This is a genomic window from Streptomyces sp. RLA012, assembly GCF_056270325.1.
In genome coordinates this window covers 6,287,943-6,515,727 of the sequence record NZ_JBWDPA010000002.1, presented here as the reverse complement: position 1 = coordinate 6,515,727, position 227,785 = coordinate 6,287,943, and the positions used below count along the sequence as shown (strand labels likewise).

The window sequence follows — 227,785 nt, the reverse complement described above, 5'->3', positions numbered from 1 at the left end:
GGTCCATGCCCCACTGCCGGCGGGCGGTGTCGGCCAGCCAAGCAGGGGCGGAAGCTTCCGGGGCGCGGGTGCGCAGTTCCTCGTAGTGGTCTTCGGGCAGCAGTAGTCCGCTTTGGCTCCCGGGGCGGAGGAGCACGTGCTGCCCCAGGAACGGACTGGCGATCAGTTCATGCATCGTCTCTCCCTCGGTTCAGGTGGTCCACGGGCCGGTGGAGTGCCCGCGCCTCAGGCGAGGAGCACCCTGGGTTGGCCGGCGAAGCCGCCCGGGTGTTCTGGCCGCTTACCGGGGCCGCCTGCGCTGCTGGTCGGCCGTGTACCGCATCAGCAACTCGACGGACTTGGCCAGCAGCCGCAGCGACGCGGCCGGGTCTTGGCCCTCGTCCTCGGCGACCGCACGAGCGTGCTGCACGGTGTGCTGGGCGATGTTCCGTGCCCGGCCATCGGACAGCGCGTCCGCGTACTCCTGAGCTGGGTCGGCCAGCAGACCGATGTATCCACGGAGCCGCCTGCGGAGTTCGTCGGCGGTCGGGCCGGTCGCTGTGCCGTGCGTGGCGAGTGTGAGGGCGAGCGCGCTGTCGCGGGCCATGTCGGTGGTGATGGAAGCCTCCCGCACGACGGTCATCGCTCGCTCTCCCCGGCCGGGTCCGGCTCCGGTCCGCTCTCCTCCGGGGTCCCGCAGCGGGCGAGGAACGCGTCCCATCCGTGGGAGGCGATCTCCAGAGTGCGGGCGGACAGGGAGTCGCCGGGGGCGCAGGTGGGGAGCGCCGGATGAGTCGGCGCGGTCTTGGGCTTGGGAGTGCTCTTTGTCGTCATCTCGTCGCCTCGGAGGGTTGTGCCGTGCCCGCGGCTGTCGGTGTGGCGGGCGCGGGTGTTGCTGATGGTTGAACGGAGTGGAAACGGGGCCGTGGTCGGCGGAGTCCGTTGCGGCTGACAGCTAGTCAACGCCCCGCGGCGGGAGGGGGAGCAGGGCTGATGCAGGACCCGCATACGGGTATGCGCGAAGTGGGTACCGTCGTATGTCGGTATCGGGCTAAGCGCGTAGCGTGGGGGAGAGGCCGTTGAACTGGCAGGCACAGGCAGTCCGTGACGCGTCCCGAACTGGTGACTACGGCAGGGTCATCGGGCTGGCTCGCAAAGACGCCCGGATGACGCAGAAGCAGTTGGGCGAGGCGTGCGGGCTGTCTCAGTCGGCGGTGTCGCGGCTGGAGAAGAAAGGACCCGGCTCTTACGGGACGGATGTCCTGTCGGCGGTCGCGGTACATCTGGCGATCCCAGCCCACATGGTCGGTCTCGCCGGGCAGCAGCACGTACTTCGAGATGGACATGAACAAGTGGAGCGACGCGGATTCCTGGGGGGCGTAGCTGCGGCTGCGGCGACCCCTCTCCTTGCCGCACTGCCCGACCCCGGATCAGCCGGGGGCCAAGCTGCGGCGCTCAGGCTCACCACATCGACGTTCCGCAGACTCGACAGCTCGACCCCGTCCCGGGATCTGCATGAATCTGTGCAGACCCATATCCGTCTCATCCAGACCGTGAGCCGCGACGCCGGATCGAACGAGGCCCGGTCCCGACTGGCGGCGATCGGGAGCGAGGCGGCGAGCCTGGCCGGGTGGCTGGCATGGGACATGGGCGACCACGGGTCGGCACGCTCCTGGTACGGGTCGGCGGTCCGGGCTGCACGGTCGGCTGGTGACCCGCTGCTGGCCGCCTACCAGGCCGGGAGCCTCGCCCAGTTCGAGGCGCACGCGGGCAACGGGACGCAAGCTCTGAACCTCGCCAGGAACGCTCGCCGCTACTTGGGGCCTGGTCGTCCGGCGGTAGCAGACGCGTGGCTGTCATCGGTGGAGGCCCTGTCCCATGCCGCCAACGGAGACCAACGAGGGGCCGATCGGGCCCTGACCCGCAGTCGTGCCGTAGCCGAGAAGCTGTCCCCGTCCGATTCGCCGCCGTGGCCGTGGGTGTTCCACTTCGACCCGGCCAAGGTCGCGGCAGCGCGGGTCACCTGCGGGGCCCGGCTCGGTATCGCCGACTGGGTACTCGGTGACGACACTCAGGCCCTCGGAACCGGCAGCGCGAAGCAGCGCGCCCTCGTCGTCTTGGACGTGGCAGCCGCCATCTGGCAGCGGGCCGGATCGAAGCCGCATTCGCCCTCGCGTCACGGGCGGTGGAGACCGGGCTGCAATACCGGTCCGGGCGGATCGTCGAGCGGGCCCGTACGGTGCGGCACGCCGTGTCGCTGACGTCCCCGCCCAAGGTGGTGCGGGACTTCGACGAGCGCCTTCACGACGTCTACCTGTAGGAGGGGACCACATGCGTATCGGGATTACCGGACACCGAGGGCTGAGCGACGAAGTGAGCGCGGCTGTGCGGGGACTGCTCGAAGAAGCCGTCCGCGAGCAGGACGCGAAGGAGTTGATCGCGGTGTCCTGCATCGCGGACGGGCCGGATGCCTGGTTCGCTGAGTTGGTGCTCGCGCACGGAGGTCGCCTCGAAGTCGTTGTTCCCGCAACCGAGTACCGGGAGAGCCTGCCCGAGGCGCACTGGCCGCTGTACGACGAGTTGATGGCCCGGGCCGCCGAGGTTCACGAGACCGGCATGACCGCCTCGGACTCGGCCGCGCACATGGCGGGCAGTGAGATCGTCGTTGGCCTCGCGGACCAACTCTTCGCAGTGTGGGATGGGAAGCCCGCGTGGGGGTACGGCGGCACAGCCGACGTCGTCTCCTACGCCGAACGATCCGGTGTGGCCGTGCGGATCCTGTGGCCGGAGGGTGCCAGCCGCTGACCATCCTGACGTTGGGCGACGCCCTTGGCGCCGCGGCCTTTCCTGCCCTCGATACAGATCGCGGCCAGCGCCTCGAACATCTCGGAGAGTCCAGACGGCGCAACACGTCCGTGGCCACGTAGCGGGTGATGAGTGGCTTGCCGTCGTCTTCTTGCCGTTCAGCCCGGCCAGGGCGGTGGCGCCGATGGCGACGGCCCCCCAGGGAGGGGATGGGACGACGGGTAGGGGCGGCGGGGGCGAAGGAAAAGGCGAAGGAAACGGCGAAGGAAAAGGCGTCAGGCTCGGGGGTAGCGGGTCAGCCAGCCGGGGGAGGAGCCGCCGGGGCCGTGCAGGGCGGGGCCCTGGGTCATCTCCATCGCGAAGTCGTCCGCGAGGACCAGCATCGTGGGACGGCCCTCCAGTTCGGCCAGCCAGGCCGGCGGAAGGGCCGTCTCCCCGTGCAGGGCACCCAACAGCCCCCCGGTGAGCGCCCCGGCCACCCCGGAGGGCCCGCCCTGGTTCACCGCGAGGCACAACCCGTGCCGCACGTCCTCCCCCACCAGCGCGCAGTACACGGCGACCGCCAGCAACCCCTCCGCCGTACCGTCCCCGGCAAGCTCCTCCACCCGCCCCGGCGTCGGCATCCCCTGCCGTACGGCCCCCAGCGCATGCTGGAGCGCGTCCGCGACGGGCTGCTGCCCGGGTCGCGGGGCGAGGATCGCCAGGGCCCGCTGCACGGCCGCGTCGAGGCTCTCGCCCCGGGCCAGCGCGTGCACGATGACGGCGTACGCGCCCGCCGAGAGGTACGCCGTGGGGTGCCCGTGCGTCTGCGCGGCGCACTCGACGGCGAGCTGCAGCACGAGTTGCGGCTCCCACCCGACGAGCAGCCCGAACGGCGCCGAGCGGGCGGCGGCCTCCGGCCCCGGCTCGCCGGGGTTCTTGGGCGCGTCCAGCGTGCCCATGATCTCGTCGCCGAAGCCGGTCAGACAGGAGCGGGCCGGGTCGCGACGGGCGTACAGCCACTCCTCGCGGGCCAGCCAGCCGTCGTCCTTGCGGCGCTCGTCCGGACCCCAGTCGCTCTGGGTGGCCCTCCAGCGGCGGTACGCCCGGTGCAGATCGGTCGGCGGATGCCAGGCGCCGGTGTCGCGTCGTACCTGGGCGCGTATCAGCCCGTCAAGAGTGAACAGCGTCAGCTGGGTGAGGTGGGTGACGGCGCCCCGCCGGCCGTGCCCGAAGGTGAGGTCGACAAGGCCCTGCGCGCCGTACGCCTCCCGGATCTGCTGCAGGGTGAGTCCGTCGAGCGGTGTGCCCAGGGCGTCCCCGACGGCCGCGCCCAGCAGCGTCCCACGTACCCGGCTGCGGAAGTCCTGCTGCTCCGGACGGCCCCAGACCGCACCGGCTGTCGCACCCACCGAGACCTCCCCAGGCACCGTCCGCACGTCCCCGCGCAGCACTGTAATCGACCGGGAACGGTCCGTTGAGGGCCCCGAACAGTATGCGAACTGTGACCCGAGTGAACCAAGTGCTCGCTTATGCACGCCGTTCGGATTGTTCGGCGGGGCTCTCTGAGTTCTCTGGGCTCTCTGGGCTCTCTGGGCTCTCCGGGCTCCCCGGGCTCCCCTCGGCGGCGGCGCCCGTACGCCCCGCTCCGATCCGTTCCCGGAGCGGAGCGAGCGCGCGGGCCAGGCGGTCCCGGTCGGGGTCGGGAGTCAGTTCGAGGGCTCGGTCCAGGTCACCGGCCGCCTCCTCCAGCCGTCCCAGCCCGAGCAGCGCCCGCCCCCGGCACACGAGGGCCGGGGGGTCGTCGGACCGCAGGGCCAGCGCCCGGTCGGCATCGGCCAGTGCCCGGTCGTGGGCGTCCCGGCGGAGATGGACCTCGGCCCGTTGGCGCAGGGCCCAGGGGTAGTCCGGCAGGAGCGCGAGCGCCCGGTCCAGATCGGCGAGGGCCTCCTCGGGCCGGCCCAGGTCGGCCTGGCAGACGCCTCGGCTCGCGTACGCCGACGCGTACGCGGCGTCGATGCCGATGGCCCGGTCGTAGTCGGCGAGGGCTTCCTCGGGACGGCCGGCGGCGCGCAGGGCGTCCCCGCGCTCGCAGTACCCCCAGCCCCAGTCGGGCAGCAGGCGCAGCCCGAGGTCGAGGTCCGCCAACTGCCGTACGGGCTGCCCCAGCCCCCGCCACACCCGGGCCCGGCGGCCCAGCGCCCAGGGGTAGTCCGGCTTGAGCTCCAGCGCGCGGTTCAGATCCACCAGGGCCGCGTCCAACTGTCCGAGCCGCTGCCGGACCGCTCCCCGGGACGCCCAGGCGAAGTGGTACGCGGGGTCGAGCGCGATCGCCCGGTCCAGATCCCTGACCGCCTCGTCGTCGTGCCCCAGGATGCGGTGGTACTCACCGCGTACGGAGATCGTCTCGGCGTTGTCCGGCGCGAGCTCGTCGGCCCGGTCCAAGTCGGCGATGCCCGCCTCGTAGCCGCCCAGCCAGTTGCGGCTGAGAGCCCGGCCGCGGTAGGCGCGGGCCAGCCCCGGATCGAGGGCGATGGCCCGGTCGTACTCCGCAAGCGCCTGTTCGTGGGCGCCCGCGTGCCGCAGCGCGCTCCCGCGCACCGCCCGGGCGAGTGCCTGGCGCGGCTCGTCGAGGCCGCCCCGGTCCAGCAGCACCCCGAGCGCGGCGACCACCCCGCCCTCGGCGAACGCCGCCGCCAGGTCCCGCCCCCAGGTCCGTACGGTCTCCGTGTCCGCGTCCTCGCCCGCCTCCGCCAGGACCCGTGCCCAGCGCTGCGCGGAACTGTCACCGTTGCCGCAGGCGTCGACGAAGTCCCGCAGCACCGCCGGGAGCACGGTCCGGGCCCCGGCGCACAGCAGGTGGTAGGACTCCGCGAGCCGCAGCTCCCGCCACCCGCCGTCGGCCCACAGCTCCCGGGTGTCCCGTCCGGCTTCCGTCTCCGCCCGCCACCGCCCGAAGGTCTCCGCGAGCCGCGCGTGCCGCCGCGCCCAGCCCCGCGGGGAGCGCAGCCGTTGCAACCGCAGCATCGGCGCCCGTACGACGTCGTGGTACTGGACGCGGTCCCCGCGGTCGCTGACGAAGGGGAGCCCGCGCAGCCAGCCGAACAGGGCGTCGGCCTCCTCCTCCGGGCAGTCCACGGCGGCCCGGAAGACGTCCGCGTCCAGGCGCCGGGGCAGGGCGCAGGCGAGTGCGGCGGCCCGGCGCACCGGGTCCTGCTCCCACTTCAGGAAGCGTTCGACGGCGGTCGCGCTCGGGTCGCCCACGTCGTCCGGGTCGGCCGGCCGCGCCTCGACCAGTGTGGACACCAGTACCGGCAGTCCGCCCGTGAGCCGCAGCACCTCCTCGACGACCGGCTCGGCCACCACGCCCTTGTCGGCGAGCAGCCCCCGCGCCTCGGCCTCCGTGAAGGGCCCCAGCGGCAGGTCGGTCACGAAGTCGGCGAAGCCGCCCCAGCGGACGGTGTCGAAGGGGCGCTGTCCGGCGGTGACGACCACGATGTTCGCCGACAGGGCGCCGTACCGGTCGGTCGTCATCACGTCGTGCAGCCAGCCGTCCAGGAAGGGCGCGGTCCGCTCATAGGTGTCGAAGATCAGTACGAGCCAGGGGGCTTCGGCGGCCACCCCGGCCAGTTCGTCGAGCAGCACCGGGGTGAGCACCCGCTCGGGCGAGAGAACGAGCTGCACGTCCTCCTGGTTGCGGAAGCGGGCGGCCAGACCGGCCCTCAACCTGTCCGCCCCGTGGGCCAGTCGGCGATGGCCTCGGTCGGCTCCTGTTCGCCCGCGTCCACGATCCGCTCCAGTTCACGGAGCCGGGCGGCACGCTCGGGGTGCCGTTCGATCGCGACGAACACGGCCCACGAATGCACAAACGCCCGCAGCGGCGCGAGGCTCTGCGTCTGCTGCGCGTTCGTCGTGGCCTCGAAGAGGTGCTGTGTGAGTGCCGGAACCCGGCTGGGAGCAATGCGGGCGACTGCCGCCCGCAGCGCGTCAGGGGTGAGTTCAGGCACGGGGATCAGCGGTCCGTACGGGCCGTCGCTCTGAGCACTCACGGTGACCTCCGGTGCGGGTGGGACGCTCCTCGTACGGTACCGGCGGAGGCTGCGGTGAGCCGCCGGGACGGTGCTGGTCGCGTGACTCGCTTCTGGCATTTCCTACGCCGCCGCTCGCGCCGGGCGACAGGCCCGGCAGCGGCCCGGCTCCGGGGCGCGGAACGCCCGGTCGCAGCCGTCGCAGTTCTGGAGGGGGTCGGGGCGAGGGGTCTCCGGCTGGGTGGGAAGGGGCGGGGGCAGGAGGGCTGTGAGGCGGTGGTGCCCCGGCATGAGCTGGCGGCAGCGATCGCCGCGCTGTTCGAGCTGACACCGCCGCTGGACTCCGACGCGGACGAGGCATGGCGGTCGATGCTGGTCACTCGGTTTCCCACCGTACGGCCGTTCCTCAAGCTCCTCGTCCAGGTCGTCAACTTCGGCGCCACGCCGGAGGGCCTGCCTGTCCTCAAGGCGCTGAAGACTCTGCCCGACCTGATGGGGCGCAAGAAGGTGGGCCCCGACGAGATCGACACGTCCCTGCTGGTGGGCTCGTGGCGGCGCCTCGTGCTGACCGCGCCGCACCTGGAGCCGGGCACGGTGGACTGGAAAGCGTACGTGTTCTGCGTGTTGGAGTCCTTCCACCGGATGCTGCGCCGGCGGGAGGTGTTCGCGAAGAACTCCTCGAAGTGGGGCGACCCGCGGGCGAAGCTGCTGGACGGGGAGGCATGGGAGCAGGTCCGCCCGACGGTGCTGGCCTCCCTGCACCGGGCCGCGAACGCCACGCTCATCGAGCACCAAGCCGTGATCCCTCTCGCGCAGGCGTGGGGCGGCGGGCTGGTCGCCTCGGCCGACGGCATGCGGTTCGTCGTCCCCGTCCCGTCCGTGTACGCCCGCCCCAATCCTCGCTATTTCGGGCGCCGGGGCGGCGCGACGTGGCTGAACATGATCAACGACCAGGCGGCGGGGCTGGGCGGGAGGGTGGTGGCCGGGACCCCGCGCGACTCGCTGTACGTGCTTGATGTCCTCTACGACCGCGACGGTGGCAAGCGCCCGGAGATGATCGTCACCGACACCGCTTCGTACAGCGACATCGTGTTCGGGCTGCTCACTCTCGCTGGGTTCGCGTACGCGCCGCAGCTGGCGGACCTGCCGGACCAGAAGATGTGGCGCATCGACCGCACCGCCGACTACGGCGCATTCACTGACGCCGCCCGTGGTCGGGTGGACCTCGCCCGGATCGAGCGGCAGTGGGAGGACATCCTGCGGATCATCGGCTCCATCCACACCGGCGCCGTGCGCGCCTACGACGTCATCCGCATGCTGTCCCGGGACGGGCGGCCGACCCCGCTGGGGGACGCGATCGCGCACTACGGGCGGATCGCCAAGTCCCTGCACATCCTGCGCCTGGCCGACGAGCCCGGCTACCGCCGCCAGATCAAGGCCCAGGCCAACCTCCAGGAGGGCCGCCACGCACTCGCCCGGAAGATCTTCCACGGCCGCTCGGGGCAGCTCTACCAGCGCTACCAAGACGGCATGGAGGACCAGATCGGCGCCCTCGGCCTGGTCCTCAACGCCGTCGTCCTCTTCAACACCAGGTACATGGACGCCGCGGTGAACCAGCTGCGGGCTGACGGGTTCGACGTCCGCGACGAGGATGTCGCCCGCCTCTCGCCGTTCGTGCGGCAGCACATCAACATGCTGGGTCGGTACTCCTTCGCCTTGCCGGAGATGCCCGGCGGGCTACGACCCCTGCGCGACAAGGACCGCGGCGACGGCGAATGATCACCACGTTCTGGCTAGCGCATACGCCATCATCCTCGTCCCGTTTGACATTTCGCTAGCCGCCTAGCAATATTGGTTAGGTGCCTAGCGAAAACGAGCGTGACCAGCATGAATCAGCAGGCGCGTGGGCGAAGCGGTACTACCAGACCAGCCAAGCGGTTCTGGAATCGATCCTGCGCCCCTACGGACTCGGGCCGACCCAGTGGTACGTGCTTTACCACCTGGCTCACGACGGTCCGACCAAGCAGCGCGACCTCGTACGCGCGCTCCGTGTAGAGCGCGCCACGATGACCGGCGTCGTCGCCGCCCTGGTCCGCAAAGGGCTCGTGGAACAGACACCCGACCCCGGCGACCTGCGGCAGAAGACGCTGCGCCTCACCGAAGCGGGCGGCGAACTGTGGACACGGCTGCCCGACCCCATCGCCCGCATCCTCGCCGTCGCCTTCGACGGCGTGAGCGAGGAGGAGCAGGCACAGGTCGCCCGCATCCTGCGTGTGGCCACCGAACGACTCGCACACCATCTGAAGGAAGAGACAGCCCCCTCATGACGATCCTCGTCACCGGTGCCACCGGACTGGTCGGCACCCGCCTCCTGCCCCGCCTCGTCGACGCCGGCGTCGACTGCCGCGCCCTCGTCCGTCCTGGCAAGTCCGCCCCCGACGGCGTCGCGCCTGTTGAGGGCGACATCCTCGACCCTGGCTCGCTCGATGGCGCGCTCGACGGCGTCACCGACGTCGTGCACATGGCCGCTCTGTTCCGCACCCAGGACACGGACGCCATCCACCGCACCAACGTCGAGGGCACGCGCAACCTCATCGCAGCGACCAAGGCCCAGGCTCCGCAGGCGCGCTTCACCATGGCCAGCACCGGCCTCGTCTACGGCTCCGGCCTGAACCGGCCCGCCTGCGAGGACGACCCCGCCACCGCCGACCTCCCCTACCCGGCCAGCAAGATCCTCGCCGAGGCCGACCTCAAGGCCAGCGGCCTCAACTGGAGCATCCTGCGTTTCGGCTTCGTCTACGGCGACAAGGACGGCCACCTCGAATCCGCCCCTGGCCTGATGGCCAACTGGAAGTGGCACCCCGCCCAGACCCTCGACCTCATCCACCACCGTGACATCGCCACCGCCGTCAAGCTCGCCCTCACCGGCGCGCTCGACGGACACACCGTCAACGTCGTGGACGAGGCCCCCACCAGCATCTACGAGATCGCTCAGATCGTCGGTGCCCCCTACGAGCCCTCCGCCGAACCGCTCAACGATCCCTGGATGGGCCGCGCCGACGGCACCCTCCTGCGCACCCTCGGCTTCACCGCCACCGTCCCCACCGTCTACCAGGCACAACGCAACGGCCTGCTGTAAGGGGATCGGTGCACGGCGCTGCGGCGGACACCGGTCTCCCGGTGTTCGCCGCAGCCGCCATGCTCCGGCCGGAACCCCCGTTCCGACAAGGGCGGGGCCGCAGCACTCGCCTTCAGCGACGACTGTCGCCGGGGGCGAGGAGGCTGGTCAGCTCCGAGATCGCCTCGGGCGAGGGCTTGAAGTACCGGCGGACATTCTCCGGCTTCTTGTGCCGCGACTTCGCCATCAGCATCAGCAGGGAGGCGCCCTGCTCTCCGAGGTGGGTCAGGGCGGAATGGCGATACTCGTGCAAGTCCCAGCCGGTCCCCGGCCCGCGCACGGCGGTGTGCTCGTCCAGCAGGGCGCGGGCTTGATCGTAGGAGAGGCGGGCCAGACCGGTGTCCGGGCACACATCACGCGGGCTGACGACCTTCCCCGGGGCGGGGCGGCGGTGGGTGACGAACACCGGCCCGCAGGTCCGGCCGCGCAGCAGGCGGGGCAGGAGCCGGGCCGTGCCGGCATCCCAGTAGACCGTCTCCAGCACGAAATCCTCGCGGACCTGCCCGCGGCGGCGGGCTTTGCTCCGGGCGCCCTTGGCCTTCACCGGGCAGCGGCGCCCGGCGAGGTCCAGGTCCTCGATGTTCACGCCGAGGATCTCCTCGGACCGCCCGGCGGTCTCGTAGAGCATCCGCCACAGCGTCTTCTCCCGCAGGTGGACCTCACGCCGGGTGATGAGCCGGTCCACGGCCATCTTGGAGCGGGCCGGGGTCTCGGAGTCCGGCACCGCCAGCCGCTTCGTCCAGGCTGGGACCGCCGGGCCGTCGTAGCCGTACGCCTCGCACCAGCCCAACCACGAGAGCACTGCCGCCCGGCGGGCGTTCCAGGTGTTGACCGCCGCAGTGCCCCACAGCAGTTCCAGGGTCTCCCCGATCTCGTCGTCCGCGACCGATCCCAGCGGGCGGGCTTCACCGATGCGCTCGGCGGTCTTGCCGACGCCGACTCCGTAACTGCGGACGGTGTTCGGGTTGCGGAGTGAGTCGAGGAAGGCGTCGGCCGCCGCACGGACGGTCAACGCCTTCCCGGCCGGCAGTTGCACGACGGTCGGCACCGCTTCCCCCTTGCCACGGATAACAGGGCCGCTTCATGTGCGGCCCGCAGGACGTCACCACAGGTGTGACCTTCAGGGCTGCATGACGCTGATTCTTCAGAGGTCTGCGGCGTGAACTGCCACAGGGCGATGTGCTCGCGCATCTTGCCGCGCGCCCGGCATCGGGTCATCGAGCGTGAAGCCGAGAGTGGGGAACTGTTCGGCGATCTCGGACGGGGTGAGAGCGGCGGTGACGGGAATCTCCCACCGGTTTCCGTTAGGAACCCAGGTCCCCTTCGGGTCTACGCCGCGGATGCGCCTGACGAACCCGTCGACCACATACACCATCGCCTTCATGTGGGAGCGCTTACTCCACGTCTTCCAACCGGTGATCACCGATGGTCACATTGACGCTTCCGCTGTACGGCATGGCACCTGCTCTCTCGAACTGCTGCGTCAGCCGTAGCGTACTGAGGCTGTGGTCAGCCGCAGCCCTCACGTCGCCGAAGCCGGAGACGGTGCCGAAGGCGAATGTCCGCGCCCTGCACCTCCTGGCGCCCGCGCCCATGAAGGCCGGCCCCACTATGGCGGCCTCCGACCCGACCCAGCAGCCGACCGCGCCCGCCGCGCTGGTGGAGCGTCGCACCCCCTCCGACGGTTACCGCCGCGCGACCGAAGCGCACCGCCAGGCCATCCGGACCTTCCGGGTGGACCCGGCCATCGCGGAAGCAGTGGGGCGGCAGACCGCCGCGATGCGGGCGCTGTCCCGACGTGCGTTCCCCGAGCCCGTCGCGGAGTGGAACACGTCGGACGGTAGGAGGGTTGGCTGAAGGTCTGCGCACCAGTGGCGCGTTCCGGGCGGTGTGTGCCGAAGGAGAGCTTCCGCTCGAAATGGCATGCACATTGCGGATTTGTGTCGCCGTCGTACCTGACCAGATGGCGATGGCAACCGACCTGCCCTGGGAGGCACTGTGCCGTTAGACAGCATCCGGAGAACTCTGTTCCGACCACGGGAGAAGACCTCTGATGACGGCCGATCCGACGAGCACCGCGGCACGACTCGCGAGCGAAGTGATCCGCACACGCCTGGCCATCCCCACGTTTTCCCGCCGCCTGACCGAGCGTCTCAACGCCTGGGAGGTCGACCACAGCGCCTTCCTCACCCAGACCGAGAGCGTGGTCCTCATCGCACTGCTGGCCACGGCCGATGAACCCGGCGCCGGTGTCCCGGCGACCTGGTACCCGGTTGCCGAGGCCGCGCTGCGCCAACGGCAGAGCACCGAGCTGTTTGCCGCCCTGCCCGCATCCTTGACGGATCCCTTCAAGCGACAGGTCGACCAACTCCGCCTGATGTCGACCGGGCTGACCCCCGGATCGGGTCATCGCTGGCTCAGGCTTTCCGATACCGCGCGGGAATTCCTCGAACCTGCCGCCCTGCTCGAAGGCTGAGCGCGAACCGCCACAAGAATTCCTGCCTGCGCCACTGCAGGCGATGTGACTCCCGCGCTCACTGACATGATCTTGGCAGAGCCGCGCAGCTGACTCCCGATTCCATCACGGAACGACATCCGCGGAGACATGCACAGCCACCGCGGCATCGCTCGGACGGTTGCTGTGCCTCACGCCAGGAGGGGTGTCGGGTTTCGAGGTCGCCTGCACGGATTTCCACGCTCGGCTGCACTCCATTGCGAGCGCGGCAAGACGTGCGCCGAGGAACGAGCTATGCACCGTCGTTGCCATCGCGCAGGGAATGAATCATGCTCTGCAGGATCCGGAACGCGCCTGACTGCTCGGTCTCGGTCATGCCGGCCAGCATTCTGACCTCGACGGACCGGACCGCTACGGTCGCCTTCTCCAGGCTCCGTCGGCCGCGAGGCGTGAGCCGCGTGGGAAGGACCTTCCCGACGGGTGCCTCCGCGGGCCTGGTCACGTAGCCGTCTCGTTCCAGGGCCTGGAGCAGCACGTTCATCGACTGCCGTGTCACGAACGCGCCCCGCGCGAGCTCGGAGTTCGACAAGCCCGGCCGTTGGGCCAGCAGCTCGAGGCAGGAGTAGTGCGTCACGCTCATCCCGAGTGGCCGCAGCACCTCCTCCATGGCTGCGCGCAGGGCACTCGAAGCCTCTTTCAACAGGTAGCCCAGTGATTTGTCCAGGTCGACGCCGGCACCGTTTTGACTCATGTCAGAAGTCTGACATAAATTGGTCTGTGTCAGGAATCTGACACGAAGCGAAGGAGCATCATCATGCCCGCCACCGGCCCCGACTTCATCTCGCTCCAGGCGCGCGACCTCGACGCTTCGCAGGCGTTCTACGAGCAGTACCTCGGCCTCGTCCGCTCGCAGGCCGGACCTCCGCACGCCGTCGTCTTCGAGACGAAGCCGATCGCGTTCGCACTCCGCGACGTCGTTCCCGGCACCGATCTCGCATCCGTTGCCCAGCCCGGCATTGGTGCCGCGATCTGGCTCCACGCCACCGACGTCCAGGCCATCCACGATGCTCTCGTCGCCGACGGTCACACCATCGTCTCCGCACCGATTGACGGCCCCTTCGGCCGGACATTCACCTTCGCCGATCCCGACGGCTACCAAGTCACTCTCCACGACCGCGCCTGATAAGCCGAACGCCACCGACGATCACCGTTTCCCCGAAGACCGCCGGTAGGTGCCCGAGGCAACCTGGGGCACCTACCGGCGCATCGTGTCCGCCTACCGACACCCTGACCACCGCGCCAGCAAGAAGGCTCTCCACTACGTCACGCAACCCTGCAACGGCATCCCCGGCATCCTTACCCCCGTCAAGACCGGCACCCCCCGCAACCAGCGCACCAGTGCCCCCACCGGCCCCACTGTCGGGCATCACGCCCGGGCCGGGCAGGGCCCGCTGTACCGGCTGGCCGACTACCTCGACCAGCACGGCCGCCACCACCGCGCCGAGACCATCCCCCCATTGACTTCTGGACCGCGGCCGCCGCCTACGCCCACCCCGCCGACCTGATCACACTCGGAAATGCCGCCTGGGACCGTGGCCTGCACCGCGACGCCGCTCAACTCCACAAACACGCCACCACCCACGGCAACCCCCACGCCGCAACCGCCCTCGTCATCCACCTCCATACCCGGCACCCCACCGACCCGCGCCCCGCCCAATGGGCCGCCGCCCACGTGTCCCTCGACGCCCCGTACACCGTGGCCTGGCTGTTGGGGTCTGTACGCTCACCGGCTCTGGCCCGTAGTCGGTGGTGACGCCGGGTAGCAGCCGTTGATCATGATCTTGTGATGGATGTCAACTCCCTTGTCGGGACGGTGTTTTCCGGGTTGGCGGTGCTGGTCGTCGAGGACGTGACGGACGGCGGTGACGCGGTGGTGGTCACGGCTCGCACTCGGGATGTGGCGGTGCGGTGTCCGGTATGCGGGACTCCGACGGCGAAGGTGCACGGGTATCACCGCCGGACGGTGACGGACGTGCCGGTCGACGGCCGCCCGGTCGTCGTCCACCTGCTGGTACGGCGGCTGGTCTGTCCGGTCCTGGGCTGCCGACGGCAGACCTTCCGCGGGCAGATTCCCGGTCTGCTGGAGCGCCATCAGCGCCGCACGGTGCGCCTCGCCTGGCAGATATCCCAGGTGGCGCGGGAGTTGGGCGGCCGGGCAGCGGCACGCCTCGCCGGTCTGCTGGCCGTGCCCGTGTCCCGCAGTACCGCACTGCGCCGACTGCGGCACCTGCCGCTGCCGCAGCAGGCGGTCCCGCGGGTGATCGGCGTGGACGATTTCGCCCTGCGCCGCCGCCACCGCTACGCCACGATCATCACGGATGCCGAAACAGGCAGACGCGTCGAGGTCCTGCCCGACCGCGAGAGGGCCACTCTGGAATCCTGGCTGCGTAAACATCCTGGTGTCGAGGTCGTGTGCCGGGACGGCTCGGCCACCTACGCCGAGGCCATCCGCCGCGCTCTGCCCGACGCGGTGCAGGTCAGCGACCGATGGCACCTCTGGGACAATCTCTGCGACAAAGTCCAGCTCGAAGTCCGCGCGCACACCGGCTGCTGGGCCACCATCAACCCGCCTCGCCCCGGCCAAGTACGTGAGCAGACCACCCGCGAACGCTGGAACAAGATCCACGATCTCCTCGGCCAGGGAGGCGTTGCGGTGCGGGGAGGGTTCGTCGCCGTCGTAGACGTAGTCGTGGGGTGGGGCCTGAAGTGCGGAACTGAGGCGCCCGCGGGCGGTGATCAGGCCGTCGGCGGCCATCTGGAGCGCGGTGGCGGCGGCGTCCCACATTGCCTCCCGGACCTCGTCTTTCAGCTGCTCAAAGGGGCGCCAGACGTTCAGCCCCGCGCGTTCCGGGTGTCCCGTGTTCTGCCAGATCAGCCGCAACGTGGTCTTGCCGTGGGCGCCTTGGCTGCTCGCGGCGAGGCTGACCTCGTCCAGGAGGGAGCGCAGGAGGCGGAACCACACCCCGGCGTGCACGTTCCTGCCGGGCAGGGCGACTCTGCCGGTGGTCAGTGCCTGGTGGGTGTAGTGGTCCAGGGCGGCACGGGGCGGCTCCAGCGGCTCCCGGTGCGTTTCCCGGCCCAGGATCAGCGCGGCCCTCACCTCGGAGATGTCCAGGAGGCGGCAGTCGTGCTCGACGCAGCTGGTCATCAGTGCCAGCCGCCACATCAGGGACATGCTTCGGTCCGGGTCGGCGACACAGACCGGACAGGCTCGCAGAGCGCCGGGGTGGGGAAGAAGCCACGGCCCCGCCCATCCCGGCTTGAAGCGCAGCGCGTGTTGCGTCGCGGCCTTGCGCGCGAAGAGAACGGAGTTGTCCCTCACGTAGGCGTCGAAGACCGACTGCGCGTCCTGGACACTCACGGGGAGCACGTCGAAGAGCCAGGGAACCCAGCCGGTCATAGTCATCGACCGAAGTCGGCTGAGGTCCACGCCGGTCTTCTCGGCGAGCGACACGAGTACCGCCGTCGGCGGGTTGAAGTCGAGATCAACCGGCAGGGCCAAGTCGACAAGGCCGAGGTTGTGCCGCAGCAGGTCGTGCACCGGCATCTCGTACAGCTCCGCGAGCCGCCCCAGCCACGACGACAGCGTTTGCAGCGGGCCGGGCTGCGGGTGCAGCGGCCAGCGCCGGACCGCGCTCACGTCAGCTCGCGCTCGAAGAGACGGCGCCGTTCGGTCGGGCCGGCGTACGGCGCGAGCAACAGGGTGCGCTGGTTGATGGCTTCCTCGCCGGACTCGATCGCCGCGACAGCGGCATCGGTGAGCAGGTGGGCCAACTCGCCGATCGTGCCCTCGCTGCGGGTGAGCAGGTAGCCGGCCATCTCGGCGGTGGCGATCGGCGAGGGTCTGCGCAGCGGGAACGAGGCGGCGAAACTCGCCAGCAGCGAGCAGGCTTCGACATCGGCTTCCCAGCGCCCCAGCGTCAGCGGCGCGAACCGGTTCTCCAACTGGTCGTCCGCACGAATGGCCAGGTAGGCGTCCCGAGTGCCGACGCCGACCAGCGGGATGCGCAGCTCATTGCCCAGATACCGCAGCAGGTTCAAGAACTCCCGGCGCTTGTCGCCGCTGCCGCCGAGGACGTTGTGCAACTCGTCGATCACCAGCACCCGCACCTCAGCCGCCCGCAGCAGCCGCAGTACCGCCTGTTCCAGGTCGGCCACCCGGTAGCGGGCACGCAGCGGCGCGCCGAGCGCGGCCAGCAACGCCGTGTAGAAGCGGATCACCGACGGCTCGGACGGCATCTGCACCACCAGGACCGGGATCTCCTCGCGGTCCGGATACGACACCGGCGGATGGCCGCGACGGAACTTCTCCACGATCATCGACTTGCCGTTGTTGGTCGGCCCGATCAGCAACAGATTCGGCATCCGCTGCTTGGACGGCCACGACAGCAGCGTCTCCAGCCGCCCAAGAGCCTCGGTGGCGCGCGGGTAGCCGATCCACCGGTCCGCCCGGACGTAGCGCAGCCGCTCCGCATCCGGCAGCCGCGCGATCTGCTGCGCGGCCGGGCGCAGATGCGACAGGTCCACCGCAGTGTCCTCGTCCTCGTTCACCACTGCTCGATCACCTCGAACGGCCTGGCCACAGCCTTGCTTTCCTGGCCCACGTCGGAGGTGGGCGCCTTCGGAGGCGTCACCGTCGGCTGCGGCCGGGCGGGTGCCTCGGTGCGACGCTGTCGGTCGCGGCGGGCCTTGCGGGTCGTGGTCGCGGCGGTTTCGGTGATCTCCCGCATCTGCGCCACCATGGCGAACAGGGCATTCTCGCCGACCTCCGCGCGGCCCAGCTCGCGCAGCCGCCGGGCGGCGGCCTTCTGCTCCCACGCGCTGATCGGCGGCCGCGACAGCGTCCGATAGGGGACCTCCACATACGCGGTGCCGTCCGGGTCCAGGACCCAGATCCGGCTGATGTCACGCGGATCCCGGCGCAGCACGAACCGGCCCCACCGCTCGCGGCGGGCGATCCACGGTTTGAGCGCGTCGCTGTAGTACTGCACGCGGTCGATCACGAACCCCGACCGCGACAGGGTCCTGCGGATCACCGGCAGGAAGTCCACGAGGAAGGCGGTCTCGTTGGTCACCGTCACCAGCGGCCCCGACGCGGCGGCCTTCTCGGACCAGACCCCGGCCGGAGGGCGGCCCAGTGTCTCGTGGACCTGGCCGTGATAGCCGGCCACCGCCAGCGCCAGCCAGCCCTGCAACTCCCTTACGGTCAGCACGGCCTTGTCGTCGCTGTCGTAGGTGCCGCGCTCGGCGACGGACGAGAACGTGGTGCCCGGCAGTTCGTGCACGAGCTGCATCATCGTGCCGATCAGCCGCTCGACGATCCCGCCGAAGTGGGGCTGGCCGGGCGGCCGGTAACGCAGCTTGATGCCGTGCTGGTCGCAGCCGCGGCGCAGGGCCTCGCTCTTGAACTCGGCCGCGTTGTCCAGGTACAGCTCGCGCGGCTTGCCGCTCATCGGCCATACCGCCTCCACGCCCAGCCGCTCCAGCCACGGCCGCTTATCCATCGCCGTGTGGGCCAGACACAGCCCGACCGAGGTCGCCGACGGCGCCTCCAGCGTCACCACCAGGCCCACCACGCACCGGCTTGCCACGTCGATCGCCGCCGTCAGATAAGGACGGCCGATCGGCAGCCGGTACCGCTCGTCGACCACGATCACATCCACCGGCGTGTGGTCGACCTGAACCTGCTCCAGCAGCCCGGTGACCGCCGGCGGTACACCCCCGGCCGACCGGAGAGGACGAACCGCCTCTCTTCCTTCGCGCCCCGAGACCGAAGTCACCGGGTCCAGCCGCTCGATCCGCCGCTGTACCGAGCCCCGCGAAGGAGTCCGCAGGCCGCGAGCCCGGCATTGACGCGTGACCTCCTTGTAGACCGCCGCCACCGAGCGGCGCTGCCGCGTCAAGTACCAGGTCCGTAGCGCTTCCTGGACGATCGTCTCGACCTCACCAGACAAACGCCCGCCGCCGCGGCCTCCGCTGGAACGGTCAGGCAGCAGGTCCGACACCACTCCCTCACCAGCGCGCCACCGTCCAAGCAGGACGTACACCTGGCGCCGGGAGACCCGCAGCCGCTCGGCGGCCTCATCCGCCTCCGCCAGCCCCACTGTGTCCTTCGCCGCGAGCGACCCGATCACCTCGGCCTGTCGCACCGCGGTCTCCCACATCTGGGTCGGCGCGGTCAGCACCCCGCGCTCGGCCACCGGTCCCTCTGCCATCCGGAAGCCTCCGTCACGCACACGACTACGGACAACTCGACCGTAACGCAGGCGAGTTCGGCCCGTCCGGCGCGTTCGCAGTTCCCTGCACTCGACAGGGAATCACCAGCTCACCCGTGCACGCGACTTCGGAAACTGACACCGGGGTCGGTGTGGACCGAGCTGCCCCGGCCGATGAGCGCTGGCACCAAGCCGGTCGGGCACGTCCGCCTCGGCTACGCACGGGCCTCGACCGCCCGGCAGTCCCTCGACGCGCAGCTCGACTCCCTCGGCGAAGCCGGGGTGACCCGGGTCTTCTCGGAGAAGATCTCCACCCGCGCCACCCGGCGCCCCGAACTGGAGGCCGCCGTGAAGCTCGCCGGGGAGATCCGGTCCTCCGGCGTCGCCGTGACCCTCGTCGTCCACGAGCACAAGCGGCTCGGCCGCGGCATCGAACTCGCCATGCTTGCCGAGGAACTGAAGGCGAGCGACGTCGGCCTGGAGTTCCTCACCGGTGAACTGAAGGGCTCGCACGACCCCTCCGGCATCGTGTTCACCGTGCTCGCGGCCATGTCCGGCATGGAGCGCGAGTACATCCGCGACCGCACCCTTGAAGGCCACGAGTCCGCCCGCAAGCGCGGCAAGACCATCGGCGGCGCGGGCGTCACCGACGAGGACATGCTGTCCATGGCCCTCCACCTGCGCGACCAAGAGATGAGCCTGCGCGACATCGCCAAGCGGCTCGTCATCACCACCGGCACGAAGAAGGGCCAACACCCCTCACCCGCCACCGTCATGCGGATGCTGCGGGAACACGACGAACAGGCTGCCGCGGCGGCGAGCGCGTGCCCCCCGGGCTAGTTTGCGGCTGGTGTCTGAGCTAGGGGTCCAGCCAAGGTAAAGCCAAAGGCCGCAACGGGGATGTCAGAGAGGGATCGTTCCCGGGACACGCCCACAGGGGCGCCCGATCTTCATCCAGGGCACGTTGCTACCCCTCCGAGGGGCGATGAGGTCCACGGCGGGTCGAGCGGAGCAGCACGCCTCCCGCACCGGGCAGAGGCCCGAGGCTCTCGGGGAGGCGTGCGTACTCCTCGGGGTGGGGATCAGCCCACCGAGTTCGCCTGCTCGTCCGCGCTCAGCGACGAGAGGGGTTCGGCGACAGACTTGGCCGGAACCGGGTTGGCGTGGGTGGCCGCAACCGGGTCCGCCTGAGTCGCCGGAACCGGGTTGGCGTGGGTGGCCGCAACCGGGTCCGCCTGAGTCGCCGGAACCGGGTTGGCGTGGGTGGCCGCAACCGGGTCCGCCTGAGTCGCCGGAACCGGGTTGGCGTGGGTGGCCGCAACCGGGTCCGCCTGAGTGGCGGGAACCGGGTTGGCGTGAGTGGCCGGGGTCGCGGCGTTGGCGACGCTGACCATCCCCGCGGCGGCCAGAACGGTTCCGGCGGCCAGGCTGAACATGGCGCGGCGGTTTTGCGAGAACTTGCGGTGCTTCGACAAGAGTGTGCCTCTTTCTCGGATCGCCGGGCTCCCATCTGTGCGTGGGAGCCCTTTCGGGAGAGAGGTACGGAGGCGGGTGGCAGTCAGGTTGCACGGTGCGGCGGGAAAATTCTCCTGCCCGCACCGTGCAACCCCAGAGGGCCACTCCACGTATGTATGACAGGTGGAGTGGTGCACAAGGGAGAGGCCGGCAAAGGGTGAGGGACACGGCCCGGGAACGCGAGTTCCGGGAATTTGCCGAGGCGCGGCAGGCGCAGCTCCGACGCAGCGCCTACCTGCTCTGCGGTGACTGGCACCAGGCACAGGACCTGACCCAGACGGCTCTGATGAAGTTGTACGCGGCCTGGGGACGGGTCAACCGGGACGGCAACGCGGATGCCTACGCTCGCACCATCCTCACCCGCACCTTCATCGACCAGTGGCGCAAGAGAGGCTGGCGTGAGGAGCCGGTGAGCGAGCCACCCGATCTTCCCTCGGGCGTGTCCGGCGCACCGGAGTTGCGATTGATGATGCAAGAAGCCCTGATGGAGCTGGCGCCCCGCTACCGAGCCGTGTTGGTCCTGCGATTCTGGGAGGACTGGACCGTTGAGCAGACCGCGCACGCACTGCGGGTGAGTCCGGGAACGGTGAAGAGCCAAAGCGCCCGCGGGCTCGCCCGGCTACGCGAGATCGTCGAAGGCCTTGACATTGAAGAGACCAGGAGGTGAAACCGGCCATGGATGAGCACAAGAACGACGCTCTGCACGCCGCCTTCCAGGCAGTCCTCAGCGCCGAGCCGGAGCCCGCGCTACCCAGCGTTACCGACGCGGCCGTCGCCGGCGGCCTCCGGATCCGCCGCCGACGAGCTGCGCTCGCCACAGCCGGCGCACTGATCATCGTGGCGTCCATGGCCGCCGTGGCCGTCAACCTGTCCTGGCTGGGCGGCGAACGGGCTCCGGTGCCCCTGGCCCCCGCCAGCACCGCCCACCCGACACCGCACACACCCGAACCCGCTCGCACGGCAGCAGAGCCCCTTCCCTCCGGAGACTGACAGTCGCCGGGGCCGCCCCGGCATCACGCTGTGGAGTCCCGGGTAGATCCACACGGCCTCCGAGTTCCACTTCCGTACGCGAGTGGGACCTGTACCAGTTGACCGCCACAGCCTCAAGATCATCTCCGTTGCGGCTTTTGGCCTCACCTTGGCTGGACGCCTACCTGGACGCCCTACAGCACACGCACCACCCTGACTATCGCCTGCTCGACATGCCGGAAAATGAGGCGGAGACCGCGATCACCGGGCGACGCCGGTCGATCTTCTTCGCGTTCCAGAGTTTCCTCATCGCGGCCGAGATCCTCACCGTGCGACAACGTCATCCCGAGATCTGCCCCGGCGTAGGCATACACGGGGCCACTCCCGAGATCTTGGCCACCGCGAAGAGGACGTACGACCGTTGCATGACACATCCGAACCTCGACGCTCTCGCAACACCTCGACTCAAGGCCCTTCTCAGCGACGCTCGCGCCCGCATGCAGGAGATCGAACAGAGCATGTAGTCGAAGACCGAGCTCTGTTCACTCGTGCCGCCAACTTCACGTCAATCGGGTAGGGAACGATCTTCGAGAGCGCGGGAAACAATCTTCAGGGCCTCCTGTCGCCGCACGTCAGCCCCAGTCGTGAACACCCCACCGCAACCCTCTCTGTCAGCCTTGGAATGCATGGTGCACGTCTCCAGAGAGTTCGAGGAAGCCGCTGCACGGCTCGTCCGCGCAGGCCGACCGCCACGCTAGGGTGTTCGCGGTCGGCCCCGGCGCCGCCCTCCCCCCCGTGGGCCGGCGCCGAGGCAGGCTGCTGCCTGGGGTTATTCCTCGGAGGCGTTCGGGTCCCGCAGCGCCCGCAGGGCCCCGTCGCCGTGGCTGCGGACGATCGGATAACGGCCGTGGAAGTTGATGTGCTCGTGGACCAGCGGGGACAGCCGGGAACGGATCTCCGGAGAGATGGTCAGCCCGCCGGCCTCGAGTTCCTTGACGGCGGCGTCCATGTAGAGGGTGTTCCACCACACGACCGAGTTCATGGCCATACCCAGTGCTCCGAGCTGATCCTCCATCCCGTCCCGGTATCCGTGCCGGAGTTCACCGAGGCGTCCGAAGAAGATCCGGCGTCCGAGTGCGTGGCGGCCCTCGCCGATGTTGAGCTGGACTCCGATCATGCGCCGGTATGCCTCGGAGTCGATGAATTGCAGCAGGTGGAGGGTTTTGAAGATGCGCCCGTAGTGGGCGAACGCGTCGCCGAGGCCGGTCATACGGTCGCCGGAGGTCATCATCCGCAGCAGGTCGTACGCTCGCACCTTCCCGGTCTGCAGGGACCCGGCGACGCGCAGCATGTCCTCCCAGTTCTGCCGGATCCGCTCCACCTGGACCCGCTGACGGGACACGGGTTGCAGCGGCCCGTAGTCCCTGGCCAGGTCGAAGCGCCACAGCCGGGCGTCGGAGATATCGGCGATCCGCGGGGAGAACTGGTAGCCGCAGATCGCGAACAGTCCGAAGACAAGGTGGCCCTCCCCTGTGAACCTGAAGCCCGTGGATCACACGAGCCGCTGGAGGTTAACAGGGGCAACTGACAACGCCGTAGGGAGTTTTGGGCCGGAAACGAGGAGCGCTCTCGAAGTGCTCTTCGCCGCTACTTCACCACGGAGACGGCCGTGCCCTTGCTGCCGAACTCCCAGACGGCGTCCCCGTCCGCGCTGTGCATACGGATCCCGCCGGTCTGGACGCCCGCCGCGGGCTGGGGCGAGGAGCCGTCCTGGGCGTTGGAGAAGGCGATGTTGATGCCGGACGCGACGGCGAAGTAGACGATGTTCTCGACCTTCGTGCCGTCCGTACCGGTGGTGGAGGCGAGGGTGGACGACACCGCGTACCGGCCCGGCGCCGGGCTCACCGTGCCCGGCCACACCGCGAAGCTGCGCCGTACGGTCTCGCCCGTGTCGACCAGCCACACCCGCCGCTGGGCGAGCGAGTAGACGATCCGCCGTCCCGTGCCCGAGCCGTCGGGTACGGCGGCTGGCGCGGACTTCTTGGGCGAGGCGGAGGGCCGCGGGCTCGCCGACGCGGACGGCTTCGCCCCGGCGGCGGAGGCGGCGGTCGGCCGCGTGCCCTGGTCGGCCTGCGCGGCGAGGGCGCTGACGCCCACGATCGCCGCCGCGGTCAGTCCGGTGACCCAGACCCAGGAGGGAAGCCGTCGGGCAGCCACGGGCACGCAACTCCTCAGTTACCGATCCCCTCCGGCGAGGGCCCCTCCGGCGAGGGTCGGATCATCGTACTGTGAGCGCGAGCCCGGCGTTCCTCACTCCGGCCTCACTCCCCCACCGGTCCTCACTCCAATACCCGTCCTCACTCCAACACCGGGAGCAGCGCCGGCAGATGGCCGTCCGAGACGGCCGCCGTCCGCTGCCGCTCCTCGGAGACCTCCCCGTACAGGGTCGTCCGCGGCTTGGCCGGACGCCCCGCCGCCTCCGCGACGGCGACGAGGTCCTTGACGGACTTGTACGAGCCGTACGAGGAGCCCGCCATCCGGGAGATGGTCTCCTCCATCAGCGTGCCGCCGAGGTCGTTGGCGCCGGAGCGGAGCATCTCCGCGGCGCCCTCCGTCCCCAGCTTCACCCAGCTGGTCTGGATGTTGGGGATGTGCGGGTGGAGCAGGAGGCGGGCCATGGCCACCACCGCGCGGTTGTCGCGGGTGGTCGGGCCGGGGCGGGAGATGCCCGCGAGGTACACGGGCGCGTTCGTGTGGATGAACGGGAGCGTCACGAACTCGGTGAAGCCGCCGGTCTGCTGCTGGATGCGGGAGAGCGTGCGGAAGTGGCCGAGCCAGTGCCGGGGCTGGTCCACGTGCCCGTACATCATCGTGGACGAGGAGCGGATGCCGAGTTCGTGCGCGGTCGTGACGACGTCGATCCAGGTGGCGGTGGGCAGCTTGCCCTTCGTCAGGACCCAGCGGACCTCGTCGTCGAGGATCTCGGCGGCGGTCCCGGGGATGGTGTCGAGGCCCGCCTCCTTCGCGGCGGTCAGCCACTCGCGGACGGACATCCCCGTGCGCGTCGCGCCGTTGACGACCTCCATCGGGGAGAAGGCGTGTACGTGCATGCCGGGGACGCGTTCCTTCACCGCCTTCGCGATGTCGAAGTAGGCGGTACCCGGAAGGTCCGGGTGGATGCCGCCCTGCATGCAGACCTCGACGGCTCCGAGCTCCCAGGCCTGCTGGGCGCGGTCGGCCACCTGGTCCAGCGACAGCGTGTACGCGTCGGCGTCCGTGCGGCGCTGGGCGAAGGCGCAGAAGCGGCAGCCGGTGTAGCAGACGTTGGTGAAGTTGATGTTCCGGGTGACGATGTACGTGACGTCGTCGCCGACCGCGGACCTGCGCACGTCGTCCGCGATCCGGCAGAGGGCGTCGAGCGCCGGGCCGTCCGCGTGCAGCAGCGCGAGCGCCTCGTCGTCGGTGAGCCTCGTCGGGTCGTCGGCGGCGGTCGCGAGGGCCGCCCGTACGTCGGTGTCGATGCGGGAGGGCACCATTCCGGGCGCCGCAGCCTCGCGCAGTGCCTCCCAGTCGCCGTACACGAGGTCGAAGTCGTCCCGGCGGTCGCCGGTGCGCCCCTCGGTGTCGATGGTGTGGTGCAGATCGGTGCGCCCCGACGCCGTGAAGGCCTCTTCCGGCTCCTGCCAGGGGTGCCCCTCGACGACGGCGTCCTCGCGGGCGAGCCCCGTCTCCGGGTCGGCCAGCGCCCGTACGTGCGGCAGCAGCCGCGGATCCAGCCAGGGCTCCCCGCGCCGCACGAACTCGGGGTACACGCACAGCCGCTCGCGCAGTGCGAAACCGGCGGCGCGGGACTGCTCGGCCAGCTGCTCGATCTGCGGCCAGGGCCGCTCGGGGTTGACGTGGTCGATGGTGAGCGGCGAGACCCCGCCCCAGTCGTCGATCCCCGCGCCGATCAGCCGCCCGTACTCGGAGTCGACGAGGTTGGGCGGGGCCTGGAGGCAGGCCGCCGGGCCCATGATGTGCCGGGCGACGGCCACCGTGGCGACCAGCTCGTCGAGTTCGGCGTCCGGCATCCCGCGCATCGCCGTGTCCGGCTTGGCGCGGAAGTTCTGGATGATCAGTTCCTGGATGCCGTGGTACGCCCGTGCCACGCGGCGCAGCGCGAACAGCGACTCGGCGCGCTCCTGGTACGTCTCCCCGATCCCGATCAGCAGCCCGCTGGTGAAGGGGACGGACGACCGGCCCGCGTCCTCCAGGACCCTGAGCCGTACGGCGGGTTCCTTGTCCGGAGATCCGTGGTGCGGACCGCCGGGCTCGCTCCACAGCCTCGTCGCCGTCGTCTCCAGCATCATGCCCATGCTCGGCGCGACGGGCTTGAGCCGCTGGAAGTCGGTCCAGGACATCACCCCGGGGTTGAGGTGCGGCAGCAGCCCCGTCTCCTCCAGGATCCGGATGGAGATGGCGCGGACGTACGCGATCGTGTCGTCGTAACCGTGCGCATCCAGCCATTCCCGGGCCTCGGGCCAGCGGTCCTCGGGCTTGTCGCCGAGGGTGATGAGGGCTTCCTTGCAGCCGAGTTCCGCACCGCGCCGGGCGATGTCGAGGACCTCGTCCGGCGACATGAACATCCCGTGCCCGGCGCGGCGCAGCTTGCCCGGCACGGTCACGAAGGTGCAGTAGTGGCATTTGTCCCGGCACAGCCGGGTCAGCGGGATGAAGACGCTCTTGGAGTAGGTGATGACGCCGGACCGGCCGGCCGCCTCCAGGCCCGCGTCCCGCACCCGCGCGGCGGACGCGGCGAGGTCGTCGAGGGCCTCGCCGCGCGCCTGGAGCAGCACCGCCGCCTCGGTCACGTCGAGGGCGACGCCGTCCCGGGCGCGTTTGAGGGCGCGACGCATGGAGTTCTCGGTCGGGCCGGATCCGGAGGTCGCGGAAGTCGTCATCCTTCGAGCATACGGTCGCGGTGATCAGGCACTACAGGGCGCGGGCGTATTCCGCCGGGACGGCGGATCGTTACAGGTTGCCACCGGCACCCCGCGCGGGTCGGGACCCGGCAGGCGCGCCGCCTCCCCGAAAGCTGTCGATTTCCTTCCCTTGCCCCGCAGTTCACAGCCGACTACCAGGGTGGTACGTGCCAACGTGCACCACCCATGTCACTCTCACGACACCCTGGGGGCAGCAGCATGTGCGAGGACGAACACGGCATCGAGAGTTTCGACGGCATCGGCAGACGCGCGCTGTTCGTGACGGGAGCGGCGGCGGCGCTTACGTTGGGAAGCGTGACCTTCGCGAGCGGCGCCGACGCGGCCGACGGTTCCGGAGCACCGGCGGGCGGTACCGAGACCCGGACGGTGAGCGGCACCCTGCCCACGGGGTCGCCGGACTTCGTGTACCTCCCGGTGGAGGTTCCGCGCGGAGTGCGGGAGATCCACGTCGCGTACACCTACGAGAAGCCGTCCGTCCCGGCCGGCACCGCGGGCAACGCGCTCGACATCGGTCTCTTCGACGAGCGTGGCACGGCACTGGGCGGCAAGGGCTTCCGCGGCTGGTCGGGCGGCGCGCGTACGGAGTTCTTCGTCCGCGCGGACGACGCGACGCCCGGCTACATCCCCGGCCGGATCCGCCCCGGCACCTGGTACATCGCGCTCGGCCCCTACACGGTGGCGCCGCAGGGCCTGCCGTACACCGTCACCATCACGCTGACGTACGGGGAGCAGGACGCCACTCCGGCCCCCACGTATCCGCCGTCCCGCGCGAAGGGCCGGGGCCGTGCGTGGTACCGCGGCGACTGCCACCTGCACTCCTGGTACTCGGACGGCCGCCGCACCCCCGCGGAGATCGCCGCGCTGGCGCGCGCCGCGGGCCTGGACTTCATCAACACCTCGGACCACAACACGCACGGCTCGCACCCCCACTGGGCGGACCAGGCGGGCCCCCATCCCGACGGCGAACTGCTGATCCTGCTGGGCGAGGAGATCACGACCCGCAACGGTCACGTGGTGGCCCTCGGCACGGACCCGGGCACGTTCGTCGACTGGCGCTACCGTGCCCGCGACAACCGTTTCGGGCGTTTCGCCCGCCAGATCCGGCGCGCGGGCGGCCTCGTCGTCCCCGCCCATCCGCACGCGACCTGCATCGGCTGCGGCTGGAAGTTCGGCTTCGGGGAGGCGGACGCGGTGGAGGTGTGGAACGGCCCGTACACGCCGGACGACGAGGTGACCCTGGCCGACTGGGACAACACCCTGGTCGCCGCCGTCCGCTCGGGCGACCCCGACCGCTCCTGGCTCCCGGCGATGGGCAACAGCGACGCCCACCGCGACCCCGACGCGGTCGGCACCCCCCAGACGGTCGTCCTCGCCGACGACCTGAGCCGCGAGGCCATCCAGGAGGGCCTGCGCGCGGGCCGGTCCTATGTGGCGGAGTCGAAGCTGGTGTCGCTGTCCTTCACCGCCACGGGTCCGAAGGGCGAGCACGCGGGCATCGGCGGCCGCCTGCGGGTGGCCCCCGACACCCCGGTCACCGTCCACCTGGAAGCCACCGGCGCCCCCCGCTGCACGGTCCGCCTCGTCACCGACCAGGGCGTCCTTTTCACCAGCGCCCCCTTGCCGGTCTCGGGTTCCGGCACGGTGGAGTGGAGCACGACGGCGCAGTACGCGGCGTACGTACGGGCGGAGCTGCGCCATGAGACGGCGGCGGGGCCGGTACCGGGGGCGTTGGCGGCGTTCACCAATCCGATTTTTCTGGGGGCGTAGCCGGGCGGACGCCGGGGGTACCGGGGTGTCGGCTTCTCCGTAGCCGGGCGGGACTCTCGGGTCGGTGTCCCAGACGGCGACCGTCAGCCGGTCCGGTTCCGCCGAGAGGAGGCGGAGGGCGTACGGGCCCCGGGTGTGTAGATGGGCGTTGGTGAGCAGTTCGGAGGCCAGGAGTTCGGCGGTGGGGGTGAGGGTGGTGAGGTCGTGGGCGGCGAGGACGGTTCGGAGGGTGGCGCGGGCGATACCGGGGGCGCGGGGATCGTGCGGGAGTTGGAGGGTGTAGGCCCAGTGCGGCGATACGGTGGCCATCGGAAGTCTCCGATCACGGGAGGGGGTTGAACTCTTCGTTTCCGGTGCCCAGTGACCTGACCGCTCCGTCGAGCGGGGTGCTTCTGGGTGGGGCGCCTGAGATACACAGTAGGGGTAATCGCAAAGCAGCTTTGCGGAAACCCATGAGATTCCGTGCGGAATCCCTCGCGTGGGTGACGACCACGAACAGAGCTTTGTTTCAGGAGGAGTTGCATGGCGGACAGGCCAGCGCCGACGGCCCGTCGCATCCGCGTCGCCACCGAGCTGCGCAAGCTCCGGGAGCGAGCGGGCATGACGTCAACTGAGGCCGCACGCCAACTCGGCAGTGGTTCCGGGCAGCTCAGCAACGTCGAAACGGCCCGGTTCGGGGTCAGCGCCGACCGCATTCGCGCCATGGCCTGCACCTACGACTGTTCCGACCAGGCCTTCATCGACGCCCTGATCAACCTGGCGGGCGACAAGACGCGTGGCTGGTGGGAGCAGTACCGCGGGATCCTGCCTGCCGGTCTGCTCGATCTGGCCGAACTGGAACATCACGCCATCGCCCTGCGCACCGCGTTCACCGCGCATGTACCCGGGTTGCTCCAGACCAACGATCACGCCCGGGAGATCTTCCGTCACGTCATCCCCGCGCCCACCCCGCCCGAGGTCGAACACCGGGTCTCGTACCGGATCAAACGGCAGGACGTCCTCTACCGAGTGGACCCGGTCCCGTACCGGACCGTGATCCACGAGGCGGCCCTGCGAATGAAGATCGGTGGTCCTGAAGTGGCTCGCGCCCAGCTTGAGCATCTGCTCGACATGAGCGACCAGGACCACATCACCATCCGGGTACTCCCCTTCGACGTCGGCGCCTTCCCCGGCTCGGGCCAGTCGATCAACTACGCGTACGGGCCTGTACACCAGCTCGACACCGTGCAACTGGACCAGTTCCACGGACCGGTGCTCCTCGACGCCGAAGCCCATCTGGACAAGTACCGGCGGCTGCTCGACATCGTGGAGACCGTCGCCCTGCCCCCGACGAAGTCACGGGACTTCATCCACGCCATCGCCCAACAACTCTGAAGGGACCCCGCATGCGCACCCACGAGTGGCAGAAGTCGTCCTATTGCCAGGAAGGCGAGGCCTGCCTCCACGTCGCCGTCTCCACCACCGCAGAAACGGTCCACCTCACCGAAAGCGCCGACCCCGCCCAAGCCATACTTTCGGCCGCGCCCACCGCCTTCTACGCCCTTCTCCGCACGCTGAAGGAGACTCGGCGCCACGGCTGACGTACCCCCAAGAGGCCTACGAGCGGCCGGACCGCCTTACGCAGGGGCGTGGGCGCGCGCCATGAGCGTGCCCAGGTTTCCTGGTTCCGGGGCCTTGAGGACGTGGGCGTCAACGTCGGTGAAGCCGTGCCGCTTGAGGATGTCCGCCCACATCTCGGGGGCGTACTGCCAGCGAAGTACGGTCAGTTCGCGCTCGCGGCCTTCGAGCCACTTGCCCCGCATCTGCTGCCCCCTCCTGGCCGAGGCCGCATCGCTTCGCGCCACCCCGGGGGAGGAAGATACCGGCGACCGTCAGCAGCGTGGTGAGCGGTACGCCGAACCAGGCGACCAGGATGAGCGCGTTCGCGAACTCGGGTGTGCGGGCGCCGTCCTGGCAGGTGTCGCAGGCGATGGCGAGGAGCGGGCCGAAGGTGGCGACCAGGCCTCCGGTGACGAGTACCAGGATCGCGAGGGCGGTCAGGCCGGCCCAGCCGAGAGGTGTGCGCCGGGAGCCGGTGGTGCGGGTGTTCGCCATGCGGCCGACGTTACGGAGGACCGTGTTCGGGCGGCATCCGGCGTCGTACTCGGGTTGCCACGAGGTCGTGACCTGTCATGGCCCGTCGTGGCCCGTCGTGGCCTGAGTACGGCTACTCCGACGCCGCGTTGGACAGCCGGTCCAGCCACTCCCCCAGCAGGGCCGACTCGGCGGGGGTGAAGGCCGGGTTCGGTGTCTGGTGGAGGAGGGCGCCGAGGCGAGTGGCGGTGGCGGGTACCAGTACCGCTTCCGTTTCGGGCTCGGGCTCGGGCTCGGGCTCGGCGGAGGCCCCCGCGCTCATCGCCTCCGGGGTGAAGACCACCGCGTGCACCGCGTCCCGTACGCGCCGCGACAGGGTCTCGTCGGCGAACGTCGCCGGGCGGGAGACCAGCATCAGGGAGACGCCGACGTTGGCCGACATGATCATCTGGGCGGCCAGTTCGGGGGCCAGGCGCAGTTTGCCCTGTTCGGCCGCGCGCCGGAGGTCCGCGGTGAGGATGCGGTGGGACTCCAGGGCGGCGGCCGGCGGTGTGCGCATCGCCGGGGAGTTCATGAGGCGGTAGAGGTTCGGGTTGCGCAGGGCGAAGTCCGTGTGGGTGTCCCAGCCGTCGCGCAGGTCCTGGATCGGGTCCGTGCCGGGCCTGCGGCTGCGCTTGGTCGCCAGGTACTTCTCGTACCCGTGGTCGACGACCGCCGACAGCAGGCCCTCCTTGTCACCGAAGTGGCGGTAGAGGGCCGGGGCGCCGACCCCCGCCGCCTCGCAGACCGCCCGGGTGGAGACGTCCCCGTCGGGGGAGTTCGCCACCAGTTCGGCCGTCACTTCGAGGATGCGCGCTTTCGTACTGCTCACGGACGTACTCACGGTAGCGACGTTATCCGAGGTCATACGGATGTCCGACGCGGGGAGAGGAGGTCCGCGAGGCCGATCCGCGTCAGGAATTCCGCCCGGATACGGTCCGCCACCAGGCTGACCTCCTCCGAGCCGTCGTCCGCGGGATCGACGTGCACCCGGAAGGGACGCTTCCCGTACGGGGTGTCCACCACGTCGACGATCGCGTCGGCGACGAGCGACACGTCCGCGTCGGGCGGCGTGAGGGCCGCCAGGCGTCCCGCGACCTGGTCCATCAGGCCCGCGTAGTGCTCCTCGTAGGCGGGCAGCACGGTCTGTTCGGAGGGGTGGCCGCCGCTCGCGAAGTGGTTCGTGCCCGAGGTGAACGCGCCCGGCACCACGATCGTCGTCTCGATGCCGAAGCGGGCCAGCTCGACGGCGTACGACACGGCGAGCGCGTCCATCGCGGCCTTGGCGGCGAAGTAGGGAGCCAGGTACGGCGGGGTGCCGCCGCGCGTGGAGGTGGAGCCGACCCACAGCAGCAGGCCGTGGCCCTGGGCCCGCAGGTGCGGCAGCGCGGCCCGGTTGACCCGCTGGGTGCCCAGCACGTTCGTGTCGTGGACCGCGGCGATCTCGGCGGGCGTGAAGGCCTCCGCCGGACCCGTCACCATGTGCCCGGCGTTGTGGACGAGGACGTCCAGCCGACCGGCCTCCGCCAGCACCGTGGCGATCGCCGCGTCCGCCGACTCCTGGGAGAGGACGTCCAGTTCGACCGTACGGAGGTCCACCGCGTGCTCGGCGGTGTACGCCTCGGCCTCCGCGACCCGGGCCGCGTTGCGCCCGCCGGTGTCCCGCATCGCCGCGTACACCGTGTGCCCGGCGCGGGCGAGGGCACGGGCGGACAGCGCGCCGAAGCCCGAACCGGCGCCCGTGATGACGATCGTCCTGCGCGAAACAGAATCCATGACTGAACCCTTCACTCCTTGTGAATCGTGGTGAGTTACGCGATGCCGCCGTTGGCCCGGATCACCTGGCCGTTGACCCAGCGGCCGGCCGGACCGGCGAGGAAGGACACCACCTCGGCGATGTCCCGCGGCGTCCCGAGCCGCTCCAGCGGCGGCTGGGCCGCCATCCGCGCGACGGTCTCCTCGTCCTTGCCGTCCAGGAAGAGGGCGGTGGCGGTCGGGCCGGGGGCCACCGCGTTGACGGTGACGTCCCGGCCGCGCAGCTCGCGGGCCACGATCAGGGTCATGGCCTCGACGGCACCCTTGGTGGCGGCGTACGCGCTGTACCCGGGGATCGCGAGCGCCAGCACCGAGCTGGAGAAGTTGATGAGCGCGCCGCCCGCGCGCAGCCGTCGTGCCGCCTGCTGGTCGACGACGAACGTGCCGCGGATGTTGGTGCGGTGCATGCGGTCCAGCGCGTCGAGGTCGAGGTCGACCAGGGGCGCGAGGGCCATGACGCCGGCCGCGTGGACGACGACGTCCACCCCGCCGAACGCGGATTCGGCGGCATCGAAGAGGGCGGCCACCTCGGTCTCGTCGGCCACGTCGGCGCGGACGGCGATCGCCGCTCCGCCCGCCTCGGTGATCGCGGCGACGGTCTTGTCGGCCTCGGCCTCGTTGCCCGCGTAGTTCACGACGACGGCGTAACCGTCGGCCGCCAGGCGCTCGGCGGTCTCCCGGCCGATTCCGCGGGATCCGCCGGTGACCACGGCTACGCGGGTGGCGGTGCTGGGCTGCTCGGTCATGGCCTTGCTCCTTCTCGGAGGTGGGGTAGCGGTTCTCGCACCCCGGCGAAAGCAACGCTAACACCAATACGGTATCGACGCTACGGTCGTCGCCCTCCCCGGGGCCGCCCGGCCTCCGAGACCCCTCCCGTTGGGGCACCGTCATGACCCCGGCGGGCATGATCGCCGTCCTGCGGGGCGTCTTCAGCCGCTGACGGTTGCCCGGTCCCGGTACGGGCCGATGGAGTGGGGACCGTGTTGCGTGACATGGCGGAGGCGGCGCGGTTGCGCCGCTCGCGTCCGTGACACCGGGCCCGACGATCAGTGCGGCTCCCCCGCCCCGGCAAATCCCCGGCAGTTCCCCCGGCACAGAAAACACGTACTCGATGATCAGCAATGACCAGACAGTCGACGGCTTGATCGCCGCCGTCCCCCCAGGCACGCATGTCCCCATACCGCTCACGCGTTCCCCGCGCGACGGCCTCGGAGTCCCGGCGTCCGCCGCGGTCCGATCGACCGCGGACGGCGGTACGAACACGTGAAATCCAAACTCGATCCGCTGTCCATAGCGGCGATGGTGGTCACCGTGGTCTCCATCTCGGCCACCGCCCCGCTCACCGCCGCCGCCACCGCCTCACCACTCGCCATGGCCTTCTGGCGCAACTGCCTGGGCTTCGCCGTACTCGGGCCGTTCCTCCTGCTGCTGCGCCGCCGCGAGGTGGTGCGCGTCGCGCGGGGCGAGCGCGGCATCCTGCGGCGGGAGCAGTGGCGGCCCCTGGTCTTCGGCTTCCTCGCGGCCACGGCGCTCGCCCTCCACTTCGCGGCCTTCATGACGAGCACCCGGCTGACCTCGGTCGCCATGTCCACGGCCCTCGTCGCCACCCAGCCCGTCTGGCAGGCTCTCATCGCCGCGGGCCAGGGCGTCCGGGCGTCCCGCAGGACATGGGCGGGTCTCACCCTCTCCGTGGTGGGAGCGGCCGCGGCGGGCGGACTCGACATAAGGTCCGGCGGTACGGCGCTGACGGGTGACCTGCTCGCCCTCCTGGGGGCCATCGCGCAGGCCGGGTACACCGCCCTGAGCGAGAAGTCGCGCGCGGATGTGAGCACACCGCTGTATTCGACGTTCACTTCGCTGATCTGCGGTCTGGAACTTCTCGTCGTCTGCCGGCTGGCCCACATCCCGCTGACGGGTCTCGACAGATCCACGCAACTGTCGCTGCTCGGGCTGCTCGTCCTTCCCCAGATTCTGGGGCTCGGCTCCCTGAACTTCGTCCTCGGCAGGACATCGGCGACGACGATGAGCGTCCTTCTCCTGCTGGAGACCCCCGTGGCCGCACTCGCCGCGTGGTGGTTCATGGGGCAGGGCATCAAGCCCGCGACCGTGCCCGGGCTCCTGCTCATCATCGTCGGTGTCACGGTCGTGGTGACGAGCGGCAGCGGGAAACAGCAAGGGGAGCGAGCCGCGGCCCCGCACAGCGAACACCGCGTGGACATACCGCCGTATCCGGCCCACGCCCCGCGCACACGCCACGTACGGTCGTCCCCACGAACCCTGTCACTCCGTGCCGTCACCAGCCGGGACCCCAGACTGGACTGGGCGAAGTACGACGGGGGCGAGAGTCCGACGGTCACGCTCACTTACCACGGCGCGGGGGCGTTCGACACCCTGTACCTGCGCAGGCCGCACGTAGCGGAACACATGGAGGAACACGTGACGGAAGAGGAGCCGGGCGCTCAACTCCCCGCGGCCACGGCCAGGCGGTAGAAAGCCCGGGTGATGTCGGGGTGGGTGATCTCGTCCAGCAGATGCCGCCACTCGGGGTCGTCGGCGACGGAGGGGTGCGCGAGGTCCCAGGCGGCGAGCAGCGGGGCGAGTTCGCTCTCGGGCTCGGCGAGGAGGACTTCGGCTAGGGCCCCTTCCTCGCCCGGTCCCGATCGCGGGACCAGGCGCCCGCGCCTACCAGCACGGCTGCGCCGGTTCCGTACAGGGGCAGCCACAGGGTCGTCGTGGCTGCCAGGCAGTCGGCAACGGCCTCATCGCTCTGGGCCTCCTGCGCGTACGCCAGGGCGGGGCCGTCGCGATCAGCCAGATCCGCCAGCGCGGCCCTCGACCGGATGGCCTCGTACCTGCCCATCTCCTCGCACCCGCTCCGCGTGCCCGGCATCGGAAACAGCCAGGCCCAGCGCTGCAGCATGGGGGCCAGCATGATCGCCACGCACAGGCCGACGACCAGCGAATACGCGACCAGACCGCGCATGTACGCCGATCGGATGCCGGGCGTCCAGGCCGACCGTCGCTGGAAGGCGAGGATCACGGCAAGAAGCGTCACCCCGATGAAGGTGGCGAACCACTGCCAGGAACCCTGCGCGAGTGCGAACGTCAGTACGGCCGCGAGTCCGATGCCGATGACCCCGGCCTGGCCGGGACCGTCAGCGCCTGCTCCGGTGGATGCCGGCCTTCGGGTTCCTTGCGGGCTGGGGTCGTTCACGGGCCTCTCCTGCGGGGTGGGAGTCATCAGCATCCGCCGCGTGGCGCCGCGGGCCCCGGCGCCATGCCGGAGGGGTTCGACACCCCCGCTCGGATGACGCACCCTGCCGGTCCGCACCGGCTCTAGCTCCCCGACGGCCACACGATCGCCTGCACCTCGCTGTACGCGTGCAGCGCGTACGAGCCGACGTCCCGCCCCACCCCGCTCTTCTTGAAGCCGCCGAACGGCGCCTCCATGTTGCGGCCGACGGTGTTGACGCCGACCCCGCCCGCACGCAGCGCGCGGGCGACGCGGAAGGCGCGGGCGACGTCGCCGGACCAGACGTAGTCGATCAGGCCGTAGTCGCTGTCGTTGGCGAGGGCGATGCCCTCCTCCTCGTCGTCGAAGGGGACGACCACCACGACGGGCCCGAAGATCTCCTCGCGGACCACCCGCATGTCGGGGGTGCAGTCGGCGAGGAGGGTCGGGGCGACGTAGAAGCCGCGGTCGTACGAGGGCCGTTCACCGGCCGCCCCCACCTTCGGGCGACCGCCGCCCGTGACGATCCGCGCGCCCTCCTTCCGCCCGAGTTCGACATACGCCTCGACCCGGTCCCGGTGGGCCGCCGAGATGACCGGCCCGACGACCGTCCCCGGCTCCCGCGGATCCCCGACCGTCAACCGCCCCGCGTACGCGGCCAGTTGCTCGACCAGGCGCCCGTAGATCCCCTTCTGCGCGATCACCCTCGTCGGCGCCGTGCAGATCTGCCCGCTGTAGAAGGAGAAGGTCGTGCCGATGCCGGACACCGCCGAGGCGACATCCGCGTCGTCGAAGACGAGCGCCGCACCCTTCCCGCCCAGTTCCATCAACTGCCGTTTCATGGAACGCCCGCACACCTCGGCGATCCGCTGCCCCACCGCCGTCGAGCCGGTGAAGCTGACCATGTCCACGTCCTCACAGTCCACGGCGGCCTCGCCGACCTCCGGGCGTGAGCCGCTCACCACGTTCACCACGCCCGGCGGCACACCCGCCGCCTCCAGGGCCTCCGCCATCCGGTACACGGACAGCGGATCCTGCGGGGCGGGCTTCACGACCACCGTGTTGCCCATGGCCAGGGCGGGGGCGATCTTCCCGGCCGGGTTGGCCCAGGGGTTGTTGTAGGAAGTGACGCAGGTGACGACGCCGACCGGCTGGCGGACGGCGAGGGCGCCCATGACCGCCGCCTTCCCGAACGGTCCGGCCTCGTTGATCTGCGGCGGCAGCGGCTGCTCGACGGGCTCCACGCGCGCGTAGCGCCGGAAGCGGGCCGCGCCCACCCCGACCTGCATCCCGCGCGCGGTGCCGGTCGTGGCGCCGCTCTCGGCCTGGGCGAGTTCGGCGTAGGGGAGGAAGTTGCGCCGGATGAGGTCCGCCGCCCGGCCGAGGAGCGCCGCGCGTTCCTCGGGGGGCGTCCGGGACCACGGGCCGAAGGCCTCCCTGGCCGCGGCGGCGGCCGCGTGCACCTGCTCCCGCGAGGCCTCCGGCGCCAGTCCGACGACGCCCTCCGTCGCCGGGTCGATCACCTCGTGGTGCCCGTCGTCCGGCTCCACCCACGAGCCGCCGATGAACAGCCGCCGCTCACCGGTCCCCGCAGCCGCGTCGGTCACCGCGTACTCACCGTCTGTGTGTCCCGCCCGGAGCGGAGCACCTTCCCGGGGACGGCGCCCGTCACGACGTCTCCCCGGATCGACTCGACCCCGTTGACCCAGACGGCCGTGACGCCGATCGCCTTGGAGTCGAGGCGCGGGCTGTCTCCCGGCAGGTCGTGCACCAGGGTGGCCTTGCCGGCGTCGATGCGCTCCGGGTCGAACAGCACGAGGTCCGCATGGAAGCCCTCCGCGATCCGCCCGCGTTCCCGCAGCCCGAAGAGCCGCGCCGGGTCGTCCGTGAGCATCTTCACGGCCTGCTCCAGCGTGGTCAGCTTCCGCCCGCGCAGACAGTCCCCGAGGAACCGGGTCGTGTACGGGGCTCCGCACATGCGGTCCAGATGGGCGCCCGCGTCCGAGCCGCCGAGCAGGACGTCCGGGTGCTGCCAGGTCTCGGCGCGCAGCGACCAGGAGTCGGCGTCGTTGTCGGTGGGCATGGGCCACAGCACCGTCCGCAGATCGTCGTGCGCGCAGATCTCCACCAGGCACTCGAAGGGCTCCTGGTGGCGCCGGGCCGCGATGTCCTTCACGACCTGCCCGGTCAGACCGTCGTTCGCCGGGCTGTAGGTGTCCCCGACGACGTACCGGCCGAAGTCGGCGAGGCGGCGGAAGACGCCCGCCTCCTTGCTGTTCGCCTGCCGCAGCATCTCGGCCCGTACGGAGGGGTCGCGGAGCCGCGCGATGCGCTCCGGCACGGGCAGGGCGAGGATCGGACCCCACCCGGGGATCAGGTTGAGCGCGCAGAAGGTGCCCAGGGACATGTTCATGGGGGTGAGGATCGGCATGGTGAGGGCCACCACCCGGCCGCCCGCCTTCCGCGCCCGTTCGCTCGCGACCAGCTGCCTCGGCACGCGCTCGGGGACGGCGGCGTCGACGGTCAGCACGTTCCAGTTGAGCGGGCGGCCCGCCGCGGCGCTCATCTCGACGAAGAGGTCGATCTCGTCGTCGCTGAACTGGTCGAGGCACCCGGCGACGATCGCCTCGATCTGGGTGCCCTCGTGCTCGCCGACGGCTTTGCTGAGTGCCAGGAGTTCGGCCGGCCGGGCGTGCCGGGAGGCGACCGGCCTGCCGTCGCCGTCGGAGTGGGTGGAGGACTGGGTGGTGGACAGGCCCCAGGCCCCGGCGTCCATCGCCGCGTGGAAGACGGCGAGCATCTGCCCGAGCTGCTCCCCGGTCGGCTGCCCGCCCACCGCGTCCGCTCCCATGACGTACCGCCGCAGCGCGCAGTGCCCCACCATGAAGCCCGCGTTGACGGCGATCCGCCCCTCCAGGGCGTCGAGGTACTCGCCGAAGGTGTGCCAGTTCCAGGGCGCCCCCTCCTCCAGGGCGACCAGCGACATCCCCTCGACCTTGGACATCATGCGGCGGGTGTAGTCGGCGTCCTCGGGTCGTGCCGGGTTCAGCGGGGCCAGCGTGAACCCGCAGTTGCCGCCCGCGACCGTCGTCACCCCGTGGTTCAGGGACGGGGTGGCGTAGGGGTCCCAGAAGAGCTGGGCGTCGTAGTGGGTGTGCGGGTCGACGAACCCGGGGGCGAGGACCAGCCCGGAGGCGTCCTCGCCGGTGCGGGACGCCTCCGTGACCGTACCGATCGCGGCGATACGGCCGTCGCGGATGCCGACGTCCGCGGTGTACCCGGGCGCGCCCGTGCCGTCCACGACGGTCGCGCCCCTGATGACGTGGTCGAGCATGGCCGCACCCCTCTCAGACCGCTTGCCGGAACCGGGTCGTCCGGTGCACCGGATCCGTGTCGATCTTCGGGATCACATGCTCGCCGATCATCCGGATCGTCTGCAGGGTCTCCTCCTTCGGGACCCCGACCGGCAGGCCGAAGGAGAGCTGGTCGGCGCCCGCCTGCTCCCAGCGCTTGCACTGGGTGAGCACCTCGTCCGGGTCGCCGCAGATCAGCAGTTCCTCCTCGATGAGGAGTTCGACGAACTCCGCGTTGTACTCGGGGAGGGTCTCGGGCCAGACGGGGAAGCCCTCGGGGCGCGGGAAGGTGTCGTGGTAGCGGAAGACGAGGGAGGGGAGGTAGTGCAGCCCGCCGCCGACCGCGATCCGTATCGCCTCCTCGTGCGTCGGGGCGCAGATGGCGGTGGTCGTCACCATCACGTTGTCGTTGACGAAGGCCCCGACGGGCTCGGCGTCCACGATGGCGGTCTTGTACTGCTGGAGCACCCACTCCATGTCGGAGACCTTCTGCACGCTGAAGCCGAGCACTCCGAGGCCCTTGCGGGCGGCCATGGCGTACGAGGGCGGCGACCCGGCGGCGTACCACATCGCGGGGTGCGCCTTCCCGTACGGCTTGGGGAGCACCTTGCGGGGCGGGAGCTGCCAGTGCTTGCCCTGGAACCCGACGTACTCGTCCTGGAGCCACATCTTGGGGAACTCGGCGATGGTCTCTTCCCAGATCTCCTTGGTGTAGTTCATGTCGGTGATGCCGGGGAGGAAGCCGAGGATCTCGTGGCTGCCGGCGCCCCGTCCGCTGCCGAACTCGAAGCGGTTCTCGCTGAGGTGGTCGAGCATGGCGACCTTCTCGGCGACCTTGACCGGGTGGTTGACCTGGGCGAGCGGGTTGAAGATGCCCGAGCCGAGGTGGATGCGGTCCGTGGCGTGGGCGAGATAGCCGAGGTAGACGTCGTTCGCCGAGAGGTGCGAGTACTCCTCCAGGAAGTGGTGCTCGGACGCCCAGGCGTACTTGAAGCCGGACTTGTCCGCCTGGATGACGTACTCGGTCTCCTCCATCAGCGCCTTGTGCTCCGCGAGCGGGTCGGTCTCGGCGCGCTTGCCCACGTATCCCTGTACAAAGAGCCCGAATTCCAAGGAGGTTCACCGTCCCCACATTCGTATCTGACGTTCCGTCAGATCTACTTGCCGCCGACTGTTGCACCGAGCCCGTGAAGCGTCAATAGCTGACGAACCGTCAGCTGGTGGTGAGCCATACAGAACGCTGGGCCTCACAGAACGCTGACCCCCGCCAGCCACCCCCCGTCGATCACGAACGGCTGCCCGGTGATGTACGAGGAGTCCTCGGAGGTCAGGAAGAGGGCGAGCCGGGCGACCTCCTCGGGCCTGCCCACCCGCCCGAGCGGCACGAGCTTGCTGTACAGCTCGTCCAGGGCCTTGGTCATCTCCTCGGGATCGGCCGTCGGGTCGAGCTGGGCCGGGTTGGACATGGGGGTGTCGACGGCCCCGGGACAGATGGCGTTGACCCGTATCCGCTGATGCGCCAGCTCCAGGGCGGCGACACGGGTGAGGCCGAGGATCGCGTGCTTGGTCGCCGTGTACGTGCCCACGGCCGCCATCCCGGTCATCGCGGTGTACGAGGCGGTGTTGACGATCGTGCCCCCGCCGGCCGCGGCGATCTCCCCCGCGACGGTCTTGATGCCGAGGAAGCAGCCGACCTGGTTGACCTGCACGACCTGCAGGAACTCGTCCAGCGGGGTGTCCACGAGGGCGTTGAAGCGCAGGATGCCCGCGTTGTTGACCAGCCCGTCGATCCGCCCGTACGCGCCCTTCACGGCGGCGACGGCGGCCCCCCAGTCGTCCTCCCGGCCCACGTCGAGGTGGACGTACAGCGCGCCCAGCTCCTTGGCCACGGCCTCGCCCCGGTCGTCCAGCACGTCCGCGACGACGACCCTGGCACCCTCCGCCGCGAACAGCCGCGCCTCCTGCTCCCCCTGCCCGCGCGCCGCCCCGGTGACGATCACGACACGTCCGTCCAGCTTGCCCATACCGTGACTCCCTAGTTTCCCTGGTTTCCCTGGTATCCCTGGCTGAGGTGAGGCGCGACGTCGGCGCCGAACGCCGTGATCTGGTCGAGGAGTTCGCTCAGCCCGCGGGCGCGGAACCGCACCTGGATCTGGTGCACGCCCATCGCCCGGTACGCCCGCAGCGACTCGGCGACGGCCTCCGGGGCCCCGGTCAGCGTGCGCCGCCCGACGTGCCAGCCCGGGGTACCGACGTACAGGGGCTCGGTGATGGCACCGACGACGAGGGGTGCGGAGATCCCCGCCTCCGCCCTGATCCGGTGCAGACGGGCGATCTGCTCCGGCAGCCGCTCGCGCGGGTCCCCCTGCGGCAGCCAGCCGTCGCCCCGCAGCGCGGCCCGGCGCACGGCGGCGGGCGAGGAGCCGCCGACCCATACGGGCACGTGCTCCTGCGCGGGCCGGGGCCGCTGTCCGAGCCCCTCGAAGTCGTACACCTTGCCGTGGTGGACCGGGAACTCGTCCGGCCCGAGGGCGGCCCGCAGCGCGTCGATCGACTCGTCGAGCACCGCGCCGCGCCGCGCGAAGTCGGCGCCCACCGCCTCGAACTCCTCCGCCACATGCCCGGCGCCGACCCCGAGGATCAGCCGCCCGCCGGAGAGGTGGTCGAGGGTCGCGTACTGCTTGGCCGTGACGAGCGGATGCCGCAGCCCGACGACCGCGACATGGCTGAGCAGCCGGACGCGCTCGGTCACGGCCGCCAGATGGGCGAGGGTGGCGACGGGGTCGTACCAGACCGTGCTCATGGCGTCCGCGAGGCGGCGCGGGACGGCGACGTGGTCGCAGCCCGCGATGTACGCGAAGCCGGAACGGTCCGCGGCGCGGGCGATCGCGACGAGGTCGGCGGGACCGGCGTCCGCCTCCCAGGGCTCGGCGTACAGGGTGCTCTGGGACTGGATCGGGAGCTGCATGCCGTAGAGCAGCAGCGCCGGGTCGGACGGGAACGGGTCGGACGGTGACTGGACCGAGGGGGACGGGTCCGACGAAGACTGGTTCGGCGAAGACTGGACCGACGAGGACGGGTCCGACGAAGACTGGTTCAACGGGGGCCTCCCGGGCCGGCCCACAGGCCGTCCTCCGTCAGCCCCAGCAGTTCGATGGCGTTCCCGCGGACGATCCGTTCCACCACGTCCGCCGCCAGGTGCCCCATCTGCGCCTCGCCGACCTCGCGGGACTTGGGCCAGGTGGAGTCGGAGTGGGGGTAGTCGGTCTCGTACAGGACGTTGCCGACGCCGATGGAGTCGAGGTTCTTGAGCCCGAACGCGTCGTCGAAGAAGCAGCCGTAGACGTGCTCGGCGAAGAGTTCGGACGGCGGGCGGTGGACCTTGTCGGCGACGCCGCCCCAGGCCCGGTTCTCCTCCCACACCACGTCGGCGCGTTCGAGGATGTAGGGGATCCAGCCGATCTGCCCCTCGGCGTACATGACCTTGAGCTCCGGGAAGCGCTCGAACTTCCCGCTCATCAGCCAGTCCACCATCGAGTAGCAGCAGTTGGCGAAGGTGATCGTCGAGCCGACGGCGGGCGGGGCGTCCGCGGAGGTGGAGGGCATACGGCTGCTGGAGCCGATGTGCATGGCGATGACCGTGCCGGTCTCGGCGCAGGCGGCGAGGAAGGGGTCCCAGTCGTCGGTGTGCACGGAGGGCAGGCCGAGGTGCGGGGGTATCTCGGAGAAGGCGACGGCACGGACGCCGCGGTCGGCGTTGCGGCGCACCTCCGCCGCGGCCAGCTCCGGGTCCCAGAGGGGTATGAGGGGGAGGGGTATGAGGCGGCCCTGCGCTTCGGGACCGCACCACTCCTCCACCATCCAGTCGTTGTAGGCCTTCACCCCGAGCAGGCCCAGCTCACGGTCCTTGGCCTCGGTGAACGTCTGCCCGCAGAAGCGGGGGAAGGTGGGGAAGCAGAGGGCGGACTGGACGTGGTTGACGTCCATGTCGGCCAGACGCTGGGGGACGTCGTACGAACCCGGTCGCATCTGCTCGTACGTGATGACTTCCAGACGTATTTCGTCCCTGTCGTACCCGACGGCCGTGTCAAGGCGGGTGAGCGGCCGGTGGAGGTCCTCGTAGACCCACCAGTCGCCGATCGGCCCGTCGTCGCCGGGCCTGCCCATCACCGGGGCGAACCTGCCGCCGAGGAAGGTCATCTCCTTCAGCGGCGCGCGGACTATGCGGGGCCCGATGTCCTGGTACTTCGCGGGGAGGCGGTCGCGCCAGACGCCGGGGGGCTCCACGGTGTGGTCGTCCACGGAGATGATCTTCGGGAACGGGGTGGTGGACGCCTGGCCGGCCTCACTGATCCTCGTGGTCTCCATACGGCCCACGGTAGCGCCGATCTGACGACCCGTCAGCTGTCCGGTACGGCTCTGTCCGGCGCCCCCCGCCGCTGGAATGGGAGACTCTGTACGGACATGTGCGGGAGAGCTTGTGAGAGCTCTGTGATTTCCCGTGTCCCTCCGGTGCGCACGCCCGTGATCGCTGCCCAACACGGCTGACGCATCCGCCATGAACAAGGCAAACTGGCCTCGTAGTACTGATGTCTTGACGGTTCGGCAGGGGGACAGCAATGGACGGTGTGCCGCGAGTGGCGGAGCAGCAGCGTCCCGAGGAATCGGCGGCGTTGCGCTTCAGCGTGCTCGGCCCGGTGCGCGCCTGGCGGGGGGAGGACGCCCTGCCCGCGGGATCCCCGCAACAACGCGCCCTGCTGGCCGCGCTGCTGCTGCGCGAGGGCCGGACGGCCACGGCCTCCGAGCTCATCGACGCGCTGTGGGGCGACGAGCCCCCGTCGCAGGCCCTGGCCGCCGTACGGACGTACGCGTCCCGCCTGAGGAAGACGCTGAACCCGGAGGTCCTGGTCAGCGAATCGGGCGGTTACGCGATCCGCCTGTCCCCGGGCGACGGCGCACTGGACCTCGCCGAAGCCCAGCAGCTGGCCGGCGGCGCCGAGAAGGCACGCGGCGCCGGGGACCTCTGCCACGCCCGCGACCTGCTGCGACAGGCGCTCGCCCTGTGGGACGGCGAGACACTGGCGAGCGTGCCCGGCCCCTACGCGGAGACCCAGCGGGCCCGCCTGGAGGAGTGGCGCCTGCAACTCCTCGAATCCCGCCTCGACATGGACCTGGAACAGGGCTGCCACGCGGAGGCGGTCGCCGAGCTCACCGCCCTCACGGCGACGCACCCCCTCCGGGAACTGCTGCGCGAGCTGCTGATGCTCGCGCTGTACCGCTCCGGCCGCCAGGCGGAAGCCCTCGCCGTGTACGCCGACACGCGCCGCCTGCTCGCCGACGAACTCGGCGTGGACCCGCGCGCGAGCCTGAAGGAACTCCAGCAGCGCATCCTCCAGGCCGACCCGGGGCTGGCCGAACCCCCGGCCCCGGCCGCCGAACCCGTCGCGGCCCCGGTCCGCCCGGCCCAGCTCCCGGCCACGGTCACGGACTTCACCGGCCGCGCCTCCTTCGTACAGGAACTGAGCGACGTCCTGGCCTCCGCCTCCTCGGCCACGGGCGAGGGCCGGGTGATGGCCGTCTCGGCGCTCGCGGGCATCGGCGGCGTGGGCAAGACGACCCTCGCCGTGCACGTGGCCCACCAGTCACGCTCGGCCTTCCCCGACGGGCAGCTGTACGTCGACCTGCAGGGCGCCGGACAGCGGGCGGCGGAGCCGGAGACGGTCCTGGGCGCGTTCCTGCGCGCCCTGGGCACGGCGGACTCCTCCATCCCCGACTCCCTGGAGGAACGCGCGGCCCTGTACCGGTCCGTGCTGGACGGCCGCCGGGTCCTGGTCCTCCTCGACAACGCCCGCGACGCCGCCCAGGTGCGCCCCCTGCTCCCCGGTACGGAGGGCTGCGCGGCCCTCATCACCTCCCGGATGCGGATGGTGGACCTGGCCGGCGCCCACCTCGTCGACCTGGACGTCATGTCGCCCGAGGAGGCCCTCCAGCTCTTCACGAAGATCGTGGGCGAGGAACGGGTGGCCTCCGAGCGCGAGGCGGCCCTGGACGTCGTCGCGGCCTGCGGCTTCCTCCCCCTCGCCATCCGCATCGCGGCCTCCCGTCTGGCCGCCCGGCGCACCTGGACGGTCTCGGTCCTTTCGGCGAAGCTCGCCGACGAGCGCCGCCGTCTCGACGAACTCCAGGCGGGCGACCTCGCGGTCAAGGCCACCTTCGAGCTGGGCTACGGCCACCTGGAGCCGGCCCAGGCGCGGGCGTTCCGCCTGCTGGGCCTGGCCGACGGACCCGACATGTCGCTGGCCGCCGCGGCCGCCGTCCTCGACCTGCCGATCGAGGCCACGGAAGACCTGCTGGAAACCCTCGTCGACACGTCGTTACTGGAGTCCGCCGCCCCCGGCCGCTACCGCTACCACGACCTCGTACGCCTCTACGCCCGCTCCTGCGCGGAACGGGACGAGCAGCCGCCGAGCGAGCGCGACGCGGCGTTGTCGCGGTTGCTGGACTTCTATCTGGCGACGGCCTCCGGGGTGTACGCGATCGAGCGGCCCGGGGACCGGCTGGTGGACCATCTGGAGCCGACGGAGCACCCCGGGCTGACGTTCGGGGACCGGCACAGCGCCCAGGACTGGTTGTACTCGGAGGCCATCTCCCTGCTCGCCTGCGTCCGCCAGTCCACCAAGGAGGGATTCCTCCGACGCGCCGTCGACGTGCTGTGGGCCTCCGTGGACCTGGCGGAGTCCGGCACGAACTCCAAGGCCTACGAGGGCGTCGCCGCCGCGCTGCGCGAAGCGGCACAGGAGGCCGGGGACTCGCACGCCGAGGCGCGGGCGCTGATCACACTGGCCTACGTCCACCACATCACCGGACGCTTCGACCCGGCCGGCGAGGCCGCCACACAGGCCGCCGAACTGGCCGCCGAGAACGATCACCTGACCAGTTGCTGGGCCTCCAACACGCTCGGGGTGATCGCCCTCTACCAGAACCGGTACGACGACGGCGAAGCCCATCTCACCCGGGCGATCGAGAGCTTCCGCGCCTGCCACGACCGGCCCGGCGAGGCGAGCGCGCTGTGCAACCTCTCACGCATCCACCTCGCCACCGGGCGCACCCTGAGCGCCGTGTCCCTGGCCCAGCAGGGCACGGACATGTACGACGACATGGGCCACGCGCTGAAGGGCGCCAACGGCCGTTACGCGCTGGGCCTCGCGCTCACCCAGAGCGGGCGGCTGTCCGAGGCCACCGCACGCCTGGGAGAGGCGCTCGCGGTGTTCCGCAACAGCCGCCAGCGGCTCTGGGAGGGCATGTCGCTGTTCCGCCTCGCGGAGGCCGATCTCGCCGCCCAGCGCCCGGCCCAGGCGGCGGCGAACGCCGAAATGGCCCTGACGGTCCTGCGCGGCATCGGTGGCGAATGGCGCCGGGGCAACGTTCTCATCGTGCTCGGCCAGGCCCTGAGCGGGATCGGCCACTCCCGTCGCGCACAGGTCTGCTGGCGCGAATCCCTCGACATCTTCGAGACCTTGGGGGCACCCGAGGCCGCCACGGTCAGAGCGCTGCTCAATCCCCTGGCCGTCGCATAGGACCTGCTCACAGGTCTCACGCCTGGACGTTCATCATTCGTTTATCGCCGCCCGGCACTCTCAACGAGTCGATCCGTCGCGTCGGGGGGCAGGCGGGGCGACCAGAGGCCGTGGCACTAGGGTGAACGGCCCCGAGATGCCCGTCCGGCGGCCCACGGGGGAGCAGCCGGGCGGGCGCCTCCCACCCATCGCACCAAGACTGTCAGGGGGACAGCCACCATGAGCGACACCAACAGCACCGACAACATCCACGCCACCAGCGAGCCGGCCGGCGACGCCACCACGGACAACATCCACGCCACCAGCGAGCCCCTCACCACCAAGAACCCGATCACCAAGGACGACAGCGCCGGCGACGCGTCCACGGACAACATCCACGCCACGGACGAGCCTGTCTAAGTCCCACAGGGAAGGCTTCACGGGGGAAGCCTCACGGGGGAGGGCTCCACGGGGGAAGCCTCACGGGGGAGGGCTCCACGGGGGAAGCCTCACGGGGGAGGGCTCCACGGGGGAGGGCTCCACGGGGGAGGGCTCCACGGGGGAAGCCTCACGGGGGAGGGCTCCACGGGGGAAGCCTCACGGGGGAGGGCTCCACGGGGGAAGCCTCACGGGGGAGGGCTCCACCGGGGGGGGCTCGGGGAGCAGCAGGCTTGCACCACACGGGGATCGGCCGCGGCGGCGCGGAGGGGGAGCCGCCGCGGCCGACGTGTGTCCCGTACCGGGTTCAGGTCAATCCGTGGTGCGAACCGTTCGGTCCTCTCGAACACCTTCCGCCACCTTCCGCTCCCGTTTCGCGCGGCATCGGGCCGCCGCCCTACAGCCCCCTGACCGCCACCCTGGGCCCGCACAGCTTCTTCAGGTCGTCCTCGTCCGACGTATAGAGCACCACGTTCCCGGGCTGCCGCTCGGCGATCACCGCGAGGGCCGCGTCGATGGCGTACTTGTGGCCGTGCAGTCCGCTCTCCGCCAGCAACACGATGGCGGCATCGGCGATCTCCCGCGTCACGGGTTCGACGACGACACGGGACATCGCCCAGGACCATGCCGACCGCTTCACCTGGCCGTGGTATGCCTCGATCAACGTCATGGAACTGGTCACGACGCCGATTCCGGCCCGGTGGGCATCCACGAGTCGGGCGATCATCCGTCGTTCGCGCAGCGCCGTCCGAGACAGGGCCTCGCAGTCCAGCACATAGGTATCGGTGCTCATCAACCCGCCAGGGGAAGGTCGAATCCGCCCGCGCCGGACGCGGCATCACGCTCGGTGAAGTAGCGGTCGAGTTCGCGCCGCTCGGCCTCGGCCGCCGCCAGCTCCGCCTCCGTGAGCGGCCCGCCCTCCTCCTGCATCCAGGCCACCAGCTCCCCCAGCCGGTCCCGCTCCCGCTGGCGCTCTATGGCCTGCGTGACGTACGCGCTGAAGCCCCCCGGTCCGACCTCGCTCCGGATCTCCTCGGCGAGTTCCTCCGGCAGTGTCACGGTGTACTTCTTGGTTGCCATACCCCTTACCATACCAGGTTCAGCGCCCCCGCAGCTCCCCCTTCACCACCTTCCCGCTCGCGTTCCGCGGCAGGTCCGCCACGAACTCCACGGCCCGCGGGACCTTGTAGTTCGCCATCTCCCGGCGGGACCAGGCGATCAGGTCGTCGGAGGTGAGGACGGAACCCTCCCGCCGTACGACGTACGCCTTGCCGACCTCGCCCAGCCGCCCGTCCGGCACCCCGATCACGGCCACGTCCGCCACGTCCGGGTGGAGGCCGAGGAGTTGCTCTATCTCCGCGGGGTAGGCGTTGAAGCCGCCGACGATGAACATGTCCTTGATGCGGTCGGTGATGCGGAGGTTGCCCGCCGGGTCCAGGACGCCCACGTCACCGGTGCGCAGCCAGCCGTCCGGGGTCAGTACGCGGGCGGTCTCCTCCTCGTCCTCGAAATAGCCCCGCATGACGTTGAAGCCACGCACCAGGACCTCGCCCGGCGCCCCCGCCGGCGCCTCGACGCGCACCTCGACGCCCGGGATCGCCCGCCCCGAGGTCGAAGCGATCACCGAGGACGCGTCCCCCTGGCGGCACATGGTCACGAACCCGCTCGCCTCCGAGAGGCCGTACGCCGTCAGGACCGTGCGCACCCCCAGTTCGGTGCGCAGCCGCTCCACCAGGCGCAGCGGGACCACGGCCGCTCCGGTGACCACCAGACGCAGGGTCGACAGGTCGTACGACCCGCGTGCCGCGTGGTCGAGGAGGGACTGGTGGAGGGTCGGCGGGCCGGGCAGGACGGTCACCCCTTCCGCGGCCACGTTGGCCAGCACCGTGTCCACGTCGAACACCGGCTGCGGGATCATCGTCGCGCCCCGCATCAGACAGGCGAGCACCCCGGCCTTGTAGCCGAAGGTGTGGAAGAAGGGGTTCACGATCAGGTAGCGGTCCTCCCGGCGCAGACCGGCCAGCTCGCACCACACCTCGTACGCCCGCAGGCTCTGCGCGTGGGTGATCACCGCGCCCTTGGGGCGCCCCGTCGTGCCCGAGGTGAAGACGATGTCCGACGGCGACGATCCCTCGACGGCCGCCGCCCGCTCCCGTACCTCCGCCGCCCCGACGCCCTCCCCGTCCGCCAGGAAGTCCTTCCAGGTACGGAAGTCGGCCGGGGCGTCGTCCGCCAGCACCACCACCTGTTCCAGGTGCGGCAGCCCGGGCAGGGGCCCGCTTCCGGCTCCCTCCCCCGCGGCCCGCCGCAAGGACGCCACGTACGACGTCCCCAGGAACGTCCCCGTCACGAACAGCAGCCGTACCCGGCTCCGGGCGAGCACGTACGCCGCCTCGGTGCCCTTGAAACGGGTGTTCAGCGGGACGAGGACCGCGCCCGCGGACACCGCGCCGAGCGCGGAGACGATCCACTCCAGGGTGTTGGGCGCCCAGACGGCCACCCGGTCGCCGGGCCGCACCCCGTTCGCGAGGCAGGCGGCCGCCGCGCGTTCCACCTGGGCGCCGAGCTCCGCGTAGGAGACCCGCGTACGGCCGTCGACGACCGCCTCGCGGTCCGCGAAGCGTTCCGCCGCCGAGCGGATCAGTCCCGGGATACTGCCCCACTCCATGTCACCGCGCACGGCTGACCTCCCCATGACCGACCGACTGACCGACCGACCGACCGACTGACCGACCAACCGGCCCACCGACCGACCGTCACTGCTAGCTGACTACCCGTCAGATTAGCTGTAGCCTGACGCACTGTCAGCAGCTCCGGTTACCCAGGGAGGTGTGCCCGTGCCCGCGCCCGGGATCAAGGACGCCACCGCCGTCGTCGGCATCGGCCAGACGCCGTTCGCCAAGCAACTCCCCGAGTCCGAGAAGGCCTTGGCCTGCCGGGCGATCCTCGCCGCCCTCGACGACGCCGGGATCGCGCCCGCGGAGGTCGACGGGCTCGCCTCCTACACCATGGAGGAGACGGACGAGGTGGAGGTGGCGAAGGCGGTCGGGTTCGGCGACCTCACCTTCTTCAGCAAAGTGGGCTACGGGGGCGGCGGTTCCTGCGCCACCGTCGCGCATCTCGCCGCCGCCGTCGCCACCGGCCAGGCGACGGTGGGCGTGGCCTGGCGGTCACGGAAGCGGGGCAGCGGGCCGCGGCCCTGGAAGAACACCACGGTCCAACTCCCCACCCCCGCCCAGTGGACCCGCCCCTTCGGACTGCTCAGACCCGCCGACGAGATCGGCATGCTCACGCGCCGCTACATGCACGAGTACGGCGCCACCCGCGACCATCTCTTCAACGTCGCCCTCGCCTGCCGCAACCGTGCCAACCAGAACCCGGCCGCGATCATGTACGACCGCCCGCTCACCCGCGAGATGTACATGACCTCCCGCTGGATCAGCGAGCCTCTCTGCCTCTTCGACAACTGCCTGGAGACGGACGGCGCGCTGGCGTGCGTGGTCGTGTCGGCCGAGCGCGCGCGGGACTGCCGCAGGCGCCCCGTGTACGTCCATTCCGCCGCTCAGGGCCTCCCCGCCCAGCACCACGGCATGGTCAACTACTGGAACGACGACCCGCTCACCGGCCCCGCCTGGACCGCCGCCCGACACCTGTGGAAACACGCCGACTTCGCGCCGGCCGACATCGACGTGGCCCAGATCTACGACGCCTTCACCCCCCTCGTGCCGCTCTCCCTGGAGGGGTACGGCTTCTGCGGGCGGGGCGAGGGCGCGGCCTTCACGGAGGGCGGCGCCCTGGAGATCGGCGGACGGCTGCCCCTCAACACCGGCGGGGGCGGGCTCAGCGAGGCGTACGTCCACGGGTTCAACCTCATCAACGAGGGCGTGAAGCAGTTGCGGGGGACCAGTACCGCGCAGGTTCCGGGGGCCGCCACCTGTCTGGTCACGGCGGGAGAAGGAGTCCCCACCTCCGCCCTCCTCCTGAGGAACTGAGGAACTGAGGAACTGAGGAACTGACTTGACCGAGCCCCTCCACTCACAGTCCCCCCACTCGCAGCCCCTACCCTCGCAGTCCCTCCCCTCGCAGTCCCTTCTCTCCCCCGTCCCCGACGACGACGGCGCCCCCTTCTGGGGGTACGCCGCCCAGGGCGAACTGCGGATCCAGGCGTGCGCCGACTGCGGCCGGCTCCGCTTCCCGCCCCGCCCCTGCTGCCCCCACTGCCAGTCCTTCGCCTGCGCGTGGCGGCGGATGAGCGGCCAGGGCCGCGTCTGGTCGTACGTCGTCCCGCACCCGCCGCTGCTCCCGGCCTACGCGGCCCAGTCCCCGTACAACGCGATCGTCGTCGAACTCGCCGAGGCCCCGCACATCCGCCTGGTCGGCAACTTGGTCACAGGGCCCGGCGCCCCCCTCGGCTCCTTCCCGGTGGACCGGATGCGGATCGGGGCGCGGGTACGGGTGGTGTTCAGCGCGGAGGGGCTTCCGCAGTGGGTCCTGGAGGGACGGTCGTGAGCGAGACGCTCCGGGTCGCCATCGACAAGGACACGGGCGTGGCCGTCCTGACCCTCGACCGTCCCGAGAAGCTGAACGCCGTGGACGCGGCCCTGGCCTCCGAACTCGCCGCCACCTGGCGGGCGTTCCGGTTCGACGACTCCGTACGGGCCGTCGTCCTCACCGGCGCGGGCGAGCGGGCCTTCTGCACCGGCCTGGACCGCACCACCGAGACCCCGCAGCCGGCCTCCCCCTACATGGTGGACGACCCGCTGCTGCGGATCGGTCCGAAGGCCAACGACCTGTGGAAGCCGGTCGTCGCGGCCGTACGGGGCATGGCGTGCGGGGGTGCCTTCTACCTCCTGGGGGAGGCGGAGTTCGTCGTCGCCGACGAGACCGCGACCTTCTTCGACCCGCACACGACGTACGGCATGGTCAGCGCGTACGAGTCCGTCTACGGGGCGCATCGGATGCCGTACGGGGAGGCGGCGCGGATGGCGCTCATGGGCAACGCCGAGCGGATGTCCGCGCGGCGCGCGTACGACGTCGGGCTGGTCTCCGAACTCACGCCGCCCGGGGGTGCGGTGGAGGCCGCCGTGCGCTGCGCCACCGTGATCGCCGGCTATCCGCCGGAGGGGGTCCAGGGCACCGTCCGTGCGCTGTGGACCGCCCATGAGGCGGCCCGTGGTCATGCCTTCGCGCAGGCGCCGCACCTCATCTCCCTCGGCAATCTGCCCCCGGCCCGGCAGGAGGCCCTGTTCTCCACCCGCCGCCCCGCCGAATTCCGCCTGCGATGACCCCCCGGGGGGTTCTTTCACTGCGGGCCGGTGGGGGTTGCCCGCGCAGTTCCCCGCGCCCCTGAGACCGGGGCTGCGCCCCGGAACCCCCGCCCGCCCCGGATCGTTCGACTGCAGGCCGGTGGGGGCCGTTCGCGCAGTTCCCCGCGCCCCTGAGGTCGGGGCTGCGCCCCGGATCACCCGCCCGCCCGGGTTTGTTCGGCTGCGGGCCGGTGGGGGTTGCCCGCGCAGTTCCCCGCGCCCCTGAAAGCCGGGGCGGCGGCCGCTACGCCGTGCGGGCCGTCCCCGTTCCCTTTTCCGCGTCGAGTGCGTACACGCAACGGTCCTTGCTGCACGCGTACACGACACCGTCCTTGACGACCGGCGCACCGGTGATCTCCCCGCCCGTCGCCAGCTTCCAGCGCAGCCGGCCGTCGTCCGCCTTCAGGGTGTAGAGGAGACGGTCGGTGGAGCCGAAGTGGATCCGCCCGTCGGCGACCGCGGGCGCGCCCACGATGTCACCGCCCGCCTGGAACCGCCACTTCGGCGTGCCGGTGACCGCGTCGAGGGTGTACAGCCCCTTGCCGCTGCCGACATGGACGTGCCCCGCGGCCGCCAGCACCGGTTCGATCGACGAGCGCGCCTCCGTCGCGATGCGCCAACGGTCACGGCCGTCCGCCGCGTCGAGCGCGTACACCGTGCCGAGGTAGTCGGCGAGGTAGATCCCGCCCCCGGTGACCGCGGGCCCGGGCACGAAGGTCGGCGGGCAGAGGAAGACCGCCGGCGCCTCGAAGTGCCAGCGGACGTGCCCGCTCGCGACGTCGACGGCGAGGACACGGGTGCCGGCGGAGATGTACACATAGCCGTCGGAAGCCGAGGAGATCCGTACGGGTACGCCCCCGCACGAGGCCGCGTCACCGATCGGGTACGACCAGCGCTCGTCACCCGTTCGGGCCTCCAGCGCACGCAGCCGGGCGTCCTTCCAGACGTACACCGTGCCGTCGTGGACGGCGGGTCCGGCCTCCGGGGACTCGAAGTCGGTCTGGGCGCCGGTGAGCTCCCAGAGTTTCTGGCCGTTGGAGGCCTCCCAGGCCTGGACCCCGCCACCGCGGGTGCCGGTGACGACCGTGCCGCGGTCGGCCTTCAGGGAGTACACCCAGGCGTCCGTGGACAGGCGCCAGAGGTCGGCGCCCTCCCGGGCGTCCAGCGCGAACAGCGTGGGCCCGTCGGAGGCGTGGATACGGCCGTCCGCGACCGCCATCGACCACGCCACGTCACGCGTCTTGAAGCGGCGCCGACCGGTCGCGACGTCCAGGGCGTGTACCTCGAACGAGGTGACGTAGACCGAGTCGCCCGCCACCGAGGGCGTACCCCAGACGTCGTTGGACATACGGAAACGCCACGGCCGCCAGCCGGACGGGGAGTCCGGGGTGACAGGCGGCGGCGCGACCGCCGGCACGGGATCGGCGCCGTTGACGCCGACGCGCGGCCGGGACCAGGAGGCGGCGAGGCCCGCCTCGGGAGGAGGTGCCTTCACGGCGGCGGCGCGGGCGTCGGCGACGCGCGGCCCGGGGCCGATGGGCACCTGGCCGCCCGCGAGCCGTACGGGCCCGCTGTCGGGCGTCCCGACGGGCACCGGAGCGTGCGACGGCGGCGGCGGAACAGCGGGGCGCCCGCCACCGCTGCGACCGCCGGAGGACGACGGCTTCAGCGCCGGACGGCCCCCGCGGCGCGCCTCGATCAGGCCCACCGCCCGCTCGGGCAGCCACGCCGACGCCGTACCGCTGTCGTCGGACCCGGAGCCGAAGAGATGGGGGGCGAGCTGTGCCTGGAGGTCGGCGGGGTTGGGCCGGCCGGTCGCCTCCATCTGCATACAGGACTCGATGAGGGAGCGCAGCTCGTCCGGGAGGCCCTCCAGGTCCGGGCCCTCCCGCAGCAGCATGAAGACCGTCTCGACGGGGTTGGCCCCGTGGAAGGGCGCGTGCCCCGTGGCGGCGAAGACGAGCATCGAGCCGAGCGAGAACACGTCGCTCGCGCCCGTCACACTGCGCGAGTCCTTCGCCTGTTCGGGGGACATGTAGGCCGGGGTGCCGACGGCGACATTCGTCATCGTCAAACGGGTGTTCGAAACGCCCGACGCGATACCGAAGTCGATGACCCGCGGGCCGTCCTCGACGACGAGGACGTTCGAGGGCTTCAGGTCGCGGTGGACGAGCCCGGCGCCGTGGATCGACTGCAGCGCCTCCGCGACGCCCGCCGCCAGCCAGCGCACCGCCTGGGCCGGAAGCGGCCCGCACTCGTTCACTATCTCTTCGAGAGAGGGCGCCGGAACGTACGCGGTGGCCAGCCACGGCACGGCGGCGCGCGGGTCGGCGTCGACCACGGCCGCCGTGTAGAAGCCGGAGACCGCCCGCGCGGCCTCCACCTCACGAGTGAAGCGGACCCGGAACAGCTGGTCCTCGGCGAGCTCCGTCCTGACCGTCTTGATCGCCACGCGCCGGCCGGAAGCCGAGCGCGCGAGATAGACCAGCCCCATGCCGCCGGCACCCAGCCGTCCCAGCACCTCGAACGGCCCGATCCGCCGCGGATCGTGCTGTGTCAGCTGATCCACCACTTGCCTGCCACCTCCCCGTACGAGCCACGTCATCCACGTATGAACGCAGCCCCGTGCAGCGTCTCACCACCGCACCGCCATGGCGGCACGCACCCCGATTCTTCCTGTCCGCGCCACAGGTTGCGAACCCGGGGCCGGAACGGGGTGTCTCGGGACAAACCGGGTGGCAGCTCGGTGAGCCGCCAGCGATTCCCCCATGAAGTACGGCGATTCACCGTGGAAACGCGGCGACTCACCGATGAAATACGGCGACTCACCGCTGGAGCACCCGTTGGAGCACGGCGAACGACGCCCCCTGATTGTCTGTGACGACGGCCACCCTTCCGTACGAGGTGTCGAAGGGGGGCGCCTGGACGCGGCCGCCGAGCCGGTTCACCGTCCCGAGCACCGCGTCGCAGTCCTCCACCCCGAAGTGGACCAGGAAGTGCGGCGGCATCTCGGCCGGGAAGACCTGCGAGACCGGAACCCGGCCGAAGTCCGGGGAGGCCTCGGGGCCGAAGAGGACGTCGTGGAAGAGGCTGCCGTAGAACTGGTCGACGGCCGCCGGGTCCCGCGCGTACAGCTCGGCCCAGCAGAAGGCGCCCGGCTCGTGCCGCTGGCCGAAGCCCTGGTGGGTGCCGGGCTGCCAGAGGCCGAAGACCGCCCCTTCGAGGTCGGTCGCCAGCGCCTTGGTGCCGAAGCGGCCGACCTGGGTGGGCGCGGTGATCACCTGGCCGCCCGCCGCCTGGATCCGGGCCGCGAGCGCGGCGGCGTCCGGGGTGGCGAAGGACACCGTCCAGACGGTGGGCATCCGGCCGTCCCGCTTGGGGGTGAGGGCGGCGACGGGCTCCCCGTGGTGGCGGGCCCAGACCCCGGCCTCGTGCGGGCCGAAGCCCTCGCCGAAGGTCCAGCCGAAGAGCTCACCGTAGAAGCGCTTGCCCGCGTCCACGTCGGGAAGCTGCGCGTCGACCCAGCAGGGAACGCCCTCTGGGTAGGTGCGGGGCGCATCGGATGCGCCGGATGCGTCGGAAGCCCGGGATGCGACCATGCGGCCAAGTTAACGGCCTTTCACCCGCCTCGCGAGGCAACCCACGCACCTCGTCCCACCCCGTCGCACCCCCGTCGCACCCCCGTCGCACCCCCACCACACCCCACCGCACCCCATTTGCAGTCGGCCGAATCGCGCTCCGATCACCCCTCGGTAAGCTGACGGCATGACAGGACAAGTACGTACCGTCGACGGCCGCGTGGCCGGGCGGCGCGGGCAGGCGACCAGGCAGAAACTGCTGGACTGCCTCAGTGAGATGCTCAGCTCCTCGCCCTACCGGGACGTCAAAGTCATTGATGTCGCCCGGAAGGCAGGCACGTCACCGGCGACTTTTTACCAGTACTTTCCGGACGTCGAAGGCGCCGTCCTGGAGATCGCCGAGCAAATGGCCGCGGAGGGCGCCGGGTTGACCCGACTCCTCGAAGGGCGCTCCTGGGTCGGCAAGGCCGGCTGGGGGACCGCGCAGGAACTCGTGGACGGCTTCCTGGAATTCTGGCGGAAGAACGAGGCCATCCTGCGCGTGGTCGATCTGGGCGCCGCCGAGGGCGACAAACGCTTCTACAAGATCCGCATGAAGATTCTCAATTCGGTGAACAACTCCCTCGCGGACTCGGTCGCCGAGCTCCAGTCCAAGGGCCGGGTCGACAAGGAAGTGAACCCCGCGGCGATCGCCGGTTCCCTCGTCGCGATGCTCGCCGCGGTGGCCTCGCACCAGAAGGGCTTCCAGACTTGGGGCGTCAAGCAGGCCGAACTCAAGCCGAATCTCGCCCTGTTGGTACACCTCGGGGTGACCGGGAAGAAGCCGACGAAGTAGCGCAGTCACGCACGCCCGCGTCCTTTGGGCCCGCGCGGCCCCACTCCTGTCATGCAGGCGGCAGTTCATGACCGATGGAGCACATCGGCGGGCTGCCGCCTGCTGGGCTATGCCCGCCGGGTGATCCGGAACAGCCGGATCTCACGATCGATCCGCGCCTGATACGTGGCGTACGGCGGCCAGAACGCCAGCACCGCCTTCCAGGCCGCGTCCCGCTCCCCGCCCTCCAGCAGATGAGCGGTCACGGGGATGTCCTCCCCCTTCCAGCTGACCTCGGCGTCCGGATGGGCGAGGAGATTGGCGGTCCAGGCCGGGTGATCGGTACGCCCGAAGTTGGAGCCGACGAGAATCCAACTCCTCGTCTCCTCGCGCCCCTCCGGCCCCTCCAGCCCCTCCGCCCCCTCCGGCCTCCCCGTCTGCTCCGGCATGCAGGCCAGCGGTGTACGCCGCTCCAGCCCGCTCCGGGCGCCCCGGGCGGTCAGCACCACGCCCGGCAGCAGCTGGGCGCTGAGCAGCACCCGGCCGCGCGTCAGCCGGTGCACCGCGCGGTCCATGGCGGGGATGAGGTGCGGCGCGAGGCGGGCGAAGCCCCGCGTCGAGGACATCTTCTGCACGACTCGCACAACGGTTCGCGACCGGACCGAGGGGGCCATCAGACCGCCACCCCCGCCCCGCCGAAAAGACGCGCCGAGTCGGCCGCGTGGTCCCGCAGCCGGTGCACGGGCCCGAAGAGCAGTTCGTCGCCGGACGCGCGCTTGAAGTACAGATGGGCCTCGTGCTCCCAGGTGAAGCCGATGCCGCCGTGCAGCTGGATCGCCTCGGCCGCGGCGGTCCGCAGCGCCTCCAGGCCCTGGGCGAGCGCGAGCCCCCCGACCCCCTCGCCACCGGCCCCCGCGGCCCACGCGGCGTAGTACGCGGCGGAGCGGGCCGCCTGCACCCGCACATACACATCCGCGAGCCGGTGCTTCACCGCCTGGAAGGACCCGATCGCCCGCCCGAACTGCTCCCGCTGCCGTACGTACTCGACGGTCCGCTCCAGCGCCCGGTCGGCGGCGCCGACTGCCTCGGCGGCGAGTACGGCGGCGGCGGTGTCCCCGGCGGCGGCGAGCGCGCCGAGCACATCGGCGGCTCCGTCGTCCCCCAGCAACTCAGCGCGGACATCGCGCAGTTGGACCCGCGCCTGGGTCCGCGTCTCGTCCAGCGCCGTCAGCCGTGTCCGTACGAGTCCCCGGACACCCTCGGCCTCCGGTACGAGGAAGATCCGCGTCCGGGACCGGGCGAACCCCCCGGTGTGCGCGGCCACCAGCAAGAGCCCCGCACGGTGTCCGTCGAGCACCCGTGTCACCTCCCCGTAGAGGCGCCACCCGTCCTCGCCCCGCCGGGCCTGTACGCCCCCGGCCCGGCCGCCGCCCGCCCACTCCCCGCCGTTGTCCCCGACCAGGCCGAGAGCGGTGGGGAGCCCGGCGCCCGGTACGGCGAGGGCGGCGGTCAGTTCACCGGCCGCGATCCCGGGCAGCAGCTCGGCGCGCTGGGCGTCGGTGCCGAGGGCGAGGATCAGCGGGGCGGCGAGCACGGCCGTGGCGAGGAGGGGCGAGGGGGTCAGCGTCCGCCCCAGCTCCTCGCAGCCGAGGGCGAGTTCGGTGACCGAGCAGCCGACCCCGCCGTACGCCTCGGGGAGGGCGAGCCCGGGCAGCCCCAGCTGCCGCGCGAGCGCCTCCCAGAGTCCGGTGTCGTACCCGGCCCCGGTCCGCACGGCCGCCCGCACCTCCTCCGGGCCGCAGCGCTTGAGCAGGAGCTCCCGCAGGGTGCGGCGGATCTCTTCCTGTTCGGCGGTGAAACGGGCGTCCATGGGCAGGCCAACCCTTCTCCTGATCTGACGGTGCGTCATATTAGGACCGGGAGGAGGAGATGCACAGAGCCGGGAGAGGGAGATGCGCGAACCCGAGAGGGGGGATGCGCGGGGTCACGACGGCCTCCCGCCGCCCCAGTCATCTGATGTACCGTCAGATTCATGGATCCGGGGAAGCGCAAGGTGGCCGTCGTGGGTGTCGCCCTCTCCGACTGCGGCCGGGTGGACGACCTGACCCCCTACGCCCTGCACGCCCAGGCCGCCCGCCGGGCGCTGGCGGACGCGGGGCTGGACCGTTCGCTGGTCGACGGCTTCGCGTCGGCGGGCCTGGGCACACTGCCGCCGGCCGAGGTGGCCGAGTACCTGGGCCTGCGCCCCACCTGGGTGGACTCCACGGCCGTCGGCGGCTCCACCTGGGAGGTCATGGCGGCGCACGCCACGGACGCGATCGCGGCGGGCCACGCCGACGCCGTCCTTCTCGTCTACGGCTCGACGGCCCGCGCGGACATCAAGGCGGGCCGCCGCACCGGCAACCTCTCCTTCGGCGCCCGGGGCCCCCTGCAGTTCGAGGTCCCGTACGGGCACACGCTCATCGCCAAGTACGCGATGGCCGCGCGCCGCCACATGCACCAGTACGGCACGACGCTGGAACAGCTCGCCTCGGTGGCGGTCCAGGCGCGCGCGAACGCGGCGCTGAACCCGGAGGCGATGTTCCGCTCCCCCGTCACCGCCGACGAGGTGCTGTCCGGCCCGATGATCGCCGACCCCTTCACCAAGCTGCACTGCTGTCTGCGCTCCGACGGCGGCGCGGCGGTGCTGCTGGCGGCCGAGGAGTACGTACGGGACTGCCGTACGGCCCCGGTGTGGGTCCTCGGCACCGGCGAACACGTCTCGCACACCACGATGTCCGAGTGGGCCGACTTCACGGTGTCCCCGGCGGCGGTGAGCGGACGCCTGGCCTTCGAGCGGGCGGGGGTACGGCCCGACGAGATCGACCTGGCCGAGATCTACGACGCCTTCACGTACATGACGCTCGTGACCCTGGAGGACCTGGGCTTCTGCGCGAAGGGCGAGGGCGGGGAGTTCGTGGAGAAGGGGCGGTTGACGGTGGGCGGGGAACTGCCGGTGAACACGGACGGGGGCGGGCTGTCGGCCCAGCACCCGGGCATGCGCGGCCTGTTCCTCCTGGTCGAAGCCGTACGGCAGCTGCGCGGGGAGGCCGGGGACCGCCAGGTCCGCAAACCGGGCGGAAGACTTCCGGAGCTGGCGGTCGCCTCCGGAACCGGCGGATGGTTCTGCTCGTCGGGGACGGTGGTGCTGGGACGGAACGGGCCCTGAGGGCCTGAGGGGCCCCTGAGTCAGCCCGCGGCCCACCGTCGCTGGGCCCGGCGCAGCGAGGCGGCGTGGCGTTCCATGATCGAGGCGAGGACCGGGTCGGCGGTGCGCAGCGGCAGACACACGTCCTCGGCGCGCAGGGTCACGCTGTCGGTGTCGGCTCCGAACGTGATCCGGGTGGTGCCGAAGGTCTCGGTGAAGGCGGTGGACCGGCCGGGAGGTCGGGCAGGCCGGTCGGGGCAGGCCGGTCACGGCGTCCGCGTGACCCGCACGTGATACTCGGGGCATGGGAACGGGACCGGATCTTCACGAGTTGCTGAGGTCGCTGCGGGTGTGGGACGTGGAGCTGCCCTCCTTCGACCCCGCGACCGCCCCGGCGGAGCCACTGCCGCTGTTCACCGAGTGGTTCGCGCAGGCCGTGGCGGCGGGGCAGCGCGAGCCGCACACGATGTCGCTGGCGACGGCGGACGAGGACGGGCTGCCCGACGTCCGGACCGTGATGCTGCACGGCGCGGACGCGGCCGGCTGGGCCTTCGCGAGCCACGCCACCAGCCGCAAGGGCCGCCAGCTGGCCGCCCGTCCGTACGCGGCCCTCGGCTTCTACTGGCCCGCTCAGGGCCGTCAGATCCGGCTGCGGGGCCCGGTCGAGGTCGCCCCGGCCCAGGAGGGGCAGGCGGATCTGCACGCCCGCTCGACGGGGGCGCTGGCCGCCGCGCTCGTGGGCAGGCAGAGTGAAGTGCTCGGTTCGGTGGAGGAGCTGGGGCGGGCCTCGGACGCCGCCTGGGACCGCGCGCGGAGCGACCCCGACGCCCCGGCCCCGACCTGGACCCTCTACCGCCTCCGGCCGGAAGAGGTGGAGTTCTTCCAGGGTGACGCGAGGCGTCGGCACGTACGGCTCGTCTACCGCCGTACGGAACCCTCCTCGAAGGGAGGCTGGGGCAAGGAACTGCTCTGGCCCTGAGGCGGGGGATCCGCCGGGGTGTCGGGGACGGGCCCGGTCAGGTGGGCCTGGGCGCACTTGCGGAAGGCCGTCACGAGGCGGCCGCGGTCGCCGGCCCGGGTCGCGAGCACCACATGGCACGGTTCGACGCCGTGCAGCGGGACCGTGGTGAGGTCGGGGCGGACGGTGTCGGCGCGCGGGTCGGCCGGAAGGATGGCCACGGCCTGCCCGGAGGCGATGAGTTCCAGCTTGTCCTCAAGGACTCCGACGAGCGGACCGTCGGGGGCCCGGCTTCCGTCGGGCCGTGGATCGATGCGCCAGAACGCGTTCCAGGCCGAGTCGGACACCCGGGGCAGCGGTTCGTCGGCGATGTCGTCGAGGGTGACGGATTCCTTGCCGGCCAGGCGGTGATCCAGGGGGACGAGCAGCACCCGCGGCTCGTCGTAGAGGATCGTCACGTGCAACTCGTCGGTCCGCAGCGGCAGCCGGGTCACCGCCGCGTCCACCCGGTGCCCGACCAGGGCCGCGTACGCGTCGTCCCAGGCCAGGTGCTGGGTGTGCACCTCGGCGTCCGGGTTCAGACGGCGCAGCTCGCGCACGGCCGGGGTGACGATGAGGTTGGACGTGAAGCCGATGGTGACCCGGCTGGGCCGTGCGGCGGCCAGGGTGCGCGCCGCGGCCTGGGTGGCCGCGCGCAGCAGGGCCTTGGCCTGGGGCAGGAAGACCTCACCGGCCTCGGTGAGCCGGCTGCCCTGCGGGGTGCGGTCCAGCAGGCGGGCGCCGAGCTGCTGTTCGAGGCGGCGGATCTGCCGGCTCAGGGACGGCTGGGCGATGCACAGGGCGGCGGCGGCACGGCCGAAGTGACGATGCTCGGCGACGACCGTGAAGTACCGCACGAGCCGCAGATCGAGGTCCACCGGAGGAGGCTGCGACGGCGAGTCGGGCATGCCCTCAAGGTATCCCCCGCACCCCACGGCGGGTGGCGGATGTCCGGCTTTCACCTGTGGTGATACCTCAAACGCATTGACCGATACGGAACGGGCCTTGGACGCGGATCCCCTCGTGACCGCACGGTGGAACCACGCACCGCGTTGCGGTGTGTCCCGCCAGGTCATGTTGTGTCATAAGGAGTGCGTCATGCGTGTGTTCGTCACGGGAGCCACCGGATTCGTCGGGAGCGCCGTCGTACGCGAACTGCTGGACGCCGGGCATCAGGTGCTCGGCCTCGCCCGCTCGGACGAGGCCGCCGCGTCGCTGACGGCCGCGGGGGCGGAGGTGCACCGCGGAGTCCTCGACGACCCCGACAGCCTGCGGGCGGGCGCGGACGCGGCGGACGGCGTGATCCACACGGCGTTCCAGCACGGCTCCTCCGACTTCGCTGCCGCCGCCCGGACGGAGATTCGTGCCATCCAGGCGCTCGGCGAGACGCTCGCGGGATCCGGTCGGCCCTTCGTCGTCACCTCCGGGACCGCCGGTCTCACGCTCACGCCGGGCCGTATCGCGACCGAGGACGACGAGCAGGACTCCTCCTCGCCGGCGGCGGCCCGGATTCCCGCGGAAGCGGCGGCACTGTCGTTCGCCGAGCGCGGTGTGCGCGCCTCGGTGGTGCGGCTGCCGCCGTCGGTGCACGGCGAGGGGGACCACGGTTTCGTCCCGCACATCATCGCCGTCGCCCGCGCGAAGGGCGTCTCCGCCTACCCCGGCGACGGCTCCAACCGCTGGGCCGCCGGGCACCGGCTGGACGCCGCGCGCCTGTACCGGCTGGCCCTGGAGGAGGCGCCCGGGGGTGCGCGGCTGCACGCGATCGGCGACGAGGGCGTACCGGTCCGTGACCTCGCCGAGGCCATCGGCCGGTACCTGAGGCTGCCGGTGACCGCCATCTCCCGCGAGGAGTCGCCCGAGCACTTCGGCTGGCTCGGAAACTTCCTCTCGATGGACATCCCGGCGTCGAGCACCCTCACGCAGAAGCAGACGGGATGGCGCCCCGAGCAGCCCGGCCTCGTCCAGGACCTCGAAGAGGGCCACTACTTCACGAAGTCGTAGACGGCGAAGTCGGCGAAGTCGGCGAAGTCGGCGAAGTCGGCGAAGTCGGCGAAGTCGGCGAAGTCGGCGAAGTCGGCGAAGTCGGCGACAGGGCAGTAACCGATCCGCTGGTAGCGGCCGTTGCTGGTCGGATTGGCGAGGTCGGTGAAGAGGAGTACCTCGTCCGCGCCGGCGGCCGGCGCGGCCCCGCTGACCTCGGCGGTGGCGGCCCCCGCGTAGCCGCGTCCGCGCAGGGGCGCCGGGGTGTGGACGGGGGCGACCCGGATCTGCCCGGCGATCAGGGGAGTCGCTCGGGCCATGGCCACCGGCGTATCGTCCGGCGTCTCCCGGAGCGTGACGCCGCCGTACGCGAGTCGGCTCTCGGTCCAGCGGTCCGGGTCCTGCCTCTCGTTCCGCCCGAAGATCCCGGCGAACTCGGAGTACCAGCGCGCGACGAGCGCGCGGTCACCCGCTCCGGCCACCCGGGCGCGGCCGGGCGGGCGCGGCCGGGCGGGACGGGGGTCGGCGGCGTGAGCGTACCGAGCCGGTAAAGCCGTTCGCTTCTCCGAAGCCGGGCCCGCGCGCCGACGTGGCGCTCCCAGGCGGCGGCGAACTCCGCGGCCGTGTCCACCGGACCGCCGACGCCCGGGAACGAGTACCCGGCGTCCGCGAGCCGCACGACCAGCGCGTCGACGTCTTCCGCGGGGAGGTCGGTGAGGTTGAGCTGGTACGGCGGAGTCTGGAACAGCGCGGCCGACACTCCACCGACGCCCTCGCCCTCCCCATCCGCGTCGGCGAGTCGGCCGAACAACGGTGCCCCCTCCTCGTACACATCCGGCCCCCGCCGACGCAGCGCGTCGGTCACCGTCAGCGCCACCGTGTGCGCCGCGGGCCGCGAGCGCAGGAAGTCCCCGGCGCTCGTGAGGAATTCGTCCAGATCGTGGGTGAACACCCGGCCACGCGCATCACCGGTCATGCCGGGCATGCTCCCGCTCACGGCACATCCGGCGCCTCCGGTTTTCCGGGCCCGGCGCACCGTGCTCGTCGTGGGCGGCGGCCCGGCCCCTCCCGCGTGACCGTGTAGGCCGTTCGCCTCCGTCGTGGTGCACGGGTCGACACCCGCGATGACCATCCAGATGTGCCCCTCGACGATGAAACGCATCGATATGTCCGGGGTACCCGAACGAAGGATCTGGACATGCGGTATCGAATCGTCGCCCTCGCCGTGGTGAGCGTGCTGGCCATGACGGTCCCGGCCGACGCGACTCCCGTACGGGCCGCGCCCGACAGCGCGGGGCCGAAACCCCCCGGGCCGACGCCTCCCCCCGGAACGACACCTCCGCCCGGGGCGCCGAACGGCGAGGCCTGGGCATGGACCCAACTGACCAGCGGCGGCACCCGGATCCGGTACGTGTCCACGGACACCAGCCAGACGTGTCCCGTCGTGCGCTACACCCTGGGAGGGAACCGGAATCCGCACTCCCTGCAGCAGGTGAGCACTCCCTCGACGACGTCACAGTTCCCGACCACCGTCTGTGAGCTGAGGGTGCCCCTCAGTGCCTCCAACGCGGAGCTTGAACGGACGTCGATCCAAGCGGCCACGGTGCATCCCGCGAACCGCCGGCTCCCCTTGCCGAAATGGACCTTGACCACGCGTCCCGGCAAGATCGCCGTCATCGGCGACACGGGCTGCTCGGTCCCGGTACCCGGTCCTGGTACCGATCCCCCGCAGAACTGCGCGAACCATCAGACCGGCTGGCCCTTCCAGCGGATCGCGGACAATGCGGCCACCGTGACGAAGCCGGATCTCGTGATCCACACCGGCGACTACCTCTATCGGGAGGACCCCAGCAGGGAGAACGACAAGGCGGCGAACCCGGGCTGCACGACGCTCGCCGACAGAGCCAATTGGGACTGTGTCGTCGCCGACTTCTTCAGGCCTGCCGAAGCACTGCTGGCCGTGGCGCCGGTCGCGCTGACCCGGGGCAACCACGAAGACTGCAATATGGCGCATCTGGGCGGCGCGGGCGGCGCGTGGTTCCGCTACCTCGCCGACAATCTCCGCTCCAACGAAAGTTGCAGCGATTACTCGGCGCCCTCGCTGATCCGTGCCGGCACCCTGACCCTCGCGTCCGTGGACTCCGCGTTCGCCGACCCGAGCGACAGCGGAAGCACGGTCCAGCGGAACATCTACGCCAGGCAGTTCCAAGCCGTGAACCAGGCCGCGCTCCAGAGCTCCAACGACTTCTTCGTGTTCACGCACAAGCCGCTGTGGATGGTGAAAGCGGCCGGCACCCCGCCCAACTCGGCGGAATGGCTGACCCACGTCCTCGACGCGGCCGTCTCCGACACCTCCCTGCACCGGCTGGCGGACAACGTGCGACTGGTGCTGTCGGGGCACATCCATCTCTACCAGATGCTCGATTTCAACTCCCCGCGCCCGCCCCAGCTGACCGTGGGCTCCTCGGGCGGACCACTCGACAACGGCCCGGACGACTCCAAGGTCGTCGGACAGCTGATCGGCACACCCCCGCAGGCCGTCACACAGTCGATCACTCAGGAACAGAACCCTCCGGGAGGCGTGGGGGTCTTCGGATACGCGGTCCTCAACGACAACGGCGGGACCTGGGACCTCACCTTCCATGACACGGCCGGTGCCGTACGGGGCAAGACCTGCGCGCTGAGTGCGAGCAAGACCAACAAGTCGTTCGCCTGCCATTGAGCCGGACCGGCAGGTCAAGGAGTCGGGACCGGGTCCTACGGGGGCCGGCCCCCGGACCCGGTGCTACCGGGGCCCGGAGCCCGGCAGCGTCGGCTCCGGGTCCGGGTCCGGGTCCGACGCGATCCGTGCGTGCAGGTGGACGTCCCGGAACGCGTCGCGCTGCCCGGCCTCGAACATCGCCTCCCGCAGCGTCCCCTCGTACGGGAACCCGCAGCGTTCGGCTATCCGGCAGGACGCGTCGTGGCCGAGGGCGTGGCCCAGTTCGAGGCGGTGCAGGCGGACGGCGCCGAAGCCGTAGCGGGCGGCCAGGGCGAGGGCGCGGGTGGCGACCTGGTGACCGCGGGCCTCCGGCAGGACCCAGTAACCGACGATGCCCACGCGTATGGCGTGGTTGATGTCGTTGATGCCGATGTGGCCGAGGGTCGTACCGGTGGCCGCGTCCGTGACGCAGAAGGAGACGGCGGTGCCGTCGGCGACGCTCACGGCTCGCGCGCGGAGCGAGTCACGGGCGCCGTCGAGATCCCGGACGACCTTGAGCGGGGTGTTCCAGCGCTTGAACTCCGGGTCGGACAGCCCGCGCAGCCAGGTCGCGACATCGGCTTCGGAATCCGCGTCCCAGGGGCGCAGCCGCAGACCGTGGCCTTCGAGCACGGGGAAGGGGTGGGCGAGAGGCTTCTCGTGAACATCGGACATCCGGCCATTATTCATATACGCCCGGCGCGCCGGAGGGTTCAGGAACCGGCCGTTCGCGCGGCGGAGGCGGGCGGCACAGCGGCCGACCGGGGCCGGAACACGGGAACCCCCGCCCGGAACGCGACCTCCATCTCCATCCCGATCCGCAGCGCGTCGCCCTCGCACTCCACCGCCTCGGTCATCATCCGCGGCCCCTCGGCGAGGTCGACGACCGCGGCGACGTACGGCACCCGCCCGCCGAACGGCGGGAGGTCGTTGCGGTGCACGACGGACCAGGTGTAGAGCGTGGCGCGCCCGCTCGCGGGCTGCCAGCGCACGTCCTCGCTCCAGCAGTGCGGGCAGAACTCGCGGGGGTAGTGGTGGGCCCGGTCGCAGTCGGCGCAGTGCCGGATCAGCAGCCGCCCCTCCGCCGCCGCGTCCCAGTACGGCCGGGTGAAGGCATCGACGTCGGGCAGATCGAAACGCGCCCCGACATCCGTACGCTCCCTGGCGTCCGCACGCGCCCCGACATCCGTACGCTCCCTGGCGTCCGTACCCGTCCCGGCACCCGTACGCTCCCCGCTCACGAGCACACCCCCCTCGACGGGCGGCTCACGAGAACCACCCGATCGCGCTGTCCAGCGACCACGTCTGCCACCCCATCCCGAAGAAGGCGACGCCCGAGATCAGCGCCATCATCGCGTTCTGCCCCTGCTCGGCCCAGTCGTGGATCATGAGCGTGAAGTACAGGACGTTGAGGAGCAGCCCGCCGACCAGCGCGATCGGCGTCAGGAAGCCGGCCACCAGCCCCAGCCCGAGGGCCAGCTCCGCGTACACCACGACGTACGCCATCGTCCGCGGCCGCGGCGCGACCACGGTGTCGAAGCCGGAGCGCACCGCGTTCCACCGGTGCTTGGCCGCCACATCCGACGCCCACGCGATCCCGGTGCCCCGCTCGAACCAGCCCTTCTTGTCCTTGTGCCGCCAGCTCTCCAGCCACCACAGCCCGAGCCCGATCCGGAGCACGGCCAGCCAGTCCGCCCCGCTGAGCCAGATCGTGTCCATGGACTCTCCTGTCGCCGCCGGATCTGACGGTATGTCAGTTCAGCGGATGAGGAAGCCCTTGCGCAAGACGTGCGCGACCAGGAACTACCAGCGCGACACCGGTACGCCCTAGAACAGGCCCCCGGCCGGCATCGCCCGCCCGTACAGCTCATCGAGGCCGATCAGCAGTACGCCGCCCCGCTCGGCTTCGGCGCGCAGTGCGTCGGTGAAGCCCGCGGCGCTGAAGCACGCCAGCCCACAGTGCTCGGTGTCCATTCCCCGGCCGGCGAGCAGTTCCCTGGCCCGCCCGAGCCGCTGAAGATGACCGACTCCCATGACGGTCCCCCACTTCGCCTCACCGAGCAGAGCGACCGATGGCCGCCTCCCGCCGGACCCCGGTTCGAGGACGGCCACGTCGATCTGGATCTGCCGACGCTCCTTCGGGTCGGTCACGATGCCTCCGCCCACCTCGCCCAGAGAGGTACTGAGCAGGGACCGCCCCGGTCCGAGCACATATTCACGACACACGGCCTCGAAGTGCGGCCCTGCCACGTGCGCCGCGAAGCGCTCCGTCGCCTGCCCCCAGACGTCAGCGGCCTGACCGCTCTCCAGCCGCGCCCAGGCGGGACGCATGACGGCCTCATAGAAGTTGATCAGCGGTTCGGTAATGCGGTACTGCGACTTCCCGGCCCGAAAGACGTCCAGGTCCCGCATCAACAGGTGACTGTCCTCCAGGACGTTGAGCGGATGTGAGATGTCGACCGACTTCCGGCCGATGTAACCCGCGATGCCACCCCGCGTCGTATTGCCCTGTGCCACAGCGGCCAGAACCGAGTGATAGAGCGCGGTGTCACGGATGTCCGCTTCCTCGGCAAGCAGATACCTGGCCTCGCGAAACAGCGGGCTGAACGGTGAAAGGACCGTACGGCAGATCCAGTCGTCGAAGTCGTGGAGGCTCGTGGGGACGTCGTCCGCCAGGAACTGGCGGCGGTACGCGGGTGTGCCGCCGACGACGGCATGGAGCCGGGCGGCCAGCGCGGGATCGCCGGCGACATTCCAGAAATCGGCGGCCGCACGATAACCGAAGGGCCGTACGACGAGTTCGAGCTGCGCCCGGCCCCGCAGTGGCGCGGTACTGGCCAGCAAACCGCCCATGACGGACATCGCCGAACCGCACAGGAGCAGTCTCATACGGCTCTCGTCCACCTGGAAGCGGTCGATCTCGCGCTGGATCAGCGAGGGGAGTTCCGGAGCGACCTTCGCCAGGTACGGGAACTCATCGATGACCACGAGAAACGGGGAGTCCGCCGCTCCCTCCGCCGAGCCGCCGTGCGTGCGTCCCCTTCCGAGCGCGGCGAGCCCGAACAGGTAGGAGATCGCGTCGTCCCAGGAGCCGAAGGAAAAGGCCACCGGGGAGCCCGCGTACCCGGCCAGCGCGGCACTGAACTGGCGAAGCGACTCCGCCTCGGTGCCCGCCGTCGCCCCGAAGTAGAAGCCGCCGTGTCGCTCCACGAGCGCCCTCAGGAGATAGGTCTTCCCCATGCGCCGCCTGCCGCTGACGATGCCGAGCATGGCATGCGGAAGAGTCCGGCCCGCGAAGGCGGTGAGCCCGTCCCATTCGGCCCCGCGGTCGAAGACGTACGGCGGCTTGCTCACCCTTGCCTGTGACATCTCGACTCCTTAGGGATGCACTCCTTAGAAGCGTACCCCTACGAAGGCGCGGTCCATGGCAGCCGACCGCCGCCTCAGTCGCCGAGGTACTTCCTGACCGCAAGCCCGAAGGTCGCCCGGCCCAGGAAGGTGGCCTTGATCGGCTGGGCAGGCTGGGACGCCCATCAGCGAGCGCTGGTCCTGCTCGACCTGCTCGAAGCCGACGCCCACGCTCAGCGCCCGGATTCGGCCCTTCCGCTGCTCGCGGCCCTCGCGGAGCTGCTCCCCTGGGTGAGGACCAGGCACGGGCTCGCCCCCGCCTCGCCCCAGGACGCCGACGAAGCCTTGTCGCACGCCTACGAACACCACGTCACCCGCCTCGGCCTGTCCGCAGAGGACGTGAGCTCGTGGCGCCCGCCCGGCCCCAGGCGAGGCAGGCCACGCAGAGGCGACCAGGGCAGCCTCCACTCCTCCCACACAACCAAGTGACCTACGCCACCGACCCCACCCACTCCTCCTACAGCCGTGATCAGTTCGCAACCGATTCCGGGCTTGACCGAGACCTATCAAGTGACCATGTGATTACGCTCGCGCTCATGGCCGACTCGACTTCTTCCTCGACTCCCCGCCCGGTGCCGTCCCACGAAGACCGCCCCGTGTACGTGATCGGCGGCGGCCCCGGTGGGCTCGCGACGGCGTACGCGCTGCGCGCGCAGGGCGTACGGGCCGTCGTGCTGGAGAAGTCCGACCGGGTCGGGGCGTCCTGGCGGCGCCACTACGACCGTCTGCACCTGCATACGACCCGGCGGCTGTCCGCCCTGCCCGGGCTCGCGATGCCCCGCTCGTTCGGGCGGTGGGTGTCGCGCGACAACGTGGTGCGCTACCTGGAGAAGTACGCCGAGCACCACCAGTTGGAGATCATCACGGGCGTCGAGGTCTCACGCGTCGAGCCCGCCCCGAACGGCGAGGGCTGGCTGCTGCACGCCACCGGCGGCCGGGAGCTGACCGGCAGCGCCGTGGTCGTCGCCACCGGCTACAACCACACGCCCCACATCCCCGACTGGCCCGGCCGCGACACGTACACCGGCGAACTCCTGCACGCCGGCGACTACCGCAACCCCGCCCCCTACGCCGGCCGCGACGTCCTCGTCGTCGGCGTCGGCAACACGGGCGCCGAGATCGCCGTGGACCTGATCGAGGGCGGTGCCTCGCGGGTGCGGCTGGCGGTCCGTACCGCTCCGCACATCGTGCGCCGGTCCACCGCCGGCTGTGCCGCCCAGTTCACGGGCATTGTCGTACGGCGGCTGCCGGTGCGCCTCGTCGACGCCCTCGCCGGGCCGATGGCCAAGCTGAGCGTGCCGGACCTGTCGGCGCAGGGGCTGCCCCGTCCCGACACCGGCCTCTACTCCCGCGTCAACGACGGCTCGATCCCCGTCCAGGACGTCGGCCTCATCGACGCCGTCCGCAAGGGGCGGGTCGAGATCGTGGCCGCGGTGGACGGTTTCGAGGAGGACAAGGTCGTCCTCGCCGACGGGAAACGGATCGCCCCGGGCGTCGTGATCGCCGCGACGGGTTACGTACGCGCCCTGGAGGGCGTCGTCGGACACCTCGGCGTCCTCGATGGCCGTGGCCGCCCGGTCGTGCACGGCGCCCGCACCCCGAAGAAGGCACCCGGCCTCTACTTCACCGGCTTCTCCAACCCCATCAGCGGCATGTTCCGCGAACTCGCCCTCGACGCCCGCAAGATCGCGAAGGCGGTCGCCAAGGCCACCGCCAAGGCCACCGCGAAGGCGGCGGCCAGGACAGGGACGAAGACAGCAGGCTAGACGGCTGCACGGAGGGTCGCGCGCGACACGGGGCCCACCCGCGCCGCGCGCCGAACTCCCGTCAGTTGACGCTCAGAGACGCCGTGTTGTTCGTCGTGTCCGGGTCGAAGACGAAGTCACCGAACTCGGGATGGATGCTCACCTCACCCGTCGTGCCGGGCGCCGCGGTGTCGATACGCAGCTGGAAGGCGTACGTCCGCTCGGTGTTCTCCGACACCCAGTACGGCAGGGCGCAGTCGTAGCGCGGGGCGCCCGCCCGCTTCTCGTAGTAGCCGCCGGTGAGGGTGTGCGGATCGCAGTCCGCGGGGACGCCGGTGACCGTCGTACCGGTCGGGACGATCAGCCTGACCCTGGCGACCGGGTCGCCGGAGCCCAGGTTCCCGAACCAGGCCGGGCCGTTGTTCTTGAAGGTGAGCGGGGCGGTGACCGTCTGGCCCGCCGCGCCCGTGACCGCCGCGCCGGTCACCGAGAAGTCGGCGGTGCTGTCGGCGCCGATCTGCAGGGCCACGTAGTTGTCGCCGCCCGCCAGGTCGGTGGCGCCGTCGGCCGGGTCGACGCTGATGTCCAGCCGCTCGTTCATCGCGCGGCTCGCGATCGCCAGCTCCAGCGGCGCGGGCAGCGCGAAGGAGTCGCCGGGGGCCAGCACCTGGTCGAACGTGCAGGTCGCGTACGACATCGGCGCATAGCCGTCGTCGCCGTTCGACTTCGTGTAGGTGCAGGCGTCGTACGTGTTCAGGAAGTCCAGCCCGTACGACGCCGTCATCTTCACCGTGACGCCGTGCGCGCTCTCGTTGCCCTTGTTGGTCAGCGCGAAGGGGATCGTCTCGGTGCCGCCCGGCTGCGCGTGCTCGATGTCGTCCATGGCGGCGAGGGAGAGGTCCGGGCCCGAGGCGACCGTGAAGTCGGTCTCGAAGCTGTCCTCGGGCGCGGTGAGCGTACCGTCGGGGCCACCGGTGGCCGTCGCCCCGTAGGTGATCCTGCCCTGCGCCCCGGCCTGCGCACCATCGGCCGCACGGATACCGAGGTGGATCTGCTCGCTGTAGTCGGGCCCGATCACGGGCACGCTCGGCACACTGCACACCGCGGTCGTGCCGCTCGGCGCGCAGTTGTCCGGCCAGGTCACCTCGGCGACCCCGGCCAGCCCGGAGGTGTCGACGGTCACCTTGCCGTCCGTCACCGTGAAGTGGCTGTTGTCGTGGTAGATCCCGACGTCGAGCGTCCGGCTCTGCGGCGCGCCGCCGTCCGTCCCGAGCGGCAGGGTCTGCTCGCCGGGCGCGTTGATCCACAGCTGGTCGGACTCGGACTCGGCCAGCGCGGGTGCTGCGGTGAGCCCCACGGTGACAAGTCCGGCGACGAGCGTCGTACAGGCTCCGAGCCGCAGCGCGCGGCCGACGGAGACAGGTTTCATGACATCCCCCAGGTGTGAAGCGGTGTAGACGAGCGGTGACAGATGGATGGCGCAAGTTCTGGACGATCAAAGGAAGTTGATGGTTGTGCCCGCCGCGAGAACACGCGGGCACTTTGTGTGCCGCAAGGTGCCCGAGTGCCGTGCCGCCGGTACCCCGAGGAGCACGATGCGATGGCCCCGCCCACCTTTCCCGCTCCGCCCCCGACGGGTTCCGGCCCCGGGCGTGGCGGGTACGAACCAGGTGCCCGCCACCCGCGCCACCTGCTCACCACCCCCGCCGCACACCCGGCGGCGCGCCGGCCGTCCCACGGTGAACAGCCGGGGGAACAGCCGGACGAACAGGCGGGTGCACAGCCTTTTGCTTGCACAACGGTTCCTGACGCGGCGTCAGTTAAGTAATCTGACAGTGCGTCAGTTAATTGGCTGTCACACAGGAGCGGGCGGACCGATGCTTGGATCAACCCACGGCACCCTCACCACCGACTCCCGCCGGGCCCGGGTCATCGCCTGCGGCGAGCAGCCCTCACCGGTCGTGCACGGCCGCCCGGCCGAGGTCGACGACCTGGATGTGAGCGGACGCCCGCTCTACGCCGGCGTCCCCGATCTGGACCGTTTCTTCCGCCCACAGTCCGTGGCCGTCGTCGGCGCCTCGGACGCGGAGGGCCGGCCGAACACCGGCATCACCCGGCAGCTGATCGCCTGGGCCGAACGGGTCGGCGCCCGGCTGTTCCCGGTGCACCCCACCCGCGGGTCCGTCTTCGGCATCCCCTGCTCCCCTTCCGTCGCCGACCTGCCCGAGCAGGTCGATCTGGCCGTGCTCCTCGTCGGTGACCCGCTCCCCGTGATCGGGGAACTGGCCGAGGCCAAGGTGAAGTTCGCCGTCGCCTTCGCCTCCGGGTTCGCCGAGACCGGGGCCGAGGGCGCCGCCGCGCAGGCCCGGCTCGCCTCCGCCGTCCGCCGCTCCGGCCTGCGGCTCCTCGGGCCCAACACCAATCTCAACGCCTTCGAGAAGTTCCGCGAAGACCTCGACGGTCCCGCGATCGCCCTCATCACCCAGTCCGGACACCAGGGCCGGCCGGTGTTCGCGATGCAGGAGCTGGGCGTGCGGCTCTCCCACTGGGCGCCCACCGGCAACGAGGCCGACCTCGAAACCGCCGACTTCATCTCCTACTTCTCCGAACAGCCCGGGATCGGCGCCATCGCCTGCTACGTCGAGGGGCTGAAGGACGGCCGTTCCTTTCTGCTCGCCGCCGACCGCGCCGCCCGCCGCGGAGTGCCCGTCGTCGCCGTCAAGGTCGGCCGCACCGCCACCGGGGCCCGCACCGCCGCCTCACACACCGGCAAGCTGACCGGCGCCGACACGGTGGTGGACGCGGCGATGCGGCAGTACGGCGTGATCCGTGTCGACGGGCTCGACGAACTCCAGGACACCGCCGCCCTGCTGGCCCGCGCCCGCGCCCCGCGGTCCGACGGGGTCGTCGTCTATTCGATCTCGGGCGGCACGGGCGCGCACTTCGCCGACCTGGCGACGGCGGCGGGGCTGCGGCTGCCGGGCCTCTCCGCCGAACGGCAGGCCGAGCTGCACCAGTGGATACCCGAGTACCTCAGCGTGGCCAATCCCGTCGACAACGGCGGGCACCCGGTCGGCGACTGGCGCGGCCGGAAGATCATCGACGCGATCCTCGCCGACCCGGAGGTGGGGGTGCTGATCTGTCCGATCACGGGCCCCTTCCCGCCCATGAGCGACAAGCTCGCGCGGGACCTGGTGGACGCGGCGGAGCAGACGGACAAGCTGGTGTGCGTGGTGTGGGGCTCGCCGGTCGGCACCGAGGCCGCCTACCGCGAGACGCTGCTCGGATCGTCCCGGGTCGCCACCTTCCGTACCTTCGCCAACTGCATCACCGCCGTCCGTGCCTACCTCGACCATCACCGGTTCGTCGCCGCGTACCGCTCGCCGTTCGACGAGGCGCCCCGTACGCCCTCGCCCTCCTTCCGCAAGGCACAGGCGCTGATGCGGCCCGGGCAGCAGCTGAGCGAGCACGCGGCGAAGCAGCTGCTGCGCGCCTACGGGATCCGGGTGCCGCGCGAGCAGTTGGTGACCAGCGCGGCTGCGGCCGTCCGCGCGGCCAGTCTCGTCGGCTACCCCGTGGTCATGAAGGCGTCCGGCGCACAGATCGCCCACAAGACCGAACTGGGCCTGGTCAAGATCGGGCTGACCTCCGCCAGCCAGGTCAGGGACGCCTATCGCGAGCTGACCGACATCGCGCGCTACGAGGAGATCTCGCTCGACGGGGTGCTGGTGTGCCAGATGGTCGAGCGGGGCGTCGAGATGGTCGTGGGCGTCACGCACGACGAGCTCTTCGGGCCGACCGTGACCGTCGGGCTCGGCGGCGTCCTCGTCGAGGTGCTGCGCGACACGGCCGTCCGCGTGCCGCCCTTCGGCGAGGACCAGGCGCGGGGCATGCTCGGCGAGCTGCGCGGGCGGGTGCTGCTGGAGGGGGTGCGCGGGGCTCCGCCCGTGGACGTGGACGCGCTGGTCGAGGTCGTACTCCGGGTGCAGCGGATGGCGCTGGAACTCGGGGACGACATCGCGGAGCTCGACATCAATCCGCTGATGGTGCTGCCCAGGGGGCAGGGGGCGGTGGCACTGGACGCGCTGGTCGTCTGCCAGTGAGCCCCGGGGCCCGCCCCGGCGGCCCCGCGCCACCTCCAGCGCCCGGCGCCCCACCAACCCCCGCACCAAACGGAGCATCCCCATGACGTCCTCCCCCGAAGAATCCGTCGATCCCGCAGCCTCAGCCGATCCCGTCGATCCCACGGCTGCAGCCAATCCCGTCGATCCCACGGCTTCAGCCGACCCCGTCGATCGCGTCGTTTCCGCCGCTTCAGCCGATCCCGGCGTTCCCGCTGGTCTCATCGATCCTGTTGATCCCGTCGATTCATTGGTACAGCACGCCACTGACAATCACGTCTCGTGGATCACCCTCAACCGCCCCGAAGCCCTCAACGCCATCACGCCTGACCAGCGCGAACGCCTTATTCAGCACCTCGCCCAGGCCTCCGCCGACCCGGCCGTACGAGCCGTCGTGATCACGGCGACGGGCCGCGGCTTCTGCGCGGGCGCGGACCTGCGCGGGGGGCCGCCGGCCGGGGATCGGGTGGCCGGTGACGTGGCCCGCATGATCCGGCTCGGCGCCCAGCGCCTGATCGCCGCCGTCCTCGACTGCGAGAAACCGGTGATCGCGGCGGTCAACGGCACCGCCGCCGGGATCGGCGCCCATCTCGCCTTCGCCTGCGACCTCGTACTCGCCGCCGAATCGGCCAGGTTCATCGAGGTGTTCGTGCGCCGCGGCCTCGTCCCCGACGGCGGCGGCGCGTATCTGCTCCCCCGCCTCGTCGGCCCGCAGCGCGCCAAGGAACTGATGTTCTTCGGGGACGCGCTGCCGGCCGGGGAAGCGCTGCGGCTCGGGCTCGTCAACAGGGTCGTACCACCGCAGGAGCTGGAGAAGACCGCGCGCGAGTGGGCCGAGCGCCTGGCCACCGGCCCCACCCGCGCCCTCGCCCTCACCAAGCAGCTGGTGAACGCCTCACTCGACTCCGACCGCACCACCGCCTTCGCCGCCGAGGCCGCGGCGCAGGAGATCAACATGACGACGGCGGACGCACAGGAGGGGGTGGCGAGCTTCGTGGAACGGCGGAGCCCGGGGTACCGGGGACGTTGAGCCCGCTGCCACCCGCTGCCACCCGCCCCGCCCCTTCCCATCTGACACCCCGTCAGCTTCAATGGTGGGTGTGATGGGACACGCAGGGATGGCGGCCGCCGCTGTCCGTTATCTCAGGTCGGCCGGGGTCTCCACCGTCGCGGAGCCCGTCGAGGCGCTGCCGCGGCCGGAGTTGCGCGCGGTGGGGGACGACGAGCGGGCGCCGGTCGATCCGGGCGAATTCCGCCGGGTGCTGGGCAACTTCGCGACCGGCGTGACCGTCATCACCGCACCGGCCGCCGTCGGCGGAGAGGGCGGCGGGGGTCCGGCCGGTTTCGCCTGTCAGTCCTTCGCCTCGCTCTCGCTCGACCCTCCGCTGATCTGCTTCATGGTCGGCCGTACGTCGACGACCTGGCCGCGGATCGCTCGCGCGGGCGTCTTCTGCGTCAACGTACTGGGAGCGCACCAGGGCCAGTTGTGCCGCGGGTTCGCGGTGAGCGGGGCGGACAAGTTCGCCGGGGTCGGGTACGACGCGGCGCCGGTCTCCGGCTCACCCCGCCTCGCGGGCGCCGCGGCCTGGGTCGACTGCACGATCCACGCGGTGCACACGGGCGGGGACCATCTGATCGTGGTGGGACGGGTGGACGCACTCGGCACCGGCGACGCCGACATGGCGCCCCTGCTGTTCCACAAGGGACGCTTCGTCTAGCCCCAGTCAGGTCGGCCGGCCCGGTGCGTGGGCGACGGCGCCCGCGGGGGCCGTCAGGCGACCGCCGCCCGCACCGACGGGCGCCGCCGGATCACCAGCGCCATCAGCGCCGCCACCGCGCACAGCGCGCCCGAGGCGTACCAGACCATGTCGTACGAGCCGAACGCGTCCCGTGCCACACCGCCGAGGAAGGCGACGAGGGCGGCGCCGACCTGGTGGGAGGCGAGGACCCAGCCGAAGACGATCGCGCTGTCCTCGCCGTACTGCTCGCGGCACAGGGCCAGGGTGGGCGGGACCGTGGCGACCCAGTCGAGACCGTAGAAGACGATGAAGAAGATCATCGGGGGGTGCACGGTCGAGGCCAGGAGCATGGGGAGGAAGAGCAGCGAGACACCGCGCAGCGCGTAGTAGACCGCCAGCAGTCGGCGCGGTTCGAGGCGGTCGGTGAACCAGCCGGAAGCGACCGTTCCGACGACGTCGAAGACACCGATGACCGCGAGCAGCGAGGCCGCCGCCGTGATCGGCATCCCGTGGTCGTGGGCCGCGGGCACGAAGTGCGTCTGGACCAGGCCGTTCGTGGAGGCGCCGCAGATCGCGAAGGTGCCGGCCAGCAGCCAGAACGGGCCGGTGCGGACCGCGGAGAGCAGGACGCCCACCGTGCGCCGGGCGGCCCCCTGCACGGGCGCGGGCTTCGGCACGAACTCCGTCGCCCCGTACGGCTTCAGGCCCACGTCCGCCGGGTGGTCGCGCAGCAGCAGCCATACGAAGGGGACGACCGCGAGCGCCGCGAGGGCCACCGTCACCGCGGCCGGGCGCCAGTCGTGCTCCGTGACGATCCAGGACAACAGCGGCAGGAAGATCAGCTGGCCGGAGGCCGAGGCCGCCGTCAGAATGCCCGTGACCAGGCCTTTTCTTGTCGTGAACCAGCGGTTGGTGACCGTCGCCGCGAAGGCCAGCGCCATCGAGCCCGACCCCAGGCCGACCAGCAGACCCCAGCAGAGCAGCAGTTGCCAGGCCGCCGTCATCCACACCGTCAGACCGGAACCGAGCGCGATCACCATCAGGGCGACCGCCACCACCCGCCGGATGCCGAAGCGGTCCATCAGTGCCGCTGCGAACGGCGCCGTCAGCCCGTACAGCGCGAGGTTGATGGACACCGCCGCGCCGATCGTGCCGCGCGACCAGTGGAACTCCTGGTGCAGCGGGTCGATCAGCAGACCCGGCAGGGAACGGAAGGCAGCCGCGCCGATGATCGTCACAAAGGTGACGGCAGCGACGAACCAGGCACGGTGGATGCGGACGCGGGGAGTGGTGGGGCCGGCGGGTCGAGGTTCCTCTGCGGCTGTGATGGCCTCGGTTGTCTGGGTCACGACATAGAGCTTCGGGCCTGCCGTTCTCTCGAACGAGTGACCCGAAGGACAGCATTCGCTAGGATCGGGCCATGGCCCCTCAGGATGCGTTCCGTCGGCACCGCGTCGTCGTCCTCGCCCTCGACGGGCTGATGCCCTTCGAGCTCGGCATCCCGCAGCGCATCTTCGGCAAGGCGCGGGACACGGGCGGGCGCGCCCTGTACGAGGTCGTCACCTGCTCGGTCCGGCCGCCCGGCCCCGTGGAGACCGACGCCGACTACGCCATCCTCGTCGCGAACGGCCCGGAGGTCCTCGCCACCGCCGACACCGTCGTCGTCCCCGCCTCGTACGAGCTCGGCCCTGTCCACGAGGAAGGCATCCTCACTCCCGAGCTGGCCGCCGCCCTCGCTCTCATCCGTCCCGGCACCCGTCTCATCTCCATCTGCACCGGCGGATACGTCCTCGCCGCCGCCGGATACCTCGACGGCCGCCCGGCCACCACGCACTGGATGCACGCCGAGCACTTCCAGCGGCTCTTCCCGAAGATCAGGGTCGACGCCGAAGTGCTCTTCGTCGACGACGGCGACATCCTCACCTCGGCCGGCGTCGCCGCCGGGATCGATCTGTGCCTCCATGTCCTGCGCCGCGACCACGGCACCGCCGTCGCCAACGAGGTGGCCCGCCGCACCGTCGTACCGCCGCACCGCGACGGCGGACAGGCGCAGTACATCCAGCGTCCGGTGCCGGAGCCGCAGGTGGCCACCACGACCGCCGCCCGTACCTGGGCGCTGGACCGCCTCGACGAGCCGATCCAGCTGCGCGACATGGCCGAGCAGGAGGCCATGTCCGTACGCACCTTCACGCGCCGCTTCCGCGAGGAGGTCGGCGTCAGCCCCGGGCAGTGGCTCACCCAGCAGCGCGTGGAACGTGCCCGGCACCTGCTGGAGTCCAGCGATCTGTCGGTCGACCAGGTGGCGCGGGGCGCCGGTTTCGGCACGGCCCAGTCGATGCGGCAGCACCTACAGGCGGTGCTCGGAGTCACCCCCACCGCCTATCGGCGCACCTTCCGGGCCGTCGGCGCCGCGAGTTGAGCATGGACCGGGACTCGGGGCGGGGCTCGGCTCGGCGCCCGGCTCGGAGCCCGGCTCGGGGCCCGGATCCGTCGCCCGGCCGCGCTCGCCCAGCGCGCCCACCCAGGTGAGCAGCAGGGTGAGGACGACACCGGCCAGGATCGCGGTCGAGGGCGCGACGAAGTGGAGCAGCACGCCCGCGAGGGAGCCCGTCGCGGCGTAACCCGCGCCCACCGCCGCGTACATCACCGAGTACCCGGCCGCCAGCGCGCTCGGCGGGAGCATCTCGCGCAGCGACAGATTGCGGGTGAGCATCGCGCCCGCCTGCAGGAGGCCCGCGACCACGAGCGCGGCCGCCATCCAGACGAGGGCCGGTATCAGCGCGACCAGCGCCAGGCACGCCGATATGCCGCACATCAGCACCACGCTCCGGGTGCGCAGCCGGCCCGGCCAGGTGCGCAGCCCGTACAGGAACGCGCCCGCCGCCGAGCCCAGCGACAGTCCCGTGAGCAGCGGGCCCGCCCAGCCGACGCCCGTCCCGCGCTGCTCCAGCAGCGCGGGCAGGACCAGTTCGGCGAGGGCGAGCAGTGAGAGGCTCGCCGCGCCCGTCACATACGCCGGCCAGGCTCTGGCCAGGATGCGGGGCATCGACTCGCCCGCACGGTCCGTGTCGTCCGCCTCCCAGCCGGCGGGCAGCAGCCACAGGCCCGCGACCGAGGAGGCCATCAGGGCGGCGGCGAGCAGCAACGGGACCCAGGGGGCGACGCCGAGGGCCAGGCCGGTGACCGCCGCCGGGGTCAGGGACCAGATGCCGAACGTGAGTATCGACTCGGCGGACAGGGCCTGGGCCACCGCCTGCTTCGGGACCAGGCTGGTGAGCAGGGTGCGTAGGCCGCCGGGGGCCGCGGCGGGGGCGGCGCCCGCGAGGGCGGCGAACGCGGCGAGCAGGGCGGGGGGTGCGTGCGGGAAGGTGGCCAGGGCCGCGAAGCCGGTCGCGCCTGCCGCGAGGCCGGTGGCCAGGTGGGGGCGGGCTCGGTGTGGGGGCAGGCGGGTGCCGAGGAAGGGGGCGCCGATGATCTCGCCGATCACGTATGCCGCTGCCAGGGCTGCGCCCAGCGTGTAGCCGCCGGGGCGTTCGCGGACCAGGAAGACCAGGGCCAGGGGGGTCATGGCGACCGGCATACGGGCGCCGGTGGCCACGGCGGCCCAGGCCAGGACCTGTTTGGAGGCGACGTCTCGGTAGCTCATGCGACGACGTTAGGCGACCGGACCGACAGCGCCCCACGGGATTTCCCCCGCCTGTGGATAACTCCCCCCACGATCAGCCCACCCACCGTTTTCCGCCCCCGCCGCCCCTACCCGTCCCATCCTCTCCCTGGGGGCTGCCGCCCCCAGACCCCCGCTTCGGCCTGAACGGCCTCGTCCTCAAACGCCGGACGGGCTGGAGATGCCGGCCGGGGGTGGGCCGGGTCTGGTCGGGCGAGGCACGACCTCCGCCCCCGCCGCCCCACCCGTCCCATCCCTGGGGGCTTCGGTCCCGCCCTCAACCGCCGGCCAGGCCAAGGCTTTCAGGGGCGCGGGGAACTGCGCGACCAGCCCCCACCGGGCCCGCAGCCGAAAAGAACCCCCGTCGGACCTAGAACGTCAGCACCGCCCTCGCCACTCTCCCCTCCCCCGCATCCTGCACCGCCTTGTCGAAGTCCTCGATCGGGTAGGTCCGCGTCACCAGTTCGTCCAGGAGCAGGTGTCCCTCCCGGTACAGCTCGGCGTACCGGGCGATGTCACGCTGGGGCCGGGACGAGCCGTAACGGCACCCCAGGATCGACTTGTCCAGGTACATCGACGAGACGAGGAAGGACGCCTCGGCGGTGGCCGGCGGCACCCCGAGGAGTACCGCCTGACCGTGGCGGTCCAGCAGATCGACCGCCTGGCGGACGAGTTCGACGCGGCCGACGCATTCGAAGGCATGGTCCACGCCCGTGGGGAGGATGCCGGGCACGGCCTCTGTGGAGGTCAGGAAGTGCGTCGCGCCGAACCGGCGCGCCATGGACTCCTTCGCCGGGTTGGCGTCGACCGCGACGATCTTCAGGGCGCCCGCGATCCGCGCGCCCTGGATGACGTTGAGCCCGATCCCACCCGTGCCGATGACGAGGACGGTGTCGCCGTGCTCCACCCGCGCACGGTTCAGAACGGCCCCCACTCCCGTCAGCACACCGCACCCGATCAGCGCGGCGGACGGGAGGGGAATGTCCTCGGGGATGCGGACGGCCTGGACGGCCTTCACCACCGTCCGTTCCGCGAAGGCCGAGTTGGACGCGAACTGGTACAGCGGCCGCCCGTCCCGCGTGAACGGCTGCCGCGGCCTCCCGATCGCCTTGCGGCACATGGTCGGACGCCCCCGGTCGCACTCGGCGCACGCACCGCAGTTGGCGAGCGTGGAGAGCGCGACATGGTCGCCGGGCCCGACATGGGTGACCCCCACGCCCACCGCCTCGACGACCCCCGCGCCCTCGTGCCCCAGCACCACGGGGACGGGGAAGGGGATCGTCCCGTCCACCACCGACAGGTCGCTGTGGCAGAGTCCGGCCGCGGAGATCGCGACCTGTACCTCGCCGGGTCCCGGATCCCGTATCTCCAGGTCGTCCACGACCTGGGTCCGCTTCCCGTCGAAGATCACGCCTCGCATCACGCCTGGCATCGCGACTCCTCAGCCCTTCGGCTCCCTAGGCAGGCCGAGCACACGCTCGGCGATGATCGTGCGCTGGATCTCGTCCGAGCCGCCGTAGATGGTGTCGGCCCGGCTGAACAGGAACAGGTGCTGGGAGGGGTCGAGTTCGTACGGTGCCGCGGCCGACCAGTCCGCGGGACCGGTGGCGGCCTCGGCACCCCGTACCTGCACCGCGAGTTCACCGAGCCGCCGGTGCCAGCCGCCCCACAGCAGCTTGGCGACGCTGGGCGCGCCCGCGTCGCCCGAACCGCCCAGCGTGCGCAGCGCGTTCCACCGCATCGTGCGCAACTCCGCCCACTGGCGCACGAGACGGTCCCGGACGACCGGATCGGCTGCCGCGCCCGTGGCGACGGCCGTCTCGATCACCCGGCCCAACTCCGCCGCGAATCCGATCTGCTGGGCGAGGGTCGAGACCCCCCGTTCGAACCCGAGCAGGCTCATGGCCACCCGCCAGCCGTTGCCCGCGCCGCCGACCACGTGCTCGGCGCGCGCCACCGCTCCGTCGAAGAAGACCTCGTTGAACTCGCTCGTGCCGGTGAGCTGCCGGATGGGGCGGACCTCGATACGGCCCGGCTGGTCCATCGGGACGAGCAGGAAGGACAGACCGTGGTGGCGGGTCGACTCCGGTCCGGTACGGGCGAGGACGAAGCACCAGTCCGCCTCGTGGGCGAGCGAGGTCCAGATCTTCTGGCCGGTGACGCGGTACGACTCCGGCGACCCCCCAGAACCCGTCTCCCGTACGGCGGTTGTGCGTATCCCCGCGAGGTCCGACCCCGCGCCCGGTTCGCTGTAGCCCTGGCACCAGAGTTCCTCGCCGCGGGCGACGGGGGGCAGGAAGCGGGCCTTCTGTTCCGGTGTCCCATGGGCGATGAGGGTGGGGGCCAGGAGGTTCTCGCCGATGTGGCCCGAGCGGGCGGGTGCCCCGGAGCGGGCGTACTCCTCGGCCCAGACGACCTGTTGGGTCAGGCTCGCCCGCCGGTTGCCGTATCCGTCCTCCGCCCAGCCGAGGCCGATCCAGCCTCCCCGGCCGAGTTCCCGTTCCCAGTCCTGCCGGACGACCGGCTCCCCGACCGGGTGAGCCGTCAGCCAGTCCCGTGCCGTCCGCCGGAAGGCCTCGTCCTCGGCGTCGAATCCGAACTCCATGTGTCCCCCTCGCCCACGGGCCCAACAGAACAACGGCACTTCACGCGTTCGGCCGCGCCTGCCGCGCCGCCGCCCGCGCCATCGCCTCCACCTGCTCCAGCAGGGGCATGGGGTCCACGCCCACCGTTCCCGGCAGGAAGTCCGCGATCTTCTCCGGGGTCCAGGAGCCGTCCGCGTACCCGGCCCGCAGTTCCCGGGGCTGCGCCCACACCGCGATCTTCGGGCCGGCGATCGTGTACACCTGCCCGGTGATCCGTTCCTCGCGGGCGCGGTCCGAGAGGAGATAGACCACCAGGGCGGCCACGTCCTCCGGGTCGCCGATCTCCTTCAGCTCCATGGGCACATTGGCCGACATGCGCGTACGGGCGACGGGCGCGACCGCGTTCGCCGTCACCCCGTACTTGTGCAGGCCCAGCGCCGCGCTCCGCACCAGCGAGATGATCCCGCCCTTCGCCGCGCTGTAGTTGGCCTGCGCGACCGAGCCCTGGTGGTTGCCGCTGGTGAAGCCGATCAGGGTGCCGGAGCCCTGTGTGCGCATGACCGCCGAGGCCGCCCGGAAGACCGTGAACGTGCCCTTCAGGTGGGTCGCCACAACGGGGTCCCACTCCTCCTCGGACATGTTGAAGAGCATCCGTTCGCGCAGGATGCCGGCCACGCACACCACTCCGTCGACGCGCCCGTACGAGGTCAGCGCCGCGTCGACGACCCGCTGGCCGCCCGCCATCGTGGAGATGTCGTCGGCCACCGCGACGGCTTCTCCGCCCGCCGCCTCGATCTCCTTGACGACGGCGTCGGCGATCGAACTCGTCGGCTCACCGCCCTCGATGGACACCCCGTAGTCGTTGACGACGACGCGCGCGCCCTCGGCCGCCGCGGCGAGTGCGACGGCACGGCCGATCCCGCGGCCCGCCCCCGTCACGGCAATGACCTTGCCTGCCAAGAAGTTCCCCACGTCCGGCCCCTTCCCGCAGTTTCTGACGGTCCGTTAGATTCGGTCTCCTCGGATTCTACGACCCGTCAGATACCCGGAGACAAGCCCCGCGGAGGACTCATGTCACTTCCGGTCGAGTTCCACGACATCGCCAAGCGCGTGAACAACTGGGGGCGCTGGGGCGCCGACGACGAGATCGGCACCCTGAATCTGATCACCGACGAGGTGGTGCGGGAGGCCGCCGCCTGCGTCCGCACAGGGCGGCGCGTCCCGCTCGCGCTCCCCCTCCAGCAGGACGGGGTACAGACCGGGATGATCCCCGGGCGGGTCAATCCGCTGCACGTCATGGTGCAGATCAACCAGGAGATCTTCGGTCCGGGCACGGTCGCGTGCAGCGACGACGCGGCGACCCTGGGACTCCAGGCGGCGACCCACTGGGACGCGCTCACCCATGTCTCGCACTCCGGGAAGCTCTACAACGGCCGCCCGGCCGGCACGATCACCCCGCACGGCGGCGCCGAGTTCAGCGGCATCGACAAGCCCCGGCACATCGTCTCGCGGGGCGTCCTGCTCGACGTCCCGCGCGCGCGGGGCGTCGACCGCCTCGACGGCGGCCATGCCGTGACCCCAGAAGACCTCGACGCGGCGGAGGAGTTGGCGGGCACGCGGGTGCGGTCCGGGGACATCGTGCTCGTACGGACCGGGCAGATCCAGGTCTTCCTGGCGGGCGACAAGCACGCGTACGGATATCCGTCGCCCGGGCTGTCGATCCGTACGCCCGAGTGGTTCCACGCGCGCGATGTCGCGGCCGTCGCGAACGACACTCTCACTTTTGAGATCTTTCCTCCCGAAATCGACGACCTGTGGCTGCCCGTACACGCCCTCGACCTGGTCGAGATGGGGATGCTGCAGGGCCAGAACTGGAATCTCGAAGAGTTGTCCACAGCCTGTGGACAAGAAGGTCGCTATACCTTCCTGCTGTCCGCGATGCCGGAACCCTTCGTGGGCGGCACGGGCACACCGGTGGCCCCCGTGGCCCTGCTGTAGTCGCAGCCGCGAGGAACGTAAGAAAGCGTGGGAAAACGCGAGAAAACGTGGGAAAAGAGGTCGACTGGCGGCGCGTCGCTGCGCGCCCCGAGCACGGCACCGCGCGCCGCCATCCGGCTCCGGCGTACCCACCCTGCTCCCGTTGCCCCGGTAGGAGCCGACGCCGAATCACGACCCGCACTCGCCGAGGGCTCCCGTCACCGGAACCCTCGCCGTCCCCTCGCGGCGAATCGCTGAACACAAGCGTGATCAAACGGACACGCCACGTCAACACCCGTTCGGGGAATTATCACTTACGACCTATTTGCGAAGGTGCGCGCGGAAGCACACCCCGGCGCACTCGGCCGTGACCGAGGCCGGGGAAGCGGAATTCATGCGGACATGCGCGAACCGTGCACCCGCACCGGCGATACGGGAACGCCGATACGCGGGCGGCGATACGGGGGCCGGGACCGAGCGCGAACCAGGCCGCCTGGACCACCCGAACCAACTGAACCACCTGAACCACCCAGACCGTCCAGGCCCAGACGGCCTAGACCGCCTCGTACGCCTCGTACGCGAACCCCCCACAGGAGGAAGTCGAGGGCACGGAGGCGGACGAGGAGGGCGACGAAGACGCGTACGCGGACCCCGTCGCGGTGCTCGGCGTACACCGGTCCACCTCGCACCAGATGCTCTTGCCGGCCCCCTCGGGGTTCCAGCCCCAGCGGTCCGCGAGGCCGTCCACCAGCTCCAGGCCACGCCCGTTGGTGTCGTCGCCCTCGGCATGCCGGGGCACTGGGGGGCGGTCGCAGGAGTCGGCCACCTCCAGGCGGACCGTGCCGAGGGGCTGACCGAGGACGCCCGGCAGGGACAGCCGCAGCACGGCCGGACAGCCGGTGTGCACCACGGCGTTGGTGACGAGTTCGGAGACGAGCAGGATCAGCGTCTCGGCGAGCGGCTCATCAACCTCTATCCCGGATCCGGCGAGCCGCGAACGGGCCCACCGTCGGGCTCGCCCCACCTCCGCGGGGTCGGGCCGGATCTCCAGCTGCACTTGAAGCACCTGCACCGCTCACACCATCCGAACCGGCGGACACATCGCCTCGCGCCTCACGAGGGCCACGATCGTGGCCATGACCTGCATGACCAGAACCAGGATCACGGAACGTGATTCCCTTGAGAGACAGCATGGTTGACGTACAGTCACCCCAACAAGCGCTTCGGGCATATTCCAGCGCGAAGGAGTACGCGTGCGGCATACTGTGCGACGCTCGCCACGGGGAGTCGAACAGGCAGCCGCGGGGGTCCGCACTGCCTTGCGAACGGCGAGCATCGCCGGATCCGGCGCGGCCTCAGGGGCAACACCGGGATGGCTCGCTCTCTGAACCAGTCGCATCTCACACAAGGTACCGGAGCCCGCCGCCGACTCCAGGCCGTGACAAGTCACGCGTAGGACACAACCCGATATCAACGCTCTGTAATTCCGGTATGCCACGATCCGCGACATTCGTTTCGTTGTTTCCCAAAGCGTGCCTGCACAGAGCCCTATCGGCCCGCCTCGGCCACCAGATCGCCCGCCAACACATCCTCACTCTGCGTGTTCAGTCCCGCACGTTGGATCCGCGTCCACGCCCTCTTCAGATACAGATGCACATCGGACTCCCAGGTGAAGCCCATGCCGCCGTGCACCTGGAGGCAGTCGCGGGCGCCGCGTACGGCGGCCTCGTCGGCGAGCAGCCGGGCCGCCGCGATGTCCACCGGGTCGGCGGTCACGGCGGCGGCGTAGACCGCGACGCGCGCGAGTTCCACCCGCACCAGCATCTGCGCGCACAGGTGCTTGACCGCTTGGAAGGCCCCGATCGGCTGCCCGAACTGCTCGCGGGTCCGGGCGTGTTGCACGGCCGTCTCGCAGGTTCGCGCGGCGCCGCCGAGTTGTTCGGCCGCCGTGAAGAGCGAGGTGAGGAGAGCGTCAGGGAGTGCGCCGGTGGAACCCGTGGGGCGCACGTCGGCGAGACCGGCCCCGCCGGGCACAGGCACAGGTACAGGCACAGATACAGATACAGATACGCGTCTGGGTACGGATACGGGTACCCGGTGTAGCGGAGTCAGCGGATCCACCGGCCTCAGCGGCTCGGCGCCGGTCGCGTCCCCGCGTACGACGTCCGCCTCCGCCAGCCACTCCACCAGGCCGCCGCCGTCGACGGCCGTCACCACGGTCTCCCCGGTGGCCGCCCCGTCCACCACGCCCGCCGCGAGGTGGGTGGCGATCAGCGGGCCGGGCAGCAGGACCCGTCCCGCCTCCTCGAAGGCGAGCACCGCCTCCGGGAGGCCCAGTCCGACCCCGCCGTCCGCCTCCGGCAGCCGCAGCGCGAAGAACCCGGCCTCGCCGAGCTCGCGCCACAGCACCCGGTCGAGCCGCGGTCCCTCGTCCACGGCGGCGCGCAGCCGTTCCCGGCCGAACCGCGCGGCGAGCAGCTCGCGCACGCCCGCCTTCAAGGCTCGCTGATCATCCGTGAGTTGGAAGTCCATGCGGAAGAACTCACCGTCCCTTCGGCAGGCCCAGGATCCGCTCGGCCACGATGTTGTGCTGGATCTGCGAGGTGCCGGCCGCGATGGTGTACGACAGGGAGGAGAGCCGGTCGAGGCTCCACTCCCGGCCGAGGTCCAGCGCCTCGGGGCCGAGGACCTCGGCGGCGGCGTCGTACAACTCCTGCCGTGCGTGCGAATAGCGCAGCTTGAACACCGAACCGCCGACCCCGGGCACGCCCCCGCTTCTCTGGGCCTCGCTCACGTTCCACTGTGTGAGCCGCCACAGCGCGCGGAACTCGGCGTTGAGCCTGCCCAGCCGCCGCCGCAGCGCCGGATCGTCCCAGCGGCCGTTCTTCCGGGCCTCGCGCGCGACCTCCCCCAGCGTCCGGCGGCACGCCACGACTTCGCCCACGAAGGCGGTGCCGCGCTCGTACGACAGCGTCACCATGGTCACGCGCCAGCCGTCGTTCTCGGCGCCGACCCGGTGGGTGACCGGCACCCGTACCTCGTCGAGGAAGACCTCCGCGAACTCGGTCGAGCCCGCGAGGGTGCGCAGCGGCCGGACCGTGATCCCGGGTGCGTCCATGGGCATCGCGAGCCAGGTGATGCCCCGGTGCTTGGGGGCGGTGGCATCGGTCCGGACCAGCAGCTCGCACCAGTCGGCGACCTCGGCGTGGGAGGTCCAGATCTTGGACCCACTCACTACGTAGTCGTCGCCGTCCCGCCACGCGCGCGTGCGCAGCGCCGCGAGGTCCGAACCCGCGTCCGGTTCGCTGAACCCCTGGCACCAGACCTCGTCGCCGCGCAGCACGGGCGGCAGCCAGCGCGCCCGCTGCGCGGCACTCCCTTCGGAGGCGATGGTCGGCCCGGCGTGCAGCAGCCCGACGAAATTGGCCCCTACGTAGGGTGCGCCCGCCTTTTCCGTCTCCTCCAGGTAGATGAGGTGCTGGGTCGGTGTGGCACCCCGGCCGCCGGCGTCGATCGGCCAGTGCAGCCCCGCGTACCCGGCGTCGTACAGCGTCCGCTGCCACCCGAGGTCGTACGCCCGTCGGCCCGGCCAGTCGTCCGGGGACGGTTTCGGGGGCAGCGACGGGAGCACCTTGGCGAGCCACTCCCGCAGCCGCGCGCGGAACTCCTCCTCCTCGGGGGTGTACGTGAGATCCATGGGCCGTCTACTTGTCGAGGTCCAGGTCGAGCATGCGGATCGCGTTGCCGCGCATCAGCTTGTGAACGGTCTCGTCGTCGAGGCCCTTCACATGGTCGAGGGCGACCTCCTTGGTGTGCGGGAAGGTCGAGTCGACGTGCGGGTAGTCGGTCTCGAAGGTGGCGTTGTCCCGCCCGACCACGTCCAGCGACGCGACTCCGTGCTTGTCGCGGAAGAAGCAGCAGAAGATCTGCCGGTAGTAGTACGTCGACGGCGGGTCCGGGATGAGATCCCTGACCCCGCCCCAGGCGCGGTGCTCCTCCCAGACGTCGTCGGCGCGCTCCAGGGCGTACGGGATCCAGCCCATCTGGCCTTCGGAGTAGGCGAGTTTGAGGCGCGGGAACTTCACCAGCACCCCGCTGAACAGGAAGTCCATCATCGAGGCCATCGCGTTGTTGAAGGACAGCGACGCCTGGACGGCGGGCGGCGCGTCCGGGGAGGCGGCGGGCATCTGCGAGGAGGAACCGATGTGCATGTTCACGACCGTCCCCGTCTCCTGGCAGACCGCGAAGAACGGGTCCCAGTGGCCGGAGTGGATGGAGGGCAGGCCGAGGTGGGTGGGGATCTCGGAGAAGGTCACCGCCTTCACGCCGCGCGCGGCGTTGCGCCGGATCTCCGCGACCGCGAGGTCGATGTCCCACAGCGGGATCAGGCACAGCGGGATCAGCCGGCCGCCGCTGTCGCCGCACCACTCCTCGACCATCCAGTCGTTGTACGCGCGCACGCAGGCCAGGGCGACTTCCTTGTCGTGCGCCTCGGCGAAGGTCTGCCCGCAGAAGCGGGGGAAGGTGGGGAAGCAGAGGCTGCCCTCGACATGGTTGAGATCCATGTCCTTGAGGCGCTCGACGGGATCCCAGCACCCCCGCCGCATCTCCGCCCGGGTGATGCCCTCCAGCGTCATCTCGTCCCGGTCGAAGCCGACGGCGGCGATGTTGCGCTTGTACGGGAACTTGAGGTCCTCGTAGATCCACCAGTCGGTGGGCGGGCCGTCCGGGTCCATCGTGATCTGGTACTTGCCGCCGACGTAGGCGAGTTCGCCGATGCCGGCCGTGAGGGGCTTCGGCCCGCGGTCCTGGTACTTCCGCGGCAGCCAGGTCTCGAAGAGATGCGCGGGCTCGATCACATGGTCGTCGACGCTGATGATGCGGGGCAGTTCGGTCATGGGTCCCCTCCGCCTGGCGTACATGCCCATCGGATGCACCTGACGTATCTGATGGTCCGTCAGATTTCCTTGCCACAAGCAGGCTAGCCCCGCGCCTATGGACCGACAAGGCGGTGCGGCCTACGCTCTGGCGGGATCTGACAAACCGTCAGTTACGGGAGCCGTCGGCTACAGGGGGCCGTTGTGAACGACACCGCACACGCTCTGGGCGCAGCACGCACGCTCTGGGAACTGGTGGCCCGCCGCGCCGACCTCACCCCCGACCGGCCCGTCCTCCTCCAGGACGACCGCTCGCTGACCTTCGGCGCCCTGCGCGACCGTGCCGAACGGGTGGCGGCGGGCCTGTACGACCTGGGCGTACGCCCCGGCACGGTGGTCGCCTGGCAGCTGCCCACCCGCATCGAGACCGCCCTGCTGTCCTTCGCCCTGGCCCGCCTCGGCGCCGTGCAGTCCCCGGTGATCCCCTTCTACCGCGACCGCGAGGTCGGCTTCGCGCTCAGGGAGTCCAAGGCCGAGTACTTCGCCGTGCCGGGCGAGTGGCGGGGCTTCGACCACACGGGGATGGCACGGCGGCTCGGCGCGAAGGGCGTCTTCGAGGCGTACGACGTGCTGCCGGACGGCGATCCCGCCGTGCTGCCCGCCCCGCCCGCCGAGGGCACCTCGGTCCGCTGGATCTACTGGACCTCGGGGACGACCTCCGACCCCAAGGGGGTCCTCCACACGGACCGGTCGCTGATCGCGGGCGGCTCGTGTCTCGCCCACGCGCTGCGCCTGTCGGCCGAGGACGTGGGTTCGATGGCCTTCCCGTACGCGCACATCGCCGGGCCCGACTACACGGTGATGCTGCTGCTGTACGGCTTCCCGGCGGTGATGTTCGAGCACTTCGCGCTGCCCGCCGCCCTGGAGGGCTACCGGCGGCACGGGGTGACGGTGGCGGGCGGTTCGACGGCGTTCTACTCGATGTTCCTGGCCGAGCAGCGCAAGCAGCCGGGGAAGCCGGTCATCCCCACCCTGCGGCTGCTGGCGGGCGGGGGCGCGCCCAAGCCGCCCGAGGTCTACCACTCCGTCGTACGGGAGATGGGCGTGCAGCTCACCCACGGGTACGGGATGACCGAGGTTCCGATGATCACGATGGGGGCGCCGGACGACACGGCCGAGAACCTGGCCACGACGGAGGGCAGGCCCCCGGAGGGCATGGAGATACGCATCGTGGACGGGGAGGTGCGGCTGCGCGGGGAAGCCGTCTGCCAGGGGTATCTGGACCCGGCGCAGACCGCCGCGGCCTTCGACGCCGACGGGTTCCTGATCACGGGCGACGTGGGGCATCTCGCGGAGAGCGGGCACCTCGTCCTCACCGGGCGGCTGAAGGACGTCATCATCCGCAAGGGCGAGAACATCTCCGCCAAGGAGATCGAGGATCTGCTGCACCGGCACCCGGCCGTCGAGGACGTGGCGGTGATCGGGCTGCCGGACGCCGAGCGCGGGGAACGGGTCTGCGCGGTGGTCGAACAGCCGGCCCGGGCCGCCGCCGCCGATGCCGATGCCGATGCCGATGCGGACGCGGACGCGGACGCCGACGCCGACGCCGACGCCCTGACACTCGCGGCCGTGGTCGCGTATCTGCGTGCGGAGGGGCTGTCCGTGCACAAGCTGCCGGAGCAACTGGAGGTGGTGGACGCTCTTCCGCGCAACGAGACCCTGCGCAAGGTACTGAAGTACAAGCTCAGGGAGCGTTTTTCGGGGAGCGTGCGAGAGGCTGACGGTGCCGGGGCGGTGGGGCCGGACCCGGCACCGTGAGGATCGCCGTGCGGCGGATCTACTCCGGCACGGTGAAGTAGCGGGCGAACGCGCTGACGACCTCCGCCTCGCCGATCCGGCCGTCCGCGTCCGTGTCGATGGTCGCGGCCGCCGCGGCCGCGGTGTCGTCGGGCACGCCGAGGGCCTTCAGGACGCGGGCGGCCTCCTCGACCGTGGCCGCGCCGTCCCCGTCGGTGTCCGCGACGGCGAGGGCGGCGTGCAGGAAGGGACGGGCGATCTCCCCGAAGCGGTCGGGGTTGTCGCGCAGCCGCTTGACGGCGCCGTTCACGAACTCTTCCCGGGTGATGCGCTGGTCGCCGTCACGGTCCGCTATCCCCGCCATGCCCTGCCAGAACGCCTCCGCGCCGACGTACAGGGCCTGGCCTCTGTCCGACCGGGCCGCCGTACCGAACTCGGCGAGGACCGCCTTCGTGGCGGCGTTGAAGTCCTCCCGGTCGATGTAGCCGTTGCCGTCCTGGTCGAAGCCGACGAATCGGGCGGCAATCCTGCGTTCGTATTCGGTGCTGACCATGGTCTTCTCGGACCGCCTTACAACTCAGCCGGACTCTCAGCCGGACTGCGGTTTCATCTGGCACGGAGCGTACGACGCCCGGGCCGCCGGGGGCGCGGGAAACCGTCGGTTGTGCCAAGACCGCAGGAATTCCGGGACAACTGTGCGGGGCGGCGTGGCGCTGTGTCGCCGACCGGGTGTGGGGCGTCACGCGCGGCCTCACGCCGAGAGCGGGCTCGACTCCTCGTCGACGGCCGTGCCCACGTCCGGATAGACGTCGAAGAGGCGGCGGACGCCGAGGGCCCCGAGGACCCGGTTCACATGGGAGCCGTCGGACGCGCCCCGGGCCGGCAGGATCAGGCGCAGCCGGCCCTGGCAGGAGCGGACCAGGCGGCGGGTGGCGATGAGCACGCCGACGCCGCTGGAGTCGCAGAAGACGACCTCGGACAGATCGAGGACGAGACTGCGGCGGCCCTCCGCCACCGCGTCGTGCACCCGCTGGCGCAGCACCGGGGACGTCACGAGATCCATCTCGCCCGACACCCGGAGCACCGCCCACCCGCCCAGTTCGCCGTCGGTCACCTTGAGCGTCACCGCAACGCCTCTCGTTCGCCTCGCCCGCCAGAAACGGAAGCAGTTCCTACGCTTCCTTTCGGCGCGGCTGCCCAGCCCTCGTTCCATGAAACACCGGTCCGCAAGCGATGAAACGCCGGTCTACGGTCGAAAATGCTGGACGAGCGAGCTGTTTCGGTCGTTCGATGGTCAAGTACGGTCTGATTCGATCGGATCCAAGGGGGCAAGTGATGGGCTTCTACCATTCACGGTCTGTCCAGGGGCGCACATTGACGTAAAGGGGCGTGCGCTGTCGGACGTGCCGACTACATTCGGGACAGCGATGGACACAGGCTGGAGCTGGACAGGGACAGGCGCCGAGCACGAGCAGGGGTGAGGGGGCCGTATGGCGACGAAGGACGCACCGCCCCGCTGGGACCGCAAGATGCAGCAACGGCTCGCACGCGGGGAGGCGGCGGCGCTCGGTGAGCTCTACGACCGGTTCGCCTCGCTCGTGCACGGGCTCGCGCACCGCGTGCTCGGCGACGAGCGGGCCGCCGACGGCATCACCCGCGAGGTGTTCGCCCACGTCTGGGAGAACCCCGAGTCGTACGACCCGAAGCAGGGCCCCCTGCGTTCCTGGGTCGCCACCCTGACACACCGGCTCGCCGTGCAGCGGCTGCACGCGACCGAGACCGCCGCGCTCGCACAGGACGGCGGGGGCAGCACCGAGGAACTGGAGCGCAAGGTGCGCAGCGCGTCCGTCGCCGCCCGCGCGGACTACATCGTCACGTCCATGCCCACCCCGCTGCGGGCCGCCCTGGAGCTGGCGTACTTCCAGCGCCGCGACTACCGCCAGGCCGCCGTCGACCTCGGCGTCACCGAGGACGAGGCCCGCCGCCGGCTCCGCCTCGGACTGCAGCTGCTGTCCACCGCCCACGACGCCCGGCCCTCCGGCGCGCCGCCCGAATTCGGGGGTGCGCGGTGACGGCGCCATGGGGTTCGGGACAGGGTCCGGGCAGACCCGACGGCGGTGACGGCGCCGGTCAGGACGGCGGTGGTGGCGGTGACCGGGGTAACGGTGGCAGTGGCGGGGGTGAGCCCGCCGGACCGTGGCAGCCGCCGCGCATACCGATGCCGCGTTCCTCCGTCGAGGACACCGGACTGCCGCTGCCCGCGTCCGCGCCGCTCGTCCTCGAACACCGGGTGCTGAAGGCACTGCTCGGCGCGTGGGCGCTGGCCGCCTGCTCGGCGGAGGAGACGGCCGCGGTCGAGGAGCACCTCGGGGAGTGCGGTGCGTGCGCGGACGAGGCGCTGCGGCTGCGCGAGGCCGTCGGGCTGCTGCACCCGCCGGAGAGCCTCGACCTCGACCCGACCCTGCGCACCCGGGTCCTGCAGGGCTGCCTGGAGCGGCGCCCGCCGCGCATCCCGGTTCCGGACTGGGCGGCTCCGTACGACGCGGAGACCGCGCGGCTCGACGCGCTGCTCCAGGACATAGGGGATGCGGAGTGGCACGCGCCGGTGCGGCTGCGCTGGTTCGAGGGCGACGGGCCGGTGAGCCGTCGTACGACCGTCGCCGGGGTGATCGCCCACCTGCTCACCGTGGACGGGTTGGTGGGGGTCGCGCTGGGCTTGGAGGACCCGCTCGGTGAGACCCCGACCGCGCCGCACGAGCCGGTGCCGGCACCGGATGCCACGACCCCCTCGGGGCGCACCGAGGCGTACTGGCGCGCGTCGCACTTCCCGCCCACCCGGGCCGTGCGCGGACCCTGGCGGGAGCAGAGCCACAACCTCGTCCGTACGGTGTCGTTCGCGGGCGGGGGCTCCGGGCGGCTCGCCGTGTCGTACGGCGGCTTCACGCTGCCGCTCAGGGACTCGATGCTGGACCGGGCCTTCGAGTGCTGGGTGCACGCGGGGGACATCGCGGACGCGGTGGACTATCCGTACGGGCCGCCCGCCCCGCGTCATCTGCACCGGATGATCGACCTGGCGGCGCGGATGCTGCCCGTCTCGCTCGCGGAGCGCCGCCGGGCGGGTCTCGCGGCCCCGCCGCCCCGTCGTCTCGTCGCGGCGGGGGCGCCCGGTCGCAGCCTGCGTCTGGAGATCGAGGGCTCCGGCGGCGGCGAGTGGCTGATCCCCCTCGACTCCCCGGCCGCCGTCGCCTCCGCCGAGCAGGAGGTCGCGCATGTCGCGTTGGACGGCGTGGAGTTCTGCCGACTGGCGGCGGGGCATGTGTCGCCGGAGGAGGCGGCCGCGGGGCAGGTCGGTGACCGGGAGGCGATCAGGGACGTACTCTTCGCCGCCGCGTCCCTGAGCCGGATGTGACCCACCTGCAGGATCCGGGGCGCAGCCCCGGCTTCAGGGCCCTACGCGAACACCACCGTGCGGCGGCCGTTCAGCAGGATGCGACGCTCGGCATGCCACTTGACGGCCCGCGCCAGCGCCTGGCACTCCACGTCACGGCCGATGGCGACAAGCCCGTCGGGCGTCACGTCATGAGCGACGCGCTCGATCTCCTGCTCGATGATCGGCCCTTCGTCGAGGTCGGCCGTCACGTAGTGCGCCGTCGCCCCGATCAGCTTCACACCCCGCGCATGCGCCTGGTGATACGGCTTCGCGCCCTTGAAGCTCGGCAGGAAGGAGTGGTGGATGTTGATGATCCGGCCGCTGAGCTGCTTGCACAGGTCGTCCGAGAGCACCTGCATATAACGCGCCAGGACGACCAGTTCCACCCCTTCGGAGCGAACCAGTTCGAGCAGCTGCGCCTCGGCCTGCGCCTTCGTGTCCTTCGTCACCGGAATGTGGTGGAAGGGGATGTCGTACGACCCCACGAGCGCGGCGAAGTCCGTGTGGTTGGACACCACGGCCGCGATCTCGACCGGCAGCGCACCGCTGCGCGCGCGGAAGAGCAGGTCGTTCAGACAGTGGCCGAACTTGCTGACCATCAGCACGATCCGCATCTTGTCCTCGGCCCGGTTGAGCTGCCAGTCCATCTGGAAGGAGTCACCGATCGCCGCGAAGCTCGCACGCAGCTTGTCCACGGTCACCGGCGCCCCCGCCGAGAAGTGGACGCGCATGAAGAACAGGCCCGTGTCGTGGTCGCCGAACTGCTGGCTGTCCTCGATGTTGCAGCCGGTCATGAAGAGGTAGCTCGACACGGCGTGCACGATGCCCGTCCTGTCCGGGCAGGAGAGGGTGAGGACGTACTGCTCGGCGGGCGCGGCGGCGCGGACGGACTGCTCGTTCATGCAGGACAGGGTCCCATACGAGGTCCCCGTACCGAATGACCGTCCCGCCACCCGGACGCCCACGGCATCCCGGGACGAGGCGCCCTCAAGGCGCCCCTCCGTGCCTCTTCGGGCCGCGGCACCTACGCCGAGCGGGTCAGGATCCGCAGGACTTCCAGTGTCCGCGGCGGAACGTCGGGGTCCTCCCCGTCGCTCGCCGCGAGGCGTACGTGCGCGTCGCGCGCCGCCCGCAGCGCCTCCGGCCACGCCTGGTGGTCGAGGTACGCGGAGACGGGCGCGTCGGGCCCGACCTGGTGCATGATCCGCAGGACGCGGAGCACCGCGGTGTCGACGAGGGCCGCCTCCTGGGAGTCCCGGAAGATCGTGCCGACGTACTTCTCGGCGGACCAGTTGTCCAGCCAGGTGTCCTCGACCAGGCGGTACACGGCGTCGGTGACGTCCCCGTACCCCTCGATCCCGGCGAGCCAGACGTCGCGTTGGAAGGCGGGGTCGGAGAGCATGTGCAGCGCGGAACGCACATTGCTGCGCCAGCGCCACCACGGCATGTCGTTCAGTGGCATGCCGCCCATGGTGGATGAGCGACGGCCGCGACGGGAAGAGTTCTCCGAACCTTGCACAGTCGACGATCGTACGTTCCCCGCAAAAATGCGATCAACTGCCCCCGCAATTCACCTCCAGGTCACCTCACGTTGACCACCGGTGACACGCGGGTTAGTGATGTGGCGGAATCGTGCGTAACTATGACCGGCAGGCGACATCCCCCCACCACCCATCTCGTCCTCCCCCAGCGCATCAGGGCCAGAGTCACGACCAAGACCAGGGCCGGAGTGCTGTTCGCGGGCGTGGTGGCCGTGTGTGCGTCGATGGTCGCCGGATGCGGTGTCGTCCGCAGCGTCACGGGGGACTCCGGGAACGACACCATCACCGTCATGACCTGGGCGCCGCAGGACACCGCCGCGACCAACAAGCCCGGCATGCCCGCCATGGCCCAGGCCTACGCGCGCTGGACCAACGCGCACGGCGGCATCAACGGCCACAAGCTCAACGTCCTGACCTGCAACGACCGCAACGACACCGTGTTCGCCGCGAAGTGCGCCCGGCGCGCGGTCGACGAGGGCGCGGTCGCGGTCGTCGGCTCCTACAGCCAGCACAGCCGCTCGTTCCTGGCCCCGCTGGAGGCAGCGGGCATCGCCTACATCGGCGGCTACGGCGTCACCGACGACGAGTTCACGAGCCCGCTCTCCTACCCGGTCAACGGCGGCGAGCCGGCCCTGATGGCCGGTCTCGGCGAACAGCTCGGCAAGAGCTGCGGCCCGGTGGCGCTGATCCGCCCCGACACCGTCGCGGGCGACCAGCTCCCGGTGCTGCTCAGCTCCGGTCTGAAGACGGCGCGCCACAAGTCCGCCACCGACCAGCGGGCCGCCGAGGACGCCACCGAGTACACCCAGCAGACGAAACTCGCGCTCGACCGCGCGACCTCCGACACGGCGAACCGCGGATGCGTGGTGCCCACTCTCGGGGACCGCACGAACACCTTCATGGACTCCTTCCGGCGCGCCCGCGACAGCTATCCGCGGGTGGGTACGGGCACGGTGCTGGGCAGCGTCGACCAGTCGCTGATCGACGCCACCGGCGGCAAGTCGAGCCCGTACGAAGGGGCGTACGTCACCGGCTGGTACCCGGTGACGACCGACGCGCGCTGGGACCCGATGCGCAAGGTGATCAAGGAGCAGGCCTTCGGCGACAACCGGATCGACCCCGCGGACTCCGGTGTGCAGACGACCTGGATCGCGTACAACGTGTTCAGGTCGGTCGTGGAGTCGCTCGGCGACAACCAGGTGACCGCGCTCGCCGTCCGGCGCGCCCTCGACGACGGCCTCAAGGTGTCCACGGGCGGGCTCACCCCGACCCTCAGCTGGCGCTACGAGGACCTGATCGCGGCCGTCGACTTCCCGCGGCTGATCAACGCCCACGTCACCTTCCAGGTCGTACGCAAGGGTCAGCTGACATCGGCGCGAGCGGGGTTCATCGACGTGGCGAAGACGCTGGAGAACGCGGACGCCACCTGAGCCCCGCCGCCTGAGCCTTCTCCCCCTGAGCCTCTCCCTCGGAGCCTCACGGGCCGAGCGAGAGGCTCACCTCCGGGTCAGCGCCTCACAGCTGGGTCTGCGTGCGTTGCGTCAGCCCGTACGTGGAGGCGATGGAGTTCCACAGCTTCGCCGCCTTCGCCTTCTGACTGCTCGCGGTGCCGCTGGCCTGGTTGGCGGCCAGGGTCTGGCCGGTGGTGCGGGCGTGGCCCTGCTTGCAGCCCTTCTTGCCGCCCACCTGGTCGGCCCAGGCCGCGTAGTGGTTGTCCGCCGACGCGGAGGCCTTCCAGGCGCTGTTCAGCGCGGTGGTCAGCTCGGCGTTGTTCGGGAGCTTGTCGACCGACAGGCCGGAGAGCCGGGTCACCAGCCCGGTCCGCTGCTTGGCCGCGTCGCGCAGATCACCGGCCGCCTGGTCCAGCTTTTTGCACGCCTTCACGTTCTCCACGGCGTTGATCACCGAGTCGCGGCTGCTGTTGCTGTCCGCCAGGAGCTTGTCCAGCGCGACGGCCTGCGCCTTGGCCGGGTCGGCCGCCGACGACGACGAACCGTCCGTGGCGGCGGCCGTCGCCGATACGTTCTTGCTGCCGTCGCCGCTGTCGCTGTCGCCGCCGCTGAGCAGGGCACCGGCGCCGATACCGAGCACGGCGATGCCGATGCCGACGGCCGCGATCAGCGGGACGCGCGAACGGCCACGGCCCCCGCGGCCGCCCCCGCCGGCGTCGTCGGCCGCGGCGCGCCGGGTGGCGGCCCGCCCGCCGGGCGCTCCGGGCATCCCAGGGGCCTGCGCGGCGTACGGGGCGTGCGGCGCATGGGGCGCATGGGGGGCGTGCGGAGCAGGTGCTTCGAACCGCGGAAGTTGCTGAGTGGACGCGGGTCCCTCCGCCCCGCCCGGCTCACTGCGGAACAGGTTGTCGAACTCCGCGGGCGGCTGCCGGTCCTCCGGCCCGCCCGGACGTATCCCGTACGCCGCCGCGGCCGGATCGGCGGGCACCGGAGCGATGTACTGCGTGGGCTCGGCGTCGGGGTGGGTGGCGGGCGGCAGCGACCCGGCCCCGGGTCCGGCCTGCGCCCCGTGCCCCAGGAACGGTGTCGCGGTCGCGGACACCTCGGGCGGCAGCGCCCCCGGGCCCACCGGCGGGATGTACTGCGTGGCCCCCTCGGCGGGCGCGGCGGGGACGGGCGGCAGGAACTGGGTCGCCCCCTCGGCGGCGGCCGGGACGGGCGGGATGTACTGGGTGGCGCCCTCGTCGGCGACGGACGGCAGGGCACCGGGAACGGCGTGCGGCAGCGGCGCGGCGGCGCCACCCTGGCCGCCGTACGCCGGGGCACCGCCCTGCTGTCCCTGTTGCCCGTCATACGCCGAGGCCCCCTGTTGGCCCCCGTACGACGCGCCCCCCTGTCCGCCGTACGACGGCGGCTGCTGCTGATCCCCGAAGGGTCCCTGATCCCCGTACGAGGGCGGCTGCGCGCCCTCGGCCGGCAGCGGCCCGGCGCCGGGCGCCGCGGACGACGGCCCGAAGCCCTGCGGCTGCTGGGCCTGCGCGGCACCCCAGCCCTGCTGTCCCGAGCCCTGCTGTCCCTGTTCCGAGGTCGTGGCCCAGGTCTGGGTGGACGGGTCCTGGCTGCCCCAGTCCGGGCCGGGAGCGGCGGCCGGGGACGGCTCGGGGCCGCCCCAGGTCTGGGTGCCGTTCACGGGCGGCCCCCAGCCCTCGGCCGGCTGCGGGGCCGGTGCCGCCGACGGGTCCGGACCCCACGGGCGATCCCATGTCCGACCGCCCGCCGGGACCGCCCGGGCGGCCTGGTCGCCCGTCATGCCCGGCAGCAGCGGCTCGCTGCCGTCGGAGGGCAGCACGATGCCTTCGCGCGCGGGTCGCGCCGAGGGCTGCTCGCCCTGTCCACTCTGCGTCACCGGGACTCCTACTAATGGGGGACCTTCGGAATCATCGGCTCACGCTACCGGGTCCCCACAAGCCCGTGCCACGCAGCACGGGACGTGACCCCTGCCTCCTGTGACAGGGGTAACAAATACGCCCCGCTGTGCGCTGTATGTGTCTCCTTCCGCTCCGGACGCCTTCGTTTGCCCGGTGTTCACGCCAGTGCACGCCATGTGTTCACCGGCGCACACACGATCCGCGCACGCCACCGTTCATGCCGCCGCCTGCAACTCCATCCGCGCCCCGAACTCCCGCACCACCGCCTCGTCCCGGTACGGCTCCAGGCGCTGCTGGAAGTCGTCCAGGTACTCGGCGCCACGGTTGGAGCGGAGTGTGCCGAGGAGCTCGACCGCCCGCAGTCCCGTGTGGCACGCCTGCTCCACCTCGCGCTGCTGGACCTGCGCGGTGGCGAGCAGGACATAGCCGATGGCCCGGCGGCGGGCCCGCGACTCCGGGAGCCCGGCGAGGGCCTCCTCGGCGCAGCGCGCCGCGGCCTCCGCCTGCCCCAGGTCCCGGTGGCAGTGCGCCAACTCGTCGGCGAGATACGCCTCGTCGAAGTGCGTGATCCATGCCGGGTCGTCCCCGGAGGCCGCGTCGGCCCCCTCCAGGGCGGAGACCGCCCGCCCCGACGCCACCTGGGCGGCGCGCGCGTCGCCCATCAGCGCGTGCCCGCGCGCCTCCGCGGCGTGGAACATCGACTCCGCGCGCGGAGTCACCCGCCCCCGCGCGCCCTCCTGCGCCGCCCGCGCCAACTGCGCGATCTCGCGCGGGTTGCCGAGCTGGGCCGCCAAGTGGCTCATGGACGCGGCCAGTACGTACCCGCCGTACCCGCGGTCCCCGGCCGCCTGGGCGAGCCGCAGCGCCTGGATGTAGTACCGCTGGGCGAGGCCCGGCTGACCGGTGTCGATGGCCATGTAGCCCGCGAGTTCCGTCAACCGCGAGACGGCGGCGAAGAGTTCACGGCCGACGCCCTCCCGGTAGGAGCCCGCGAGCAGCCCGGAGACCACGCTGTTGAGGTAGTGCACGACGACCGGGCGCACATGCCCGCTGCCGTACTGGTGGTCCAGGTCCGTGAGCGCCTGGGTCATCGCCTTGACCGCCGCGACGTCCGAGAGCCCGACCCGCGGGCCCGCCGCGCGCGCCACCTGCGAGTCCGGCGCGGAGATCAGCCAGTCGCGGCTCGGCTCGACGAGCGCGGAGGCGGCGACGGACGAACCGGAGAGGAAGTCCCGCCGGCCGACGTCACTGCGCCACAGCTCACAGACCTGCTCGATGGCTCCGAGGACGGTCGGCGAGAACTGCAGGCCCACGCCCGAGGCGAGGTTCTTGCCGTTGGCCATGCCGATCTCGTCGATCGTGACCGTACGGCCCAGCTTGCGGCCGAGCGCCTCCGCGATGATCGCGGGAGCGCGTCCGCGTGGCTGCTGGCCGCGCAGCCAACGCGCCACCGACGTCTTGTCGTAACGCAGATCGAGGCCGTGCTCCGCGCCGCACATGTTGACCCGGCGGGCCAGCCCGGCGTTCGAACAGCCCGCTTCTTGGATGAGCGCCTGCAGCCGTTCGTTCGGCTGCCTGGCGACGAGAGGCCTTGCGGCCATGGCGTACCCCCTGTGGCTGCGGTGCCTGCCCACGCACCGAGTTGACGTGTCCTCATCGGCCAACCACAGCGAAGGAAGTCGGCCATGAAGATCAATGCCCCGCCGACATACCGAAGATGCGAGACATGTGAGGATTGCCGGGGTAAAGGCGGCTGCCCGACCCCTCCCCTGGTTACCCACCACCCGCTGTTGTTCCCCGTGCGCGCCCCCACCCGTGCATCCATGCGCCCCACGCGCGGGAATGATGCTCCTCCCCCGCGCACGTGACCCCCGTAACCCTCAATGACGGCTAGAGTTGTGTTCATCGTGGAAGAGACCATCGCGGGACCCGAGGCCGCCCAAATCCCGAAGCAGCGTGGCGAATCGCTGCTTGACACCGCCGTGCGATATGCCGAGGAGCGCCACTGGGACGTGTTCCCCGGTACCTGGCTGGAAGCCGTCGACGGCATGCAGCGGTGCTCCTGCGGCGAGGCCGGCTGCTCCGCACCCGGCGCACACGCCGCGCGCGAGGACTGGGCGACACAGGCGACCGGCAGTGCGACCGTCGCGCGCCGCATGTGGTCGAAGCAGCCGAACGCGTCGATCCTGCTGCCCACCGGACGTACGTTCGACGCGATCGACGTTCCCGAGTCGGCCGGGTTCCTCGCTCTCGCCCGCATGGAGCGGATGGAGCTGACGCTGGGTCCGGTGACCTGCACACCGGACCGGCGCATGCATTTCTTCGTCCTTCCCGGTGCCGCGGCCAAGGTCCCCGACCTGGTACGGAGGCTGGGCTGGCCGCCCGCCTCACTCGACCTGGTCACCCTGGGCGAGGGTTCGTACGTGGCGGCTCCGCCGACCCGGTTCGGGTCGCGGGGTGCGGTGCAGTGGGCCTGTCGGCCGACGCCCGCGAACCGGTGGCTGCCGGATGCGGAGGAATTGATCTCGCCGCTCGCCTACGCCTGCGGGCGGGATCGGTAACCCTGGTTGGCGCCGTCTTCTTCTGCGGGTTCGTTGTGGCTGATCGCGCAGTTCCCCGCGCCCCTAAAAACCCGAAAACAGGGCGCTTCCCCTTAGGGTGCTCGTATGGCCGAGGGAGCAGGGGGCAGTGCGCCCGCCGTACGTGTGCAGGGGCTCTGGAAGCGGTTCGGGGAGCAGGTCGCCGTTGCCGGGATCGATCTGGAGCTGCCGGCGGGGCGGTTCATCGGGCTCGTAGGGCCCAACGGCGCGGGCAAGACGACCACCCTCTCGATGGTGACCGGGCTGCTCAGGCCCGATCAGGGCAGCGTCGAGGTCGTCGGCCATGACGTGTGGCGCGACCCGGCGGCGGTGAAGGCCCGGATCGGCATACTCCCCGAGGGCCTGCGGCTCTTCGAACGGCTCTCCGGGCGCGAACTCCTCGCCTACACCGGCCGGTTGCGCGGTCTGCCCGGCGACGAGGTCGACAAGCGCACCACCCAGCTCCTCGACGTCCTCGACCTCGCGGGCGCCCAGCACAAACTCGTCGTCGACTACTCGACGGGCATGCGCAAGAAGATCGGCCTGGCCGCCGCGCTCCTCCACAACCCCGAAGTCCTCTTCCTCGACGAGCCGTTCGAGGGCGTCGACCCGGTCTCCGCGCAGATCATCCGCGGCGTCCTTGAGCGGTACACAACATCGGGCGCCACGGTCGTCTTCTCCTCCCACGTCATGGAACTCGTCGAATCCCTGTGCGACTGGGTGGCCGTCATGGTCGCGGGGCGCATCCGCGCGCACGGCCCGCTCGCGGACGTACGCGGCAGTGCGCCCTCCCTCCAGCAGGCGTTCCTGGAACTGGTCGGCGCGCAGGGCCGCGACCGCGGGTCCGATCTGGACTGGCTGGGCGGCGGGGCGACGCGATGAGCACGAGCACCCCCGGGGTCTCGATCACCCCCGTCGTCGTACGGCTGAAGCTGTCGCTGCTGCGCAACGGACTGCGGCAGTCGGCCGGGCGGCGGGCCGCGTACATCACCTCGGTCGTCCTCGTCCTCCTCTTCGCCGCCCTCCAACTGCTCGGCCTGATCACCCTGCGCGGCAACGCGCACGCCGCCTCCGTCGTCGTCCTGCTGATCGCGGTGATGGCGCTCGGCTGGGCCGTGATGCCGCTGTTCTTCCCCAGCGGCGACGAGACCCTCGACCCGACGCGGCTGGTCATGCTGCCGCTGCGGCCGCACCCGCTGGTCCGGGCGCTGCTCGTGGCCTCGCTGGTCGGCATCGGGCCGCTGTTCACCCTGTGCCTGCTCGTCGGTTCCGTGATCTCCGTGGCGCACGGTACGGCGGCGTACGTCACCGGTGTCGTGGCCGTGCCGCTGGCGCTGCTCGTCTGCGTGGCCCTCGCACGGGCCGTCGCCGCCGCCAACATCCGGCTGCTGTCCAGCCGCAAGGGCCGCGACCTGGCGGTACTGAGCGGTCTGGTCGTCGCGATCGGCGCGCAGCTCGTCAACTTCGGCGCACAGCGGCTCGGTTCGGCGGGCGGACTGTCCCAGCTCGACCCGGCCGCGGACGTACTGCGCTGGGTACCGCCCGGGTCGGCGATCGGCGCGGTGGACTCGATGAGCGAGGGCTCCTACGGGGCCGGGGTCGCCCAGCTGTTCCTGAGCGGGGCCGCGCTGGTGGGGCTGCTGACGCTCTGGTCGAGGCATCTGACCCGGCTGATGACCTCGCCGGACGGATCGACCCTGCAGACGGGCGAAGCGGAGGCGCGGGAGCGGATCTCGACGGGCGGGCTGCGCCGGCTGCTGCCCGCGGGGCGCACCGGGACCGTGATGGAGCGCAGCCTGCGGTATGTGTGGCGGGACCCGAAGACGAAGGCCGCGTGGGTGACCTCGCTGGCGATCGGGCTGATCGTGCCCGTGTTCAACGCGTTGCAGGGCACCGGCTCGATCTACTTCGCGTGCTTCGCGGCCGGGATGCTCGGCATCCAGATGTACAACCAGTTCGGGCAGGACACCTCCGCGTTCTGGATGGTCGCGATGACGATCGCGTCCCCGCGCGACGCGTACGTCGAACTGCGCGGGCGTGCGCTGGCGCTGCTGGTGATCACCCTGCCGTACGCGACCCTCGTGACCGTGCTGACGACGGCGATGCTCGACGACTGGCCCAAGCTGCCCGAGGTGCTCGGACTGTCCTTCGCGCTGCTCGGCGCGATGCTCGCCACCGGCGCGTGGTCGTCGGCCCGTTTCCCGTACTCGATCCCGCAGGAGGGCTACAAGAACGTGGCCCCCGGGCAGACGGGCCTCGCCTGGATCGCCATCTTCGGCGGGATGGTCTCGGCGGCGCTGCTGAGCGCCCCCGTCATCGCCCTTACGATCTGGCTGAACGTGACGGCGGACGGGGACCGGTGGAGCTGGCTGCTGCTGCCGCTGGGTGCCGGGTACGGGGCGCTGATCACGCTGTTCGGCCTGCGGATGGCGGCGCCCCGGACGGCCCGGCGGCTGCCGGAGATCCTGGCGGCCGTCAGCAAGGGCTAGGCGACCCGCGAAGGGGCCCGGCCGGAACCCCCGGAGGGAGCCCCGGTCCGAGTCCGGACCCTGTTGGCAAATCCGCAGCGGAGCCATCCTCCGTGGAAGTCGTGAGCACTAAATCGATTTAGTGCTCACGACTTCCGGCACACATGCCGGGCAGCCGACATGACCGACCGGATTCGCCAACAGCATCCAGAGTCCGGACGGAACCCCCGGTGACCCCGGACGGGACCCCGGTCAGGGGCCGGGCGGGTCAGCTGGTGAGTACGCCGTCGAGGAACGGCTCGATCGCCGCGCGCCAGGCCTCCGGCTGGTCGTAGTGCACGAGGTGGCCGGCGTCGGCCACTTCCGCGTACTCACCGCGCGGCAGGACACGGACCATCTCCTGGGACTCGGCCCGGCCGAGCTCGCCGTCGAGGCCCCGGACGACCAGGGCGGGGCACTGGACCTGGGCGAGCTCCTCCCAGTGCGCCTCGTACACCCAGGTCTGGCGGGACTTGAGCATCTGCTCGGGTTCGAAGACCGGGCGCCAGCCGTCGGCGGACTCGTGCATCACCTCGGCGTAGAACTCGCCGCGGGACGGATGGGGGCGCTCCACCCAGGGATCGTCCTCGCCGAACCACTTCCGTACGTCGGCGAGCGTGGCGAAGGGCATGGGCCAGGCCTTGAACCAGTTCTCCCACTCGCGCTGCGAGGCGGCGCCCAACGCCGAGGCCCGCATGTCGCAGATGATCAGCCCCTGCACGAGGTCGGGGCGCTTGGCGGCGAGCTGCCAGGCGGTCAGCGCGCCCATCGCGTGGCCGATGAGGACGGCCGGGGCGAGGCCCAGCTGCTCAAGGGCGGCCTCGGCGTCCTCGATGTACGCCTCGCGGGTGTAGCCCTCCTCCGGCGCCTTGTCGCTCTGGCCGTGGCCACGCTGGTCCAGCGCGACGGCGCGGTACCGCTCGGAGAGCCAGCGGGCGGTGGACGCCCAGTGCGAGGCGCGGCCCATGAGGCCGTGCAGGAGCAGCACGCCCGGGGCTTCCGAGTCCGGTGAGGCCGCTGCGCCTTCGACGGCCCCTGTGGCCCCCGGGGCCCCGACGTCCTCCGTGACCTTTGGCGGGTCGGCCTTGGGAGGATCGGCGAACTCCCACGCGGCGAGGCGTAGGCCACCCGCGCCCGTCACGTCGATGCGCCGCACCATAGGTCTGGCACCCCCCTAGCTCGCTCGGACCGCTCGCTCCCGCTCGAACCGGCCGGTCCACTCGTACCGCTTCCTACCGTTTCCTACAGCTCCCCGACACTGCAAACGACTAACACTTCAAAACGACTGTCGGGCGGCTGCCCCTGCTGGTTCGTTGCCCTACGTGTACCCCGTACGGCCGCGGTACGCCGCCACGTTATCGAATGAACATTCGAAAATGGGCTTCTCGGCGGTAACACCCCTCAATCGAGTGACCACCCGCGGGGATTGGCCGCCGTCGCCGAGGGGAGATCTTCAGCGGGAGGCGGACCGCTCGGGGAAACCGGTCCGAAGGGGATGACCCTGGGAGCTCGGGGCTCCGGGTCAGCACAGGGGAGGACAGGCCCCGGCGCCATCTGGTGCCGGGGCCCTCTCCATGTCTGCGGCACATCCTCCCCGCCCCCTCCCCAACCGCGCGACATCCCTCTCGGACACGGTCAAGAGCCCTCAGGTCATATGCCTCTCGCGACAGCCTCGCACGCAAACGGTCCCGGCGCTGCGATTCGGCACACTGAATCTTGGTTTCGGCGACGTAGCGAAAACGTCACAACTGCCTCTGAGGTCACGGGAGTTGACATGTCCGAGGTAGGCGGGTGGGTGGATGGGGAAGGCCGCACGCTGTCGTGCCCGGCGGGCTCCCGGGGGCCGGCGCCGGGTCCGGTGAACACCGGGCCCCGCGGCCCGCCCCCGGGAGCTGCCCCTCGCGGGCTCAAGACCGGCAGACGCACACCGGGGCGTTCACTCCGGGCTCGCTCCGGGATGTCCGCTCCGAGTCCACTCCGGGACGTCCACCCCGGGTCCGCTCCGGCGCGTTCACCCCGGGCGGTTCACTCCGGGGGCGTCCACTCCTTGGTGTCCGCCCCGGGGCGTCCGCTCCGGGTTTGTGCGCCTGCCCCGGTCAGTTGCCAGGTGTCAGCGCTTCGCGACGAACACGTGGGACGCGACGTCCGACTCCAGCTCCGCCGCCTCGCCGCCACTGCCGACGAGCACGCCACCCGCCGACTCCGTCACGCTCACCACGGAGCCGGGCTGCACGCCCGCCCGCCGCAGTGTGTACATCAGCTGCGCGTCCGTCTGGATGGGCTCGCCGATCCGGCGTACGACGACGGTCTTGCCGTCCAGACCCGGGTCGAGCTCCGCCAGCGAGACCATGCCCTCGTCCAGGAACGGATCGGCGCCGTCCTTCTCGCCGAGCTCCTCCAGGCCGGGGATCGGGTTGCCGTACGGCGACTCGGTGGGGTGCCGCAGCAGCTCAAGCACGCGCCGCTCCACCGCCTCGCTCATCACGTGCTCCCAGCGACACGCCTCGGCGTGCACCTGCTCCCACTCCAGACCGATCACGTCGACGAGCAGGCACTCCGCGAGGCGGTGCTTGCGCATCACGCGGGTGGCCAGACGACGGCCCTCCTCGGTCAGCTCCAGGTGCCGGTCGGTGGCGACCGCCACCAGACCGTCGCGCTCCATGCGCGCCACGGTCTGGCTGACCGTCGGCCCGCTCTGATCGAGCCGCTCGGCGATCCGGGCGCGCATGGGGACCACGCCTTCCTCCTCCAGCTCGAGGATGGTGCGGAGATACATCTCCGTGGTGTCGATCAGTCCGGACATACGTGCCCCTCGATTAGCTCTGCCGGAGGCTCGGTGGCTCACCGGCTTGTGCGCTGGCCCTGAACTCAATTCTGACGCATACCACCGACAAGCGTGCCTCGCCGTTGGAACCACAGGGTTACGACTGCCTCTGCGGGCACCTCCACGGGCACCGTCGCCGAGACCACTGCGGCCGTATTGACAGCTCGCTGGTCCAGACCGCAACGTGATCCGCGACACGTCACCCGCACGACGCCCACCCGACACCGACAAGACTTCTAGGGGGCTTCGCCCATGAGCGACAGCATGCTGGCCGGGCAGTTCTTCGACGCGGCGATCGGCCTGCTGCAGCGGGTGCGGGACGAGGACGCGGGGGACATCGAGGCGGCCGGCACGCTGATCGCCGACACCGTCGAGGACGGCGGCCGGCTGTTCGCCTTCGGCGCCGGGCACTCCTCCCTCGCCGCTCAGGACGTCGTCTACCGGGCGGGCGGCCTCGCCCTGATGAACCTGCTCGTCGTGCCGGGCGTGGTCGGCGTCGACGTCATGCCCGCGACCCTGGGCTCGGCCCTGGAGCGGGTCGACGGCCTCGCGAGCGCGGTCCTGGACACCAGCCCGGTCCGCTCCGGCGACGTACTCGTGATCGTCTCCCTGTCCGGCCGCAACGCGCTCCCGGTCGAGATGGCCATGAACGCGCGGGCCCTGGGCGTGAAGGTCATCGGCGTCACCTCGGTCGCCTACGCCACCGAGACGAAGTCCCGGCACGTCTCGGGAACGTATCTGAAGGACCACTGCGACATCGTCCTCGACTCGAAGATCGCGGTCGGGGACGCGGAACTGACCCAGGAGACGATCGAGGCACCCTTCGCCCCCGCCTCCACGGTCGTCACGACGGCCCTCCTCCAGGCCGTCATGGCCACGGCCGCGGGCACGCTGGCCGACCGCGGCATCGAGCCGCCCCTGCTGCGCTCGGGCAACGTCGACGGCGGCCACGAGTGGAACGGCCGGGTGATGACGGAGTACGGCGACCGGATCTTCTACCGCCGCTGATACCGCCGCTGATACCGCCGCTGAGCGAACCGAGATCTTCCACCGCCGCCGAGCCGACCGGGTTCGTCCACCACCGTTGGGCCGACCGGGTGAAGATCGCGACGGCCCTACGTCCGCCCCACCACCCCCATCAGCCTCTCCAGATCCAGCGCCATCGCGATCCGTACGGCCACGTCCTCCGCGTACGTCGCGTCCGTGCGCTCGAACTGGCTGCGCCCCGCGCCCCGCAGGAACGTCACGACACCCAGCGTCCGCCCCCGGCTGCGCAGCACCGCGCACAGGGCGTGCACCGAGTCCGGCGGCCACTGGCGGGCCGTGGCCCACTCCCGCATCCGCTCGGGGGTGATCTCGCCGCAACTGGCCCGTACGGACACGGCGCGCTCCACGCACTGCAGCGCGGGATGCCCCTCGGCGTACCGCACGGGCAGCCCGGCCTTCCCGGTGAGCAGGCTCGGCCCGGGGGCCCCGGCGGGCGTGGCGGCGGCGCGTACGAGCCGTACGGGCCCTTCGTCGTCCTCCGCCGAGCCCCCCGCCACCCGGTCGATCAGCGCGTGATCGGCGAACCCGGCGAGCGCGAAGTCGAGGTGGACGGTGGCGGCCTCCCCCGGGTCCTCGCACTCGGCGGCGGCCCGTGCGGCCCGGTGCAGCTGATTGGCCCGGAACCGCAGCAGGGCGGCCTCCTGCTCGGTCTGCTTGGCCTCCGTCACATCCTGGAAGAGCCACCCCACACCGAGCGGAACCGGTTCTTCCGCGAGCGGTGAGGCGAGCCGCAGGAACCCGCTCCGCCAGCACCGCCGCTTCTGGCCCTCGGCCGACCGCACGCTCACCCACATCTCGGCGGGAGCGGGCGGCGCGCCCTCGGCGAGCACATGCGTGAGCGCGCTCTCCAGCTCCTCGACCCCCTGGGAGAGCAGATCCCCCAGCGGCCGCCCGAGCACCGCCGTACGCCCGGTCCCCAGGGCCCGGGCCGCATGAGCGTTGACAACCGCGGGCCGCAGATCCGCGTCCACCAGCACCACACCCCAGCTGGCGTCCTCGAACAGCGCCTCGCTCAACGCGATGGACCGCTCCAGATCGATCTGCGCATGCACCTCGCTGAAGGCGCAGTACACACCCGCGGGCTTCCCGTCCGCCCCGCGCACGGCGGCGGACTGCGTCCGTACGAGCACGCGCCCCCCGTCCTTGGTCAGCAGCGCGAACTCGTGCACCTGCCGCCCGGGGGCCTCCATCGCGGACAGCAGCCGCGCCTCGACCTCCTCGGCGTCCGCGGTCCGCACGGCCCACCCGGCGAATCCCCGCCGCCCCACGGCCTCGGCCGCGGTCCAGCCGAGAATCCGCTCGGCCTCACGGTTCCAGTGCGTCACGACCCCGTCGGCGTCGAACGCGCACAGCGCCGCGTCCATCCCGTCCAGCAGCGCGGCAAGCAGATCCGAACCAGCCGGCCCGGGCTCGTCCGGCCCCAGTTCGTCGGTGGTCCCACTACGCCGGGAAGCACTCACCTGGACCCCCTGCAGGCTGCGTCCGCACGTACGGCGAGACAGTTCGCTCACCAGCCTTCATTCAACTCGAACGTGACCCAGCCCACATCCTGTTCCCCAAAGATTGGACGAAATCGTTGTACGCAGGGATTCCGTCCCGCCAGCCCCAGGAATCGCAGGACGACAGGGAGCTCCGGGTGTGACAGAGACAGTGCCACCGACATTTCGAAAAACCGGTTGAGCCTCGTTCGATCGGTTCCTAAGGTGGGCTGCACGCCGAAAGGAGGTGATCGGGTACATGTATGAAACCCGGACTTGCGAGGTGGCTGCGGGCTAGCGGCCCGCCGCCGAACTCGGTTCGGTGCCGGACCAGCGCGTGAAACGAGCGTGCAGCCGGCCCCAAACCCAAGCAGTCACCCGACCCGCGAGCTCGCCGGTACGTCCGGCCGGCTCCTCTGCCGTGAGGCGGGGGGACCCGAGCTCGCGGGTCGTCTGCGTTTCGCAGGGTGGGTGAGGTGGGGGACATCGTTTCGGGGGGTCCGCAGTACTCTGGGGGCATGCTTCCGATGCTCGTTCGACGCCGGCACGTGGACTTCGTGCGCGTCACGAGCATGGGCTGTCGGGCTACCGCCTGACCTCGGCCCTTCGCTCTCCTTCACCTTGGCACCCGTGGCCCCCGCCCCATCCCCGGCGGCCGCCCGGGCACCCGTACACCCTGCGGACGCTTCTCATGACGACGAACACGTCTTCCGCTGCTCAGTATCAGCAGCTCCCGATCATCGATCTTTCCGCGGCCGACCGCGGTCCCCAGGCCCGTGCCCTGCTGCGCGCGCAGTTGCACAGTGCCGCCCACGACGTGGGGTTCTTCCAGCTCGTGGGGCACGGCGTGAGCGAGGGCGAGACCGCTGCCCTGCTCGATGCCATGCACCGGTTCTTCGCGCTTCCCGAGGCCGACCGGCTCGCTCTCGACAACGTCAACTCGCCGCACTTCCGGGGGTACACGCGGACCGGCGACGAGCGGACAGGCGGCAGCCGGGACTGGCGGGACCAGCTCGACATAGGGGCCGAGCGGCCCGCGCGGACACCGGGGCCGGGTGAGCCCGCGTACTGGTGGCTGGAGGGGCCCAACCAGTGGCCGGCCGCGCTGCCGGAGCTGCGGACCGCCGCACTGGCCTGGATCGACCGGCTCAGCTCGGTCGCGGCGCGGCTGCTGCGCGAGCTGCTCGCCGCGATCGGGGCTCCCGCCGACTTCTACGAGCCGGCCTTCGGGGAGCGGGCGCATCCGCAGCTGAAGCTCGTGCGGTACCCGGGGAGCGCGGGGGACGGCGCCGAGCAGGGGGTGGGCGCGCACAAGGACTACGGGTTCCTGACGCTGCTGCTCCAGGACCAGGTCGGCGGACTGCAGGTGCAGCGCGAGGACGGGCACTTCCACGACGTGCCGCCGCTGCCGGGGGCGTTCGTGGTCAACCTGGGTGAGCTGCTGGAAGTGGCCACCAACGGGTACCTCGTCGCCACGAACCACCGGGTCGTCAGTCCGCCCGGGGCCACCGAGCGGTTCTCCGTGCCCTTCTTCTACAACCCGCGGCTGGACGCGCGGGTCGAGCCGCTGCCCTTCCCGCACGCCTCCGCCGCGCCCGGTGTCACCGACGACCCGGCGAACCCGTTGTTCGCCGAGTACGGGTTCAACGAGCTGAAGGGCAAGCTGCGGGCCCACCCGCTGGTCGCCGCCCGTCATCACGCGGAGTTGCTGACGCCTGCGTGATGACCGGACGACCAGCCGCTTCTCGGCTCAGTGCGCGATGCCCTCGGCTCAGTGCGCGATGTCCTCGTAGCCCTTGATCTCCTGGGGGCCGCGGGCGCCGGGGCCCACGTAGCGCGCGGAGGGGCGTACGAGCCGTCCCGTGCGCTTCTGTTCCAGGATGTGCGCCGACCAGCCGGCCGTACGGGCGCAGGTGAACATCGAGGTGAACATGTGCGCCGGGACCTCGGCGAAGTCGAGCATGATCGCGGCCCAGAACTCGACGTTCGTCGCCAGGACGCGGTCCGGGCGGCGTGCGTGCAGTTCCTCCAGGGCCGCTTTCTCCAGCGCCTCGGCGATCTCGAAGCGGGGGGCGCCGAGCTCGCGGGCGGTGCGGCGCAGGACGCGGGCGCGGGGGTCCTCGGCGCGATAGACGCGGTGGCCGAAGCCCATCAGGCGTTCGCCCTTGTCGAGGGCCTTCTTGACGTAGGCCTCGGCGTCGCCGGTGCGCTCGATCTCCTCGATCATGCCGAGGACGCGGGAGGGCGCGCCGCCGTGCAGTGGCCCGGACATGGCTCCCACGGCGCCGGAGAGGGCGGCGGCGACGTCCGCGCCGGTCGAGGCGATGACGCGGGCGGTGAAGGTGGAGGCGTTCATGCCGTGCTCGGCGGCGGACGTCCAGTAGGCGTCCACGGCGGCGACGTGCTTGGGGTCGGGTTCGCCGCGCCAGCGGATCATGAAGCGTTCGACCACGGAGTGCGCCTTGTCGATCTCGCTCTGCGGGACCATGGGGCGGCCCTGGCCGCGGGCGGACTGGGCGACGTAGGAGAGGGCCATGACGGCGGCGCGGGCGAGGTCGTCGCGGGCCCGGGCCTCGTCGATGTCGAGGAGGGGTTTGAGGCCCCAGACGGGGGCGAGCATGGCGAGTGCGGACTGGACGTCGACGCGGATGTCGCCGGAGTGGACGGGGATCGGGAACGGCTCGGCGGGCGGCAGGCCTGGGTTGAAGGCTCCGTCGACGAGGAGGCCCCAGACGTTTCCGAAGGAGACGTGGCCGACCAGATCCTCGATGTCGACGCCTCGGTACCGGAGTGCGCCGCCCTCCTTGTCCGGTTCGGCGATCTCCGTCTCGAACGCGACGACTCCTTCGAGTCCGGGTACGAAGTCGGACATCAGGCGGCTCCTCATGATGTGTACGACGGATGGCATGGGTCAGGGACGGGGGTCTGGTCGACGTCCGGTTCCACGGTCGGCTCATGGACTCGCGGTCCGGTACGTCATCGCGGTGATGCCCCGTTCGAGCGGCGGTCACCCCAACGGGACGGCAGCAGCACGATATCTCCGAGTGCCACCTTTGGGGAGAGTGCGCGGCACTCAGTGCCACGCAGTGATGAAGGCCACCCCGCCGGGTGGGGGCCGTGTTACGGCAAGATGACCGCGTGACCGACCGCTTCCCGGATGAATCCGCCGCCGAGCCCCTTGTCCAGCGTGCGGCGCAGGCCGCTGCCGAAGAAGGGGCCGGGGGCGCCGCCGAAGAACTCGCCGTCGCTCCCGCCGCGATGCGTGCCCACTATCGCGCCGAGGGGCTCGTCGAGTCCGATCTGGCCGCGCATCCCATGGACCAGTTCGCCCGTTGGTTCAAGCAGGCCGCGCAGGCCGCCGTGCACGGCACGGTGTACGAGCCGAACGCGATGGTCGTCTCCACGGCGGACGCCGAGGGGCGGCCCAGTTCGCGCACGGTGCTGCTCAAGCAGTACGACGAGCAGGGTTTCGTCTTCTACACGAACTACGACTCCCGCAAGGCCCGGGAGTTGTCGGAGAACCCGTACGTCTCCCTGCTCTTCCCCTGGCACTCGATGGCCCGCCAGGTCATCGTCACCGGCACGGCCCGGCGTACCGGCCGCGACGAGACCGCCGCGTACTTCCGTACCCGTCCGCACGGGTCGCAGCTCGGCGCGTGGGCCAGCGCGCAGTCCTCGGTCGTCTTCTCCCGTGCCGAACTGGACGCGGCGTACGAGGAGTTGAGTGCCCGGTATCCGGAGGGCGAGCAGGTGCCGGTGCCCCCGAACTGGGGCGGATTCCGTATCGCCCCCCGGACGGTCGAGTTCTGGCAGGGCCGTGAGAACCGTCTCCACGACCGTCTGCGGTACGTGGCGGAGCCGGACGGCGGCTGGCGGGTGGAGCGGCTCAGTCCGTGAACGGGTCCTGACAACGTCCTCGCCCTCAGTCCAGCACTCCGTTCAGGATCTCCCCCCACTGCGTCACCACGCGCTCCCGTCGTCCCGCGTCGTCGGTGAGGAGGTTGGCGAGGCCGAGGCCGCGTGACATGTCCAGCAGGCCCTGGACCGTCTCCCGTACGCCCGGGCGGGATTCGTCCGCGGCGAGGAGCTCCACGGCGATCCGGTGGGTCTCGCGGCCCACGCGGGCCTCCAGTTCGGTGACCCTCGGGCGGAGTTGGTCCTCGTTGGAGGCGGCGACCCAGAGGTGGAGGGCGGCGCGGAAGAGGGGGCCGGTGTAGAGGTCGACCAGGGCCGCGACCACCGCGCGGCGGTCGGCGGCGCCCTCCGGGAACAGGGCGCGCAGGGCGGTGGAGCGCTCCTCGGCGACGTACTCCACCGCCGCGGTGAACAGTTCTTCGCGGGTTCGGAAGTGGTGCTGGGCGGCGCCCCGGGAGACGCCGGCGCGTTCGGCGACTACGGAGACCGTGGAGCCGGCCCAGCCGTGCTCGGCGAGACAGGCCACGGCGGCCGCCAGCAGCCGCTGCCGGGTGGCCCGGCTCCGGTCCTGCTTGGGAACGTGCGGAAGCCGCGGGCCGGGGGAGCTGCGCACCGCCGTGGGTCCCGGGTGTTCTGTGGGTTTTGTCGTGTTTAGACCACCCATGCGGGATCCCGTCGTTCGAGGAAGGCCGTCATCCCCTCGCGGGCCTGGGGGGAGGAGAACAACTCGGCCGAGAGTGCGGTCAGGGCGACGGCGTCCCGGTCGAAGGTCTCCAGCACCCTAGCCGTGAGCAGCCGTTTCGTCTCGGCCAGGGCCTGTGGAGACGCTCGGCGCAGGCCGTCCAGGACGGGGGCGAGGGTGACGTCGACGTCGTCGCCGGTCGCCGTCAGGATTCCCGTCCGTACCGCCTCCGCCGCGTCGAAGCGCTCGCCGGTGAGGTAGTGGCGGGCGAGGGCGCGGGGGTCCGTGCGGGGCAGGAGGGGGAGCGAGATGACGGCGGGCGCGACTCCGATGCGTACCTCGGTGAAGGCGAAGGTGGCCTCCTCGGAGGAGAACGCCATGTCGCAGGCGCCCAGCAGCCCCAGACCACCCGCGCGTACGTGGCCCGTCACCCGGGCCAGCACCGGCTTGGACAGTTCGACGATCTGCCGCAGCAGGGAGACGAGCGCGTCCGGGTGCGGCGGGTCGCGCAGGTCGGCGCCCGCGCAGAACGTGTTCCCGGTGTGGGTGAGGACGACGGCGCGTACGTCGGGGTCCTTGCCGTACCGGGTGAGCCCGTCCGCGAGTTCGCCCACGAGGGCGGCGGACAGGGCGTTGCGGTTGGCGGGCGAGTCCAGGGTGAGGGTGGTGACGGCGCGGTCGTGGGCGGCGTGCACCACCGGGGCAACGGTCATGAGCGGCCCCGCAGTTCCCGGCGCAGGATCTTCCCGGAGGCGGCGCGGGGCACGGCGTCGATGAAGGTGACGCCGCGGACCCTCTTGTAGGGGGCGACGCGCTCGGCGACGTACATCATCACCTCTGCTTCGGAGAGGCCGGAGGGGCCTTCGGAGAGGCCGGAGGGATCGTACGGACCGGACGCGGACGGCCGGCGGACCACGAAGGCGTGCGGGACCTCGTTGTTGTCCTCGTTGTAGATCCCGATGACGGCGGCGTCCGCGATGCCGGGATGGGTGAGCAGCAGGGCTTCCAGTTCGGCGGGTGCGACCTGGAAGCCCTTGTACTTGATGAGTTCCTTGACGCGGTCGATGACGAACAGCCAGCCGCCGGGGTCCGTGTAGCCCACGTCTCCGGTGTGCAGCCAGCCGTCCGGGTCGATCATCGCGGCGGTGGCGTCGGGCCGCCCCAGGTAGCCCTTCATGACCTGGGGCCCGCGGATGACGATCTCTCCCGCCTCGCCGACGCCCAGGTCCTTGTCGGGGTCGTCGAGGGAGACGATGCGCATCTCGGTGCCCGCGACGAGTCTGCCGACCGTTCCCGGGGGCGCCTGCTGGACGGCGTCCAGGGGGACCAGGTGGGTGCAGGGGGACAGCTCCGTCATCCCGTAGCCCTGGCCGATGGGCGGCAGCCCGAGCCGCTCGGCGCAGGCCACCGCCAGTTTGGCGTCCAGGGGCGCGGCGGAGGAGACGATGTACTTCAGGGACGACAGGTCGTAGTGCGCGACGGCGGGGTGCTTGGCGAGGGCCAGGACGATCGGCGGGGCCACGAAAAGGCCGCTGATGCGGTGCTTCTCGATGGCCGCGAGGAAGGTGTCGAGGTCGAAGCGGGGCAGGACGACGACGGTGGCGCCCTGCCTGAGGGGCGCGTTCATCAGGGCCGTCAGCCCGTAGATGTGGAAGAAGGGCAGCACCGCGAGGATGCGATCGCCCTCGCCCATCGGCATGAAGGGCACGAGCTGTGCGAGGTTGGTGCCGATGGACCGGTGGGTGAGCATCACGCCCTTGGGTGTGCCGGTCGTCCCGGAGGAGTACGGGAGGGCCGCGACGTCCGTCACGGGGTCGATGTCGATCTCCGGTTCGGGTGCGGTCGAACCGAGCAGGTCGATCAGCGAGCGATGTCCCGGCGCGCTGTCGCAGACGAAGATCTCCCGTACGCCGCCGGCGAACTCGGCGGCCTGCCGTGCCGTCTCCAGGAGGGGCGAGACGGTCACGATCCAGTTCGCGGCGCTGTCCCGCAGCTGCTTGGCGAACTCCTCAGCCGTGGCGAGCGGGTGCACGGTCGTGACCGAGGCCCCCGCGCGCGTGGCGGCGTAGAACGCCGTCGGGAAGGCGATGGTGTTCGGGCTGTGCAGGGCGAGCACGTCGCCCTTGCGGACGCCCGCCTCGGCGAACGCGGCGGCCAGCCGCCGGTGGAACTGGTCCAGTTGTCCGTAGGTGAGCGTGGTGCCGTCGACTCCGTCGATCAGCGCGGGCGTGTCGCCGCGCTCGGCGGCGCGGCCCAGGACCGCTTCGTGGATGGGTTCCTCGACGGCCGGGACTTCGGCGTACTCGCTGCGGAACATGGTTCCTCCTGGAGCGGCTCGGGGAGCGACGGGGGCTAGTACGACTTGGGCAGGCCCAGGGTCTGGTGGGAGACGTAGTTGAGAATCATCTCCCGGCTCACCGGAGCAATACGAGCCACGCGCGAGGCCGTTATCAACGAGGCGAGGCCGAATTCGCGGGTGAGTCCGTTGCCGCCGAGGGTGTGCACGGACTGGTCGACCGCCTTCACACACGCCTCGCCCGCCGCGTACTTGGCCATGTTCGCGGCCTCACCTGCGGCGACGTCGTCCCCCGCGTCGTACAGGTACGCCGCCTTCTGCATCATCAGACGGGCGAGTTCGAGGTCGATGTGGGCCTGGGCGAGGGGGTGGGCGACGGCCTGGTGTGCGCCGATGGGCTCCTTCCAGACGGTGCGCTCACGGGCGTACTCGACGGCCCTGGAGAGCGCGTAACGGCCCATGCCGATCGCGAACGCGGCGGTCATCACCCGCTCGGGGTTGAGCCCGGCGAAGAGCTGGAGCAGGCCGGCGTCCTCGTCGCCGACGAGCGCGTCGGCGGGCAGCCGTACGTCGTCGAGGGTCAGTTCGAACTGCTTCTCCGCGCTGTGGAGTTCCATGTCGATCCGCCGCCGTCCGAAGCCGTCGGCGTCGCGCGGGACGATGAACAGGCAGGGCTTGAGGCGGCCCGTCCGCGCGTCCTCCGTGCGCCCCACGATGAGCGTGGCGTCCGCGATGTCGACGCCGGAGATGAACACCTTGCGGCCGCTCAGGACCCAGTCGGTGCCGTCCCGGCGGGCGGTGGTGGTGATGCGGTGCGAGTTGGAACCCGCGTCGGGTTCGGTGATGCCGAAGGCCATGGTGCGGGTGCCGTCGGCGAGGCCGGGGAGCCACTGCTGCTTCTGGGCGTCCGTGCCGAAGCGGGCGATCACCGTGCCGCAGATCGCCGGGGACACGATCATCATCAGGAGGGGGCAGCCCGCGGCGCCGAGTTCTTCCAGGACGATGGAGAGTTCGGCTATGCCGCCGCCCCCGCCCCCGTATGCCTCCGGCAGGTTGACGCCGAGGTAGCCGAGCTTGGCGGCCTCGGGCCAGAGGATGTTGATGTCGTAGTCGCGGCCGTGGCGTTTGCCGAGGGCGGCCACGGCGGATCGGAGGGCCTTGTGTTCTTCGGTTTCTGTTGCGGGGCTCATGGGGGCTCCTGGGGCCGTCTTTACGCTGAAGGTTGTATGTGGCTGGTCGCGCCCACGCGGCGGAGCCGCATGGGGTGACAGCCCCGCGCCCCTGAAGGGACGCTCGTCTCAAGGTGTCGTTTCGACCACTGCCAGGAGAGTCCCTACCTCGACCTGTTGGCCGGGGGTGGCGTGGAGGGCTGTGAGGGTGCCTGTGGCGGGGGCGGAGATCTTGTGTTCCATCTTCATCGCCTCCAGCCACAGGAGGGGCTCTCCGGCCCGTACGGGGGTTCCCGCGGCCAGGCCTTCGGCGATCCGGACGACGGTTCCGGGCATGGGGGCCAGGAGGGAGCCGGGGGCCTGCTGGGCGGTGGGGTCGGGGAAGCGGGGCAGGGCGGTGAGGGCGGTGGCGTTGACGAAGACCCGGTCGCCGTAGCGCGTCACCTGGAACTTCCTTCGTACGCCGGCCACTTCGAGTACGACGAGACGGGCGTCGGCGTGCACCACGCGCACCCCGTCGGCCGTCAGGCCCTCGCGGGTGTGGTGGTAGCGGACCTCGTGCTCGGTGCCGTGCGCCGCGTAGCGCTTGATCTGCGGCCCCGAGGGCAGGTTGCGCCAGCCGCCGAACCGGGAGCGGGCGCCGTCGTGCGCGTCCGCCAGGGCCGCCGCGAGAGGGGCGTACGGGTCCGGGGTGGACGTCGTGAGGGAGGCGAGGTGGCGGTCGTAGAACCCGGTGTCCATGCGGGCGCCGGCGAACTCCGGGTGCCGCAGGGAGCGTACGAGCAGGTCGCGGTTGGTCGTCGGGCCGTGGAGGTCGGCCCGTTCCAGGGCGCCCGCCAGTTTGCGTACCGCCTCCGCGCGCGTGGGTGCGTACGCGATGACCTTCGCCAGCATCGGGTCGTAGTGGACGCCGATCGGGTCGCCGTCGGTGTAGCCGGTGTCGAGGCGGACGCCGTCCGGGACGGCGAGGCGGTGCAGGGTGCCCGTCTGCGGGGCCCAGGCCCGCGCCGGGTCCTCGGCGTACAGGCGGGCCTCGATCGCGTGCCCCCGCGCGCGTGGGGGGTCGTTTTCGAGCGCCGTGCCCTCCGCCACCCGGATCTGGAGCGCGACGAGATCGATGCCGAAGACCGCCTCCGTCACCGGGTGTTCGACCTGGAGGCGGGTGTTCATCTCCAGGAAGTGGGCCTTTCCGTCGGCGACCAGGAACTCGACGGTTCCCGCGCCCCTGTAGTCGACGGCGCGGGCGGCCCGGACGGACAGGTCGTGGAGGGTTTGCGTGAGGTCTCCGAGGCCGGGTGCCGGGGCCTCCTCGACGACCTTCTGGTGGCGGCGCTGGAGGGAGCAGTCGCGGGTGCCGAGCGCCCAGACGGTGCCCTGCGCGTCGGCGAGGATCTGGACCTCGACGTGTCGTCCGCCCTCCACATAGGGCTCGACGAAGACCTCGCCGTCGCCGAAGGCGCCGAGGGCCTCGGAGCGGGCGGCCGCCAGTTCGCCCTCCAGGGCGTCGAGTTCGCGTACGACGCGCATGCCGCGGCCGCCGCCGCCCGCGGCGGCCTTGACGAGGACCGGGAGATCGGCCGCGGTGACCGTCTCCAGGGGGGCGAGGCCCATCAGTTTCTTGGCGCGCGTCTTGGAGGCCATCGCCTCGATCGCCTCCGGCGGCGGCCCGATCCAGACGAGGCCCGCGTCGAGGACGGCGCGCGCGAAGTCGGCGTTCTCGGAGAGGAAGCCGTACCCGGGGTGCACGGCGTCCGCGCCGGTGCTCAGGGCCGCCTTCACGATCAGGTCGCCGCGCAGATAGGTGTCCGAGGGCGCCGCGCCCGGCAGCCGTACGGCCTCGTCGGCCACGCGCGCGTGCAGGGCGTTCCCGTCGGCGTCGGAGTACACGGCGACCGTCCGGATCCCCAACTCACCGCAGGTGCGGAAGATCCGGCAGGCGATCTCGCCCCGGTTGGCCACGAGGACGGAAGTAATCACTGGGACCTCACATCCGGAAGACGCCGAAGCCACCGCGCGCACCCTCGTAGGGGGCCGTGTGGATCGCGGACAGGCACAGGCCGAGGACGGTACGGGTGTCACGGGGGTCGATGACCCCGTCGTCGTACAGCCGCCCGGACAGGAACATCGGCAGGGACTCCGACTCGATCTGCTGCTCGACCATGGCGCGCAGAGCGGCGTCGGCGTCCTCGTCGTAGGGCTGTCCCTTCGCCGCGGCCGACTGCCGGGCGACGATCGAGAGGACGCCCGCGAGCTGCTGGGGGCCCATGACTGCGGACTTGGCGCTGGGCCAGGCGAACAGGAAACGCGGGTCGTAGGCGCGGCCGCACATGCCGTAGTGGCCGGCCCCGTAGGAGACCCCCATGAGGACGGACAGGTGGGGGACCTTCGAATTGGAGACGGCGTTGATCATCATCGCGCCGTGCTTGATGATGCCGCCCTGCTCGTACTCCTTGCCGACCATGTAGCCGGTGGTGTTGTGCAGGAAGAGGAGGGGGATGTCCCGCTGGTTGGCGAGCTGGATGAACTGGGCGGCCTTCTGGGACTCGGCGCTGAACAGCACCCCCTGGGCGTTGGCGAGGATGCCGACGGGGTAGCCGTGCAGCGTCGCCCAGCCGGTCGTGAGGCTCGTCCCGTAGAGGGGCTTGAACTCGTCGAAGTCGGAGCCGTCGACCACGCGGGCGATGACCTCGCGGGGGTCGAAGGGGTGCCGGAGGTCGCCGGGGACGACTCCCAGGAGTTCGTCCCCGTCGTACTTGGGGGGCGCGGCCGGGCCGGGATCGCCGTACGCCTTGCGGTGGTTGAGCCGGGCGACGACGCGTCTGGCCTGGCGGAGGGCGTCCTGTTCGTCGACGGCGAAGTAGTCCGCGAGACCCGACACGCGCGCGTGCATCCCGGCGCCGCCCAGGGACTCGTCGTCGCTCTCCTCGCCGGTGGCCATCTTCACCAGCGGCGGGCCGCCCAGGAAGACCTTCGCCCGCTCCTTGACCATGATCACGTGGTCGGACATGCCGGGGATGTACGCGCCTCCGGCGGTCGAGTTCCCGAAGACGACGGCGACGGTCGGGATCCCCGCCGCCGACAGCCTGGTGAGGTCGCGGAAGATCGCGCCCCCGGGGATGAAGATCTCCTTCTGGGAGGGCAGGTCGGCGCCGCCCGACTCGACGAGGCTGATGCAGGGCAGCCGGTTGGCGAGGGCGATGTCGTTGGCGCGCAGGGCCTTCTTCAGGCTCCAGGGGTTGCTGGCGCCGCCCCGTACGGTCGGGTCGTTCGCCGTGATCAGGCACTCCACGCCCTCGACGACCCCGATCCCGGTCACCAGCGAGGCGCCGACCGCGTACTCGCTCCCCCAGGCCGCGAGCGGCGACAGTTCCAGGAAGGGTGTGTCGGGGTCGAGGAGCAGCTCGATGCGCTCGCGGGCGAGCAGCTTGCCGCGCTTTTGGTGCCGGGCCACGTACTTCTCGCCGCCGCCGGCGAGCGCCTTGGCGTGCTCGGTGTCCAGCTCGGTGAGTCTGGCGAGCATGGCGTCGCGGTTCGCCGTGTAGTCGGGGCTCGTGGTGTCGAGCGCGGTGGGAAGGACGGTCACAGGAGGGCCTCCGGGATGTCCAGGTGGCGGGAGCGGAGCCATTCGCCGAGGGCCTTGGCCTGGGGGTCGAAGCGGTGCTGGGCCGCGACGCCTTCGCCGAGGATGCCTTCGACGACGAAGTTGAGGGCGCGGAGGTCGGGCAGGAGGTGACGGACGACTTCCAGATCACGGCTTTCGGCGATCAGGCTCCGGAATCTGTCGGCTGTCAGCTCGTGGGCCAGCCAGCGCCACGCGTCGTCCGTGCGGGCCCAGACGCCGACGTTGGCGTTGCCTCCCTTGTCACCGCTGCGGGCGCCCGCGACGAGGCCGAGGGGAGCGCGTCTCGTCGCCCCCGGGGCCGGCGGCTCGGGCAGGGCGGGTTCGGGCACGGGTTCCAGTACGAGGGTGGTGAAGGTGCCGGGATCCGGGGTCACCGGGACCCGGCGTCCGTCGTGGAGGACGGCGACATGGTCCACGGCGCCCCGGGGGACGTACGCGTCCTCGAAGACCCCGTACGGGGAGCCCTTTCCCGGTGGCGCCACGACATGGAAGCCGGGGTAGCTCGCCAGCGCGAGTTCGACGGCGGCGCCGCTGAGCGTGCGGCCGACCGCTTCCTGGTCGGGATCGCGTACGACGAGGCGCAGGAGGGCGCTCGCGGTCTCCTCGGTGGGCGCGTCGGGGTGGTCGGTGCGGGCGAGGTCCCAGCGGACCTCGGCGGGGCGGGACTTGGCGGCGTCCAGCGCGGCCTCCATCTGGTCCCGGACGAGGGCGGCCTTCGCCTCGATGTCGAGGCCGGTGAGGACGAAGACGACTTCGTTGCGGTAGCCGCCGAGGCGGTTGAGGCCGACCTTGAGGGTGGGGGGCGGGGCCTCGCCGCGTACGCCGTCGATGCGGACGCGGTCGGGGGCCTCCTGGGTGAGGCGGACCGAGTCGAGGCGGGCGGTGACGTCGGGGCCCGCGTACCGGGCGCCGGACGTCTCGTAGAGGAGTTGCGCGGTGACCGTGCCGAGGTCCACCACGCCGCCGGTGCCGTCGTGTTTGGTGATGACGCTCGTGCCGTCCTCGTGGAGTTCGGCGAGCGGGAAGCCAGGGTGGCGCAGCCGCGCCGGGTCGTGGCCGGTGAGTTCTGTGAAGAAGGCGTAGTTGCCGCCGGTCGCCTGGGTGCCGCATTCCAGGACGTGTCCTGCGACGACGGCGCCCGCGAGACGGTCGTACGCGTCCGGCGCCCAGCCGAAGTGGGCGACGGCGGGGCCGGTGACCAGGGCCGCGTCCGTGACGCGCCCGGTCACCACGATGTCCGCGCCCTCGCGCAGACAGACGGCGATCCCGACGCCGCCGAGGTAGGCGTGCGCGGCAAGACTCGTGGGGTGGCCGGCGGTGAGGTCGTCGCCCTCGACATGGGCGACCCGCACCGGTATGCCGAGGCGGTCGGCCAACTGCCGTACGGCGTCGGCGAGTCCGGCGGGGTTGAGGCCGCCCGCGTTCGCCACGATCCGCACGCCCTTCTCGTGCGCGAGGCCGAGGCACTCCTCCAACTGGCCCAGAAAGGTGCGCGCATAGCCGCCGGAGGGGTTCTTGAGGCGGTCGCGGCCGAGGATGAGCATGGTCAGTTCGGCGAGGTAGTCGCCGGTCAGGACGTCCAGGGGGCCGCCGGTGAGCATCTCGCGCATCGCGTCGAAGCGGTCGCCGTAGAAGCCCGAGGCGTTGCCTATGCGCAGGGGCGCGAGGGTCACCTGGCGTCTCCCTTGGACTCGCGTCCCTGTCCCGGCGGCCCCGCGAAGGCCTGCGCGATGTCCAGCCAGCGGTCCGCGTCGGGGCCGTCCGCCCGTACGGCGAGGTCGGCGCGGTGGGCCCGCTGGGTGACCAGGAGGCAGAAGTCGAGGGCGGGGCCGGTGACGCGCTGGGGGGCGTCTTCGGGACCGTACGTCCACAACTCGCCGCCGGGGCTGCGCAGTTCGACGCGGAACTCGGCGGCGGGCGGGGTGAGGCCTCGGACGCCGAACGCGAAGTCCCGGGCCCGTACGCCGATGCGGGCCACATGGCGGAGGCGGTCGCCGGGCGTACGCGCCACGCCCAGCGTGTCCGCCACGTCCTGGCCGTGGGCCCAGGTCTCCATCAGCCGGCCGGTGGCCATGGAGGCGACCGACATGGGCGGTCCGTACCAGGGGAAGCGGGTGCCGGCGGGGGCCGCGCGGAGGGCCGTCTCCAGCGCCGCGCGGCCGTCCCGCCAGTCGGCGAGCAGCGTGGCGGGCGGCAGCCCGGCCCCTCCTGCGCGCCCTCGTCCACGAATCCGCCGGGCGAGGCGATCGCCTTCTCGACCTCCTTCGCGAACGCCTCGGCGTCCGTGACGGCGAGCAGGGCGGAGCGGTCCGTCCAGGTCAGGTGGGCGATCTGGTGAGCGATCGTCCATCCGGCGGCGGGGGTGGCCAGTGCCCAGCGCGCTGCCGCCAAGTCCCCCACCAACAGGTCGAGTTCCTCGCTCTCCCGGCGCAGATCGTCGATCACGGACGACGGGTCGGACACGATGGGGCTCCCCTCGGGGCACGACGGTGTGCGGGGTCTGTCGCGATGCGTTCTGGAGCATGGCAGCGGACACAGAAACAATCAAGCATGCTTGCATTAATTGTGGTCGTACCGGCTGGAGCATGCCGGACACCGGCACCGGGAGTTCGGAGCTCGGAGCTCTTCAGCCCTGGGGCGGCGGCCCGGTCCGGCGCGCCGGTGGTGGTGGCATCAACCGCTCGGCGCGCCCCACGCACACGGCCGTCCGCCGGCCGTTCAGGGGCCGCGCGCCGATCGACCGTACGGCTTGCATCGCGCTTTCGCCCGTGATCCAGTTCCAGGTACGTGATCGGAAGCAGTGATTCCGCGACCGGCGGCGGCTCCGGACGGAGGGAAACCCATGCCCGAGGGGAACCACGACACGGTGGCGGTCACCGGGGTGACCGGGGCGCTGGGCAGCCGGATCGCGGCCCGACTCGCCGCCCACGGCGTCCCCCAACTCCTTGTCGGACGCAGCCCCGACCGCCTGCCCGAACTGCCGGGCGCCCGGCGACGCGGTCCGGCCGCCTACGCCGACGCCTCGGACATGCGCAAGGCGCTCGAGGGCGCGTCGACCCTCGTCCTGATCTCCGGACACCGCACGGGGCGCCGGCTGGAGGAACACGCCACCGCGGTCGAGGCCGCGATCGCCGTCGGTGTGGACCGGGTCCTGTATGTGTCCCTCGTCGGCGCGGCGCCCACCGCCACCTACATCAACGCCCGCGACCAGTGGCTGACCGAACAGTTCCTGGCAGGGGCCGGGATCCGCCACACGGTGCTCCGGGCGGGCTTCTACACGTCGACGCCGGCCGCCCTCGCCGACGAGGAATTCGTCGTGAGCGGCCCCGCGAGCACCGGCCGGGCCGCCTTCGTCACCCACGAGGACATCGCCGACGTGATCACGGCCGTCGCCCTCGACGAGGGTCCCCGCTCCGAGCACGACGGCGCGATCCTCGAGATCACCGGGCCCGAGGCCCTGACCCTCGACGAAGCGGTCACCCGGATCGCCGCGGCCACCGGTCGGCCCTACCGCTACGAACCCGAGACCCTTGAGGAAGCCTTCGCGCGGCGATGGCGACTGGGCATGAGCGGGGAACAGATCGAGACCTGGATCTCCTGGTACCAGGCGATCGAGCGGGGTGAGCTTTCCGCGGTCACCGACGTCGTCCCCCGGCTCACCGGCTCACCGGCGACCCCGGTCTCGGACGCGGCCTGGTGGCCCGCGCCGAGGACGGCGCGCGGTACCCGCTGAGGGCCCCTGCCCGGTCGCGCGCTCTTCGAACGGGTCCCGCGCCAGGACCGGCCTGAACTAACCGTTCTCGCGCTGCGCGGACGCGCCCCGGCTCATCGCGAGGACGGCGTCGCGGCGGCTCAGCGCGCCGAACGGTGAGCCGCCGGTCGGGGTGTCGCTCCCGTAGATCCAGGTAGGGCCGTCGGCGAGGTGGTCGAGAGCCTCCGCCGCGACCTCGTGGGGGTCGGCGAGCTCTCCGTACGCCTTGCCGTCGGCATCGAACGCCCGGCGCATGGACGGGGTGTCGGTCTTGCCGAGTACGAGCCCCAGTACGTCGACCCCGCCGGCACGCCACTCCGCCCACAGGCTCTCCGCGAGGATGAGGTCGAAGGCCTTCGTGGCGCCGTAGGCGGCAAGCGTGGCGCCGCCCGCCCAGGCGGCGCCCGAGGTCACCAGCACCACGGCCCCGCGCCCGCGCGCCACCATCGGACCACCGAAGCGGTACGCCGCTTCGAGCGGGGCGAGGCAGTTGCGGTGGACCAGCGCCAGGTGGGCGCCGAGGTCCTTGTCGAGGAAGGCCACGCTGCGGTCGTCGCCGCCGGCGTTGTAGACGAAGAGGCCGACCTCCAGGTCGGAGGTGGCCCGTGTCAGCTCCGACAGCGCGTCCGGGGCGCTGAGGTCGAGCGCGACCGTGCGGGTCTCGACGCCGTGCTTCGCCCGGATCTCGGCGGCGGACTCCTCCAGCACCGGTACGCGCCGCGCCACCAGCACCACGTTCATGCCCCGGGAGGCCATCGCGTGGGCGAACGCGGCCCCCACTCCGTCCGACCCACCGGCGACGATGCCCCACGGACCGTACGTACCGGTCAGGGTTTCAGCCACTCTCCCCACCTCATCCGTTCGATCCGTTCGACCCGTTCGATCCAGTCCGTCCAGTCGATCTGGTCCGTCCAGTCGATCGCTCACTCCGCCTCCTGGTGGCCGCGGGCGGCAGCGGGCGGAGCGAGCAGCGCGCGGGGTCCCTCGGTGCCGTCGAGGCCGGCGTTGACCCGCTCGGCGATCCGCCAGCCCCGCGAGGTGCGCACCCAGCGCCAGGTGTTCGCGGAGACCTGGAAGACCCAGAACCGGCGGGCATCGGCGTCCCAGCGGAAGTGCAGCGCGTGGCTGCGTCCGGTGGCGTGGTCGCCGTCGACGACGATGTGCGGGACGGTCAGGACGTGACCGCAACCGTTGTGGATCAGGCTCTGGTGGCCTGCGCCGTGAACCATGCCGAGGATGGCGTCCCGGCCCTCCATCCGCAGATGGGGTACGGCGTCGAAGAGGCCGTCCTCGGTCCAGAGGTCCGCCGCGGCCTCCCCCGAGCCGCTGTCGACGGCGGGCCCGTACTGGGCGACGAGTTGCATGATCTCGACCTGGTCCTCCAGGGCGTGGACCTTCGCCGCCAGCGTCCTGACCGTGGCGCGAAGCTCGTCGATCTCGCTCATACATCCCCCTCCTCGAACGGTAGGGACTGTAGCGACGCCATGGCATTTATAGAAGGGTGTCTCCTATAAACACCTCCGCAAACGGCCGGTCATTACGATGTCCGCCATGACAGAGCCGCGCCGCCGCCCCGGCCGTCCCCGGGACACGAGCATCGACGAACGGGCCCTCGCGGCAGCGCGCGAACTGCTCGTCCGGCGCGGCTTCGACGCGACGACGATCCAGGCGGTCGCGGAACACTCCGGCGTGCACGCCTCCGCCATCTACCGGCGCTGGCCGTCCCGGATCGAGCTGATCGAGGAGGCCACGTTCCCCGGGCTGAGTCCGCTGAGCGTGCGGCCGACGGGGGACCTACGGCGCGATCTGCGCCGGTTCATCCGCGCCTACCTGGCGGCCTTCAGCACGCCCGTGGCCCGCGCGGCCGCCGCCGGACTGTTCGCACACCATCAGACGTCGGACCGGACCGGTCCGCCGGAGGTGTACGTGCGGATGTCGGCGCGGCCGCTCTTCGTGGACATCCTGCGCGCCGCGCCACCCGGGACCGTGGACCCGGACGTGGACCCGGACGACGTGTTCGACATGCTGCTGGGCGCCGTCCTGACCCGCACGCTGCTGTTCAGCACCACGGCGCGCACCCGCCCCGTCGAGCGCACGGTCGAGATGATCCTGCGGCTGCTACGCCCCCTCGGCTGAACCGGCGCTCTCGGCCGGACCGACATTCTTCGCCCTGCCCCGTCCCACCTGTGTCCGTACCGCCCCCATGCTCGCCGCGATGACCAGGGCGATCGCGAGCGCCTCGGTGGCGGAGAGCGCCTGGTCCAGGACGAGGAAGCCGGCGGTCGCGGCGACCGCGGGTTCCAGGCTCATCAGGATGGCGAAGGTGGAGGCGGGCAGGCGGCGCAGGGCGAGGAGTTCGAGGGTGTACGGCAGCACGGAGGACAGCACGGCGACCGTGCCGCCCAGGGCCACGGTCGTCGGATCGAGCAGCCGGGTCCCGGACTCGGCGATCCCCAGCGGCAGGAACGCCACCGCCGCGACCACCATGGCGAGCGCGAGCCCGTCGGCCTGCGGGAAGCGTCGGCCCGTACGAGCGCTGAAGACGATGTACGCCGCCCACATCGAGCCCGCGGACAGGGCGAAGGCGACGCCGACCGGGTCGAGGGAGCTGAAGCCCCCGCCGCCGAGCAGGAAGACACCGCCGAGGGCGAGGCCCGCCCAGAGGAGGTTCAGGGCACGGCGGGAGGCGAGGACCGAGAGAACGAGCGGGCCGAGCACTTCCAGGGTGACGGCGGGGCCCAGCGGGATACGGGCGACCGACTGGTAGAAGAGGCCGTTCATCGCGGCCATGGTGACGCCGAAGACGAGGACCGTGCCCCAGTCCGCCCGCGAGTGCCCGCGCACCTTGGGGCGGCAGACGGCCATCAGCACGATCGCGGCCACCAGCAGGCGCAGCGAGACGACGCCGAGCGCGCCCACCCGCGGTATGAGGGTCACGGCCAGCGCGCCGCCGAACTGCACGGAGACGCCTCCGGCGAGCACCAGACCCACGGGGCCGAGGGCGCCCCTTCGGCCCGGGGCGCCGTCGCCCGGCGCGGGTGCGGGTGCCATCGCCGGGGCGACCGAGGCCGGGGACGCCGACGACGCCGGAGAGGACGGGGCGGCGCTGGGGGTGTTCACGGGGCCTTCCAGGGGGCTCGACTCGGGTGTCGTGCATCAAGGTGCACTTCCTGGTCCACAGTAATGGACCGAGTCAGGAACGTGAACCCTTTATGCGCCTGTCCAGGGCACCTCGTCGCGGAAGAGCGGCCGGCCGTCGGGCAGATAGCCCGCGAGGGGGTCCCGGAGGGGATCGGGATCAGCGTGATGGGGGAGGGGGTCGGGAAGCGCACCGGAGTACCAGGCGCCCTCGGAGCCGTACTGCCCGGCGGTCCCGTAGTACGCGTACTGCGGAGCCGCTTCCGCCACGAAGCCCCCCACGAAGCCCCCCGCGTAGTCCATCGGCATCCCTGCGGGCACACTCATCGGCACGTCCGTCGGCACACTCATCGGCACGTCCGTCGGGACACCCATCGGTACACCTGCCGGTACCCCCATGTGCACCGCACCGCCCACGGGGACCTCCGCCTCCGTGAACAGCGGCAACCGCAGCTCTCCGGTGTCCATCTGCGCGTTGTTCTGCGAACCGTGCAGCCGTGCGTACGCGCCGCCGCGGGCCAGCAGTTCGTCGTGCCGGCCGGTTTCCACGACGCGGCCGCGGTCGACGACCAGGATGCGGTCGGCGTCGGGCGCGAGGTTGAGGTCATGGGTGATCATGATCGTCGTACGGCCCTGCATCAGGCGCCGCAGCGGCTTGATCACACGGCGTGCGGCCATCGCGTCCAGGCCGGTCGTCGGTTCGTCCAGGACGAGGACCGGGGCATCGCGCAGGATGGCACGGGCGATGGCGAGCCGCTGGAGCTGACCACCGGAGAGGCGGGCCGAGTTGGGGTCGATCCTGGTGTCGTACCCCTCCGGCAGCTTCATGATGAAGTCGTGCGCGTCGGCGGCGCGCGCCGCCTCGACGAGCGCCTCGTCACTCGCGCCGGGGCGCCCGCAGCCGATGTTGGCGCGCACGGTGTCGTGCAGGACGAGGGTCTCCTGCGGCAGCAGCGTGACGTACTCGCGCAGCCGGGCCAGCGGGAAGTCGCGTACCGAGACGCCGTCGAGGAGGACCGAGCCGGAGTCCGGGTCGTAGAAGCGGAGCAGGAGCTTGGAGACGGTGGACTTGCCCGCGCCGCTCGGGCCGGTCACGATCACGAGCTCGCCGGGGCTGACCGCGAAGGACAGGCCGCTCAGGGCGTCGGTCTCCGCGCCGGGGTAGCGGAAGGTGGCGTCGCGCACCTCCACGGCGCCGTCGGGACGGCCGGGCCGGCTCTCCGCGGAGCCGGTCGGGTCGGCCACCGCGGGCCGGACGTCGAGAATCTCGATCAGCCGTTCGGCGCCGGCGGTGGCGGCGGCGATCGTCAGACCGAGCTGGGCCAGACCGCGCACGGGCGGGTAGAGGTAGCCGAGGAACGCGGCGAAGGCGAGCAGCTGGCCGAGGGTCATCCGGCCGCCGGAGATCTCCCACACGCCGAGGCCGATGACCGCGAGCACGCAGATCGTCTCGATGACCTGGACGAGCTGCTCGTACAGCTCGTTGAGGCGTCCGGAGCGCACGGAGGCCCTGAACCAGGCGTTCGCCTCCTGGTTCAGCCGCCGCCGCTCGGCGTCCCGGCGGTCGTACGCCTGGGTGAGGACGATGTTGCCGAGGGACTCCTCCACCACGGAGGTGATGGCGCCGTCGGCGACCCGGCCGTCGCGCGAGACGGACTTGATGGAGCCGGAGAAGCGGCGGGCGGCCAGCCAGAACAGCGGCGCGAGCACGAAGGTCGCCGCTGCCAGGTCCCAGCGCAGCCAGAACGCGGCCGCCGCGTAGAACAGCGCGCTGAACGCCGCCGAGGCCGCGCCCACCAGACCGGACACCACCATCGTCTCGATCGACTCGACGTCGCTGGTCAGCCGGGACAACAGGTCACCCTGGCGGTGGCGTTGGAAGAAGTGCGGCGGCAACTGCTGCACATGGTCGAAGACGTGCTCGCGCAGCCGCATCACGAAGCGTTCGGTGACCCAGGTGGCGAGGGAGTTGCCCGCGTAGGCGACGGCGGCGCCGAGCACGGCGACGGCCAGCCATTCGGCGGCGGGGACCCAGAACGCGGCCAGTGAGCCCTGTTGCAGGGCGTGGTCGGTCAGGTCGCCGAAGAGGAGGATGGCGGCGGTCTCGGCGAGGGCGGCGAGCACCGTGCACAGCCAGATGGCCAGCAGCCAGCTCCGCAGCCCCTTGGTCAGGGGCCAGAAACGGCGGAAGGCGGTACGGGCGGGGATGGTCGGGGCGTGCTGGTCGAGATCGTCCTCGTACTCGTCGTCCTCATCCTCGTACCTGCCGTCCTCGTACCTGCCGTCCTCATACCTGCTGTCCTGGTACTTGTCGTCCGCGTACTCCTGATTCTGCCTTTGCTGGGTCATGGCCCTCCTCATTTAAATTGCAGGCCGTGCCGTGGAGTTTCGGTTCGCTGCCGGAATCTTTTATAGGCAGCCTCATAAAAAGCCTCACAAAAAAGAGAGAGGCCGACGGCGCACCGTCGGCCTCTCCGCTACCGCCTGATCAGCCCTCGTTACGGGGGAACGGCTTGGGGAGCGGCTTGCGAGCCCTCTTGCGCGGCTTCGGCTCCGGCGGGGGCGGGAGCTGCTTCGACGGCTTGGGGGGCAGGGGGGCAAGCTTCTTGAAGCTCATGCCAACTCCTTGAGGTTCTGGCGACGCAATAGCGAGCGCAATAGTGCTGCGATGATGCGAGAATTCTCTACGGATACGGGCGGGAATTCCTGGTCGTCACCTCGGTTTTCCCTGCCGCCCGACATGAAGGAATCTACACGGCCACCGCCCCCAGGCCCAGCGAAAAGCAGCACAGAAGGACTGTGAATCCCCTTATGAAACCTGAGAGTTGCCTGAAAAACCTGGGGATTGGTTATCCGCGGCGGGACATGTACAGGTCGAGCGCCTTGTGCAGCAGGCGGTTGAGCGGGAAGTCCCACTCTCCGAGGTACTCGACGGCCTCGCCGCCCGAGCCGACCTTGAAGCGGAGGAGGCCGAGGAGGTGGTTGGACTCCTCCAGGGTGTCGGTGATACCGCGGAAGTCGTAGACGGCGGCGCCGAGTTCGTGGGCGTCGGTCATCATCCGCCACTGGATGGCGTTGTTGGGCTGGACCTCGCGCTTACGGCTGGTGGAGGCGCCGTAGGAGTACCAGACGTGGGTGCCCACGGTCAGCATCGTGGCGGCGGCGAGGACGTCGCCGTCGTGGTGGGCGAGGTAGAGGCGCATCCGGTCCGGGTCCTCGGCGGTCAGGGCCGCCCACATGCGCTGGAAGTAGGGCAGGGGGCGCGGGATGAAGCGGTCGCGCTCCGCGGTCTCCGCGTAGAGCTCGTAGAAGGCGGGCAGGTCGTCGTGACCGCCCCGCACCACCTTCACGCCCGCCTTCTCGGCCTTCTTCACGTTCCGCCGCCACTGCTGGTTGAGCCCGCGGTGGATCTCCTCCAACGACCGCCCGGCGAACGGCACCTGGAACACGTACCGGGGCTGCCCGGCCGCGAACCCGTCCTCACCGCCGGCCTCGGCCTGCCGCCACCCCGTGCTCCGCAGCCGTTCGGCGACGCCGAGGGCGGCCGGCTCGTACGTCGTCGCCTCCGCGTCCGCCAGGCGCCGGGCCGCCGGATCGGCGATCGCCGCCTTGACCGCGTCCGCGCTCCACCGCCGTACGACCACGGGCGGGCCCATCTTCACCGAGAACGCGCCGCGTGCCTTGAGATGGGCGAGCATCGGTTCGAGCCACCGCTCGACGAGATCCGCCGCGTACCAGTCGATGACCGGCCCCTCGGGCAGATAGGCCAGATACCGCTTCACCTTCGGCAGCGGCCGCAGCAACACCAGGCCCACCCCGACCAGCCGCCCGGCCTCGTCGAACCATCCCAGCCGCTCCGCCCGCCAGTCCGGCTTCACCTCGCCCCACGACGGCACCTGCATATGGCTGACCGAGGGCCGCGTCCGGACGAACGCCAGGTGCTCTTCACGGCTGATGGCCTGCAGACGAAGCCTCGGGACACTCATGCGGGGCACTCCTCGTGAAGGGGGCGGGGGTGACGGGTGGATCGGTGGATCGGTGGATCCACCAGCGTAAATACGGAGTTTCGAGGGAGCCCGGTTCCCGTCGGCGTGTCAGTCCAGCCCTTCGGCCGGCCCTTCGACCAGTCCCTCGGCCAGCACTTCCGCCAGGTGCCGCCCCCGCCGCCCCGCCAGTTGCTCCAGTTGGGTGCGGCAGGAGAAACCGTCGGCCAAAAGCACCGTGTCGGCCGTGGCCGCCCGTACCGCCGGGAGCAGTTGTTCCTCGGCGCAGGACGTCGACACCTCGTAGTGGCCCTTTTCGAAGCCGAAGTTGCCCGCGAGGCCGCAGCAGCCGCCGGCCAGGGAGCCGGTGAGGCCCGCCGCCTCGCGCAGTCGGCGGTCGGCGGCGTCGCCGAGGACGGCGTGCTGATGACAGTGGGTCTGGCCGGCCACCGGACGGTCGATCGACGGGGGTGACCAGTCCGGGGCGAGACGCTCCAGGGCCTCGGCGAAGGTCAGGACCGCCGACGCCAGCCGGGCCGCGCGCGGATCGTCGTGAAGAAGCTCCGGGAGGTCTGTGCGCAGGGCGGCGGCGCAGCTCGGCTCCAGGACGACGACGGCGGGCGGTTGCGGAAAGATGTCCGGAGCCAGGAACACATCCATCAGGTCGAGCGTCCGGCGCAGCACCGCGCGGGCGCGGTCGAGCTGGCCCGTGGAGATGTACGTCAGCCCGCAACAGACCTGCCCCCGGGAGCCGACCGACCACGGATTACCGGAAAACGACACATCCTCACCAAACGACACATCCTCACCAAACGGCACATCCTCACCAGCAGCCCCAGCACCTCCAGAGGCCCCGGCACCCCCGACCTCTCCGCCCCGCGGCCTCCCCCTCCGCATCGCCACCCTCGGCGGCAGGATCACGTCCACGCCCGCCGCCTCCAGTACCCGTACGGCCGCTTGTCCCACGGACGGGGAGAGGTGCTCGGTGAAGGTGTCCGGCCAGAGGAACACCGTCCCGGTGGGGCGCCCCTCGGCGGGTCGCTCCTCAGTGCGGCGCCCCTGGGCGTCGCCGGACTCGGACGCCCGCTCCCGCATCATCCGCAGCGCCCGTTCCTTGAACCGCCGCGCCCACCACCGGCTGAACGGCTCCGGCGCCAGGCGCGGAATCTCCCGCTCGGGCGCGATCCCGCCCAGCCGCTTGGCCACCGCCGCCAACGGCCGGACGCCGGCAAGGGCGTTGACCAGCCCGGCCGTTCTCGTCCGGGCGACCAGGCGCAGCCACACCGGCAGCCACCCCAGCGCGTAGTGCGCGGCGGGGCGGCGGCGCCCTTCGTAGTGGTGGTGCAGGAACTCCGCCTTGTACGTGGCCATGTCGACGCCCACCGGGCAGTCGGACCGGCAGCCCTTGCAGGAAAGACACAGGTCCAGCGCGTCCCGGACCTCGGTCGAGCGCCACCCGTCCGTGACCACCTCGCCCGCGAGCATCTCGTGCAGCAGCCGCGCCCGTCCCCGGGTGGAGTGCTCCTCCTCGCCCGTCGCCCGGAACGACGGGCACATGACGCCTGCGCCGGACACCGAGGTCGTACGGCACTTGGCGACCCCCACACACCTTCGGACCGCCGCCGAGAAGTCCCCGCCGTCCGCCGGATAGCCGAACGCCACGTCCACCGGCTCGCGGGGCAGCACCGCGAACCGCAGGTTCTCGTCCAGCCGGTGCGGACGTACCAGCATCCCGGGGTTGAGCAGGCCGTCCGGGTCCCAGAGGTCCTTCGTCCGCTCGAAGAGGCCGACCAGCTCCGCGCCGTACATCCTGGGCAGCAGTTCGGCGCGCGCCTGTCCGTCCCCGTGCTCGCCCGAGAGCGAGCCGCCGTGCGAGACCACCAGCTCCGCCAGCTCCTCCGAGAAGCGGCGGAAGCGGCCGATCCCGGCGCTCGTCAGCAGGTCGAAGTCGATGCGGACGTGGATGCAGCCGTCCCCGAAGTGCCCGTACGGCGTGCCGCGCAGTCCGTGGGCGCCGAGCAGCCCCCGGAAGTCACGCAGATACGGGCCGAGCCGGGCCGGCGGCACCGCGCAGTCCTCCCAGCCCGGCCAGGCCTCGGTCCCGTCCGGCAGCCGGGTCGCCGTGCCGCTCGCGTCCTCGCGCAGCCGCCACAGGGCGCGCTGCCCGGCCGGGTCCGTGACCACGAGGGAGTCGAGGACGTCGAGGTCGCCGGCGCCCCGGACGATCGCCTCCGCACGCGCGCGTGCCTCCGCCGGGTCCGCGCCGCCCGTCTCCACGAACAGCCAGGCGCCGCCCCGCGGCAGCCCCGCGTCCGGCGGTACGAGGTCCGCGCCCATCCCCTCCACCGTGAGCGGCCCGAGCGGCAGCAGGCCCGCCGCCGCCTCCGCCGCCGCGCTCTCGTCCGCGTACGCCAGTACGGCCAGCGCCCGCGCGCGCGGGGCCTCGACCAGGCGTACGACCGCCTCGGTCAGCACCCCGAGCGTGCCCTCGGAGCCGCAGAAGGACCGGGCGACGTCCGCGCCCTTCTCGGGGAGCAGCGCGTCGAGCGCGTAGCCGGAGATACGGCGGGGCAGGTCCGGGAAGCCCGTACGCAGGCGGGCCGACTCGGCCTCCACCAGGGCCCGGAGGCCGGGCGGGGCGCCCCGCCAGCCCCGGCCGAGACGTACGGCGGAGCCGTCTGCCCTGGTCACCGACAGTTCGCGCACGCTGTCCGCCGTCGTGCCCCAGGCCACCGAGTGCGCGCCGCACGAGTTGTTCCCGATCATTCCGCCGAGGGTGCAGCGGCTGTGGGTGGAGGGGTCGGGGCCGAAGCGCAGGCCGTGCGGGTCCGCGGCCTCCTGGAGGCGGTCCAGGACGACACCGGGCTGGACGACGGCCGTGCGTGCCTCGGGGTCGAGCGCGACGATCCGGTTCATGTGGCGGGTGAAGTCGAGGACGACGCCGGTGCCGGTCGCCTGTCCGGCGATCGAGGTGCCGCCGCCGCGCGGCACGACCGGCACGCCGTGCGCCCGGCACACGGACAGGGCGGCCGCCACGTCGTCGGCATCGCGCGGACAGACCACACCGAGCGGGACGCGGCGGTAGTTGGACGCGTCCATGCTGGTCAGCGCACGCGCGGTGACGTCGAAGGCGACCTCGCCCCGCAGCTGCGCCGCGAGCGCGGCTCTCAGACCGTCGACGTCCGGAGCGGCCAACGCGTCCGGAGCGTCCCGCGCGTCCCGCGGATCCGGTGTGTTCACCGCACGCCGCGCCCCGAACGGCCCGCTGACCTGCCCCTTGACCTGCCTCTTGCCCTGCCCCTCGCCGCGCCCTTTGCCCTGCCCGCTGCCCCTCGCGCCGAAATCCCTCATGCCTCCAGGATGCCCCCGCGCACTGACAACGCTCCGTAACCGCGACGCAGCGTTCACCGGCGGATTATGAGACCGCTTCCTGAACCTTCCCAATACGATCACGAAGTCTCATATAGTGACCGCCAGTTGAGCATCAGGTGTCGCCTCTCGCCCAAGAACCTCGCCCAGGACACGACCGAGGACACGATTCATGACCGCGCCCATCCCCTCCGGCGAACGACCCACCCTCCGCGCTGTAGCCCCCGCGCCCCTGGTCACCGCCGTCGCGGCGACGCTCGCGGTCGTCGCCGCCGTCACCCTGGCACCGGACTCGGTGCGCGTTCCCCTCGCCTGCGGCGGGGGCGCCGCCGCCGTGGTGCTGTGCGTCGCCGTCGCGGTCGCCGCCCGCGCCGTCCTGACGGCGAAGCTGGCCCGCCGCCGCCTCGACACCGTGACCCAGGACGCCGGACGGCTCCTGCAGGAACGTGCCCGGATGGCCGAGGAGTTCAACCAGGAGCGGACCCGGCTGGTGGAGGAGACCTCCCGCGACCGGACCCGCTTCGCCGACGCCTCCGCCCGCGAACGCGCCGTCCTCACCCAGGAGTTCGAGGCCGAGCGACAGCGCCACGCCGCCAACCTCGCCGACGAGCGACGGCGGTACACCGAACTCGCCGTGGAGAAGTCCCGGCTGGCCGAGCAGATGCGGCGGGCCAACAGCGACCGGGCCGGCGCGATCTCGGCCACCGCCAACGCCGCCGGACGTATGCAGGCGCTGGCCACCGGCATGCTCGCCGACCTGCGCGCCATGGAGGACAAGCACTCCGACGAGGAGGTCCTCGCCGACCTCCTCCACCTCGACCACCGCACCGCGCAGGCGGGCCGCCTCGCCGACTCCGTCGCCGTCCTCGCGGGCGCCCGCTCCGGCCGCCGCTGGGCGCGCCCCATCGTCATGGAGTCGATCCTGCGCGGCGCCATGGGCCGCATCGGCGGCTACCAGCGTGTGCGTGTCCACTCCGCCAGCGACGCCGCCGTCGCCGGACACGCCGCCGAGGGGGTGATGCACGCGCTCGCCGAACTCCTCGACAACGCCGCGAACTTCTCGCCGCCGACCGCCGAGGTCCATGTGTACGTCGAGGAGGTCCCGGCCGGTGTCATCGTCTCCGTCGAGGACAGCGGCCTCGTCATGGGCGACGTCCAGCTGCGCCGCGCCGAGCGCGCCGTCTCCCCGGACGCCGAGAACACCGCCGAGCTCGGCGGCCTCACCGGCACCCGGCTCGGCCTCGGGGTGGTCGGCCGGCTCGCCCGCAAGCACGGCCTGAAGGTGTCCTTCCGGCCCTCCGCACGCGGTGGCACGGGCGTTCTGGTGCTCATCCCCCAGGACATCCTGAGCCTTCCGACCACCACCCCCGCACCGGCCCCGGCCGCGACGGAACCCGGGACCGGTGCCGCCGCGCCCACCCCGGCCGCCGCCGAGGAGGACCGCACCGAGGACGACACCGTCACCGAGCCGCGCCCTTCGGCGTCGTACGCCGCCGCCCAGGCCCCCGCGGACCTCGACCCGGACCCGATCCCGACCCACGAGTCGCCCCGGCACGACACCGACGCCCCCACGACCACTCCCACGACGGGTGGCCTGCCCAAGCGCCGCCGCGGCCGCACCCTCGCGCACGCCGAGCGCAGCCGCGCCCACCTCACGAGCCAGGCCGACCCCGAACCCCGCACCGCCGACTCCAAGGCCACCGCCGCCCGCTTCAGCAGCTTCCGCCAGGCCGTCCGCGGCATGGCACCGGACCAGGCGGCGGTCCAGGGCACGGTGCCCGAGGACCACGAGGACGAGGACGTACGCACCACCGCGTACGCCCCCGAAGACGCCGTACGGACCGAATCCGAAGGCGCCGCACGAGACGTACATGCAGACGTGGACGACGTATATGCGGACGTAAACGTAGACGTGGACGTAGACGTACGGAACGCATCCGAAAGCGCCGTACGAGACGACAAAGCCGTACGGGACACCGCGCCCACCTTCTCCTCCCACGCCCCCTCGCACCCGGAAGGCGACACCACTTCATGACCGGCACCACCACCGCCGACGAGAAGCTCTCCTGGCTCATCGAGGGCCTCCTTGAGCGCACCCCGGGCGCCCGGCACGCGCTCGTGCTCTCCCGGGACGGCCTGAAGCTGTGCCGCACGCCGGAGCTCACGGTCGACCGGGCCGACCAGCTCGCCGCGATCGCCGCGGGCATCCAGTCGCTGTCCCACGGGGCGTCCGTGGAGTTCGGCGACGGCACCGGGGGCGTGCGCTCGGCGATGACCGAGTTCTACGGCGGGGTCCTGTTCATCGTGGAGGCGGGCGACGGCGCCCACCTCGCGGTGGTCACCGCCGAGGACGCGGACGCCGGTCTGGTGGGGCACAACATGAGCGAGCTGGTCGAACAACTGGGCGAACATCTGAGCGCGCAGCCCCGGACGTCATGAGTCGTCCGGGCAGGGACGACGCGCCCGACCGGCTCTACACCCTCACCGGTGGACGCAGCCGGTCCGCGCCCGACGCCCCGTTCGACCTGGTGACGCTCGTGGTCGCCGAGTGCGATCCGGTGGTGGGCATGCAGTCCGAGCACACCGCGATCCTGCGGCTGTGCGAGCGGCCGACGGCGGTCGTGGAGATCGCCGCCGTGCTGAAACTGCCCGTGTCCATCACCCGCGTCCTGCTCTCCGACCTCCTCGCCGCGGGCCGCGTCAGCGCCCGCCACCCGCAGAAGGCCGCTCTTCCCGATCCCGACATCCTGGAGCAGGTGCTCGTTGGACTACGCAACCTCTGACGCGAGGACTCCCGCGGACGCTTCCCCGGATGCTTCCGCGCACGCTTCCGCCAGGACTCCCCTGGGTGCCACCGCCGACAACGGCCTGAAGATCGTCGTCGTCGGCGGCTTCGGCGTGGGCAAGACCACCCTGGTCCGCTCGGTGAGCGAGATACGTCCGCTCAACACCGAGGAGACGATGACCCGGGCGGGCGAGGCGATCGACGACATCAGCGAGGTGCGCGGCAAGTCCGCGACCACCGTCGCCTTCGACTTCGGCCGCATCACGCTCGACGCCCGCAATGTGCTGTACCTGTTCGGCGCGCCGGGACAGGAACGCTTCTGGTTCCTCTGGGACCGGCTCTTCTCCGGCACGCTCGGCGCGGTCGTCCTGGTCGACACCCGGCGCATCGACGACTCCTGGTACGCGATCGACCGCCTGGAGCACCACGGCACGCCGTTCATCGTCGCCTGCAACGACTTCGGCGGTTCCTCGCACACCCCCGCCCAGCTCCGCGAGGCCCTCGACCTCGACCCGCACGTCCCGCTCATCAGCTGCGACGCACGCTCCCGGGAGTCCAGCAAGCGGGTACTGATCACGCTGGTCGAACATCTGCAGACCGTGTACGCCGCTCAGGGCGCCCACGTCGATCTCAAATCACCGGAGTTGGCCCTGTGACCCCCGCCCCCGTGCCCCTCAGCGGGCCCCGGTTCCAGACCGAACCCGCCGAGCTGTACCGGGAGATGCGGCGCGACCACGGCGCCGTGACGCCCGTCGTCCTGGACGGCGACATCCCCGCGTGGCTGGTGCTCGGCTACCGCGAACTGCACCAGGTCACCGGCGACCCCGTGCTGTTCAGCCGCGACTCCGACCTGTGGAACCAGTGGGACCGCATCCCCGACAACTGGCCGCTGCTGCCGATGATCGGCCGCAAACAGCCCTCGATCCTCTACACCGTCGGCGAACGCCACCGCGAGCGCGCCGCGATGATCAGCGACGCCCTCGAAGCCGTCGACCCCTTCGAACTGCGCGCCCACGCCGAGAAGTTCGCCGACGAACTCATCGACGCGGCATGCGCCAAGGGCGAGACGGACCTCGTCGGTGACTACGCCGCCCTGCTGCCCGTCCGCGTCCTCGCCACGCTCTACGGCTTCTCGGACGAACAGGGCCCCGGCCTGGTCACCGCCCTGAACGACATGGTCAACGGCCGCGAGAACGCACTCGCCGGTCAGCAGCACCTCGCCACCTCCATGGCACAGCTCCTCGCCGACCGGAAGGCCACGCCCGCCGACGACGTCGTGTCCCGCATGCTGGCGAACACCGCGGGCTTCACGGACGAGGAGATCAGCCAGGACCTGATGGTCATGATGGCCGCCGGCCACCAGCCGACCGCGGACTGGATCGGCAACTCGCTGCGCCTGATGCTGACCGACGAACGCTTCGCCGCCTCCCTCTTCGGCGGCCGCAACAGCGTCGCCGAGGCCATGAACGAGGTCCTCTGGGAGGACGCCCCCACCCAGAACGTGGCCGGCCGCTGGGCCTCCCGCGACACCCAGCTGGGCGGCCTGCGCATCCGCGCGGGAGACCTCCTCCTCCTCGGCCTCCAGGGCGCCAACTCCGACCCCCAGGTCCGCACCGACGGCTCCGCCCTCACCGGCGGCAACAGCGCCCACTTCTCCTTCGGACACGGGGATCACCGCTGCCCCTTCCCGGCGCAGGAGGTCGCGGAGGTCATCGCGCGGACCGGGATCGAGGTCGTACTGGACCGGCTGCCGGACATCGACCTGGCGGTACCGGCCGAGTCCCTCACCCGGCGCCCCTCCCCGTGGCTGCGGGGCCTCACCGAGCTTCCCGTGCGCTTCACCCCCACCCCCGCCCTTGGAGGCACCCCCGCATGACCACCAGTACCGGTACCGAAGAGACCCGTATCGTCCTGGACCCCTTCGTCACCGACCTGGAGGGCGAGAGCGCCGCGCTGCGCGCCGCCGGCCCGCTCGCCGCCGTCGAACTGCCCGGCGGGGTCCCGGTCTGGGCGGTGACCCGTCACGCCGAGGCCCGCGCCCTGCTCACGGATCCCCGGCTGGTGAAGGACATCAACGTCTGGGGCGCCTGGCAACGCGGCGAGATAGCCCCCGACTGGCCGCTGATCGGGCTCGCCAACCCCGGCCGCTCGATGCTCACCGTGGACGGCGCGGACCACCGCCGGATGCGCACGCTGGTGGCACAGGCGCTGACGCCGCGCCGGGTGGAGCAGATGCGGGAGCGCATCAGCAAACTGACGGACGGCCTGCTGGACGGCCTGTCGCCCGACGCGGGTGCTGTGGTGGACCTGAAGGCCGACTTCGCCTACCCCCTCCCCATGTACGTCGTCGCCGACCTCATGGGCATCGAGGAATCCCGGCTCCCCCGCCTCAAGGAGCTCTTCGAGAAGTTCTTCTCGACGCAGACCCCGCCCGCCGAGGTCATCGCCACGCTGACGGAACTGGCCGAGATCATGGCGGCGACGGTCGCCGCGAAACGCGCGGAGCCCGGCGACGACCTGACCTCCGCCCTGATCCTGGCCTCCGAGGACGGCGACCACCTCACCGACGAGGAGATCGTCTCCACCCTCCAGCTGATGGTCGCGGCGGGCCACGAGACGACGATCTCACTCATCGTCAACGCGGTGGTGAACCTCTCCGCCCACCCCGAGCAGCGCGCCCTCGTCCTGTCCGGCGAGGCGGACTGGTCGGCGGTGGTGGAGGAAACCCTCCGCTACTCCACCCCGACCTCCCACGTCCTGATCCGCTTCGCGACGGAGGACGTGCCGGTCGGTGACAAGGTCATCCCGGCGGGCGACGCCCTGATCGTCTCGTACGCAGCGATCGGCCGCGACGAGAACGCCCACGGTCCGACCGCCGGCGACTTCGACATCTCCCGCAGCACCGAGAACCGCCACATCTCCTTCGGCCACGGCCCGCACGTCTGCCCCGGCGCCGCCCTCTCCCGCCTGGAAGCAGGGGTCGCTCTCCCGGCCCTCTACGACCGCTTCCCGTCCCTGGACCTCGCGGTCCCGCCGACGGAGCTCCGCAACAAGCCGGTGGTGACCCAGAACGACCTCTTCGAACTCCCCGTCCGCCTGACCACCGACTGACCACCGGCTGACCACCGACTGACCACCGGCTGACCCAGAACGCAGGGGCGGCGTGAACGCGGAAAACGTGCTTCACGCCGTCTCACCCGCCGGACGACGTTTCCACCGCGTTTCGCACAACGGCTAGGCTCCCACCGTGGCTGATATCCAGATCCCCGCTGACATCAAGCCCGCCGACGGACGATTCGGCGCGGGCCCCTCCAAGGTGCGGACGGAGGCACTGGACGCGCTGGCCGCGACCGGCGCCTCGCTGCTCGGTACCTCCCACCGCCAGGCCCCGGTCAAGAACCTGGTCGGCAAGGTGCGCGAGGGCGTGCGCGAGCTGTTCTCGCTGCCCGACGGCTACGAGGTCGTCCTCGGCAACGGCGGCTCCACCGCCTTCTGGGACGTCGCGACCCATGGTCTGATCGACAACAAGTCCCAGCACCTCACCTTCGGCGAGTTCAGCTCCAAGTTCGCGAAGGCCGCCAAGCTCGCCCCGTGGCTCGCCGACCCCACCGTCATCTCCTCCGACCCGGGCACGCACCCCGAGCCGACGGCCGAGGCGGGCGTCGACGTCTACGCCTTCACCCACAACGAGACCTCCACCGGTGTCGCCGCCCCCCTCAAGCGCGTCAACGACGCCGACGAGGGTTCCCTCGTTCTGGTGGACGCCACCTCCGGCGCCGGCGGCCTCCCTGTCGACATCACCGAGACGGACGTCTACTACTTCGCCCCGCAGAAGTCCTTCGCCTCCGACGGCGGCCTGTGGATCGGTGTCTTCTCCCCGGCCGCCATCGAGCGCGCCGAGCGCATCCACGCGAGCGGCCGCCACGTGCCGGAGTTCTTCTCGCTTCCCACGGCGATCGACAACTCCCGCAAGAACCAGACGTACAACACCCCGGCTCTCGCCACCCTCTTCCTCCTCAACGAGCAGCTGGAGTGGATCAACGGCCAGGGCGGCCTGAGCTGGTCCACGGCCCGCACCAAGGACTCCTCGACCCGCCTGTACACCTGGGCCGAGGACAGCAAGTACGCGAGCCCCTTCGTCGCCGACCCGGCCAAGCGCTCGCAGGTCATCGGCACGATCGACTTCACGGACGAGGTCGACGCCGCCGCCGTCGCCAAGGTCCTGCGCACCAACGGCATCGTCGACACCGAGCCCTACCGCAAGCTCGGCCGCAACCAGCTCCGTGTCGCGATGTTCCCGGCGATCGACCCGGCGGACGTCGAGGCACTGACGAAGTGCGTCGACTACGTGATCGAGAAGCTGTAACCGTCACCCGTACGAGAACGGGGTCGGCGAATCCGCCGCCCGGGACACCCTCCTCGGAAACCGTGAACACTTTGGAGGAAAGTGTTCACGGTTTCCGGTAGCTGTGCGGTGGAGCGGGCACAGCCGACCGGATTCACCCACAGCATCGGCAGTCACCGGGGCTTGTCACGGTCGGCCCGAACGCGCGCCTGGCGCAGCGCCGTCCGCAGTTCGGCTGCCGTGGCGCAGTCCTTGCCGTGGCACCGGCATTCAGCGGTGCAGGACTTCACATGGTCGAGCCATGCGAGCCACTCCGGCTCCTCCTGCGCAACAGATGCGTGCACGATCTCCTCGCTCATCTCACTCATCGGGTAACTCCCAACCACCTGGGCGCCACGTCTCCCCTATGGCCTGCCGCACGTACGGCCGGACAACGTCGTCGCCGGATACGCCCGACTCACGTTGCCGGCAGGTCTCTTCGCTGGTGTGTGCCACGGGTCGGCCGGTGGCCCGGACGCGTTCGAACCAGCGGAGCCGGCGTGCGTCCCTCGGGTGCGGCAGGCGCAGCACATACGGGTCCGGGTCTCGTACGGGCCGGGCGAAGTCTCGCGGGCCCGACGGCGCGGCGCGTCTGCCTTCTCCGCCCCGTCTGCGCGGCCGAAGCGGCAGCAACACGCAGTACAGGACGCCTGCCCACAGAACAGTGTTCTGCATGTCAGGGCTCCTTGGTCTGCAGCGCCGTTGAGGAACACGTTTCGGACATCGGGAAGGTGGCCCACAGGCACTTGGCGAACCGGCGCAGATCGCACCCCCAGTTCTCCGCCAGAGCCGCCACGACGACCAGCCCTCGCCCACCCTCTTCCTGATCTCCGCTGGGCAGTACCCCCTGACACATAGTCAAGTTCACGCCGTGTAGCAGCGGCGCATGCCAATGAGGCTAGGCCTGGATTCCCAACTCTTGCAATCGAATCCCATGCACACGTGCACAAGAGACCACTATCGAGTGACCCGGCTCTGCGGGGCCCCAACAAACGGGCGGATTTGGCAGACTGAGGGGTCGAGAGAGGGAGGCGGCCAGATGCCCGCAGGTGGGAAGCCGACTGTGCGGAGTAGGCGGTTCGGCCGCAAGATGCAGCGCCACAGGGTCAAGGCTGGTTTCGATCAGGCTCAGGCAGCGGTCTTCATCTACGGCTCACGCTCCAAGATCAGCCGCATGGAAGACGGCATCACCACAGCCAAACCCGCGGAAGTCCTCCTGCTCCTGGACAGGTACGGCGTCCACGACGAGACGGAACGCGAGCACCTTGTATGGCTCGCGAAGAACAGCAATCACCGCGGCTGGTGGCTCGAACACGCCGAGCACCTACGGCCCGACTACCTCGATCACATCGCACTGGAGGACGACGCCACCTACATCCGGGAATGGCAGCCGGTTCTGTTCCCCGGTCTCCTGCAAACCCCGGCCTACGCGGAAGCGATCATCACGACAGGCCCCAACTACGTTGCCCCTGAACGGGTCACCCACTTGGTGAAAGCACGCGAAGGCCGACAGGCCAAGATCGACGAAGGCGGAACCGCGTACACCGCCATCCTCTGGGAAGCAGTCATCGCGCATCCCTTGGTGAGCGTCGAGATTCACCGGGAACAACTGTCCGCAATCGTTGAGGTGGGGAAAAGGCCGCATGTGACCGTGCAGGTGCTGCCGTTCGCAGCGGGAGCCCTGGCAGGCTCGACTTCCGCGTTCTCCTCCTTCAGCTTCGATTCGGAACCGACTGTCGAAGCCGTGACACTCGACAACCTGAGAGGTTCGTCGGTCCTTGAGGGCACGGAGGATCTCGCGGCTTACGCCAACGCGTTCGACCTACTACGATCGTCAGCACTGACGCCGGACGCGAGCACAAGACTCATCCGGCGCGTGCTGCGGAGCAGTAAGGAAGACGCGTCGTGACCGAGCCCATAGGCCCCTTCCGGAAGTCCTCGTATTCCGGTCAGGAGAACAACTGCGTAGAGGTTGCGGCCACCGCCGGGGGCGGTCGTGCCGTACGCGACAGCAAGGAACAGAACGGACCGCTGCTCTCCTTCACCCGCAACGGATGGCAGGCATTCGTCACCGGGGCGCAGGCCGGCGCGTTCGGTCACCTCACCCACCAGGGCTGACCTCCGTACAAACTCGCGAGGCGCCCGGCGATCCAGCAATCGCCGGGCGCCTTCTTCTCACGCCGCTGTACAGCTCATGCTCGGCACGGCCCCACCTCCCGGCGCTCCCCCGAACCCGAAGCTCACCGAACCGCCCACCGCCACAGCCCCGTTGTGATCGGCGTTCACCGCGGTGACGGTCGCCCCGCTCTGCGTGTACGTCGCGTTCCACATGCTCGTGACCTTCTGCGCCCCGCTCCATGTCCAGGTGACCTTCCAGGACTTGAGAGCGACCGTCCCCGTATTGGTCACCTTCACATCGGCGTTGAACCCGCTGCCCCAGTCACTGCTGACCGTGTAGCCGGCACCGCAGGCCGCCGTGCTCCCGCCACCACCGCCGTCTCCCCCGCCGGTGCCCGGGAAGCCGGGCGCCTTCACGCTCGCCAGATATCCGTCCTTCACCGTGTCCACGGTCGCCCAGTCGTCCTTCAGGATCCCGCCCGTGTCACCGGAGTTGGGGTTCCACGACCAGAAGGTCCAGGAGACGCTGTCGGCGCCGTAGGTGGCCGTCGGCCGCAGGTAGGAGACGAGCGCGGCCAGCCACTTCTGGTCCACGGTCGACTGGAGCGTGGTCCCGAACTCGCCCACCCACACCGGCGCGATGTTCTGCTTGAACAGATAGCCCCAGTACCTGTCCCACACCCCGGGCATGTTGTCGGGGAAGGACGGATCACTGAACCAGCTCTGCTGCGCCACGCTCGTCGCGTAGTCGTGCGCGGAGTACACGACCCGGTCGGCCACACTCAACTGCACCGGATACTGCCCGGCGCCCATCAGGTTGCCGCCCCACCAGCCGGACACGCCCGCGTACGTCTGCACGCCCTCCACGAAGATCAGCAGCTGCGGATTGACGGACAGCACGGCGTTCCCGGCCCGTTGCGCGGCCGCCCGCCAGTCCGTCGCCGCGTCCCCACAGCCCCAACAGGCGGGGTCGTGGGGCTCGTTGTGCAGATCGATGCCGATGACGGTGTCCTGTCCGGCGTAACGCGCCGCCAGCGCCTTCAGATCGGCGATCCACGTCGACTCGGGGACGGCGGAGGTGTACCAGAGCGCCGACTGGGCGCCCGCGTCCGGCCGGTGCCGGTCGAGGATGACCTTGAGGCCGTCCTGACCGGCGTACGCCACGATCCTGTCCATGACCTGCAGGGAGTTCAGCCCCTGCAGATCGGCGTTCTTGCCGGAGGAGAAGTCGATGCTGTTGGGCACGGCACCGGCGCCCTTGAAGAGGTCGTCGCTGTACGGGAGCCGGATGGTGTTGTAGCCCAGCGACTTCATCTGGTCGATCATGCTCTTGTAGTCGCGCGACCAGAGTCCGTGCACGACGTGGTTCCCGGTCTCGAAGCCGAACCAGTTGACGCCGGCGATACGGACGGGCTGACCCGCCGCATCGAGGATCTGACGGCCGCCGGTGTGCCAGTACCCGGCGCCGGGAGCCGCGGCGGCGTGCGCGGTCTGAACGCCCGCCAGGGGCAGCAGAAGCCCGGCGGCCACGGCGCACAGCGCTCTTCGCAAACTGCGGAACATGTGCGGGTTCCTCTCGGGGAGGCGCGGCCCCGGAACGGATGGGAGCGCTCCCATGTGCCGCGTACTCCCCATGGAACAAATGGTTCATGGGCACGTCAAGGATCCGGGCGGAATCCATGTGACCGCGGGTGCCGTGCAGCGCCCCTTCAGGGGCGCGGGGAACTAACGCGACAAGCCCCCACCGGCCCGCAGAGCGCAATCCCCGCCGCACGCCGCACGCCGCACCCCCTATGACTTGCGCAACAACCTCTTCAGCCCGAAGCCCGCCGCCAGAACCGCGGCAACGGCAAGCGCCCCCTTGGCCCCGGAGCTCATGCCGCCACCCCCGCCACCGCCCGCCGACGCCGAACCCCCGCCCGCCGAGGGCGACTTGGAGCCGGAACCACCGCCGGGAGCCGACTCGGCCTGCACCGGGCTGTCCTTGCCCTCACTCCCGTACATCAGCTTGGACCCGTCGGCGGTGTAGGTGACGGACTCCCCCTGCCCCTGGAGCGGCACGTTCAGCCGCCCCTGCCGCTTGATCTTCCCGCCGTTCCAGGCGTACGCGATCCCGCCGAAGTACCCGCGTACGACGAGTGTTTCGCCGTCGGGCGAGAAGGCGCCGTCGGTGACCCAGAGGTCGATGGTGGCGACGGACCGGAAGATGTTGGTGCCCGACGCGGAGAGCCGGGCCGGACCCTCGTACAGGTGGCCGCCGTCCTCGTTCTTGTCGGCGATGTAGACCCGCCCGGTCTTCGGATGGACCATCAGCGCCTCGGCGTTGCGGGGCCCGTCCGCGTACTTCACGACGTACTGGGTGGCACGGATCGTCTGGTCCTTGAGCACCTTCGGCTCCGGCAGCTTGTAGATCCACACGTACGACCACTTGCCGCCGAGGTTGTCTCCGATGTCGCCGACGTAGAGGTCGCCGTCCGGCCCGATGGAGATGGCCTCGACGTCACGCGGCGCGCCCACTCCGCGCATGGTGACGGTGGCGACGGTCTCGCCGGTCCTGCTGTCGACGGCGTAGAGGTACGGGCCGTCGTCGCTGTCGTCGTGGGTCCAGTAGATGCCGGGGTGGAGGTGGGAGGCGGCGAGTCCGCTGGACTCGGTGATCCGGGGATCCTTGATCGTGAACCCCCCGTCCCCGTCGGCGGCGAGGGCCGGCGCCGGCAGCGCAAGGCCGAACACGACAGCGGCAGCGGCGGAGGCGGCTCCGGCGAGGAACGAGGGCGATCGGCGCATGGGCCAAGCCTGCCATCCCGGTGGCATCGGGGCCCGGGGGCGCCCGCGCGGAAACACCGGCCCCCGCGTGTCCATCCTCACACTCCACGGCCCACGCGACGCGTACTGATCGCCCGCCCGATCATCCATGATGAGCGGATGCTCAGGTTCATGCCCGTCGGCGACTCCATGACGATCGGAAGCGCGGGCGAACACACATGGCGTTACCGGATGTGGCAGCACCTGCGTGCGACGTACGGGGGCCCGTTCCTGATCGTCGGTCCGCGCGAGACGCTGTACGACAAGGCGACGGAATCCCCCGACTCCTACGAGTACGCCGACCCGGACTTCCCCCGTGCCCATCTGGCGGGCTGGGGCGAGGGCTGGCAGCACATGACCCCGCTGATCGGCGAGGCGGTCCGCTCCCACCGCGCGGACGTCCTGCTGGTCTCCCTGGGCCTGATCGACCTGGGCTTCTACACGAACGCGGAACAGACGGCGGCGAACGCCCGCGCCTTCATCGCGGAGGCCCGCGCGGCGAACCCGCGCGTCCACATGGTCCTGCTCCCGGTGATACCGAACGTCCGTGCGGAGTCCGACGCCGCCTTCGCGGCCGAGGTCGCCTCCTTCAACGAGCTCCTGGCGAAGACGGCCGCCGACCTCGACGAACCCCGCTCCCCCCTCCTCCTGGCCACCCCTCCCCTCGCGTACGACACCGGTCTCGACACATACGACGGCACGCACCCGAACGCGGCCGGCGAACACAAGATCGCGGAAGCCTTCGCGGAGGCGATGTACCAGGCCTGGGACCTCGGCGAGCCCTACTCCCCCTGAGACCAGGGACGTGACCCGGTCACCGTGCGTATCGTTGTACCGCGCGGCTGTACTCGACCGGGTTGCGGCCGGGGAGGAGCGCCACCATGACCGTCGTAGAGAACGACAGGATCGCCATGGCCACCATCAACGAACAGATCCTGGACGAGATGTTCGACCAGATGACCGTCCCCGAGGGCTTCAAGGCCGAGATCGTCGAGGGGGCCGTCTTCATGGTGCCGCAGCGGGACATTCACTGGTTGATCATCCGCAGAATCATCCACGCTCTGGACACTACGTTCGGCATGGACTCCATGGTCTTTTCAGATGTGCGGATCGACTTCCCCGGCCACCTCAACGGCCTCTGCCCGGATGTGGCGAAGTTGCGCGACGGCTCCGAGAAGGACGCCGAGGGCCGTTGGCGCCACCAGGACATGGAGTTCATCGCCGAGGTCATCTCCAAGGACACCGCCAGGAACGACTACGGCCCCAAGAAGACCGCCTACGCCCTCGCCGAAGTCCCCGTCTACCTCGTCGCCGACCCCTACCAGGGCCGGTGCCACCTCTTCACCCAGCCCAAGGACGGCGAGTACGTCACGGAGACGACGGTCTCCTTCGGAGGGGACGTCGACCTCACTATCGGCAGCCTCGGCCTCACCCTCAAGACCGACGAGTTCCCCCGCGAGTAACCACGTCACCGTGCGTATCGTTGTACCGCGCGGCTGCGCTCGACCGGGTTGCGGCCGGGGAGGAGCGCCACGATGACCGTCCTTGAAGACAGGATCGAGATGGCCGAGGAAAGCGGCGAACTGACCCTGGACGTCATGTTCGAGTGTCTTGAGAAGATGCCCATCCCCGAGGGAACGAAGGTCGAGATCGTCGGGGGGAACATCTTCATGTCACCGCAGCGGCAGCATCACTGGGAGATCGTCCTCGACCTCGTGGAGCAACTGCGCGCCAAGTACCCGCGCAAGCGGCTGACGTCGGACGTACGGATCGACTTCCCGGGACACCTGAACGGTTTCGCCTGCGACGTGGCCGCGATGGCCGACCGATCGGTGAAGGACAACAAGGGCCGTTGGCGCTACCAGGACGTCGAGTTCGTGGCAGAGGTCATCTCCAAGGACACCGCCGCCAACGACCACGGCCCCAAGAAACTCACCTACGCCCTCGCCGAAGTCCCCGTCTACCTCGTCGCCGACCCCTACCAGGGCCGGTGCCACCTCTTCACCGAGCCCAAGCGCGGCGACTACACGGTCGAGGCGAAGATCGTCTTCGGTGACCCCGTGGACCTCGCCACCACCGTGGTCGGCCTCGCCCTTCGAACCGACGAATTCCCCCGCGACTGACCCGCCACACGGGGCACCTCCCTTGCCTAGAGCGCACTCCACGTCGTTGGCTGGGGAGTCATGAAGTACACGCAGCTCGGACGCACGGGACTCAAGGTCAGCCGACTCGTCCTCGGCACCATGAACTTCGGTCCGCAGACCGACGAATCCGACAGCCACGCCATCATGGACGCGGCGCTGGACGCGGGAATCAACTACTTCGACACGGCCAATGTCTACGGGTGGGGCGCCGACAAGGGCCGCACGGAATCGATCATCGGGAACTGGTTCGCGAAGGGCGGCGAGCGGCGCGACAAGGTCGTGCTCGCCACCAAGGTGTACGGGAACATGGCCGCCGAGGGCGACGCCTGGCCCAACCACGACAAGCTGTCGGCCCTGAACATCCGGCGGGCCGTGGACGCCTCCCTCAAGCGGCTCCGGACCGACTACATCGACGTCTACCAGTTCCACCACGTCGACCGCAGCACTCCCTTCGAGGAGATCTGGCAGGCCATCGACGTACTGGTGCAGCAGGGCAAGATCCTCTACGTCGGGTCCTCCAACTTCCCCGGGTACAAGATCGCCCAGGCCAACGAGATCGCCGCGCGGCGCCACGGCACCATCGGTCTCGTCAGTGAGCAGTGCCTCTACAACCTCGCCGAACGGCGCGCCGAGATGGAGGTCATCCCGGCCGCGCAGGAGTACGGCCTCGGGGTCATCCCCTGGTCGCCGCTCCAGGGCGGTCTGCTGGGCGGGGTCATCAAGAAGGAGATCCAGGGTGGGCGTCGCGCCTCCGGCCGGGCCGCCGACACCCTCGCCAACCCCACCAGCCGCGCCCAGATCCAGGCCTACGAGGACCTGCTCGACAAGCACGGCATCGAGCCCGGAGAAGCCGCCCTGGCCTGGCTGCTGACCCGCCCCGGCGTCACCGGCCCCATCGTCGGCCCGCGCACCGCCGAACAGCTGGAGTCCGCGCTGCGCGCCGTCGAGCTGGAGCTCGGCGAGGACCTGCTGACCGGCCTGGACGAGATCTTCCCGGGTCCGGGGCCGTCCCCGGAGGCCTTCGCCTGGTAGCACTCCCCAGGGGGCGCCCGCCGGGGCGCCCCCTCTCGGGGCGCGCGGAACCGCGCGGCCGGCCACGACCTGCCCGCGGGCAGACGAGCGGCGCGGTATTCCGGCCGACCCGGCGGAGCGGTATTCCGGCCGACCCGGCGGAGCGGTCCGGTCGGCTCTACTTGACCGCCGCCGCCAGCGCCACCACGACGAACATCAGTACGAGTACACCGGCCATGATTTGGTTTCGGGTCTTCGGGTTCACGCCATCGAGGTTAACCGGCCGCCCCCGGCCGCCTTCAGCCGCCCGCCCCGTCCAGCGGCCAGCGCCCCACCGTCTCGTACCGCGGCTGCTCCCCCGGCACCCCTGAACTGGGCAGATTGCTGCGTACCAGACACAGTTCCCGGACCGTCCAGTTCCGCCCGGCGAAGGCGTCCAGGGCGGTGACGTACGGGGCGAAGTCCGCCGTGTCCCGGCTGCGGGCCAGCGTCAGATGCGGGCGGTAGCGCCGGTGCTCGCCCATCTCGACGCCCGCCTTCCGCGCCGCGGCCTCCGCCCGGTCGGCCAGCAGCCGCAGCGTACGGACGTCTCCCGACACCCCGGTCCACAGCGCCCGGCCGCCGAAGTGACCGCCGCCGTGCAGGGCGAGCGGGAAGGAGGGCGTGCGGTGCGCCGCGCGCGCCAGCCGGTCCGACAGCGCCGGAACCACGTCCTGCGCCACCTCTCCGTAGAAGGCGAGGGTGAAGTGCCAGCCGGGGCGGCCGGTCCAGCGCAGTCCGTCCGCGCCCGGCAGCCGGTGCAACTCGTCCACCATCGCGCCCAGTTCACGTACCGCGTCCTGCGGGGGCAGCACGGCCGCAAAGAGTCTCATGCCCGTCACCCTTCCAGGGAATGGATCACCGGGCCATCTTCGCCCACGATGAAGATGAGGATGAAGATGAATACGGGTGGGTGCGTACGTCGACGGGGGGCCGCCAGATGCCCATGCTCGGAATCCTGCTGCTCCTGGCGGGCTCGGCGGTGGCGACGGCGGGCGTGGTCTTCTTGCCGGCCCTCACCGTGGGCGTGATGCTCCTCATCGTGTATGAGTTCAACTATCCGTTCAGCGGGCCCCTGAAGGTGAACCCGACGGCGTTCCAGCTGGCGCTGGTCCGGATACGGGCCCTCGTGTGACCGCGCGTCATGTCGCCCTGGCCAGTTGCTCCTTCTGCTCGGGCTGTTCCGTCTGCTCTCTCGGTACGAAGCCGACCTGGGGATGGCCGCGGTGCCAGCCCACCGACAGGCGCAGGCCGCCGACGCGGGCCAGGACCAGGCCGATGGTGATCGCGGCGGTCATCGACACCAGGCCGCCGAGCGCGAAGCCGACGCGCGGGCCGTAGGCGTCGGTGACCCAGCCGACCAGGGGCGCGCCCAGGGGCGAACCGCCCATGAAGACCATCATGAACAGCGCCATGACGCGGCCCCGCATGGCGGGGTCGGTGCCCATCTGGACCGCGGTGTTCGCCGTGACGTTCACCGTCAGGCCGAAGATTCCGATCGGGACCATCAGGAGCGAGAAGAGCCACAGGGACGGAGCCGTGGCCGCCACCACCTCCAGGGCGCCGAAGGCCACGGCCGCCGCGATCAGGATGCGCAGTCTGGCCGTGCCGCGACGGGCGGCGAGCAGCGCGCCGGCCACCGAGCCGACCGCCATCAGCGTGTTGAAGAGGCTGTACGCGCCGGCGCCCGCGTGGAAGACGTCGTCCGCGTACGCCGAGAGCCAGACCGGGAAGTTGAAGCCGAAGGTGCCGATGAAGCCGACGAGGACGATCGGCCAGATCAGCTCGGGGCGGCCGGCGACATAGCGCAGGCCCTCGCGGAGCTGCCCCTTGCCGCGCGGTGCCCGCTCGACCATGTGCAGGTCGCGGGTGCGCATCAGCAGCAGCCCCGCGATGGGGGCCACGAAGGAGAGGCCGTTGAAGAGGAAGGCCCAGCCGGTGCCGACGCCGGTGATCAGCAGGCCCGCGACGGCGGGGCCGATCAGCCGGGCGGACTGGAAGTTGGCGGAGTTGAGGCTGACCGCGTTCTGCAGCTGACCGGGACCGACCATCTCGGAGACGAAGGACTGGCGGGCCGGGTTGTCGACGACCGTGGCGAGGCCGACGGCGAAGGCCGCCAGGTAGACGTGCCAGACCTGGACATGGCCGGAGAGGGTCAGAAAGGCGAGCGCGAGGCCGGTGAGGCCCATGGCCGTCTGGGTGGTCAGCAGGGTGGGGCGCTTGGGGAGCCGGTCGACGAGGACGCCGCCGTACAGCCCGAAGAGCAGCATCGGCAGGAACTGCAGCGCGGTGGTGATACCGACCGCGGCGGAGGAGCCGGTGAGGCTCAGCACCAGCCAGTCCTGGGCGATGCGCTGCATCCAGGTGCCGGTGTTGGAGACGACCTGGCCGAGGAAGAACAGCCGGTAGTTCCTGACCCTCAGCGAGCTGAACATCGACGAGCTGGAGGAGCGCGGAGCGGGCGGGGACTCCGGGGCGGGCGGGGAGCCGGCGGTGGACGACGAATCGGCGGTGGACGACGAATCGGCGGTGGACGAGGAATCGGGAGCGGACGAGGGATCGGGGGTGGCTGGTCCGGGGGCGGAAGGTATTCCGGGTCCCGTACTCAAAGAGGTTCGCCTCCTAACGTTGGACGTCTCGGCACGCGGGCGCCGCCGCGTCTGTCACGGTGAGGTTCCGGCACCGGGGTACGTGCCGGACAGTGCGCACGGCCCGCACGGCGCGCCCCGCACGGGACACCGCGACCGGCGCACGCCCGGCGAGGGGCCGTGCGCGGCTGCGACCACCGCGCGGCGCCCGCGCCGAAGCCGCGCCTGCCGCGCGTGCGCCTGAGCCCGGTGTGCGGCACTCACAGCTGTGCGAGCTTTTCGAGGACGGGGGCGGCCTCGCGGACCTTCGCCCACTCGTCCTCGTCGAGGGCCTCGACCAGTCCGGCCAGGAACGCGTTCCGCTTGCGGCGGCTCTCTTCGAGCATCGCCTCCGCCTTGTCGGTCTGCGTGACGACCTTCTGGCGCCGGTCCTCGGGGTGCGGCTCCAGTCTGACCAGGCCCTTGGCTTCGAGCAACGCGACGATGCGGGTCATCGAGGGCGGCTGCACATGCTCCTTGCGGGCGAGTTCGCCGGGCGTGGCGGTGCCACAGCGGGCGAGGGTGCCGAGCACCGACATCTCGGTGGGGCTCAGCGACTCGTCGACCCGCTGGTGCTTGAGTCGACGTGACAGCCGCATTACTGCGGAGCGCAGGGCGTTCACGGCGGCAGCGTCGTCGCCATGGGTGAGGTCAGCCATGTATTTAGCATAACTCATTACTCTCGCTAAAGAGCCACAGGATGCCCGTGACACGGGCCACTGAACCCATACATCACTCATACGAGTGAGCCCGCTGCGGAAAGTGACCCGTCGTGCGCCCGGGCGGGGCGACCCTCGACTGCATGGGGACCAGCGTGCTCAGCTTGCGGATAGACGGGGAGCTGCTCGACCGGCTCCGGCACCACGCCGCCAAACGCGGAATGAGCGTCCAGGACTATGTGGTCCGGACGCTCATTCGCGACGACTTCGACGAGCGGTTCCAGACCGCGGTCGAGGAGACGGAGAAGTTCTACGGGGTCACGTGAGACCCCGCGGGGCCGCTCACGTGAGGCCCAGGGCCGGCATCAGGTAGTAGAACGCGAACACCGCCGAGACGACGTACATCGCGACCGGGATCTCGCGGCCACGGCCCGCGGCCAGCCGCAGCACCACGAAGGTGATGAAGCCCATGCCGATGCCGTTCGTGATCGAGTAGGTGAACGGCATCATCACCATGGTCACGAAGGCGGGCATCGCGATGGTGTGGTCGGCCCAGTCGATCTCCTTGACCGAGCCGGACAGGATCAGGAAGCCGACCGCGAGCAGCGCGGGGGTGGCGGCCTGGGACGGGACCATCGTGGCGACGGGGGTCAGGAACAGGGCCACCGCGAAGAGCGCGCCGGTGACGACGTTCGCGAAGCCGGTGCGCGCGCCCTCGCCGACGCCCGCCGTGGACTCCACGAAGCAGGTGGTGGCCGAGGAGGAGGAGGCACCGCCCGCGGCGACCGCGATGCCGTCGACGAAGAGGACCTTGTTGATGCCGGGCATGTTGCCCCGTGCGTCGGTCAGCTTGGCCTCGTCGCCGATGCCCATGATCGTGCCCATCGCGTCGAAGAAGCACGACAGCAGCACGGTGAAGACGAAGAGGATGCCGGTCAGTACGCCGACCTTGTCGAAGCCCCCGAAGAGGCTGAACTTGCCGACGAGCCCGAAGTCGGGGGTGGCGACCGGGTTGCCGGGCCACTTCGGGGTGGTCAGGCCCCAGGACGGGATCTTGGCGACGGCGTTGACGATCAGCGCGAGAACCGTCATCGCGACGATCGAGATCAGGATGGCGCCCGGCACCTTGCGCATGATCAGCGCGAGCGTGAGCAGGGTGCCGAGGACGAAGACCAGGACGGGCCAGCCGTTGAGGTGGCCGTCGGCGCCGAGCTGGAGCGGGACCGTGGTCTGGGCGATGTCCGGGATGCGCGAGACGAAGCCCGAGTCGACCAGGCCGATCAGCATGATGAACAGGCCGATACCGATCGAGATGCCCTTGCGGAGCCCCAGCGGCACGGCGTTCATGACGCGCTCACGCAGACCGGTGGCGACCAGCAGCATCACGACGAGGCCGGCCAGCACCACCATGCCCATGGCGTCCGGCCAGGACATCCGCGGGGCGAGCTGGAGTGCGACGACGGTGTTCACGCCGAGGCCCGCGGCCAGCGCGATCGGCACATTGCCGATGACACCCATGAGGAGCGTGGTGAAGGCCGCGGTCAGGGCGGTCGCGGTGACCAGCTGCCCGTTGTCCAGGTGGTGCCCGTACATGTCCTTCGCGCTGCCCAGGATGATCGGGTTCAGCACGATGATGTAGGCCATCGCGAAGAAGGTGGCGAAACCGCCGCGGATCTCGCGCGACAGCGTGCTGCCGCGCTCGGAGATCTTGAAATGGCGGTCCAGCGCGCCCCGGGCGGGGCCGGGCCCCGGCTGCTCCGGGGCGGCGGGGGCCTTGGTGGTGGCCGAGGTGGACATGGGTGACCTCATACGTGCGGGGCCTTGGGGGGCCGGTACTGGCGCCGGGCGGGGACTGGCGCCGGGCCGGGGAGCTTGATCGAGTCCGGCTGTCACGCGATCACCAGCAGGCTTCTCAGACGTCTCTGTTGGTGTTTCCTACGAACAGAAAGAGCCAGACTCAGACCGTTTCAGTATGAACATATGAGTCCGAAATCGCTATCTCCGCGCGTAGACCGTTGGTGCACAAGGCCACCCACGGGGTCGGGTGGCATCCGATCCACGGCCTCGTAAGCTGTGCCCATGGCGAAGTGGACCCCCAAGCACGAGGCGCCGGAGCCCCTGGAGGGGCCCGTCGTCGCCACCATCACGGGCGGCACGATCCTCTGGTTCGTCCTCTTCCTGGCGCAGCTGCCGTTCTACGGCTGGTTCGACGACCACGGACACCTGTGGTGGCTGTGGACCTGCCTGGCCGGCGCGGGTCTCGGCCTGATCGGCATCTGGTACGTCCGGGGGCGCGACGCCGCCCTCAAACGCGCCGCCGCCGAGGCGGAACAGCCGACGTCCGCCCCCGCGGAGTAACCGTCCGCTGCTGCGGAGCAACCAGCTTCCCCTACACCCAGAGCATCACTCACCGCCGCTCCCGTCCTCCCCTGGTCGGATCTTTGGGGCACTCGGCAGGTGAAGCCTTATATCCGCACGTACCGTCGAATGCATGACGCACATCGACGCGGGCGCCGAACTCGACCCTGTTCACCCCGTGCCCATACCCGCCCCCAAACGGGCGCAGGGGCTGTCCGCCGCCGAAGTGGCCGAACGGGTCGCGCGCGGCGAGGTGAACGACGTCCCCGTGCGCAGCAGCCGCTCCCTGGGCGAGATCGTCCGCGCCAACGTCTTCACCCGGTTCAACGCGATCATCGGCGTGCTCTGGCTGATCATGCTGTTCGTGGCGCCGTTCCAGGACAGCCTGTTCGGGTACGTGATCATCGCCAACACCGGGATCGGCATCATCCAGGAGTGGCGGGCCAAGAAGACCCTGGACTCGCTCGCGGTCATCGGCGAGGCGAAACCGACGGTACGCAGGGACGGCACCGCCGGTGAGGTCAGTACCTCGCAGATCGTGCTCGGGGACCTGATGGAGATCGGGCCCGGGGACAAGATCGTCGTCGATGGCACGTGCGTGGAGGCCGACGGGCTGGAGATCGACGAGTCGCTGCTCACCGGTGAGGCCGACCCGGTGGTCAAGCACCCGGGCGACGAGGTGATGTCGGGCAGCTTCGTGGTCGCGGGCGGCGGCGCGTTCACGGCGACGAAGGTGGGGCGGGAGGCGTACGCGGCGCAGCTCGCCGAGGAGGCGTCCCGGTTCACGCTGGTCCACTCCGAGCTGCGCACCGGTATCTCCACGATCCTCAAGTACGTGACGTGGATGATGGTTCCGACCGCGATCGGCCTGGTCATCAGCCAGCTCGTGGTCAAGGAGCACGGTTTCAAGGACTCCATCGCGCGGACGGTCGGCGGGATCGTGCCGATGGTCCCCGAGGGCCTGGTCCTCCTCACCTCCGTGGCCTTCGCGATCGGCGTCATCCGACTTGGCCGGAAACAGTGCCTCGTGCAGGAACTTCCCGCCATCGAGGGCCTCGCCCGCATCGACACCGTCTGCCTCGACAAGACGGGCACCCTCACCGAGGGCGGCATGGACGTCACCGAGCTGCGCCCGCTCCAGGGCGCCGACGAGTCGTACGTACGAAAGGTCCTCGGGGCGCTCGGCGAGTCGGACCCGCGGCCGAACGCCTCCCTCCAGGCGATCATCGGCGCCTACCCGGACAGCGAGGAGTGGCGCTGCGTCGAGTCGCTCCCGTTCTCCTCCGCCCGCAAGTACAGCGGGGCCTCCTTCAGCGAGGGCAACGGCGAGTCCAGTACATGGCTGCTGGGCGCCCCCGACGTACTGCTGCCCGCCGGGGACCCGGCGCTCGCCGAGACCGAGCGGCTGAACGAGGACGGGCTGCGGGTGCTGCTGCTCGCCAAGGCCACCAAGGATCTCGACGACGCCGAGGTGAAGAAGGGCGCCCGCCCCACCGCCCTGGTGGTCCTGGAGCAGCGGCTGCGCCCGGACGCGGCGGACACCCTGCGCTACTTCGCCGAGCAGGACGTCAAGGCGAAGGTCATCTCCGGCGACAACGCGGTCTCGGTCGGCGCGGTGGCCGGAAAGCTGGGCCTGAGCGGCGCGGTCGTGGACGCGCGCCACCTCCCCGACGAGAAGGAGGAGATGGCGAAGTCGCTGGACAAGGGCACGGTGTTCGGGCGGGTCACCCCACAGCAGAAGCGGGACATGGTCGGCGCGCTGCAGTCGCGCGGCCACACGGTGGCGATGACGGGCGACGGTGTGAACGACGTGCTGGCGCTGAAGGACGCCGACATCGGCGTGTCCATGGGTTCGGGCTCCGAGGCGACCCGGGCGGTGGCCCAGATCGTCCTGCTCAACAACAGCTTCTCGACGCTGCCCTCGGTGGTCGCGGAGGGCCGTCGGGTCATCGGCAACATCACCCGGGTCGCGACGCTGTTCCTGGTGAAGACGGTCTATTCGGTGCTGCTGGCGGTGCTGGTGGTGTGCTGGCGGGTCGAGTACCCCTTCCTGCCCCGGCACCTCACCCTGCTGTCCACCCTGACCATCGGTGTCCCCGCGTTCTTCCTCGCGCTCGCCCCCAACACGGAGCGGGCGAGACCGCATTTCGTACGGCGGGTCATGTGGTACTCGATCCCCGGGGGCGTCGTCGCGGGCGTCGCCACCTTCGTCACCTATCTGGTGGCCCGTCACCACTACTCCGGGCCCGGCCAGTTGGACGCGGAGACGAGCGCCGCGACGCTGACGCTGTTCCTGATCTCGATGTGGGTGCTGGCGATCGTCGCCCGGCCGTACACCTGGTGGCGTGTCGCTCTGGTCGCCTCGATGGGCCTGGCGTTCCTGGTGGTGCTGGTCGTGCCGTGGCTCCAGCACTTCTTCGCCCTGAAGCTGGTGGGCGTGGAGATGCCGTGGATCGCGGTGGGCATCTCGGTGGTGGCGGCGGTCGCCCTGGAGTTCCTGTGGAGGTGGGTCGACCGCCGCGTTCCCGCGTGAATCCGTCGACGGGTCCCGCGCACGCCGGCGCGCGGGACCCGTCAGCGCAGGTCGACGTGTGTCAGCGCACGTCGATGGCGTCACCCACGGCGTTGACGGCCGGGGTGGTCGGGCTGCCCGCGTAGGAGTAGCGGTAGGTGCCGTCCACGGACGCCTTGACCGTCGTCTTCAGCGCACCACTGGCGGTCGTCCTGATCGTCTTGACCGTGCTGTAGGTGGTCGCGCCCTTCTTCTTGAACTGCAGCTTCACCGACTGAGCGCCATAACCGGAGTACTTGCCGGCATCCCAGTTGGCACGGGTCAGGGCGCCCGTCACCGTGATGGTCTTGCCCTTCTTCACCGGCTCCGGAGTGGCGTTGACCGTCAGCTTCGACAGCCGCTGCACCTTGAAGCTGCCCGCCTTCTCCTTCCAGATGAAGTCGGAGTCGTCGCCCTTGGCGTCCACCCACGCGTCGACGTACCAGGTGCCCGCCTCGTCGTTGGCGACGTCGTACACCCGCGGGTCGACGGTGAAGGTGCTGGAGCAGGTGGAGGTCGTGGCGTTGGCGGCGACGCACTTCACCGAGGCCGTGGTGAGCATGCCGTAGTTCGGGCCGTACAGGGTGAGGTCGGCGCCGTCGATGCCCTTGTTGTCGGTCGCGGTGACGGCGACCGTGAACTTGGTGACGGTCGTCGCGCCGATGACCACGTTCTTGCCGCCGTTCACGACGACCTTGGTGATCTTCGTGTCGCCCTGGCTGCCGTCCGCGAAGGCCGCGGGAGCCAGGACGGCTCCGGCCGCGGCGAAGGACGCGAGCAGGGCGACGGTGGTGGTGCGCTTGCGCATGGATTCCCCCCATGGGATGACGTGCCACATATGCGGAACCCGTGCCCTTGGCTGGGGCACGGGAATTGCATGGACTGCTGGTGCTGCTGGTGCTGCTGGTGCTGCTGTCGATACTGCTTGGTGCTGCCGGTACCGCTACTGCTTGCCGGTACCGCTGCTCACCTCACGTCGATGGCGTCACCGACGGCGTTGACGGCCGGGGTGGTCGGGCTGCCCGCGTAGGAGTAGCGGTAGGTACCGTCCACGGACGCCTTGACCGTCGTCTTCAGCGCACCACTGGCGGACGTCCTGATCGTCTTGACCGTGCTGTAGGTGGTCGCGCCCTTCTTCTTGAACTGCAGCTTCACCGACTGAGCGCCATAACCGGAGTACTTGCCGGCATCCCAGTTGGCACGGGTCAGGGCGCCCGTCACCGTGATGGTCTTGCCCTTCTTCACCGGCTCCGGAGTGGCGTTGACCGTCAGCTTCGACAGCCGCTGCACCTGGAAGCCCTTGGCGTTGTCCTTGCGGACGTAGTCGGCGTCCTTGCCCGTGGCGATCGCCCAGACCTTCCAGCCGCCGGCCACCGAGTTGACCAGGTTGTAGGCCGGCTTCATGTCGAAGGTCGACTTGCAGGTCGACGTCGTGGCGTTGACCTTGGTGCAGGTGGCACGGCCGTCGCTGCTGTTGGCGACGGCACCGCTGTCGGACGCGTCGATGTTCGCGCCGTGGTACAGGATCGCCTGCGCCCAGTTGACGCCCGAGGCGTCCTTGACGGTGAAGCTGACGGTGATGGTCTTCTTCGCGGTCGCGCCGACGACGACCGACTTGCCACCGTTCACCACGACGTTCGAGATCGTGGTGTCCCCGCGGACCACGTCGGCCTGCGCGGCAGGCACGGCGAGAGCGGAGAGGGCCAGGGCGCCGGTGACAACGCCGAGGGTGGCACGCATGCGCATGTGTTCCCCAGATTGAGAAGGGGTCCCGACGCTCCTCGTTCCGCGGCTCGCGGTCACGTACGGGGCCCGAATGATCGTGAAGTCTGTTGACTCGCGTGCTCAGATCCGCGACAGAAGCGAATGGTTGTACGGGTGAGGAACCCTTTTTGCACCTATGGCCAAGATCACACCACAGCCCCGCCCAAGGGGTCGCACACCTTCACCGTGCGCGACCCCGGGGCACGGCCCCGGCCTCAGTCGAACCAGCGGTCGCGCGCCAACTCCTCGGTCCGGGACGGGTCCTCCAGCAGCGCGGCCACCTCGAAGCGGCGGGGCCACTGACCGGCCGCCCAGGCGAGGCCGGCCGCGACGCCCTCCACCGTGGCGGCGTGCAGCACCCCGTCCCGCGTCCGGCGCCAGTCCAGTTCGGTGCCGTCGACGACGAGTTCCTCGTGCTCGACGTACGAGGTGGGGGTCGAGGGGCCCAGCAGGACCCGTACCGACTCCGGTACGTCGTGCTCGGTGCCCTCCGAGGTCACCTCGCCGGTCACCGACTCGCTGAGCCGCCGCACCTGGAACAGTTCGGCGAGGTCGGCGGCGCGGGACGGCCGTACGGGGAGCAGGGGCATCCCGTCGGTGAAGGGCAGCAGGTCGGGCGAGTCGACGACCACCGCCTCGGCGGCGTCCACGACCCTCACCTCGCCGTCCACCACGGCCCGCAGCTCGTCGGGCAGGGTCACCTGCTCGGGTTCGAGGTCGGCCAGGGCGCCGTAGAGGGCGTGCAGTTGGGTACCGGAGACCTCGCGGTCGGGGTCGGCGAGCCGGTCGAGGAGTTCGGCGGCGCCGCCGGGCTCGTCCAGGAGGGCGGCCACGGACGTGCGTACTCCCAGGGCCCGCAGCACCTGCTCGTCGTCGAAGCCGGTGGCGTCGGCGGCGTCGTACAGGCCGTGCAGAAGGGGATCGCCGCCCGCCGCCCGCAGACCGGCCGGGCGGCGGCCGTCGAGGACGGGATGACCACGCAGCCACCACGCCGAGTACGGCCGGACGATCTCGTGCGTGCCGTCCGGCAGGAGGACGCGCACCGGCTGGGTCAGCGCGTCCCGCAGCGGCGGCCGGGACAGCAGTCTGAGCGCCTGCGGCCAGCGGTCGTCGTCGACCAGGTCCAGGTCCCGTACCGCGACGATCTCCGTCGCGACCGGCGGCACCGGCACGTCGGGCAGCCGGTCCAGCACGTCCTCGCACCACACGTCGACGGCGTCCAGCAGGCCCGCGTCGTCGGGTTCGGCGAAGTCGGAGTCGCGGGGCTCCAGTTCGTCCGGGTCGAGGACGACGTCGGTGGCGCGTACGAGGGTGAAGTTGGCCAGCACCCCGCAGGCGGCCAGCGGCTGTTCGCCCCAGCGCTCGGCCAACTCGGCGTCGATGAAGGCGAGTTCGTCCTCGCGCATGACCTGGGCGAAGGGACTGCCGGGCAGCACGAGTTCGCCCGCGGGCGACGGCTCCCCCTCCTCGTCGGGGAGGGCGAGGGCGCCGAGCCAGGGTTCGTCGCCGGGTTCCAGACCGGCGTCGCGGACGAGGGCGAGGACCAGGTCCGCGAGCTCCTCGGCGTCCGGGGCCTCCTGGTCCCAGCCGCCTCCCTCGTCGTCGAGCGAGGCGGCGACGGCGGCCCGCACCTGCGGGGTGGTCAGGACCGCCCGGGGGGTGGCCGGGAGGGCGCCCAGCTTCTCCAGGAGGGGGTGGGCGGCGTCCGGATGGGCGACCTTGAGGCCGAGCCGGGCCAGGGTGTCGGGGGCGGCGTTCTGCGCGCCGTCGGGATCGGGGTCGGGCAGCAGAACCTGGCGGGGGCCGATGGTCGTACGGCCGTCGGCGAGCGGCACGGGGAGTCCGGAGAGCCGGTCCGGGTCGACGCCGCCCAGGCTGTCGTACAGCCGCCACCACCAGTCGGGGTCCTTCTCCAGCCCGGCCAGCCGGTCCACGGCCTCGGTGAGCGGGACGCGGGCGACGCCCAACGTCCGCAGTTCCACCCGGCGTTCGAGCCCGGCGGGCAGCAGGCTGGGCAGCACCTCGGCGAGCACGCGGACGGTCTCGGCGCCGGCGCCCTCGACGACCTCGGCGTCGCGGGGACGCAGGGCGGCCGGGTTGTCCGTGATGCCGACACCGATGTCTGCCCCTGCCCCGATTCCGGTCCCGGTCCCGGTCTCGTCATCGGGTTCGCGCCAGTCGGCGGGGGTGTCCTGGTCCTGGTCCTGGCCCTTGTCCCGCGGGGCCGCGGGCGGCAGGAACGCGGTGCGCGGCAGCCGCTCCAGGATCGCCTGGCGCAGGGCGCCGTCCAGCTCGCCCTTGCCGAGCGGGCCGGGCACGAGGTCGATGATCCCGGTGCCCACCGGGCGCCAGGCGGCGAGCAGCTCGGCGTACGCGTCCGCCGCCCGCTCCACGAGGAAGTCGGTGAGGGGGCCGGGCGCGGCGTGCCGCCGGGTCGTGTCGAGCGGGAGGGAGGCGATGAGGAGGGCCGGCACGCCGAGGGGTTCGTCGCTGGGCGTGGGCGCGTGCACGACGGGGCTGGTACGGGGGTGGGCGGGCACGCCCTCGACGTCCACCGGGACGGCCCAGGTGACCGACCAGTGCGGGCGCAGCCGCTCCTCGACCGGGCGGTCGGCGAGCAGGGCGGGGTCGAGGGGGCCGTGGTGGGAGACGGTGCGGTAGGGGGTGGTGCCGTTGCGGGAGTCCTCGACGGTGACGCCGTGCTCGTCGGTGCGGCGCCGCAGCGTGCGTACGTCCCCGTCGCCGTCCCCGACCTCGACGACCACCTCCTCCAGGCCCGGGAGGGCGAGCAGCAGGGCGTCGTCGATGTTCCGCAGAAGGCGCTCGGCGAGATCCTCGGCGGCGGTGTCCCGCAGCGGCAGGATCACCACGGTGTCGTACGGGTCCGGGGCCGTGCCCTCGGCCGCGAACGGCAGCCGGAGCAGCGGCACATGGCCGTCGCGGCGGCGGATCTCGTCGCCCAGGCCCGGGCTGTGGCGGGCGGTGTCGGACGCCAGCTCACGGGCCTCGGCGAGGGACCAGCGCACGCCGCCGTGCCGGCCGACGACGGCGGGCTCGTCGGTCACGGCGAGGACGGCCGCGAAGCCGACGCCGAAGCGGCCGACGGCGGTGTCGTGCGCGTCGCGCTTCGCGGAGGCGCGGAGCGTGGAGAGCGATTCGACGCCCGTCGCGTCGAGGGGGGCGCCGGTGTTGGCCGCGACGAGGACTCCGTCGCGCAGGGTGAGGCGGAGGCGGCCGGGGACGCCGGCGCGGGCGGCGGCGTCGGCGGCGTTCTGGGCGAGCTCGACGACGAGCCGGTCACGGTAGCCGCCGAGGACGAGGTCCTCCTCGGCGTTGGCGTCCTCGCGGAACCGGGCCGGGCTGGTGGCCCAGGCGTCCAGTACGCCGCGGCGCAGGCGCGCCGTGCCGAACGGGTCCGCGCCCTCGGGTGCCGGCCGCACGAACTTGCTCACGGTTCACTCTCCCTCTCGCTTCGCGCGATCGCGAGCGCTGGGCTCGGCCGCGGCATGAAGGTACCGCGCGCCGGGTGGCCTCCGGCCCGGTCGCCCGTCCCATGGTCCTTCTTTGACCGCGCCCAGCCCCGGGACCACGCCCCGCCCCGCCCACCCGGGATTGTCCGCCCGCGGGCCGGCGGGGGCTGATCGCGCAGTTCCCCGCGCCCCTGAAAGCGGGGCTACGCCCCGAAAAAACCCGCCCACCCCAGATCGTTTGACCGCAGGCCGGCGGGGGCCGGTCGCGCAGTTCCCCGCGCCCCTCAAGGCGGGGCTACGCCCCGAAAAAACCCGCCCGCCCGGGATCCTTTGGCCGCGGGCCAGTGGGGGCCGCTCGCGCAGTTCCCCGCGCCCCTCAAGGCGGGGCTACGCCCCGTAATCCCCGCCCACCCCGGATCGTTTGACCGCAGGCCGGTGGGGGCTGGCCGCGCAGTTCCCCGCGCCCCTGAAAGCGGGGCTACGCCCCGAAAAAACCCGCCCACCCCGGAATCGTTTGACCGCAGGCCAGTGGGGGCTGGCCGCGCAGTTCCCCGCGCCCCTCAAGGCGGGGCTACGCCCCGAAAAAACCCGCCCACCCCAGATCGTTTGACCGCAGGCCGGCGGGGGCTGATCGCGCAGTTCCCCGCGCCCCTCAAGGCGGGGCTACGCCCCGAAAACCCCGCCCACCCCGGGCCGCGGTTCTTCAGCCCGTCCGGCGTTTGAGGACGAGGCCGTTCAGGCCGGTCGGGGGGCTGGGGGCGGAGCTCCCAGGGAGGGGATGGGACGGGTAGGGGCGGCGGGGGCGAGGAAAACGGCTACGAGTGGCCCAGTTCGGCCGAGGATTCGTCGGGGGTGACGGAGACCGAACCGGAGTCGGGGGAAGGGCGGAGGGGGAAGGGGTCGACGCGGGTTTCGTCGATGACCGGCGGCGCCGGGCGAAGAGGTTTGGGCATGACCGCGGCCTCGGAGTGGCCGCCACAGCCGTACGAAAGGGAGACGACCCGACCGTCCGCCGGGGAGAACTCGTTCGCACAGACACCGAACGCCTGTCCGAGCGAACCCCCGATGGGGTTCAGGAAGCCGCAGCTGACACAGGACGCGGGCGCGGCCTGCGCCATCGCCGTCTTGGGCCCGTACGACTCCTCCCAGCGATCGGCCGCGATGTGCAGCCCGTAGCGGGACAGCACACGGGCACGGCGCAGCCCGAGCTCCTCCGCGACGGCCGCGATCGAGCCACGGCGCGGGGCGACCGGCAGATGCGCGGGGCTACCCGCCGTAACCTCGGCGTCCTCCGCCTCGACCAGTTCCGCCATGTCCTGGGAGACCGCGGAGTTCGGCGCGGGCTCGTCCTCGCCGGAGAAACCGGGCTCAAGGCGCAGATCCTCGGCGTCCGTGGGCAGCAGGTCGCCCGGACCCATGTCCCCGGGCCGCAGCCGCTCGCTCCACGGCACCCACTCGGGCGCGAGCAGCGCGTCGGGCCCGGGCAGCAGCACCGTCTCGTCGAGGGTGACGACCTTCGCGCGGGAGGCGCGGGCGACCGTCACCGCCCAGCGCCAGCCCCGGTACCCGAATTCCTTGCACTCGAAGAAGTGCGTGACAACGCGATCCCCCTCGGAGACCACTTCCACGTGCGCACCGACGACGCCGGGGGCGGCGGCCTCCTCGGCGGCGGCGCGGGCGAGGTCGACGGCCTCGGCGCACAGGCGGTCGGGGGTGCGGCTTCGCGTTGTCGCTGCGCTCACAGGTATCGCTTCTCTCCTACGCCGTCTCACGGGTGCGCCATTCCTCGGCGGGGGGTGCGGACGGAGCGGACCGGTGGGCCGCGTCGACGTCCACGCCCAATCGCGCTCGGGCGCACCTACGTCATCCATTCTGCGGGATGACCGAGAGGCGCGCGGCCGAGAACAACCGCCGCAGGCGCGCTACGCACGCTACCTTCTCCTGAGCCCTGGGCCCACACCGGCGGGGCGCTTCCGCACGCTGCGCCGGGTTTCCGAGAGGCTCCGCGACGGTGTTTTCCCACCCTGGAGCCCTGTCGTACGGATCGAAAAGAACCCCGTACAACTGTCCCGGTCGGCCGGAAAACACTCCCCGCCGCCGCTCCCACCCGTCTCGATGCCGACTCAATCCCGGCTCGGTCCCGGCTCAATCCCGGCTCAATCCCGGCTCAGTTCCCGTTCGCTCCCCGTTCGTTCCCCGCTCGGCTCGCGCGCCCCCCACCCGCCCCCGCTCGGCCGCAGTACACGCGGTATACGCGCGGTAACCGCACTACGTAGGCACTTCTCGGGGCACTATGGCGGAGTGGCAGCCGCAAGGTCGTCCCAAGGAGCCGCCGGAATCGGTGGCGCCAAGGGGAGCATCCGAAGTGGCGGATCGAGCCGGATGAGCGGTTCCGTCCGCGCGGTCGGCCGTGCCCTGCACTTCCCGGTGACCGGAACGGCACGCGGAATCCGCAAGGCGACGCACGCCCATGGGGCGGGTGAGTCGGGGCTCGGCAAGCTAATCGAGCTGCACGCCGTGAACGGCGCCGGCGATGTCATGATCACCATCGCGCTCGCCTCCACCGTCTTCTTCTCCGTCCCGACCGACGAGGCCCGAGGTCGCGTCGCCCTCTATCTCGCCATCACCATGGCGCCCTTCACCCTCCTCGCCCCGGTGATCGGTCCGCTCCTGGACCGCCTCCCGCACGGCCGCCGGGCCGCGATGGCGGCCTCGATGCTCGCCCGCGCGGGGCTCGCGCTGCTGCTGTCGAGCGCGGTCGTGACCGGCGGCATCGAGCTGTACCCCGCCGCGCTGGGGGTGCTCGTCGCGTCCAAGGCGTACGGGGTGGTGAGAAGCGCGGTCGTGCCACGGCTGCTGCCACCCCGGTTCTCGCTCGTGAAGGCCAATTCGCGGGTCACCCTCGGCGGACTCCTCGCCACCGGCGTCGCCGCGCCGATCGGGGCGGGCCTGCAGGCCCTCGGCCCGCGCTACCCGCTCTACGGCGCCTTCGTGATCTTCATCGCGGGTGCGTTCCTGTCGTTCACCCTGCCCCCCAAGGTCGACTCGGCCAAGGGCGAGGACAGGGCGCTGCTCGCCGCCGACGAGGAGCATCTGCACGGGCCGCATCTGAAGGGCCTGAAGAACCGGAAAGGCGTGACGGACCCGCCGAAGACGAAGCCGGAGCGGCGGCCCGGGCTGCGTACCGTCGGCACGGCCGTCACCCACGCCCTCGGCGCCAACGCCGCCCTGCGCGGCCTCTCCGGCTTCCTGACCTTCTTCCTCGCCTTCCTGCTGCGCGAGCACCCGCTCACCGGCACGAGCGCGGCCGTCTCGCTCGGGATCGTGGGCGTCTCGGCGGGCGCGGGCAACGCGCTCGGCACGGCGGTCGGGGCCTGGCTGAAATCACGTGCTCCGGAGATCATCATCGTGACGGTCGTCGCGTGTGTGCTGGGGGCCGCGATCACCGCCGCCCTCTTCTTCGGGGCCTTCCTCGTGGCCTGTCTGGCGGCGATGGCCGGGTTCTCCCAGGCCCTCTCCAAACTGTCCCTGGACGCGCTGATCCAGCGGGACGTGCCGGAGTCCGTGCGTACGTCGGCGTTCGCGCGCTCCGAGACGGTGCTGCAGGTGGCCTGGGTGGTGGGCGGCGCGATCGGCATCGCCCTGCCCCTCAACGGGACGCTCGGGCTCTCCGTGGCCGCCGCGATCGTCGCCGTCGGCTGGCTCACCACCGCGCGGGGACTGCTGAGCGCCGCGCGGCACGGGGGCCCGGCGCGCCCGCGCGTGGCCTGACCGCGGCACGCCGTACCCCACGTGGGGAGAGGGGTGGGCGTGCCCGATAGCCTTCGGCCATGACCTCCCTGCCCCGCGGCAGAGCCGCCCATGGACATCGCCGCCGCGCCGTTGCCGCTCTCGGCGCCGTTTCCGCCGGACTTCTCGTCCTGTCAGCCTGTGACAAGCCGACGCCGCTGGCCACCATCACGGTCGGCGACAAGTCCGTGAGCTCCGAGACCGACTGCTACAACGACGGCAAGGAGGTGAAGACCGCGGACCTGGCCAAGTGCCTCAAGGACTCGGGCATCAAGTCCATCAAGGTCGACCCCGACGACACCGTACGGTTCGGCGTGGACCCGAAGATCGCGGACAAGGGCTGGACGATCCTGATGAACGGTCAGCCGCTGACCGAGTCCAGCAAGAAGACCTACCGGACGATTCCGGGGAGCGTGTTCTTCAACGCGCAGTACGGCGCCAGCGGCAACTCCACGCTCGTCTCCATCAGGGAGGGCGACACCCCGGTGACCGGGCTGTGGTCCTTCAAGCTCAAGAAGGACGCCTGATCGCTTGATCTCCGCCGCTGGGCCGAGGGTGCTGGTGGCCACCGCGGTTCCGGCTGAACGGGACGCGGTGGCCGAGGCGTTCGCCGCGGCCGCCGAGTCCGTGCGGCTTCCCGGCGTGACCCTGGAACGGCTCTCCCCGGCCCGGGGGACCCTGGATCTGCTGGCCGCCGGGGTGGGGCCCGCTTCGGCCGCCGCCTCCGTCGCCGGGGCGCTCACCGCGGGGGCCCTGGACGGCGCGGCCTACGACCTCGTCCTCTCCGTGGGCATCGGGGGCGGTTTTCAGCCGGAGGCCCCCGTGGGCTCCCTCGTCGTCGCCGACGAGATCGTCGTGGCGGATCTGGGCGCCGAGACCGCGGACGGGTTCGTACCCGTCACCGGGCTCGGGTTCGGGACCGTCAGCCACCGTCCACCGGAAACACTCGTACGAGAGGCCGTGGCGGCCACGGGTGGTCGCGCCGGGACCGTACTGACCGTGTCGACCGTGACCGGCAGCGCCGAGCGTGCCACCGAGCTGCGGGCCCGGCACCCCCGTGCCCTCGCCGAGGCCATGGAGGGCTTCGGCGTGGCCGAGGCGGCCGCCGCGCACGGTGTGCCCGCACTGGAGCTGCGTGCGATCTCCAACCCCGTGGGCCCGCGCGACCGCGCCGCCTGGCGCATCGGCGACGCCCTCGCGGCCCTCACCGAGGCGTTCGGGAAGCTCGCGCCCGTCCTGGAGAGTTGGAAACCCGTATGAACCAGATGAACCAGATGAACCAGACGAGCAAGATGAACCAGACGAGCAAGACGAATCCTGAGCAGACGCAGACGCAGACGCAGACGCAGAAGCTTCAGATCGCCTACTCGCCCTGTCCGAACGACACCTTCGTCTTCGACGCCTGGGCCCACGACCGCGTCCCGGGCGCGCCCGCGCTCGACGTGACCTTCGCGGACATCGACATCACCAACGGCATGGCCGAGCGCGGCGAGTTCGACGTGCTGAAGGTGTCGTACGCCGTGCTGCCGTACGTTCTCGGCGAGTACGCACTGCTGCCGTGCGGCGGCGCGCTGGGGCGGGGCTGCGGGCCCCTGGTGCTCACCCGGGAGCCGGACGCCGATCTGACCGGCCGTACCGTGGCCGTGCCGAGCGAGCGCTCGACGGCGTATCTGCTCTTCCGGCTCTGGGCCGCGGACACCCTCGCGGGCGGGGTCGGCGAGATCGTGGTGATGCCGTTCCACGAGATCATGCCGGCCGTGCGGGACGGGAAGGTGGACGCCGGACTCGTCATCCACGAGGCCCGTTTCACCTACCAGAACTACGGGCTGCACAAGCTCGCCGACATGGGCGAGCACTGGGAGCGGACCACCGGACTGCCCATCCCGCTCGGCGCGATCATCGCCAAGCGCTCGCTGGGCGCTCAGCGTCTGACGGACCTCGCCGAGGCGACGCGCGCCTCGGTCCGCGCCGCCTGGGACGACCCGGAGACCTCTCGCCCCTACGTCCTCGAACACGCCCAGGAAATGGACCCCGCCGTCGCCGACCAGCACATCGGCCTGTACGTCAACGAGTTCACGGCCGACCTCGGCGACGAGGGATACGCGGCGATCCGGGGCCTGCTCACCCGCGCGGCGGCCGAGGGGCTGGTGCCGCCCCTCGGCCCGGATGCGCTGAAGTTCCCGTAGCGGTGGTGGAGATGCCGGCCGTGGCGGGGGTCGGGGACGCGGGCTACACGTCGAGTTGGTCGGCGACCGCGCGCAGCAGGCCCGCGATCTTCTTGCCGGAGGCCTTGTCGGGGTAGCGGCCCTTCTCCAGCATCGGCGTGATGTTCTCCAGAACCGTCGTCAGGTCCTGGACGATGGAGGCCAGTTCGTCCGGCTTGCGACGCTGGGCGGCGGCGACGGAGGGAGTCGGGTCCAGGATGGTCACCGAAAGGGCCTGGTCGCCGCGTTGACCGGCGACGACACCGAACTCCACGCGCTGACCGGGCTTGAGAACCTCTACTCCGGCGGGCAGGACCGAGGAATGGACGAAGACGTCGCCGCCGTCGTCGCGGGAGAGAAAGCCGAAGCCCTTCTCGCTGTTGAACCATTTGACCTTGCCTGTCGGCAAAGCACACACCCACTTCCCCTACCCAAAGCCACCGATCCGGACCAGCCTACCGGGGCTTTCCCCGTGGCTCACCTGAGAAAACAGAGAGAGCCCCTGCCAGTGAAGGCAAGGGCTCCGAGTGCCCTGAGGGACTGTCAGCCCACGTACGCCTGGAGGGCCTGCGAGGTGGCACCCACGGACAGGTTACGGGTCCTGCCATCTTGGATCTTGTACGTAAAGGCGGGCGATGTCGAGCACGGCGACTGAAAGTGGGCTGCCCCAGGCTCGGCCTAGCTACTTGCCCCTGAAAAAGGTTCGGGCGGTGATGGCCCTGCTGTGGGGTGGCGGTGTTGTCAGCTTGTCGATGGTCCGTGCCTCACCGGGTGAGAACGGTCATTCGGTGGAGGTTGTAGGCGAAGATCCCCAGTCCGGCCCAGGTCTGGGCGCCGGCCAGGCGACGCAGGCGGGTGCGACGGAAGCCGAAGCTGCGCTTGAGGTGACTGATGCGGGCCTCGACGCCGACTCTCCAGTTGCCCATCCGCCGGAATGGGCGGCTCTGCTCGTACTCACGCCGTGTCTTTCCAGGTTTTCCGGTGCGTTGCAGGCCGATCCGCTGGACACCGAGTTCAGCCAAGGCGAGATCGTTGGCCGCGGTGCCGAAGCCGCGGTCGGCGACGACCGTGCCGGGCGGGCGGCCGGTCAGGGACACGGCGCGCTCCACCGAAGGAACCAGTTGCGGCGCATCGGCCGGGTTCCCGCGCTGGACCTGGTGGTCGACGATGAAGCCGCGTTCGTCCTCGGCCACGAGCGCGGTGTAGCCAAACTGGGTGGGGTGCTGGGGCTTGCCCTTGCGAATCGGCCGGGCGTCGGGGTCTGCCAACGAGACCAGCCGGTCAGGGATGGTGCGGATGCCCGCCAGCCGCAAAGCGGTCTGCTCCAGCAGGCGGCGGGTGCCCGCCGCGGTCTCGGCCAGCTCACCCACCAGGTGCGCAAGTCGCCCCGAAGGCCGCTTGCCCAGCGTGCGCCGGGCATTGCGCTCCACCACCGCCACGTCCCTGCCTCACCCCGCTGCGGCACCGCAAGGCCCCCGACCGGCCCACCGTCCCCGGCTGGAAATGGGCGCTGTGCCCCGGCTGCGGCCGGCAGGGCGACCGCGACACGGGCGCGTGGCAACGCATCGCCGCACGCGGCCTCACCCACCAGACCAAGACCGTCACCGACCGCACCACCGCCACCATGGCGATCCGCTCGGTGGTGGACACCCTCGAAAGTACGGCCGTCATCGCACCGGCCGCACCGAAGACCAGTCGGACGGACCGGTCCAAGACCGGACCCACCCGGCGACACACCACACGCCCCGCGCCCAGGCGACGCAGGGCACCCTCCCCCACCAGCCCCTCGGGCCCGGCGGGCAAGCGTCCGGAGGGACACGCTCACACGGACCGGACCAGGCTGCCCCGCGCAGCCCACCGGCACCAGGACGTGACGACAACCAGCACACCCACCACCAGCCGCCACAGGCCACGAGGAGCAGCACGGGGCGCAGGATTCCACCTGCACGCCCACGCCACCCCTCCACAGTGGGCAGATTCCCCACCAGACACCACGTCTGGCAGAGGACCGCTCAGCTGATTAGAGACGCTAATGGTCAGGGGGCCGGTGACAAGACGTCGCCGGATTGTTCCTTCGCGCTGGGAACTACCCTGGTCCGGTGCGTGACAAGACCCAACCGAATTCCGCCGAACCAGGTGACCGGCTGATCCGTGCCGGTGCCATTGTGTTCTTCATCGGAGCCGTGGCCACTCTCGTCACCGTGGCCCCGCTGCTCCTCGATACGACGCCCTTTCCGACGTACATGTTCGGCCTGAGCATGCTCATGGGCGTCGGCTTCCTGATCGCCGGAGCGGGGGTGTTCCGGTCCGTCGCGGCGGGACGCCGTCGGGCCCGCGCGGTTCAGGCCCGTACGGTTCAGGCCCGCTCGGCCTCGCGGTAGTCCCCGCGGTCATCGCTGCGGGCATCGCTGCGGGCATCGCTGCGGGCATCGCTGCGGGCATCCCGACGGTAGTCGCTCAGCCACGCCGGGAACTCCGTCAGGTCGGCCAGCACGACGTCCGCGCCCGCCGCGCGCAGCTCCGCCGCGTCGCAGGGGCCGGTGGCCACCGCGACGGAGTACGCGTCCGCGGTGCGCGCGCCGCGTACGTCGCCGGTGTGGTCGCCGACGTACACGCTCGCGCCGTGCTCGCGCAGCGCCTGGGCCTTCCGCTCGGCCCACAGGTTGCCCACGACCGCGTGGGCGTCGATGCCCAGGTGCTCCAGGTGCAGCTTGGCGTTGGGCTCCCACTTCGCGGTGACGACCACGGCGCGCCCGCCCGCCGCCCGCACGGCCTCGACCGCGTCACGGGCGCCGGGCATCGCGAGCGTGCCGGTGATCGCGTACGTGGGGTACATCTCACGGTAGAGGTCGGCGATCGCGGCCACCCGGTCCGCCGGGAACCAGTTGATCAGCTCGTCCTCCAGCGGCGGGCCGAGCCGCGTGACGACCAGGTCGCAGTCGATGTACGTCCCCGTGTGCGCCGACAGCGCCCGGTAGCAGGCGTGGATGCCGGGGCGGGAGTCGATCAGGGTCATGTCGAGGTCGAAGCCGACGGTCAGCGGGCGCGAGGTCATCGATGCGGTAGGCATATAAACCATTGTGCCCAGGGGCGGTGTCGATCAGCTGTGCCCAGGGGGCGGGTGCTGATCGGCGGCCGTCGGCCAACGGCTGTCGGCCAACGGCTGTCGGCCAACGGCTGTCGGCCAACGGCTGTCGGCCAACGGCTGTCGGCCAACGGCTGTCGGCCAACGGCTGTCGATCAGCGGCTGTCGATCAGCGGCGGCGCTGTGAGCGCCAGACCAGGTACAGCGCCGAGGCCACCGCCGCGCCGCGGATCACCCAGGGCCAGGTTTCCTTCATCGCCTCGTCCATGTGGCCCTTGACGATCGGATCGCCCCAGCGGCCGTCCGTACGGCCCCACAGCCAGACGACGCCGGCCGTCACGACCAGGCCGGGCGCGCCGAGGACGGCCCACTTCGACTCCGCGGGGCTCAGCCGGCGGGAGGCCCAGGCGATGAGCCAGCCGAGGCCCAGGGCGAACCAGTTGCCGAGGACGGCGCCGATGACCAGGAGGACGGCGGCGAGCAGGAGGAGGGGGTTGGTCCAGTTGCCGGGGCGGGGGAGACGGGAACGGGGGGTGGCTTTGGGCTCGGCGTCGTCGGCGGGGACGGTTTTCTTGGCCTTGGACGGCTTGGCGACCTTGGACGGCTTGGACGGCTTGGACTGCCCGGACGGCTTGGGCCGCTTGAGCAGCCTCAGCGGCTTGCGGCTCGCTTTCTCGGCCTCGGTGGGGTCTTCCGTGGCCTCGTCCGCGCGCTCCTCCTCCGCCTCGGTCTCATCCTCCGCCGCGTCCTTGGTGCCCTTGTGCTTCGGCGGCGGCTTGAGCAGTTCGGGGATCTCCACGCCCCCGACGAAGCCCGGCACGCTGTCCACGTCCATGGCCCCGAACGGGCTGCTGTCCGTGCGCCACCAGTCCGGTTGCCCGGAGGTGTCGCCCCAGTCGTGGGGGCTCGCGCGGTGGGGCCGTGAAAGGCCGTCGGCGGTGGTCCCGCTGGACCCGGGTTGCGGTTTCCGTCCTGCCGTGCGGGGCCTCGGGACGACTCGGCGCAGGCCCTTGGGGCGGTCCTCCGGCTCGCCCGCGCGCTGGGTGGGGACGGCGGCCCAGGTGTCCGTGCCGGTCTCCGGGGCGCTCTGGCGGGCGGTCGCGACGACCTCGTCCGGGGAGCCGAGACGGGAGAGGATGCGGCGGACGGCGGCGGGGCTGTCGATGGGGGACTTCGCCCTGCGGCGGTCGATTTCGTTGCGCAGTTCCGACACGAGTCGCATGCGGGTGGCCGAGGGCAGCTGGCCCTGCTGGGCCAGGTCGCCGACGCGGCTCAGATAGTCGAATACGAGCTGGTCGCTTTCAATCCCCACGAAGTCCCCTCCGGGGCGGGCGCGTTGGATACCCCGTGGTCACGACGGTACCGCGTACGACCCCGTTTCCTCGCCCCCACCGCCCCCGGGGCTGCGCCCCGGCCCCCGGGTGTGTTGTCGAGTGCGGGTGAGCGGGAGCTGATCGCGCAGTTCCCCGCGCCCCTGAGGCCGGGGCTGCGCCCCGGATGCCCCGCCCGCCGCAGTTTCTTTGACCGCGGACCGGTGGGAGCTGATCGCGCAGTTCCCCGCACCCCCAGAACGGGGCTACGCCCCGAAACCCCCGCCCGCCCGGCGTTTGAGGGCAAGGTCGGGGTCCGCACCCCACCCACCCCCCACCCGCGATCCTTCAGCCCGTCCGGCGTTTGAGGACGAGGCTGGAGGCCGCACCCCACCCACCCCCGGCCCGCGGTTCTTCAGCCCGTCCGGCGTTTGAGGACGAGGCCGTTCAGGCCGAACGGGGGTCTGGGGGCGGAGCACCCAGGGATGGGATGGGACGGGTAGGGGCGGCGGGGGCGAGAAACCACTACCGTTGAGCGGATGAGCACAGAGGCGCACCGCACGCCGGACGGAACCCCGGACCCCGCCCCGCAGGGAACCGCTCCGCGCTCCCTCGCGGAAGCCCTCCGCACCCGGGACGACACCTCCCTGTCGACCCTCCTCCGCACCCGCCCGGACCTCATCACCCCCGTCCCCACCGACCTCACCCAGCTCGCCACCCGCGCCGGCACCCGCGCCTCGGTCGTACGCGCCCTGGAGCGCCTGGACCGTTTCGCGCTGCAGACCGCCGAAGCGCTGGCCGTGGCCCCGGACCCGGCGACGTACGACGAACTGCTCGAACTGCTGGCGGGCGACGACAAGGACCCGGCGGTCACGGCGGCGTTCCCCCACGCCCTGGAGACGCTGCGCGAGCAGGCCCTGGTGTGGGGCGCCGACGACCGCCTCCGGCTCGTCCGTACCGCGCGCGAGCTGCTCGCGCCGTCCCCGCAGCACCCCTCCCCCACGGGCCTGGGGCCGACCGTCACCGAGGCCACGGCGGGGATGTCCCCAGGCCGTATCCAGGAGATCCTGGCCACCGCCGGGCTGCCGACGACTCATGACTCGGTGTCCGCCGTCACCTCGCTCACCGCGCTGTTCAGCGACCGGACGCGGATGTCGGCGCTCCTCGACACCGCCCCCGCCGAGTCGGTGGACGTACTGTCCCGGCTGGTCTGGGGGCCGCCCTACGGCCAGGTGACCGCCGACCCGGCGCGCCGGCTGCGCTGGCTGATCGACCGCGGGCTGCTGCTGCCGACGGCACCCGGCACGGTCGTCCTGCCCCGGGAGGTCGCCCTGCATCTGCGGGCGGGCCGCGCGCACCGGGAGACGCAACCGGTGGCACCGGCCGTCGAGGCGGCGCGGACGCACCGTCCACAGGCTGTGGACAGCGCGGCGGCGGGGCAGGCGTACACGGCCCTGGCGACCGTCGAGGAACTGCTCAAGGACTGGCACGAGGGCGGGCCGGCCGTGCTGCGCGCGGGCGGTCTCAGCGTGCGCGACCTGAAGCGGACCGCGGTGGCGCTCGACGTCGCGGAACCCGTCGCCGCGTTCTGGGTCGAGCTCGCCTACGCGGCGGGGCTGCTGGCCTCGGACGGGGAGGCCGACGAGCGGTACGCGGCGACCCCCGCCTACGACGAGTGGCTGGAGCGGCCCGCCGCCGAGCGCTGGACCCTTCTCACCTCGGCGTGGCTCACCGCGACCCGTACGGCGGGACTGATCGGCGGGCGGGACACGAAGGACCGTACGTTGTCGGCGCTCGGCCCCGGCCTGGACCGGTCGGCGGCCCCCGAGGTCCGCCACCGTGTCCTCGCCCTCCTCGCGGCCCTCCCCGAGGGCGCCTCCGCCACCCCGGACTCGGTCCTCGCCCGCCTCCAGTGGGAGCGCCCCCTGAGGAGCCCGCAGCCGAGCCCCCAGTCCGACCCGCAGTCCGCCACCACCAGCGATGATCTGCGGACCCGGCTCGCCCGGTGGACGCTGTCCGAGGCGGAACTGCTGGGCGTCACCGGCCGGGGCGCGCTGTCGGCGCAGGGACGGGCGCTGCTGGGGTTCCCACCGGCCGCCGCGCGGAACACCGAGACGCACTCCGGCCCCGGTCCCGGTCCCGGCCCGGGCGACAAGCTCCCCGCCCACCGGCACCACCGCCCCGCCGTCGAGGCCCCCCTCCCCGGCACCCCCTTGTCCACACCCCCGCACTCCGCCGCCGAACAGGCCGCTGCCGCCGCCCACGCCGCCCGGCTCCTCACGCCGCTCCTCCCCGAGCCCCTGAACCATGTCCTCCTCCAGGCGGACCTGACCGCCGTCGCCCCGGGCCCCCTGGAGCGCCCGCTGGCCGACACCCTCGGCGTGCTCGCGGACGTCGAGTCGAAGGGCGGGGCGACGGTCTACCGCTTCACCCCGGGGTCGGTGCGGCGGGCCCTGGACGCGGGCCGGTCGGCCTCCGACCTGCAGGCGTTCCTCTCGGCCCACTCCCGTACGCCGGTCCCGCAGCCGCTCGCGTATCTGATCGACGACGTGGCCCGCAAGCACGGCCATCTGCGGATCGGCGCGGCCTCGGCGTACGTCCGTTGCGACGACGACGCCCTGCTCAGCGAGATCCTCGCCGACAAGCGGTCCCAAGGGCTGCGGCTGCGGCGCCTCGCGCCCACCGTGCTCGCCGCGCAGGCCGACCCGGCGGCCCTCCTCGAAGGCCTCCGCTCCATGGGCTTCGCGCCCGCCGCCGAGTCCGCCGAGGGCGACGTCCTGATCAGCCGTGCGCACGCCCACCGCACCCCGCCGCGCTCCGCCCCCGCGCCCGTCCCGGACGGTCCGCCGGTGCCCGACGCCACCCTCCTGGGTGCCGCGCTCCGCGCCATCCGCGCCGGTGACCTGGCCTCCACGACCCCGCGCAAGTCCGCCCAGGCTCAGACACCGGGCAACGGCGAGCTGCCGCGCACCAGCTCCGCCGAGACCCTCGCCACCATGCAGGCCGCCGTGATGACCGGCGAGGCGGTGTGGATCGGGTACGTCAACGCCGAGGGCTCGGCCAGCCAGCGCGTGATCGCCCCGATCCGGGTGGAGGGCGGTTTCGTGACGGCGTACGACCACACGGCGGACGAGGTCCGCACGTACCCGCTGCACCGCGTCACGGGGGTCGCGGAACTGGCGGACGACCAACCGTGACCGCCGACCGCCGACCCACCGTGACCGACGACCGACGCCCAGCCGTGGCCGACGACCAGCCGTGACCGGCGCCCGGCGAGCGGCCCCGGCCGCCTCTCCCCCGACCACTCCGTGATCACCCGCTCGTAGGGCACACTGGAGGTTTGGCCGGTCACCCGCGCAGAGGTGACGGCACGCAGAAAGGGACGGTTGTGAACGGACCCCTCATCGTCCAGAGCGACAAGACGCTGCTCCTGGAGGTCGATCACGAGCTGGCCGGCGCCTGCCGCCGGGCCATCGCGCCGTTCGCGGAGCTGGAGCGGGCGCCCGAACACATCCACACCTACCGGGTGACACCGCTCGGGCTGTGGAACGCGCGCGCCGCGGGCCACGACGCCGAGCAGGTCGTCGACGCGCTCGTCGAGTACAGCCGCTACCCCGTGCCGCACGCCCTGCTCGTCGACATCGCCGAGACCATGGACCGCTACGGGCGGCTGACGCTCTCCAAGCACCCGGCCCACGGGCTGGTCCTGACCACCACCGACCGGCCCGTCCTGGAGGAGATCCTGCGCTCGAAGCGGATCATCCCGCTCGTCGGCGCCCGGCTCGACCCCGACACCGTCGCCGTGCACCCCTCCGAGCGCGGGCAGATCAAGCAGACGCTGCTGAAGCTGGGCTGGCCGGCCGAGGACCTCGCCGGATACGTCGACGGGGAGGCGCACCCGATCGAGCTGGCGGAGGACGGCTGGGCGCTGCGGCCCTACCAGAAGCAGGCCGTGGAGAACTTCTGGCACGGCGGGTCCGGGGTCGTCGTACTGCCCTGCGGGGCGGGCAAGACGCTCGTCGGGGCCGGTTCCATGGCGCAGGCCAAGGCCACCACGCTCATCCTCGTCACCAACACCGTCTCCGCCCGGCAGTGGAAGCACGAGCTGGTGAAGCGGACCTCGCTCACCGAGGACGAGATCGGCGAGTACAGCGGTACGAGGAAGGAGATCCGCCCGGTCACCATCGCCACCTACCAGGTGCTGACGACCAAGCGGAAGGGGATCTATCCCCACCTGGAGCTCTTCGACTCCCGTGACTGGGGGCTCATCGTCTACGACGAGGTGCATCTGCTGCCCGCGCCCGTCTTCAAGTTCACCGCCGATCTCCAGGCACGGCGTCGGCTGGGGCTCACCGCCACCCTCGTGCGCGAGGACGGGCGGGAGTCGGACGTCTTCTCCCTCATCGGGCCCAAGCGCTTCGACGCGCCCTGGAAGGAGATCGAGGCGCAGGGGTACATCGCGCCCGCCGACTGTGTCGAGGTCCGGGTCAACCTCACCGACTCCGAACGGCTCGCGTACGCGACCGCCGAGACCGAGGAGAAGTACCGCTTCTGCGCGACGACCGCGACCAAGCGGAAGGTCACCGAGGCGCTGGTACGGAAGTTCGCGGGGCAGCAGATCCTCGTGATCGGCCAGTACATCGACCAACTCGACGAGCTGGGCGAGCACTTGAACGCGCCCGTGATCAAGGGCGAGACCAGCAACACCCAGCGCGAGAAGCTGTTCGACGCCTTCCGGCAGGGCGAGATCAGCGTGCTCGTCGTGTCGAAGGTGGCCAACTTCTCCATCGACCTGCCGGAGGCGACCGTCGCCATCCAGGTCTCGGGCACCTTCGGCTCACGCCAGGAGGAGGCCCAGCGGCTGGGCCGTGTGCTGCGCCCGAAGGCCGACGGCCACCAGGCGCACTTCTACTCCGTCGTCGCCCGCGACACCATCGACCAGGACTTCGCCGCCCACCGGCAGCGGTTCCTGGCGGAGCAGGGGTACGCCTACCGGATCGTCGACGCCGACGAGCTCCTGGCCGACAGCTGAACCAGCAGTAACAACCCCAGCAGGGGGTACGGCGAGGCCAACGGCTGCTGCCACCAGGGGAGACGGAGATCCAGGTCGCCCTGGTGCGGGATCAGCCACAAGGTGCGGGCCGCGAAGACCGCGGTGACGACGGCGGCCGGGCGCGGGCCGCGCTCGGCGTACAGCACGGCGATCAGCGGGACGCACCACACCCAGTGGTGCGACCAGCTGACGGGGGAGATCAGCAGGGTCGTGAGGGCGGTGACGAGAATGCCCCACCGCTCCCTCCGACCCTGAACCTCCCTCCGACCCTCGAAGCCCCTCCGGCCCTGGACCTCTCTCCGACCCTCGACGCCCCTCCGGCCCTGGGCCTCTCTCCGACCCTCGACGTCCTTCCGGCCCTCGACGTCCCCGCGGTCGTACGTCGTCCACGCGCGGGCCAGCCAGAGGCCGGCGCATCCCACGGCCGCGGCCGGCAGCGCCCAGGCCAGGCCCGGCGACGGGTCCCCGAGCACCCGGGCGATCAGCCCCTGGAGCGACTGGTTGTCGACGATCCACACCTTGCCGACGCGGCCGGTCTCGTAGAGCCGCCGGGTCCAGAAGTCGACGCTCGCGGCGGGCAGGGCGAACGCGCCCAGCAGGACGGTCCCGGCGAAACCGGCCAGGGCGGTCGCCGCTTCCCGGCGGCGGCCCGTGAGCAACAGGTACACGAGGAAGACGGCGGGGGTCAGTTTCACCCCGGCCGCGACACCGAGGGCGAGGCCCTTGCCAAGGGCGCCCGGCGGCCGTGTCAGGTCCCAGAGGACCAGGCATACGACGGCGAGATTGATCTGGCCGAAAAGCACGGTCTGGAAGACGGGTTCGAGCCACAGGGCGAGCGCGGTGGCGGCACAGAGGGCGGGCAGCCGCGCCGGCAGGCCCGCGAGCCGGTGGGAGAGCCGGACAAGGACCGCCAGCAGAGCCACGTTCCCGGCGACGAAGGCCACCTTGAGGACGGGCAGCGGGAGCCAGGCCAGCGGGACGAACAGAAGCGCCGCGAAGGGCGGGTACGTGGCGGGCAGACGCCACCGGGTGACGGTGAACCCGTAGAGATCCGTGCCGTGGACGACGGCCGCGCCCTCGGCCCGGTAGACGAGCGCGTCGGCCAGAGGAGCGCGCTGGAGAACGCACAGCGCGGCGAGGGCGGCGAGGGATACGGCGAGCAGAAGGAAGGAGAAGGAGACGGCGAAGGGAAAAGAGGGCGGAGGGGTGAAATAACGAGTGAAGGAACGGATGGAGGAGAACGGGAGGACTTCGTTGCGTGAGCGATCGGTCACGTTCCGCTGAAGCACGGAGTGACCCTAGTGCCGGGACGGTTCACCCCGGCGAACGGCTCACCGTCGGCGCACGCCCGCCTCCTCCTCGTACTCACCGAGAAGCACCACGCCGAAAGCCGCGCCCGCGAAGACCTTGACGGCACGAAGGGCGTCGCCGAGGCGGTGGCGGTGGTGGCCGGAGGAGAACGCGGTCGCGCCGTGGGCGGGACCTGGCTGGACAGGGCCTGGGGTGAAGGTTGCTGCGCTCATGTATCCATGATGGAATCCGCGACCCCATATGGCGTCGGCCTATGGACCGAACCTCGGCGGCCCCTCGTACGTCTCCAGGCCTCTGCGTGTACGCCTCACGACGGACGGCGACCCCTAGGGATATGGGGGTCGCCTCCCTGATGCCGCGTATGACGCCGGGAGTGATGCCGCGAACGGTGCCGCGAGCGATCCGCGAAAAAGGGTTGGCCCGGACCTCCTCCCCTGACCTAGAATCTCCGCTCTTGCCCGCCTCCCTCGACGGAGTGCCGCCGCCCGGCCGGAAACCGGACAGCATCCAACGGCTCGACCGCCGTACCCACTCACACGCAGCAGGTCTTCCGGAGGCATCACGTTGTCCACCCCACCCGCCCAGGACCCCCTCTCCCGCGAGCGCTCCCACCTCGGCTCGTCCCGCGCGGCACTGCGCGCGATGCGCGAGGACGTCGAGAACCTCGACATCAAGGACGTCACCGCGAACTGGGTGAACGCGGCGGTCCTCCAGCACCAGATCGACGAGCGCATCAAGGCCCTCGCCGACCTCAGCCACACCCCGCTGTTCTTCGGCCGCCTCGACTATCTGCACGCGCCCGGCGCCGACAAGGCGGAGGGCGCGGAGGGCGAGCGTTTCTACATCGGACGGCGGCATGTGCACGACGCCGGGGGCGACCCGATGGTCATCGACTGGCGCGCGCCGGTGTCGCAGCCGTTCTACCGGGCCTCGAAGAAGGACCCGATGGACGTGGGCCTGCGCCGCCGCTTCGGGTACACCGGCGGCGACCTCACCGCGTACGAGGACGAGCACCTGTCCGACCCCTCCGAGACCGCGGCCACCAGCAAGCTGCTCCAGCAGGAGATCGAGCGCCCGCGCGTCGGCCCGATGCGCGACATCGTGGCGACCATCCAGCCGGAGCAGGACGAGATCGTACGGTCGGGTCTTGCGGGCTCCGTCTGTGTGCAGGGCGGCCCCGGCACCGGAAAGACGGCCGTCGGTCTGCACCGCGTCGCCTACCTCCTCTACGCCCACCGGGAGCGGCTCGCCCGCACCGGCACCCTGGTCATCGGGCCGAACAAGTCCTTCCTCCACTACATCGAGCAGGTGCTCCCCGCCCTGGGCGAGCTGGAGGTCAAGCAGGCGACGGTCGACGATCTCGTCGCCCATGTCGAGGTGCGGGGCACGGACGACGCGACCGCCGCCATCATCAAGGGCGACGCCCGGATGGCCGAGGTGCTGCGCCGGGCCGTCCGCTCGCATGTGACGCTCCCGACCGAGGGCGTCGTGGTCGTGCGCGGCTCACGGCGCTGGCGCGTCCCGTCGTACGAGCTGGAGACGATCGTCGGGGAGCTGCTGGACCGCGACATCCGGTACGGCGCCGCCCGCGAGGCCCTTCCGCAGCGGATCGCGCACGTCGTGCTGGTCCAGATGGAGCGTTCCGGCGAGGCCCCGGACGACCGGGTGCAGGACGCCGTCGCCCGCAACGCCGCCGTGAAGGCCGCGGTCAAGGCGATCTGGCCGCCCGTCGACCCCGCCAAGCTGGTGCTGCGGCTGCTCACCGACGCCGACTTCCTCGCCGTCCACGCGGCGGGTCTCCTCGACGAGGACGAGCAGAAGGAGATCCTCTGGTCGAAGCCCGTACGGTCGGTGAAGTCGGCCACGTGGTCGCCCGCCGACGCCGTGTTGATCGACGAGGCCACCGATCTCGTCCAGCGCACGCACTCCCTCGGCCACGTGGTGCTCGACGAGGCGCAGGACCTGTCGCCGATGCAGTACCGGGCGGTGGGGCGGCGCTGCACGACGGGTTCGGCGACGGTGCTGGGGGATCTCGCGCAGGGCACGACCCCGTGGGCGACGCGGAGTTGGGACGAGGCGCTCGCCCACCTCGGCAAGGGGGAGGCGGTGATCGAGGAGCTGACCGCCGGTTTCCGCGTCCCCACCGACGTCATCACCTACGCCTCCCGGCTGCTGCCGCACATCGCGCCGGGCCTCACCCCGGTGGCGTCGGTCCGCGAGAACCCCGGTTTCTTCGAGGTGCGCCCGACCACCGCCGACGAGCAGGTCGTCGGCGCCTGCGAGGAGTCGCTGCGCAACGAGGGCTCGATCGGTCTCATCGCCGCCGACGCCCGTGTCCCGGTGCTGGCCGAGGCGCTGACGGCGGCCGGTCTGACGTACCTCGGTCCCGGCGAGGAGACCACGGCACAGACCCGCCTCACCCTCGTGCCGGCCTCGCTCGCCAAGGGTCTGGAGTACGACTATGTGGTCCTCGACGAGCCGCAGGCCGTGGTCGACGGCGAACCGGACGAACGCACCGGCCTGCGCCGCCTGTACGTGGCCCTGACCCGAGCGGTCTCGGGCCTGATCGTCACCCACGCGGCGGCGCTGCCCGCGCAGCTGGGGTAGCCGGCCGGCAGTCCTCTGTCGGCCGCCGCGCTATGCGTCCAGGGCCTGTCGCCACTCCCGTACGGCCTCCACCGACACCGGGGCGGCCCAGCCGCCGGGCCGGGCCGCGCCGCCGATGTGGAAGGCGTCGATCCCGGCGGCCCTGAGGCCGGGCACGTGGTCGAGACACAGCCCGCCGCCCACCATGATCCGGGGTTCGTAACCGGGTTCGGTGCGGCGGGCGGCCTCGGCGAGGAGGGTCGGGAAGCCGTCGTCCACGCCGTCCGGCGATCCCGCCGTGAGGTAGGCGTCCAGGCCCGGCAGGTCCGCGAGCTGCTTGCGCAGGGAGTCGCGGTCGGCGGCGCGGTCGATCGCGCGGTGGAAGGTCCAGGGGCAGCCGTCCAGTTCGGCGACGACCCGTTCCACGGCGGGCAGGTCGGGGCCGCCGTGCTCGTCGAGGAACCCGAGCACGAACTCGTCCGCTCCCGCGGTCCGCATCTCCCGCGCGATCCGTACGAGCGCGTCGATGTCCTTGGCGCCGCCCGCCCTGAAGCCGTCCGCCCGCCTCAGCATCACGCGCAGCGAGATGTCGACGGCGGCGCGGATCCCGGCGAAGGTCTCCACCGCCGGGCTGAGCCCGTCGGCGGCCATGTCGGTGACCAACTCCAGCCGGTCGGCGCCTCCGGCCTGGGCGGCGGTCGCGTCCTCCACGCCGAGGGCGATCACCTCCAGGACTGCACGCTTGGGCTCGCTCATGGGACCTCTTCCCTCGGGGCGGCTACAGGTCTAGTCCAATCCAAGCGTACGCCGGGGGTGTCGGCCGCGACGAGGTGGCTTCGCCTTTTTGTCGTGTACGGGGCGGGGCTGCGCCCCGGATCCGCCTCCGCCCGGGGTTGGTCGACCGCGGGTGCGTGGGGGCTGGTCGCACAGTTCCCCGCGCCCCTGAAAACGGGGCTGAGCCCGCGGTTCCCCGTGGGCCTGGGGTGGGGTGGGGTGGTGCGGGAGAATCTGGGCATGGCCGACCTCGACGCGCTGCGCAGCCGCTGGATCCGTGCTCTGGAAGGGGTCCGCTCCGGGGGCCCCGATCCGGACCCGTACGCCGACAACCTCCTCACCCGCTGGCGGGAGCCACAGCGTCGCTACCACACGGTCGCGCACCTCACCGCGGTCCTCGACCACATCGACGTACTGGAGAAGGAGGCGGCCGACCCCGACCTGGTGCGGCTGGCCGCCTGGTTCCACGACGCCGTCTATCTCCCCGACCGCTCCGAGAACGAGGAACGTTCGGCCCGCCTCGCCGAACGCGCCCTCACCGAAGCCGGGGTGTCGCAAGAGAGGACGGCGGAGGTCGCCCGGCTGGTCCGCCTCACCGTCACCCACGCCCCGGCCGACGACGACCGCAACGGCCAGGTCCTGTGCGACGCCGACCTGGCGGTCCTGGCCTCGGCCCCGGACGCGTACGCCGCCTACACCGCCGCCGTCCGCGAGGAGTACGCCTTCGTCCCGGACGAAGCCTTCCGCACGGGCCGGGCCGACGTACTGCGCCAACTCCTGGACCTGCCGCGGCTGTTCAGAACGCCGTACGCGGCACGGGCATGGGAGGAGCGGGCCCGGGAGAACGTCCGGCGCGAACTCGACCACCTCTCGTCCGCACCCGCCCCGAAACCCCCGCGCGAAGAAGACCGACAGGACCGACGAGGCCGACAATCCAGTACGTGACGACGCCCGACCGCGCCTATCCTCACCTGCATGCGAGACATGGGTGGGGACCAGGTGACAGAAGCCGTCGCAGGGGCCGTCGCGCTGTTGCGGACGGTGGCCGGCCGGGACTGGGACGGGGTCGCGGCGGGCCGTCTGGAGTGGAGCTGCCGGAAGACGGCCGAGCACATCGCGGACGATCTCATCTCGTACGCGGGGCAGTTGGCGGGACGCGCCACCACGGCGTACGTCCCCTTCGGGATCGTGATGGACGACGGCACCGACAACGCGGGCGTCCTCGACGTGATCGAGACGACCGGCGCCCTGCTCACCGCCGCCGTGCGCACCGCACCGCGCGAGGCGCGCGCCTTCCACCCGTACCCGTTCCGCAGCGCGAACCGCGAGGGCTTCGCCGCGATGGGCGTCACCGAGGTGCTGCTGCACACGCATGACATCGCACAGGGCCTCGGGGTCGACTACGAGCCGCCCGCCGAACTGTGCGCGGACGTCCTCGGCCGGATCTTTCCGCAGGTCCGGCCCGGGGAGGCACCCTGGCCGACCCTCCTGTGGGCGACCGGCCGCGGCGAACTGCCGGGCCGCGCCCCGCTCACCGAGTGGCGCTGGAGCAACAACCTGGTGATCGAGGCCGAACGGCTCACGCTCCAGGGCGTCACGCCCGCGGCCGCCGCCGATCTGCACGCGGGCGGCACCGGCGGCTTCGAGTGGATCGAGGGCGGCCCCTTCGAGGGCACACGGGACGCCGCCGGGATGGTCGTGAAGAAGCACGAGGACGGGGTGCACCGCCCGGAGTGGGGCATGTTCGTGCTCGTACGGACCGAGGACGGCCGCGCGGTCGGCGCCATGGGCTTCCACGGCGCCCCCGACGAGGAGGGCCGCGCGGAAGTCGGCTACGACCTCGCCGAGAACGCCCGCGGCAACGGCTACGCGACCGAGGCCCTGCACGCCCTCTCCGCCTGGGCCCTCGCCCGCGACGACCTCAAGCTCCTCTTCGCGGCCATAGACCGGACCAACGCCCCCTCCCAGCGCGTCATCGCGCGCGCCGGGTTCACACGGGTGAGCGAGGACGTGGAGCAGTACGCGTACGAGCTGCGCGGGCTGGACCCGTCCCTGCGCCTGTACGCACGCACGGACTGACCACCCGAGCACCGACCCTGTTCATCGGCTCATCGGCTCATCGGTTCATCGGCCGACATACTTGCGCCGGCGCAACCCCGCCCCGTACAGCAGCCGCACCACCTCGCGGCTGCTGACCTCCACCGCCCCCGCGCGCACGGCGTCCTCGTACCGATGGGAGGGGATGTCGTAGTGATCACGTTCGAAGGCGCGCGGGGGTACGTCCAAGTCCGCCGCGAACACGTGCAGTTCGTCGTACGAGACGTCGCTGACCAGGTGGGACCAGAGCCGACCGTGGCCCGGCCAGGATGGGGGTCCCCCCTGTCCGAGCGAAGCCGAGAACTTGGGGGAGGGTCGATGTAGACGGTCACGAGGACGCGGCCCCGCCGGTCGCCGTCCCCAGGGCCCCCACCGACGCGACCTTCACGCCCGCCTTGTGGCACACCCAGTGCGGGTCGGGCCCCAACTCGGGCTCGACGTCGAGGGCGTGCGGGTCGCCCGAGCCGCAGACGGGGCACAGCGGCCACCGTCCGTAGCGCTCCAGCAGCGCGTCCTGTACGTCCTGGGCGACGAGCCCGGCGACATAACCGGCACCTTCCGGCCACTGTTCGACCCACCAGCGGCGCTGCACCACCGAGTCCTCGACGAGCGAGACGACGTCCGCCTCGGCGACCTCGCGCGCGACGAGATCGGCAAGCACCAGGGCGCGGGCCGCGTGCAGCGCCTGCTCCAGGGGACTGATGGGGTCGCTGTGGGGGGCCATGCACCCATTGTGCGCACTCTTGACCGCATACCCCAGCAGAAAATATCTTTCAAAGGTGACCCAAGAGGTGAAGGAAATTTTCGCCGGTGAGGCTCCGCCCGCTCCTGCCGCCCTCGCGGCGAAGGTCCGGACGCTGGCCCCGTCGATGACCCGTTCCATGCAGCGGGTCGCCGAGGCGGTCGCCGGCGACCCGGCCGGCTGCGCGGCCCTCACGGTCACCGGCCTCGCCGAGCTCACCGGCACCAGCGAGGCGACGGTCGTGCGCACCGCCCGTCTGCTGGGCTACCCCGGCTACCGCGATCTGCGCCTCGCGCTCGCGGGTCTCGCCGCCCAGCAGCAGTCGGGCCGCGCCCCCGCCGTGACGGCGGACATCGCGGTCGACGACCCCATCGCGGACGTCGTCGCCAAACTCGCCTACGACGAGCAGCAGACCCTCGCCGACACCGCGGCCGGGCTCGACACCGTCCAACTCGGCGCGGCCGTCACCGCGCTCGCCGCCGCCCGCCGGATCGATGTCTACGGAGTCGGCGCGTCCGGTCTCGTCGCCCAGGACCTGACACAGAAGCTGCTGCGCATCGGGCTCATAGCCCACGCGCACGGCGACCCGCACCTCGCCGTCACCAACGCGGTGCAACTGCGCGCCAAGGACGTGGCGATAGCGATCACCCACTCCGGCTCGACGGGCGACGTCATCGAGCCGCTCCGCGTCGCCTTCGAGTGCGGGGCGACCACGGTCGCGATCACCGGCCGCCCGAACGGACCCGTCACGCAGTACGCCGACCACATCCTCACCACGTCCACGGCCCGCGAGAGCGAGTTGCGGCCCGCGGCGATGTCGTCACGTACGAGCCAGTTGCTGGTGGTGGACTGTCTGTTCGTGGGGGTCGCCCAGCGGACGTACGAGACGGCGGCGCCCGCGCTGTCCGCGTCGTACGAGGCGCTGGCGCACCGCCACAGCCCCCGCGGCCGTATGCGGTAACGCTCCGCTGGGAGCCCGGGAAAACTGGATGCCGTCGTCACGCTGCGGGCCGAATGTGGCTGGTCGCGCCCACGCGGCGGAGCCGCATATGTTCGCAGCCCCGCGCCCCTGAGGGGCGCGCCTTCACCACCCAGCACCGGAAAGAGCCGTTCGTCATGACCTTTTCCACCGCCGACGCCTCCTCCAACTACCACTCCCTGCGGGCCGAGTTGGAGACATTGACCACCGAGGCCTTCCGTCCCGAGCTGTCCGAGATCGACCGGCTGCCCACGCTGGAGATCGCGAAGCTCATGAACGCCGAGGACGCGACCGTGCCGACGGCCGTCGCGACCCAGCTGCCCCGCATCGCCGCCGCGATCGACGCCATCGCCGAGCGCATGTCCCGCGGCGGCCGGCTGATCTACGCGGGCGCGGGCACCGCGGGCCGGCTCGGGATCCTGGACGCCTCCGAGTGCCCGCCCACCTTCAACACCGACCCGTCCGAGGTCGTCGGCCTGATCGCGGGCGGCCCGAGCGCCATGGTCACCTCGGTCGAGGGCGCCGAGGACTCCAGGGAGCTGGCGGCGGCCGACCTGGAGGCGCTCGCCCTGACCCCCGACGACACGGTGGTCGGCGTCTCCGCCTCCGGCCGTACCCCGTACGCCGTCGGCGCGGTGGAACACGCCCACGCGCACGGCGCCCTGACCGTCGGCCTGTCCTGCAACGCGCACAGCCCGCTGGCCGCGGCGGCCGAGCACGGCATCGAGATCGTCGTCGGCCCGGAGCTGCTGACGGGCTCCACCCGCCTCAAGGCGGGCACGGCGCAGAAACTCGTCCTGAACATGCTCTCGACGATCACGATGATCCGCCTCGGCAAGACGTACGGGAACCTGATGGTCGACGTGCGTGCCTCGAACGAGAAGCTACGGGCCCGTTCCCGCCGTATCGTCGCCCTCGCGACCGGCGCCTCGGACGAGGAGATCGAACAGGCCCTCTCCGCGACCGACGGCGAGGTCAAGAACGCCATCCTCACCATCCTCGGCGGGGTGGACGGGCCCACGGCCGCCCGCCTTCTGGAGGAGAGCGACGGCCGGCTGCGCGCGGCGCTCGCGGCAGCGCCCCGCTGACCAGCACTCTCAGGGGGTGCGCACAACGAACGACTCAACCGCCGCCGCGATCCTCCCCCTCGTCGGCGGCGCCGAGAACGTCATCTCCGTCGCCCACTGCATGACCCGCCTCCGCCTGGTCCTACGGGACCGGACGCTCGTACGCGAGGACGCTCTGCGGTCCCTGCCCGCCGTACTCGGCGTGGTCGCGGACGACGACAGCTACCAGATCGTGCTGGGGCCGGGCACGGTCGCGCGGGTGACCCCGGAGTTCGAGGCACTCGTCACCGGCACCGCCGGTGCACTCGTCAGCGGGACCGCCGATGCACTCGTCCTCGGCACCGCCGATGCACTCGTCCTCGGCACCGCCGATGCACTCGTCCTCGGCACCGCCGGTGCGCCGGCCACCAGCACGGCCGACGCACTGGCCGCACGCGGCGCCGAGTGGAAGGCGGCCAGGCGACAGCGCAACGCGACCCCCCTCAAACTCCTCCTCCGCCGGATCGCGAACATCTTCGTCCCCCTGATCCCCGCCCTGATCGGCTGCGGAGTCATCGCGGGCCTGAACGGCCTGCTGATCAATCTGGGGTGGCTCCCCTCCCTCACCCCCGCCCTCGCCGCGATCGCCTCCGGCTTCATGGCCCTGATCGCCGTCTTCGTCGGCCACAACACGGCGAAGGAGTTCGGCGGCACCCCGATCCTGGGCGGGGCGGTGGCGGCGATCATCGTGTACGCGGGGGTCGCGAAGGTGACGGTCTCCGGCGTGACCCTGGCACCCGGCCAGGGCGGGGTGCTCGGCGCACTGGCCGCCGCGCTGCTGGGAACGTACGTGGAGAAGTGGTGCCGCCGCTGGGTCCCCGAAGCCCTCGACGTCCTCGTCACCCCCACCCTCACCGTCCTGTTCACCGGCCTGGTGACGCTCTACGCCCTGATGTACGCGGCGGGCGAGCTGTCGACGGCCACCGGGGCGGGCGCGAACTGGCTCCTCGACCACACCGGCGTCTTCGCGGGCCTGATCCTGGGCGGCCTGTTCCTCCCCCTGGTGATGCTGGGCCTGCACCAGGCCCTGATCCCCCTCCACACCACCCTCATCCAGCAGCAGGGCTACACGGTCCTGCTCCCCGTCCTGGCGATGGCGGGCGCGGGGCAGGTCGGCGCGGCACTCGCGGTGTACGTCCGCCTCCACCACGACGAGTCCCTCCGTACGACGATCAGGTCGGCGCTGCCCGCGGGCCTCCTGGGCGTCGGGGAACCCCTGATCTACGGCGTCTCGCTCCCCCTCGGCCGCCCCTTCGTCACCGCCTGCGCGGGAGGGGCGGCGGGCGGCGCCTTCGTCGGCCTCTTCTCGATGCTCGGCGACAAGATCGGCTCCACGGCGATCGGCCCCTCGGGCTGGGCGCTGTTCCCCCTGCTCAAGGGCACGGGCGGGCTGGCCCTGACGGCGGCGGTCTACGCGGGCGGGCTGCTCACGGGGTATGTGGTGGGGTTCGCGGCGACGTACTTCTTCGGCCTCGGGGGAATCCCCGTCATCGGCCGCGGAGGGACTGTCAGTGGCGTGTGCGATTCTTCGAAGGAGGGGCAGGACACCGACCCGGGAGGGAACCCACCACCGTGAACCACGCACAGCTGACCGCCCTCGGCCGCGCCCTGCGCGTGCTCGGCGAGCACGGCGACGGGCTGAACGCCGACACCCCCGACGCGAAGCTGCACGAGGTGAAGGCCGATCTGAAGCGGGCCCTGGACCTGCTGGAGGAGACGGTGACGACGGCGGTCCCCACGACGCGCTGCGCCGAGCATCCCAATGGCCCGGTGGACGAGGGCGCCGCCGATCTCTGCCTGCTCTGCGAGACACGGCGGCGCACCGCCCGCCGCACCGAGGTCAACGACGCCTTCCCACAGGGCCGTCCCAACGGCGCGGACGAGGCCCCCGAGCGCACGATGTCCCGGTACGGCGTGCGGGCCGACCGCCCCCAGCCCCAGCAGCGCTGGCTCCCGGAGGTGTGGACCGGCCAGGCCTGGCAGCTGTGCGGCACCCCGCGCCGCGACCGCGTCGAGGCGGAGCGCTATCTCGCCGCGGAGCGCCGCACCCCGCGCCCCGGCATGGCCTACCGCCTGGTCCACGAGTTCACCGACTACGAGGTGCTGCGCATCTGGGGCACCCCGGTGAAGGTGGACATCGAGCCGATGGGCAACCTGTAACCGATCCAGGCGCATGGATCATTTGGTCATTCGATCATTGCGTTGATCACCAGCGCCCAGGTCACCTGCGGGCTCCCGCGCCCAGGTCACCTGCGGGCTCCCGCGCCCAGGTCACCCGCGGGCTCCCGCGCCCAGGTCACCCGCGGGCTCCCGCGCCCAGGTCACCTGCGGGCTCCCGCGCTCGGAACGGCGGAGGCGAGATGCCTGCTGAACCAGTCCGTGGCCAGCTCGGTGGCCGATTCCAGGGTGCCGGGTTCCTCGAAGAGATGGGTGGCACCGGCGACGACGGCCAGCTGATGCTCACAGCTCAGGCGCGCCGCGGCCTGCCGGTTGAGGTCCAGTACGACATGGTCACGGCCCCCGACGACGAGCAGCGTCGGAGCCTTCACCTCCGGCAGCCTGGCGTCGGCCAGGTCCGGCCTGCCCCCGCGGGAGACGATCGCCGCGACGTCCGCCGCGGGCTCCGCCGCGGCCCACAGCGCGGCGGCGGCGCCTGTGCTGGCACCGAAGTAACCGAACTCCATGCCCTGGGTGCCGGGCCGCTCACGCAGCCATGCGGTCGCCTGGGTCAGGCGGCGGGCGAGCAGCGCCGTGTCGAACACGTTGTCCCGGTTCACCGCCTCGGCCTCGGTGAGCAGATCGAACAGAAGGGTGCCCAGACCGGCGCGGTTCAGCCCGGTGGCGACGAAGCGGTTGCGCGGGCTCTTCCTGCCGCTGCCGCTGCCGTGGGCGAAGAGGACGACCCCGGAGGCGCCGCGGGGTACCGTCAGCCGCCCGTCGAGCACGGCGCCCGTAGCCGGTATCCGTACCGCCCTGTCATAGGGCGAGGGAGCGTGCTCCGGGGAGGCGCTGCCCGCAGCCGGCGGCGCGTCGGACGTGGCGTGCGCCGCGCGGCTGTGCTCCAGGCAGGCAATGACCTCCTCGTCGCTCGTCTGCCCGAAGTCCGTGTAGAACCGACCGATCGCGTAGAACAGCCGGGGGGTGTGCAGACAGACGCCTTCGTCCGCCGCGTCTCCCAGGCGGGCCGACCAGTCGTGCGGCGCCACGGGAACCGCCAGCACGATCCGCGACGCGCCGCGGGCGCGCGCGATCCGGCAGGCCGCCAGTGCCGTGGAACCGGTCGCGAGCCCGTCGTCCACCACCAGGACCGTCCGTCCCTCGTACCGGGTCGGCTGCCGCTCGCCCCGGTAGTGGCGGGCCCGCTGCTCCAGGACGCCGCGCTCGTGTTCCTCCACCGCCGCCAGAGCACGGTCCGTCACCCCCGTCGCACGCAGCACCTCTTCATTGATGACGCGGACGCCTTCCTCACCGATGGCGCCCATGGCCAGCTCCGGCTGGAAGGGCACCCCCAGCTTGCGCACGAGACAGACGTCGAGCGGAGCGCCGAGGGCCTCGGCGACCTGCGCGGCGACCGGGACGCCGCCGCGGGGAAGTCCCACGACCACGAGGTCCGGGCCCTTGAGGTGGTGCAGCCGGGTGGCGAGCCGCCGGCCCGCGTCGGCTCGATCAGCGAAGTACATGGTCGCCTCCCGGGGTGAGGTGAGGTCCTCGAATCCCGAGTGAAGTCCGGTCCGCACTGCCGGGCGGATGAGTCCATTACCGCCGTGCGGACAAGTCCATTATGGAACGCTGCCACGCGCGGCTCCCAGGTCCGAACGGTCCGGAGCCGACCGGACGGTGAGGGTGCCGTCAGGGTCGAGTTCGACGCGTGAGCCGTACGCCCGGCTGATCCGGCTCAGAACGTCCCGCACCCACCGCGAGTCCTCGGCCCTCGCGCGCTCCAGCCGCATCCGCCGGGACCGCATCGGGACGATGCGCACGTCGTGGAACCGACCGTCGTCCGGGTCCACGGCCACGAAGTACAGCAACCGGAGATCGTCCCGGTACTCCTCGTAGCCGCCGATGCCCTCGTAGTCGTTGATCAGATCGCCGCAGCCGTGGGTGATGAGCTTTCCCCGGTACGACTCCAACGGCCGCGGATGGTGCGAGGAGTGCCCGTGCACGACGTCCGCACCACCGTCGACGAGCGCATGGCCGAAAGCGGACCTGGTCACGCGGGACGAGGTAGCCCCAGTTGGAGCCCCAGTGGATCGAGACGACCACGATGTCGCCCGGCCGCTTGGCCGGACGCAGCCGGGTCGCGATCCCGGCCGCGGCGGCGTCCGACGGTTCGGCGACGAAGTCGACCCCGCCGCGCCGTGCCGTGGCGGCCCAGCTGCGAGGTATGCCGCTGGAGGCCATCCCCACGGAGAAGACCAGGACGCGTCGGCCGCCGGTGACGGGGACGATCGCGGGACGCCGGGCCTCGTCGGCGTCCCGCCCCGCTCCTGGCGAGCGAAGACCCGCGTCCGCCAGCGCGTCGAGGGTCTCCTCCAGCCCGCGGCGGCCGTAGTCCAGCACATGGTTGTTGGCCAGGGCGCAGGCGTGCGGACGGGCGGCGGCCAGGCCGGGCAGGTTGGCCGGGTGCATCCGGTAGTGGATCTCTTTGCCGGGCGCGGCCTCGTCGTTCCGCGTGACGGCGGTCTCCAGGTTGAGGATCCGGACGTCGGGCGCCGCCGCGGTGAGCACGTCCAGCGCGTCGCCCCAGGGCCAGGAGAAGTCGGCCGGTCGGGGAATCCTGCCGTTCGCCGCCTCGGCCAGCTCCACATAGGCGCGGGCATCCTTGATGTACGACTCCCGCAGCTTCGGATCGCCGGGGTGCGGAAGGATCTGGTCGACTCCCCGGCCGAGCATCACATCGCCGGCCAGGAACAGCGTGACGAGGTCACCACCCATGCCTCCAGGCTAGGCCGGTCCGGCGGGTATTGCTGTCGGACGGCAAGGGGCCCGCCCGGGGCCCCTGCTGTCCTGCTCCCGTGGGCGCTCGGCGCTCTAGCCTTTGCTCCAGCCCTTGCTCTAGCCCCTGTAGCCCGAGACCGTGGCGATCCACTTGATGAAGTCGCCCGGGTCGTTGTCCGCGCCGTGCCCGGCGTCCCAGTAGTACGAGGTGTCGACGTCGTCGCCGAGGTTCTTCAGGCGGGCGGCTAGGTTGCCGGCGACGGTGAGCGCGGTGTCGCTGTCCTTGGTGCCGAGCCGGATCCACCAGTGCTTCGACCGGCTCCCGTTGACCTTGTCCACGAGGTGGTACATCGGGTTCATCAGGTGGAGTTTCGCGGGGATGTCGCTGTCGAGGCGCGCGCTGGCACCCTCTTCGTGGCGCAGGCTGTAGAGGGTGAAGTGCCGGTTGGCGGTGGTCCCCGCACCGAACTCGTTGTTCTCGCCGGCGGACAGGTCGAAGGCGTCGAACGCCGGGGTGTTCTTCTTCCGGGCGCCCACGTGGGTGAGGAAGTCCGCCCAGGAGAAGGTCGCCCGGCCGCCGGACCAGGTGATGAACGTGTTCGCGGCCAGGTAGGTCGCGCGGTCCGCGTCCGACAGCGCCGTGAGGTACTTGGTGGCCGACGGCTCCAGGTGGGTCCTGACCAGGTACTCGTCGAGGTTGCGCGCCGTGAGGGTCCCGAAGCCCTTCGCCGTCAGCCTGAGAGAGGCCAGATAGTCGCCGTACGCGCTGGACAGCGCCTTGGAGACGGTCTGGTCGACGACCGAGCCGCTGCCGAGCAGGTTGGCGCCCCAGTTCCACTCGTACGCCATGTCGGCGTGTTCGAGGTCGGTGATCGGGCACCAGGCACCGGTGGCGAAGATGGCGTCGCTCGCGTCGGCCGCGCCCAGCTCCGCCAGGTAGGAGTCGTAGATCGGGCTGTCGCCGGACGCGCCGAGCAGCGAGGACAGCGCGCCGCCGGCGCTGACTCCCGCGGAGACGATCCGGTCCACGTTGCCCGGGATGCGCCCCTTGTTGGACTTCACATACCGCACCGCGGCCTTGAGGTCGACGATGGCGGCGGGCGCGGTGCCGTAGTACGTCCCGCCGGCGTCGACCAGCGACCGCCCGCGCGCGCCCGGCTCCACGACGACGTACCCGGCGGCGAGCGCCAGCCGCTGGCGGCTGAGCGTGCCGGCGGGGCCCATGGCTCCGCCGATTCCGGTGGCGTTCGCGACGGACGACGGCATGTAACCGCCGACCTGGTTGGCGAGGAGGATGGGAGCGCCGGACGCGCCCACGGCGCTCCCGTCGATCTTCACCGGAACGCTGACGTTGAGGGACTGATAGGTGGCGTTCACCGGGTTGGCCACGTACGAGGCCACTTTGTAGAAGTGGTAGACGACCTCGTGGGCGGTGCCGGTGGTGTCCGTGATGCCGATGGTCAACTCCGTGTAGCTGTCCGGGTCGAAGACCAGGGAGGAGTCCGCGGACGCCGAGGACGACACCGAGGACGTCCGGCTCGCCGCCTGCGCGCTGGAGGCGAACCCGACCGCCGGCACCGCCGCGCCCGCCGTGAGCCCCATGACCACTGTCCTACGCTTCACTGCCGTCTCCTGTCTTCGCGGCTCGTTCGAACAACGAGCCCCCAGGACAACAGCCGTTCCTTAAGACCTCCTTTGTGTCTCCAGGGACAGCACCATGAACCGGCCACCGCCCTGACCAGCCACAACCACGCAGATCCGGCGCCCTCCGCCTGCAAACCAAATAAATTGCCCACAAAATTGTCAGCAATTTTGGCGCGATCTCGCACGCTCGGACTCCCGGTTGGCCTCCCTGACCCGCGCCCGCAGCGCCTCCTCCGGCGCACACGCACGCAACACGTCCGCCAGCCGCACCGCGGTACGCACGTTGCACCGCCCGAGCGCGACCAGGGCGAACGGTTCCTCGCTCGCACCGGTCACGGGGTCGACCCGCAGCGACGGCAGGACGATGCCGACGCCTTCCAGGGCCGCCTTGAGCTGTGCCACCACTTCTTCTGTCGACGCCACGTTCACGCTCCGCTTCCTCCACTCTGAGTGTTCGTGTTCACCACACAGAGTGGCCGACCCCCCTCTAACCTGGCCAGGGACGGCGTCCCAACAACCCGGCGTGTGCGACAGGGAGTTGTTGTCCATGGCAGGTCCGAAGGATCTCGACCCATCCGCGTCACCGCGTGCGCTGCTCGGCGCCGAGTTGCGCCATGCCCGGGAGAAGGCGGCCTTCAGCCAGGAGGAATTGGGTCAGCGACTGTTTGTGAGCGGCTCGTCCATCGGCCAGTTGGAAGCGGGTACGCGCCGGATGCAGCCGGAGTACGCCCGCATGCTCGACGAGGTCCTCGGCACGGAGGACTTCTTCACGCGCAACTGCGGGGCAGCGGCCAAGTCCCGTTATCCGGAACACTTCGCCGAAGCGGTGGAGGTGGAGGCGAGCGCGACAGCGATTCGCCAGTACCACTCGATGCTCATCCCTGGGCTGTTGCAGACGGCTGACTACGCGCGGGCCGTCTTCCGCGCGTACCGGCCGACGGCACCGGACGAAGTGATCGACGAGCTGGTGGCGGCCCGGCTGGCGCGGGCCCGCATCCTCGACGGTGCAACAAAGCCCCTGTTGTGGGCGGTGATTGACGAGGCTGCGCTGCGCCGCGAGACGGGCGGGCCCGCGGTGATGGCAGAGGCCCTGCGCCACGTCGCCGACCTGGCTCGCCACAATCGGGCGATCGTGCAGGTGCTGCCGTTCAGCGCGGGCGCGCACGCGGCCATGGAGGGCGCCCTGAAGCTGATGGACTTCGAGGACGCCCCTCCCCTCGTCTACTTCGACTGCGTCGGCAGCGGACGGCTGGAGGACGGCCCCGCCACCGTCGCGCACCAGAGGTTCACCTACGAACTCCTCACGGCTTCCGCGCTCTCCCCGGAGAAGTCCCTAGCCCTGATCGAGGCGCTGGCGCAGGATTACCAACATGACGAGCAACCCTGACCACGAGCTGAGCACAGTCACTTGGCACAAGTCGAGCTACAGCGGCGGCAGCGGCGGTGACTGCCTGGAAGTCGCCGACGGGCACCCCACCCTCATCCCCGTCCGCGACTCCAAGAACCCCCTCGGCCCGAAGCTCGCGTTCCGGGCCGAGGCCTGGTCCGCCTTCGTCGAAGGCGTAAAGGCTCCATAGGGACCGTCGCGTACCCGGTCCCGAAGCTCACATGCCGAACTCCGAGCGCTCTTAAGAAGGAATGGGCGGCGGGCCCAACCCGCCCTCCCACCCTGGCGAGTTGACTTGACGCGACCGACTTGCCACGCACAGTCACCAGGGCTTAGCGTGCCCGCATAACGAACAACCCCCGCCCGGTGCTGGAACACCTGCGGGGGTTTAACCACGAGACGATCGAGACAACGCCCCATGGCTGAAGCCAACTTTAGTGCTGCCCCCCGCCCTGCGCACGCTGTCCCCCACCCAATGGCCAACCCGGGCTACGGAAAACGCAGCGCCCCGGACCAACACCCCCGCACCAACCACGACTTCGCGCACCTCCCGCCCCGCGAGGCGGCGATCGCCGCGTACGTCGACCGGCTCCCCGACGGCGCCGACATCTCCGTAAAAACGCTGGCCAAAGAGCTGCCGTACGGGCAGTGCGCCCTACGCACCGCTCTCAACAACCTCACCCGGGCAGGCCACTTGCGCCGGGGCCGCGAACACCTGATCGAGTCGGGTGGCTCGCGCTGGGTCACCCGATCGTGGTTCACCCGAACGGCACGCGACGACGGCTGGTGGGCGACGTTCACGCGGGGCGACGTACCGAAGGAGCCCCCGGACCGGCCGTCCGCCCCCACCCGCTCCCGCGCCCACATCCTGCTGGCAGCACTGGGCCGCACGACCCCGGCCCTGTCCCTCTCCGCCCGGGACTGCGCGGACCTCGCGCCCCTGCTCACGGAGTGGTTCGCGAGGGGCGCCACCGACGAGCACGTCCTGAGGGCCCTGACCGCGGGCCTCCCCGTCCCCGTCCACAGCCCGGCCGCCCTCGTCCGCAACCGCCTGACCACCAAACTCCCACCGGAACCCGTACGAGAGGCGCCACCACCACACCCGCTCCTCCGCATCCTGGAGTGCGCGAAGTGCGGGGTCCCGGGCCGCCCGGAGGCCCTGCCCGGCGGCCTCTGCGGCCCGTGCCGGGGCGACACCGCGCCACGCCCGGCCGCCCCACTCACATCCACCCCGGTCCATGTCCACGCCGCCGCGGCCCGCGCGGCGATGGTCGACCGACGAGAAAGGCCACGCGTATGACCGCTCCAACGGTCCGGAAGCACACAGCCGGGGCACGATGGTGGGAAGGAGGCGACACCACCATGACCTTTGGCACCAGGCGCCCGCAGATGTCCACGGAGGACTTCGAAGAGCTGGCCGGCAAGGCCCCGAAGAACGTTCAGCTCGAATTTCTGGATGGACGGCTGTACGTCAAGGGCGACCACATCGAAGTCGAAGACTTCGAGGAACTCGCCCGAAGGGCCCCTGAGGGCGTCAAGCTCGAACTGATCGACGGAAAGCTAGAGGTCAAGCCGTTGCCGGACAATCGCCACAGGGCCATCGTGGTGTGGCTCGTTCGACTGTTCATGCAACTGCGCCCCGAACTGGCCCTTTACCACGAGCAGGACCTCAAGATCGGCGCCTACCGTAAGGGTCACGCCACTGCGGACGCCGCATTGGCGCCGTTGGACCACTTCATCGCCCAGGACAACGACTGGGCCGATCCCGACGGCGTCCTCATGGTCGTCGAAGTCACCTCCCGCGACCGCGACACCGACCGGCGCGACCGCATCGACAAGGTCCGCGGTTACGCGGAGGCAGGCATCCCCATCTACCTCCTCATCGATCGGGACAACGACACCCTCGTCGTACACAGCGACCTGAAGAACGGGGCGTATCAGCAGAGCCCCTCATACCCGTACGGAGCCGCGGTCGAGCTCCCGGCGCCCGTGAACATCACCCTGGAAACCGAGAAGCTCAAGGACTACGCCGACTGACCCCCAGGAAACCCGGCGGCTCCCTCACCCCACCAACGGCAGCGCCCCGAAGTCATGGTGCTCCCAGAGGCGACGCGAGGTCTCGTGCGGGTACGCGGTGACGACCGACTCCGCGTCGAAGACCTGGATCAGCCGCCGCTCGGTGTCGTACGCGGGCCAGCCCGGGTCGCCCGTCGTGGCGAACGCCGTCCAGGCCCCGCGGAAGCGGGACGACAGGGCCTCGCCCTCCGGGGAGTGCTCGACCCCGGCGAACAGCAGGACACCGAGGTCGGCGGCGAAGGTCCCGAACAGCAGCGGTACGTCGAGGCCGTGGCAGGCACCCAGCGCGCCGCCGTAGGCGGGGGCGGACCAGGCCAGCTCGTAGACGTGCGCACGACCGCCGCCGGCGATCTGCGCCTCGGCCAGGCGCAGCGAGGGCATCCGGAACAGCGCGTCGGACTGGACCCACTCGTACAACTCTTCGGGCGAGGCGTCGGGGAAGGCCGTGCGATAGACCCGCTCGCCGTCCGAACCGGAACTCGAACCGGAACCCGCCCCGAAACCTGAACCCCTTCCCGAGCCCCTTCCCGAAGCCGTTGCCGAAGCCGTTGCCGAAGCCGAAGCCGTTCCCGCCCCAGCCTCCGCCCCCGAGCCCGAACCCGACCTCGGCCCCGACCCCGACCCCGGGCCAAAGATCCGCAGCGCCTCCGTCGCCTCCTCCTCCGTGATCTTCCCCAGTTGTCCGCCGAGCACGGTGAACAGCCGTTGCTCGTTCCGGGTGTGCCCGACGATCAGTTCCACGTCCCGTGCCGAGCCGGTCGCCAGTGCCTGCCAGGGGGCGGTCGGCAGTACCTCTCCGTCGACGACCGGCGCGAAGGCCGTCAGCGTGTGGGCGACCATGCCCCACTTGTCCTCGAACTCCCGCATCTTGGGCCCCAACGCCTCGCCCACGGCGGTCAGTCGGCGGGGGTCCACCGAGGACAGGTCGGCGGCGTCCGGCCGCAGGCCCGCCTCGGCGGCGATGGCGGCGGCGATGTCCCGGGCGAGGTCGTCGGAGAAGAAGGTGCCGGGCACGCTCTGCGCGATCGCCCGCCCGAACAGCCCGGCCGCGCTCGGCATGGCCAGCAGCGCGGCGACGGACCCGCCGCCCGCGGACTCCCCGAAGACGGTGACCCGGCCGGGGTCGCCGCCGAAGGCCGCGATGTTCTCCTGTACCCATTCCAGCGCCGCGACCTGGTCGAGCAGGCCCCGGTTGGCGGGCGCCCCGTCGATCCGGGCGAAGCCCTCCATGCCGAGGCGGTAGTTGAGGGTCACCACGACGAGGTCGCCGTCGCGGGCGATGCGCCGGGCGTCGTATCCGGGGCTGCCGGAGTGGCCGAGTTTGTACGCGCCGCCGTAGATCCAGACCATCACCGGGCGGCGGGCGGCCGGGTCCGGTTCGGGCGTCCAGACGTTGACGGTCAGCCAGTCGTCGCCCATGGGGGCGTCCAGTTTGCCGGTACGGCCCTGGAATCCCGACTCCTGCGGGGGCGGCGGGCCGAAGGCGAACGCGTCCCGGGTGCCGTCCCAGCCGGACACCGGGCGCGGGGCGGCGAACCGCGCCTCCCCCACCGGGGGTCCGGCGAACGGAATGCCCCGGAAGACCACCAGCCCGTCCTCCCGACGACCACGCACCGCACCGGCGGCGGTACGCACCACGCTCGCTTCTGCTGACGTCACGACGGCTCCCTGGGGTAAGGGAGGAACGGAACGGATCCTCCAGGGAACAGCGTGCTACGAAACAGCCGGGCGATCACCCCCTGGGGACGGGGAGGGTGATCGCCCGGATGCGATTTCGGACAGGCCGGGTCGGCCCGGGGCTCAGCTGAGCGTGCTCATCGCCTTCGGGTCGAACGCCGCCAGCTCCTCCAGCCGTCCGTCCAGCACCTTCGCCGCCCACTCCGGGTCCTGGAGAAGGGACCGGCCGACCGCGACGAGGTCGAACTCGTCGCGCTCCAGACGGTCGAGGAGGTTGTCGAGGGACGCCACCTGGGAGCCCTCGCCGCTGAAGCCCCTGATGAAGTCGCCGTCCAGGCCGACCGAGCCGACGGTGATGGTGGGCTTGCCGGTGATCTTCTTGGTCCAGCCCGCCAGGTTCAGGTCCGAGCCGTCGAACTCCGGGAGCCAGTAGCGGCGGGTGGAGGCGTGGAAGGCGTCGACGCCGGCGGCGGCGAGCCGGGTCAGGATGGTCTCCAGCTCCTGCGGGGTCTCGGCGAGCCGGGCGTCATAGTTGTCCGACTTCCACTGGGAGTAGCGGAAGAGGACGGGGAAGTCGGCCGAGACCGAGTCACGGACCGCCGCGACGATCTCCGTCGCGAACTTCGTACGGGCGACCGGGTCACCGCCGTAGGCGTCCGTACGGCGGTTGGTGCCCGCCCACAGGAACTGGTCGATCAGATAGCCGTGCGCGCCGTGCAGTTCGACGCCGTCGAAGCCGATGCGTTCGGCGGTGGCGGCGGCCTCGGCGAAGGCCGCGACGACCTCGTCGAGGTCGGCCAGGGTCATGGCCTTGCCGGTGCCCTCGGTGCCGTTGAGACGGATGCCGGACGGGCCGACCGCGGGGGCCTCGGTGTACGGCGGGTCGCCCGCCTCACGCACCATGCCGATGTGCCACAGCTGCGGAACGATCGCGCCGCCCGCCGCGTGCACCGCGTCGGCGACCTTCGTCCAGCCCGCGAGCTGCTCCGCGCCGTGGAAGCGCGGGATGCGGTCGCTCTGTCCGGCCGAGTCATGGCCGACGTAGGTGCCCTCGGTGACGATGAGGCCCACGCCCGCGGCGGCGCGGCGGGCGTAGTACCCGGCCACGTCCTCGCCGGGAACGCCGCCCGGGGAGAACTGCCGGGTCATCGGTGCCATCGCTATCCGGTTCGGGACGGTCAGGCCGTTCAGCGAGACGGGGCGGGACAGGATCTCGGCGGCGCGGGAGGCGGAGGCGTCGAGCGGCACGTGGGGGCTCCTCGAAGAGGTCGGAGATATCGAACAGGCGGTCAAACAGGAAGCGCGCGCAGGTGCACCTGCGGTTACTGCACTCTCGAACATATGTGCATGTGCATGTATCGCACTCCCCGCCTCAACCGACCCGCCCGCCGAGGCATTCCGCCGCTCTCCGCCTCCCCCGTGTGACCCTGGACACGCCCGAGGGCGGCACCCCCTGGGAGTGGGGGTACCGCCCTCGGAACGTGAAGGACAGTGATCAACCAGAGGTCGATCAGAAGTCCATGTCACCGCCCGGCATGCCGCCCGGAGCGCCGCCCGCGGCGGCCTTCTCCGGCTTGTCGGCGATGACGGCCTCGGTGGTGAGGAACAGCGCGGCGATGGAGGCGGCGTTCTGCAGGGCAGAGCGCGTGACCTTCGCCGGGTCGATGATGCCTTCGGCGATCATGTCGACGTACTCGCCGGTCGCGGCGTTCAGACCGTGGCCGACGGGCAGGTTGCGCACCTTCTCGACGATGACGCCACCCTCGAGACCACCGTTGACGGCGATCTGCTTGAGCGGGGCCTCCAGGGCGAGCCGCACGGCGTTGGCGCCGGTCGCCTCGTCACCCGTCAGCTCCAGCTTCTCGAAGACCGAGGAGGCCTGGATGAGGGCCACGCCACCACCGGCGACGATGCCCTCCTCGACGGCCGCCTTCGCGTTGCGAACGGCGTCCTCGATGCGGTGCTTGCGCTCCTTGAGCTCGACCTCGGTGGCGGCACCGGCCTTGATGACGGCCACGCCGCCGGCCAGCTTCGCCAGGCGCTCCTGGAGCTTCTCGCGGTCGTAGTCCGAGTCCGAGTTCTCGATCTCGGCGCGGATCTGGTTGACCCGGCCGGCGACCTGGTCGGCGGAGCCGGAGCCGTCGACGATCGTGGTCTCGTCCTTGGTGATGACGACCTTGCGGGCACGGCCCAGCAGGTCCAGACCCGCGTTCTCCAGCTTGAGGCCGACCTCCTCGGAGATGACCTCGCCGCCCGTGAGGATGGCGATGTCGCCGAGCATGGCCTTGCGGCGGTCACCGAAGCCCGGAGCCTTGACGGCGACGGACTTGAAGGTGCCACGGATCTTGTTGACGACCAGCGTCGACAGAGCCTCGCCCTCGACGTCCTCGGCGATGATCAGCAGCGGCTTGCCCGACTGCATGACCTTCTCCAGGAGCGGGAGCAGGTCCTTGACGTTGGCGATCTTCGAGTTGGCGATCAGGATGTACGGGTCGTCGAGGACGGCCTCCATACGCTCCATGTCGGTGGCGAAGTACGCCGAGATGTAGCCCTTGTCGAAGCGCATACCCTCGGTGAGTTCCAGCTCCAGACCGAAGGTCTGGGACTCCTCGACGGTGATGACGCCTTCCTTGCCGACCTTGTCCATCGCCTCGGCGATGAGCTCGCCGATCTGGGTGTCGGCGGCGGAGATGGAGGCCGTGGAAGCGATCTGCTCCTTGGTCTCGACATCCTTGGCCTGCTCAAGGAGGGCACCGGAGACGGCCTCGACGGCCTTCTCGATACCGCGCTTGAGGGCCATCGGGTTGGCGCCGGCGGCTACGTTGCGAAGGCCCTCGCGGACCAGCGCCTGCGCCAGAACGGTCGCGGTGGTCGTACCGTCACCGGCGACGTCGTCCGTCTTCTTGGCGACTTCCTTGACCAGCTCGGCGCCGATCTTCTCGTACGGGTCCTCGAGCTCGATCTCCTTGGCGATGGAAACACCATCGTTGGTGATCGTGGGGGCGCCCCACTTCTTCTCGAGGACGACGTTGCGGCCCTTGGGGCCAAGGGTGACCTTGACGGCGTCGGCGAGCTGGTTCATCCCGCGCTCGAGACCGCGCCGTGCCTCCTCGTCGAACGCGATGATCTTGGCCATGTGAAGTGGTCCTCCCGGACTGGGGTGGATTGCTCCGGACCGCGCTGGCGCCCGCGACGGACGGCCTGCCTGCCCAGTGGTTCCTTGCACCACCTGGCCTGCGGGCCTCACCGACCCGGTCCTTCGTTATCACTCTCACCTTCAGAGTGCTAACGCCAATGATTAGCACTCGCCCCTGCCGAGTGCAAGCGCCTCCCCTTGATCCGCAGGTGAGCGCCCCGCGCCGACAGCCGAACAACAGACCGAAGGGCTCGTACCCCCAGGGGGATACGAGCCCTTCGTCACGTCGAACAGTCAGTCGGCGCGTGCTTCAGCCGGTCGCGAGCCGGACCATGTCCGCCTGCGGCCCTTTCTGGCCTTGCGAGATCTCGAAATCGACCCGCTGACCCTCTTCCAGGGTGCGGTAGCCGTCCATCTGAATCGCGCTGTAGTGGACGAAAACATCCGCACCACCGTCGACCGCGATGAAGCCGTACCCCTTCTCCGCGTTGAACCACTTGACGGTGCCCTGAGCCATGCCTAACTCCCCTATTACTGGCCCTTGCACAGGACCGCACTTCGCGGACCCGGGTCAGACCTCCACCCCCCAACGGTTGGGGGTGTGCGCCGGAACGCGTCGACCGCGGCTGAATGTATCTGTCCAACTGCCGTCTGCAACAGGTCAATCGGACGAGAATTCAGGGCACGACTGATCGGAAATATAGGGAGAATTTGCAAAGATTTAGGGCAAGTCGGGCCCCATAAAAGCCGTATAAGGCTCAAAGATGCGGGGTACTTTGGCTACTTCTTGTCGGACTTCGGGCGCGAACTCATATGCGCCCGGTACGCGAAGTGGAGCGGGTTCCCCAACTGTACCGTGCTCAACCATGCAGAATTGCCCCCTCCGTTTCTCTCACGGAGGGGGCAATTCGATGAACTCACAGTGATTGGCATTACCAAGGGTAATGATCTCACCCTGGGTAACGGCGCGCCTGACGGTCAGCCACCGGCGACGGCCGGGATGATCGAGACGCCCGCGCCGTCCGGCGTCGTCGTCTCCAGACCCTGCTCGAAGCGGACGTCGTCGTCGTTCACGTACACGTTGACGAACCGGCGCAGCTTGCCCTGGTCGTCCAGCACGCGTGCGGCGATGCCGGTGTGGTTCTTCTCCAGGTCCGCGATGACCTCCCCGAGGGTCCCGCCCTCGGCTGTCACCTCGGCCTTGCCACCGGTGTAGGTGCGCAGGATGGTGGGGATGCGGACGTTGACGCTCATTCCTTGTGACCTCCGGTCGGGTAGCACCCCAGAGGGGCGCGGGGCTGTTGGTCTTCCGAGCCGGGCCTTACGCGAGGCCGGCCTCTCGGAAGGAGTCCAGGCTGGGACGAATGGTCGCCGTCAGCCCCGTACCGGCCACCGCGTCCAGCGTCTTGAGGCCGTCACCCGTGTTCAGGACGACGGTGGTCAGTGTCGGGTCCAGCAGCCCGTTGTCGATCAGCTTCTTGGTGACCCCCAGCGTCACCCCGCCCGCGGTCTCGGCGAAGATGCCCTCGGTCCGCGCGAGCAACTTGATCGCGTCGACGACCTGCTCGTCGTTGACGTCCTCCACGGCACCGCCGGTCCGCCGCGCGATGTCCAGCACATACGGTCCGTCGGCGGGGTTGCCGATGGCGAGCGACTTGGCGATGGTGTTCGGCTTCTGGGGCCGTACGACGTCGTGGCCGGCCTTGTAGGCGACGGACACCGGCGAGCAGCCCTCGGCCTGCGCACCGAAGATCTTGTACGGCCTGTCCTCGACCAGCCCGAGCTTGATCAGTTCCTGCAGGCCCTTGTCGATCTTCGTGAGCTGGGAGCCGGAGGCGATGGGGATGACCAGCTGGTCGGGGAGCCGCCAGCCGAGCTGCTCGCAGATCTCGTACGCGAGGGTCTTGGACCCCTCCGCGTAGTACGGCCGCAGGTTGACGTTGACGAAGCCCCAGCCCTCGCCGGCCGGGTCGCCGATCAGCTCGGAGCAGAAGCGGTTCACGTCGTCGTAGTTGCCCTCGATGCCGACGAGCTCGCCGCCGTAGATCGCGGCCATGACGATCTTGCCCTGCTCCAGGTCGTGCGGGATGAACACGCAGGAGCGGAAGCCGGCCCGGGCGGCGGCGGCACCGACCGCGCCGGCGAGGTTGCCGGTGGAGGAGCAGGAGAGGGTGGTGAAGTCGAAGGCGCGGGCGGCCTCGATGGCCTGGGCGACGACGCGGTCCTTGAAGGAGTGCGTCGGGTTGCCGGAGTCGTCCTTGACGAAGAGCTTTCCGGCCTCGACGCCCAGTTCGCGGGCGAGGTTGTCGGCCTTGACGAGCTTGGTCCAGCCGGGGTTGATGTTCGGCTTGTCGGCGACGTCGGCCGGGACGGGGAGCAGCGCCGCGTACCGCCAGATGTTCGCGGGGCCCGCTTCGATGCGCTTGCGGAGCTCTTCGGTTTCGTAGGCCGAGAAGTCGTACGCGATCTCCAGCGGGCCGAAACACTCCTCGCAGGCGAACACCGGGCCGAGCGGCACACGGTGGCCGCACTCGCGGCAGGAAAGCGCGACGGCGGGTCCGAGATCGACGCCGTCTACGCTGGTGGTGTCGTCCGGGACGGAGTTCGTGGTGCTTGCAACAGTCTGCGCAGCCATGGAGGCGAGGCCCTTTCTCCTCATCTTTCTCACGACGCACTTCGCCGTAAGACGGATTTGGCACCTTCCCGAGCCGGGAGCCTCGCCACATCGACGTGACAAGAACCGACCGGAGGGTTGCCGGGGCTTCATCGGGCCGTATCCCTCTGCCCCTCTGGATGAGCGGTATTCGGTTGTTGGTCTTCGGCGCGGAACGATCTACGCAATGCGATGGTCATCCGCGTTGTTCAAGACTGTAACCGAAGGCCAGGACAGTTGAGATAGTCGTCCGAACCGCGAGATGGATCACACCGTGACACCGGGTGATCAGACAGTGAGGAGCCGCAGACCGTGCTGAAGGAAGTCGAGCGCTGGCTGAGCAATCGCTCCTGGTCCGTGACCGATCGCCCGCTCCACAAACTCATGGCCGCCAAACGGGTCACGGGCTCCTCGGTGAGTGTCGTGCTGCCCGCGCTGAACGAGGAGGAGACGGTCGGCGAGATCGTCGCCGTCATCCGCCACGACCTGATGCAGCAGGTGCCCCTCGTCGACGAGATCGTCGTCGTCGACTCCGGCTCGACCGACCGCACCTCGCAGGTGGCCGCCGCGGCGGGCGCGCGCGTGGTGCACCGGGACGAGATCCTGCCGCGCATCCCGACCCTGCCCGGCAAGGGCGAGGTGCTGTGGCGCTCGCTCCTGGTGACGAGCGGGGACATCGTCTGTTTCATCGACGCGGACCTGAAGGAGTTCTCGTCGGACTTCGTCTCCGGGATCGTGGGGCCGCTGCTCACCGAGCCGGGCGTGGACCTCGTCAAGGGAATGTACGACCGTCCGCTGGGCGGTGCCGCCGGTCAGGGCGGCCGGGTCACCGAACTCATGGCCCGCCCGCTGCTCAACATGCACTGGCCGCAGCTGGCCGGTTTCGTGCAGCCGCTCGGCGGGGAGTACGCGGCCCGCCGTTCCCTGCTCGAACAGCTCCCCTTCCCCGTCGGCTACGGCATCGAGCTGGGCATGCTGGTCGACGCCCTGCACCTGGTGGGCCTGGACGCGCTCGCCCAGGTCGACGTGGGCGTACGCAAGCACCGCCACCAGGACGGGCAGGCGTTGGGCCGGATGTCCGCCGCGATCTACCGCACCGCCCAGCTCCGGCTGGCCCGCGGCCACCTCATCCGTCCGGCGCTCACCCAGTTCGAACGGAGCGGGGACGGTTTCGAGCCGCGTACCTACTCGGTCGACACGGAGGAACGTCCCCCGATGGCCGAAATCGCCGAGTACCAGAAGCGAAGGGCCGCGTAAGGCACCCCCGCAAGGGGCGCGGGGCTGTGACACATATGCGGCTCCGCCGCGTGGGCGCGAGCGACCCCCACCGACCCGCGGACGGCATACGGCTGAAGGGAACGTTTGAGCGTTTCCATGCGGGGCTAAGTTTCGAGGCATGGCTTCCCCCGCTTCAACGCAAGGCGCCCACGGCATCCTCGTCGCATCCAACCGCGGGCCGATCACCTACGAGATCCAGGACGACGACTCGCTGCGCGCCCGGCGCGGCGGGGGCGGGCTGGTCTCGGGGCTCTCCGCGATCGGGCCGGACGCGGGGGCCCTGTGGGTGTGCGCGGCGCTCGGCGCCGGCGACCGCGAGGCGGTCCGGCGCGGGGTCGGCGAGGACGGCGTACGGATGCTGGACATCGACGCCGACGTACACGCGGACGCGTACAACGGCATCGCGAACTCGGTGCTGTGGTTCGTCCACCACATGCTGTACCAGACCCCGCTGGAGCCGGTCTTCGACGTGGAGTTCCGGCGCCAGTGGGCGTCGTACGAGGCGTACAACCGCGCGTTCGCCGAGGCGCTGGCCGACGAGGCGGCGCCGGGCGCGGTGGTGGTCGTACAGGACTACCACCTGACGCTGGTGCCGGGCATGCTGCGGGAGCTCCGCCCCGACCTGCGCATCGGCCACTTCTCGCACACCCCCTGGGCGCCGCTCGACTACTTCCGGATGCTGCCCGACGACATCGCCGAACAGGTGCTGCGCGGCATGCTCGGCGCGGACCGGCTCGGCTTCCTGACCCACCGCTGGGCGGACGCGTTCACCGCCTGCGCCACCGCGATCGTCGGCGGACTCGGCGACACCCGGATCGGCGTGCACGGGCTCGGGGCGGACGCGGACTTCCTGCGGCGGCGGTCGCACGAGGCGGACGTCGGCGAGCGGATGGCCACACTGCGTGAGCAGATCGGGGAGGGCCGGAAGACGATCGTGCGGGTCGACCGGACCGAGCTGTCGAAGAACATCGTGCGAGGCCTGCTGGCGTACCGGCAGCTGCTGGAGGACCACCCGGAGTGGCGCGAGCGCGTCGTCCACGTGGCCTTCGCCTACCCCTCCCGCCAGGACCTGGCCGTCTACCGCGACTACACGGCCGAGGTCCAGCGGGTGGCGACCGAGATCAACTCCCAGTACGGGACGCCGGACTGGACCCCGGTCGTCCTGCACGTCAAGGACGACTTCGCGCGCTCGCTGGCCGCGTACCGGCTGGCCGACGTCGCCCTCGTCAACCCCATCCGGGACGGCATGAACCTCGTCGCCAAGGAGGTGCCGGTCGTCTCCGACGAGGGCTGCGTGCTGGTGCTCTCGCGGGAGGCGGGGGCGTACGAGGAGCTGGGCGAGGACGCGGTCGGGGTGAACCCCTACGACGTGGTCGGCACCGCGCGTGCGCTGCACGAGGCGTTGTCGATGTCGGGCGGGGAGCGTGCCGAACGCACGAAACGGCTCGCCGCGGCGGCTACGGCGTTGCCTCCGGCGCAGTGGTTCCTGGAGCAGCTGCGGGCGTTGGAGGAGCGGAAGAAATAAAAGAAGTAGAAGAAGCAGGAGGAGCAGGAGGAGCAGGAGGAGCAGGCAGGAGCAGGAGGAGCAGGCAGGAGCAGGCGGGAGACGTGTGAGCGGGGCGTCAGTCGATCTTCGCCGCCAGTGACGTCAGCAGCTGTACGACTCCCGCGGGGCCGTCGACGACCAGGTCCGCGCGTTCGGCCAGTTCGCTGACCTCGGAGCTGCCGCTGCAGACGAGGAGCCCGGGGACGCCGTCCGAGCGGAGTTTCTCGACGGCGGCGAAGGCGGGGAGATCGCCGAGGTCGTCGCCTGCGTAGAGGACGGCTTCGGCGTGGACCTCGCGGACGTACTCCAGGAGGGCGACGCCCTTGTCCATGCCCGGGGGACGGAGTTCGAGGACCATCCGCCCGGGTTCGACGATCAGACCGTGCCGGGTGGCGAGTGCGGCGAGGGGTTCGCGCAGGGCCTCGAACGCGGCCTGCGGGTCCGCCGCACGGCGGGTGTGGACGGCGAGGGCGCGGCCCTTCTCCTCGATCCAGGTGCCCTGCCAGGCGCCGTTCTCGTCGAGGACCCCGGGCAGTTCGGCACGGACGGCGGCGACGCCGGGGTGCGGGGCGGGGGCGGTGACCGTGCCGGTGCGGGCGTCCCAGCGTTCGGCGCCGTAGTGGCCGAGGACGACGAGATGGTCGAGACCCGGGACGCCCGCGAAGCCGCCGTGGCGGACCGCGACGCCCGCCGGGCGGCCCGTGACGACGGCGACGGAGGCGACCTTCGGGGCGAGGGCCGCGAGGGCGGGGACCGCGGCGGGGTGGGCGCGGGCCTGTTCCGGGTCGGCGACGATGGGGGCGAGGGTTCCGTCGAAGTCGAGTGCGATGACGGCCCGGTCGGGCCGGGTGAGGATGGCGTCGAGACCGTCGCGTCCCGCGGGGGTCGTCGGGATCGCCTGGGTCTCCAAGGTCTCCGAGGTCTCCGAGGTCGGCAAGGGTTCCGTGGCGTCCGGGGATCCCGGTGTTTCCGAATGGCTGCCCATACACCGACCCTATCCATGCGCAGTTCCCCGCACCCCCACGGCGGGGCTCCGCCCCGAATCCCCCGCCCGCCGGGTTTGCTTGTCCGCGGGCCGGTGGGGGCTGATCGCGCAGTTCCCCGCGCCCCTGAGAACCCCGGCTCACCCGGCGTTTGAGGAGAAGACCGGAGGCCGCACCCCACCCACCCCAGCAGCCATCTCCACCCCGGTCCGCGCCACTCAGCCCGTCCGGCGTTTGAGGACGAGGCCGTTCAGGCCGATCTCGGGGGTCTGGGGGCGGAGCCCCCAGGGATGACGGGGGGTCCCCCCTGCTCGAGCGAAGCCGAGAGCTTGGGGGAGGGTAGGGGCGGCGGGGGCGAAGAACTTCTCGTCGGGGCCGGCGTCAGCGTTCTGTTCGGCGGGACTCCCTGACCCGGCGCAACCGGTTCACCGTCACCGGGTCGTGGGCCAGGGCCCGCGGGTCGTCGAGGAGGGCGTTGAGGAGTTGGTAGTAGCGGATGGGAGCCAGCCCCAGCTGTTCGCGTATCGCCCGCTCCTTGGCCCCGGGCCCCGCGAACCCGCGCCGCTCCATGGCGAGGATCGCCTGCTCCCTCCCGCTCAGCCTATTCGGCTCGTCCATGGCACAGCACCGTATCCCCCGCCACCGACATCACCGCCCCGCACTCACACCGTCCGCCGCCGTCGCCGCCCGCTGGAGCGACCCGAGCACACCGGACGGGCTGCCGTCCGGGGACACCGCCTTGCCGATCTGCTTCTTGATGTCGGCGCTGACGGCGGCCCAGGAGGTCTTGCCGACCGGGTAGAGCCGGGCGGAGGGAAGCTCGTCGAGGAACGGCATGAGCTCCGCGTCGTTCCGGTCGGCCGCCATCGCGTCGGACGCGGACGTGGTGACCGGCAGCAGGTCGTACTCGTGGGAGAAGGCGAGCACGTTCTGCCGGTCGTAGACGTAGTCGAGGAACGTGCCGATCTGCTCACGGTGACCGTTCTTCTTGAAGGCCATCATCCAGTCGGCGACACCCATCGGCGCCTTGGTCCCGCCGTCGACGCCGGGCATCGGCACCACCCCGAACTTCACCCCCTTCTCGGCGGCCGCCTTCATCAGCGTGGGGTGCCCATTGAGCATCCCGACCTCACCGCGCGCGAACGCCGCGAACGCGTCGGCACGATTGAGCTTCGCGGGCGCGACGGGTCCGGTGAGGCCCTTGCCGACGAGTTCGTCCTTGAGCCAGGTGAGGGTGGCGACGTTCTGGGTGGAGTCGATGCCGTAGGTGCCGACGTCGTTGGTGTAGCCGTCGCCGCCGCTCAGCAGCCACTGCATGGTCTCCGCCTGCGCCTCCTCGGGACCGAGGGGCAGCGCGTAAGGGGTCCTGACACCACGGGACTTGAGCGCCTTCGCGTCGGCGGCGAGTTCGCGCCAGGTCGTCGGCGGGGTGAGGCCCGCGGCGGAGAACAGCTTCTTGTTGTAGAAGAGCAGCCGCGTGGAGGCGGCGAACGGCATCCCGTACTGCACCCGGTTCATCTGCCCCGCCTCGGTGAACTGCGAGGGGAAATCGGCCTGTACGGGGATGGAGAGCACGTCGTCGACCCGGTAGAGCTCGCCCTTGGCCGCGTAGTCGGCGTACGTGCCGATCTGCGCCATGTCGGGCGCGTCGCCCTTCGCGACCATCTCCTCGACCTTGCGGTCGACGTCCGTCCACGGGTAGACGGTGACCTCGACCTCGGTCCCCGGGTGGTCGGCCTCGTACGCCTTGGCCAGCTTGTCCCAGTACTTCTGGGAGCCGTTGGCCTTGGAGTCGCCGTAGTCGGCGGCGACGAGTCTGAGCGTCACGTCCCCGGAACCGCCCGAGCCGCCGCAGCCCGCGAGGGTCGCCGTCATGCCCAGGGCGGAGGCCGCCGCGATCAGTCCTGTCCTACGCCGCTGCCGCTGCACCGCTGTCTCTCCCAACCCCCGGCCGCCCCTGTCCCGGGGTGGTCCGTCTTTGCTTCTGCGTCCGTTGCATTCGTCTCGGAATGCGGATACAAGGTCTACACCACGTGAATGGACTAGACCTCTCCTGGGGTAAGGGGAGACACTGTCCCCCGTGAGACATGTCATCGCCCTCGATGTGGGCGGCACCGGGATGAAGGCCGCCCTCGTCGGGGCGGAGGGCGAGCTCCTGCACCAGGCCCGCCGCGCCACCGGCCGCGAGCGCGGCCCGGACGCCGTGGTCGACGCGATCTTCGACTTCGCGGCCGAGCTGCGCGCCCACGGCGAGCGGCACCTCGGCGAGCCCGCGGCGGCCGCCGGAGTCGCCGTCCCCGGCATCGTCGACGCCGAGCGCGGTGTGGCGGCGTACTCCGCCAACCTCGGCTGGCGCGACGTCCCGATGCGCCGGCTGCTCGGCGACCGGCTGGGCGGCGTACCGGTCGCCCTCGGGCACGACGTGCGCACCGGCGGCCTCGCGGAGGGCCGGATCGGCGCCGGGCAGGGGGCCGACCGCTTCCTCTTCATCGCCCTGGGCACCGGCATCGCGGGCGCGATCGGCATCAACGGCGGCGTCGAGGCGGGCGCGCACGGCTTCGCGGGCGAGATCGGCCATATCGTCGTACGACCCGGCGGGACCCCGTGTCCGTGCGGGCAGCACGGCTGTCTGGAGCGGTACGCGTCCGCCGCGGCCGTCAGCCAGGCCTGGGCCGAGGCCTCGGGCGACCCGGACGCGGACGCGGCGGACTGCGCGCAGGCGGTGGAGTCCGGGGACCCCCGGGCGCGGGAGGTCTGGCAGAACGCCGTCGACGCGCTGGCCGACGGGCTCGTCACCGCGCTCACGCTGCTGGACCCGCGCACCCTGATCATCGGCGGCGGTCTCGCCGAGGCGGGGGAAACCCTGTTCACACCGCTGCGGGCCGCCGTCGAGCGGCGCATCACCTTCCAGAAGCTGCCGAACGTCGTCCCCGCGGCCCTCGGGGACACCGCCGGCTGCCTGGGCGCGGGCCTGCTGGCCTGGGATCTGCTGAATCAGCCGAGCCGGCCGGACCGGTCGAGCCCGCCGGACCCGTCGAGCCGGCCGAGCCGGCCGAATCCGCCCACCACCGCTTCCCGACCGACTTCGGAGGTAACCACCTGATGGCCCCTAGAACGGTTCTCACCGGTGCCAGGGTGGTACTGCCCACCGGAGTCGTGGACGACGGCCGCGTGATCGTGGACGGCACACGCATCGCCGGAAGCGCTCCGGACCACACTCCCCGGATCGACCTCTCGGGCCACTGGCTCGTCCCCGGCTTCGTGGACCTCCACAACCACGGCGGCGGCGGAGCCTCCTTCACCTCCGGAACCGTCGAGGAGGTCCTCCGGGGCGTCCACACCCACCGCCTGCACGGCACCACCACCCTCGTCGCCTCGACCGTGACCGGTGACATGGACGGCCTCGCCCAGCGCGCCGGGCTGCTCTCCGAACTGGCCGAGCAGGGCGACATCGCGGGCATCCACTTCGAGGGCCCGTTCATCTCGCCGTGCCGCAAGGGCGCGCACTCCGAGGCGCTGCTGCGCGACCCGGACCCGGCCGAGGTCCGCAAGCTGATCGACGCGGCGCGCGGCCGGGCCAGCATGGTCACCCTCGCCACCGAACTGCCGGGCGGCATCGACTCCGTACGCCTGCTGGCCGAGCAAGGGGTGATCGCGGCGATCGGGCACACGGACGCGACGTACGAGCAGACGGTGGAGGCCATCGACGCGGGCGCGACCGTGGCGACGCACCTGTTCAACGCGATGCCCGCGCTCGGGCATCGCACGCCCGGCCCGATCGCGGCCCTCCTGGAGGACGAGCGGATCACCGTCGAGCTGATCAACGACGGCACCCACCTGCACCCCGCCGCGCTCCAGCTGGCGTTCCATCACGCGGGCGCGGACCGCGTGGCGTTCATCACGGACGCCATGGACGCGGCGGGCTTCGGCGACGGCCGCTATCTGCTCGGACCGCTGGAGGTCGAGGTCAGCGAGGGTGTCGCCCGGCTGGTGGAGGGCGGCTCGATCGCGGGCTCCACGCTCACCCTCGACCGCGCCTTCCGGCGGGCGGTGACGCTCGACCGGCTGCCGGTCGAGGACGTCGTCGCGGCCCTGTCCGCCAACCCGGCCCGGCTGCTCGGCCGGTACGACACGGTGGGCTCCCTGGAACCGGGCAAGGACGCCGATCTGGTGGTCCTGGACGCGGACTTCACCCTCAAGGGCGTGATGCGCAGGGGCACCTGGGTGGTCGATCCCCAACTGGGGTGATTCGCACCCTTGTCGGTGCCGGAGAGGGTGACGGAGATGACGTACGGCGGTTGGCCCGGAGGACTGGGCCGACCGCCGCTGCCTTTGGCATGATCGAGCCTCCGGAACTGTCCAACTGTCGGCAAGCGCATCGGGGGAGGTCGGCCGGGGTGATCCTCACGGTCACGCTGAACACCGCTCTCGACATCACCTATCGCGTACGGTCCCTGCGCCCGCACACCGCGCACCGGGTGACCGAGGTGACCGAACGCCCCGGCGGCAAGGGCCTGAACGTGGCCCGGGTGCTCGCCGCCCTCGGCCACCGGGTGACGGTCACGGGCTTCACGGGCGGCCCCACCGGCCGCGCTCTGCGGGACCACCTCACGGACACACCCGGGGTGGTGGACGCGCTGGTCCCGGTCACCGGCCCGACGCGCCGCACGATAGCCGTGGTCGACACGACGACGGGTGACACGACTCAACTCAACGAACCCGGCCCGGAGATCACCCCCGCCGAGTGGGCGGCCTTCCAGGAGGCCTACGAGGTGCTGCTGCGCTCCGCCTCGGCGGTGGCCCTGTGCGGCAGTCTGCCGCCGGGGGTGCCGGTGGGCGCGTACGCCGGGCTGATCCGCACGGCGCGCGCGGCGGCCGTGCCGGTCTTGCTGGACACCAGTGGCGAACCGCTGCGCCGTGGCGTCGCCGCCCGCCCCGACATCGTCAAGCCGAACGCCGAGGAGCTGGCCGAACTCACCGGTTCCCACGAGCCGTTGCAGGCGAGCCGGGACGCCCGCAGGCGCGGCGCGCACTCCGTGGTGGCCTCGCTGGGTGCTCAGGGGCTGCTCGCGCACACCCCGGACGGCCTGTGGCGGGCCGCCCCGCCGCGCCGTGTGCACGGCAACCCGACCGGAGCGGGCGACTCGGCGGTCGCGGGTCTGCTGTCGGGCCTGGTGGAGCGGCTGCCCTGGCCGGAGCGCCTGGCCCGTGCCGTCGCCCTGTCCGCGGCGACCGTACTGGCCCCCGTGGCCGGCGAGTTCGACCGCCCGGCGTACGAGACGCTGCTGGACCAGGTCGCGGTGACGGGGGACGCGACGGCGGCGTGACGTCGACGCGCGGCGAAACCCAATGTCATGCCCCTGCCCGCACCGTTAATCTCAGTTCTCCTCACAGGAGTTCGGAGAAGCCATGCAACTCAACCGTACGGTCCGTCCGCTCGCCGCTGTAGCGGCTATGGCCGGCGCGCTACTCGTTGCCACATCGGCCACCCCCGCTACGGCAGAGGGTTGGCCCGGCGCCTTCGCCTACACCAACCACACCGCTACCGTCAGGGCCGATACGAGCACTAGTTCCGCCAAACTCGACACCATACCTGGGGACGAGGGAAGGCAGTGTGTGAGCGAATCGTGCGTGACCAAGACTGGGGGCTCGTACACCTGCTGGACCGGCGGTCCTAGCGGCAGGACGTGGGTTGCTGTTCTCACCAAGAATGGCCGCTTGGGTTACGTGGCCGCGAAGTGCGTGACGTTTCAGCGCTTTAAGTAAAGAAAAGTAAGTGAAGCGCCCTTGCCCGCCTCATGTGGCGGGCAAGGGCGCTTCACTTACCTCGTGCGCTACTTCCACCCTGCTTCCAACGAGAGTTGGTCGAGATTGGCGTCGCACTCGTTGCCCTGCTCGCAGGAGATCTTGATGACGTTGGTGCCCTTGTTGAGGGTGATGTCCCCCCAGGTATTGGTCCAGCCCTTCTCGTAGTCACCCTCTGCAGCTTTGGCAAAGTTCTTCATGTTGAGCGGGCGGTTCTGGGCCGTGCCATTGACCGTGAGTGTGGCGTTGGCATCCTTACCGGGCACTCCGTAGTTGACGTACAGCGTGTACTTGCCGGCCTTGCTGATACTGCTCACGTTCCAGGTGACGGACGCGCCGACCTGATTGAAGTTCGTGACGTAGACGCCACCGTCCGCCTTGGCGCCCTTGACGTCTGACGCCGTGGTCGTGCCGCCCGACAGGTTCAGCGCCTTCGCGTCGATCTTCGGCAGTTCGGCCTCGGGCCCGGCGGACTCGCTGGCCGACGCGCTCGGTGACGCGCTCTGCGAGGTCGAGGGCGTCGAACCCGCTTCGTCGCCGGTCTTGTTGTCGTTCGAGTCGCCGTTCATCATCGCGACGCCGATGCCGATGACGACGGCGGCGACCACCGCGATCGCGCCGATGAGCAGGCCCTTGGTGTTCGGTCCACGGCCGCGACCGCCACCGCCCGCTGAATGCCGGGTGGTGGGAGCCCCGCCGGGGACCGTCTCGGGCGCCGCGTAGGTGGCGTTGGGCTGGCCGTACGTCCCCTGCTGCGGCACCTGGCCGTACTGCGCGGTCGGGGCGGTCGGGGCGGCCTGCTGGCCGTACTGCGCGGTCGGGGCCTGCTGGCCGTGGCCGGCCTGCTGCTGTCCGTACTGGCGTTCGCCGACCGCCCGCACCCGGTTGACCGAGCCCGGGTAGCCGTAGCCGCCGCCTCCGCTGGGCGGGGTGGCGCCGTTGGCCTGACCGTCGGCGTACAGATAGCCGAACGGGTCGTCGTCCTCGGGCGTGCTCGCGCCGTTGTTGCCGGGCGTCATCCCTTGGTCTCCTCAACAGGTGCGGTTCAGATGCGGTACATGGATGAATGTCGAGCCTACCCGCTTCCAGGGGGCCAAACGGGTGGCCTTCGCCGCATCAACCCACTGACCTGCGACTTATCCGGCGCGCCGATGCTGTTTGGGACGAGACCGTTTCTCGACGTACATCCGTTCGTCAGCGGATTTCAACACCTCGTCCGCCGTCATGCCGCAATGTGCCCACCCGATGCCGAAGCTGGCGCCCACCCGGACCGCCCTGCCGTCCACCCGGATCGGCGGGATGATCGCGTTCCGCAGCCGTACGGCCAGGTCAGCCGCGTCCGCCCGGCCGAGCCCGTCGGCGAGCACCACGAACTCGTCGCCGCCGAGCCTGGCCACCGTATCGCCGTCCCGGACGCCGTTGGTCAGCCGGCGGGCGACCTCGATGAGCACCTCGTCGCCCGCGTTGTGCCCGAAGCGGTCGTTGATGGACTTGAAGCCGTCGAGGTCGCAGAAGAGGACCGCGAGCCCCTTGGCACCGTCGTCCGTCTCGCCCTCGGGCGCGACGGTGTGCACATGGTGGTCGAAGGCGTCGTACGCCTCGGAGCCCACGGCGAGGTCGAAGCCGTGCGCGTGCCCGTTGACCTGGCCGTTGAGGTGAGTGCTGCCGAGTCCGTCGAAGCCGCCGTGCTCGGCCGCCTGGTCCGCGAACGGCCCGTGCCCGTACGCCGCGTCCAGCGACTCGACCGCGCCCGGCTGGAGTGCCTGCGGGCGCTGGCAGAGGCGGGAGCCGAGGCGGGAGCGCAGCTCGGCGGAGTTCGGCAGGCCGGTGAGCGAGTCGTGCGAGGCGCGGTGCGCGAGCTGCAGCTCGCGGCGCTTGCGCTCCTCTATGTCCTCGACGTGCGTGAGCAGGAAGCGGGGGCCGTCGGCGGCGTCCGCGACCACGGAGTTGCGCAGGTTGACCCAGACGTACGTGCCGTCACGACGGCCGAGTCTGAGCTCGGTGCGGCCACCCTCGGCGGACGTCCTGAGCAGGGTGCCGATGTCCTCGGGGTGCACGAGGTCGGAGAAGGAGTAGCGGCGCATCGCGGAGGCGGGGCGGCCCAGCAGACGGCACAGGGCGTCGTTGGTGCGCAGGATGCGGCCGTGCTGGTCGCCGCCCATCTCGGCGATGGCCATGCCGGACGGGGCGTACTCGAAGGCCTGCCGGAAGCTCTCCTCGCTGGCGCGCAGGGCCTGCTGCTCGCGCTCCAGGCGGACCAGGGCGCGCTGCATATTCGCACGTAGACGCGCGTTGCTGATCGCGATGGCGGCCTGGAAGGCGTACATCTGGAGCGCCTCGCGGCCCCACGCGCCCGGCCGCCGCCCGTTGCGCGGCCGGTCCACGGACAGGACGCCGATCAGCTCGCCCCGGGCGGCGCCGGAGACACCCGGGGTGTACATGGGTGCGAAGAGGCGGTCGGAGGGGTGCCACTCGTCCTCGAAGCGGGGCGCGGGACCGTCGGTGTACCACTGCGGCACGTCGTCCTCGTCGAGGACCCAGCCCTCGGTGTGCGGTATGAACCTGAGGTCGCCCCAGGCCTCGCCCATGTTCAGCCGGCGGTCCCAGGAGGAGCGGGAGCCGACGCGTCCGGTGATCAGTGCTTCGGCGGCGGAGTTGCCGGCGAGCGCGGCGACCACGAGGTCGTTGTCGGGGCGTACGAGGTTGACACACGCCAGCTCAAAGCCGAGGCCCGTGACCACGCCGTCGGCGACGGTCTGCAGCGTGTCCGCCAGGCTCCGCGCGGTGTTCATGTCCGCCATCACCTGATGCAGCTGCCGCAGGGTCGCAAGACGGACGTAGGGCTCCGACTCGGTCTCCATTCGCCCTCCCCTCGAGACCTCGCAGCAACTCCAGGGTTGTCTTCGGCGTACCTGGTTCTCTTCGACGTTCTCTTTGACGTTCTCGTCGGCGTACTACTCGGCAGCTTCTTACCTGGCTTCCCCGCCACTGAATCACAGCGCGCTGCTCACTCGGTACACAGGGTCAACAAAATATGGCTCCTGTGACTCAAGTCACAGCTGAACGTGAACAATTGAGTGGGGTTTCTGCATTTCCCCCGTGCGTTTACTGAACGCTTATTTAGACACTGTGTAAATACTGTGAGCGGTTGTGTCCGTCCAACGACCTAGGACTCGACTCGGACCCGGCTCGGGCCCGGGCCCGATGCGGCCTCCCTCGGTCGGAGACTAGCGTTTCGGCGTGCTGAACACTCGCTCTATCGCTCCCTCTGCCGTTCCTTCCATCCCCTCCGTGCATGCTGAGGGGGTGAGCAACGACGAGTTCCGCGCCGCCATGACCCGGCTGGCCGCGGGCGTGGTCCTGGTGACCGCACACGAGCCCGCGCTGGACCCGGACGGGCCGGGTGGCGAGGACGTCGGCATGACCGCGACCGCCTTCCTGTCCGTCTCCCTGGACCCGCCGCTGGTGCTGGTCAGCCTGCGCGAGGGCTCCCGGATGGACGACCTGCTCGACGAACAGCCCCTGTGGGCCGTCTCCGTGCTCACCGAGAGCCAGCGGCACATCGCGGGCCGCTTCGCCATGAAGGGCCGCATCAGCGACCGTCTGCTCTTCGAGGACATCCCGTACGCACGCGGCGAGACGTCCGGAGCACTCCTGGTGGGCGGCGCCCTGGCGACCCTGGAGTGCCGCACCGAGCAACGGGTGGCCGCGGGCGACCACACGCTCGTCATCGGCCGCGTGCTCACGGCGTCGGTGCCGAGCGCGGACGGCGGGCCGCTGGTGCACTTCAAGGGCAGGTACCGGCAGTTGAGCTGAGGCCCTTTCAGGGGGCGGAGCCACCGGCCCTTTTGGGAGACGGGGACTTTCGGTCTTTTTTGCGTGCGGCGACCATCGGTCTTTTGGGGCCGGGAACTGACGGCCTCCTGGGGGGCCAATGGCTATCGGCCCCCTTCCGAACCGACGACCAGCGGCTTTCTTGAGGACCGGCGACAGACGACCGGCGGCTTTCCCGAGGAGCAGCGGCCATCGGCCTCCTCGGGAACCGATGACTATCGGTCGAGGACGGTGACGTCGAGACCGGCCGGCCGCTCCGGGTCGTCGAGGATGTCGATCACCGCGATCCTGCCGTCCACGACCGTCCACGACCGTGAACGCGAGGACGCCGACGGGACGCCCGTCCGCCACCACGACCACACCCGCGGCGCCGTTGGCCAGGGCGGGCCGCGCGATCCTGGCGAGGTGGGCGCAACCGCTCGCCCCCGAGGCCACGGCACGCGCACCGACCGTCACCCCGCCCTCGGAACGCGCCACCACGTCCGGGTCGAGCACGGCGACCGGCGCGTCGAAGTCGCCTTCCCGCGCCGCCGCGAGGAACGCGTCCACGACCTCCCGCTGCCGCGCCAGGTCGGGATCGGGCGCGGGCGCCCCGCCCTGGACCCGGCGCCGGGCTCGATGTGACGTGATGACGACGTCCGACGTCACGTCTCCGGGACGGCGCTCAGTCGCAGTCGGCCGCCGTCGCCCGAGCGCTGCACCTCGACCTCGTTCACGGAATCGTCCGCGAAACGCAGGGTGAAGTACGGACTGGCCTCGATCAGGAACTGCATGTCCTCACGCGCGCCGCTGTCGAGCGGCGCGGAGACAACGGCGTCCCACGCACGGGCGTCGGGCACGGTGGCCGGCCGGAGCCGGACAGGAATCCGCGCCAGGCAGGTCGATCGATTGGCCCACCACTCCAGATGCGCCCTGTCCTCATATCCGTCCATATCCATGAGATTAGCCACAACTCGGGCATTTCATGTCATCAGAACCGACCCTCAGCCCCAGTCGCGCCCCGAGCGCCCCCGCTTGGTGTCGGAACGCTGCTTCTTCTCACGCAACCGCCGCTCGTTGATCCCCCGGGGGATCCGGGTGGCACGACGGGGCTTGGGCGGCGGCGCGCTGGCCTCGGCGAGCAGGGAGGCGAGTCGTACGGCCGCGGTCTCCCGGTTGCGCCACTGCGAGCGGTGCTCGGAGGCGCGGACGCCGATGACGCCGTCGACGAGCCGCCCGGCGAGCCTGGCGAGGGCGCGCTCCTTCCAGACCGGGGGCAGCGCCTCGGTCTTCGCGAGGTCGAAGCGCAGCTCGACCTGGGAGTCGGTGGTGTTGACGTGCTGCCCGCCGGGCCCGCTGGAGCGGGAGAAACGCCAGATGAGCTCGGCCTCGGGAAGGGAGACGGAGCCGCGGATGACGTAAGGACCGGACATGGGTCCATGGTCGCGTGTCTGTCCGGTCCACGTCACCATGTTTTCGACGTCCTGTTTTCGACGTCCCGTTTCCGCCACCATGAAGGTAAAGAAAGTAAAGAGGGCAGGAACCTTACGTGCCCCTCTCGGCGTTCTTAGGGGTAGCTGTAGCTTCGTGCCCGTACGAAGCCCATATGTACGAGCACACCGCACGTACGCAACGAGGGAAGGGACTCCCAACAATGGCTGTAAGCCTGTCCAAGGGTGGCAACGTCTCGCTCACCAAGGAGGCTCCGGGCCTGACCGCCGTCACCGTGGGCCTCGGCTGGGACGTCCGCAGCACCACGGGCACCGACTTCGACCTCGACGCCTCGGCCATCGCGGTCAACCAGCAGGGCAAGGTCTACTCGGACGCCCACTTCGTCTTCTTCAACAACAAGCAGACCCCGGACCAGACCATCGTCCACACCGGTGACAACCGCACGGGTGAGGGCGCGGGCGACGACGAGGCGATCAACGTCAACCTGGCGGGCCTCCCCGCCGACATCGACAAGATCGTCTTCCCGGTCTCCATCTACGACGCGGAGAACCGCTCGCAGAACTTCGGCCAGGTCCGCAACGCCTACATCCGCATCATCAACCAGGCCGGCGGCGCCGAGATCGCCCGCTACGACCTGAGCGAGGACGCCGCCACCGAGACCGCCATGGTCTTCGGTGAGCTCTACCGCAACGGCGCGGAGTGGAAGTTCCGCGCCGTCGGCCAGGGCTACGCGTCGGGCCTGGTCGGCATCGCCCAGGACTTCGGCGTCAGCGTCTGAGTCCGAGCTTCACCTGCGACGCGGGAGCCCCCGGCCACCTCAGGATGCTGTTGGCGAATCCACGGCCGGGGCCGCCCTCCTCGGAAGCCGTGAGCACTAAACCGTTTTAGTGCTCACGGCTTCCGGCGCACATGCTGAGGAACCGACAGGACCGAACGGATTCGCCAACAGCATCCACCTCAGGCCGGGGGCTCCCGCGTCACCCCTCCGTCCACTCCTGCGTGGCAGATGGCGTGCGTCGCCTTCCCAGGCGGCAAGCTCACCCTGAACGCCGTCTCCCCCTGATGCCGGCTCCAGCTCTACTCGCGCCCAAAGACAGACACTCGGCACAGCCCGGCACGGCGGAGGGCTCGGCCGGCAGCTCGGCCCGGTGGTAGTCCTGCGGCTTCTGCGGCTTCATACATGGCCTCCCCGACTGGTCCGCTCGATGTAATGACCTTAGGGAGATGGGCAGTTGCCAGCCCACGATGTTGCACGGGATTGCACGGCAATCACCCGAGAGAGTCCATTGCCGCCGTGATCAGCGCGCGAGCGCTCGCACCGTAGCCAGCCAACCCACATGCCCTCAGCGGTCCGCAGCGAGGCAATCAAATCGGCTGCCTGATCCTCCGCCCCGCACGCTCGGCACCATGCCCGAATATCGTCCGCCGACGGGGGCGTACGGGCGTTCATGATGCGAGACGACGTGGACGGATGCCAGCCGCAGCGCTCGGCGATATCACGCCCGGACAGCCCAGCATCCCGGCACAAACTCCGCGAGTCGATCCGCTAGAGCCTGCCGGGCCCGCTGGGCGCTGGAAGACGGAGAGACAGCCATGACTGCGGCAGATCAGCGTGGCCGGTACTCCTCGTGAGGGATCGCACGCCGCCACACGGCCTCAAAGGCATCGGCGCATGGTTTCACGCGCTCCGGATCGTCCGTGTACTCCCGTCCGTCCACGTCCAACTGCCCATCACCGGTGAAGTGATGCAAGAGCGCCTGCGCGCCATCGAACACCCAGAAGTCCGTACCCGGCAGCGCAAGATCGGTCGCCCGCCTTCTTGGTAGCCACCGGACCGACTCACCCGCAGCGATGTTGGTGAACGTGCCGTCGTACTCGTATCGCGCGTAATCACTGATCGGCTCGGAGACGATACGGGCGCGTCGGACCACGACACCGCGGGCGACCGCATCGCGGACCGCGTCGTGCCGTCCGCCCCACCACGAGGACCGGTCAGCCGGGTCAAGCCGTTTCCCCTGCTGCCACGCGATGAACTCGGGGTCATCCAGCATGTAGCTGTCACGCAGCTCAAGGTGTACCGCGGAGCGTTGGGCCTTCGCCAGGGCGTTACGCGCTGGTGGTTGCACTTGCGGCCTCTCCCTTGTCGTCGTCCGGGCGGGGGATGTACTTCAGCATGACCGCCGGGAGCCTGATGATCGTCTCGTGGTCCGGTACGTCCGTGGAGTGGCCGGGGATCGAACCGACCTCCTGGCACTCCTTCACCTCCTCCTCGGTCGCCTTGTACGACTGGATCAGGAGGTCTCCCGTCTCCTCGTGAAGCCAGATGGTCGGAGACTCGTCGGTCGGCGTGTTGGGGATGATGCCGAGGAACTTCAGGGTCCTGGACGCTCCCGCTGTCGAGGTGGGTTGCACCGGCGTGCACGAGTCTCAGCGTCTCGGTTCGTCAGCGTCCAGGGAGCGAGTACGGCGCGTGGGAGCGCGGCGCGCTCAACCGCTCACCGTCGCTCGGCTTTGAAATGACGTATCAGGGCCAGCAAACCCCTGGGGGCCAGGGCGAGTACGTCGTCGGGCTCATCGCTCTCACGGAGGAGGAGATGGGGTTCGCGGCGGGCGAGTTCGACGCAGTTTTCGGCGTCCACTCCCGAGAAGGACGACTTCTGCCACTGCGTGGACATTCCAGGACCCCTCACAGTTCTCTCGCGATCTGGTGGATGAGCTTCCGAGATTCCGGCTCGCTCAGCGAGACTTGCTCGACGATGTCGAGCAGGCCGACGAACCTCTTGAGCTGAGCAGCTGCGGTGATGAAGGAGCCGCCCACAGGGCCATCCATCTGAACCGTGTCGAGCTGTGGCACGACTCCGCCCGCGTACAGCAGGGGGTACGTCGCCTCAATGAACTCCTCGCAGGTGAACGGAATGACCCGAACCGTCACCGCCGGCCGCTCTGAGGCTTCGAGCAGGTACTCGAGCTGCCCCTTCGTAACCTTGCGCCCACCGAAGCGCATGCGCAGTGCCGCTTCGTGGACGATGGCCTGAAACGGGGGCGGTACGTCCCGCTCGAAGATATCCCGACGCTTCATCCGGAACTCCACCCGAACGTCCACCTCCTCGGCAGGCAGCGTCGGCGTGTAGCTGCGGTGGATCGCGCGCATGTAGTCCTCGGTCTGAAGAACGCCCGGCACGTTCATCGCCTGGACGCCCCGCAGGTACGTTGCGTGGTGCTCTAGTTCGGCGATGTCCAGAAAGCCGGGGGAGAGCATGCCCCGGTAGTCGTCCCACCAGCCCTGGCCGCGCGACTCGCGGGCGATGGTGCACAGCGCCTCGATCAGATGCCGGTCATCGCATGCGTAGAACACGGCCAGCCGCCGGATCCGTTCCTCGCTGATCCCGATGCGGCCCGCCTCTATGTGGCTGATCTTGGCCTGATCGGTAGAGAGTAGACCGGCAGCCTCACGGGCCGTCTTCCCCGCGAGCTCTCTCAACTTCCGCAGCTCAGCGCCCAGTCGGACCTGTCGGGCGGTTGGGTTGTCTCTTGGCGGCATGGTTCCTTCCCCTTCGGCGTCCGAGTCTGCCGGGTCGCGCGTCGCGGGTCCACTCACTCGGGTGAACCTGATCGACAACCTTGCCCCGTGGCAACCATGCCACTACCTTCGAAACGCAAGGCGCGGCCCGCCAGTGAATCCGCAGAGCAGGCACCCCAAGGCGTCCGAGCCACGGTGGCCGACCGCACAACACCACGACACACAAAGGGAGTTCACTCATGAACGGCACCAACCCCATCACCCCGGGGACCTACCACCTCACCACCCCCAACTCCCCCCTCACCCCCAAGATCTGCCGCGACACCGTCGCCATACTCCTCGCCACGAACGGCCACGCCCCCGCACTCGCCGACACCGCCCGCACCCTCGTCTCCGAGGTCGTCACCAACGCCGTACTGCACACCGCCTCGCCGACCATCGACATGGAGACGGCGGTCCTGGCTGACGGGGTGCGGGTTCGCGTCTACGACGACAGTCCGACCGTGCACCTCGTACCGGTCGACGCCGGGTGGGACGGGGAGGGCGGGCGTGGGTTACTCCTGGTGCAGGCGCTGGCGCAGGCGTGGGGTGTCGCGACGGCCCACCCGTACAGCCGGAAGCACGTCTGGTTCGAGCTGCGCAGCGGCACCGGCGGCTAACCTGCACCGCGTGATCCTCGAAGCCCTGGCCCCGGACGGCGACATCCCGGCCCCCCTCCTCACCGAACTCACCGCCCTCTACGCCTCCCAGCACGAGTTCTTCGCCCTCAGCGGGGACTTTCCCGACGCCTACGACATCCGGCCCGAGCAGGTGGCCGCGGCGCTCGCGGGGGAGTTGGCGGACCCGGAGGCGGGGGTACTGCTCGCGCGGAGTGCGGGGCGGCTGGTCGGGGTCGTGCTCACGCTGGCGCGCCATCCCGACCCGGCCGATCCGGATCCATGGATCGGGCTGCTGATCGTGGACGCGGGGGTGCGGCGGAAGGGGTACGGGCGGGAGGTCGTGGCGCTCGTCGAGGAGGGGTTCCGGCGCGCGGGGCGGGATGCCGTGCGGCTCGCCGTCCTCGACAACAACCCCGAGGGCCTCGCCTTCTGGACCGCCCTCGGGTACGAGATCATCGGGCACCGGAAGGATCGCCAACTGGGCAGACCCTGCGCGGTGTTGCGCAAGGCGCTACGGAGGGCTCAGGACCAGGGAGAGTCCCCGTGACGGTGTGCCGGGTGTGGCGGTGTCCTGCGGGAACTGGCCGAGGCTTGGCCAGGGGCCAAGAGTCTGAGGCCTGGGGTCTGAGGCCTGGGGTCTGAGGCCTGGGGTCTGAGGCCTGGGGTCTGAGGCCTGGGGTCTGAAGCCTGGGGTCTGAAGCCTGGGGTCTGAAGCCTGGGGTCTGAAGCCTGGGGTCTGAAGCCTGGGGTCTGAAGCCTGGGGTCAGGGGTCAGGGGTCAGAGATGGGCCGGCTTGCCCTCTCCGTACAGCCAGTCCTTCCAGATGCCGCCGAAGTCCTTGTCGGGGGCCTTCTTCTCGACGTACGCCGTGAAGTCGGCGGTACTCGCGTTGCCGTGGCGGTGCGTGGCCGCCCAGCCCTGGATGATGTCGTAGAACGTGTCGTCGCCCACGGTCTGTCGGATCTTGTGGAGGACCATGGCGCCGCGGTCGTAGACCGGAAGGTCGGAGAGGTGGGTCGGGCCGGAGGGTTTCGCAGGGGGGAAGTCCCAGATCCTCTCGTCGACCTCGGGGTCGCCGTAGTAGTCGCCCTTGTAGAGGGAGTTGAAGATCTCCTCCGCCGTGTCGCCGTCGTGGTCCTCCTGCCAGAGCCACTCCGCGTACGTGGCGAAGCCCTCGTTGAGCCACATGTCCTGCCAGGACTTGGGGCTGACGGAGTCGCCGAACCACTCGTGGGCCAGTTCGTGGATGAGGAGCGTGGTGTCGGGGGCGCCGGGGAAGACGGGGCGGGACTGGGTCTCCAGGGCGTAGCCCGAGTCCTCGTCGCGGTCCACGATCGCGCCCGTCGAGGAGAACGGGTACGGGCCGAAGTTGTACTCCGCCCAGTCCAGTACCTCGGGGATCTTGGCCAGTACCTTCTTGGCGGCGGCGGTCTGCGTCGGGTCCACGGCGATGTACACCGGCAGGCCGTTCTTCGTCGTGGAGCGCGTGACGTCGTACTTTCCGATCGCGACCGTCGCGAGATAGCTCGCCATGGGTTCGCCGGTGTGCCAGGTGAAGGTCCTACGGCCGTCGGCGGCCGTCGTCTCGCTCTTCAGCTCGCCGTTGGAGACCGCCCGCAGGCCCTTGGGGACGGTGACGGCGATGTCGTACGCCGCCTTGTCGGAGGGATGGTGGTTGCCGGGGAACCAGGCCATCGAGCCGGTGGGTTCGCCGAGGGCGAGCGCGCCGTCGGCCGTGTACAGCCAGCCCTCCTCCGCGGCGTCCGAGTCGATGAGCGTCTTGGGGGAGCCCGAGTAG

At 71.1% G+C, this 227,785-nt stretch carries 204 protein-coding genes, 11 pseudogenes and 1 riboswitch (2 of these 216 only partly in view); of the genes and pseudogenes, 93 read left to right on the top strand and 122 right to left on the bottom strand.

Going from position 1 to position 227,785, the window contains the following annotated elements; translation table 11 throughout:
• The 3 genes from RV986_RS29990 to RV986_RS29980 form a co-directional block, all read right to left on the bottom strand.
• Positions 1-175, bottom strand: partial view of a radical SAM protein gene (locus RV986_RS29990; RefSeq protein ID WP_475920370.1) — the 5' end (the start) only. 935 nt of this gene lie to the left of the window's left edge; only the first 175 of its 1,110 coding nucleotides appear in the window; it begins with the start codon at positions 173-175; its stop codon lies beyond the left edge, outside the window.
• Between the two features lie 105 nt (positions 176-280).
• A complete protein-coding gene (locus tag RV986_RS29985; protein WP_475920369.1) occupies positions 281-622 on the bottom strand; it encodes a DUF6415 family natural product biosynthesis protein in 342 nt (113 codons plus the stop codon).
• Positions 619-813, bottom strand: a complete 195-nt coding sequence (locus RV986_RS29980) for a hypothetical protein (RefSeq protein ID WP_475920368.1) — start codon at positions 811-813, stop codon at positions 619-621. The genes RV986_RS29985 and RV986_RS29980 overlap by 4 nt, the downstream gene beginning before the upstream one ends.
• A 1,351-nt stretch (positions 814-2,164) precedes the next feature.
• On the opposite strand from RV986_RS29980, the gene RV986_RS29975 reads away from it, so the two are divergent.
• The gene (locus RV986_RS29975; RefSeq protein WP_475924739.1) at positions 2,165-2,299 is read left to right on the top strand and encodes a hypothetical protein; all 135 of its coding nucleotides are present in this window, start codon (positions 2,165-2,167) and stop codon (positions 2,297-2,299) included.
• A gap of 11 nt (positions 2,300-2,310) precedes the next feature.
• Positions 2,311-2,784 (top strand): hypothetical protein, encoded by a 474-nt coding sequence (locus RV986_RS29970; RefSeq protein WP_475920367.1) that lies wholly within the window; start codon positions 2,311-2,313, stop codon positions 2,782-2,784.
• A 275-nt stretch (positions 2,785-3,059) separates the two neighbouring features.
• Here the strand turns inward: RV986_RS29970 and RV986_RS29965 are convergent, their stop codons facing one another.
• The 4 genes and pseudogenes from RV986_RS29965 to RV986_RS29950 all read right to left on the bottom strand — a co-directional run.
• Complete coding sequence (locus tag RV986_RS29965) at positions 3,060-4,175, bottom strand: ADP-ribosylglycohydrolase family protein (protein ID WP_475920366.1); 1,116 nt, start codon at positions 4,173-4,175, stop codon at positions 3,060-3,062.
• Between the two features lie 118 nt (positions 4,176-4,293).
• Positions 4,294-6,489 (bottom strand): tetratricopeptide repeat protein, encoded by a 2,196-nt coding sequence (locus RV986_RS29960; protein ID WP_475920365.1) that lies wholly within the window; start codon positions 6,487-6,489, stop codon positions 4,294-4,296.
• Positions 6,486-6,812, bottom strand: coding sequence for a DUF6247 family protein (locus RV986_RS29955; RefSeq protein WP_475920364.1), 327 nt, complete (start codon positions 6,810-6,812; stop codon positions 6,486-6,488). The genes RV986_RS29960 and RV986_RS29955 overlap by 4 nt, the downstream gene beginning before the upstream one ends.
• A gap of 102 nt (positions 6,813-6,914) precedes the next feature.
• Positions 6,915-7,070: pseudogene (locus tag RV986_RS29950) on the bottom strand (helix-turn-helix domain-containing protein); the annotation flags it as partial.
• 465 nt (positions 7,071-7,535) lie between these two features.
• Between RV986_RS29950 and RV986_RS29945 the strand changes: the two are divergent.
• The 3 genes and pseudogenes from RV986_RS29945 to RV986_RS29935 form a co-directional block, all read left to right on the top strand.
• Positions 7,536-8,570, top strand: a pseudogene (locus RV986_RS29945) (transposase); the annotation flags it as partial.
• 80 nt (positions 8,571-8,650) lie between these two features.
• The gene (locus RV986_RS29940) at positions 8,651-9,118 is read left to right on the top strand and encodes a MarR family winged helix-turn-helix transcriptional regulator (RefSeq protein WP_475920363.1); all 468 of its coding nucleotides are present in this window, start codon (positions 8,651-8,653) and stop codon (positions 9,116-9,118) included.
• Positions 9,115-9,930 (top strand): NAD-dependent epimerase/dehydratase family protein, encoded by an 816-nt coding sequence (locus RV986_RS29935; protein WP_475920362.1) that lies wholly within the window; start codon positions 9,115-9,117, stop codon positions 9,928-9,930. Before RV986_RS29940 ends, RV986_RS29935 begins: the two co-directional genes overlap by 4 nt.
• 112 nt (positions 9,931-10,042) lie before the next feature.
• Here RV986_RS29935 and RV986_RS29930 read toward each other — a convergent pair whose 3' ends face one another.
• Together RV986_RS29930 and RV986_RS29925 are read right to left on the bottom strand one after the other, a co-directional pair.
• The gene (locus RV986_RS29930) at positions 10,043-11,017 is read right to left on the bottom strand and encodes a site-specific integrase (protein WP_475920361.1); all 975 of its coding nucleotides are present in this window, start codon (positions 11,015-11,017) and stop codon (positions 10,043-10,045) included.
• A gap of 96 nt (positions 11,018-11,113) precedes the next feature.
• Positions 11,114-11,353, bottom strand: a complete 240-nt coding sequence (locus RV986_RS29925) for a hypothetical protein (RefSeq protein ID WP_475920360.1) — start codon at positions 11,351-11,353, stop codon at positions 11,114-11,116.
• A 161-nt stretch (positions 11,354-11,514) separates the two neighbouring features.
• Between RV986_RS29925 and RV986_RS29920 the strand changes: the two genes are divergently transcribed.
• Together RV986_RS29920 and RV986_RS29915 are read left to right on the top strand one after the other, a co-directional pair.
• The gene (locus RV986_RS29920) at positions 11,515-11,826 is read left to right on the top strand and encodes a hypothetical protein (RefSeq protein ID WP_475920359.1); all 312 of its coding nucleotides are present in this window, start codon (positions 11,515-11,517) and stop codon (positions 11,824-11,826) included.
• Positions 11,827-12,022: 196 nt separating this feature from the next.
• Positions 12,023-12,445 (top strand): hypothetical protein, encoded by a 423-nt coding sequence (locus RV986_RS29915; protein ID WP_475920358.1) that lies wholly within the window; start codon positions 12,023-12,025, stop codon positions 12,443-12,445.
• 271 nt (positions 12,446-12,716) lie between these two features.
• Here RV986_RS29915 and RV986_RS29910 read toward each other — a convergent pair whose 3' ends face one another.
• Entirely contained in the window at positions 12,717-13,175 is a 459-nt protein-coding gene (locus RV986_RS29910; RefSeq protein ID WP_475920357.1) for a MarR family winged helix-turn-helix transcriptional regulator, read from the bottom strand.
• Between the two features lie 63 nt (positions 13,176-13,238).
• Between RV986_RS29910 and RV986_RS29905 the strand changes: the two genes are divergently transcribed.
• The 3 genes and pseudogenes from RV986_RS29905 to RV986_RS29895 form a co-directional block, all read left to right on the top strand.
• Positions 13,239-13,607, top strand: a complete 369-nt coding sequence (locus tag RV986_RS29905; RefSeq protein ID WP_020549970.1) for a VOC family protein — start codon at positions 13,239-13,241, stop codon at positions 13,605-13,607.
• Positions 13,608-13,656: 49 nt separating this feature from the next.
• Complete coding sequence (locus tag RV986_RS29900; protein ID WP_475920356.1) at positions 13,657-13,989, top strand: hypothetical protein; 333 nt, start codon at positions 13,657-13,659, stop codon at positions 13,987-13,989.
• A gap of 281 nt (positions 13,990-14,270) precedes the next feature.
• Positions 14,271-15,128, top strand: a pseudogene (locus RV986_RS29895) (ISL3 family transposase); the annotation flags it as partial.
• Positions 15,129-15,611: 483 nt separating this feature from the next.
• Here the strand turns inward: RV986_RS29895 and RV986_RS29890 are convergent.
• The 3 genes and pseudogenes from RV986_RS29890 to RV986_RS29880 form a co-directional block, all read right to left on the bottom strand.
• A pseudogene (locus RV986_RS29890) lies at positions 15,612-16,124 on the bottom strand (TniQ family protein); the annotation flags it as partial.
• A complete protein-coding gene (locus RV986_RS29885; protein ID WP_475920355.1) occupies positions 16,121-17,035 on the bottom strand; it encodes a TniB family NTP-binding protein in 915 nt (304 codons plus the stop codon). The pseudogene RV986_RS29890 and the gene RV986_RS29885, both read right to left, overlap by 4 nt.
• Positions 17,032-18,699, bottom strand: a complete 1,668-nt coding sequence (locus RV986_RS29880; RefSeq protein ID WP_475920354.1) for a Mu transposase C-terminal domain-containing protein — start codon at positions 18,697-18,699, stop codon at positions 17,032-17,034. Before RV986_RS29880 ends, RV986_RS29885 begins: the two co-directional genes overlap by 4 nt.
• 174 nt (positions 18,700-18,873) lie before the next feature.
• On the opposite strand from RV986_RS29880, the gene RV986_RS29875 reads away from it, so the two are divergent.
• A complete protein-coding gene (locus RV986_RS29875) occupies positions 18,874-19,539 on the top strand; it encodes a recombinase family protein (RefSeq protein ID WP_475920353.1) in 666 nt (221 codons plus the stop codon).
• Positions 19,540-19,781: 242 nt separating this feature from the next.
• Here the strand turns inward: RV986_RS29875 and RV986_RS29870 are convergent, their stop codons facing one another.
• The gene (locus RV986_RS29870) at positions 19,782-20,174 is read right to left on the bottom strand and encodes a hypothetical protein (RefSeq protein WP_475920352.1); all 393 of its coding nucleotides are present in this window, start codon (positions 20,172-20,174) and stop codon (positions 19,782-19,784) included.
• 197 nt (positions 20,175-20,371) lie between these two features.
• On the opposite strand from RV986_RS29870, the gene RV986_RS29865 reads away from it, so the two are divergent.
• The 3 genes from RV986_RS29865 to RV986_RS29855 all read left to right on the top strand — a co-directional run bounded on the left by RV986_RS29865 (position 20,372) and on the right by RV986_RS29855 (position 21,707).
• Positions 20,372-20,881 carry a SigE family RNA polymerase sigma factor gene (locus tag RV986_RS29865; RefSeq protein WP_475920351.1) on the top strand — a complete coding sequence of 170 codons (510 nt, stop codon included), beginning with the start codon at positions 20,372-20,374 and terminating at the stop codon, positions 20,879-20,881.
• Positions 20,882-20,889: 8 nt separating this feature from the next.
• Positions 20,890-21,204: a hypothetical protein gene (locus RV986_RS29860; RefSeq protein ID WP_475920350.1), complete on the top strand. Its 315-nt coding sequence runs from the start codon at positions 20,890-20,892 to the stop codon at positions 21,202-21,204.
• 128 nt (positions 21,205-21,332) lie between these two features.
• Positions 21,333-21,707, top strand: coding sequence for a hypothetical protein (locus RV986_RS29855; RefSeq protein ID WP_475920349.1), 375 nt, complete (start codon positions 21,333-21,335; stop codon positions 21,705-21,707).
• Positions 21,708-22,012: 305 nt separating this feature from the next.
• Here the strand turns inward: RV986_RS29855 and RV986_RS29850 are convergent.
• The 3 genes and pseudogenes from RV986_RS29850 to RV986_RS29840 form a co-directional block, all read right to left on the bottom strand.
• A pseudogene (locus tag RV986_RS29850) lies at positions 22,013-22,696 on the bottom strand (Tn3 family transposase); the annotation flags it as partial.
• 134 nt (positions 22,697-22,830) lie between these two features.
• Entirely contained in the window at positions 22,831-23,406 is a 576-nt protein-coding gene (locus RV986_RS29845) for a hypothetical protein (protein ID WP_475920348.1), read from the bottom strand.
• A gap of 134 nt (positions 23,407-23,540) precedes the next feature.
• Positions 23,541-26,126 (bottom strand): bifunctional FO biosynthesis protein CofGH, encoded by a 2,586-nt coding sequence (locus RV986_RS29840; RefSeq protein WP_475920347.1) that lies wholly within the window; start codon positions 26,124-26,126, stop codon positions 23,541-23,543.
• A 240-nt stretch (positions 26,127-26,366) separates the two neighbouring features.
• On the opposite strand from RV986_RS29840, the gene RV986_RS29835 reads away from it, so the two are divergent.
• From RV986_RS29835 to RV986_RS29825, 3 genes are all read left to right on the top strand, one after another.
• Positions 26,367-27,935: a CehA/McbA family metallohydrolase gene (locus tag RV986_RS29835; protein ID WP_475920346.1), complete on the top strand. Its 1,569-nt coding sequence runs from the start codon at positions 26,367-26,369 to the stop codon at positions 27,933-27,935.
• 522 nt (positions 27,936-28,457) lie between these two features.
• Positions 28,458-29,309 carry a helix-turn-helix domain-containing protein gene (locus RV986_RS29830; protein ID WP_475920345.1) on the top strand — a complete coding sequence of 284 codons (852 nt, stop codon included), beginning with the start codon at positions 28,458-28,460 and terminating at the stop codon, positions 29,307-29,309.
• Between the two features lie 11 nt (positions 29,310-29,320).
• Positions 29,321-29,515: a DUF397 domain-containing protein gene (locus RV986_RS29825; RefSeq protein ID WP_475920344.1), complete on the top strand. Its 195-nt coding sequence runs from the start codon at positions 29,321-29,323 to the stop codon at positions 29,513-29,515.
• Between the two features lie 36 nt (positions 29,516-29,551).
• On the opposite strand, the gene RV986_RS29820 is transcribed toward RV986_RS29825, so the two are convergent.
• The 4 genes from RV986_RS29820 to RV986_RS29805 form a co-directional block, all read right to left on the bottom strand.
• Positions 29,552-29,737, bottom strand: a complete 186-nt coding sequence (locus tag RV986_RS29820; protein ID WP_475920343.1) for a hypothetical protein — start codon at positions 29,735-29,737, stop codon at positions 29,552-29,554.
• Between the two features lie 404 nt (positions 29,738-30,141).
• Entirely contained in the window at positions 30,142-30,915 is a 774-nt protein-coding gene (locus RV986_RS29815) for a TetR/AcrR family transcriptional regulator (RefSeq protein WP_475920342.1), read from the bottom strand.
• Positions 30,912-31,823 (bottom strand): SDR family NAD(P)-dependent oxidoreductase, encoded by a 912-nt coding sequence (locus tag RV986_RS29810; protein ID WP_475920341.1) that lies wholly within the window; start codon positions 31,821-31,823, stop codon positions 30,912-30,914. Before RV986_RS29810 ends, RV986_RS29815 begins: the two co-directional genes overlap by 4 nt.
• Before the next feature lie 35 nt (positions 31,824-31,858).
• On the bottom strand, positions 31,859-32,608 hold the full coding sequence (locus tag RV986_RS29805; RefSeq protein WP_475920340.1) for an SDR family oxidoreductase: 750 nt from the start codon (positions 32,606-32,608) through the stop codon (positions 31,859-31,861).
• Positions 32,609-33,125: 517 nt separating this feature from the next.
• Between RV986_RS29805 and RV986_RS29800 the strand changes: the two genes are divergently transcribed.
• Positions 33,126-34,352, top strand: coding sequence for a DMT family transporter (locus RV986_RS29800; protein ID WP_475920339.1), 1,227 nt, complete (start codon positions 33,126-33,128; stop codon positions 34,350-34,352).
• Positions 34,353-34,372: 20 nt separating this feature from the next.
• A complete protein-coding gene (locus RV986_RS29795) occupies positions 34,373-34,498 on the top strand; it encodes a hypothetical protein (protein WP_475920338.1) in 126 nt (41 codons plus the stop codon).
• Here RV986_RS29795 and RV986_RS29790 read toward each other — a convergent pair.
• From RV986_RS29790 to RV986_RS29760, 7 genes are all read right to left on the bottom strand, one after another.
• Positions 34,495-35,076, bottom strand: coding sequence for a hypothetical protein (locus RV986_RS29790; protein WP_475920337.1), 582 nt, complete (start codon positions 35,074-35,076; stop codon positions 34,495-34,497). The two genes, RV986_RS29795 and RV986_RS29790, sit on opposite strands and share 4 nt — an antisense overlap.
• 122 nt (positions 35,077-35,198) lie before the next feature.
• Positions 35,199-36,701, bottom strand: coding sequence for an aldehyde dehydrogenase family protein (locus RV986_RS29785; protein WP_475920336.1), 1,503 nt, complete (start codon positions 36,699-36,701; stop codon positions 35,199-35,201).
• The gene (locus RV986_RS29780; RefSeq protein WP_475920335.1) at positions 36,698-38,428 is read right to left on the bottom strand and encodes an N-acyl-D-amino-acid deacylase family protein; all 1,731 of its coding nucleotides are present in this window, start codon (positions 38,426-38,428) and stop codon (positions 36,698-36,700) included. The genes RV986_RS29785 and RV986_RS29780 overlap by 4 nt, the downstream gene beginning before the upstream one ends.
• Positions 38,429-38,441: 13 nt before the next feature.
• Positions 38,442-39,560 carry an LLM class flavin-dependent oxidoreductase gene (locus tag RV986_RS29775; protein WP_475920334.1) on the bottom strand — a complete coding sequence of 373 codons (1,119 nt, stop codon included), beginning with the start codon at positions 39,558-39,560 and terminating at the stop codon, positions 38,442-38,444.
• A 134-nt stretch (positions 39,561-39,694) separates the two neighbouring features.
• Positions 39,695-40,471 (bottom strand): SDR family NAD(P)-dependent oxidoreductase, encoded by a 777-nt coding sequence (locus RV986_RS29770; protein ID WP_475920333.1) that lies wholly within the window; start codon positions 40,469-40,471, stop codon positions 39,695-39,697.
• Between the two features lie 11 nt (positions 40,472-40,482).
• The gene (locus RV986_RS29765; protein WP_475924478.1) at positions 40,483-41,415 is read right to left on the bottom strand and encodes an LLM class F420-dependent oxidoreductase; all 933 of its coding nucleotides are present in this window, start codon (positions 41,413-41,415) and stop codon (positions 40,483-40,485) included.
• Between the two features lie 128 nt (positions 41,416-41,543).
• Positions 41,544-42,815, bottom strand: coding sequence for an amidohydrolase family protein (locus RV986_RS29760; RefSeq protein ID WP_475920332.1), 1,272 nt, complete (start codon positions 42,813-42,815; stop codon positions 41,544-41,546).
• Positions 42,816-43,066: 251 nt separating this feature from the next.
• On the opposite strand from RV986_RS29760, the gene afsR reads away from it, so the two are divergent.
• Both afsR and RV986_RS29750 read left to right on the top strand, forming a co-directional pair.
• Entirely contained in the window at positions 43,067-46,024 is a 2,958-nt protein-coding gene (gene afsR, locus RV986_RS29755; protein ID WP_475920331.1) for an SARP-family global regulator AfsR, read from the top strand.
• A gap of 219 nt (positions 46,025-46,243) precedes the next feature.
• Complete coding sequence (locus RV986_RS29750) at positions 46,244-46,423, top strand: hypothetical protein (RefSeq protein ID WP_475920330.1); 180 nt, start codon at positions 46,244-46,246, stop codon at positions 46,421-46,423.
• Positions 46,424-46,838: 415 nt separating this feature from the next.
• Here RV986_RS29750 and RV986_RS29745 read toward each other — a convergent pair whose 3' ends face one another.
• Genes RV986_RS29745 through RV986_RS29735 form a run of 3 tightly spaced genes read right to left on the bottom strand, consistent with a single transcriptional unit; the run spans position 46,839 to position 49,121 of the window.
• Complete coding sequence (locus tag RV986_RS29745) at positions 46,839-47,234, bottom strand: hypothetical protein (protein ID WP_475920329.1); 396 nt, start codon at positions 47,232-47,234, stop codon at positions 46,839-46,841.
• Positions 47,234-47,521: a ribbon-helix-helix domain-containing protein gene (locus RV986_RS29740; protein ID WP_475920328.1), complete on the bottom strand. Its 288-nt coding sequence runs from the start codon at positions 47,519-47,521 to the stop codon at positions 47,234-47,236. The genes RV986_RS29745 and RV986_RS29740 overlap by 1 nt, the downstream gene beginning before the upstream one ends.
• 19 nt (positions 47,522-47,540) lie before the next feature.
• Positions 47,541-49,121: a FadD3 family acyl-CoA ligase gene (locus tag RV986_RS29735; RefSeq protein WP_475920327.1), complete on the bottom strand. Its 1,581-nt coding sequence runs from the start codon at positions 49,119-49,121 to the stop codon at positions 47,541-47,543.
• 157 nt (positions 49,122-49,278) lie between these two features.
• Between RV986_RS29735 and RV986_RS29730 the strand changes: the two genes are divergently transcribed.
• From RV986_RS29730 to RV986_RS29720, 3 genes are read left to right on the top strand one after another with little or no spacing between them, the layout of a single operon-like run.
• Positions 49,279-50,433: a lipid-transfer protein gene (locus RV986_RS29730; protein ID WP_475920326.1), complete on the top strand. Its 1,155-nt coding sequence runs from the start codon at positions 49,279-49,281 to the stop codon at positions 50,431-50,433.
• Between the two features lie 25 nt (positions 50,434-50,458).
• Positions 50,459-50,950, top strand: coding sequence for a Zn-ribbon domain-containing OB-fold protein (locus RV986_RS29725; protein ID WP_475920325.1), 492 nt, complete (start codon positions 50,459-50,461; stop codon positions 50,948-50,950).
• Positions 50,947-51,726 carry an enoyl-CoA hydratase/isomerase family protein gene (locus tag RV986_RS29720; RefSeq protein ID WP_475920324.1) on the top strand — a complete coding sequence of 260 codons (780 nt, stop codon included), beginning with the start codon at positions 50,947-50,949 and terminating at the stop codon, positions 51,724-51,726. The genes RV986_RS29725 and RV986_RS29720 overlap by 4 nt, the downstream gene beginning before the upstream one ends.
• A gap of 265 nt (positions 51,727-51,991) precedes the next feature.
• On the opposite strand, the gene RV986_RS29715 is transcribed toward RV986_RS29720, so the two are convergent.
• The gene (locus RV986_RS29715) at positions 51,992-54,319 is read right to left on the bottom strand and encodes an outer membrane protein assembly factor BamB family protein (protein WP_475920323.1); all 2,328 of its coding nucleotides are present in this window, start codon (positions 54,317-54,319) and stop codon (positions 51,992-51,994) included.
• A gap of 253 nt (positions 54,320-54,572) precedes the next feature.
• Positions 54,573-55,346 (bottom strand): AfsK-binding protein KbpA, encoded by a 774-nt coding sequence (gene kbpA, locus RV986_RS29710; protein WP_475920322.1) that lies wholly within the window; start codon positions 55,344-55,346, stop codon positions 54,573-54,575.
• 166 nt (positions 55,347-55,512) lie between these two features.
• Here kbpA and RV986_RS29705 point away from each other — a divergent pair, with 166 nt between their 5' ends.
• Positions 55,513-56,160 (top strand): TetR family transcriptional regulator, encoded by a 648-nt coding sequence (locus RV986_RS29705; RefSeq protein WP_475920321.1) that lies wholly within the window; start codon positions 55,513-55,515, stop codon positions 56,158-56,160.
• Between the two features lie 107 nt (positions 56,161-56,267).
• Here RV986_RS29705 and RV986_RS29700 read toward each other — a convergent pair whose 3' ends face one another.
• Positions 56,268-56,765 carry a nitroreductase family deazaflavin-dependent oxidoreductase gene (locus tag RV986_RS29700; protein ID WP_475924477.1) on the bottom strand — a complete coding sequence of 166 codons (498 nt, stop codon included), beginning with the start codon at positions 56,763-56,765 and terminating at the stop codon, positions 56,268-56,270.
• A gap of 47 nt (positions 56,766-56,812) precedes the next feature.
• On the bottom strand, positions 56,813-58,009 hold the full coding sequence (locus RV986_RS29695) for an acyl-CoA dehydrogenase family protein (protein ID WP_475920320.1): 1,197 nt from the start codon (positions 58,007-58,009) through the stop codon (positions 56,813-56,815).
• A gap of 162 nt (positions 58,010-58,171) precedes the next feature.
• Between RV986_RS29695 and RV986_RS29690 the strand changes: the two genes are divergently transcribed.
• Complete coding sequence (locus tag RV986_RS29690) at positions 58,172-59,347, top strand: thiolase C-terminal domain-containing protein (protein ID WP_475920319.1); 1,176 nt, start codon at positions 58,172-58,174, stop codon at positions 59,345-59,347.
• 20 nt (positions 59,348-59,367) lie between these two features.
• Here RV986_RS29690 and RV986_RS29685 read toward each other — a convergent pair whose 3' ends face one another.
• On the bottom strand, positions 59,368-59,490 hold the full coding sequence (locus RV986_RS29685) for a hypothetical protein (RefSeq protein WP_475920318.1): 123 nt from the start codon (positions 59,488-59,490) through the stop codon (positions 59,368-59,370).
• 140 nt (positions 59,491-59,630) lie between these two features.
• On the opposite strand from RV986_RS29685, the gene RV986_RS29680 reads away from it, so the two are divergent.
• A complete protein-coding gene (locus RV986_RS29680) occupies positions 59,631-60,305 on the top strand; it encodes a pyridoxine/pyridoxamine 5'-phosphate oxidase (RefSeq protein WP_475920317.1) in 675 nt (224 codons plus the stop codon).
• On the opposite strand, the gene RV986_RS29675 is transcribed toward RV986_RS29680, so the two are convergent.
• The gene (locus RV986_RS29675; RefSeq protein WP_475920316.1) at positions 60,245-61,231 is read right to left on the bottom strand and encodes a LysR family transcriptional regulator; all 987 of its coding nucleotides are present in this window, start codon (positions 61,229-61,231) and stop codon (positions 60,245-60,247) included. The genes RV986_RS29680 and RV986_RS29675 overlap by 61 nt on opposite strands.
• 190 nt (positions 61,232-61,421) lie before the next feature.
• Here RV986_RS29675 and RV986_RS29670 point away from each other — a divergent pair, with 190 nt between their 5' ends.
• Positions 61,422-62,327 (top strand): SDR family oxidoreductase, encoded by a 906-nt coding sequence (locus RV986_RS29670; RefSeq protein WP_475920315.1) that lies wholly within the window; start codon positions 61,422-61,424, stop codon positions 62,325-62,327.
• Here the strand turns inward: RV986_RS29670 and RV986_RS29665 are convergent.
• Positions 62,309-62,626 (bottom strand): GNAT family N-acetyltransferase, encoded by a 318-nt coding sequence (locus RV986_RS29665; RefSeq protein ID WP_475920314.1) that lies wholly within the window; start codon positions 62,624-62,626, stop codon positions 62,309-62,311. The two genes, RV986_RS29670 and RV986_RS29665, sit on opposite strands and share 19 nt — an antisense overlap.
• Positions 62,605-63,282, bottom strand: a complete 678-nt coding sequence (locus tag RV986_RS29660; protein ID WP_475920313.1) for a hypothetical protein — start codon at positions 63,280-63,282, stop codon at positions 62,605-62,607. The genes RV986_RS29665 and RV986_RS29660 overlap by 22 nt, the downstream gene beginning before the upstream one ends.
• 222 nt (positions 63,283-63,504) lie before the next feature.
• On the opposite strand from RV986_RS29660, the gene RV986_RS29655 reads away from it, so the two are divergent.
• A complete protein-coding gene (locus RV986_RS29655) occupies positions 63,505-65,028 on the top strand; it encodes a metallophosphoesterase family protein (RefSeq protein ID WP_475920312.1) in 1,524 nt (507 codons plus the stop codon).
• Positions 65,029-65,091: 63 nt separating this feature from the next.
• Here the strand turns inward: RV986_RS29655 and RV986_RS29650 are convergent, their stop codons facing one another.
• From RV986_RS29650 to RV986_RS29635, 4 genes are all read right to left on the bottom strand, one after another.
• Entirely contained in the window at positions 65,092-65,721 is a 630-nt protein-coding gene (locus tag RV986_RS29650; protein WP_475920311.1) for a GNAT family N-acetyltransferase, read from the bottom strand.
• A gap of 38 nt (positions 65,722-65,759) precedes the next feature.
• Positions 65,760-66,176, bottom strand: a complete 417-nt coding sequence (locus tag RV986_RS29645; protein ID WP_475924476.1) for a Zn-ribbon domain-containing OB-fold protein — start codon at positions 66,174-66,176, stop codon at positions 65,760-65,762.
• A gap of 136 nt (positions 66,177-66,312) precedes the next feature.
• Entirely contained in the window at positions 66,313-66,765 is a 453-nt protein-coding gene (locus RV986_RS29640; RefSeq protein WP_475920310.1) for a DoxX family protein, read from the bottom strand.
• A 108-nt stretch (positions 66,766-66,873) separates the two neighbouring features.
• On the bottom strand, positions 66,874-68,415 hold the full coding sequence (locus RV986_RS29635) for an AAA family ATPase (RefSeq protein ID WP_475920309.1): 1,542 nt from the start codon (positions 68,413-68,415) through the stop codon (positions 66,874-66,876).
• Positions 68,416-68,550: 135 nt separating this feature from the next.
• Here RV986_RS29635 and RV986_RS29630 point away from each other — a divergent pair, with 135 nt between their 5' ends.
• Together RV986_RS29630 and RV986_RS29625 are read left to right on the top strand one after the other, a co-directional pair.
• Positions 68,551-68,883: a DUF7008 domain-containing protein gene (locus RV986_RS29630; RefSeq protein WP_475920308.1), complete on the top strand. Its 333-nt coding sequence runs from the start codon at positions 68,551-68,553 to the stop codon at positions 68,881-68,883.
• Between the two features lie 107 nt (positions 68,884-68,990).
• Entirely contained in the window at positions 68,991-70,220 is a 1,230-nt protein-coding gene (locus RV986_RS29625; protein WP_475920307.1) for a flavin-containing monooxygenase, read from the top strand.
• A 61-nt stretch (positions 70,221-70,281) separates the two neighbouring features.
• Here RV986_RS29625 and RV986_RS29620 read toward each other — a convergent pair whose 3' ends face one another.
• A complete protein-coding gene (locus RV986_RS29620; protein ID WP_475920306.1) occupies positions 70,282-71,628 on the bottom strand; it encodes a COG1361 family protein in 1,347 nt (448 codons plus the stop codon).
• Between the two features lie 448 nt (positions 71,629-72,076).
• On the opposite strand from RV986_RS29620, the gene RV986_RS29615 reads away from it, so the two are divergent.
• From RV986_RS29615 to RV986_RS29605, 3 genes are all read left to right on the top strand, one after another.
• Positions 72,077-74,302 (top strand): acetate--CoA ligase family protein, encoded by a 2,226-nt coding sequence (locus RV986_RS29615; RefSeq protein WP_475920305.1) that lies wholly within the window; start codon positions 72,077-72,079, stop codon positions 74,300-74,302.
• A gap of 268 nt (positions 74,303-74,570) precedes the next feature.
• The gene (locus tag RV986_RS29610) at positions 74,571-75,350 is read left to right on the top strand and encodes an enoyl-CoA hydratase/isomerase family protein (RefSeq protein WP_475920304.1); all 780 of its coding nucleotides are present in this window, start codon (positions 74,571-74,573) and stop codon (positions 75,348-75,350) included.
• Between the two features lie 73 nt (positions 75,351-75,423).
• The gene (locus RV986_RS29605) at positions 75,424-76,038 is read left to right on the top strand and encodes a flavin reductase family protein (protein WP_475920303.1); all 615 of its coding nucleotides are present in this window, start codon (positions 75,424-75,426) and stop codon (positions 76,036-76,038) included.
• Positions 76,039-76,091: 53 nt separating this feature from the next.
• Here RV986_RS29605 and RV986_RS29600 read toward each other — a convergent pair whose 3' ends face one another.
• Positions 76,092-77,408 carry an MFS transporter gene (locus tag RV986_RS29600; protein WP_475920302.1) on the bottom strand — a complete coding sequence of 439 codons (1,317 nt, stop codon included), beginning with the start codon at positions 77,406-77,408 and terminating at the stop codon, positions 76,092-76,094.
• Positions 77,409-77,479: 71 nt separating this feature from the next.
• Here RV986_RS29600 and RV986_RS29595 point away from each other — a divergent pair, with 71 nt between their 5' ends.
• Entirely contained in the window at positions 77,480-78,478 is a 999-nt protein-coding gene (locus tag RV986_RS29595; protein WP_475920301.1) for a GlxA family transcriptional regulator, read from the top strand.
• On the opposite strand, the gene RV986_RS29590 is transcribed toward RV986_RS29595, so the two are convergent.
• The 4 genes from RV986_RS29590 to RV986_RS29575 all read right to left on the bottom strand — a co-directional run bounded on the left by RV986_RS29590 (position 78,407) and on the right by RV986_RS29575 (position 83,280).
• The gene (locus RV986_RS29590; RefSeq protein WP_475920300.1) at positions 78,407-79,705 is read right to left on the bottom strand and encodes an MFS transporter; all 1,299 of its coding nucleotides are present in this window, start codon (positions 79,703-79,705) and stop codon (positions 78,407-78,409) included. The genes RV986_RS29595 and RV986_RS29590 overlap by 72 nt on opposite strands.
• A 388-nt stretch (positions 79,706-80,093) precedes the next feature.
• Positions 80,094-81,143 carry a Zn-dependent alcohol dehydrogenase gene (locus tag RV986_RS29585; RefSeq protein WP_475924475.1) on the bottom strand — a complete coding sequence of 350 codons (1,050 nt, stop codon included), beginning with the start codon at positions 81,141-81,143 and terminating at the stop codon, positions 80,094-80,096.
• Positions 81,144-81,164: 21 nt separating this feature from the next.
• On the bottom strand, positions 81,165-82,328 hold the full coding sequence (locus tag RV986_RS29580) for an acyl-CoA dehydrogenase family protein (protein WP_475920299.1): 1,164 nt from the start codon (positions 82,326-82,328) through the stop codon (positions 81,165-81,167).
• Positions 82,329-82,368: 40 nt separating this feature from the next.
• Complete coding sequence (locus RV986_RS29575) at positions 82,369-83,280, bottom strand: SDR family oxidoreductase (RefSeq protein WP_475920298.1); 912 nt, start codon at positions 83,278-83,280, stop codon at positions 82,369-82,371.
• Positions 83,281-83,379: 99 nt separating this feature from the next.
• Here RV986_RS29575 and RV986_RS29570 point away from each other — a divergent pair, with 99 nt between their 5' ends.
• On the top strand, positions 83,380-84,306 hold the full coding sequence (locus RV986_RS29570; RefSeq protein ID WP_475920297.1) for a cyclase family protein: 927 nt from the start codon (positions 83,380-83,382) through the stop codon (positions 84,304-84,306).
• 532 nt (positions 84,307-84,838) lie between these two features.
• On the opposite strand, the gene RV986_RS29565 is transcribed toward RV986_RS29570, so the two are convergent.
• The 4 genes from RV986_RS29565 to RV986_RS29550 form a co-directional block, all read right to left on the bottom strand.
• Complete coding sequence (locus RV986_RS29565) at positions 84,839-85,357, bottom strand: ATP-binding protein (RefSeq protein WP_475920296.1); 519 nt, start codon at positions 85,355-85,357, stop codon at positions 84,839-84,841.
• A gap of 476 nt (positions 85,358-85,833) precedes the next feature.
• Complete coding sequence (locus RV986_RS29560) at positions 85,834-86,817, bottom strand: acyl-CoA dehydrogenase family protein (RefSeq protein WP_475920295.1); 984 nt, start codon at positions 86,815-86,817, stop codon at positions 85,834-85,836.
• A 10-nt stretch (positions 86,818-86,827) separates the two neighbouring features.
• The gene (locus tag RV986_RS29555; protein WP_475920294.1) at positions 86,828-87,982 is read right to left on the bottom strand and encodes an acyl-CoA dehydrogenase family protein; all 1,155 of its coding nucleotides are present in this window, start codon (positions 87,980-87,982) and stop codon (positions 86,828-86,830) included.
• Between the two features lie 7 nt (positions 87,983-87,989).
• Positions 87,990-89,183: an amidohydrolase family protein gene (locus tag RV986_RS29550; protein WP_475920293.1), complete on the bottom strand. Its 1,194-nt coding sequence runs from the start codon at positions 89,181-89,183 to the stop codon at positions 87,990-87,992.
• Positions 89,184-89,366: 183 nt separating this feature from the next.
• Between RV986_RS29550 and RV986_RS29545 the strand changes: the two genes are divergently transcribed.
• Positions 89,367-90,980: a class I adenylate-forming enzyme family protein gene (locus tag RV986_RS29545; RefSeq protein WP_475920292.1), complete on the top strand. Its 1,614-nt coding sequence runs from the start codon at positions 89,367-89,369 to the stop codon at positions 90,978-90,980.
• A gap of 19 nt (positions 90,981-90,999) precedes the next feature.
• Here the strand turns inward: RV986_RS29545 and RV986_RS29540 are convergent, their stop codons facing one another.
• Together RV986_RS29540 and RV986_RS29535 are read right to left on the bottom strand one after the other, a co-directional pair.
• The gene (locus tag RV986_RS29540; RefSeq protein ID WP_475920291.1) at positions 91,000-91,512 is read right to left on the bottom strand and encodes an EF-hand domain-containing protein; all 513 of its coding nucleotides are present in this window, start codon (positions 91,510-91,512) and stop codon (positions 91,000-91,002) included.
• Between the two features lie 198 nt (positions 91,513-91,710).
• Positions 91,711-92,085 carry an STAS domain-containing protein gene (locus RV986_RS29535; RefSeq protein ID WP_475920290.1) on the bottom strand — a complete coding sequence of 125 codons (375 nt, stop codon included), beginning with the start codon at positions 92,083-92,085 and terminating at the stop codon, positions 91,711-91,713.
• 364 nt (positions 92,086-92,449) lie between these two features.
• Here RV986_RS29535 and RV986_RS29530 point away from each other — a divergent pair, with 364 nt between their 5' ends.
• Together RV986_RS29530 and RV986_RS29525 are read left to right on the top strand one after the other, a co-directional pair.
• Positions 92,450-93,031 carry a sigma-70 family RNA polymerase sigma factor gene (locus RV986_RS29530; protein ID WP_475920289.1) on the top strand — a complete coding sequence of 194 codons (582 nt, stop codon included), beginning with the start codon at positions 92,450-92,452 and terminating at the stop codon, positions 93,029-93,031.
• Positions 93,028-94,368, top strand: a complete 1,341-nt coding sequence (locus RV986_RS29525; RefSeq protein ID WP_475920288.1) for a zf-HC2 domain-containing protein — start codon at positions 93,028-93,030, stop codon at positions 94,366-94,368. The genes RV986_RS29530 and RV986_RS29525 overlap by 4 nt, the downstream gene beginning before the upstream one ends.
• Positions 94,369-94,409: 41 nt before the next feature.
• On the opposite strand, the gene purU is transcribed toward RV986_RS29525, so the two are convergent.
• Together purU and RV986_RS29515 are read right to left on the bottom strand one after the other, a co-directional pair.
• Positions 94,410-95,291, bottom strand: a complete 882-nt coding sequence (purU, locus tag RV986_RS29520; protein ID WP_475920287.1) for a formyltetrahydrofolate deformylase — start codon at positions 95,289-95,291, stop codon at positions 94,410-94,412.
• Between the two features lie 122 nt (positions 95,292-95,413).
• Positions 95,414-95,860, bottom strand: a complete 447-nt coding sequence (locus RV986_RS29515; RefSeq protein ID WP_475920286.1) for an SCO4402 family protein — start codon at positions 95,858-95,860, stop codon at positions 95,414-95,416.
• A gap of 171 nt (positions 95,861-96,031) precedes the next feature.
• Here RV986_RS29515 and RV986_RS29510 point away from each other — a divergent pair, with 171 nt between their 5' ends.
• A complete protein-coding gene (locus RV986_RS29510; protein WP_475920285.1) occupies positions 96,032-97,360 on the top strand; it encodes an ABC transporter substrate-binding protein in 1,329 nt (442 codons plus the stop codon).
• Positions 97,361-97,445: 85 nt separating this feature from the next.
• Here RV986_RS29510 and RV986_RS29505 read toward each other — a convergent pair whose 3' ends face one another.
• The gene (locus RV986_RS29505; RefSeq protein ID WP_475920284.1) at positions 97,446-99,287 is read right to left on the bottom strand and encodes a hypothetical protein; all 1,842 of its coding nucleotides are present in this window, start codon (positions 99,285-99,287) and stop codon (positions 97,446-97,448) included.
• A 237-nt stretch (positions 99,288-99,524) separates the two neighbouring features.
• The gene (locus RV986_RS29500; RefSeq protein WP_475920283.1) at positions 99,525-100,910 is read right to left on the bottom strand and encodes a transcriptional regulator; all 1,386 of its coding nucleotides are present in this window, start codon (positions 100,908-100,910) and stop codon (positions 99,525-99,527) included.
• 297 nt (positions 100,911-101,207) lie between these two features.
• Here RV986_RS29500 and RV986_RS29495 point away from each other — a divergent pair, with 297 nt between their 5' ends.
• From RV986_RS29495 to RV986_RS29485, 3 genes are all read left to right on the top strand, one after another.
• Positions 101,208-101,870: a bifunctional DNA primase/polymerase gene (locus RV986_RS29495; RefSeq protein ID WP_475920282.1), complete on the top strand. Its 663-nt coding sequence runs from the start codon at positions 101,208-101,210 to the stop codon at positions 101,868-101,870.
• A gap of 105 nt (positions 101,871-101,975) precedes the next feature.
• Complete coding sequence (locus tag RV986_RS29490; RefSeq protein ID WP_475920281.1) at positions 101,976-102,770, top strand: ABC transporter ATP-binding protein; 795 nt, start codon at positions 101,976-101,978, stop codon at positions 102,768-102,770.
• Positions 102,767-104,377: a transporter gene (locus tag RV986_RS29485; RefSeq protein ID WP_475920280.1), complete on the top strand. Its 1,611-nt coding sequence runs from the start codon at positions 102,767-102,769 to the stop codon at positions 104,375-104,377. The genes RV986_RS29490 and RV986_RS29485 overlap by 4 nt, the downstream gene beginning before the upstream one ends.
• 247 nt (positions 104,378-104,624) lie before the next feature.
• Here the strand turns inward: RV986_RS29485 and RV986_RS29480 are convergent, their stop codons facing one another.
• Complete coding sequence (locus RV986_RS29480) at positions 104,625-105,554, bottom strand: alpha/beta fold hydrolase (protein ID WP_475920279.1); 930 nt, start codon at positions 105,552-105,554, stop codon at positions 104,625-104,627.
• A 951-nt stretch (positions 105,555-106,505) separates the two neighbouring features.
• Complete coding sequence (locus tag RV986_RS29475) at positions 106,506-107,198, bottom strand: iron-dependent transcriptional repressor DtxR (protein WP_390930545.1); 693 nt, start codon at positions 107,196-107,198, stop codon at positions 106,506-106,508.
• Between the two features lie 273 nt (positions 107,199-107,471).
• Here RV986_RS29475 and RV986_RS29470 point away from each other — a divergent pair, with 273 nt between their 5' ends.
• Entirely contained in the window at positions 107,472-108,227 is a 756-nt protein-coding gene (locus RV986_RS29470; RefSeq protein ID WP_475920278.1) for an SIS domain-containing protein, read from the top strand.
• Positions 108,228-108,334: 107 nt separating this feature from the next.
• On the opposite strand, the gene RV986_RS29465 is transcribed toward RV986_RS29470, so the two are convergent.
• Complete coding sequence (locus RV986_RS29465) at positions 108,335-109,726, bottom strand: PAS domain-containing protein (RefSeq protein WP_475920277.1); 1,392 nt, start codon at positions 109,724-109,726, stop codon at positions 108,335-108,337.
• Positions 109,727-110,435: 709 nt separating this feature from the next.
• Here RV986_RS29465 and RV986_RS29460 point away from each other — a divergent pair.
• Positions 110,436-111,467, top strand: coding sequence for an isopenicillin N synthase family dioxygenase (locus RV986_RS29460; RefSeq protein WP_475920276.1), 1,032 nt, complete (start codon positions 110,436-110,438; stop codon positions 111,465-111,467).
• Between the two features lie 48 nt (positions 111,468-111,515).
• Here the strand turns inward: RV986_RS29460 and RV986_RS29455 are convergent, their stop codons facing one another.
• Positions 111,516-112,616: a citrate synthase 2 gene (locus RV986_RS29455; RefSeq protein WP_475920275.1), complete on the bottom strand. Its 1,101-nt coding sequence runs from the start codon at positions 112,614-112,616 to the stop codon at positions 111,516-111,518.
• A gap of 386 nt (positions 112,617-113,002) precedes the next feature.
• Between RV986_RS29455 and pdxH the strand changes: the two genes are divergently transcribed.
• Positions 113,003-113,641: a pyridoxamine 5'-phosphate oxidase gene (gene pdxH / locus RV986_RS29450; RefSeq protein ID WP_475924474.1), complete on the top strand. Its 639-nt coding sequence runs from the start codon at positions 113,003-113,005 to the stop codon at positions 113,639-113,641.
• 25 nt (positions 113,642-113,666) lie between these two features.
• On the opposite strand, the gene RV986_RS29445 is transcribed toward pdxH, so the two are convergent.
• The 9 genes and pseudogenes from RV986_RS29445 to RV986_RS29405 form a co-directional block, all read right to left on the bottom strand.
• Positions 113,667-114,272, bottom strand: a complete 606-nt coding sequence (locus tag RV986_RS29445) for a TetR/AcrR family transcriptional regulator (RefSeq protein ID WP_475920274.1) — start codon at positions 114,270-114,272, stop codon at positions 113,667-113,669.
• Between the two features lie 38 nt (positions 114,273-114,310).
• Complete coding sequence (locus RV986_RS29440; RefSeq protein ID WP_475920273.1) at positions 114,311-115,054, bottom strand: enoyl-CoA hydratase family protein; 744 nt, start codon at positions 115,052-115,054, stop codon at positions 114,311-114,313.
• The gene (locus tag RV986_RS29435) at positions 115,051-116,658 is read right to left on the bottom strand and encodes a 4-coumarate--CoA ligase family protein (protein WP_475920272.1); all 1,608 of its coding nucleotides are present in this window, start codon (positions 116,656-116,658) and stop codon (positions 115,051-115,053) included. The genes RV986_RS29440 and RV986_RS29435 overlap by 4 nt, the downstream gene beginning before the upstream one ends.
• Positions 116,659-116,693: 35 nt before the next feature.
• On the bottom strand, positions 116,694-117,827 hold the full coding sequence (locus RV986_RS29430; protein WP_475920271.1) for an acyl-CoA dehydrogenase family protein: 1,134 nt from the start codon (positions 117,825-117,827) through the stop codon (positions 116,694-116,696).
• Positions 117,828-117,935: 108 nt separating this feature from the next.
• Positions 117,936-119,783 carry an acetyl/propionyl/methylcrotonyl-CoA carboxylase subunit alpha gene (locus RV986_RS29425; protein WP_475920270.1) on the bottom strand — a complete coding sequence of 616 codons (1,848 nt, stop codon included), beginning with the start codon at positions 119,781-119,783 and terminating at the stop codon, positions 117,936-117,938.
• Between the two features lie 7 nt (positions 119,784-119,790).
• Positions 119,791-121,389, bottom strand: a complete 1,599-nt coding sequence (locus RV986_RS29420) for an acyl-CoA carboxylase subunit beta (protein WP_475920269.1) — start codon at positions 121,387-121,389, stop codon at positions 119,791-119,793.
• A complete protein-coding gene (locus tag RV986_RS29415) occupies positions 121,386-123,101 on the bottom strand; it encodes an acyclic terpene utilization AtuA family protein (protein ID WP_475920268.1) in 1,716 nt (571 codons plus the stop codon). The genes RV986_RS29420 and RV986_RS29415 overlap by 4 nt, the downstream gene beginning before the upstream one ends.
• Positions 123,098-123,778, bottom strand: a complete 681-nt coding sequence (locus RV986_RS29410) for a TIGR03084 family metal-binding protein (RefSeq protein ID WP_475920267.1) — start codon at positions 123,776-123,778, stop codon at positions 123,098-123,100. Before RV986_RS29410 ends, RV986_RS29415 begins: the two co-directional genes overlap by 4 nt.
• Positions 123,715-123,873 (bottom strand): annotated as a pseudogene (locus RV986_RS29405) (maleylpyruvate isomerase N-terminal domain-containing protein); the annotation flags it as partial. The gene RV986_RS29410 and the pseudogene RV986_RS29405, both read right to left, overlap by 64 nt.
• Before the next feature lie 397 nt (positions 123,874-124,270).
• Between RV986_RS29405 and RV986_RS29400 the strand changes: the two are divergent.
• Positions 124,271-125,161, top strand: coding sequence for an NAD(P)H-binding protein (locus tag RV986_RS29400; protein ID WP_475920266.1), 891 nt, complete (start codon positions 124,271-124,273; stop codon positions 125,159-125,161).
• Positions 125,162-125,218: 57 nt separating this feature from the next.
• Here the strand turns inward: RV986_RS29400 and RV986_RS29395 are convergent, their stop codons facing one another.
• Together RV986_RS29395 and RV986_RS29390 are read right to left on the bottom strand one after the other, a co-directional pair.
• Positions 125,219-126,022, bottom strand: coding sequence for an SDR family NAD(P)-dependent oxidoreductase (locus RV986_RS29395; protein ID WP_475920265.1), 804 nt, complete (start codon positions 126,020-126,022; stop codon positions 125,219-125,221).
• Positions 126,023-126,102: 80 nt separating this feature from the next.
• Entirely contained in the window at positions 126,103-126,624 is a 522-nt protein-coding gene (locus RV986_RS29390) for a nuclear transport factor 2 family protein (protein ID WP_475920264.1), read from the bottom strand.
• A 106-nt stretch (positions 126,625-126,730) separates the two neighbouring features.
• On the opposite strand from RV986_RS29390, the gene RV986_RS29385 reads away from it, so the two are divergent.
• Positions 126,731-127,315: a TetR/AcrR family transcriptional regulator gene (locus RV986_RS29385; protein ID WP_475920263.1), complete on the top strand. Its 585-nt coding sequence runs from the start codon at positions 126,731-126,733 to the stop codon at positions 127,313-127,315.
• Here the strand turns inward: RV986_RS29385 and RV986_RS29380 are convergent.
• The 5 genes from RV986_RS29380 to RV986_RS29360 form a co-directional block, all read right to left on the bottom strand.
• Complete coding sequence (locus RV986_RS29380) at positions 127,298-128,299, bottom strand: EamA family transporter (RefSeq protein WP_475920262.1); 1,002 nt, start codon at positions 128,297-128,299, stop codon at positions 127,298-127,300. The two genes, RV986_RS29385 and RV986_RS29380, sit on opposite strands and share 18 nt — an antisense overlap.
• A gap of 90 nt (positions 128,300-128,389) precedes the next feature.
• On the bottom strand, positions 128,390-130,666 hold the full coding sequence (locus RV986_RS29375) for an ABC transporter ATP-binding protein (RefSeq protein WP_475920261.1): 2,277 nt from the start codon (positions 130,664-130,666) through the stop codon (positions 128,390-128,392).
• 139 nt (positions 130,667-130,805) lie between these two features.
• Positions 130,806-130,934 (bottom strand): hypothetical protein, encoded by a 129-nt coding sequence (locus tag RV986_RS29370; protein WP_475920260.1) that lies wholly within the window; start codon positions 130,932-130,934, stop codon positions 130,806-130,808.
• 232 nt (positions 130,935-131,166) lie between these two features.
• Positions 131,167-132,303: a lipid II:glycine glycyltransferase FemX gene (locus tag RV986_RS29365; RefSeq protein WP_475920259.1), complete on the bottom strand. Its 1,137-nt coding sequence runs from the start codon at positions 132,301-132,303 to the stop codon at positions 131,167-131,169.
• Positions 132,304-132,411: 108 nt separating this feature from the next.
• A complete protein-coding gene (locus tag RV986_RS29360; RefSeq protein WP_475924473.1) occupies positions 132,412-135,399 on the bottom strand; it encodes an FAD-binding and (Fe-S)-binding domain-containing protein in 2,988 nt (995 codons plus the stop codon).
• Between the two features lie 442 nt (positions 135,400-135,841).
• Here RV986_RS29360 and RV986_RS29355 point away from each other — a divergent pair, with 442 nt between their 5' ends.
• The 7 genes from RV986_RS29355 (at position 135,842) to serC (ending at position 142,820) form a co-directional block, all read left to right on the top strand.
• On the top strand, positions 135,842-137,704 hold the full coding sequence (locus RV986_RS29355) for a sensor histidine kinase (RefSeq protein WP_475920258.1): 1,863 nt from the start codon (positions 135,842-135,844) through the stop codon (positions 137,702-137,704).
• The gene (locus RV986_RS29350; protein ID WP_054235659.1) at positions 137,701-138,108 is read left to right on the top strand and encodes a roadblock/LC7 domain-containing protein; all 408 of its coding nucleotides are present in this window, start codon (positions 137,701-137,703) and stop codon (positions 138,106-138,108) included. The genes RV986_RS29355 and RV986_RS29350 overlap by 4 nt, the downstream gene beginning before the upstream one ends.
• The gene (locus tag RV986_RS29345; protein WP_475920257.1) at positions 138,105-138,452 is read left to right on the top strand and encodes a DUF742 domain-containing protein; all 348 of its coding nucleotides are present in this window, start codon (positions 138,105-138,107) and stop codon (positions 138,450-138,452) included. The genes RV986_RS29350 and RV986_RS29345 overlap by 4 nt, the downstream gene beginning before the upstream one ends.
• Entirely contained in the window at positions 138,433-139,110 is a 678-nt protein-coding gene (locus tag RV986_RS29340; RefSeq protein ID WP_475920256.1) for a GTP-binding protein, read from the top strand. Before RV986_RS29345 ends, RV986_RS29340 begins: the two co-directional genes overlap by 20 nt.
• On the top strand, positions 139,107-140,330 hold the full coding sequence (locus tag RV986_RS29335; RefSeq protein WP_475920255.1) for a cytochrome P450: 1,224 nt from the start codon (positions 139,107-139,109) through the stop codon (positions 140,328-140,330). The genes RV986_RS29340 and RV986_RS29335 overlap by 4 nt, the downstream gene beginning before the upstream one ends.
• Positions 140,327-141,565 carry a cytochrome P450 family protein gene (locus RV986_RS29330; RefSeq protein ID WP_475920254.1) on the top strand — a complete coding sequence of 413 codons (1,239 nt, stop codon included), beginning with the start codon at positions 140,327-140,329 and terminating at the stop codon, positions 141,563-141,565. The genes RV986_RS29335 and RV986_RS29330 overlap by 4 nt, the downstream gene beginning before the upstream one ends.
• A gap of 136 nt (positions 141,566-141,701) precedes the next feature.
• Entirely contained in the window at positions 141,702-142,820 is a 1,119-nt protein-coding gene (gene serC / locus RV986_RS29325; RefSeq protein WP_475920253.1) for a phosphoserine transaminase, read from the top strand.
• A 152-nt stretch (positions 142,821-142,972) separates the two neighbouring features.
• Here serC and RV986_RS29320 read toward each other — a convergent pair whose 3' ends face one another.
• Positions 142,973-143,167: a hypothetical protein gene (locus RV986_RS29320; RefSeq protein WP_475920252.1), complete on the bottom strand. Its 195-nt coding sequence runs from the start codon at positions 143,165-143,167 to the stop codon at positions 142,973-142,975.
• 710 nt (positions 143,168-143,877) lie between these two features.
• On the opposite strand from RV986_RS29320, the gene RV986_RS29315 reads away from it, so the two are divergent.
• A complete protein-coding gene (locus RV986_RS29315) occupies positions 143,878-144,747 on the top strand; it encodes a helix-turn-helix domain-containing protein (RefSeq protein WP_475920251.1) in 870 nt (289 codons plus the stop codon).
• Positions 144,744-144,956, top strand: a complete 213-nt coding sequence (locus RV986_RS29310; RefSeq protein ID WP_475920250.1) for a DUF397 domain-containing protein — start codon at positions 144,744-144,746, stop codon at positions 144,954-144,956. Before RV986_RS29315 ends, RV986_RS29310 begins: the two co-directional genes overlap by 4 nt.
• 57 nt (positions 144,957-145,013) lie before the next feature.
• On the opposite strand, the gene RV986_RS29305 is transcribed toward RV986_RS29310, so the two are convergent.
• A complete protein-coding gene (locus RV986_RS29305; protein WP_475920249.1) occupies positions 145,014-146,519 on the bottom strand; it encodes a cellulase family glycosylhydrolase in 1,506 nt (501 codons plus the stop codon).
• A 228-nt stretch (positions 146,520-146,747) separates the two neighbouring features.
• Positions 146,748-147,743, bottom strand: coding sequence for a WD40 repeat domain-containing protein (locus RV986_RS29300; protein ID WP_475920248.1), 996 nt, complete (start codon positions 147,741-147,743; stop codon positions 146,748-146,750).
• A 138-nt stretch (positions 147,744-147,881) separates the two neighbouring features.
• Between RV986_RS29300 and RV986_RS29295 the strand changes: the two genes are divergently transcribed.
• The 4 genes from RV986_RS29295 to RV986_RS29280 all read left to right on the top strand — a co-directional run bounded on the left by RV986_RS29295 (position 147,882) and on the right by RV986_RS29280 (position 150,937).
• Positions 147,882-148,556, top strand: coding sequence for an SGNH/GDSL hydrolase family protein (locus RV986_RS29295; RefSeq protein WP_475920247.1), 675 nt, complete (start codon positions 147,882-147,884; stop codon positions 148,554-148,556).
• A gap of 86 nt (positions 148,557-148,642) precedes the next feature.
• On the top strand, positions 148,643-149,224 hold the full coding sequence (locus tag RV986_RS29290; RefSeq protein WP_475920246.1) for a Uma2 family endonuclease: 582 nt from the start codon (positions 148,643-148,645) through the stop codon (positions 149,222-149,224).
• A 72-nt stretch (positions 149,225-149,296) separates the two neighbouring features.
• Positions 149,297-149,884 (top strand): Uma2 family endonuclease, encoded by a 588-nt coding sequence (locus RV986_RS29285; RefSeq protein ID WP_475920245.1) that lies wholly within the window; start codon positions 149,297-149,299, stop codon positions 149,882-149,884.
• Positions 149,885-149,944: 60 nt separating this feature from the next.
• A complete protein-coding gene (locus RV986_RS29280) occupies positions 149,945-150,937 on the top strand; it encodes an aldo/keto reductase (protein WP_475920244.1) in 993 nt (330 codons plus the stop codon).
• 278 nt (positions 150,938-151,215) lie between these two features.
• Here RV986_RS29280 and thpR read toward each other — a convergent pair whose 3' ends face one another.
• Positions 151,216-151,788 carry an RNA 2',3'-cyclic phosphodiesterase gene (gene thpR, locus RV986_RS29275; protein ID WP_475920243.1) on the bottom strand — a complete coding sequence of 191 codons (573 nt, stop codon included), beginning with the start codon at positions 151,786-151,788 and terminating at the stop codon, positions 151,216-151,218.
• A gap of 107 nt (positions 151,789-151,895) precedes the next feature.
• Here thpR and RV986_RS29270 point away from each other — a divergent pair, with 107 nt between their 5' ends.
• On the top strand, positions 151,896-152,090 hold the full coding sequence (locus RV986_RS29270; protein WP_475920242.1) for a hypothetical protein: 195 nt from the start codon (positions 151,896-151,898) through the stop codon (positions 152,088-152,090).
• 7 nt (positions 152,091-152,097) lie between these two features.
• On the opposite strand, the gene RV986_RS29265 is transcribed toward RV986_RS29270, so the two are convergent.
• Positions 152,098-153,390 carry an MFS transporter gene (locus RV986_RS29265; RefSeq protein ID WP_475920241.1) on the bottom strand — a complete coding sequence of 431 codons (1,293 nt, stop codon included), beginning with the start codon at positions 153,388-153,390 and terminating at the stop codon, positions 152,098-152,100.
• A 413-nt stretch (positions 153,391-153,803) separates the two neighbouring features.
• Complete coding sequence (locus RV986_RS29260; RefSeq protein WP_054235179.1) at positions 153,804-154,241, bottom strand: MarR family winged helix-turn-helix transcriptional regulator; 438 nt, start codon at positions 154,239-154,241, stop codon at positions 153,804-153,806.
• Between the two features lie 143 nt (positions 154,242-154,384).
• On the opposite strand from RV986_RS29260, the gene RV986_RS29255 reads away from it, so the two are divergent.
• The gene (locus tag RV986_RS29255) at positions 154,385-154,567 is read left to right on the top strand and encodes a hypothetical protein (RefSeq protein WP_054235178.1); all 183 of its coding nucleotides are present in this window, start codon (positions 154,385-154,387) and stop codon (positions 154,565-154,567) included.
• Positions 154,568-154,583: 16 nt separating this feature from the next.
• Here the strand turns inward: RV986_RS29255 and RV986_RS29250 are convergent, their stop codons facing one another.
• Positions 154,584-156,038, bottom strand: a complete 1,455-nt coding sequence (locus tag RV986_RS29250) for an NCS2 family permease (RefSeq protein ID WP_475920240.1) — start codon at positions 156,036-156,038, stop codon at positions 154,584-154,586.
• A gap of 282 nt (positions 156,039-156,320) precedes the next feature.
• Between RV986_RS29250 and RV986_RS29245 the strand changes: the two genes are divergently transcribed.
• Together RV986_RS29245 and RV986_RS29240 are read left to right on the top strand one after the other, a co-directional pair.
• Positions 156,321-156,599 (top strand): DUF2530 domain-containing protein, encoded by a 279-nt coding sequence (locus RV986_RS29245; protein ID WP_475920239.1) that lies wholly within the window; start codon positions 156,321-156,323, stop codon positions 156,597-156,599.
• Between the two features lie 133 nt (positions 156,600-156,732).
• Positions 156,733-159,132 (top strand): cation-translocating P-type ATPase, encoded by a 2,400-nt coding sequence (locus tag RV986_RS29240; RefSeq protein ID WP_475920238.1) that lies wholly within the window; start codon positions 156,733-156,735, stop codon positions 159,130-159,132.
• A gap of 61 nt (positions 159,133-159,193) precedes the next feature.
• On the opposite strand, the gene RV986_RS29235 is transcribed toward RV986_RS29240, so the two are convergent.
• The 4 genes from RV986_RS29235 to RV986_RS29220 all read right to left on the bottom strand — a co-directional run bounded on the left by RV986_RS29235 (position 159,194) and on the right by RV986_RS29220 (position 166,126).
• Entirely contained in the window at positions 159,194-159,958 is a 765-nt protein-coding gene (locus RV986_RS29235; protein WP_475920237.1) for a calcium-binding protein, read from the bottom strand.
• A gap of 158 nt (positions 159,959-160,116) precedes the next feature.
• Positions 160,117-160,896 carry a calcium-binding protein gene (locus RV986_RS29230; protein ID WP_475920236.1) on the bottom strand — a complete coding sequence of 260 codons (780 nt, stop codon included), beginning with the start codon at positions 160,894-160,896 and terminating at the stop codon, positions 160,117-160,119.
• Positions 160,897-161,129: 233 nt separating this feature from the next.
• The gene (locus RV986_RS29225) at positions 161,130-164,366 is read right to left on the bottom strand and encodes a sacsin N-terminal ATP-binding-like domain-containing protein (RefSeq protein ID WP_475920235.1); all 3,237 of its coding nucleotides are present in this window, start codon (positions 164,364-164,366) and stop codon (positions 161,130-161,132) included.
• An 833-nt stretch (positions 164,367-165,199) separates the two neighbouring features.
• Positions 165,200-166,126, bottom strand: coding sequence for a DUF3027 domain-containing protein (locus RV986_RS29220; protein ID WP_475920234.1), 927 nt, complete (start codon positions 166,124-166,126; stop codon positions 165,200-165,202).
• Between the two features lie 559 nt (positions 166,127-166,685).
• Between RV986_RS29220 and RV986_RS29215 the strand changes: the two genes are divergently transcribed.
• The 4 genes from RV986_RS29215 to RV986_RS29200 are packed head-to-tail and all read left to right on the top strand — an operon-like array spanning position 166,686 to position 170,359.
• Positions 166,686-168,155 (top strand): MFS transporter, encoded by a 1,470-nt coding sequence (locus RV986_RS29215; RefSeq protein ID WP_475920233.1) that lies wholly within the window; start codon positions 166,686-166,688, stop codon positions 168,153-168,155.
• A 59-nt stretch (positions 168,156-168,214) separates the two neighbouring features.
• Positions 168,215-168,700: a DUF2771 domain-containing protein gene (locus RV986_RS29210; protein WP_475920232.1), complete on the top strand. Its 486-nt coding sequence runs from the start codon at positions 168,215-168,217 to the stop codon at positions 168,698-168,700.
• A gap of 4 nt (positions 168,701-168,704) precedes the next feature.
• A complete protein-coding gene (locus RV986_RS29205; RefSeq protein WP_475920231.1) occupies positions 168,705-169,433 on the top strand; it encodes a futalosine hydrolase in 729 nt (242 codons plus the stop codon).
• A 32-nt stretch (positions 169,434-169,465) separates the two neighbouring features.
• Positions 169,466-170,359 (top strand): 1,4-dihydroxy-6-naphthoate synthase, encoded by an 894-nt coding sequence (locus tag RV986_RS29200; protein ID WP_475924472.1) that lies wholly within the window; start codon positions 169,466-169,468, stop codon positions 170,357-170,359.
• A gap of 43 nt (positions 170,360-170,402) precedes the next feature.
• Here the strand turns inward: RV986_RS29200 and RV986_RS29195 are convergent, their stop codons facing one another.
• Both RV986_RS29195 and RV986_RS29190 read right to left on the bottom strand, forming a co-directional pair.
• Positions 170,403-170,786 carry a cold-shock protein gene (locus tag RV986_RS29195; RefSeq protein WP_475920230.1) on the bottom strand — a complete coding sequence of 128 codons (384 nt, stop codon included), beginning with the start codon at positions 170,784-170,786 and terminating at the stop codon, positions 170,403-170,405.
• Between the two features lie 355 nt (positions 170,787-171,141).
• Positions 171,142-171,822 (bottom strand): annotated as a pseudogene (locus tag RV986_RS29190) (transposase); the annotation flags it as partial.
• 654 nt (positions 171,823-172,476) lie between these two features.
• Here RV986_RS29190 and RV986_RS29185 point away from each other — a divergent pair.
• Positions 172,477-172,758, top strand: coding sequence for a hypothetical protein (locus RV986_RS29185; RefSeq protein ID WP_475920229.1), 282 nt, complete (start codon positions 172,477-172,479; stop codon positions 172,756-172,758).
• Here the strand turns inward: RV986_RS29185 and RV986_RS29180 are convergent.
• Both RV986_RS29180 and RV986_RS29175 read right to left on the bottom strand, forming a co-directional pair.
• A complete protein-coding gene (locus tag RV986_RS29180; RefSeq protein ID WP_475924471.1) occupies positions 172,734-173,432 on the bottom strand; it encodes an HAD family hydrolase in 699 nt (232 codons plus the stop codon). The two genes, RV986_RS29185 and RV986_RS29180, sit on opposite strands and share 25 nt — an antisense overlap.
• A 199-nt stretch (positions 173,433-173,631) precedes the next feature.
• A complete protein-coding gene (locus tag RV986_RS29175) occupies positions 173,632-174,774 on the bottom strand; it encodes a hypothetical protein (protein WP_475920228.1) in 1,143 nt (380 codons plus the stop codon).
• 537 nt (positions 174,775-175,311) lie between these two features.
• Between RV986_RS29175 and RV986_RS29170 the strand changes: the two genes are divergently transcribed.
• Together RV986_RS29170 and RV986_RS29165 are read left to right on the top strand one after the other, a co-directional pair.
• Entirely contained in the window at positions 175,312-177,969 is a 2,658-nt protein-coding gene (locus RV986_RS29170; protein WP_475920227.1) for a helicase-associated domain-containing protein, read from the top strand.
• A gap of 191 nt (positions 177,970-178,160) precedes the next feature.
• The gene (locus RV986_RS29165; protein ID WP_475920226.1) at positions 178,161-179,804 is read left to right on the top strand and encodes a DNA repair helicase XPB; all 1,644 of its coding nucleotides are present in this window, start codon (positions 178,161-178,163) and stop codon (positions 179,802-179,804) included.
• On the opposite strand, the gene RV986_RS29160 is transcribed toward RV986_RS29165, so the two are convergent.
• Together RV986_RS29160 and RV986_RS29155 are read right to left on the bottom strand one after the other, a co-directional pair.
• On the bottom strand, positions 179,762-180,988 hold the full coding sequence (locus tag RV986_RS29160) for a glycosyltransferase 87 family protein (RefSeq protein ID WP_475924470.1): 1,227 nt from the start codon (positions 180,986-180,988) through the stop codon (positions 179,762-179,764). The genes RV986_RS29165 and RV986_RS29160 overlap by 43 nt on opposite strands.
• 168 nt (positions 180,989-181,156) lie before the next feature.
• Positions 181,157-181,348 carry a hypothetical protein gene (locus RV986_RS29155; RefSeq protein WP_475920225.1) on the bottom strand — a complete coding sequence of 64 codons (192 nt, stop codon included), beginning with the start codon at positions 181,346-181,348 and terminating at the stop codon, positions 181,157-181,159.
• Positions 181,349-181,700: 352 nt separating this feature from the next.
• Between RV986_RS29155 and RV986_RS29150 the strand changes: the two genes are divergently transcribed.
• Positions 181,701-183,743, top strand: a complete 2,043-nt coding sequence (locus RV986_RS29150; RefSeq protein WP_475920224.1) for a HelD family protein — start codon at positions 181,701-181,703, stop codon at positions 183,741-183,743.
• 30 nt (positions 183,744-183,773) lie between these two features.
• Here RV986_RS29150 and RV986_RS29145 read toward each other — a convergent pair whose 3' ends face one another.
• Positions 183,774-184,478: a copper homeostasis protein CutC gene (locus RV986_RS29145; RefSeq protein ID WP_475920223.1), complete on the bottom strand. Its 705-nt coding sequence runs from the start codon at positions 184,476-184,478 to the stop codon at positions 183,774-183,776.
• Between the two features lie 258 nt (positions 184,479-184,736).
• On the opposite strand from RV986_RS29145, the gene RV986_RS29140 reads away from it, so the two are divergent.
• Positions 184,737-185,441, top strand: coding sequence for an HD domain-containing protein (locus RV986_RS29140; protein ID WP_475924469.1), 705 nt, complete (start codon positions 184,737-184,739; stop codon positions 185,439-185,441).
• 30 nt (positions 185,442-185,471) lie between these two features.
• A complete protein-coding gene (locus RV986_RS29135) occupies positions 185,472-186,575 on the top strand; it encodes a GNAT family N-acetyltransferase (RefSeq protein ID WP_475920222.1) in 1,104 nt (367 codons plus the stop codon).
• A 45-nt stretch (positions 186,576-186,620) separates the two neighbouring features.
• On the opposite strand, the pseudogene RV986_RS29130 reads toward RV986_RS29135, so the two are convergent.
• Together RV986_RS29130 and RV986_RS29125 are read right to left on the bottom strand one after the other, a co-directional pair.
• Positions 186,621-186,869, bottom strand: a pseudogene (locus RV986_RS29130) (DUF4031 domain-containing protein); the annotation flags it as partial.
• 52 nt (positions 186,870-186,921) lie between these two features.
• On the bottom strand, positions 186,922-187,317 hold the full coding sequence (locus tag RV986_RS29125; protein WP_475920221.1) for a hypothetical protein: 396 nt from the start codon (positions 187,315-187,317) through the stop codon (positions 186,922-186,924).
• Between the two features lie 55 nt (positions 187,318-187,372).
• On the opposite strand from RV986_RS29125, the gene RV986_RS29120 reads away from it, so the two are divergent.
• The 4 genes from RV986_RS29120 (at position 187,373) to RV986_RS29105 (ending at position 191,580) form a co-directional block, all read left to right on the top strand.
• A complete protein-coding gene (locus RV986_RS29120; RefSeq protein WP_475920220.1) occupies positions 187,373-188,296 on the top strand; it encodes a MurR/RpiR family transcriptional regulator in 924 nt (307 codons plus the stop codon).
• 155 nt (positions 188,297-188,451) lie between these two features.
• Positions 188,452-189,402 carry an N-acetylmuramic acid 6-phosphate etherase gene (murQ, locus tag RV986_RS29115; protein WP_475920219.1) on the top strand — a complete coding sequence of 317 codons (951 nt, stop codon included), beginning with the start codon at positions 188,452-188,454 and terminating at the stop codon, positions 189,400-189,402.
• A gap of 16 nt (positions 189,403-189,418) precedes the next feature.
• Positions 189,419-190,996, top strand: coding sequence for a PTS transporter subunit EIIC (locus RV986_RS29110; RefSeq protein ID WP_475920218.1), 1,578 nt, complete (start codon positions 189,419-189,421; stop codon positions 190,994-190,996).
• Positions 190,993-191,580, top strand: coding sequence for a hypothetical protein (locus RV986_RS29105; protein ID WP_475920217.1), 588 nt, complete (start codon positions 190,993-190,995; stop codon positions 191,578-191,580). The genes RV986_RS29110 and RV986_RS29105 overlap by 4 nt, the downstream gene beginning before the upstream one ends.
• A gap of 161 nt (positions 191,581-191,741) precedes the next feature.
• On the opposite strand, the gene RV986_RS29100 is transcribed toward RV986_RS29105, so the two are convergent.
• The 4 genes and pseudogenes from RV986_RS29100 to RV986_RS29085 all read right to left on the bottom strand — a co-directional run bounded on the left by RV986_RS29100 (position 191,742) and on the right by RV986_RS29085 (position 196,431).
• Entirely contained in the window at positions 191,742-193,100 is a 1,359-nt protein-coding gene (locus RV986_RS29100; RefSeq protein ID WP_475920216.1) for a phosphoribosyltransferase family protein, read from the bottom strand.
• 99 nt (positions 193,101-193,199) lie between these two features.
• Positions 193,200-194,355, bottom strand: a pseudogene (locus RV986_RS29095) (CapA family protein).
• A gap of 120 nt (positions 194,356-194,475) precedes the next feature.
• Positions 194,476-195,981, bottom strand: coding sequence for a subtype B tannase (locus RV986_RS29090; protein WP_475920215.1), 1,506 nt, complete (start codon positions 195,979-195,981; stop codon positions 194,476-194,478).
• A 180-nt stretch (positions 195,982-196,161) separates the two neighbouring features.
• Positions 196,162-196,431 carry a hypothetical protein gene (locus tag RV986_RS29085; RefSeq protein WP_475920214.1) on the bottom strand — a complete coding sequence of 90 codons (270 nt, stop codon included), beginning with the start codon at positions 196,429-196,431 and terminating at the stop codon, positions 196,162-196,164.
• A gap of 118 nt (positions 196,432-196,549) precedes the next feature.
• Between RV986_RS29085 and RV986_RS29080 the strand changes: the two genes are divergently transcribed.
• From RV986_RS29080 to RV986_RS29065, 4 genes are all read left to right on the top strand, one after another.
• Complete coding sequence (locus tag RV986_RS29080) at positions 196,550-197,389, top strand: helix-turn-helix domain-containing protein (RefSeq protein ID WP_475920213.1); 840 nt, start codon at positions 196,550-196,552, stop codon at positions 197,387-197,389.
• Positions 197,373-197,579 (top strand): DUF397 domain-containing protein, encoded by a 207-nt coding sequence (locus tag RV986_RS29075; protein ID WP_475920212.1) that lies wholly within the window; start codon positions 197,373-197,375, stop codon positions 197,577-197,579. Before RV986_RS29080 ends, RV986_RS29075 begins: the two co-directional genes overlap by 17 nt.
• Positions 197,580-197,864: 285 nt before the next feature.
• Positions 197,865-198,689 carry a hypothetical protein gene (locus RV986_RS29070; RefSeq protein WP_475920211.1) on the top strand — a complete coding sequence of 275 codons (825 nt, stop codon included), beginning with the start codon at positions 197,865-197,867 and terminating at the stop codon, positions 198,687-198,689.
• A 62-nt stretch (positions 198,690-198,751) separates the two neighbouring features.
• Entirely contained in the window at positions 198,752-199,426 is a 675-nt protein-coding gene (locus RV986_RS29065) for a Uma2 family endonuclease (protein ID WP_475920210.1), read from the top strand.
• A 24-nt stretch (positions 199,427-199,450) separates the two neighbouring features.
• Here the strand turns inward: RV986_RS29065 and RV986_RS29060 are convergent, their stop codons facing one another.
• The 6 genes from RV986_RS29060 to thrC form a co-directional block, all read right to left on the bottom strand.
• Positions 199,451-201,124 carry a carboxylesterase/lipase family protein gene (locus RV986_RS29060; protein ID WP_475920209.1) on the bottom strand — a complete coding sequence of 558 codons (1,674 nt, stop codon included), beginning with the start codon at positions 201,122-201,124 and terminating at the stop codon, positions 199,451-199,453.
• A gap of 141 nt (positions 201,125-201,265) precedes the next feature.
• Complete coding sequence (locus RV986_RS29055; protein ID WP_475920208.1) at positions 201,266-202,390, bottom strand: NADH:flavin oxidoreductase; 1,125 nt, start codon at positions 202,388-202,390, stop codon at positions 201,266-201,268.
• 262 nt (positions 202,391-202,652) lie between these two features.
• Positions 202,653-204,278, bottom strand: coding sequence for a chaperonin GroEL (gene groL / locus RV986_RS29050; protein WP_475920207.1), 1,626 nt, complete (start codon positions 204,276-204,278; stop codon positions 202,653-202,655).
• 310 nt (positions 204,279-204,588) lie between these two features.
• Complete coding sequence (locus RV986_RS29045) at positions 204,589-204,795, bottom strand: cold-shock protein (protein ID WP_007493268.1); 207 nt, start codon at positions 204,793-204,795, stop codon at positions 204,589-204,591.
• A 461-nt stretch (positions 204,796-205,256) separates the two neighbouring features.
• Positions 205,257-205,532: a MoaD/ThiS family protein gene (locus RV986_RS29040; RefSeq protein WP_475920206.1), complete on the bottom strand. Its 276-nt coding sequence runs from the start codon at positions 205,530-205,532 to the stop codon at positions 205,257-205,259.
• A gap of 67 nt (positions 205,533-205,599) precedes the next feature.
• Entirely contained in the window at positions 205,600-206,913 is a 1,314-nt protein-coding gene (gene thrC, locus RV986_RS29035) for a threonine synthase (RefSeq protein ID WP_475920205.1), read from the bottom strand.
• Positions 206,914-206,930: 17 nt separating this feature from the next.
• Positions 206,931-207,078, bottom strand: a riboswitch (SAM riboswitch).
• Positions 207,079-207,243: 165 nt separating this feature from the next.
• Here thrC and RV986_RS29030 point away from each other — a divergent pair.
• Positions 207,244-208,188 (top strand): glucosyl-3-phosphoglycerate synthase, encoded by a 945-nt coding sequence (locus tag RV986_RS29030; RefSeq protein WP_475920204.1) that lies wholly within the window; start codon positions 207,244-207,246, stop codon positions 208,186-208,188.
• A 139-nt stretch (positions 208,189-208,327) separates the two neighbouring features.
• A complete protein-coding gene (locus RV986_RS29025) occupies positions 208,328-209,734 on the top strand; it encodes an alpha,alpha-trehalose-phosphate synthase (UDP-forming) (protein ID WP_475920203.1) in 1,407 nt (468 codons plus the stop codon).
• A gap of 97 nt (positions 209,735-209,831) precedes the next feature.
• Here the strand turns inward: RV986_RS29025 and otsB are convergent, their stop codons facing one another.
• From otsB to RV986_RS29010, 3 genes are all read right to left on the bottom strand, one after another.
• The gene (gene otsB, locus RV986_RS29020) at positions 209,832-210,740 is read right to left on the bottom strand and encodes a trehalose-phosphatase (RefSeq protein WP_475920202.1); all 909 of its coding nucleotides are present in this window, start codon (positions 210,738-210,740) and stop codon (positions 209,832-209,834) included.
• Between the two features lie 379 nt (positions 210,741-211,119).
• Positions 211,120-211,356 carry a DUF3263 domain-containing protein gene (locus tag RV986_RS29015; RefSeq protein ID WP_475920201.1) on the bottom strand — a complete coding sequence of 79 codons (237 nt, stop codon included), beginning with the start codon at positions 211,354-211,356 and terminating at the stop codon, positions 211,120-211,122.
• Positions 211,357-211,386: 30 nt separating this feature from the next.
• On the bottom strand, positions 211,387-212,613 hold the full coding sequence (locus RV986_RS29010) for an extracellular solute-binding protein (RefSeq protein WP_475924468.1): 1,227 nt from the start codon (positions 212,611-212,613) through the stop codon (positions 211,387-211,389).
• Between the two features lie 244 nt (positions 212,614-212,857).
• On the opposite strand from RV986_RS29010, the gene RV986_RS29005 reads away from it, so the two are divergent.
• The 3 genes from RV986_RS29005 (at position 212,858) to RV986_RS28995 (ending at position 216,065) form a co-directional block, all read left to right on the top strand.
• The gene (locus RV986_RS29005) at positions 212,858-213,841 is read left to right on the top strand and encodes an ROK family protein (RefSeq protein WP_475924467.1); all 984 of its coding nucleotides are present in this window, start codon (positions 212,858-212,860) and stop codon (positions 213,839-213,841) included.
• Positions 213,841-214,986 (top strand): N-acetylglucosamine-6-phosphate deacetylase, encoded by a 1,146-nt coding sequence (gene nagA, locus RV986_RS29000; protein ID WP_475920200.1) that lies wholly within the window; start codon positions 213,841-213,843, stop codon positions 214,984-214,986. Before RV986_RS29005 ends, nagA begins: the two co-directional genes overlap by 1 nt.
• A gap of 149 nt (positions 214,987-215,135) precedes the next feature.
• Positions 215,136-216,065 carry a 1-phosphofructokinase family hexose kinase gene (locus tag RV986_RS28995; RefSeq protein WP_475920199.1) on the top strand — a complete coding sequence of 310 codons (930 nt, stop codon included), beginning with the start codon at positions 215,136-215,138 and terminating at the stop codon, positions 216,063-216,065.
• Between the two features lie 507 nt (positions 216,066-216,572).
• On the opposite strand, the gene RV986_RS28990 is transcribed toward RV986_RS28995, so the two are convergent.
• Both RV986_RS28990 and cdgB read right to left on the bottom strand, forming a co-directional pair.
• Complete coding sequence (locus RV986_RS28990; protein ID WP_475920198.1) at positions 216,573-217,562, bottom strand: CBM35 domain-containing protein; 990 nt, start codon at positions 217,560-217,562, stop codon at positions 216,573-216,575.
• Positions 217,563-217,679: 117 nt separating this feature from the next.
• The gene (gene cdgB / locus RV986_RS28985; RefSeq protein ID WP_475920197.1) at positions 217,680-219,404 is read right to left on the bottom strand and encodes a diguanylate cyclase CdgB; all 1,725 of its coding nucleotides are present in this window, start codon (positions 219,402-219,404) and stop codon (positions 217,680-217,682) included.
• A 472-nt stretch (positions 219,405-219,876) separates the two neighbouring features.
• On the opposite strand from cdgB, the gene RV986_RS28980 reads away from it, so the two are divergent.
• Positions 219,877-220,359, top strand: a complete 483-nt coding sequence (locus tag RV986_RS28980) for a flavin reductase family protein (protein ID WP_475924466.1) — start codon at positions 219,877-219,879, stop codon at positions 220,357-220,359.
• A gap of 288 nt (positions 220,360-220,647) precedes the next feature.
• The gene (locus RV986_RS28975; protein ID WP_475920196.1) at positions 220,648-221,001 is read left to right on the top strand and encodes a hypothetical protein; all 354 of its coding nucleotides are present in this window, start codon (positions 220,648-220,650) and stop codon (positions 220,999-221,001) included.
• Positions 221,002-221,021: 20 nt separating this feature from the next.
• On the opposite strand, the gene RV986_RS28970 is transcribed toward RV986_RS28975, so the two are convergent.
• Both RV986_RS28970 and arfB read right to left on the bottom strand, forming a co-directional pair.
• Positions 221,022-221,309, bottom strand: coding sequence for a hypothetical protein (locus RV986_RS28970; RefSeq protein ID WP_475920195.1), 288 nt, complete (start codon positions 221,307-221,309; stop codon positions 221,022-221,024).
• 51 nt (positions 221,310-221,360) lie between these two features.
• Positions 221,361-221,789: an alternative ribosome rescue aminoacyl-tRNA hydrolase ArfB gene (gene arfB, locus RV986_RS28965; RefSeq protein ID WP_475920194.1), complete on the bottom strand. Its 429-nt coding sequence runs from the start codon at positions 221,787-221,789 to the stop codon at positions 221,361-221,363.
• 221 nt (positions 221,790-222,010) lie between these two features.
• Between arfB and RV986_RS28960 the strand changes: the two genes are divergently transcribed.
• Positions 222,011-222,586 carry a TerD family protein gene (locus tag RV986_RS28960; protein ID WP_475920193.1) on the top strand — a complete coding sequence of 192 codons (576 nt, stop codon included), beginning with the start codon at positions 222,011-222,013 and terminating at the stop codon, positions 222,584-222,586.
• Between the two features lie 528 nt (positions 222,587-223,114).
• Here the strand turns inward: RV986_RS28960 and RV986_RS28955 are convergent.
• The 5 genes and pseudogenes from RV986_RS28955 to RV986_RS28935 all read right to left on the bottom strand — a co-directional run.
• Positions 223,115-223,403: pseudogene (locus tag RV986_RS28955) on the bottom strand (helix-turn-helix domain-containing protein); the annotation flags it as partial.
• Between the two features lie 12 nt (positions 223,404-223,415).
• Positions 223,416-223,934 (bottom strand): DUF6879 family protein, encoded by a 519-nt coding sequence (locus tag RV986_RS28950; RefSeq protein ID WP_475920192.1) that lies wholly within the window; start codon positions 223,932-223,934, stop codon positions 223,416-223,418.
• Positions 223,915-224,220, bottom strand: coding sequence for a hypothetical protein (locus RV986_RS28945; RefSeq protein ID WP_475920191.1), 306 nt, complete (start codon positions 224,218-224,220; stop codon positions 223,915-223,917). Before RV986_RS28945 ends, RV986_RS28950 begins: the two co-directional genes overlap by 20 nt.
• Before the next feature lie 83 nt (positions 224,221-224,303).
• Complete coding sequence (locus tag RV986_RS28940; protein ID WP_475920190.1) at positions 224,304-224,483, bottom strand: DUF397 domain-containing protein; 180 nt, start codon at positions 224,481-224,483, stop codon at positions 224,304-224,306.
• An 11-nt stretch (positions 224,484-224,494) separates the two neighbouring features.
• Positions 224,495-225,349, bottom strand: coding sequence for a helix-turn-helix domain-containing protein (locus RV986_RS28935; RefSeq protein ID WP_475920189.1), 855 nt, complete (start codon positions 225,347-225,349; stop codon positions 224,495-224,497).
• A gap of 218 nt (positions 225,350-225,567) precedes the next feature.
• Here RV986_RS28935 and RV986_RS28930 point away from each other — a divergent pair, with 218 nt between their 5' ends.
• A complete protein-coding gene (locus RV986_RS28930; protein ID WP_475920188.1) occupies positions 225,568-225,987 on the top strand; it encodes an ATP-binding protein in 420 nt (139 codons plus the stop codon).
• Between the two features lie 10 nt (positions 225,988-225,997).
• Positions 225,998-226,510 (top strand): annotated as a pseudogene (locus RV986_RS28925) (GNAT family N-acetyltransferase); the annotation flags it as partial.
• A gap of 254 nt (positions 226,511-226,764) precedes the next feature.
• Here RV986_RS28925 and RV986_RS28920 read toward each other — a convergent pair.
• On the bottom strand, positions 226,765-227,785 hold the 3' portion of the coding sequence (locus RV986_RS28920; RefSeq protein ID WP_475920187.1) for a M1 family metallopeptidase. Its footprint extends 449 nt past the window's final position; the window shows 1,021 of its 1,470 coding nt (coding positions 450-1,470); its start codon lies off the right edge, out of view; it ends in the stop codon at positions 226,765-226,767.

Coding starts and splice junctions, on each gene's coding strand:
- RV986_RS29985 (WP_475920369.1), bottom strand. CDS start 622: ATGACCGTCGTGCGGGAGGCTTCCATCACCACCGACATGGCCCGCGAC.
- RV986_RS29980 (WP_475920368.1), bottom strand. CDS start 813: ATGACGACAAAGAGCACTCCCAAGCCCAAGACCGCGCCGACTCATCCG.
- RV986_RS29970 (WP_475920367.1), top strand. CDS start 2,311: ATGCGTATCGGGATTACCGGACACCGAGGGCTGAGCGACGAAGTGAGC.
- RV986_RS29935 (WP_475920362.1), top strand. CDS start 9,115: ATGACGATCCTCGTCACCGGTGCCACCGGACTGGTCGGCACCCGCCTC.
- RV986_RS29925 (WP_475920360.1), bottom strand. CDS start 11,353: ATGAAGGCGATGGTGTATGTGGTCGACGGGTTCGTCAGGCGCATCCGC.
- RV986_RS29915 (WP_475920358.1), top strand. CDS start 12,023: ATGACGGCCGATCCGACGAGCACCGCGGCACGACTCGCGAGCGAAGTG.
- RV986_RS29910 (WP_475920357.1), bottom strand. CDS start 13,175: ATGAGTCAAAACGGTGCCGGCGTCGACCTGGACAAATCACTGGGCTAC.
- RV986_RS29905 (WP_020549970.1), top strand. CDS start 13,239: ATGCCCGCCACCGGCCCCGACTTCATCTCGCTCCAGGCGCGCGACCTC.
- RV986_RS29880 (WP_475920354.1), bottom strand. CDS start 18,699: ATGGCAGAGGGACCGGTGGCCGAGCGCGGGGTGCTGACCGCGCCGACC.
- RV986_RS29875 (WP_475920353.1), top strand. CDS start 18,874: ATGAGCGCTGGCACCAAGCCGGTCGGGCACGTCCGCCTCGGCTACGCA.
- RV986_RS29860 (WP_475920350.1), top strand. CDS start 20,890: ATGGATGAGCACAAGAACGACGCTCTGCACGCCGCCTTCCAGGCAGTC.
- RV986_RS29840 (WP_475920347.1), bottom strand. CDS start 26,126: ATGACGACTTCCGCGACCTCCGGATCCGGCCCGACCGAGAACTCCATG.
- RV986_RS29835 (WP_475920346.1), top strand. CDS start 26,367: ATGTGCGAGGACGAACACGGCATCGAGAGTTTCGACGGCATCGGCAGA.
- RV986_RS29830 (WP_475920345.1), top strand. CDS start 28,458: ATGGCGGACAGGCCAGCGCCGACGGCCCGTCGCATCCGCGTCGCCACC.
- RV986_RS29825 (WP_475920344.1), top strand. CDS start 29,321: ATGCGCACCCACGAGTGGCAGAAGTCGTCCTATTGCCAGGAAGGCGAG.
- RV986_RS29820 (WP_475920343.1), bottom strand. CDS start 29,737: ATGCGGGGCAAGTGGCTCGAAGGCCGCGAGCGCGAACTGACCGTACTT.
- RV986_RS29815 (WP_475920342.1), bottom strand. CDS start 30,915: ATGACCTCGGATAACGTCGCTACCGTGAGTACGTCCGTGAGCAGTACG.
- RV986_RS29810 (WP_475920341.1), bottom strand. CDS start 31,823: ATGGATTCTGTTTCGCGCAGGACGATCGTCATCACGGGCGCCGGTTCG.
- RV986_RS29805 (WP_475920340.1), bottom strand. CDS start 32,608: ATGACCGAGCAGCCCAGCACCGCCACCCGCGTAGCCGTGGTCACCGGC.
- RV986_RS29780 (WP_475920335.1), bottom strand. CDS start 38,428: ATGCTCGACCACGTCATCAGGGGCGCGACCGTCGTGGACGGCACGGGC.
- RV986_RS29770 (WP_475920333.1), bottom strand. CDS start 40,471: ATGGGCAAGCTGGACGGACGTGTCGTGATCGTCACCGGGGCGGCGCGC.
- RV986_RS29765 (WP_475924478.1), bottom strand. CDS start 41,415: ATGCAGCTCCCGATCCAGTCCCAGAGCACCCTGTACGCCGAGCCCTGG.
- RV986_RS29760 (WP_475920332.1), bottom strand. CDS start 42,815: ATGGAGACCACGAGGATCAGTGAGGCCGGCCAGGCGTCCACCACCCCG.
- afsR (WP_475920331.1), top strand. CDS start 43,067: ATGGACGGTGTGCCGCGAGTGGCGGAGCAGCAGCGTCCCGAGGAATCG.
- RV986_RS29750 (WP_475920330.1), top strand. CDS start 46,244: ATGAGCGACACCAACAGCACCGACAACATCCACGCCACCAGCGAGCCG.
- RV986_RS29745 (WP_475920329.1), bottom strand. CDS start 47,234: ATGAGCACCGATACCTATGTGCTGGACTGCGAGGCCCTGTCTCGGACG.
- RV986_RS29740 (WP_475920328.1), bottom strand. CDS start 47,521: ATGGCAACCAAGAAGTACACCGTGACACTGCCGGAGGAACTCGCCGAG.
- kbpA (WP_475920322.1), bottom strand. CDS start 55,346: ATGGTCGCATCCCGGGCTTCCGACGCATCCGGCGCATCCGATGCGCCC.
- RV986_RS29705 (WP_475920321.1), top strand. CDS start 55,513: ATGACAGGACAAGTACGTACCGTCGACGGCCGCGTGGCCGGGCGGCGC.
- RV986_RS29700 (WP_475924477.1), bottom strand. CDS start 56,765: ATGTCCTCGACGCGGGGCTTCGCCCGCCTCGCGCCGCACCTCATCCCC.
- RV986_RS29695 (WP_475920320.1), bottom strand. CDS start 58,009: ATGGACGCCCGTTTCACCGCCGAACAGGAAGAGATCCGCCGCACCCTG.
- RV986_RS29690 (WP_475920319.1), top strand. CDS start 58,172: ATGGATCCGGGGAAGCGCAAGGTGGCCGTCGTGGGTGTCGCCCTCTCC.
- RV986_RS29680 (WP_475920317.1), top strand. CDS start 59,631: ATGGGAACGGGACCGGATCTTCACGAGTTGCTGAGGTCGCTGCGGGTG.
- RV986_RS29675 (WP_475920316.1), bottom strand. CDS start 61,231: ATGCCCGACTCGCCGTCGCAGCCTCCTCCGGTGGACCTCGATCTGCGG.
- RV986_RS29670 (WP_475920315.1), top strand. CDS start 61,422: ATGCGTGTGTTCGTCACGGGAGCCACCGGATTCGTCGGGAGCGCCGTC.
- RV986_RS29665 (WP_475920314.1), bottom strand. CDS start 62,626: ATGGCCCGAGCGACTCCCCTGATCGCCGGGCAGATCCGGGTCGCCCCC.
- RV986_RS29660 (WP_475920313.1), bottom strand. CDS start 63,282: ATGACCGGTGATGCGCGTGGCCGGGTGTTCACCCACGATCTGGACGAA.
- RV986_RS29655 (WP_475920312.1), top strand. CDS start 63,505: ATGCGGTATCGAATCGTCGCCCTCGCCGTGGTGAGCGTGCTGGCCATG.
- RV986_RS29650 (WP_475920311.1), bottom strand. CDS start 65,721: ATGTCCGATGTTCACGAGAAGCCTCTCGCCCACCCCTTCCCCGTGCTC.
- RV986_RS29640 (WP_475920310.1), bottom strand. CDS start 66,765: ATGGACACGATCTGGCTCAGCGGGGCGGACTGGCTGGCCGTGCTCCGG.
- RV986_RS29635 (WP_475920309.1), bottom strand. CDS start 68,415: ATGTCACAGGCAAGGGTGAGCAAGCCGCCGTACGTCTTCGACCGCGGG.
- RV986_RS29625 (WP_475920307.1), top strand. CDS start 68,991: ATGGCCGACTCGACTTCTTCCTCGACTCCCCGCCCGGTGCCGTCCCAC.
- RV986_RS29620 (WP_475920306.1), bottom strand. CDS start 71,628: ATGAAACCTGTCTCCGTCGGCCGCGCGCTGCGGCTCGGAGCCTGTACG.
- RV986_RS29615 (WP_475920305.1), top strand. CDS start 72,077: ATGCTTGGATCAACCCACGGCACCCTCACCACCGACTCCCGCCGGGCC.
- RV986_RS29605 (WP_475920303.1), top strand. CDS start 75,424: ATGGGACACGCAGGGATGGCGGCCGCCGCTGTCCGTTATCTCAGGTCG.
- RV986_RS29595 (WP_475920301.1), top strand. CDS start 77,480: ATGGCCCCTCAGGATGCGTTCCGTCGGCACCGCGTCGTCGTCCTCGCC.
- RV986_RS29590 (WP_475920300.1), bottom strand. CDS start 79,705: ATGAGCTACCGAGACGTCGCCTCCAAACAGGTCCTGGCCTGGGCCGCC.
- RV986_RS29585 (WP_475924475.1), bottom strand. CDS start 81,143: ATGCGAGGCGTGATCTTCGACGGGAAGCGGACCCAGGTCGTGGACGAC.
- RV986_RS29580 (WP_475920299.1), bottom strand. CDS start 82,328: ATGGAGTTCGGATTCGACGCCGAGGACGAGGCCTTCCGGCGGACGGCA.
- RV986_RS29570 (WP_475920297.1), top strand. CDS start 83,380: ATGTCACTTCCGGTCGAGTTCCACGACATCGCCAAGCGCGTGAACAAC.
- RV986_RS29560 (WP_475920295.1), bottom strand. CDS start 86,817: ATGGACTTCCAACTCACGGATGATCAGCGAGCCTTGAAGGCGGGCGTG.
- RV986_RS29555 (WP_475920294.1), bottom strand. CDS start 87,982: ATGGATCTCACGTACACCCCCGAGGAGGAGGAGTTCCGCGCGCGGCTG.
- RV986_RS29550 (WP_475920293.1), bottom strand. CDS start 89,183: ATGACCGAACTGCCCCGCATCATCAGCGTCGACGACCATGTGATCGAG.
- RV986_RS29540 (WP_475920291.1), bottom strand. CDS start 91,512: ATGGTCAGCACCGAATACGAACGCAGGATTGCCGCCCGATTCGTCGGC.
- RV986_RS29530 (WP_475920289.1), top strand. CDS start 92,450: ATGGCGACGAAGGACGCACCGCCCCGCTGGGACCGCAAGATGCAGCAA.
- purU (WP_475920287.1), bottom strand. CDS start 95,291: ATGAACGAGCAGTCCGTCCGCGCCGCCGCGCCCGCCGAGCAGTACGTC.
- RV986_RS29515 (WP_475920286.1), bottom strand. CDS start 95,860: ATGGGCGGCATGCCACTGAACGACATGCCGTGGTGGCGCTGGCGCAGC.
- RV986_RS29510 (WP_475920285.1), top strand. CDS start 96,032: ATGACCGGCAGGCGACATCCCCCCACCACCCATCTCGTCCTCCCCCAG.
- RV986_RS29500 (WP_475920283.1), bottom strand. CDS start 100,910: ATGGCCGCAAGGCCTCTCGTCGCCAGGCAGCCGAACGAACGGCTGCAG.
- RV986_RS29490 (WP_475920281.1), top strand. CDS start 101,976: ATGGCCGAGGGAGCAGGGGGCAGTGCGCCCGCCGTACGTGTGCAGGGG.
- RV986_RS29485 (WP_475920280.1), top strand. CDS start 102,767: ATGAGCACGAGCACCCCCGGGGTCTCGATCACCCCCGTCGTCGTACGG.
- RV986_RS29480 (WP_475920279.1), bottom strand. CDS start 105,554: ATGGTGCGGCGCATCGACGTGACGGGCGCGGGTGGCCTACGCCTCGCC.
- RV986_RS29475 (WP_390930545.1), bottom strand. CDS start 107,198: ATGTCCGGACTGATCGACACCACGGAGATGTATCTCCGCACCATCCTC.
- RV986_RS29470 (WP_475920278.1), top strand. CDS start 107,472: ATGAGCGACAGCATGCTGGCCGGGCAGTTCTTCGACGCGGCGATCGGC.
- RV986_RS29460 (WP_475920276.1), top strand. CDS start 110,436: ATGACGACGAACACGTCTTCCGCTGCTCAGTATCAGCAGCTCCCGATC.
- RV986_RS29455 (WP_475920275.1), bottom strand. CDS start 112,616: ATGTCCGACTTCGTACCCGGACTCGAAGGAGTCGTCGCGTTCGAGACG.
- pdxH (WP_475924474.1), top strand. CDS start 113,003: ATGCGTGCCCACTATCGCGCCGAGGGGCTCGTCGAGTCCGATCTGGCC.
- RV986_RS29440 (WP_475920273.1), bottom strand. CDS start 115,054: ATGACCGTTGCCCCGGTGGTGCACGCCGCCCACGACCGCGCCGTCACC.
- RV986_RS29435 (WP_475920272.1), bottom strand. CDS start 116,658: ATGTTCCGCAGCGAGTACGCCGAAGTCCCGGCCGTCGAGGAACCCATC.
- RV986_RS29430 (WP_475920271.1), bottom strand. CDS start 117,827: ATGAGCCCCGCAACAGAAACCGAAGAACACAAGGCCCTCCGATCCGCC.
- RV986_RS29410 (WP_475920267.1), bottom strand. CDS start 123,778: ATGGACGATCGCTCACCAGATCGCCCACCTGACCTGGACGGACCGCTC.
- RV986_RS29400 (WP_475920266.1), top strand. CDS start 124,271: ATGCCCGAGGGGAACCACGACACGGTGGCGGTCACCGGGGTGACCGGG.
- RV986_RS29390 (WP_475920264.1), bottom strand. CDS start 126,624: ATGAGCGAGATCGACGAGCTTCGCGCCACGGTCAGGACGCTGGCGGCG.
- RV986_RS29385 (WP_475920263.1), top strand. CDS start 126,731: ATGACAGAGCCGCGCCGCCGCCCCGGCCGTCCCCGGGACACGAGCATC.
- RV986_RS29375 (WP_475920261.1), bottom strand. CDS start 130,666: ATGACCCAGCAAAGGCAGAATCAGGAGTACGCGGACGACAAGTACCAG.
- RV986_RS29370 (WP_475920260.1), bottom strand. CDS start 130,934: ATGAGCTTCAAGAAGCTTGCCCCCCTGCCCCCCAAGCCGTCGAAGCAG.
- RV986_RS29365 (WP_475920259.1), bottom strand. CDS start 132,303: ATGAGTGTCCCGAGGCTTCGTCTGCAGGCCATCAGCCGTGAAGAGCAC.
- RV986_RS29360 (WP_475924473.1), bottom strand. CDS start 135,399: ATGGACGCGTCCAACTACCGCCGCGTCCCGCTCGGTGTGGTCTGTCCG.
- RV986_RS29355 (WP_475920258.1), top strand. CDS start 135,842: ATGACCGCGCCCATCCCCTCCGGCGAACGACCCACCCTCCGCGCTGTA.
- RV986_RS29350 (WP_054235659.1), top strand. CDS start 137,701: ATGACCGGCACCACCACCGCCGACGAGAAGCTCTCCTGGCTCATCGAG.
- RV986_RS29345 (WP_475920257.1), top strand. CDS start 138,105: ATGAGTCGTCCGGGCAGGGACGACGCGCCCGACCGGCTCTACACCCTC.
- RV986_RS29330 (WP_475920254.1), top strand. CDS start 140,327: ATGACCACCAGTACCGGTACCGAAGAGACCCGTATCGTCCTGGACCCC.
- RV986_RS29320 (WP_475920252.1), bottom strand. CDS start 143,167: ATGAGTGAGATGAGCGAGGAGATCGTGCACGCATCTGTTGCGCAGGAG.
- RV986_RS29315 (WP_475920251.1), top strand. CDS start 143,878: ATGCCCGCAGGTGGGAAGCCGACTGTGCGGAGTAGGCGGTTCGGCCGC.
- RV986_RS29305 (WP_475920249.1), bottom strand. CDS start 146,519: ATGTTCCGCAGTTTGCGAAGAGCGCTGTGCGCCGTGGCCGCCGGGCTT.
- RV986_RS29300 (WP_475920248.1), bottom strand. CDS start 147,743: ATGCGCCGATCGCCCTCGTTCCTCGCCGGAGCCGCCTCCGCCGCTGCC.
- RV986_RS29295 (WP_475920247.1), top strand. CDS start 147,882: ATGCTCAGGTTCATGCCCGTCGGCGACTCCATGACGATCGGAAGCGCG.
- RV986_RS29290 (WP_475920246.1), top strand. CDS start 148,643: ATGACCGTCGTAGAGAACGACAGGATCGCCATGGCCACCATCAACGAA.
- RV986_RS29285 (WP_475920245.1), top strand. CDS start 149,297: ATGACCGTCCTTGAAGACAGGATCGAGATGGCCGAGGAAAGCGGCGAA.
- RV986_RS29280 (WP_475920244.1), top strand. CDS start 149,945: ATGAAGTACACGCAGCTCGGACGCACGGGACTCAAGGTCAGCCGACTC.
- thpR (WP_475920243.1), bottom strand. CDS start 151,788: ATGAGACTCTTTGCGGCCGTGCTGCCCCCGCAGGACGCGGTACGTGAA.
- RV986_RS29270 (WP_475920242.1), top strand. CDS start 151,896: ATGCCCATGCTCGGAATCCTGCTGCTCCTGGCGGGCTCGGCGGTGGCG.
- RV986_RS29265 (WP_475920241.1), bottom strand. CDS start 153,390: ATGTTCAGCTCGCTGAGGGTCAGGAACTACCGGCTGTTCTTCCTCGGC.
- RV986_RS29260 (WP_054235179.1), bottom strand. CDS start 154,241: ATGGCTGACCTCACCCATGGCGACGACGCTGCCGCCGTGAACGCCCTG.
- RV986_RS29255 (WP_054235178.1), top strand. CDS start 154,385: ATGGGGACCAGCGTGCTCAGCTTGCGGATAGACGGGGAGCTGCTCGAC.
- RV986_RS29250 (WP_475920240.1), bottom strand. CDS start 156,038: ATGTCCACCTCGGCCACCACCAAGGCCCCCGCCGCCCCGGAGCAGCCG.
- RV986_RS29245 (WP_475920239.1), top strand. CDS start 156,321: ATGGCGAAGTGGACCCCCAAGCACGAGGCGCCGGAGCCCCTGGAGGGG.
- RV986_RS29240 (WP_475920238.1), top strand. CDS start 156,733: ATGACGCACATCGACGCGGGCGCCGAACTCGACCCTGTTCACCCCGTG.
- RV986_RS29235 (WP_475920237.1), bottom strand. CDS start 159,958: ATGCGCAAGCGCACCACCACCGTCGCCCTGCTCGCGTCCTTCGCCGCG.
- RV986_RS29230 (WP_475920236.1), bottom strand. CDS start 160,896: ATGCGCATGCGTGCCACCCTCGGCGTTGTCACCGGCGCCCTGGCCCTC.
- RV986_RS29210 (WP_475920232.1), top strand. CDS start 168,215: ATGACCTCCCTGCCCCGCGGCAGAGCCGCCCATGGACATCGCCGCCGC.
- RV986_RS29200 (WP_475924472.1), top strand. CDS start 169,466: ATGAACCAGACGAGCAAGACGAATCCTGAGCAGACGCAGACGCAGACG.
- RV986_RS29180 (WP_475924471.1), bottom strand. CDS start 173,432: ATGACCTCGCGCCCGCTGACCGTCGGCTTCGACCTCGACATGACCCTG.
- RV986_RS29170 (WP_475920227.1), top strand. CDS start 175,312: ATGAGCACAGAGGCGCACCGCACGCCGGACGGAACCCCGGACCCCGCC.
- RV986_RS29155 (WP_475920225.1), bottom strand. CDS start 181,348: ATGAGCGCAGCAACCTTCACCCCAGGCCCTGTCCAGCCAGGTCCCGCC.
- RV986_RS29145 (WP_475920223.1), bottom strand. CDS start 184,478: ATGAGCGAGCCCAAGCGTGCAGTCCTGGAGGTGATCGCCCTCGGCGTG.
- RV986_RS29140 (WP_475924469.1), top strand. CDS start 184,737: ATGGCCGACCTCGACGCGCTGCGCAGCCGCTGGATCCGTGCTCTGGAA.
- RV986_RS29135 (WP_475920222.1), top strand. CDS start 185,472: ATGCGAGACATGGGTGGGGACCAGGTGACAGAAGCCGTCGCAGGGGCC.
- RV986_RS29125 (WP_475920221.1), bottom strand. CDS start 187,317: ATGGCCCCCCACAGCGACCCCATCAGTCCCCTGGAGCAGGCGCTGCAC.
- murQ (WP_475920219.1), top strand. CDS start 188,452: ATGACCTTTTCCACCGCCGACGCCTCCTCCAACTACCACTCCCTGCGG.
- RV986_RS29100 (WP_475920216.1), bottom strand. CDS start 193,100: ATGTACTTCGCTGATCGAGCCGACGCGGGCCGGCGGCTCGCCACCCGG.
- RV986_RS29080 (WP_475920213.1), top strand. CDS start 196,550: ATGGCAGGTCCGAAGGATCTCGACCCATCCGCGTCACCGCGTGCGCTG.
- RV986_RS29075 (WP_475920212.1), top strand. CDS start 197,373: ATGACGAGCAACCCTGACCACGAGCTGAGCACAGTCACTTGGCACAAG.
- RV986_RS29070 (WP_475920211.1), top strand. CDS start 197,865: ATGGCCAACCCGGGCTACGGAAAACGCAGCGCCCCGGACCAACACCCC.
- RV986_RS29065 (WP_475920210.1), top strand. CDS start 198,752: ATGACCTTTGGCACCAGGCGCCCGCAGATGTCCACGGAGGACTTCGAA.
- groL (WP_475920207.1), bottom strand. CDS start 204,278: ATGGCCAAGATCATCGCGTTCGACGAGGAGGCACGGCGCGGTCTCGAG.
- RV986_RS29045 (WP_007493268.1), bottom strand. CDS start 204,795: ATGGCTCAGGGCACCGTCAAGTGGTTCAACGCGGAGAAGGGGTACGGC.
- RV986_RS29040 (WP_475920206.1), bottom strand. CDS start 205,532: ATGAGCGTCAACGTCCGCATCCCCACCATCCTGCGCACCTACACCGGT.
- thrC (WP_475920205.1), bottom strand. CDS start 206,913: ATGGCTGCGCAGACTGTTGCAAGCACCACGAACTCCGTCCCGGACGAC.
- RV986_RS29025 (WP_475920203.1), top strand. CDS start 208,328: ATGGCTTCCCCCGCTTCAACGCAAGGCGCCCACGGCATCCTCGTCGCA.
- otsB (WP_475920202.1), bottom strand. CDS start 210,740: ATGGGCAGCCATTCGGAAACACCGGGATCCCCGGACGCCACGGAACCC.
- RV986_RS29015 (WP_475920201.1), bottom strand. CDS start 211,356: ATGGACGAGCCGAATAGGCTGAGCGGGAGGGAGCAGGCGATCCTCGCC.
- RV986_RS29010 (WP_475924468.1), bottom strand. CDS start 212,613: ATGACGGCGACCCTCGCGGGCTGCGGCGGCTCGGGCGGTTCCGGGGAC.
- RV986_RS29005 (WP_475924467.1), top strand. CDS start 212,858: ATGAAGGCCGCCCTCGTCGGGGCGGAGGGCGAGCTCCTGCACCAGGCC.
- nagA (WP_475920200.1), top strand. CDS start 213,841: ATGGCCCCTAGAACGGTTCTCACCGGTGCCAGGGTGGTACTGCCCACC.
- RV986_RS28990 (WP_475920198.1), bottom strand. CDS start 217,562: ATGACGCCCGGCAACAACGGCGCGAGCACGCCCGAGGACGACGACCCG.
- cdgB (WP_475920197.1), bottom strand. CDS start 219,404: ATGGAGACCGAGTCGGAGCCCTACGTCCGTCTTGCGACCCTGCGGCAG.
- RV986_RS28980 (WP_475924466.1), top strand. CDS start 219,877: ATGACCCGGCTGGCCGCGGGCGTGGTCCTGGTGACCGCACACGAGCCC.
- RV986_RS28975 (WP_475920196.1), top strand. CDS start 220,648: ATGTCGATCACCGCGATCCTGCCGTCCACGACCGTCCACGACCGTGAA.
- RV986_RS28970 (WP_475920195.1), bottom strand. CDS start 221,309: ATGGACGGATATGAGGACAGGGCGCATCTGGAGTGGTGGGCCAATCGA.
- arfB (WP_475920194.1), bottom strand. CDS start 221,789: ATGTCCGGTCCTTACGTCATCCGCGGCTCCGTCTCCCTTCCCGAGGCC.
- RV986_RS28960 (WP_475920193.1), top strand. CDS start 222,011: ATGGCTGTAAGCCTGTCCAAGGGTGGCAACGTCTCGCTCACCAAGGAG.
- RV986_RS28940 (WP_475920190.1), bottom strand. CDS start 224,483: ATGTCCACGCAGTGGCAGAAGTCGTCCTTCTCGGGAGTGGACGCCGAA.
- RV986_RS28935 (WP_475920189.1), bottom strand. CDS start 225,349: ATGCCGCCAAGAGACAACCCAACCGCCCGACAGGTCCGACTGGGCGCT.
- RV986_RS28930 (WP_475920188.1), top strand. CDS start 225,568: ATGAACGGCACCAACCCCATCACCCCGGGGACCTACCACCTCACCACC.